The sequence below is a fragment of the Aeromonas sp. 25-248 genome (assembly GCF_053005425.1).
The window spans coordinates 453,185-683,870 of the sequence record NZ_JBRKTB010000002.1 but is presented as its reverse complement, the minus strand read 5'-3'; the positions used below and the strand labels follow the sequence as shown (position 1 = coordinate 683,870).

General features: G+C 62.3%; 187 protein-coding genes and 1 other RNA gene (2 of these 188 cut by a window edge). 88 read left to right on the top strand and 100 right to left on the bottom strand.

What is annotated here, in order from left to right; all coding sequences use genetic code 11:
• Window positions 1-61, bottom strand: the beginning of a protein-coding gene (locus ACVDHI_RS06385) for an ImpA family metalloprotease (protein WP_447211861.1). Its footprint begins 3,374 nt before the window's first position; the window shows 61 of its 3,435 coding nt (coding positions 1-61); the start codon lies at window positions 59-61; its stop codon lies off the left edge, out of view.
• A gap of 404 nt (window positions 62-465) precedes the next feature.
• Between ACVDHI_RS06385 and ytfQ the strand changes: the two genes are divergently transcribed.
• The 4 genes from ytfQ to yjfF all read left to right on the top strand — a co-directional run bounded on the left by ytfQ (window position 466) and on the right by yjfF (window position 5,043).
• Complete coding sequence (gene ytfQ, locus ACVDHI_RS06380; protein ID WP_039039073.1) at window positions 466-1,425, top strand: galactofuranose ABC transporter, galactofuranose-binding protein YtfQ; 960 nt, start codon at window positions 466-468, stop codon at window positions 1,423-1,425.
• An 85-nt stretch (window positions 1,426-1,510) separates the two neighbouring features.
• Window positions 1,511-3,019 (top strand): galactofuranose ABC transporter, ATP-binding protein YtfR, encoded by a 1,509-nt coding sequence (ytfR, locus tag ACVDHI_RS06375; RefSeq protein ID WP_039039167.1) that lies wholly within the window; start codon window positions 1,511-1,513, stop codon window positions 3,017-3,019.
• 1 nt (window position 3,020) lies between these two features.
• Window positions 3,021-4,043, top strand: coding sequence for a galactofuranose ABC transporter, ATP-binding protein YtfT (gene ytfT, locus ACVDHI_RS06370; RefSeq protein ID WP_042014766.1), 1,023 nt, complete (start codon window positions 3,021-3,023; stop codon window positions 4,041-4,043).
• Entirely contained in the window at window positions 4,036-5,043 is a 1,008-nt protein-coding gene (gene yjfF / locus ACVDHI_RS06365; protein ID WP_010674604.1) for a galactofuranose ABC transporter, permease protein YjfF, read from the top strand. The genes ytfT and yjfF overlap by 8 nt, the downstream gene beginning before the upstream one ends.
• A gap of 183 nt (window positions 5,044-5,226) precedes the next feature.
• On the opposite strand, the gene ACVDHI_RS06360 is transcribed toward yjfF, so the two are convergent.
• The 6 genes from ACVDHI_RS06360 to ACVDHI_RS06335 form a co-directional block, all read right to left on the bottom strand.
• The gene (locus tag ACVDHI_RS06360) at window positions 5,227-6,255 is read right to left on the bottom strand and encodes an MBL fold metallo-hydrolase (protein ID WP_128345613.1); all 1,029 of its coding nucleotides are present in this window, start codon (window positions 6,253-6,255) and stop codon (window positions 5,227-5,229) included.
• An 807-nt stretch (window positions 6,256-7,062) separates the two neighbouring features.
• Window positions 7,063-7,731, bottom strand: a complete 669-nt coding sequence (locus ACVDHI_RS06355; RefSeq protein ID WP_366918287.1) for an NAD(P)H-dependent oxidoreductase — start codon at window positions 7,729-7,731, stop codon at window positions 7,063-7,065.
• A 252-nt stretch (window positions 7,732-7,983) separates the two neighbouring features.
• A complete protein-coding gene (locus ACVDHI_RS06350) occupies window positions 7,984-9,144 on the bottom strand; it encodes an MFS transporter (RefSeq protein WP_447211860.1) in 1,161 nt (386 codons plus the stop codon).
• Between the two features lie 385 nt (window positions 9,145-9,529).
• The gene (locus ACVDHI_RS06345; protein WP_323878391.1) at window positions 9,530-10,411 is read right to left on the bottom strand and encodes an SMP-30/gluconolactonase/LRE family protein; all 882 of its coding nucleotides are present in this window, start codon (window positions 10,409-10,411) and stop codon (window positions 9,530-9,532) included.
• A 91-nt stretch (window positions 10,412-10,502) separates the two neighbouring features.
• Window positions 10,503-10,976, bottom strand: coding sequence for a DMT family transporter (locus ACVDHI_RS06340; protein WP_039039069.1), 474 nt, complete (start codon window positions 10,974-10,976; stop codon window positions 10,503-10,505).
• A 14-nt stretch (window positions 10,977-10,990) separates the two neighbouring features.
• A complete protein-coding gene (locus ACVDHI_RS06335; RefSeq protein WP_301480541.1) occupies window positions 10,991-12,475 on the bottom strand; it encodes an amidohydrolase family protein in 1,485 nt (494 codons plus the stop codon).
• A 58-nt stretch (window positions 12,476-12,533) separates the two neighbouring features.
• Here ACVDHI_RS06335 and ACVDHI_RS06330 point away from each other — a divergent pair, with 58 nt between their 5' ends.
• Window positions 12,534-13,445: a LysR substrate-binding domain-containing protein gene (locus ACVDHI_RS06330; protein WP_447211859.1), complete on the top strand. Its 912-nt coding sequence runs from the start codon at window positions 12,534-12,536 to the stop codon at window positions 13,443-13,445.
• A 74-nt stretch (window positions 13,446-13,519) separates the two neighbouring features.
• On the top strand, window positions 13,520-14,314 hold the full coding sequence (locus ACVDHI_RS06325; RefSeq protein ID WP_080767869.1) for an AraC family transcriptional regulator: 795 nt from the start codon (window positions 13,520-13,522) through the stop codon (window positions 14,312-14,314).
• A 910-nt stretch (window positions 14,315-15,224) separates the two neighbouring features.
• Here the strand turns inward: ACVDHI_RS06325 and ffs are convergent.
• The 9 genes from ffs to ACVDHI_RS06280 form a co-directional block, all read right to left on the bottom strand.
• Window positions 15,225-15,321: signal recognition particle sRNA small type (gene ffs, locus ACVDHI_RS06320), an RNA gene on the bottom strand.
• A 102-nt stretch (window positions 15,322-15,423) separates the two neighbouring features.
• Window positions 15,424-16,212 carry a sulfite exporter TauE/SafE family protein gene (locus ACVDHI_RS06315; protein ID WP_010674601.1) on the bottom strand — a complete coding sequence of 263 codons (789 nt, stop codon included), beginning with the start codon at window positions 16,210-16,212 and terminating at the stop codon, window positions 15,424-15,426.
• Window positions 16,213-16,303: 91 nt separating this feature from the next.
• A complete protein-coding gene (arcD, locus tag ACVDHI_RS06310) occupies window positions 16,304-17,740 on the bottom strand; it encodes an arginine-ornithine antiporter (protein ID WP_010674600.1) in 1,437 nt (478 codons plus the stop codon).
• A gap of 365 nt (window positions 17,741-18,105) precedes the next feature.
• Entirely contained in the window at window positions 18,106-18,867 is a 762-nt protein-coding gene (locus ACVDHI_RS06305) for an SDR family oxidoreductase (RefSeq protein ID WP_447211858.1), read from the bottom strand.
• Between the two features lie 71 nt (window positions 18,868-18,938).
• On the bottom strand, window positions 18,939-19,859 hold the full coding sequence (gene mmsB / locus ACVDHI_RS06300; RefSeq protein ID WP_447211857.1) for a 3-hydroxyisobutyrate dehydrogenase: 921 nt from the start codon (window positions 19,857-19,859) through the stop codon (window positions 18,939-18,941).
• 27 nt (window positions 19,860-19,886) lie between these two features.
• Window positions 19,887-20,987, bottom strand: a complete 1,101-nt coding sequence (locus tag ACVDHI_RS06295) for an enoyl-CoA hydratase/isomerase family protein (RefSeq protein WP_447211856.1) — start codon at window positions 20,985-20,987, stop codon at window positions 19,887-19,889.
• 78 nt (window positions 20,988-21,065) lie between these two features.
• Entirely contained in the window at window positions 21,066-21,857 is a 792-nt protein-coding gene (locus ACVDHI_RS06290; RefSeq protein ID WP_201894108.1) for an enoyl-CoA hydratase, read from the bottom strand.
• 118 nt (window positions 21,858-21,975) lie between these two features.
• Window positions 21,976-23,133, bottom strand: a complete 1,158-nt coding sequence (locus ACVDHI_RS06285) for an acyl-CoA dehydrogenase family protein (protein WP_447211855.1) — start codon at window positions 23,131-23,133, stop codon at window positions 21,976-21,978.
• 81 nt (window positions 23,134-23,214) lie between these two features.
• Complete coding sequence (locus ACVDHI_RS06280) at window positions 23,215-24,726, bottom strand: CoA-acylating methylmalonate-semialdehyde dehydrogenase (RefSeq protein ID WP_447211854.1); 1,512 nt, start codon at window positions 24,724-24,726, stop codon at window positions 23,215-23,217.
• A 256-nt stretch (window positions 24,727-24,982) separates the two neighbouring features.
• On the opposite strand from ACVDHI_RS06280, the gene ACVDHI_RS06275 reads away from it, so the two are divergent.
• The 8 genes from ACVDHI_RS06275 to ACVDHI_RS06240 all read left to right on the top strand — a co-directional run bounded on the left by ACVDHI_RS06275 (window position 24,983) and on the right by ACVDHI_RS06240 (window position 37,407).
• Window positions 24,983-26,131, top strand: a complete 1,149-nt coding sequence (locus ACVDHI_RS06275) for an isovaleryl-CoA dehydrogenase (protein WP_151028040.1) — start codon at window positions 24,983-24,985, stop codon at window positions 26,129-26,131.
• On the top strand, window positions 26,128-27,744 hold the full coding sequence (locus ACVDHI_RS06270; RefSeq protein WP_447211853.1) for a carboxyl transferase domain-containing protein: 1,617 nt from the start codon (window positions 26,128-26,130) through the stop codon (window positions 27,742-27,744). Before ACVDHI_RS06275 ends, ACVDHI_RS06270 begins: the two co-directional genes overlap by 4 nt.
• A gap of 9 nt (window positions 27,745-27,753) precedes the next feature.
• Window positions 27,754-28,602 (top strand): enoyl-CoA hydratase-related protein, encoded by an 849-nt coding sequence (locus ACVDHI_RS06265; RefSeq protein WP_042878770.1) that lies wholly within the window; start codon window positions 27,754-27,756, stop codon window positions 28,600-28,602.
• 109 nt (window positions 28,603-28,711) lie between these two features.
• Window positions 28,712-30,676, top strand: coding sequence for an acetyl/propionyl/methylcrotonyl-CoA carboxylase subunit alpha (locus ACVDHI_RS06260; protein WP_447211852.1), 1,965 nt, complete (start codon window positions 28,712-28,714; stop codon window positions 30,674-30,676).
• Window positions 30,673-31,644 (top strand): hydroxymethylglutaryl-CoA lyase, encoded by a 972-nt coding sequence (locus tag ACVDHI_RS06255; RefSeq protein WP_447211851.1) that lies wholly within the window; start codon window positions 30,673-30,675, stop codon window positions 31,642-31,644. Before ACVDHI_RS06260 ends, ACVDHI_RS06255 begins: the two co-directional genes overlap by 4 nt.
• Before the next feature lie 54 nt (window positions 31,645-31,698).
• Complete coding sequence (locus ACVDHI_RS06250) at window positions 31,699-32,112, top strand: MerR family transcriptional regulator (RefSeq protein ID WP_010674587.1); 414 nt, start codon at window positions 31,699-31,701, stop codon at window positions 32,110-32,112.
• Between the two features lie 271 nt (window positions 32,113-32,383).
• Complete coding sequence (locus ACVDHI_RS06245; protein WP_447211850.1) at window positions 32,384-35,290, top strand: DUF748 domain-containing protein; 2,907 nt, start codon at window positions 32,384-32,386, stop codon at window positions 35,288-35,290.
• Window positions 35,291-36,810: 1,520 nt separating this feature from the next.
• Complete coding sequence (locus ACVDHI_RS06240; protein WP_039039055.1) at window positions 36,811-37,407, top strand: acetate uptake transporter; 597 nt, start codon at window positions 36,811-36,813, stop codon at window positions 37,405-37,407.
• 78 nt (window positions 37,408-37,485) lie between these two features.
• Here ACVDHI_RS06240 and ACVDHI_RS06235 read toward each other — a convergent pair whose 3' ends face one another.
• Both ACVDHI_RS06235 and ACVDHI_RS06230 read right to left on the bottom strand, forming a co-directional pair.
• Window positions 37,486-38,295, bottom strand: coding sequence for a M90 family metallopeptidase (locus ACVDHI_RS06235; RefSeq protein ID WP_069651179.1), 810 nt, complete (start codon window positions 38,293-38,295; stop codon window positions 37,486-37,488).
• Window positions 38,296-38,313: 18 nt separating this feature from the next.
• On the bottom strand, window positions 38,314-38,727 hold the full coding sequence (locus ACVDHI_RS06230; protein ID WP_029314462.1) for a GNAT family N-acetyltransferase: 414 nt from the start codon (window positions 38,725-38,727) through the stop codon (window positions 38,314-38,316).
• Window positions 38,728-39,057: 330 nt separating this feature from the next.
• Here ACVDHI_RS06230 and ACVDHI_RS06225 point away from each other — a divergent pair, with 330 nt between their 5' ends.
• The gene (locus tag ACVDHI_RS06225; RefSeq protein WP_041215253.1) at window positions 39,058-40,551 is read left to right on the top strand and encodes an alanine/glycine:cation symporter family protein; all 1,494 of its coding nucleotides are present in this window, start codon (window positions 39,058-39,060) and stop codon (window positions 40,549-40,551) included.
• Window positions 40,552-40,632: 81 nt separating this feature from the next.
• Here ACVDHI_RS06225 and ACVDHI_RS06220 read toward each other — a convergent pair whose 3' ends face one another.
• Entirely contained in the window at window positions 40,633-41,439 is an 807-nt protein-coding gene (locus ACVDHI_RS06220; RefSeq protein WP_039039052.1) for a crotonase/enoyl-CoA hydratase family protein, read from the bottom strand.
• 157 nt (window positions 41,440-41,596) lie between these two features.
• On the opposite strand from ACVDHI_RS06220, the gene ACVDHI_RS06215 reads away from it, so the two are divergent.
• The 5 genes from ACVDHI_RS06215 (at window position 41,597) to ACVDHI_RS06195 (ending at window position 47,887) form a co-directional block, all read left to right on the top strand.
• The gene (locus ACVDHI_RS06215) at window positions 41,597-43,384 is read left to right on the top strand and encodes a putative nucleotidyltransferase substrate binding domain-containing protein (protein WP_266142602.1); all 1,788 of its coding nucleotides are present in this window, start codon (window positions 41,597-41,599) and stop codon (window positions 43,382-43,384) included.
• Between the two features lie 2 nt (window positions 43,385-43,386).
• Complete coding sequence (locus tag ACVDHI_RS06210; RefSeq protein WP_039039050.1) at window positions 43,387-44,013, top strand: 3'-5' exonuclease; 627 nt, start codon at window positions 43,387-43,389, stop codon at window positions 44,011-44,013.
• Window positions 44,014-44,120: 107 nt separating this feature from the next.
• A complete protein-coding gene (locus ACVDHI_RS06205) occupies window positions 44,121-44,432 on the top strand; it encodes a DUF485 domain-containing protein (protein WP_039039049.1) in 312 nt (103 codons plus the stop codon).
• Entirely contained in the window at window positions 44,429-46,084 is a 1,656-nt protein-coding gene (locus tag ACVDHI_RS06200) for a cation acetate symporter (protein ID WP_039039048.1), read from the top strand. Before ACVDHI_RS06205 ends, ACVDHI_RS06200 begins: the two co-directional genes overlap by 4 nt.
• A 210-nt stretch (window positions 46,085-46,294) precedes the next feature.
• Window positions 46,295-47,887 (top strand): ABC-F family ATPase, encoded by a 1,593-nt coding sequence (locus tag ACVDHI_RS06195; protein WP_010674576.1) that lies wholly within the window; start codon window positions 46,295-46,297, stop codon window positions 47,885-47,887.
• Window positions 47,888-48,170: 283 nt separating this feature from the next.
• On the opposite strand, the gene ppiD is transcribed toward ACVDHI_RS06195, so the two are convergent.
• From ppiD to tig, 6 genes are all read right to left on the bottom strand, one after another.
• On the bottom strand, window positions 48,171-50,084 hold the full coding sequence (gene ppiD / locus ACVDHI_RS06190) for a peptidylprolyl isomerase (protein WP_042016078.1): 1,914 nt from the start codon (window positions 50,082-50,084) through the stop codon (window positions 48,171-48,173).
• A gap of 149 nt (window positions 50,085-50,233) precedes the next feature.
• A complete protein-coding gene (gene hupB, locus ACVDHI_RS06185; protein WP_005315375.1) occupies window positions 50,234-50,506 on the bottom strand; it encodes a nucleoid-associated protein HU-beta in 273 nt (90 codons plus the stop codon).
• Between the two features lie 240 nt (window positions 50,507-50,746).
• Window positions 50,747-53,101: an endopeptidase La gene (gene lon / locus ACVDHI_RS06180; RefSeq protein WP_041215258.1), complete on the bottom strand. Its 2,355-nt coding sequence runs from the start codon at window positions 53,099-53,101 to the stop codon at window positions 50,747-50,749.
• A gap of 139 nt (window positions 53,102-53,240) precedes the next feature.
• Complete coding sequence (gene clpX / locus ACVDHI_RS06175; RefSeq protein WP_010674573.1) at window positions 53,241-54,515, bottom strand: ATP-dependent protease ATP-binding subunit ClpX; 1,275 nt, start codon at window positions 54,513-54,515, stop codon at window positions 53,241-53,243.
• Window positions 54,516-54,585: 70 nt separating this feature from the next.
• Window positions 54,586-55,209: an ATP-dependent Clp endopeptidase proteolytic subunit ClpP gene (clpP, locus tag ACVDHI_RS06170; protein WP_005324106.1), complete on the bottom strand. Its 624-nt coding sequence runs from the start codon at window positions 55,207-55,209 to the stop codon at window positions 54,586-54,588.
• A gap of 86 nt (window positions 55,210-55,295) precedes the next feature.
• A complete protein-coding gene (gene tig / locus ACVDHI_RS06165; RefSeq protein WP_010674572.1) occupies window positions 55,296-56,606 on the bottom strand; it encodes a trigger factor in 1,311 nt (436 codons plus the stop codon).
• A gap of 430 nt (window positions 56,607-57,036) precedes the next feature.
• Between tig and ACVDHI_RS06160 the strand changes: the two genes are divergently transcribed.
• Both ACVDHI_RS06160 and yfbR read left to right on the top strand, forming a co-directional pair.
• A complete protein-coding gene (locus ACVDHI_RS06160; RefSeq protein WP_039039046.1) occupies window positions 57,037-57,471 on the top strand; it encodes a YccF domain-containing protein in 435 nt (144 codons plus the stop codon).
• A gap of 84 nt (window positions 57,472-57,555) precedes the next feature.
• Entirely contained in the window at window positions 57,556-58,146 is a 591-nt protein-coding gene (yfbR, locus tag ACVDHI_RS06155) for a 5'-deoxynucleotidase (protein WP_010674569.1), read from the top strand.
• A 130-nt stretch (window positions 58,147-58,276) separates the two neighbouring features.
• On the opposite strand, the gene lolE is transcribed toward yfbR, so the two are convergent.
• Genes lolE through ACVDHI_RS06140 form a run of 3 tightly spaced genes read right to left on the bottom strand, consistent with a single transcriptional unit; the run spans window position 58,277 to window position 61,492 of the window.
• A complete protein-coding gene (gene lolE / locus ACVDHI_RS06150) occupies window positions 58,277-59,518 on the bottom strand; it encodes a lipoprotein-releasing ABC transporter permease subunit LolE (RefSeq protein ID WP_039039045.1) in 1,242 nt (413 codons plus the stop codon).
• Window positions 59,518-60,216 (bottom strand): lipoprotein-releasing ABC transporter ATP-binding protein LolD, encoded by a 699-nt coding sequence (gene lolD / locus ACVDHI_RS06145; protein ID WP_010674567.1) that lies wholly within the window; start codon window positions 60,214-60,216, stop codon window positions 59,518-59,520. Before lolD ends, lolE begins: the two co-directional genes overlap by 1 nt.
• A gap of 40 nt (window positions 60,217-60,256) precedes the next feature.
• Window positions 60,257-61,492 (bottom strand): lipoprotein-releasing ABC transporter permease subunit, encoded by a 1,236-nt coding sequence (locus ACVDHI_RS06140; RefSeq protein ID WP_447211849.1) that lies wholly within the window; start codon window positions 61,490-61,492, stop codon window positions 60,257-60,259.
• A gap of 76 nt (window positions 61,493-61,568) precedes the next feature.
• Here ACVDHI_RS06140 and ACVDHI_RS06135 point away from each other — a divergent pair, with 76 nt between their 5' ends.
• Both ACVDHI_RS06135 and mfd read left to right on the top strand, forming a co-directional pair.
• Window positions 61,569-62,144 carry a PilZ domain-containing protein gene (locus ACVDHI_RS06135; RefSeq protein WP_447211848.1) on the top strand — a complete coding sequence of 192 codons (576 nt, stop codon included), beginning with the start codon at window positions 61,569-61,571 and terminating at the stop codon, window positions 62,142-62,144.
• 42 nt (window positions 62,145-62,186) lie between these two features.
• On the top strand, window positions 62,187-65,651 hold the full coding sequence (gene mfd, locus ACVDHI_RS06130) for a transcription-repair coupling factor (protein WP_447211847.1): 3,465 nt from the start codon (window positions 62,187-62,189) through the stop codon (window positions 65,649-65,651).
• A 528-nt stretch (window positions 65,652-66,179) separates the two neighbouring features.
• On the opposite strand, the gene fbp is transcribed toward mfd, so the two are convergent.
• A complete protein-coding gene (gene fbp, locus ACVDHI_RS06125; RefSeq protein WP_029314452.1) occupies window positions 66,180-67,214 on the bottom strand; it encodes a class 1 fructose-bisphosphatase in 1,035 nt (344 codons plus the stop codon).
• Window positions 67,202-67,444 (bottom strand): hypothetical protein, encoded by a 243-nt coding sequence (locus ACVDHI_RS06120; protein ID WP_125117245.1) that lies wholly within the window; start codon window positions 67,442-67,444, stop codon window positions 67,202-67,204. The genes fbp and ACVDHI_RS06120 overlap by 13 nt, the downstream gene beginning before the upstream one ends.
• 143 nt (window positions 67,445-67,587) lie before the next feature.
• On the opposite strand from ACVDHI_RS06120, the gene ACVDHI_RS06115 reads away from it, so the two are divergent.
• Complete coding sequence (locus ACVDHI_RS06115) at window positions 67,588-69,204, top strand: peptide ABC transporter substrate-binding protein (protein WP_171864776.1); 1,617 nt, start codon at window positions 67,588-67,590, stop codon at window positions 69,202-69,204.
• 61 nt (window positions 69,205-69,265) lie between these two features.
• On the opposite strand, the gene ACVDHI_RS06110 is transcribed toward ACVDHI_RS06115, so the two are convergent.
• The 3 genes from ACVDHI_RS06110 to sixA all read right to left on the bottom strand — a co-directional run bounded on the left by ACVDHI_RS06110 (window position 69,266) and on the right by sixA (window position 71,179).
• Window positions 69,266-70,186, bottom strand: coding sequence for a DMT family transporter (locus tag ACVDHI_RS06110; protein ID WP_041215261.1), 921 nt, complete (start codon window positions 70,184-70,186; stop codon window positions 69,266-69,268).
• A gap of 185 nt (window positions 70,187-70,371) precedes the next feature.
• The gene (locus ACVDHI_RS06105; protein WP_005324080.1) at window positions 70,372-70,578 is read right to left on the bottom strand and encodes a DUF1107 domain-containing protein; all 207 of its coding nucleotides are present in this window, start codon (window positions 70,576-70,578) and stop codon (window positions 70,372-70,374) included.
• A 133-nt stretch (window positions 70,579-70,711) separates the two neighbouring features.
• Window positions 70,712-71,179, bottom strand: a complete 468-nt coding sequence (sixA, locus tag ACVDHI_RS06100) for a phosphohistidine phosphatase SixA (protein WP_041215262.1) — start codon at window positions 71,177-71,179, stop codon at window positions 70,712-70,714.
• 162 nt (window positions 71,180-71,341) lie between these two features.
• Here sixA and ACVDHI_RS06095 point away from each other — a divergent pair, with 162 nt between their 5' ends.
• Window positions 71,342-74,116 carry an insulinase family protein gene (locus ACVDHI_RS06095; RefSeq protein ID WP_447211846.1) on the top strand — a complete coding sequence of 925 codons (2,775 nt, stop codon included), beginning with the start codon at window positions 71,342-71,344 and terminating at the stop codon, window positions 74,114-74,116.
• Between the two features lie 284 nt (window positions 74,117-74,400).
• Here the strand turns inward: ACVDHI_RS06095 and ACVDHI_RS06090 are convergent, their stop codons facing one another.
• Together ACVDHI_RS06090 and ACVDHI_RS06085 are read right to left on the bottom strand one after the other, a co-directional pair.
• A complete protein-coding gene (locus ACVDHI_RS06090; protein ID WP_039039037.1) occupies window positions 74,401-75,048 on the bottom strand; it encodes a thiopurine S-methyltransferase in 648 nt (215 codons plus the stop codon).
• Window positions 75,049-75,158: 110 nt separating this feature from the next.
• A complete protein-coding gene (locus ACVDHI_RS06085) occupies window positions 75,159-76,529 on the bottom strand; it encodes a leucine-rich repeat-containing protein kinase family protein (RefSeq protein WP_447211845.1) in 1,371 nt (456 codons plus the stop codon).
• A gap of 259 nt (window positions 76,530-76,788) precedes the next feature.
• On the opposite strand from ACVDHI_RS06085, the gene ACVDHI_RS06080 reads away from it, so the two are divergent.
• From ACVDHI_RS06080 to ACVDHI_RS06060, 5 genes are all read left to right on the top strand, one after another.
• Complete coding sequence (locus ACVDHI_RS06080) at window positions 76,789-77,319, top strand: MarR family winged helix-turn-helix transcriptional regulator (protein ID WP_323897931.1); 531 nt, start codon at window positions 76,789-76,791, stop codon at window positions 77,317-77,319.
• On the top strand, window positions 77,316-78,098 hold the full coding sequence (locus ACVDHI_RS06075; RefSeq protein WP_447211844.1) for a HEAT repeat domain-containing protein: 783 nt from the start codon (window positions 77,316-77,318) through the stop codon (window positions 78,096-78,098). Before ACVDHI_RS06080 ends, ACVDHI_RS06075 begins: the two co-directional genes overlap by 4 nt.
• The gene (locus ACVDHI_RS06070) at window positions 78,095-78,466 is read left to right on the top strand and encodes a DUF6616 family protein (RefSeq protein WP_182976600.1); all 372 of its coding nucleotides are present in this window, start codon (window positions 78,095-78,097) and stop codon (window positions 78,464-78,466) included. Before ACVDHI_RS06075 ends, ACVDHI_RS06070 begins: the two co-directional genes overlap by 4 nt.
• 439 nt (window positions 78,467-78,905) lie before the next feature.
• On the top strand, window positions 78,906-79,670 hold the full coding sequence (locus ACVDHI_RS06065; protein ID WP_216944187.1) for an SDR family oxidoreductase: 765 nt from the start codon (window positions 78,906-78,908) through the stop codon (window positions 79,668-79,670).
• Between the two features lie 51 nt (window positions 79,671-79,721).
• Entirely contained in the window at window positions 79,722-80,549 is an 828-nt protein-coding gene (locus ACVDHI_RS06060) for a bifunctional transcriptional activator/DNA repair enzyme AdaA (RefSeq protein WP_219596901.1), read from the top strand.
• Window positions 80,550-80,581: 32 nt separating this feature from the next.
• Here ACVDHI_RS06060 and ACVDHI_RS06055 read toward each other — a convergent pair whose 3' ends face one another.
• From ACVDHI_RS06055 to ACVDHI_RS06035, 5 genes are all read right to left on the bottom strand, one after another.
• The gene (locus tag ACVDHI_RS06055; RefSeq protein ID WP_319896666.1) at window positions 80,582-84,139 is read right to left on the bottom strand and encodes a YobI family P-loop NTPase; all 3,558 of its coding nucleotides are present in this window, start codon (window positions 84,137-84,139) and stop codon (window positions 80,582-80,584) included.
• 824 nt (window positions 84,140-84,963) lie between these two features.
• Window positions 84,964-86,553 carry a glutamine-hydrolyzing GMP synthase gene (guaA, locus tag ACVDHI_RS06050; protein WP_447211843.1) on the bottom strand — a complete coding sequence of 530 codons (1,590 nt, stop codon included), beginning with the start codon at window positions 86,551-86,553 and terminating at the stop codon, window positions 84,964-84,966.
• Between the two features lie 84 nt (window positions 86,554-86,637).
• Window positions 86,638-88,101 (bottom strand): IMP dehydrogenase, encoded by a 1,464-nt coding sequence (guaB, locus tag ACVDHI_RS06045; protein ID WP_010674549.1) that lies wholly within the window; start codon window positions 88,099-88,101, stop codon window positions 86,638-86,640.
• Window positions 88,102-88,365: 264 nt separating this feature from the next.
• A complete protein-coding gene (locus tag ACVDHI_RS06040) occupies window positions 88,366-89,001 on the bottom strand; it encodes a YitT family protein (protein WP_010674548.1) in 636 nt (211 codons plus the stop codon).
• 818 nt (window positions 89,002-89,819) lie between these two features.
• Window positions 89,820-93,026 (bottom strand): alpha-amylase family glycosyl hydrolase, encoded by a 3,207-nt coding sequence (locus ACVDHI_RS06035; protein WP_447211842.1) that lies wholly within the window; start codon window positions 93,024-93,026, stop codon window positions 89,820-89,822.
• A gap of 466 nt (window positions 93,027-93,492) precedes the next feature.
• On the opposite strand from ACVDHI_RS06035, the gene ACVDHI_RS06030 reads away from it, so the two are divergent.
• From ACVDHI_RS06030 to xseA, 5 genes are all read left to right on the top strand, one after another.
• Window positions 93,493-94,278: an energy transducer TonB gene (locus ACVDHI_RS06030; RefSeq protein ID WP_102983892.1), complete on the top strand. Its 786-nt coding sequence runs from the start codon at window positions 93,493-93,495 to the stop codon at window positions 94,276-94,278.
• Between the two features lie 2 nt (window positions 94,279-94,280).
• Window positions 94,281-95,036 (top strand): MotA/TolQ/ExbB proton channel family protein, encoded by a 756-nt coding sequence (locus ACVDHI_RS06025; RefSeq protein WP_447211841.1) that lies wholly within the window; start codon window positions 94,281-94,283, stop codon window positions 95,034-95,036.
• A complete protein-coding gene (locus ACVDHI_RS06020; RefSeq protein WP_324044821.1) occupies window positions 95,036-95,458 on the top strand; it encodes an ExbD/TolR family protein in 423 nt (140 codons plus the stop codon). Before ACVDHI_RS06025 ends, ACVDHI_RS06020 begins: the two co-directional genes overlap by 1 nt.
• 138 nt (window positions 95,459-95,596) lie before the next feature.
• Window positions 95,597-96,505 carry a DMT family transporter gene (locus tag ACVDHI_RS06015; protein ID WP_323949801.1) on the top strand — a complete coding sequence of 303 codons (909 nt, stop codon included), beginning with the start codon at window positions 95,597-95,599 and terminating at the stop codon, window positions 96,503-96,505.
• A 106-nt stretch (window positions 96,506-96,611) separates the two neighbouring features.
• Window positions 96,612-97,976, top strand: a complete 1,365-nt coding sequence (xseA, locus tag ACVDHI_RS06010; protein ID WP_447211874.1) for an exodeoxyribonuclease VII large subunit — start codon at window positions 96,612-96,614, stop codon at window positions 97,974-97,976.
• Window positions 97,977-98,050: 74 nt separating this feature from the next.
• Here the strand turns inward: xseA and hutW are convergent, their stop codons facing one another.
• The 12 genes from hutW to pspA all read right to left on the bottom strand — a co-directional run bounded on the left by hutW (window position 98,051) and on the right by pspA (window position 109,099).
• On the bottom strand, window positions 98,051-99,397 hold the full coding sequence (gene hutW / locus ACVDHI_RS06005) for a heme anaerobic degradation radical SAM methyltransferase ChuW/HutW (protein ID WP_447211873.1): 1,347 nt from the start codon (window positions 99,395-99,397) through the stop codon (window positions 98,051-98,053).
• A 276-nt stretch (window positions 99,398-99,673) separates the two neighbouring features.
• Entirely contained in the window at window positions 99,674-100,162 is a 489-nt protein-coding gene (locus ACVDHI_RS06000) for an OmpA family protein (RefSeq protein ID WP_010674543.1), read from the bottom strand.
• A 33-nt stretch (window positions 100,163-100,195) separates the two neighbouring features.
• Window positions 100,196-101,437, bottom strand: coding sequence for a diguanylate cyclase domain-containing protein (locus ACVDHI_RS05995; protein ID WP_042863783.1), 1,242 nt, complete (start codon window positions 101,435-101,437; stop codon window positions 100,196-100,198).
• The gene (locus ACVDHI_RS05990) at window positions 101,434-101,976 is read right to left on the bottom strand and encodes a YfiR family protein (protein WP_323907807.1); all 543 of its coding nucleotides are present in this window, start codon (window positions 101,974-101,976) and stop codon (window positions 101,434-101,436) included. The genes ACVDHI_RS05995 and ACVDHI_RS05990 overlap by 4 nt, the downstream gene beginning before the upstream one ends.
• Before the next feature lie 198 nt (window positions 101,977-102,174).
• On the bottom strand, window positions 102,175-103,722 hold the full coding sequence (gene tyrR / locus ACVDHI_RS05985; RefSeq protein ID WP_010674540.1) for a transcriptional regulator TyrR: 1,548 nt from the start codon (window positions 103,720-103,722) through the stop codon (window positions 102,175-102,177).
• A gap of 142 nt (window positions 103,723-103,864) precedes the next feature.
• Window positions 103,865-104,203: a 4a-hydroxytetrahydrobiopterin dehydratase gene (locus ACVDHI_RS05980; protein ID WP_042863781.1), complete on the bottom strand. Its 339-nt coding sequence runs from the start codon at window positions 104,201-104,203 to the stop codon at window positions 103,865-103,867.
• A 41-nt stretch (window positions 104,204-104,244) separates the two neighbouring features.
• Window positions 104,245-105,039: a phenylalanine 4-monooxygenase gene (gene phhA, locus ACVDHI_RS05975; protein WP_447211840.1), complete on the bottom strand. Its 795-nt coding sequence runs from the start codon at window positions 105,037-105,039 to the stop codon at window positions 104,245-104,247.
• A 166-nt stretch (window positions 105,040-105,205) separates the two neighbouring features.
• On the bottom strand, window positions 105,206-106,249 hold the full coding sequence (locus tag ACVDHI_RS05970; RefSeq protein ID WP_324031688.1) for a YcjF family protein: 1,044 nt from the start codon (window positions 106,247-106,249) through the stop codon (window positions 105,206-105,208).
• A 49-nt stretch (window positions 106,250-106,298) separates the two neighbouring features.
• Complete coding sequence (locus tag ACVDHI_RS05965) at window positions 106,299-107,705, bottom strand: YcjX family GTP-binding protein (protein ID WP_323939810.1); 1,407 nt, start codon at window positions 107,703-107,705, stop codon at window positions 106,299-106,301.
• A gap of 72 nt (window positions 107,706-107,777) precedes the next feature.
• On the bottom strand, window positions 107,778-108,182 hold the full coding sequence (gene pspC, locus ACVDHI_RS05960; RefSeq protein WP_164882775.1) for an envelope stress response membrane protein PspC: 405 nt from the start codon (window positions 108,180-108,182) through the stop codon (window positions 107,778-107,780).
• Window positions 108,179-108,415, bottom strand: coding sequence for an envelope stress response membrane protein PspB (pspB, locus tag ACVDHI_RS05955; RefSeq protein WP_005300084.1), 237 nt, complete (start codon window positions 108,413-108,415; stop codon window positions 108,179-108,181). Before pspB ends, pspC begins: the two co-directional genes overlap by 4 nt.
• Window positions 108,416-108,418: 3 nt before the next feature.
• Window positions 108,419-109,099, bottom strand: a complete 681-nt coding sequence (gene pspA / locus ACVDHI_RS05950; protein ID WP_010674534.1) for a phage shock protein PspA — start codon at window positions 109,097-109,099, stop codon at window positions 108,419-108,421.
• A 196-nt stretch (window positions 109,100-109,295) separates the two neighbouring features.
• Here pspA and pspF point away from each other — a divergent pair, with 196 nt between their 5' ends.
• The 6 genes from pspF (at window position 109,296) to ACVDHI_RS05920 (ending at window position 116,024) form a co-directional block, all read left to right on the top strand.
• Window positions 109,296-110,342 (top strand): phage shock protein operon transcriptional activator, encoded by a 1,047-nt coding sequence (gene pspF / locus ACVDHI_RS05945; RefSeq protein ID WP_210538511.1) that lies wholly within the window; start codon window positions 109,296-109,298, stop codon window positions 110,340-110,342.
• Window positions 110,343-110,478: 136 nt separating this feature from the next.
• Window positions 110,479-112,074: an ABC transporter substrate-binding protein SapA gene (gene sapA, locus ACVDHI_RS05940; RefSeq protein WP_447211872.1), complete on the top strand. Its 1,596-nt coding sequence runs from the start codon at window positions 110,479-110,481 to the stop codon at window positions 112,072-112,074.
• A 61-nt stretch (window positions 112,075-112,135) separates the two neighbouring features.
• Window positions 112,136-113,095: an ABC transporter permease gene (locus tag ACVDHI_RS05935; RefSeq protein ID WP_010674531.1), complete on the top strand. Its 960-nt coding sequence runs from the start codon at window positions 112,136-112,138 to the stop codon at window positions 113,093-113,095.
• An 89-nt stretch (window positions 113,096-113,184) separates the two neighbouring features.
• Window positions 113,185-114,078: an ABC transporter permease subunit gene (locus tag ACVDHI_RS05930; protein ID WP_010674530.1), complete on the top strand. Its 894-nt coding sequence runs from the start codon at window positions 113,185-113,187 to the stop codon at window positions 114,076-114,078.
• Between the two features lie 79 nt (window positions 114,079-114,157).
• Window positions 114,158-115,156: a peptide ABC transporter ATP-binding protein gene (locus ACVDHI_RS05925; protein ID WP_010674529.1), complete on the top strand. Its 999-nt coding sequence runs from the start codon at window positions 114,158-114,160 to the stop codon at window positions 115,154-115,156.
• An 82-nt stretch (window positions 115,157-115,238) separates the two neighbouring features.
• Complete coding sequence (locus ACVDHI_RS05920; RefSeq protein ID WP_447211839.1) at window positions 115,239-116,024, top strand: peptide ABC transporter ATP-binding protein; 786 nt, start codon at window positions 115,239-115,241, stop codon at window positions 116,022-116,024.
• Between the two features lie 138 nt (window positions 116,025-116,162).
• On the opposite strand, the gene miaE is transcribed toward ACVDHI_RS05920, so the two are convergent.
• Both miaE and ACVDHI_RS05910 read right to left on the bottom strand, forming a co-directional pair.
• Complete coding sequence (gene miaE / locus ACVDHI_RS05915) at window positions 116,163-116,921, bottom strand: tRNA isopentenyl-2-thiomethyl-A-37 hydroxylase MiaE (protein WP_042016277.1); 759 nt, start codon at window positions 116,919-116,921, stop codon at window positions 116,163-116,165.
• Window positions 116,922-117,014: 93 nt separating this feature from the next.
• Window positions 117,015-118,025, bottom strand: coding sequence for a LacI family DNA-binding transcriptional regulator (locus tag ACVDHI_RS05910; RefSeq protein ID WP_042863778.1), 1,011 nt, complete (start codon window positions 118,023-118,025; stop codon window positions 117,015-117,017).
• A 253-nt stretch (window positions 118,026-118,278) separates the two neighbouring features.
• Here ACVDHI_RS05910 and ascF point away from each other — a divergent pair, with 253 nt between their 5' ends.
• Complete coding sequence (gene ascF / locus ACVDHI_RS05905) at window positions 118,279-119,733, top strand: PTS cellobiose/arbutin/salicin transporter subunit IIBC (RefSeq protein WP_447211838.1); 1,455 nt, start codon at window positions 118,279-118,281, stop codon at window positions 119,731-119,733.
• 31 nt (window positions 119,734-119,764) lie between these two features.
• The gene (locus ACVDHI_RS05900) at window positions 119,765-121,195 is read left to right on the top strand and encodes a 6-phospho-beta-glucosidase (RefSeq protein ID WP_368222640.1); all 1,431 of its coding nucleotides are present in this window, start codon (window positions 119,765-119,767) and stop codon (window positions 121,193-121,195) included.
• A gap of 102 nt (window positions 121,196-121,297) precedes the next feature.
• Here ACVDHI_RS05900 and purF read toward each other — a convergent pair whose 3' ends face one another.
• The 7 genes from purF to lrp all read right to left on the bottom strand — a co-directional run bounded on the left by purF (window position 121,298) and on the right by lrp (window position 130,352).
• On the bottom strand, window positions 121,298-122,818 hold the full coding sequence (purF, locus tag ACVDHI_RS05895) for an amidophosphoribosyltransferase (protein WP_010674523.1): 1,521 nt from the start codon (window positions 122,816-122,818) through the stop codon (window positions 121,298-121,300).
• 18 nt (window positions 122,819-122,836) lie between these two features.
• Entirely contained in the window at window positions 122,837-123,328 is a 492-nt protein-coding gene (locus ACVDHI_RS05890; protein ID WP_041215288.1) for a CvpA family protein, read from the bottom strand.
• Between the two features lie 175 nt (window positions 123,329-123,503).
• The gene (gene serS / locus ACVDHI_RS05885; protein WP_039039009.1) at window positions 123,504-124,799 is read right to left on the bottom strand and encodes a serine--tRNA ligase; all 1,296 of its coding nucleotides are present in this window, start codon (window positions 124,797-124,799) and stop codon (window positions 123,504-123,506) included.
• 282 nt (window positions 124,800-125,081) lie between these two features.
• Entirely contained in the window at window positions 125,082-126,419 is a 1,338-nt protein-coding gene (locus tag ACVDHI_RS05880) for a replication-associated recombination protein A (protein WP_041211365.1), read from the bottom strand.
• A gap of 67 nt (window positions 126,420-126,486) precedes the next feature.
• Window positions 126,487-127,095, bottom strand: coding sequence for an outer membrane lipoprotein chaperone LolA (gene lolA, locus ACVDHI_RS05875; protein WP_041215917.1), 609 nt, complete (start codon window positions 127,093-127,095; stop codon window positions 126,487-126,489).
• A 71-nt stretch (window positions 127,096-127,166) separates the two neighbouring features.
• The gene (locus tag ACVDHI_RS05870; protein WP_042863776.1) at window positions 127,167-129,671 is read right to left on the bottom strand and encodes a DNA translocase FtsK; all 2,505 of its coding nucleotides are present in this window, start codon (window positions 129,669-129,671) and stop codon (window positions 127,167-127,169) included.
• Window positions 129,672-129,860: 189 nt separating this feature from the next.
• Window positions 129,861-130,352 (bottom strand): leucine-responsive transcriptional regulator Lrp, encoded by a 492-nt coding sequence (gene lrp, locus ACVDHI_RS05865; RefSeq protein WP_005300047.1) that lies wholly within the window; start codon window positions 130,350-130,352, stop codon window positions 129,861-129,863.
• Window positions 130,353-130,502: 150 nt separating this feature from the next.
• Here lrp and ald point away from each other — a divergent pair, with 150 nt between their 5' ends.
• The 3 genes from ald (at window position 130,503) to ACVDHI_RS05850 (ending at window position 134,052) form a co-directional block, all read left to right on the top strand.
• Window positions 130,503-131,618 carry an alanine dehydrogenase gene (ald, locus tag ACVDHI_RS05860; protein ID WP_010674517.1) on the top strand — a complete coding sequence of 372 codons (1,116 nt, stop codon included), beginning with the start codon at window positions 130,503-130,505 and terminating at the stop codon, window positions 131,616-131,618.
• A gap of 183 nt (window positions 131,619-131,801) precedes the next feature.
• On the top strand, window positions 131,802-132,752 hold the full coding sequence (trxB, locus tag ACVDHI_RS05855) for a thioredoxin-disulfide reductase (RefSeq protein ID WP_270835683.1): 951 nt from the start codon (window positions 131,802-131,804) through the stop codon (window positions 132,750-132,752).
• Between the two features lie 58 nt (window positions 132,753-132,810).
• Window positions 132,811-134,052, top strand: a complete 1,242-nt coding sequence (locus ACVDHI_RS05850; protein WP_029314438.1) for a diguanylate cyclase — start codon at window positions 132,811-132,813, stop codon at window positions 134,050-134,052.
• Window positions 134,053-134,135: 83 nt separating this feature from the next.
• Here ACVDHI_RS05850 and ACVDHI_RS05845 read toward each other — a convergent pair whose 3' ends face one another.
• Entirely contained in the window at window positions 134,136-134,606 is a 471-nt protein-coding gene (locus ACVDHI_RS05845) for an outer membrane lipoprotein (RefSeq protein WP_010674514.1), read from the bottom strand.
• A gap of 17 nt (window positions 134,607-134,623) precedes the next feature.
• Between ACVDHI_RS05845 and aat the strand changes: the two genes are divergently transcribed.
• The 3 genes from aat (at window position 134,624) to infA (ending at window position 136,331) form a co-directional block, all read left to right on the top strand.
• Window positions 134,624-135,331 (top strand): leucyl/phenylalanyl-tRNA--protein transferase, encoded by a 708-nt coding sequence (aat, locus tag ACVDHI_RS05840; RefSeq protein WP_039039162.1) that lies wholly within the window; start codon window positions 134,624-134,626, stop codon window positions 135,329-135,331.
• Window positions 135,328-136,044, top strand: coding sequence for an arginyltransferase (locus tag ACVDHI_RS05835; RefSeq protein ID WP_010674512.1), 717 nt, complete (start codon window positions 135,328-135,330; stop codon window positions 136,042-136,044). The genes aat and ACVDHI_RS05835 overlap by 4 nt, the downstream gene beginning before the upstream one ends.
• Window positions 136,045-136,112: 68 nt before the next feature.
• On the top strand, window positions 136,113-136,331 hold the full coding sequence (infA, locus tag ACVDHI_RS05830) for a translation initiation factor IF-1 (RefSeq protein WP_005300033.1): 219 nt from the start codon (window positions 136,113-136,115) through the stop codon (window positions 136,329-136,331).
• 69 nt (window positions 136,332-136,400) lie between these two features.
• Here infA and clpA read toward each other — a convergent pair whose 3' ends face one another.
• Entirely contained in the window at window positions 136,401-138,653 is a 2,253-nt protein-coding gene (gene clpA, locus ACVDHI_RS05825) for an ATP-dependent Clp protease ATP-binding subunit ClpA (protein WP_010674511.1), read from the bottom strand.
• A 60-nt stretch (window positions 138,654-138,713) separates the two neighbouring features.
• Window positions 138,714-139,031 carry an ATP-dependent Clp protease adapter ClpS gene (gene clpS / locus ACVDHI_RS05820; RefSeq protein WP_005325410.1) on the bottom strand — a complete coding sequence of 106 codons (318 nt, stop codon included), beginning with the start codon at window positions 139,029-139,031 and terminating at the stop codon, window positions 138,714-138,716.
• Between the two features lie 228 nt (window positions 139,032-139,259).
• Between clpS and cspD the strand changes: the two genes are divergently transcribed.
• Window positions 139,260-139,478, top strand: a complete 219-nt coding sequence (cspD, locus tag ACVDHI_RS05815; RefSeq protein WP_010674510.1) for a cold shock-like protein CspD — start codon at window positions 139,260-139,262, stop codon at window positions 139,476-139,478.
• Window positions 139,479-139,594: 116 nt separating this feature from the next.
• Here the strand turns inward: cspD and asd are convergent, their stop codons facing one another.
• Entirely contained in the window at window positions 139,595-140,707 is a 1,113-nt protein-coding gene (gene asd, locus ACVDHI_RS05810; protein WP_039039005.1) for an aspartate-semialdehyde dehydrogenase, read from the bottom strand.
• 341 nt (window positions 140,708-141,048) lie between these two features.
• Between asd and sugE the strand changes: the two genes are divergently transcribed.
• Window positions 141,049-141,363, top strand: coding sequence for a quaternary ammonium compound efflux SMR transporter SugE (sugE, locus tag ACVDHI_RS05805; protein ID WP_011705814.1), 315 nt, complete (start codon window positions 141,049-141,051; stop codon window positions 141,361-141,363).
• 216 nt (window positions 141,364-141,579) lie between these two features.
• Here the strand turns inward: sugE and ACVDHI_RS05800 are convergent, their stop codons facing one another.
• On the bottom strand, window positions 141,580-142,263 hold the full coding sequence (locus tag ACVDHI_RS05800) for a B3/B4 domain-containing protein (protein WP_219604723.1): 684 nt from the start codon (window positions 142,261-142,263) through the stop codon (window positions 141,580-141,582).
• Window positions 142,264-142,597: 334 nt separating this feature from the next.
• Here ACVDHI_RS05800 and ycaO point away from each other — a divergent pair, with 334 nt between their 5' ends.
• The 3 genes from ycaO (at window position 142,598) to pflB (ending at window position 147,912) form a co-directional block, all read left to right on the top strand.
• Window positions 142,598-144,358, top strand: coding sequence for a 30S ribosomal protein S12 methylthiotransferase accessory factor YcaO (gene ycaO / locus ACVDHI_RS05795; RefSeq protein ID WP_010674506.1), 1,761 nt, complete (start codon window positions 142,598-142,600; stop codon window positions 144,356-144,358).
• 381 nt (window positions 144,359-144,739) lie between these two features.
• A complete protein-coding gene (gene focA / locus ACVDHI_RS05790; protein ID WP_010674505.1) occupies window positions 144,740-145,588 on the top strand; it encodes a formate transporter FocA in 849 nt (282 codons plus the stop codon).
• Window positions 145,589-145,629: 41 nt separating this feature from the next.
• The gene (gene pflB / locus ACVDHI_RS05785) at window positions 145,630-147,912 is read left to right on the top strand and encodes a formate C-acetyltransferase (RefSeq protein WP_010674504.1); all 2,283 of its coding nucleotides are present in this window, start codon (window positions 145,630-145,632) and stop codon (window positions 147,910-147,912) included.
• A 664-nt stretch (window positions 147,913-148,576) separates the two neighbouring features.
• Here pflB and ACVDHI_RS05780 read toward each other — a convergent pair.
• The 10 genes from ACVDHI_RS05780 to sdhC all read right to left on the bottom strand — a co-directional run bounded on the left by ACVDHI_RS05780 (window position 148,577) and on the right by sdhC (window position 160,380).
• Entirely contained in the window at window positions 148,577-149,032 is a 456-nt protein-coding gene (locus tag ACVDHI_RS05780; protein ID WP_323916282.1) for a YcgN family cysteine cluster protein, read from the bottom strand.
• A 465-nt stretch (window positions 149,033-149,497) separates the two neighbouring features.
• Window positions 149,498-150,526: a hypothetical protein gene (locus ACVDHI_RS05775; protein ID WP_447211837.1), complete on the bottom strand. Its 1,029-nt coding sequence runs from the start codon at window positions 150,524-150,526 to the stop codon at window positions 149,498-149,500.
• Between the two features lie 273 nt (window positions 150,527-150,799).
• A complete protein-coding gene (gene sucD, locus ACVDHI_RS05770) occupies window positions 150,800-151,672 on the bottom strand; it encodes a succinate--CoA ligase subunit alpha (RefSeq protein ID WP_005300222.1) in 873 nt (290 codons plus the stop codon).
• Window positions 151,672-152,838, bottom strand: a complete 1,167-nt coding sequence (gene sucC, locus ACVDHI_RS05765) for an ADP-forming succinate--CoA ligase subunit beta (RefSeq protein WP_005300220.1) — start codon at window positions 152,836-152,838, stop codon at window positions 151,672-151,674. Before sucC ends, sucD begins: the two co-directional genes overlap by 1 nt.
• Window positions 152,839-152,944: 106 nt before the next feature.
• Window positions 152,945-154,138: a 2-oxoglutarate dehydrogenase complex dihydrolipoyllysine-residue succinyltransferase gene (gene odhB / locus ACVDHI_RS05760; RefSeq protein ID WP_042863770.1), complete on the bottom strand. Its 1,194-nt coding sequence runs from the start codon at window positions 154,136-154,138 to the stop codon at window positions 152,945-152,947.
• Between the two features lie 87 nt (window positions 154,139-154,225).
• Window positions 154,226-157,036 carry a 2-oxoglutarate dehydrogenase E1 component gene (sucA, locus tag ACVDHI_RS05755; RefSeq protein ID WP_010674498.1) on the bottom strand — a complete coding sequence of 937 codons (2,811 nt, stop codon included), beginning with the start codon at window positions 157,034-157,036 and terminating at the stop codon, window positions 154,226-154,228.
• A gap of 114 nt (window positions 157,037-157,150) precedes the next feature.
• On the bottom strand, window positions 157,151-157,867 hold the full coding sequence (locus ACVDHI_RS05750) for a succinate dehydrogenase iron-sulfur subunit (protein WP_010674497.1): 717 nt from the start codon (window positions 157,865-157,867) through the stop codon (window positions 157,151-157,153).
• Between the two features lie 17 nt (window positions 157,868-157,884).
• Window positions 157,885-159,651: a succinate dehydrogenase flavoprotein subunit gene (gene sdhA, locus ACVDHI_RS05745; RefSeq protein ID WP_042015499.1), complete on the bottom strand. Its 1,767-nt coding sequence runs from the start codon at window positions 159,649-159,651 to the stop codon at window positions 157,885-157,887.
• Window position 159,652: 1 nt separating this feature from the next.
• Window positions 159,653-159,997: a succinate dehydrogenase, hydrophobic membrane anchor protein gene (gene sdhD / locus ACVDHI_RS05740; RefSeq protein ID WP_010674495.1), complete on the bottom strand. Its 345-nt coding sequence runs from the start codon at window positions 159,995-159,997 to the stop codon at window positions 159,653-159,655.
• The gene (gene sdhC, locus ACVDHI_RS05735) at window positions 159,991-160,380 is read right to left on the bottom strand and encodes a succinate dehydrogenase cytochrome b556 subunit (protein ID WP_029314418.1); all 390 of its coding nucleotides are present in this window, start codon (window positions 160,378-160,380) and stop codon (window positions 159,991-159,993) included. The genes sdhD and sdhC overlap by 7 nt, the downstream gene beginning before the upstream one ends.
• 423 nt (window positions 160,381-160,803) lie before the next feature.
• Between sdhC and ACVDHI_RS05730 the strand changes: the two genes are divergently transcribed.
• The 3 genes from ACVDHI_RS05730 (at window position 160,804) to ACVDHI_RS05720 (ending at window position 163,120) form a co-directional block, all read left to right on the top strand.
• Window positions 160,804-162,090, top strand: a complete 1,287-nt coding sequence (locus tag ACVDHI_RS05730; RefSeq protein ID WP_010674492.1) for a citrate synthase — start codon at window positions 160,804-160,806, stop codon at window positions 162,088-162,090.
• A gap of 93 nt (window positions 162,091-162,183) precedes the next feature.
• Complete coding sequence (locus tag ACVDHI_RS05725) at window positions 162,184-162,498, top strand: DUF4377 domain-containing protein (protein ID WP_236273557.1); 315 nt, start codon at window positions 162,184-162,186, stop codon at window positions 162,496-162,498.
• Window positions 162,499-162,595: 97 nt separating this feature from the next.
• Window positions 162,596-163,120 (top strand): GNAT family N-acetyltransferase, encoded by a 525-nt coding sequence (locus ACVDHI_RS05720; protein WP_042015494.1) that lies wholly within the window; start codon window positions 162,596-162,598, stop codon window positions 163,118-163,120.
• Window positions 163,121-163,189: 69 nt separating this feature from the next.
• Here ACVDHI_RS05720 and fabB read toward each other — a convergent pair whose 3' ends face one another.
• Window positions 163,190-164,401, bottom strand: coding sequence for a beta-ketoacyl-ACP synthase I (fabB, locus tag ACVDHI_RS05715; protein ID WP_029314417.1), 1,212 nt, complete (start codon window positions 164,399-164,401; stop codon window positions 163,190-163,192).
• A gap of 90 nt (window positions 164,402-164,491) precedes the next feature.
• On the opposite strand from fabB, the gene mnmC reads away from it, so the two are divergent.
• Window positions 164,492-166,507, top strand: coding sequence for a bifunctional tRNA (5-methylaminomethyl-2-thiouridine)(34)-methyltransferase MnmD/FAD-dependent 5-carboxymethylaminomethyl-2-thiouridine(34) oxidoreductase MnmC (gene mnmC, locus ACVDHI_RS05710; protein WP_324063513.1), 2,016 nt, complete (start codon window positions 164,492-164,494; stop codon window positions 166,505-166,507).
• A gap of 117 nt (window positions 166,508-166,624) precedes the next feature.
• Here mnmC and ACVDHI_RS05705 read toward each other — a convergent pair whose 3' ends face one another.
• On the bottom strand, window positions 166,625-167,230 hold the full coding sequence (locus ACVDHI_RS05705; RefSeq protein WP_045524720.1) for a DUF922 domain-containing protein: 606 nt from the start codon (window positions 167,228-167,230) through the stop codon (window positions 166,625-166,627).
• Between the two features lie 321 nt (window positions 167,231-167,551).
• Here ACVDHI_RS05705 and dcuC point away from each other — a divergent pair, with 321 nt between their 5' ends.
• The 5 genes from dcuC to ACVDHI_RS05680 all read left to right on the top strand — a co-directional run bounded on the left by dcuC (window position 167,552) and on the right by ACVDHI_RS05680 (window position 174,033).
• Window positions 167,552-168,904, top strand: coding sequence for an anaerobic C4-dicarboxylate transporter DcuC (dcuC, locus tag ACVDHI_RS05700; protein WP_010674486.1), 1,353 nt, complete (start codon window positions 167,552-167,554; stop codon window positions 168,902-168,904).
• 90 nt (window positions 168,905-168,994) lie between these two features.
• Window positions 168,995-170,644 (top strand): bifunctional metallophosphatase/5'-nucleotidase, encoded by a 1,650-nt coding sequence (locus tag ACVDHI_RS05695; RefSeq protein ID WP_319909075.1) that lies wholly within the window; start codon window positions 168,995-168,997, stop codon window positions 170,642-170,644.
• Between the two features lie 278 nt (window positions 170,645-170,922).
• Window positions 170,923-172,566, top strand: a complete 1,644-nt coding sequence (locus ACVDHI_RS05690; RefSeq protein ID WP_048207524.1) for a hypothetical protein — start codon at window positions 170,923-170,925, stop codon at window positions 172,564-172,566.
• A 130-nt stretch (window positions 172,567-172,696) separates the two neighbouring features.
• On the top strand, window positions 172,697-173,200 hold the full coding sequence (locus ACVDHI_RS05685) for a M48 family metallopeptidase (RefSeq protein ID WP_447211836.1): 504 nt from the start codon (window positions 172,697-172,699) through the stop codon (window positions 173,198-173,200).
• Between the two features lie 83 nt (window positions 173,201-173,283).
• On the top strand, window positions 173,284-174,033 hold the full coding sequence (locus tag ACVDHI_RS05680; RefSeq protein ID WP_410487614.1) for a DUF2927 domain-containing protein: 750 nt from the start codon (window positions 173,284-173,286) through the stop codon (window positions 174,031-174,033).
• Between the two features lie 270 nt (window positions 174,034-174,303).
• On the opposite strand, the gene ACVDHI_RS05675 is transcribed toward ACVDHI_RS05680, so the two are convergent.
• A complete protein-coding gene (locus ACVDHI_RS05675; protein WP_010674481.1) occupies window positions 174,304-174,558 on the bottom strand; it encodes a DinI family protein in 255 nt (84 codons plus the stop codon).
• 224 nt (window positions 174,559-174,782) lie between these two features.
• Here ACVDHI_RS05675 and ACVDHI_RS05670 point away from each other — a divergent pair, with 224 nt between their 5' ends.
• Both ACVDHI_RS05670 and ykgO read left to right on the top strand, forming a co-directional pair.
• On the top strand, window positions 174,783-175,052 hold the full coding sequence (locus tag ACVDHI_RS05670; RefSeq protein WP_039040091.1) for a type B 50S ribosomal protein L31: 270 nt from the start codon (window positions 174,783-174,785) through the stop codon (window positions 175,050-175,052).
• Window positions 175,049-175,174: a type B 50S ribosomal protein L36 gene (gene ykgO, locus ACVDHI_RS05665; RefSeq protein ID WP_010674479.1), complete on the top strand. Its 126-nt coding sequence runs from the start codon at window positions 175,049-175,051 to the stop codon at window positions 175,172-175,174. Before ACVDHI_RS05670 ends, ykgO begins: the two co-directional genes overlap by 4 nt.
• A 69-nt stretch (window positions 175,175-175,243) precedes the next feature.
• Here the strand turns inward: ykgO and araC are convergent, their stop codons facing one another.
• The 4 genes from araC to ACVDHI_RS05645 all read right to left on the bottom strand — a co-directional run bounded on the left by araC (window position 175,244) and on the right by ACVDHI_RS05645 (window position 179,884).
• A complete protein-coding gene (gene araC, locus ACVDHI_RS05660; protein WP_410487960.1) occupies window positions 175,244-176,155 on the bottom strand; it encodes an arabinose operon transcriptional regulator AraC in 912 nt (303 codons plus the stop codon).
• A 132-nt stretch (window positions 176,156-176,287) separates the two neighbouring features.
• Complete coding sequence (gene araH, locus ACVDHI_RS05655; RefSeq protein WP_048207521.1) at window positions 176,288-177,289, bottom strand: L-arabinose ABC transporter permease AraH; 1,002 nt, start codon at window positions 177,287-177,289, stop codon at window positions 176,288-176,290.
• A gap of 48 nt (window positions 177,290-177,337) precedes the next feature.
• Window positions 177,338-178,834: an L-arabinose ABC transporter ATP-binding protein AraG gene (gene araG, locus ACVDHI_RS05650; protein WP_324063524.1), complete on the bottom strand. Its 1,497-nt coding sequence runs from the start codon at window positions 178,832-178,834 to the stop codon at window positions 177,338-177,340.
• A 66-nt stretch (window positions 178,835-178,900) separates the two neighbouring features.
• The gene (locus tag ACVDHI_RS05645; protein ID WP_042863754.1) at window positions 178,901-179,884 is read right to left on the bottom strand and encodes an arabinose ABC transporter substrate-binding protein; all 984 of its coding nucleotides are present in this window, start codon (window positions 179,882-179,884) and stop codon (window positions 178,901-178,903) included.
• A gap of 360 nt (window positions 179,885-180,244) precedes the next feature.
• Between ACVDHI_RS05645 and ACVDHI_RS05640 the strand changes: the two genes are divergently transcribed.
• Genes ACVDHI_RS05640 through araA form a run of 3 tightly spaced genes read left to right on the top strand, consistent with a single transcriptional unit; the run spans window position 180,245 to window position 184,130 of the window.
• Window positions 180,245-181,921: a ribulokinase gene (locus ACVDHI_RS05640; RefSeq protein ID WP_447211835.1), complete on the top strand. Its 1,677-nt coding sequence runs from the start codon at window positions 180,245-180,247 to the stop codon at window positions 181,919-181,921.
• Window positions 181,918-182,616 carry an L-ribulose-5-phosphate 4-epimerase gene (locus ACVDHI_RS05635; protein WP_438414377.1) on the top strand — a complete coding sequence of 233 codons (699 nt, stop codon included), beginning with the start codon at window positions 181,918-181,920 and terminating at the stop codon, window positions 182,614-182,616. The genes ACVDHI_RS05640 and ACVDHI_RS05635 overlap by 4 nt, the downstream gene beginning before the upstream one ends.
• Before the next feature lie 14 nt (window positions 182,617-182,630).
• Complete coding sequence (gene araA / locus ACVDHI_RS05630; protein WP_447211834.1) at window positions 182,631-184,130, top strand: L-arabinose isomerase; 1,500 nt, start codon at window positions 182,631-182,633, stop codon at window positions 184,128-184,130.
• Window positions 184,131-184,201: 71 nt separating this feature from the next.
• On the opposite strand, the gene ACVDHI_RS05625 is transcribed toward araA, so the two are convergent.
• A complete protein-coding gene (locus ACVDHI_RS05625) occupies window positions 184,202-185,092 on the bottom strand; it encodes a LysR family transcriptional regulator (protein WP_010674471.1) in 891 nt (296 codons plus the stop codon).
• A gap of 115 nt (window positions 185,093-185,207) precedes the next feature.
• On the opposite strand from ACVDHI_RS05625, the gene ACVDHI_RS05620 reads away from it, so the two are divergent.
• The 3 genes from ACVDHI_RS05620 to ACVDHI_RS05610 are packed head-to-tail and all read left to right on the top strand — an operon-like array spanning window position 185,208 to window position 188,007.
• On the top strand, window positions 185,208-186,359 hold the full coding sequence (locus ACVDHI_RS05620; protein WP_439831094.1) for a methionine aminotransferase: 1,152 nt from the start codon (window positions 185,208-185,210) through the stop codon (window positions 186,357-186,359).
• An 8-nt stretch (window positions 186,360-186,367) separates the two neighbouring features.
• Window positions 186,368-187,183, top strand: a complete 816-nt coding sequence (locus tag ACVDHI_RS05615; protein ID WP_323942539.1) for a carbon-nitrogen hydrolase family protein — start codon at window positions 186,368-186,370, stop codon at window positions 187,181-187,183.
• A 53-nt stretch (window positions 187,184-187,236) separates the two neighbouring features.
• On the top strand, window positions 187,237-188,007 hold the full coding sequence (locus ACVDHI_RS05610) for an ABC transporter substrate-binding protein (protein ID WP_447211833.1): 771 nt from the start codon (window positions 187,237-187,239) through the stop codon (window positions 188,005-188,007).
• Window positions 188,008-188,099: 92 nt separating this feature from the next.
• Here ACVDHI_RS05610 and ACVDHI_RS05605 read toward each other — a convergent pair whose 3' ends face one another.
• Window positions 188,100-188,813: an AcvB/VirJ family lysyl-phosphatidylglycerol hydrolase gene (locus tag ACVDHI_RS05605; protein WP_182934981.1), complete on the bottom strand. Its 714-nt coding sequence runs from the start codon at window positions 188,811-188,813 to the stop codon at window positions 188,100-188,102.
• A 10-nt stretch (window positions 188,814-188,823) separates the two neighbouring features.
• Window positions 188,824-191,379, bottom strand: coding sequence for a bifunctional lysylphosphatidylglycerol flippase/synthetase MprF (gene mprF, locus ACVDHI_RS05600; RefSeq protein WP_324063532.1), 2,556 nt, complete (start codon window positions 191,377-191,379; stop codon window positions 188,824-188,826).
• Between the two features lie 219 nt (window positions 191,380-191,598).
• On the opposite strand from mprF, the gene ACVDHI_RS05595 reads away from it, so the two are divergent.
• From ACVDHI_RS05595 to ACVDHI_RS05585, 3 genes are all read left to right on the top strand, one after another.
• Complete coding sequence (locus ACVDHI_RS05595) at window positions 191,599-192,309, top strand: metallophosphoesterase (RefSeq protein WP_447211832.1); 711 nt, start codon at window positions 191,599-191,601, stop codon at window positions 192,307-192,309.
• A gap of 178 nt (window positions 192,310-192,487) precedes the next feature.
• On the top strand, window positions 192,488-193,915 hold the full coding sequence (gene sbcB, locus ACVDHI_RS05590) for an exodeoxyribonuclease I (protein WP_447211831.1): 1,428 nt from the start codon (window positions 192,488-192,490) through the stop codon (window positions 193,913-193,915).
• Window positions 193,916-194,063: 148 nt separating this feature from the next.
• The gene (locus ACVDHI_RS05585; RefSeq protein WP_010674463.1) at window positions 194,064-194,570 is read left to right on the top strand and encodes a hypothetical protein; all 507 of its coding nucleotides are present in this window, start codon (window positions 194,064-194,066) and stop codon (window positions 194,568-194,570) included.
• Window positions 194,571-194,628: 58 nt separating this feature from the next.
• Here ACVDHI_RS05585 and ACVDHI_RS05580 read toward each other — a convergent pair whose 3' ends face one another.
• Window positions 194,629-196,344, bottom strand: coding sequence for a glycoside hydrolase family 36 protein (locus ACVDHI_RS05580; protein WP_447211830.1), 1,716 nt, complete (start codon window positions 196,342-196,344; stop codon window positions 194,629-194,631).
• A 129-nt stretch (window positions 196,345-196,473) separates the two neighbouring features.
• Here ACVDHI_RS05580 and ACVDHI_RS05575 point away from each other — a divergent pair, with 129 nt between their 5' ends.
• The 3 genes from ACVDHI_RS05575 (at window position 196,474) to cdd (ending at window position 198,624) form a co-directional block, all read left to right on the top strand.
• Window positions 196,474-196,833, top strand: coding sequence for a CidA/LrgA family protein (locus tag ACVDHI_RS05575; RefSeq protein WP_201934298.1), 360 nt, complete (start codon window positions 196,474-196,476; stop codon window positions 196,831-196,833).
• Window positions 196,830-197,516: an LrgB family protein gene (locus tag ACVDHI_RS05570; protein WP_039038883.1), complete on the top strand. Its 687-nt coding sequence runs from the start codon at window positions 196,830-196,832 to the stop codon at window positions 197,514-197,516. The genes ACVDHI_RS05575 and ACVDHI_RS05570 overlap by 4 nt, the downstream gene beginning before the upstream one ends.
• 226 nt (window positions 197,517-197,742) lie before the next feature.
• Entirely contained in the window at window positions 197,743-198,624 is an 882-nt protein-coding gene (gene cdd, locus ACVDHI_RS05565; RefSeq protein ID WP_010674459.1) for a cytidine deaminase, read from the top strand.
• A 480-nt stretch (window positions 198,625-199,104) separates the two neighbouring features.
• Here the strand turns inward: cdd and ACVDHI_RS05560 are convergent, their stop codons facing one another.
• The 3 genes from ACVDHI_RS05560 to ACVDHI_RS05550 form a co-directional block, all read right to left on the bottom strand.
• On the bottom strand, window positions 199,105-200,769 hold the full coding sequence (locus ACVDHI_RS05560; RefSeq protein WP_043155860.1) for an AMP-binding protein: 1,665 nt from the start codon (window positions 200,767-200,769) through the stop codon (window positions 199,105-199,107).
• 99 nt (window positions 200,770-200,868) lie between these two features.
• Entirely contained in the window at window positions 200,869-201,147 is a 279-nt protein-coding gene (locus tag ACVDHI_RS05555) for a YfcL family protein (RefSeq protein ID WP_010674457.1), read from the bottom strand.
• Between the two features lie 107 nt (window positions 201,148-201,254).
• A complete protein-coding gene (locus ACVDHI_RS05550) occupies window positions 201,255-202,370 on the bottom strand; it encodes an ATP-NAD kinase family protein (RefSeq protein ID WP_042017248.1) in 1,116 nt (371 codons plus the stop codon).
• Window positions 202,371-202,487: 117 nt separating this feature from the next.
• On the opposite strand from ACVDHI_RS05550, the gene ACVDHI_RS05545 reads away from it, so the two are divergent.
• Window positions 202,488-203,210, top strand: a complete 723-nt coding sequence (locus tag ACVDHI_RS05545) for a TerC family protein (RefSeq protein ID WP_010674455.1) — start codon at window positions 202,488-202,490, stop codon at window positions 203,208-203,210.
• 86 nt (window positions 203,211-203,296) lie between these two features.
• Here ACVDHI_RS05545 and aroG read toward each other — a convergent pair whose 3' ends face one another.
• From aroG to ACVDHI_RS05520, 5 genes are all read right to left on the bottom strand, one after another.
• On the bottom strand, window positions 203,297-204,352 hold the full coding sequence (gene aroG, locus ACVDHI_RS05540) for a 3-deoxy-7-phosphoheptulonate synthase AroG (protein WP_041212942.1): 1,056 nt from the start codon (window positions 204,350-204,352) through the stop codon (window positions 203,297-203,299).
• 197 nt (window positions 204,353-204,549) lie between these two features.
• Window positions 204,550-205,830 (bottom strand): 3-phosphoshikimate 1-carboxyvinyltransferase, encoded by a 1,281-nt coding sequence (gene aroA / locus ACVDHI_RS05535; RefSeq protein ID WP_041212941.1) that lies wholly within the window; start codon window positions 205,828-205,830, stop codon window positions 204,550-204,552.
• A gap of 170 nt (window positions 205,831-206,000) precedes the next feature.
• A complete protein-coding gene (serC, locus tag ACVDHI_RS05530; RefSeq protein ID WP_010674452.1) occupies window positions 206,001-207,089 on the bottom strand; it encodes a 3-phosphoserine/phosphohydroxythreonine transaminase in 1,089 nt (362 codons plus the stop codon).
• A gap of 224 nt (window positions 207,090-207,313) precedes the next feature.
• Complete coding sequence (locus ACVDHI_RS05525) at window positions 207,314-208,243, bottom strand: electron transfer flavoprotein subunit alpha/FixB family protein (RefSeq protein WP_042017251.1); 930 nt, start codon at window positions 208,241-208,243, stop codon at window positions 207,314-207,316.
• 103 nt (window positions 208,244-208,346) lie between these two features.
• Entirely contained in the window at window positions 208,347-209,096 is a 750-nt protein-coding gene (locus tag ACVDHI_RS05520) for an electron transfer flavoprotein subunit beta/FixA family protein (protein WP_323926073.1), read from the bottom strand.
• A gap of 126 nt (window positions 209,097-209,222) precedes the next feature.
• Here ACVDHI_RS05520 and ACVDHI_RS05515 point away from each other — a divergent pair, with 126 nt between their 5' ends.
• The 3 genes from ACVDHI_RS05515 (at window position 209,223) to ACVDHI_RS05505 (ending at window position 212,835) form a co-directional block, all read left to right on the top strand.
• Window positions 209,223-210,866 carry an electron transfer flavoprotein-ubiquinone oxidoreductase gene (locus ACVDHI_RS05515; protein ID WP_324062555.1) on the top strand — a complete coding sequence of 548 codons (1,644 nt, stop codon included), beginning with the start codon at window positions 209,223-209,225 and terminating at the stop codon, window positions 210,864-210,866.
• Between the two features lie 415 nt (window positions 210,867-211,281).
• Complete coding sequence (corA, locus tag ACVDHI_RS05510; RefSeq protein WP_005301617.1) at window positions 211,282-212,229, top strand: magnesium/cobalt transporter CorA; 948 nt, start codon at window positions 211,282-211,284, stop codon at window positions 212,227-212,229.
• A gap of 144 nt (window positions 212,230-212,373) precedes the next feature.
• Entirely contained in the window at window positions 212,374-212,835 is a 462-nt protein-coding gene (locus ACVDHI_RS05505; protein ID WP_039038891.1) for a DUF2919 domain-containing protein, read from the top strand.
• A gap of 9 nt (window positions 212,836-212,844) precedes the next feature.
• Here the strand turns inward: ACVDHI_RS05505 and ACVDHI_RS05500 are convergent, their stop codons facing one another.
• Complete coding sequence (locus ACVDHI_RS05500) at window positions 212,845-213,594, bottom strand: hypothetical protein (protein WP_103259986.1); 750 nt, start codon at window positions 213,592-213,594, stop codon at window positions 212,845-212,847.
• Between the two features lie 215 nt (window positions 213,595-213,809).
• On the opposite strand from ACVDHI_RS05500, the gene ACVDHI_RS05495 reads away from it, so the two are divergent.
• The 5 genes from ACVDHI_RS05495 (at window position 213,810) to ACVDHI_RS05475 (ending at window position 220,098) form a co-directional block, all read left to right on the top strand.
• Window positions 213,810-215,045 (top strand): MFS transporter, encoded by a 1,236-nt coding sequence (locus ACVDHI_RS05495; protein WP_324062557.1) that lies wholly within the window; start codon window positions 213,810-213,812, stop codon window positions 215,043-215,045.
• 60 nt (window positions 215,046-215,105) lie between these two features.
• Window positions 215,106-217,079, top strand: a complete 1,974-nt coding sequence (locus tag ACVDHI_RS05490) for a siderophore amonabactin TonB-dependent receptor (protein ID WP_324062559.1) — start codon at window positions 215,106-215,108, stop codon at window positions 217,077-217,079.
• A 78-nt stretch (window positions 217,080-217,157) separates the two neighbouring features.
• The gene (locus ACVDHI_RS05485) at window positions 217,158-218,174 is read left to right on the top strand and encodes an amonabactin ABC transporter permease subunit 2 (RefSeq protein WP_119197724.1); all 1,017 of its coding nucleotides are present in this window, start codon (window positions 217,158-217,160) and stop codon (window positions 218,172-218,174) included.
• A 12-nt stretch (window positions 218,175-218,186) separates the two neighbouring features.
• Window positions 218,187-219,236: an amonabactin ABC transporter permease subunit 1 gene (locus tag ACVDHI_RS05480; protein ID WP_043155877.1), complete on the top strand. Its 1,050-nt coding sequence runs from the start codon at window positions 218,187-218,189 to the stop codon at window positions 219,234-219,236.
• A 43-nt stretch (window positions 219,237-219,279) separates the two neighbouring features.
• Window positions 219,280-220,098, top strand: coding sequence for an amonabactin ABC transporter ATP-binding protein (locus ACVDHI_RS05475; RefSeq protein WP_041215338.1), 819 nt, complete (start codon window positions 219,280-219,282; stop codon window positions 220,096-220,098).
• 90 nt (window positions 220,099-220,188) lie between these two features.
• On the opposite strand, the gene ACVDHI_RS05470 is transcribed toward ACVDHI_RS05475, so the two are convergent.
• On the bottom strand, window positions 220,189-220,920 hold the full coding sequence (locus ACVDHI_RS05470) for a 4'-phosphopantetheinyl transferase family protein (RefSeq protein WP_447211829.1): 732 nt from the start codon (window positions 220,918-220,920) through the stop codon (window positions 220,189-220,191).
• A gap of 185 nt (window positions 220,921-221,105) precedes the next feature.
• Between ACVDHI_RS05470 and ACVDHI_RS05465 the strand changes: the two genes are divergently transcribed.
• Window positions 221,106-222,044 (top strand): ABC transporter substrate-binding protein, encoded by a 939-nt coding sequence (locus ACVDHI_RS05465; protein ID WP_447211828.1) that lies wholly within the window; start codon window positions 221,106-221,108, stop codon window positions 222,042-222,044.
• An 84-nt stretch (window positions 222,045-222,128) separates the two neighbouring features.
• Here ACVDHI_RS05465 and amoH read toward each other — a convergent pair whose 3' ends face one another.
• The 3 genes in view from amoH to amoA are tightly spaced (at most 14 nt apart) and all read right to left on the bottom strand, a layout consistent with a single transcriptional unit that may run on beyond the window.
• Window positions 222,129-223,673, bottom strand: a complete 1,545-nt coding sequence (gene amoH, locus ACVDHI_RS05460; RefSeq protein ID WP_447211827.1) for an amonabactin biosynthesis glycine adenylation protein AmoH — start codon at window positions 223,671-223,673, stop codon at window positions 222,129-222,131.
• On the bottom strand, window positions 223,670-229,957 hold the full coding sequence (amoG, locus tag ACVDHI_RS05455) for an amonabactin biosynthesis non-ribosomal peptide synthetase AmoG (RefSeq protein WP_447211826.1): 6,288 nt from the start codon (window positions 229,955-229,957) through the stop codon (window positions 223,670-223,672). The genes amoH and amoG overlap by 4 nt, the downstream gene beginning before the upstream one ends.
• A gap of 14 nt (window positions 229,958-229,971) precedes the next feature.
• Window positions 229,972-230,686 carry the 3' portion of an amonabactin biosynthesis protein AmoA gene (gene amoA / locus ACVDHI_RS05450; RefSeq protein WP_447211825.1) on the bottom strand. Its footprint extends 35 nt past the window's final position, so 715 of the gene's 750 nt are visible here — the last part of the coding sequence; the start codon falls outside the window, past its right edge — the gene reads right to left on this strand; it ends in the stop codon at window positions 229,972-229,974.

The window sequence follows — 230,686 nt, the reverse complement described above, 5'->3', positions numbered from 1 at the left end:
CTCCCCCCCCGCATCCATTCATGGCAAAGGCCAGCAAGGGTGTGAGAATGACTCTTCTCATCTTCTATCCTCCTCTCTACCAGGCTGTTTGGGGCGGGCAGTGTAGGGGGCGTGCGGCGTAATTTCAACCCTGAACGAATCCCATTTTAAGCTCCGATTAGCCGGGATCGCCTTCCCTCGCCTGGCGGCACTTCACTCCCCCGGGCAGTCGACCCCGCAAGAGAATGGCAGTCCCTTCCATAGAGGGCCAGACACTCTGGCTTGTGGAATAAATATGCAGAAAAATCAGCATAATCCGCGCGCCATATATGAACTTGTCTGCTGTTTGTATGAAGCATCATGCTGCCGAAAATTTTCTGTGAGCCACCTCCCGCCGTTTAATTTAAGAGCCTATAACCTTGACCCGTACAATAAAAACCTGACGTGTTCCGGTTTATTTCACCATGCATCACAAAGGAGTGTCATATGTATAAAAAAGTGAAACTGGCGAGCATTATCAGCACCCTTATTCTCTCGGCCACTGCATATTCTGCAGAGATGACCGTGGGCTTCTCGCAAATTGGTTCTGAATCCGGGTGGCGAGCTGCAGAAACATCGGTCGCCAAGAGCGAAGCCCAAAAACGCGGCATCATCCTGAAAATTGCCGATGCCCAGCAGAAGCAGGAGAACCAGATCAAGGCCATTCGCTCCTTTATTGCCCAGGGGGTGGATGCCATCTTTATTGCCCCCGTGGTACAAACTGGCTGGGAGCCGGTACTGCAGGAGGCGAAAGAGGCCGAGATCCCGGTCTTCCTGCTGGATCGCAATATCACGGTAAAAGATGACGGTCTCTTCATGACCGGGGTCGCCGCCGACAGCGTCCACGAAGGGGAAGTGGCAGCCCAGTGGCTCATCAAGCAGCAGGATGGCAAACCGTGCAACGTGGTGGAATTGCAGGGCACAGTGGGTGCCAGCGTGGCGCTGGATCGCAAGAAGGGCTTCCTCGACACCGTCTCGGCCGTGCCCACCATCAAGATCATCCGCACCCAGTCCGGCGACTTCACCCGCAGCAAGGGCAAGGAGGTGATGGAGAGCTTCATCAAGGCGGAAAATAGCGGCAAGAATATTTGCGCCGTCTACGCCCATAACGATGACATGGCCATCGGCGCCATCCAGGCCATTAAAGAGGCCGGGCTGAAACCGGGCAAGGATATCAAGATCATCTCCATCGATGGCGTGCCGGATATTTTCAAGGCGATGATCGCAGGCGAAGCCAATGCCTCGGTGGAGCTCACGCCGAATATGGCGGGACCGGCCTTCGATGCCCTGCTGGCCTATAAGAAAGATGGCACCCTGCCCCCCAAACATATCAGGACGGAGTCCAAACTGTTTGAGCCCGGGAGTGCCGAGGCGCAGCTCGAGCTGAAAAAAGACATGGGTTATTAATCCCGCTCCCCCGCCAGACTGTCACATAGCGCGCCATATAAGTGATTGAACTTGTATGGCGCGCTATATCGGAGAGCCAATGTTCATGTCAGAGAACACTCACGATGTCGTATTGAATGCCCGCGGAATATGCAAGGCGTTTCCCGGAGTACGGGCCCTGCATCAGGTGGACTTCTCCCTGCGCCGGGGAGAGATCATGGCGCTGCTCGGCGAGAACGGGGCCGGCAAGTCCACGTTGATCAAGACCCTCACCGGTGTCTATCAGCGAGACGCCGGCCGTATCGAACTCGATGGCGTCCCCATCTCCCCCACGGACACCGCCCATGCCCAGCGTCTGGGGATAGGCACCGTCTATCAGGAGGTCAACCTGCTGCCGAACATGTCGGTGGCGGACAACCTCTTCATCGGCCACGAGCCACGCCGTTTCGGCTTCATCGACCGGGGCGCCATGACCCGGCAGGCCAGCGCCATCATGGCCAGCCACGGCTTCGAGATGGATGTCACCCTGCCCCTCGACCACTACTCGGTCGCCATGCAGCAGATCGTGGCCATCGCCCGGGCGGTGTCACTCTCCGCCAGGATCCTGATCCTGGACGAGCCCACCGCGAGCCTGGATGCCAGCGAAGTCCAGATGCTCTTCTCCCTCATGACACGCCTGCGGGATCAGGGGGTGAGCCTCATCTTCATCACCCATTTTCTCGATCAGGTCTACGCCATCAGCGATCGCATCACAGTGCTGCGCAACGGCGAGCTGGTCGGCACCCGCGACACCCAGGCACTGCCACAACTGGAGCTGGTCAAGATGATGCTGGGACGCGAGCTGGACGACAATGCCCTCAAGCGGGCGGGCAAGACACTGCGCAGCAACCAGCCCATGGTGTCGTTCAGGGACTATGGCAAGCGGGGAGTCATCGCCCCCTTCAGTCTCGACGTCATGCCCGGGGAGATAGTGGGCCTCGCCGGCCTGCTCGGGTCCGGTCGTACCGAGACCGCCGAGCTGATGTTCGGCATAGTGCCGAGCGACAGCGGCGAGTGCCGGGTGCGGGACAAACCGGTGACCATCCGCTCTGCACGCCAGGCGGCCGCCAACGGCTTTGGTTTCTGCCCGGAGGATCGCAAGAGCGCCGGCATCATCGCCTCGGCCTCGGTGCGGGAGAACATGGTGCTGGCCCTGCAAGCCCAGCGGGGCTGGTTGCATCCCCTGTCTCGCAAGGAACAGGACGAGATCACCGCCCGCCTCATCGAGCAGTTGGCCATCAAGACCCCAGGACCAGAGCAGCCCATCCAGTTTCTCTCCGGGGGCAACCAGCAAAAAGTGCTGCTCGCCCGCTGGCTGCTCACCAAACCCCAGTTCCTGATCCTGGACGAGCCTACCCGGGGCATCGACGTGGGGGCCCACGCCGAGATCATCCGCCTCATCGAATCCCTCTGCGCCAACGGGCTGGCCCTGCTGGTCATCTCCTCCGAGCTCGAGGAGCTGGTGGGCTATGCCGATCGGGTGATCGTCCTTCGTGACAGAAAACAGGTGGCAGAGCTTGCGACGGACGCCCTGAGCGTCCCTGCCATCATGAACGCCATTGCATGTGAGGCCTGATATGACGTCATCCACTCTTCCCCTCTCCAAGGGGGCCAGCCGCCCCCGCCGGCCCTGGCCCACGGGCTCGGCCCAGTGCGCCGCCCTGGTGTGCGTGCTGCTCATCAATGCCCTGGTCGCCGACAACTTCTTCGCCATCCACATCCAGGATGGGCGGCTGTTTGGCAGCCTCATCGACATCCTCAACCGCTGTGCCCCGGTGGCCCTGCTCTCCCTCGGCATGACGCTGGTGATCGCCACCGGCGGCATCGACCTGTCGGTGGGCGCCGTCATGGCCATCAGCGGGGCCACCATGGCCAGCCTGGCCACCGGCGGTCACAGCCTGCCGGTCATCTTCGCCGCCGTCATCGGGGTGGGCCTTCTGTGCGGCCTGTGGAACGGCCTGCTGGTGGCGGTGTTCAAGATCCAGCCCATCGTCGCCACCCTGATCCTCATGGTGGCGGGCCGGGGCATCGCCCAGCTCATCACCGAGGGGCAGATCATCACCTTCAACAACGACGCCCTCGCCTGGATCGGCAGCGGCTCCCTCTTCTATCTGCCCACCCCGGTCATCATCACCCTGGGCATGGCGCTGCTGCTCTGGCTGCTGACCAAGCGCACCGCCCTCGGCCTCTTCATCGAAGCGGTGGGGATCAACATCAAGGCCGCCAAGAACGCCGGGCTCAACACCCCCATGGTGGTGATCGCCACCTACCTGTTGAGCGGCATGATGGCCGCCGTCGCCGGCATGATAGTCGCCGCCGACATCCGGGGTGCCGATGCCAACAACGCCGGGCTCTGGCTCGAGATGGACGCCATTCTGGCGGTGGTGATAGGAGGCACCTCCCTGATGGGGGGGCGCTTCAACCTCGCCCTCTCCCTGATCGGCATACTGATCATCCAGGGGGTGAACACCGGGATCCTGCTCTCCGGCTACCAGCCCCAGTGGAACCAGATCGTCAAAGCCCTGGTGGTACTGGCGGTGCTGGTCATGCAGTCACCGACCCTCAACCACCTCTTCCAGCGAGGGACTCGCCATGTTTAAACGCAACCTCCCCCTGATGGTGACCATCATGGTCTTCGTGCTGGGCTATCTGCTCTGCCTGGCCTCCTTCCCTGCCTTCATGTCCACCCGCATCATCTGCAATATCCTGACGGACAACGCGTTTCTGGGAATAGTGGCGGTGGGCATGACCTTCGTCATCCTCTCGGGGGGCATCGACCTGTCGGTGGGGGCCGTCATCGCCTTCACCGGCGTGCTGCTGGCAACCCTCATCGGGAAGCTGGGGGTCAGCCCCGTGCTGGCCATCCCCCTTGTGCTGGTGCTCGGAGCAGGCTTTGGCGCCCTCATGGGCTGGCTCATCGACACCCTGAAGATCCCCGCCTTCATCATCACCCTGGCGGGCATGTTCTTCCTGCGGGGGGCCAGTTTTCTCATCTCCGAGCAGTCCCTGCCCATCGATCATCCCACCTTCACCTACCTGTCGAGCCTGTCGTGGAAGATACCGGGGGGCGGTCGCCTGAGCCTGCTGGCCCTCATCATGCTGGCGGTGGTGGTCTTCGGCATCCTGCTCGCCAACCGCACCCGCTTTGGCAACAACGTTTACGCCATCGGCGGCAACGCCACCTCGGCAGCCCTGATGGGGATCTCGGTGCGCCACACCACCATTCGCATCTACCTGCTCTCCACCACCCTGGCGACCCTCGCAGGCATCGTGTTCGCGCTCTATACCTCGGCGGGCTATCCGCTCGCCGCCGTCGGGGTGGAGCTCGATGCCATCGCCGCCGTGGTGATCGGCGGCACTCTGCTGAGCGGCGGGGTGGGCACCGTCTTCGGTTCCCTGTTCGGGGTGCTGATCCAGGGGTTGATCCAGACCTACATCAACTTCGACGGCACCCTCAGCTCCTGGTGGACCAAGATCATCATCGGCCTGCTGCTGTTCAGCTTCATCGCCCTGCAGCGCCTGCTGATCCTGGTCTCGGAGCACCGCAAGGCCAACAAGCCAGGTCCTTTCAAGCGCCAGGTTGCCGCCCAGCCCGAGTGAGGTATCAGCAAGACCCCGGTGGCAGAAGATAACGGGGGCAAGGCGCTCCCGTGCGCCCTCCCCGCCCGGTCATTGCTGGCCCGGCACAGAGGATGGGGAGGCAGCGGGGGCGCTCACAGGGCCCGGCCCCAACCTCCCGCACGCCCCTTTGAGGGGTGACACCGTCTTTGGAGGGCACTCAGGTCAATCGCGCCACCAGGGGCTGCCCTCATGGGGGCTCAGCACCTCCAGAGGCTCCCCCATGACAGGCGTGGTCAGGGGGATCTGTTGCTCGGCAGCCAGTCGGGCAATCTGCTCAAGCGGGTCGTTCCAGCGGTGCATGGCCAGATCGAAGGTGCCGTTGTGCACCGGATAGAGCCATTTCCCCCCAAGATCGTGAAACGCCTGCGCCGTCTGCGCCGGGAGCATGTGCACCAGCTCCCAGCGCTTGTCGTAGGCCCCGGTCTCGAGGAAGGTCACGTCGAACGGACCGTAGCGCCTGCCAATCTCCTTGAAACCGTCGAAGTAGCCGCTGTCACCGCTGAAGAAGAGGTTGACCCCCTCGCCGCGAATGACCCAGGAGGCCCAGAGGGTCTGGTTGCCGTCCCCGAGGCCACGGCCGGAGAAATGCTGGGCCGGGGTCGCTACCAGGGTGACACCGCCCACTCGGGTCTGCTGCCACCAGTCCAGTTCGCGGATCTTCTCCTTCGCAATTCCCCAGGCCATGAGGCGCGCCCCCACCCCGAGGGGCGTGATGAAGTGGCCGACCTTCTCCTGCAGCGCCAGTATTGCCCCGTGATCGAGATGGTCGTAGTGATCGTGGGAGAGGATCACCCCCTCGATGGGGGGCAGCGCTTCCAGGGTGATGGGCGGCTGATGCCAGCGCTTGGGGCCGAACCACTGCACCGGTGAGGCCCGCTCGCTGAACACGGGATCCGTCAGCCAGAACGTGCCCTGCAACTTGAGCAGCAGAGTGGAGTGGCCGAAGCGCCACACGCTGTTGTCCGGCGCCGCGATGAGCCCCTCCCGGGTCATGACCTGTACCGGAATGGCGCGATCCGGCACCGTGCCCTCAGGCTTGGCGAACAGGAAGTCCCACCAGAGCCTGGCCCCTTCCCAGAGGCTTCGCGCCTGGGGTGTCACGGCATTGTTGAACCGGCCCCCCTGATATTGCGAGGAGTCCGGGTGTTCGGGCAGGCCCGGTTTGAGTAGAGATGCGATCATGCCAATCATCAGGGCTCCTTTGAGCAACCACAGAAAACGGCGCCCCTCAGGGGCGCGAAAAGAGGCTGACGGGGTCTGCATTCATGCCACGCCTGTCAGCCTGGTCTCTGGTGAGTCGAGAGCAGCCCCTGCACGGGGCCTCACCATCCATAAAACAGAACGGGAGAGTCGCACGGTATGAAACCGGTTCCCGGCGTCTCCAGTAACGGCAAGATATCCTGCCCGGGCTCCCGCCACCAGAGGGGTTCGCGTTGCCGCGTGGCCCCGGCATGGTGTCGCATCAAGCGCATGGCCTCACCTGCTCTGCCGGCGCCAACAAAAGGAGGCGTCAGATGGCGTACTGCAAGAGCTTGCAGTGCTGAAAGTCAGAAGATGGCTGGGCCATAGAGGCCACGGGAGGTGACTGAGGGAAAGCATGATCTCAAGGGGACAGTGACGCGGTCTGAAGCCTGATAAACGCCCATAGGGCACAGGTGTAGTGGTTTAATCATCCCGGACACCATTTAGGTGGTACAGTCGCCACCATGATCAGAGGTGTTCAATGGCAAAACAATGTTGTTTATTCACTGCCAAGTTCAAGCAGGAAGCGTGTCCTAGATGCTCGACCAAGGCTGTTCCGTCTCCGAAGCCAACAGTTCTCTGGACGTTGGCGAAACCGTGCCTCGTTGATGAATTCAGAAGAGTCCATCCAAACGAATTGACTCAACTCCTATTATCAAGTCTCTGACCCTTGGATACCGAATTGCAGTTTCGCCCTATCTTGATTTTGCCAAAAGGGAAAAGTAAAGCCCTGTTAGGGCTTTACTCTAAATAAGCTTAAGAAAATAAAGCCGTGAGATGATTGATGAAACGCTTTGTTTCATTCTCAACATCCGGATTTTTTACCACATCATTTGTGATAAAGGTGGGTAGTGCTTTCATGCCCAAAAACTGATTTGCCTTATGGAAATGCAGGTATACCCCATCCACTCCCTGGCCTTCAAAGAACTGTTTAGGATCATTAAATGCCTCTAATGGTGCATTCCATGTAAGAGAGAGCATGTATTTTTTGTCCTGAACAAGACCGCCTGAGCCATATTTTTTTGACATATCGGAGCGAGTTCGGCCATCACTTTCATACAGAGAGCCATGACCCTCTGTAAACACATCATCGATCCATTTTTTAACGGTCCATGGTTCCCCCATCCACCATCCCGGCATCTGATAAATCAGTACATCGCTGTTGAGAATTTTTGCTATCTCGCTTGGAGGATCAAAATCGCTATCAGCATTGGTAACAGATACCGTGTGCCCAAGGTGGTTTAATATCTCACAAGCGACATTGACATAATGTTGGTTTAACTCACCTTTGGCAAAACCATAACTTTTGGCGCCATTAACAATCAGAATGTTACTCATAAAATCACTACCTTTTTCAGATTGCAAGAGGCTGGGCGCACTAGAATCTTTGAGTTTTTCCAGGCGGACCCATCTCGATTCAAACATGCTCACCAGCATTTTTAATAAAAATTCGACATATGATAATGCTCGGCACTTATCAGTAACAGTTATTACCCCCCGGCAGTTAATAATATAAAGCAGGGAGGCTAATCTTAAAAACTGTCTGGAGAAATGAATGTGGCCATTCGCAAGATATTTTCTGCAGCATGAAATGCACTGCAAATCCCTGGAGATGGTGACAACCGTCTTTCAATCATCAGGGGAGTATTTCCTTTTCCTACTGGCGGACGTCAAGATTCAGTTCAGCGACGATGCGGGTTCCAGGTGCACATTGCGTCCTGCAGCCATTCCAGTACAAGCGCCAGCCACAGCGAGCGCAGCAGTCACCAACAGTGGCACAGTCCAACTACCGGACCAATCGTGCACTTGACCCAGCAGCAGCGGTCCCATTGCCGCCATCAAATAGCCGACACACTGCGCCATTCCTGACAGGGCTGCAGCATCGCCAGCATTTTGTGTGCGCAAACCGATGAAGGTCAGACCCAACATCATGCTCGCACCTGAGCCAAACCCCAGAATAGCGGCCCACAGCATTGCCAAATCGGGCGCATAGGCTATTCCCATCAGAGACAGTGCCGTCAGCAGACTGACCACGACGGCCAATAGCCTCTGGTCTTTCAGGCGGCGCAGCATCGCTGCCAGTATTATTCCGGGAATAGCCGTAGTTAGCTGCAGCATTCCGTGCACGGCACCAGCTGTTGCAGAGGAGATACCATGGTCCGTCAGAATCGCTGGCAGCCAGCCTACCGCAACATAAAAGGGCATTGCATTCAGCCCCATAAACAACGTGACCTGCCATGCCAGAGGGGATTTCCAAACCTCGACAGTTGTTGTCTTTTTCGTAACTGATAGCTGTTGTTGATGGTGTTTTTTAAGCTGTGGCAGCCATAAAGTAAGCGCAAGTAGCGGAGCTACCACTATCAGCGCCAAAGCAATATTCCAGCTCCAAAACTGCGTCAGCGGAATGATAATTGCCGAACCGATAGCACCTGCCGCCCCCATCGTAATGGAATAAGCACCTGTCATAGATGCCATGTTTGAAGAAAAATCACGTTTGATCAGGCTAGGCAACAATACATTCCCCAGAGCGATCCCTGTTCCAATCAGGATCGTGCCCACGTACAACGCCCAAATACTTCCTGCGGAACGGAGTAGAATCCCTGCTGAGATAATAACCATTGCGCCCAATAGGGTTCGCTCCAGTCCTAATCTCTGAGCAACAGGGGCGCTCAACGGTGAAAATGCTGCAAAGGCAAGCAAGGGTAATGAATTGAGCAACCCTACTGCGGTGATACTGAGTCCAAACTTGTCTTGGATTAATGGTAAAACCGGTGCGATAGCGGTGAAAGGAACGCGCAAGTTCACGGCAATAAAAAGGATTCCCATCACAAGTGCCATGGTATGCCACTTGTTTTTTATGTTTGACATTTTCTATGTTATCTCTGAAAAAATAATATTTTAAAATGCATGTTGATTGCAAGATATAGAAAACAAGACAGCATGTTTCTAAATTATGCCAAAGCACTAAACATGTTATGTCGCCAGAGGCGATTGAAACCGCTCTCCTCTAGGGCCACCCTGCTCTGTCATTCGATATCAAATACACCATTTTTGAGCATATTGTACGGTAGGACTTCCATCATCCAGCCCTAATATGGCCACGGATTGTTATTACAGATTGATGGACTATATAGTGGTTGAGTCGAGGAAATACGAGGTCGCCATGAGGGGGAGCACTTGGTTATTCGGATTAAAGCCCCATGGTCCCCCTTATGGGTGACAGTCAGATGAAGGTCATATCTCCAGAGACCACTGATGCGGCAAATCGATTTTCTGGCAAGCCGGAGATGGCGTTTGATCTGGCCTTTAATATCGCACCGTCATGTCGTGATGGCGCGGAAAGACCAATACGTGCACTGGTGCAGTATAGGGTTGTGAATGCCTCACCTGCCAGCGTTGGGCATGTGCTCTGAATAGCAGGGGATGGAAGAACGCAGTCAATTGTTCCGTCCGGACAATAGCGCACAATCCGATTGCCTCCCCATTCTGCATTCCATAAGTAGCCCTGCGCATCCACACAAGAACCATCTGGTGCCCCACCTCCTTCTATTTCAGTAAACACGCGTTGATTTTCGAAGGAAGGGTAATCACAGCAGAAAATGCGCCCTTGCATCGAGTCGCAGTAATACATGGTGCCACCATCCGGGCTGAAACAGATGCTATTGGGAATAGCCACTTCGGGAAGAGGCAACGTCTCTATATCAAGCGTCGCGGCATTCAGTCTGTGGAATTTTCCGATACTCTGTAACGGGTCTCCATCATCCATGGTGCCGAAGACATAATTGCCTGAACGATCGCAGCGGCCATCACCTATTCGCGTTCCGATCTCCCCCGGAGAGGAAACCAATTCAGTAAAACTGCGAGTATTCAGGTCATAGAAACCGATCCGAGATGCCAATCCCATCAGCAGAACGTCTGTCTTTTCGGTGAGTGCGAATGAGCCGAGGCGTTCAGGCAAAGACCAGCGCGTTACCGCGTTACTATCTCCTTCAAAGGCGAGCAGCTCGCTACCTTCAATGTCCGTCCAGAACAGCCTGCGGGTTTTATCACACCAAAGGGGGCACTCTCCCAGTGTGTTCCTGGCATCTACTGCAATTGAAAACATGTTAATCCTCCTGGCACTTTCATAAGGTATTGGCGAACGTCTACCCCAGGGGCAGACGTTCGTGAAGGTCAAAAATCAGAATGCCGCTTCATCAGTGCATAAGGCGCTCAGCTAACCGATCACCGAACAGCATGATGACGAGCCCGGTCAGCATGACCAGCATTCCACCCAGCTTTATCAAAGATACCGGACGCTGGATGGTGCCAAGCAGACCAAAATGGTCGATGACCTGGGATGAGAGCAACTGTCCGACGATGGCCAACCCAAGCAGGGCTGAAAACCCGATTTTCGGTGCGAGCACGACATAGCTGAACAACGCGCAAGCACCGATCAGGCCGCCAGCCAGACTCCACAGAGGCTGTGATGGAATGGCCGCAAGCGAGGTGAATAATCCGCCACGCAGCAGCGAGAAGATCCCAAGGCTGAATGCACCGGCCGCGAAGGAGAACAATGCGGCGGTGACCGAATCGCCCCCGAGTCCTCGTGCCAGCTGACTATTCAGAGTCGTCTGCAGCGTGATCCCGAGACCTGCGGCAAAAGCGATGACGTAATACAGCGTGCTCATGGGTTTCATACCTGTCAGTGTGCCTGTGCCAGCGGCAGGAAGGCGTCAGCAAAAATGTCAGGCTCATACCCGGCGGCGGCAAACAGATGCTCACGGGACTCATCAATGGCGGCGCGAAGGCGCGTGCTGTCTACGCCCAGCACCTTGCCATGCTGCTTGACGATGCGTCCACCGATCATGACGGTATCAATGTTGCTGCGCTCTGTCGCATGCACCACGGTGCCAAAGGCATTGCCGGACGGGTAGAGGTTGATGTCGCCAGCATTGATCAGAATGAGATCCGCCTGTTTTCCTGGTGTCAGGCTCCCTACCTTGTCCAGCAGCCCTGCACAGGCAGCACCATCGACAGTCGCCGATTTGAGGAGTTGGGCAGCCGGCAGCGTGGTCAGCGAGTGGTCGGTGCCGCAGCAATGCTGTTGATGCATGCCCATCACCCGTTGCAGGTAAAATGCCACGCGCATTTCCATAAACATATCAGTGCTGTAAGAGGTTTCATTGTCGACGCTGAGGCCAGGGCTGATGCCATGACGCTGCGCTGCCTGGATGGCAAACATACCGTCCTCGATGCCATAGTGCGCATCGGAGCGCGGGCAGACATTCACCCGGACACCGGCTTCTCGCAGGATCTTCCATCCCTCATCTGGCAGTGACGTGCAGTGATTGAAAATATTGTCCGGGCCGAGCAGACCGCGCCGATGCAGTGACTCCAGCTCAGACGCCATAAAAGAACCAAAGAATTCAGTGACGATCGGCAGTCCCAGCCTGCGAGCCTCAGCCCACAATGCAGGCTCCAGCTGGGCCATGACAGCAAGGGAAACCAGGCTCTCTGGGTTGTCCTTGAAATATTTCTCTTGCAGGCGTTGCCAGTTACCCGGCCAATGAGCCTTGTCCCATTCCCCCGATACCGGTGCGCCGGAGGCGTGTATGGCACGGATCCCTGCATCCAGCAGGGCCTCGACGGCGGCGTCCGAATGAGCTGCGGTGCGGCTGTTATGGGAATTGTCAATGACGGTGGTGATGCCTGCATCAATGCAGCCCAGTGCCGTCAGCAGGTTGCCGATATACATATCGGCAGGGCGATAGTACTTGGCGAAAGAGAAGTGCGTGGCGTTGCTGTAGTCTTCCAGACAAGTGGCATTCGGATTGATGCGGCGCAGTTGTCCCTCCCAGGAGTGGCGATGAGAATCCACCATCCCCGGCATGGCGATCATGTTCGTAGCATCGATGACACGGGCCCCATTCGCCTCCAGATTCTCGCCTATGGCCGTAATGGTTGATCCACTGATCAGAATGTCTCCACGTGCAATGTTACCCACGTTCTCATCCATGCTGAGGATCGTGGCTCCCTTGATCAAGATTGAATCTGGCCTTACATCTTGATTATTAACAATATTTCTAAGGTATCCGGTCATTTCAAGAGCCTCTTCTCTAGTCAATGGCGAAAAGATACGGCACTCTATTACCCTGAAAAAGATGACCAGACTGGTTTCATAATTCATGATCTTCGAATAATCATGGGAACTATCGGTAGAGGTATCGCCTCAAGGGAGAAGGGCTGTGGATCGTATTCAGGCTATGCAGATCTTTATGCGGGTTGCTGAGACCGGAAGCTTCGTGCGGGCAGCAGAGACCCTCTCACTGCCTTCCTCGACAGTCAGCAGTACGATTAAAAACCTCGAGAAATACCTGCTGGTGCGCCTGCTGAACAGAACAACGAGGCGGGTGAACCTCACCCCTGAAGGCCTGCAGTATCTTGCTCAGTGCAGGGAAATTCTCTCATTGATCGAGCATGCCGAGTCCAGCCTGACGGAGACTATCAAGCGGCCACAGGGGCGTTTGCGGGTTGATATGCCGAGCGGGATAGCACATTCCATCGTCATGCCGAATCTCAGAGACTTTCACCAACGTTATCCAGATATCTACCCGATGATAGGTGTGAGTGACCGGCAGGTTGATCTTGTTCAGGAAGGTGTGGACTGCGTGATCAGAACAGGAGAGCTGAATAACTCCACCCTTGTTGCTCGTCCCCTTGGCAGGTTTCGGTGGGTAACCTGCGCCTCGCCTGAATACCTTCACGAAAACGGTGTTCCCCAGTCCCCTGAAGAACTGTCTATGCACCAGGCGGTCCACTACTTTTCGGGCCTCGCCAGGCATGCAAACGAAATGCGATTTGTCCGCGGTAAAGAGACTCTATCGGTTACTGTGAGCGGCACCGCAGCCGTCAATGACACGGGGCTTTATATCAAGATGTGCCTCGATGGCTTTGGCCTCATCCAGCTTGCCGAGAATGTTGTACTGGATCACCTGCAGGCAGGAAGGCTCATCGAGGTGCTAGCAGATTGGCAACCGCCATCGGTACCTGTCACATTGCTTTATCCCCATCAGCGTTTTCTGTCTCCTGCCGTGCGTGCATTTGCTGATTGGATCGCCGAGCTTATTCATAATGCCAGCCCGGAAAAACGAATGTGACGAGATAAGAAAATAGAACTTTAAATATACTCAACATGTATAAAAACAGACTAAGCAACATCGTTATCTAAACTATGCCAGACTACAAAAAAGAGATCTCTTCACCTGAAGAATTTGACTCGGATACATTCACTCAGGCAGCCGTTGCCTTGCACGTGATATCTTCAGGCGAGTATTCAGGTATCAACCCGCACGCTCACAGGAAAGGTCAGCTGATAATGTCTTTACATGGCGCAGTCAGCTGTGAAGTACAGAATGCATTGTGGCTTGTTCCTCCCGGGCATGCGGTATGGATTCCTGGTGATACACCTCACAGTTGTCGTATAACGCAAAATGCCCGCACTTGCTTTCTTTTTATTGAGCCCGGCTCAGCAGTCATGCCTGAAACCTGCTGTACGATTGCTATTACCCCCCTCGTTCGCGAGCTCATTCTTCATCTTGCAGATCAGGGGCCTTCCTATCCTTCAGAAGGAAAGATGGCCAGACTCGCATCTGTACTTTTGGAACAAATTCCTGATGCGCCAGTTGAAGCGCTTTATCTACCAGTATCTACTCATCCCAAAATCAAACACATTACGGATGCACTTTTTGCCACCCCGGGTGACCGCACAACATTACGACAGTGGGCCGTTCGGCTTGCAACCAGTGAACGATCGCTCGCCAGACTGGTGCAAAGTGAAACAGGGGTGAGTTTCGGACGTTGGCGTCAGCAGCTTCATTTGGTGATTGCGTTAAGGCATTTGGCAGAGGGACAGTCAGTTCAAAATGTGGCCGGCACTCTGGGCTATGACTCTGTGAGTGCTTTCATCACCATGTTCAAGAAAGCACTGGGGAAATCTCCGACGCAATATTTTGCGTCTTTTCGTTGATCTGCTCAAATTAATTTTCCGCGGGCTTTCATTAGGCTAACCGATTTTATATGAGGCTCCGACATTTCAAACATCAACAGTTCGCTATTTTACAACCTGTATTTAAAAACATCCTGGATGCCTGGGGATGGTATTCACCTAATATCCATGTGCCTAAACCACAATCTAATTGAAATGGATAGGGTCACTCGGGTTCGATGAGGCGTATGACTCGAAGATTATATAATCCCGGTACTGTTCATCTGGTCGAGCTCCTAACGTAGTGTATTAGTCGGTGCTTTAAGCGGAAGTGAAAGGCTACAATCTGAATTAACATCAACACCACTGAGTAAAGGGCAAGAATTGAATATTTCAGTGACCCAGTTAACAAAAGCTCGTACTTTGGGAGATAAATGGCGGTTCTGCAAATATGCGACTGAAATTGGGATTGGCGAAGGGGATAGTTGTGGCGATTCACTTTTGGTGCCCAGGATAGGGCATTCTCTTTCAGATAACGCTCACTGAGTTCTGAGAGTGCAGGGGATGAAATGGCAGAAGGAGTCTCAGAGACTGCCTTAGGAGCAGGATTGGCCGCTGAGGGTGTCTGTTGCTGTAGCCACTGAGGCTCTGGCAGGAAGTTTGGCTGAGGTTCTGGCTGGACAGACTCAGGCTTTACCCGAGAACGAGCGCAGGCGAGCAACTGAGCCACCTTGCTACGGGCAACTAACTTATCTCGGGAATGAAAGGATTTCTGGATCTCTTTACGACGACCACAGGGGAGCGTAGTGACTTTCCGGTAATACCAGATGCCGTGTGGACTGAGCCAGAGATTCACTTTGAAGACTCCTGATTCATCCACACAAAGTAGATTACCAAGAGGTCTGAAGGGGGTATTAGCTGTAACTTGTTGAATGGCAAAAACAGGTGGTGGCCCCACCAGCCACATCCCGGCACTCGAGTCCCCCGCCTTGGCTGCTACCTTCCGGTCCTGACCAGGTCGACGGGTTATCAATGCGAGAGGACCAATAGGACCACCGGCGAGGAGAATAGGCAAACTGGCCCCTCAATGCAATGGCTTTCTACCGCATCGCGAGCCGTTCGCCTTATTTTTCAACAATCTGGCCAAGGGTTCAGCTAAAGAGCATGAATTTGGCACCCACCAGCAACATGAGCAGGGCAAAGGCCTGCTTGAGCCGCCGGGGTGACATACTGTGTGCCAGTCTGGCGCCCAGACGGGCAAACTGGGTGCTGGTGAGCACGATGCCAAGCAGGGCCGGCAGATAGATGAATCCGACGCTCCACTCGGGCAGATCGGCGTCTCCCCAACCGGCATAGAGGTAGCTGAGGCTGCCTGCCAGGGCGATGGGCATGCTGCAGGCGGCGGAGGCGGCCACGGCGTTGCGCATGGGCACCGAATTCCAGGTGAGGTAAGGCACGGTCAGCGAGCCGCCACCGATGCCGAACAAGGCCGACATCCAGCCGATGACGGTGCCCGCGATCCCGGTACCAAGGGGGCCCGGCATGTGTCGCTCCGCTTTTGGCCTCAGATTGAGCCCCATCTGCAGGGCCATGGTCCAGGCGAAGCAGCCGATGATGATGTTGAGGGTGCTGGCGCTCAGCAGGTTGGCGGTCATGCCGCCGAGCCAGGCACCGACCAGCATGCCGGCGCCCAGGCGCCGAATCATCCCCCAGTCTACCGCCCCGGCCTCCTGGTGCGCACGCAGGGAGCTGAAACCGGTGAAGATCATGGTGGGCAGCGAGGTGCCGAGGGCCAGATGGGTGATGATCTCCGGCGCCACGCCCTGTGCGTGAAAACTCAGGACCAGCACGGGGACGATGATGAGGCCGCCGCCGATACCGAACAGCCCGGCCAGCATGCCCGCGAAGGCGCCCAACACCAGATAGCCCACAAACAGCATAAACATTCCTTCAATAACGAAACAGCGGTCAACTTGACCGCCATTGCCCATAAAAAAGAGATGGCATCTTGCCATCCCTTTATTGTGCCGATTAATGCAGGGGAATGGTACCGTCCATCACCTTGTAGAACGCCAGCACGGCGCAACCGAGCAGGGCTGCCGTCATCCCCTGCTCCAGCCGGTTGAGGCTGCGCAGGCCGTGGTGCTGGCGCGCCTTCCAGTAGATGAAGATCCCCGGGCTGTAGAGCAGCGCCACCAGCAAGAGGTACTCCACCCCGGCGGCATAGACCAGCCAGCAGCCATAGACGGTGGCCACCAGGGCCAACAGCAGGTCGCGCTTGCGCTGATGGGGCTGGCCCGCGTAGGTCTCCCCTTTCAACGCCAGCTTGAGGCCGTAAGCACCGGAGAAGACATAGGGCACCAGGGCCGCCGAGGTGGCGATGTTCACCAACGCCAGATAGGTGCTGTTCTGGAAGTAGATGATGATGAGGAAAATTTGCACCAGGCAGGTGGAGCACCAGAGCGACACCTTGGGGGAGCCGTTCTTGTTCTCCTTGGCGAACCAGGCCGGGAAGACCCCGGTCTTGCCCGCGATGTAGGGCACTTCCGCCGCCAGCACGGTCCAGCTCAGCAGGGCCCCCATCACCGAGATCACCAGGCCGATGTTGATGAGCCAGGCGCCCCAGGGGCCGACCACGGCTTCCAGGATCATGGCGGTGGAGGGGTTCTTGAGGGCCGCCAGTTGCGGCTGGTTCATGACCCCCAGGGAGAACAGGGTCACCATGACGTAGAGCGCCAGGGCGCCGAGCAGCGCCAGCACGGTGGCGCGGCCCACGTCCTTGCGATGGCGGGCACGGGCGGAGACCACCACGGCCCCCTCGATGCCGATGAAGACCCACAGGGTCACCTTCATGGTGGACTTCACCTGATCCATCACGGAACCGAGCTCGGGACTCCCCTGCCCCCAGAGATCCAGGGTGAAGGTCTCCATGTTGAAAGCGAGCAGGATGGCCACGCAGAAGACGATGAGGGGCACCATTTTGGCGATGGTGGTGACGATGTTCACCAGCGCCGCCACCTGGATGCCGCGCAGCACCAGGGCATGCACCGACCAGATGAGCAGGGAAGCGAGCGTGATGGCGACCGGGGTGTTGCCGTCACCGAAGATGACATTGTCCGGCGTGTCGAAGAAGTAGCTCAGCGCACTGAACACCACGATGGCGTAGGAGACGTTGGCCAGCAGCTGGCACAGCCAGTAACCCCAGGCGGCGTTGAAGCCGACGAAATCCCCGAACCCTGCTTTGGCGTAGCTGAAGATGCCGCCATCGAGATCCGGTCGACGCATGGAGAGATTCTGGTAGACCAAGGCGAGGCAGATCATGCCGATCCCCGTGATGGCCCATCCCAGGGCGACGGCCCCGGCACTGGCGTGCGCTGCGATGTTTTGCGGCAGACTGAAAACCCCGGCACCGACCATGGAGCCGATCACCAGCGAAATGAGGGCACCCAGCCCCAGTTTCTTGTCCATCTCAAACCTGTTTTATTAGGCGGCGGCTGAGCATCCGTATTCATACAGCGCGCGACATGGGAGGGGCTAAAAATCCGTACCCCGTGAAAAAGGCGGCAACTATATTGCATGACTATTCCGGCCGCAATCCCTCTTGCCGTCAATCATGAGCCGCCTTGACCGCGCGCAATTTTACAGCACTGACCCGGGGTGCCTGTGAGCTGGTTCAAATTAAGAAAGACCCGTTGATATTTCACGACTTTTCATGATGCCGCCCCGCTTTTCAAAAGCCGGACCTGCATGGCTATGCACCCTTGCACTGGGGCCTTTCCCCTGCAAAAACGCCCCTGCAGGAGGGGCGTCAGAGAGGGTATATGCAGGGGGGACTAGAGCCTCAAGCCGCCGTCCAGCTCGATCATCCGCCCCGACAGATAGTCGTTGGCAAGGATGAACTGCACCGTCTGGGCCAGCTGCGCCGCCTGCCCCAGGGTGCCCACCGGGATGGCCTGTTGCATGCGGGCCATGGCTTCGGGCTTCATCGCCGCCGTCATGTCGGTGGCAAAGACGCCGGGGGCGATGCCCATCACCCGGATGCCGTGACGGGCCAGTTCCTTCCCCCAGGTGACCACCAGAGAGGCCACCCCCGCCTTGCTGGCGGCATAGTTGCTCTGGCCCATGTTGCCGGCCCGGGCGATGGAGGAGATGTTGATGATGACGCCCCCCTCCCCGCCGATGGCCATCAGCGCCGCCCCCTCGCGCCCGCACAGGAAGGTGCCGGTGAGGTTGACGTCGATGACGCTCTGCCACTGGGCAAGGCTCATCTTCTCCGTCAGAGCCCCCTCCTTCACCTTGATCAGCATGCCGTCGCGCAGGATGCCGGCACAGTTGACGAGGCCGTGCAGGGCACCGAACTGATCCTTGATGGCGGCGAAGGTCGCCTCGACCTCTGGCTCGCTTGCCACGTTGCAGACGAACAGGGCGCAGCGGCCGTCACGGCTGCGCACTTCCGCCTCGGTCACCTCCAGATCGGTGCAGTTGACGTCGATGAGGGCAAGCACGGCCCCCTGCTCCGCCAGACTCAGAGCGATGGCGCGGCCCAGCCCCCTGCCCGCCCCCGTGATGGCGATGACTTTCCGTGTGATATCCATAAATGCTCCTGGTGAGATGGCCGGTGACTGTCGAGTCAAAGACTATCGGGTAAATAGGTAGATAGCGGCCCTTAACCCGGCGCTGTCTTGTCCCGATAGAGCTCGAGGATGCTGGAAAAATCCTTGTTCTCCTGGCCCTGGCTCCCGTGCAGGTTGAAGAGGTTGCGGGCCAGGGCCCCCATGGGCACGGCGCTGTGGGCATGTTCCGCCAACGCCATGGCGAGCCCCAAATCCTTGACCATCAGCCGGGTCATAAAGCCCCCTGTATACCCACGCGACGCCGGCACATTTTCCATCAACCCGGGCCAGGGGTTGTAGCGCTCCAGGCTCCAGTTGTTGCCCGAACTCTTGCCCATGATGGTGGAGAGCACGGCGGGATCCAGCCCCTCCTTGACCCCGAGCGCCAGCGCCTCGGCGGTGCCCACCATGTGGATGGCGAGCAGCATGTTGTTGCACATCTTGGCGATCTGGCCAGCACCGAGGGCCCCGGCGTGAAACAGGTTCTGCCCCATGCAGGCGAGCACGGGTCTGGCCGCTTCAAAATCCGCTTGTTCGCCGCCGACGATGAAGGTGAGCGTGCCCGCCGCCGCACCGGCCACGCCCCCCGAGACGGGGGCATCGAGAAAACGGATGCCGCTCGCCTGCGCCGCCGCCCCCACCTGACGGGCCGAGGCCACGTCTATGGTGGAGCAGTCGATGACCAGGGCACCGGGCGACAGGGCCGCCAGCAGATCCTGGCCACCCCGCTCACCGACACTCTCCCCCAGCCAGAGACTGCGCACGTGCTCCCCCGCTGGCAGCATGCTGATGACCAGCTCGCAGCCACTCACCGCTTCCCGGGCATTCCCGGCAGCAATGCAGCCAGCCTCGATGGCCCGGCTCAGGCTCTCGGGCACCAAATCAAACACCTGCACCCTGTGCCCCGCCCTGGCCAGGTTGGCGGCCATGGGCCCCCCCATATTGCCAAGCCCGATAAACCCAATCCTTGTCATGGTGTGCTCCTTGTGTGTGATCCCGCGTCAGCGGAGGCGCAAGGGGTTGTCCCCCTCGGGCCAGCGATAGAAGGCATCCAGCCAGGCCTCGCCCGCCTGCGGGGCCTGCCAGCGAGGGGATTTGTCCTTGTCGATGAGCAGAGCCCGCACCCCTTCCACGAAGTCCCCTCTGAGCACGCAATTGACCGAGAGGGTCAGCTCGTCGGCAAACACCTCGGCCAGGGACTGGCGCCGTGCCTGCCAGAACTGGCGCCAGAGAATGGCGCGGCTGATGGGGCTGCCGCGAAGGCAGGTCTCCCGTCCCTGAGCCAGCGCCGGTTCGTCCAGCTCGGCCCCCTCGAGGCGCGCCAACACCCCTTGCAGGGAGCGGCCGGTCAACAGCGCATCGATGCGGGCCTGGTGGGGCAGCAGTACGGGAGGCGGCAATGCCTGGCCAAGGGATCGCTGCAAACCGGTGAGCAGCGCCTCGATCTGCTCGCCGGGGTCGCCTGCGGACCAGTCGAGGGCGGCGAGGCGCGCCGGCAGCTCGGCCCGCTCGCGGCTCCCCATGGCGTGATCCGCGAGCCCCAGGCCGATGGCGTCCGCCCCGTTGAAGCGGGCACCGGTGAGGCCGAGCCAGAGTCCGAGCCGCCCCGGCATCCGGCTCAAAAACCAGCTGGCCCCCACATCCGGATAGAGGCCGATGGTCACCTCCGGCATGGCGAACAGACTCTTCTCCGTCACCACCCGAAAAGCGGCCCCGGCAAAGAGGCCGATGCCGCCCCCCATGCAGATGCCGTCCGCCACGCAGACAAGGGGCTTGCCGTAGCAGTGGATGTGGTGATCGAGCCGGTACTCCTGTTCGAAGAAGTCGCGGGCATAGCCAAACAGTGCCGACTCGCTCCCCTCCTGCTTGCGGTAATAGAAGGAGCGGATGTCGCCACCGGCGCAGAATGCCTTCTCGCCGGCCCCCTGCAGCAGCACGCAGACAATGGCCGGATCCTGCTCCCAGCGGGTCAACGCCCCCTGCAACAACTGGATCATCTCAAGGCTCAGGGCGTTGAGGGAGGCGGGGCTGTCCAGAGTCAGCATGCCGATGTGGCGGCCATCCGCCGTGGGGTGGGTCTCGATGCGCACGGGCTCACTCATGGTCGGCCCCCGCAGACCGGGTATCTGCCCCTGCGACATGGCGGGTCGCCATCAATACCTCATTCATCCTTCACTCCCTCACTCTTTCGGCCTGGATTGGTCATAACGCCACCGCGGGGCCCGCTTCTCCAGGAAGGCCGCCACCCCTTCGCGCTGGTTGGCATCGTCAAACAGGGCAAGAAAGAGGCTGCGCTCGAGCGGCAGCGCCGCGTCCCTGTGGGTGCTTCGCCCCTGATTGATGAGCTGTTTGCAGGCACGCAGGGCGCTCGGGCTCTGGCGCTCCACCAGCTGGGCCATCTGCTGCGCCGCCTCCCAGGCGTGCCCCTCGGTCACCACCTCCTCCACCAGCCCCATCTCGTAGGCCAGGGTGGCGCTCACCTTCTCGCCGCAGAGGATCATCCGCTTGGCCCAGCCCGGCCCCACCAGCTCGGTGAGGCGCTGGGTGCCGCCGGCGCAGGGCAGCAAGCCCACCGAGGCCTCCGGCAACCCCAGCTTGGCCTGCTGCTCGGCAATGCGGATGTCGCAGGCCAGCGCGACTTCGAGCCCCCCTCCCATGGCATAGCCGTTGATGGCAGCGATGCTGACCCCGTGAAAGCGGGCCAGCGCCTCGAAGGCGTGGCCAAAGGCCTCGGCCACCTCGCGGGCGTGCGCCAGGCTGCCGTCGGCGAACATCTTGAGATCGGCGCCGGCGCAGAAGAATTTCTCTCCGGCACCGCGGATCACCAGGGCCACCACGTCGGGGCGACCATCCAGCTCCACCATCATCTGCAAGAAGGCTTGCAGGCTGGCGAGCGTCCAGGTGTTGGCGGGTGGGTGATCGAGGGTGATGTAGGCCACGTGGCCGTGATATTCGAGCCTGATCCTTGTCATTGCGTTGTCCTTGTCAAAAAAACTGCCCCATGATGACAGGGTTGAATGGAGCCAACCTGCACCTGGCTCACAAAGCCTGAGGACGCGCCGACTGCGTCCTCAGGGCAGGCTACTCCCGCTACTCCAGCGACAGGCCGGGGTCGGCCAGCAGGCGGCGGGCGATGATGAGCCGCATCACTTCATTCGTCCCTTCCAGAATGCGGTGCACCCGGGTGTCGCGCAGATAGCGCTCAAGCGGATACTCGCGGATATAACCATAGCCGCCAAAGAGTTGCAGGGCGTCGTCGCAGATGCGGTGCCCCACGTCGGTGGCAAAACGCTTGGCCATGGCGCACCAGGCGCTCTTGTCCGGGCTGCCCTCATCGAGTTTGGCGGCCGCCTGGCGCACCAGCAGGCGGGCGGCGGCGAGCTCGGTGGCCATGTCGGCCAGGCGAAACTGCACGCTCTGGAATTCGCTGATCAGGTGTCCAAATTGCTGACGCTGGCGCACGTGCTCCAACGCGTCGTCCAGGGCCTGCTGGGCGGTGCCCAGCGAACAGCTGGCGATGTTGATGCGCCCCCCATCGAGCGCCTGCATGGCGAACCTGAACCCTTCCCCCTCCTCCCCCAGCCGGAAGCGAGCGGGAATGCGCACGGCATTGAAGTTCACCTCCCGGGTCGGCTGGCTGTTCCAGCCCATCTTTTCCTCCGCCTTGCCATAGTTCACGCCGGGGGTCTGGGCCGGTACCATGAAGGCAGAGATCCCCTTGGCCCCCTCGCCACCGGTGCGGGCCATCACCACCAGCACGTCGGTGCTGCCGGCACCCGAGATGAACACCTTGCTGCCGTCGAGGAGGTAATCCTCGCCATCGCGCACGGCGCGGGTCTTGAGGGCCGCAGCGTCGGAGCCCGCCCCTGGCTCGGTGAGGCAGTAGGATCCCAGCAACTCGCCGCTGGCGAGCCTGGGTACCCACTCCTCGGCCACCTCGGCAGGCAGCCAACTGCCCAGCATCCAGCTCACCATGTTGTGGATGGTGAGATAGGCGGTGGTGGAGGTGCAGCCCATGGCGAGGCGCTCAAAGATAAGGCTGGCATCGAGCCTGCTCAGGCCCAGACCGTCATACTGCTCCGGGGTATAGAGGCCGCACAGGCCCAGCGCCGCCGCCTGCTTGATGGTGGGGATGGGGAACTCGTGCTCCCTGTCCCAGCGCGCGGCGTGGGGTTTGAGCGCCAGATCGGCGAAGGCGCCGGCCGACTCGACACAGGCCCGTTGGGATTCGGTCAGGGTAAAATCCATCTTGTTCGCTTCCTTTGTACTTGTTCCGTCGATCCGTTGCTGTCAATGGGGGCGCCCGGGCAAAGTGGGCAACTCCTGCCGTCAGCGCAGCTGGATGGTCATATTGGGGCCGCTGGGAATGTCTTCGTCGAACCAGCGCTCCGTCACCGTCTTGGTCTCGGTGTAAAAACGCACCGCCTGTTTGCCGTAGGCGTGCAGATCCCCGTAGAAGGAGCCGCGCCAGCCGGTAAAAGAGAAGAACGGCAGCGGCACCGGGATGGGCACGTTGATCCCCACCTGGCCCACCGCCACCTCGTGGCGGAACTTGCGGGCGGCGGCGCCACAGCCGGTGAAGAGGGAGGTGCCGTTGCCATAGGGGTTGGCGTTGATGAGGGCAAGCGCCTCGTCGAGGCTCTCCACCTCGAGGCAGGCCAGCACGGGCCCGAAGATCTCCTCCTTGTAGATGCGCATCTCGGGGGTCACGCCGTGAAACAGGGTCGGCCCCACCCAGTTGCCCACCGGGTAGCCGGGGACGTCGCAAAAACGGCCGTCAAGCAGGCACTCGGCTCCCTCGGCAATCCCCGCCTCGATAAGCCCCTCCACCCTGACTTTCGCCTCCGGGCTGATGAGGGGGCCATAAGCCGCTTCGGGATCGTGCCAGACGCCGGGTTTCACCTTGGCGAACTCGGCGGCGAGCTCGGGGATCCACTCTCGGGCGCTCCCCACGAACACTGCCACGCTGATGGCCATGCAGCGCTGACCGGCGGCGCCGACTCCGGCTCCCACGAGGTTGCCGAGTACCTGCGCCTTGTTGGCATCCGGCATGATCACCATGTGATTCTTGGCCCCGACAAAGCACTGGGCGCGCTTGAGCTGCGACGTGGCGCTGCGATAGACGTGGCCGCCGACCCGGGCCGAGCCCACGAAACTGACTGCCTTGACATCGGGATGGGCCAGCAGCGCATCCACCTGCTCGGCGCCGCCGTGCACCACCGACAGAATGCCCCTGGGGGCCCCCGCCTCGGTAAACAGCTCGGCCAGGCGCATGGGGGTGAGAGGATCCTGCTCGGAGGGCTTGAGCACAAAGCCGTTGCCGCAGGCCACCGCCAGCGGGAACATCCAGAGCGGGATCATGGCCGGAAAGTTGAACGGCGTGATGCCGACGCAGACCCCGAGGGGCTGCACCCAGGAGTGGCCGTCGACCCGGCGCGCCACGTTGCCCATGGTCTCCCCCAGGGTCTGGCTGGCAATGGCGCAGGCCTGCTCCACCACCTCGATGCCGCGCCACACATCCCCCTTGGCATCCGCCAGGTTCTTGCCGGTTTCCTGGGCCAGCAGGGTCGCCAGCTCGTCGTGATGCACTTTCAACAGATGCTGGTAGTTGAACATCACCCGGGCCCGCTCGGAGGTCGGCACCTCTCGCCACAGCAGATAGGCCTCGTGAGTGGTGCGCACCGCCAGCTCAATTTCCGCAGAGGTAGCTTTCGGCACCCGCGCCAGCAGATGCTGGTCCGCCGGGTCGGTCACCTCTATCCACTCGTCGCTTGCGGACGGACACGCCTCGCCACCGATGTAGAGCGGCAGATCCCCGTACTGGGTGTGATGCTGGCTCATGCCCCCCTCCTAGCCCGTTGGCAGGCGATGGCAGGCCACTGCAGGCCGGCCACATCAATCTTGCTGTTGCACATCCTGTTCACTCCTTGCGCTCCTCTGCCCGGGTAGCCCTTACGGCGGGCTGCCATCGAATTTACCTTAGACTAACAATCAATTTACGTTTACGCTAACGTAAACTTGAATCACAAATGGACTGACCAGTCATCACCCTGATGGCAGGGGAAATCGGCAGTCCACTGCACCAAGGAGAGCACGGATGCATGCCCTGATGGATGAAACCCTCCAGGCCCTGACCGAACAGGTCGAGGCTTTCTGCCAGAAAGTGATCGCACCGCGCGCCAGCGAGATCGATCAGAGCAACGCTTTCCCCCGGGATCTCTGGCCCCGCATGGGTGAGCTGGGGCTGCACGGCATCACGGTGGCGGAGGAGTATGACGGGGTGAACCTCGGCTATCTGGCCCATGTGCTGGTGATGGAGCAGGTGAGCCGCGCCAGCGCCTCGGTCGGCCTCTCCTACGGCGCCCACTCCAATCTCTGCATCAACCAGATCCACCGCCACGGCACCCCTGATCAGAAGGCGAGATATCTGCCTGATCTGGTCAGCGGCAAACACGTGGGGGCGCTGGCCATGAGCGAGCCGGGTGCCGGCTCCGACGTGGTGAGCATGCGCCTCACCGCGGTGCGCGAGGGGGATCACTTCGTGCTGAACGGCAACAAGATGTGGATCACCAATGGGCCCGATGCCGACACCTTCGTCATCTATGCCAAGACCGATGCCGCCGCCGGGCCCAAAGGGATTTCCGCCTTTATCGTCGAGGCGGGGACTCCCGGTTTTTCCACCGCCCAGAAGCTCGACAAGCTCGGCATGCGCGGATCCAGTACCTGCGAGCTGGTGTTCGACAACTGCCGGGTGCCGCAGGAGAACCTGCTGGGCCCCCTGCACGGCGGGGTCAAGGTGCTGATGAGCGGTCTGGACTACGAGCGGGTGGTGCTGGCGGCTGGCCCCCTTGGCATCATGCAGGCCTGCATGGACGTGGTGCTCCCCTATGTGCGCGAGCGCAAGCAGTTCGGTCAGGCCATCGGCGAGTTCCAGCTGGTGCAGGGCAAGCTCGCCGACATGTATACCCGTCTCGCCAGCAGCCGGGCGCTGGTCTATTCGGTGGCGAGCGCCTGCGATCAGGGCCGCACCAGCCGCAAGGATTGCGCCGCCGCCATCCTGTTTGCCGCCGAGAACGCCACCCAGATGGCCCTCGATGCCATCCAGCTGCTCGGCGGCAACGGCTACATCAACGAATACCCCACCGGCCGGCTGCTGCGGGACGCCAAACTCTACGAAATCGGCGCCGGCACCTCGGAGATCCGCCGCTGGCTCATCGGCCGCGAGCTGATGGGAGAGAGCGCATGAGCAGGATCCACTCCCGTCTCGACACCGCGAGCCCCGACTATGAGGCCAATCGGGCCGCCATGCAGGCACTGGTCGACGATCTGAATACCCGCCTGGAGGAGATAGCCCAGGGCGGGGGCGCGGCCAACAACGCCCGCCATCAGGCCCGTGGCAAGCTGCTGCCCCGCGAGCGCATCGACCAGCTGCTGGACCCGGGTTCCCCCTTTCTCGAACTGTCGGCGCTGGCGGGCTGGCAGGTCTATGACGAACCGGTGCCCGCTGCCGGCATCCTCACCGGCATCGGACGGGTCTCGGGGCGCCTGTGCATGCTGGTGGTGAATGACGCCACCGTGAAGGGCGGCACCTACTACCCCCTCACGGTGAAAAAGCACCTGCGCGCCCAGGCCATTGCCGAGCGACTGCGCCTCCCATGCCTCTATCTGGTGGATTCCGGCGGTGCCTTCCTGCCCATGCAGGACGAGGTGTTCCCCGACCGGGAGCATTTTGGCCGCATCTTCTACAACCAGGCTCGCATGTCGGCCCAGAGCATCCCCCAGCTGGCGGTGGTGATGGGGCTCTGCACCGCCGGCGGCGCCTACGTGCCCGCCATGGCGGACGAGTCCATCATGGTCAGGGAGCAGGCCACCCTCTTTCTGGCGGGCCCGCCCCTGGTCAAGGCCGCCACCGGCGAGGAGATCAGCGCAGAAGCCTTGGGGGGCGCCGAGGTGCACTGCGTCCACTCCGGGGTGGCGGATCACATGGCCCGGGACGATGCCCATGCCCTGGCCATCGCCCGCACCCTGGTAAGCAACCTGGGGGACAACCAGACGGCGGCGTCACCCGCCCCATCCGCTCCCTCCTATGATGAGCCGCACTACCCCATCGAGGAGCTCTACGGCCTGGTGGGCACCAGTCTCAAGCGCCCCTATGACGCACGAGAATTGATCGCCCGGCTGGTGGATGGCTCTGTGTTTGACGAATTCAAGGCGTTGTTCGGCACTACCTTGGTGACGGGTTTTTCCCGCATTGAGGGCATGCAGGTGGGGATCCTCGCCAACAACGGCGTGCTGCACAGCGACAGCGCCCAGAAGGGAGCCCACTTCATCCAGCTCTGCAACCAGCGGGGGATCCCGCTGCTGTTTCTGCAAAACATCACCGGCTTTATGGTGGGGAGTACGGCGGAGAAAGAGGGGATCGCCAAGCACGGCGCCAAGCTGGTGACCGCCGTGGCCTGCAGCCGGGTGCCCAAGATCACCCTGATCGTCGGCGGCAGCTTCGGTGCCGGCAACTACGGCATGTGCGGGCGCGCCTATGAACCGGATTTTCTCTTCAGCTGGCCCAACAGCCGCATCTCCGTCATGGGGGGCGAGCAGGCGGCCGGGGTGCTGGTGCAGGTGCGCCGGGACAAGCTGGCCGCCGAGGGCAAGACTCTGGGCGAGCCGGAGGCGGCCGCCATTCGCGCCCCGGTGATCGCGCAGTACGAGCGCCAGGGTCACCCCTATTACGCCAGTGCTCGCCTGTGGGATGACGGCGTCATCGACCCGGCCCAGAGCCGCACCGTGCTGGCCCTGGCGCTGGCGGCCTGCCAGGGGGCCGAGCCGGGCCCCGGGCAGTACGGCATCTTCCGGATGTAAGGAGTTCATATGTCAGACCCGCTCTTCAACGATCCCCTTGCCCATTTTCGCCTGGAGCGCCACGGCCCGGTGATCGAGCTGGTGCTCGCCCGCCCGGCCCGCCACAACGCCCTTGATGCCGACCTGATGCAGGGGCTGCTCGACTGTCTCGACGAGCTGGCCCACGGCCAGCCGCTGGCCGACCGCCCCCACGTGCTGCTGCTGCGCGCCGAGGGGCCGCATTTTTGCGCGGGCGCCGATCTCGAGTGGATGCGCAAGATGGCCGGGGAAGCGTTCGACCCCCGCGCCTTTGACAAGAATCGCGAGGACGCCCGGGTGCTGGCCCACCTGATGCAGGCACTGGACGAGCTGCCCTTCCCCACGGTAGCCCTGGTGCAGGGGGCCGCCTACGGCGGAGCCTTAGGCCTTGTCTGCGCCTGCGACATCGTGCTGGCCAGCGAAAATGCCCGCTTCTGCCTCTCCGAGGTGACCCTGGGACTGGTGCCTGCGGTGATCAGCCCCTACGTGGTGCGCGCCATGGGGATGCGCCAGGCCCGCCGCTACATGCTGAGCGCAGAGCCTTTCGATGCCATCACCGCCTGCCGACTCAACGTGGTGCACAGGCTCAGCCAGCCTGATCAGTTGCTGGCGGAGGGACGCGCCATGGCCCTGCGGTTGTGTCGCAACGGCCCCCAGGCGATGAAGGAGACCAAGCGGCTGCTGGCCGCCCTCGAAGGGCGCCCAGGCCACCAGCACGAAGAGCAGACCGTCGAGACCATCGCCCGGGTACGGGTCGGTCTCGAGGCCCAGGAGGGGATCCAGGCCTTCTTCGACAAACGCCCCCCAACCTGGCGCCCCCGTTTCAAGGACGAAGCATGACTCAATACCACCTCATCAAGCACCTGCTGATCGCCAACTGTGGTCAATATAACGGGAGTGTGGATCAACACGCTTCGCACTTGTGCGCCTTGAACAACAGGGAGGCAGCATGACCCATCACACTCCCATCAAGCGCCTGCTGATCGCCAATCGCGGTGAAATCGCCGTGCGCATCATCAAGACCGCACGGCGCCTCGGCATTCACACCATCGCCCTCTACTCGGACGCCGACGCCCGCGCCATGCACGTGCGCGAAGCCGACGAGGCCTGGCATCTGGGGCCGGCCCCTGCCCGGGAGAGCTACCTCGACACCGGCAAGGTGCTCAAGATTGCCAAAGAGGCGAATGCCGACGCCATCCACCCGGGCTACGGTTTCCTGTCCGAGAACAGCGACTTTGCCACCGCCTGCGAACAGCGGGACGTGCGCTTTGTCGGCCCAAGCGGCGCCGCCATCCTCGCCATGGGGGACAAGTCGGGGGCCAAGGGGCTGATGCAGGCAGCCGGCGTACCCGTGCTACCCGGTTATCACGGCGCGGATCAGCACCCCGACTTTTTGCGCGATCAGGCGAGCCAGGTGGGCTTCCCGCTCCTTATCAAGGCGGCCAGTGGCGGCGGTGGCAAGGGGATGCGCCGGGTCGATCAGCTGGCCGACTTTGACGCGGCCCTGGCGGCGGTCAAGCGGGAGGCGAGTGCCGCCTTTGGCGACGACCATGTGCTGCTGGAGCGCTATCTCCCCCGCGCCCGTCACGTGGAGGTGCAGGTCTTTGCCGATGCCCTTGGCAACGCCATTTATCTGGGGGACAGGGACTGCTCCTTGCAGCGCCGCCACCAGAAGGTGATCGAGGAGGCCCCCGCCCCCGACATCTCCCCTGACCTGCGCCGCGCCATGGGCGAGGCGGCCGTGGCGGCGGCCAAGGCCATCGCCTATCGGGGGGTGGGCACCATCGAGTTTCTGCTCTGCGGGGAGGAGTTCTTCTTCATGGAGATGAACACCCGGTTGCAGGTGGAGCACCCGGTTACCGAAGCCATCACCGGCCAGGATCTGGTGGCCTGGCAGTTGGCGGTGGCCGAGGGCAAACCGCTGCCCCTCACCCAGGATGAGGTGGTGCTGCGTGGCCACGCGGTGGAGGCGCGCCTCTACGCCGAGGACGTGGCCGCCGGTTTCCTGCCCGCGAGCGGCCCCATCCACTGGCTCACCTGGCCCAAGGGGGTGCGCATCGACACCGGCGTCACCGCCGGCGATGAGGTGAGCCCCTATTACGACCCCATGATCGCCAAGCTCGTCGCCCACGCACCGAGCCGCAGCGAAGCCTTTGCCACCCTGGCCGATGCCCTGGCAGCCCTGGAGCTCGGCCCTCTGGTGCACAACGGCCCGCTCCTGCAGCGCCTGTGCGAAGCGCCAGAGGTGCTGGCGATGCGCCACCACACCCAGTGGCCCATCCCCACCGACACCCTGCCCGTTCCGGCGCTCGCCTGGCCCCTCGCCACCCTCTGGCTCGCCACTCGCGAGCGCGATGCCTCCCCCTGGCAGCAGGCCGCAGGCTTTCGGCTGGGCCCCACCCGCCGCTTTTGCGCCACGGTGCGCATCGGCGAGGAGACCCGCACCCTCACCCTCGCCGAGCGAGGGGGCGCCCTGCTCTGGCAGGGCGAGCAGATCCCGTTTGAACTCGGGTCAGATCAGATCCGCCTGTGCCAGGGTGGACATTGGCAGCGCTATCCGGTGCAGCCCCTCGGCGAGGGTGCCTATTTGCTGCACCTGGCGGGCAGACGCATCCGCTTCTCGCTCGATGATCAGCATCATCAACTGCACCATGATCACGAGGCAGGCGATGCCCCCGGCATCCTGGCCCCCATGCACGGCATCGTGGTGGCGTTGCAGGTCGAGGCCGGCCAGCCGGTCAGCAAGGGGCAACCCCTGCTGGTGCTGGAGGCAATGAAGATGGAGCACGTCCTCAAGGCTGACCGGGACGGGGTGATTGAGGCCCTGCAGTGCCGCCAGGGGGAACAGGTGAGCCAGGGCGCCGTGCTGGTGCGCTTTGCCGAGGACCATGCCGCGCAGGAGGAACACTCATGAGCCACACGCACGAGAACCGGGACGACAAGGTCAGCCTGGTGGAGATGGGGCCGCGGGATGGCCTGCAAAATGAGACCACCACCCTCTCCCTGGCGCAGCGGCTGGCGCTCATCGCCCGCCTGGCCGAGAGCGGGTTGCAGCGCATCGAGGTGGGGGCCTTCGTCTCCCCCAAAAAGGTGCCGCAGATGGCGGATTCCGCCGCACTGTTCAACGCCCTGCCGCGCAGGGGGCCGACCCGCTATGGCGCCCTGGTGCCCAATCTGCAGGGTCTGCAGGCCGCCATTGCCGCCCGCGCCGATGAGATAGGCCTCTTTACCGCCTGCTCCGACGGCTTTACCCGAGCCAACATCGGCATCAGCGTGGAGGAGTCCCTGGTGCGCTTCGCCCCCTTGGTGCAGGAAGCGCGCAGCCTCGGCATCAAGGTGCGCGGCTACCTCTCCACCGTCATCGCCTGCCCGTTCGACGGCCCGACCCGCCCGAAACGGGTCGCCGCCCTGGCCGAGCGGCTGCTGGATCTGGGCTGCCACGAGATATCCCTCGGCGACACCATCGGTGTCGGCACCCCGGGCACCGTGGCTCCCATGCTGGATGCGGTACTGCACGAGATCCCGGCGGGCCGGCTTGCGGTTCATTTTCACGACACCTATGGCCAGGGGCTGGCCAACCTGCTGCCGGCGCTCGAGCGCGGCATCCGCACCATCGACTGCTCGGTGGCCGGGCTCGGCGGCTGCCCCTATGCCCCCGGCGCCTCCGGCAATGTGGCGTCGGAAGAGGTGGTCTATCTGCTGCACGGCCTTGGCATGAGCACCGGCGTCGACCTCGACCAGCTGGCCGCCACCGGCCAGTGGGTGAGCGAGCTGCTGGGGCGCCCCAACGGCTCCCGGGTCGGCCAGGCCCTGCACGGGAGGGGACGGCGCCTCGCACAAGAGCGCGAGCAGCGCACCCCGGGAGGCCATCATGCATCATGACCCCGGCCCTTGCCGCGGGGCCAGGACCCCGCCAGCTCATCAGGAGGGCGCACCATGAGAGCCAGACACGCCAGTGGCAAGGAGAGGACCTACAGCATCTCGGAGCTGGCCCAGGAGTTCGACATCACCCCCCGCACCATCCGCTATTACGAGGACGAGGGGCTCATCACCCCGACCCGGGAGGGGCAGACCCGCATCTACAGCCACAAGGACAGGATCCGCCTGAAATTGACCCTGCGCGGCAAACGCCTCGGGTTCAGCCTGGCGGAGATCCGCGAGCTGTTCGACATGTACGACACCGACCGCTCCAGCCGGATGCAGCTTCACTCCATGATCCAGCTCATCGAAGCCAGACGCCACTCCCTGCGCCAGCAGCTGGAGGATATCCAGATGGTGATGGCCGAGCTCGATGCCGCCGAGCAGCGCTGCATCCACTCCCTCGGCGGCTTGAAAACCGACGGGGATTGACAGACTCTGGGGGTATCTCGCCCCCGGTATCCCGGTTTTCCAGTGGATATCCGCAGTGGCAGGCCCTGACCCGGCAACCCCCTTGTTCCCCACATCGCCCGTCACGGCATGCCGGACAGACTGGGCGGTTTGGGCAAGCGGCGAGGTGGGGCAAACGGGGAAAATCCGGCCTTGGTCGCACAATAATTCCCCAGCCCGGTCAGAGTGCGGCGCACCTCATGAGTCCTTCCCATGAACCGGGCACGATTAATTGCTACCATATGCGCATCAAATGGAGACCATCATGCTCAAGCCTCTGCCCGCTCGTCTGCTGCGCTATGCCCTCTATCTTCTCGCGCTCCTGCTCATCGGCATCACCATCCTGCTCTGGCAGGCGCCGACCCTCATCCAGCGCCATCTCCCCGGCTGGCTTGCCACCCATTACGGTCTGCACCTCTCCCTTGGCAAGATAGAGGTGGGGATCCGCTCCCCCTCCCTCGTGCTGGGGCCCAGCGCCCTGCTCGATGACCAGCAGCAAGCGCTGGTGTCGTTTGAAGAGCTGAAGCTCATTCCCGCCTTGAAAGCGAGCTGGCAGCAGCGCGCCCTGGTACTGGAAGAGGCCACCCTGACCGCCCCCAGGGCAGATCTGGTGCGCCTCGAGGATCTCAAGGGGGAGGCACGCTTCAACCTGACCGATGCACTGGCCTCTCTGCTCTCCCCTGCGCCGGAGCAAACACCGCCAGCCACCGCCGAGCCCGTGCTGGTGACCATCGGCAAGCTGTCCGTCGAGCAGGGCCGGCTCAGCTACCGGGACAGCCGCAAGCAGAGCAGCCCGGGGTGGGTGCCGCCCCTCACCCTGGACAAGCTCGCCCTGCACCTGCCCGGCTTTTCCACCGCAGAGGGGGTGCTCAACCCCTATCGCCTGAGCGCCACCGTCAACGAGAAGAGCCCCCTCAAGGCCGAAGGGGAATTCGACATGATGAGCGGCGCCGGCAAGGGCCACCTCAGCCTTGGCAAGGTGGCCATCGCCCCCTTCGCCCCCCTCTGGGCCCCCTATCTCAAGGCGACCCTCGCCAAAGGGGAGGCCAGCGCCGAGCTCGCCTATCGCCTCACCCAGGGCAAGCAGGGACTGGACTGGCAGTTGTCAAAGGGCAAGCTGACCCTGGCCAACTGGCAGCTCACACGCAATAAGGGGGAGGAATTTGCCCGCTTCAAGCAGTTGGCGCTGACCGGGATCCGCATCGATGGCAACAAGCAGCGCCTTGAGCTCGATGCCGCCACCCTCAAGAGCCCGGCCATCACCGCTGCCCTCGACCACCAGCAACAACTGGATCTCGCGGACCTGCTGATCCCCCAGAAGACCCCCAAGGTGGGCAAACAACCGGCCACCCCCGCCAAGCCCTGGCAATGGGCCCTCAAGCAGACCCGCATCGACCAGGGCAGCCTCACCCTGACCGAAGCCACCAGCGGCAAGCCCCTGAAACGGGCCATCTCCGCCCTCACCCTCACCCTGGGGCCCCTTGGCAGCCAGGCCGCCCAACCCAGCCCCCTCACCCTCAACGCAGCCCTCGACACCAGGACGACGGTGGCGTTTGACGGCACCCTGGGGCTGACCCCCTTCACCCTGAACGGCGCCATCCGCCAGCAGGGGCTGCCGCTGACCCTGGCCCAACCCTACCTGCAGGATCTGCTGCGTATCAGCGTGCGGGACGGCGAGCTTGCCAGCCGCACCAGGCTGGACCTGGCCACCGACCGCCAGGGGGCCATCAGCAAGCTGGAGATAAGCGGTGGGCTCGAGGTCGCCGGGCTCAACGTGCTGGATCGGGCCGACAACCAGCGCCTGCTCCAGATAGAGAATCTGCAACTGAGCGGCCTGCACTATGATGGCCTGAGCCAGCAACTGCGTATCGCCGACATCCTGCTCAGCAAACCCTATGCCCGCATCGAGATCAACGAAGAGGGGATCACCAACGTGCAGCAACTGCTGCTGCCGCAACCCGCTGCGAACGCCAGGGAGAGCGCCCCCGCCCCGCACATCGTCATCGATCAGATCCGTACCGCCCAGGGCAACCTGCGCTTCGCCGATCGCAGCCTGAGCCCGGAGTTCGTGGTGGACATCGCCTCCCTCGACGGCCAGAGCCGCCATATCAGCAACACCCCGGGGCAGCGCTCCGAGCTCGCCTTCAACGGCAAGGTGGACCGCTACGCCCCCGTCACCATCCGGGGGGGCGCCAACCTGCTCATCGAGGATCCCGTGCTGGACGTGGCCGTGGCCTTCAACAATCTGGAGCTCACCACCTTCACCCCCTACTCCAGCACCTATGCAGGCTATGCCATCGACAAGGGGCAGCTCTCCATGAAACTCAACTACAAGCTGCAGGGCAACCGGCTGGAAGGGGACAACGACATCACCATCAAGAAGCTGCAACTCGGGGAGAAGGTCAAGAGCGAGCAGGCCAAGGATCTGCCCCTCGGCCTCGCCATCGCCCTGCTGAGCGATTCGAACGGCGTCATCAAGATGAACCTCAAGGTGAAGGGCAATCTGGATCAGCCTGATTTCAGCCTGGGCAACATCTTCTGGGACGTGCTCGGCAATACCCTCGGCAAGGCCATCACCTCCCCCTTCTCCCTGCTTGCGTCCCTGACGGGGGGCACCAAGGATCTCGACGAGCTCCCCTTCCTGCCCGGCGATCCCGCCCTGACCCCGACCCAGCAGACCAAGCTGACCACCCTCGCCCAGGCCTTCAAGGAGAGGCCCAAGCTCAGCATGAACATCCGCGGCAAGGTCAACTTCAACGAAGAGCGCCCCATCCTCCAGCGCCAGAAGCTTGAGCGGCTGCTGGCCAAGACCACCGGCAGCCCGGTGGATTTGACGCTGCTGGAGCAGGATCCCGCCATGCAGTCCGCACTGGCAGAGGCTTATGAAGCCAAGTTCAATGAAGATCTCGGGGATCTGGCCGACCGCTTGCGACTCGATGAAGGGAGCGAGGCCCTGCGCGCCCAGGCGGTGCTCCTGCTGCGGGATCAGCAGCTCATCACCGCCAAGTCCCTGCGAAACCTCGCCATGCGCCGCGCCCAGAACACCAAGGAGTATCTGGTGGATACCCAGGGCATCGCGCCGGAGCGCCTCTTCGTGCTCGACAGCCAGGTAAAGGAGACCGACAAGGAAGCCAAGGTGGTGCTGACCCTGGACAACTGATCCGGCGCCCGCCCGATATCCCTCTTGTTTGCCCCGACGGCATATGGTCCGAGGGGCTCCCACCCCCGACCGGATAACGCCTTCCTGGCCATTTAAGGTGCCCACCGCCCAGGTACCGGGCGGCGCCAGTTGCTCGACCCTTTCGTCCCTTTCTTTCCCGCCGGGGCGAGCGGGCGGTTGCTGGCCCCGCGCTTTGCCCCTGTTGTTCCCTTTGTGCCTAGCGGAGGCGACATCATGGTGGAGCAGCCTTATCCCTCCTTGCCTGCCTGCTTGCCTGCCTGCTTGCCTGCTTCTTGCAGCGGGATGATCAGGATGGTGGCTCTCTACTTCTGGTAGCGTCTCTCCACGAGGGAATAAAGGAAGCGGATCCCTGTCCCTTGCTGAGTCTTTCACCGTGGCGGGCACGAGGTGGGCTCTCCTTATCCCTGGCTACCGGTCTGACCGATCAGAGGCAGGAGGCGACCTTGGCTGCTTGCCTCCCCTTCTCTAACCTCCCGCTGACCCCTGCCATCAGGATTTGTCTCTCGCTAGCCGTCCCGAACAATCCAGTTATCCGGCATGTCGGCATGTCGGCATGTCGGCATGTCGGCATGTCGGCATGTCGGCATGTCAAAATAGATGGCCCGATTAGATATACAGTGTCTAATCGGGCCAATCCTGAACACCCTCTCGCGCGCGCCACAGGGCCAACCCCGCGCCCCCTTCCATTTCGAAGCGTCTTCACTGGCCCCCGTTCTGCCGCACTTTCCATCTTGAGGCTCTCTGCCACAGAACGCCGCGCCCTTGGCCCAACCTCTTGCGTCTCGGCTTTTGTCACCTGGCTAGCCCATGACGCCATGCCTCCCGTCTTGACGCTTTTTCACCAGTACAACCGGTGCTGCCGTCTCTGCCATGTTGAAGCCTCCGGCCACAGGGCGATCCCTTGGCTCACCCTCTTGCGTCTTGGTTTTTGTCATCTGGGCCCATGGCCCATCCCGCCTCTGGCTTTCTGACAAGGGCAGCCTCTGAGCCCACCCGTTAATCTTGCGCCCCTTTCGCCCGTGGCAGTCAACACAGCGCGCCTGCGGGTTTCTCAGGCGCCCCGCCCTTGTGTAGGGAACACGGTGGCGAGCGCGGGGTTGACGAGAAAATGGGGAGCGCAACGGACACTGCGATGGCAAGCGATACGGGAGGTCCATGGGTCACAAACAGGAGGGAAACACTCTGGTCTGATGGCATATGAACTCATTTTTCAATCAAGCCGCCATGACGCGACCATCCGGGGCGCGTTTCCCTCACCAATCCCAGTCACCACCATCGTTGCCGACTTTCATGCCAAGGTGCCTTTTATACAAAATCGCAACGTTGAAAACGTTTTTCATTCACCACTCGTCTACCTGAATGGCACGAATGATTGGTCACTTAAACTTTCGTGTTCTTTTTTTACCATTTCTGTGTGTCCCCCCCTTGCCCGGGACCCTGAGCCTGCCTAAAATCGCGCGTCTTTTATCAACCCCACCTCTATTGTTGGAGAACACCACGTGAGCGAAAAATTGGCCAACCCTGCCCCTCTGGGTCTGATGGGTTTCGGTATGACCACCATTCTGCTGAACATCCATAACGCAGGTTTCTTCCCCATCAGCGCCATGATCCTGGCCATGGGTCTGTGCTATGGCGGTCTGGCCCAGATCATCGCCGGCATCATGGAGTACAAGCGTGGCAACACCTTCGGTGTCACCGCCTTCATCTCCTACGGCACCTTCTGGTGGAGCCTGGTGTTCCTGCTGGTGATGCCGACCATGGGTCTGGCCGAGGCCACTCCCCACGCCTACATGGGCTGGTACCTGCTGATGTGGGGCATGTTCACCCTGTTCATGCTGATCGGGACTGTCAACTTCCCCCGCGTGAAGCAGTTCGTGTTCGCCTCCCTGACCGTGCTGTTCTTCCTGCTGGCCGCCCGTGACTTCACCGGCAGCACCCTGATCGGCACCATCGCCGGTTTCGAAGGCATCATCTGCGGCGCCAGCGCCATCTACCTGGCCATGGCCACCGTGATCAACGAGCAGTTCGGTCGCACCGTGCTGCCCATCGGCGAGCAGAAGAAAGCCGCTCCCGTCGAGCTCAAAGCCGCTGCCTAAGCACCCGGCGACATCGCTGTCACGAAAAAGGCACCCTCGGGTGCCTTTTGTGTTTCTGCCGCCCGGACGCCGTGCCGGTCAGCCCTGCGCTCCGGGATCTCCCGCCAGCAACCGGGTGGCCGGGTAGCGGCCTGCGGGATCCTGGCCGTAGAAGCGGGCGAACTGGTCATAGACCGCGGGGTAGACGGCACGCAGACGCAACGGATCGGTGAAGAAGCTCTCGCTGCACACCGCGAAGAATTCGGCGGGATGCGAGGCAGCGTAGGGGTCTATCTCGGTCACCTCCTCTCTGGTCAACTGATCGTTCATCTCGTCAAACGCACCTTGTAGCGCCCGGGTCCATTGCTGGGGATCCATGCCCCGCGGCAAGGGCGGTGCACCGTCCGCATCCCCTCCCAGCATGTCGAGCTTGTGGGCAAGCTCATGGATCACCAGGTTGAATCCGTCCCAGTCACCGTCCTGCTGCAATTCGCTCCAGGCCAGCACCAGCGGCCCCTGGGGCCAGGATTCACCGGCGTTCTCCTCTTCAAATTCGCTCACCAGCCCGAACTCGTCCTGCACCTCCTGACGACGGGTCACGGGCTCGGGGATGATGATCACCTCGTGGAACCCTCGATACCAATCGAACCCCAGGTGCAGGATGGGCAGCACTGCCTGCAGGGCCAGCACCCCCTGCTGGCGGGGCGTCAGTTCCACCCCGATCTGGGTGAGGGTCTTGCGCGAGAGAAAATGGCGCGCCAGCTCCATCAGCTTCTGCGCCTCTTCTTCTTCAAGCCCCTGCAAGATGGGCACCGCCGCCAGCGCCTCGCGCCACTCCTGTTCTTCGGGGAGACGGGGCTCCCGGGGAGATGCACCACCCAATACCTCTTTCAACCTGGACCAGAACACACGGACTCCTCTTGCCAATCAGACAGCTTTCACAAAACGTTTCGGACGCTCGCAATACCCTTGCGCCAGATAAAATCGGTGCGCCCCTTCGCGCTTGAGGCTGCTGGAGAGCTCCAGCTGGCCGCACCCCAGGGCTGCCGCCCGCTGCTCTGCCGCCGCCAGCAGCAGGGCCCCGATGCCCCCACCCCTTGCACCCTCATCGACAACCAGCGCCGAGATCAGGCCCCAGGCTGGTGCAAGGTGCATGGGTTGCAAGTGGTGCCACACCAGCACCCCCACCGGGATCCCCTCGCACAGGGCCACCAGGACCTCCCGCGCCGGATCGGGCTGGGCCAGCCTGGCGCTGACCGCCCCGTCAGGGTTGGGGTAGCCCAGCTGGGCAAACAACCCCGTCAATCCGGCCCCATCCGCCTCCCCGGCGAGGCGAATGATGTATCTGTTTTCCCTTGTTGCCACTCCTGGCCTCCTATTTGCATTACCTCAATCAGCCCTCTGGGCATGGCAAAGCGGCAGATGATGGGTATGTACCGAATCTTGTCCAGTTCCATTCACCATTTGTTAATGTCAATTCACAAATTAACAAAGTCACAACACTTTTCACTAGGAAGGCCCTGAACAAACCGATATGTTAAATCCCGCGGACTAACCAGTCGAAAGTCCCGCACAATCCTGAGTGACCCCCTTGGTCACCGCATATTTCAATGTTAAGGGAGCGAGGCATATAGACCTCGCCAAGACAGCGCAACAAAGGAGTTGTTGTACATGAATGAGATCGTCAATGCCATCAATGGCGTGATTTGGAGCCCAGCGCTCATCTATCTGTGTCTGGGGGTAGGCCTCTACTTCTCCCTGCGCAGCCGTTTCCTGCAACTGCGTCATATCAAGGAAATGGTACGCCTGATGTTCGATGGCAAGAGTACGGATGCGGGCGTCTCCTCCTTCCAGGCCCTTGCCATGACCCTGGCCGGTCGCGTCGGTACCGGCAACATCGCCGGTGTGGCCACCGCCATCACCTTCGGCGGCCCGGGCGCCCTGTTCTGGATGTGGATGGTTGCCTTCCTCGGCGCCAGCTCCGCCTTCGTGGAGTCCACCCTGGGCCAGGTCTACAAGGAGAAGATCAACGGTGAATACCGCGGCGGTCCGGCCTTCTACATCGAGAAGGGGCTCGGCATGAAGTGGTACGCCTGGACCTTCGCCATCGCCACCATCTTCGCCTGCGGCGTGCTGCTGCCGGGCGTACAGGCGAACTCCATCGGCTCCAGCCTGCAGACCGCCTTTGCCATCGACCCCAACGTGACCGCCGCCGGTCTGGCGCTGCTGCTCGGTTTCATCATCTTCGGCGGCGTCAAGCGCATCGCCAACTTCGCCAGTACCGTGGTGCCCTTCATGGCGCTGGGTTACATCATCGTCGCCTGCGTCATCATCGCCCTGAACATCGGCCAGCTGCCGGGCGTGATCCTGCTCATCTGGAAGAGCGCCTTCGGGATGGACGCCGGCTTCGGCGCCATTCTGGGCTTGGCCATCATGTGGGGCGTCAAGCGCGGGGTCTACTCCAACGAAGCCGCCCAGGGCACGGGTCCGCACGCCTCCTCCGCCGCCGCGGTGAGCCACCCGGCCAAGCAGGGTCTGGTGCAGGCGTTCTCCGTCTACATCGACACCCTGTTCGTCTGCTCCGCCACCGGCTTCATGCTGCTCATCACCGGCCTGTACAACGTGCAGGGTCCGGACGGTGCCGCCCTCTACACCGGCATCGCCGGCGTGGCCGCCGGCCCAGGCTATGTGCAGACCGCCATGGAAAGCATGATGCCAGGCTTTGGCAACTACTTCGTCGCCATCGCCCTGTTCTTCTTCGCCTTCACCACCATCGTGGCCTACTACTACATCGCCGAAACCAACATCGCTTTTGTCAATCGCAAGATTAACCGCCCCTGGCTCACCTTCCTGCTCAAGCTGGCACTGATGGCATCCACCGTCTACGGCACCGTCAAGACCGCCGATCTGGCCTGGGGTCTGGGTGACATCGGCGTCGGCCTGATGGCCTGGCTCAACATCGGCGCCATTTTGATGCTGCAAAAGCCCGCCTTCGCCTGTCTGAAAGACTATGAGGCCCAGAAGGCAATGGGACTGGATCCCGTGTTCCACCCGGAAAAGCTCGGCATCAAGAACGCCGACTACTGGACCGGCCGCCGTTCCGAGCAAAACCTGGAGCAGGAGCAATCCGGTCACCCCTTCGAACCGGACCGTCAGTCCACCTGAACCGTTGACCCCTAAACAGATAACAAAATGGCAGCCTAGGCTGCCATTTTTATTTGTGCTCTCTTGAGAGTGAGCGCCGGTTCAGAGCGCGTTGCGGCGGGGTCCGAACGGCAGGCGCCAGCGAAACAGGCTGTTGAGGGTCGCCCGCCACTGGTTGGGACGCCCCAGGATCTGCCTCTGCAACCGGGTCTCTTCCTTGAGCATGGTCTCGTCACTGCGAGCCCAGGCCTGGGTGTAGAGCTGCTTGATCCCCGCCAGCGCATCCGGCGACTTGGTGATCAGGGTCCGGGCAAAGGCCCGCGCCTCTTCCAGGGGATCCGCGCACACCCGGCTCACCAGGCCGAGGGACTTGGCTTCGCTGGCTTCCAGCTCGCGCCCGCTCATGGCAAGCTCCATGGCAGTATCCATCCCCATCAGGTTGCGCAGGGTGACGCTGCCGCTCATGTCGGGGATGATGCCCCACTTGATCTCCATCACCGAGAAGCGGCAGTCCGGGGTGCTGAAGCGAAAATCGGCGCCGAGCGCTATCTGCAGGCCGCCGCCAAAACAGACCCCCTGGGTCACCGCAATCACGGGCACCGGCAACTGATGCCAGCCATAGGCCACCCGCTGGGCCAGGTTGGTCGCCTCGTCCGCCTCGCGCTTGAGGATCTCCAGCGCCGCCACCGGCTGTCTCAGCATGGATTTCACATCCAGCCCGGCGCAGAACGCCCGCCCCTCCCCGTGCAGGATCACGGCCCGCAACCCTTTTTGCCGGGATACCGCGTTCAGCGTCTCGTCGATGGCGTCGAACATGGCCCGATCCAGCGCGTTGAGCTTGTCCCCCCGGCAGAGCATCACCTCGGCAATCCCCTCCTGAAACACCCATTTGACCCTTGGCTTTTCCATCTCCGTCTTCGTCCTTTGATTCAACTGGTCATACCACAACGTTACCAGAGTGTTATGGGCAGGTACAGGGAGGCCGCCCCGGGCCTGCGACTAAAGTCGGCTGGCCCGGTGGTGGAGCCTTTGTCAGACTGGCCCCATGGTCACGGTGGAGCCTCTCATGTCACTTCTGTTCAATTTTGCCCGTCCACCGTTCGACGGCCTGGACGAGGAGGCACGCCAGCGGCTCGGTCAGCACCTCAGCATCTGCTACTTTCGCGCGGGCCAGACGGTGCAGCACGCCGGGGAGGAGCCCGCCGGGCTCTACCTCATCATCAAGGGGGCCGTGGAAGAGTCTGCCCCCCATCAATCCTTTGGGGACTATGGCGAGGGGGACATGTTCGACGTCCGTGCCCAGTTTGACGGGCACTGCCGCCACCGTTTCGCCGCCCTGGAAGATACCCTCTGCCAGCTCATTCCCCGCCCCGTCTTTCTGGCCCTGTGCGACGCGCACCCCCATATCGCCCGCTACTTCACCGCCACCCTGGCGGAGCGCCAGCGGGAGCAGGAGCGGCGCAGTCAGCTCGGACAGCAGAACCTGGCGGAGTTCATCCTGACCCGTATCGCTCCCGACCATCTGCAGGCGCCGCTCATCGTGGAAAGCAGCCTCTCGCTCCTGGCCGCCACCGAGGCCATGGTGGCCAGGGGCACCGACTGCCTGCTCTATCCCGGAGCAGACGGCAGCCTGAGCCTGGCCACCCGCAAGACCCTGCTCCACGCCCTCACCCTCAAGGGATTGCCGCTCAGTGCGCCGCTGGCGGTGCTGACCCCCACCCCGCTGACGGGTCTGCCACTGGGGAGCTATCTGTTCGATGCCCTGCTGCTGATGACCCGCCACCGCATCAAGCGCCTGGTCATCTGGCAGGGGCAGGAGGTGGCAGGCATCCTGCATCTGACCCAGGTGCTCGGGCTCTTCTCCACCCACTCCCATGTGCTGACCCTGCGCATCGCCCGCGCCGACTCCCCGGCCGCCCTCGAGGCAGTCGCCCGGGAGCAGCAGCAACTCATTCGCTCCCTGTTTGCCCAGGGGATCCACACCCTGTTCCTGATGAAGCTCATCGCCACCATCAACGAGCAGTTGATCGCCAAGGCCTTTTCCCTGGTGATCCCCGCAGCGCAGCAAGAGCAGGTGTGCCTGCTGATGCTGGGGTCGGAGGGGCGTGGCGAGCAGATCCAGAAAACCGATCAGGACAATGCCCTGATCCTGCCGGATGGCCTGCCGTGGCCCACCCAGTCGGTGGATCTGGCCGCCTTCAGCGCCCTGCTGGCGCGCCTGGGTTATCCCCCTTGCCCGGGCAGGGTGATGGTCAACAACCCGGCCTGGGTGAAGCCGCTTGGCGGCTGGCTGCAAGGGATAGAGCAGGCCTGTGTGCGCGCCAGCGAAGCGGATCTGCTCTGGCTCGCCACCCTGGCCGATGCCCAGGCCATCACGGGAGATCGCGCCCGGCTCGCCCCCGTCGCCCGCCACCTGCGGGCCTGCCTCGCCGACCGGCCGGATCTGCTGGCGGAGATGGCAAGGGCCGCCGTCGCCTTTCACGCCCCCCTCACCCTCTTTGGCAGGCTGGAGCAAGCCCCGGAGGGGCTGGATCTCAAGCGGGGCGGCCTCTTCCCCCTTGTCCACGGCGTCCGGGTACTCTCCCTGGAGGCGGGGATCCTGGAGACCTCGACCACGGGGCGCATCGAGGCCCTGGTGGGCCAGGGACGCCTCAGCCGGGACTATGGCACCAATCTGGCGGAGGCCTTCCGGCTGTTCATGCGGCTTCGGCTGCGCAGCCAGTTGCAGGAGGGAGACGGACGGGTGCGGGTGGCAGACCTCGGCCCCGCAGAGCGGGATCTGCTGCGCCATGCCCTGCACCAGGTGAAGAAGTTCCAGCAATGGCTCACCTTGCACTTTCGTCTTAGGCAATAGCGATGTGGAAGCACTGGCGCCGCCGCTGGCTTGGCAGGACGTTTCGGGAGGGGGAGTTTGCCCCGCTCTTTGCCCGCCCTGCTGGCGACGAGTGGGTGGCGCTGGACTTCGAGACCACCAGCCTGGATCCAGCGCTGGCGGAGATCGTCTCCATCGGGGCGGTGCGTATCCGGGGCAACCGGATAGAGACGGGCGATGCCCTTGCCATCCGAGTCCAGGCTCCCGCCAGCCTGAGCGCCGGGTCCGTGGTGATCCACGGCCTGCGCCATCAGGATCTGCAACAGGGAATGGCACTGGAGCCCGCGCTGCGCGCGCTGCTGGAGTTCATCGGCCCCCGTGAGCTGGTGGGGTATCACATCGCCTATGACCTGCGCATTCTCAACCTCGCCTGCCAACGGCTGTGGGGGCTCACCCTGCCCCAGCGCGGCATCGAGGTGAGCCGCCTCTATCACGATCACCTCTATCGCCGCTATCCCGATGCCGCCATCGATCTGCACCTGGCCGCGATCTGTCGCCATCTGGCGCTGCCAGCCCTGCCCCCCCACGACGCCCTGAGCGATGCCGTCACCGCCGCCCTTGTCTTTGTACGCCTGCATCAGGGCGGCCCGCTGGCTTATCCCAAAGTCTAATTGTTCAGCAATAACATTTAATTCACATTTTGCTTACATGGACAGCCGTGCTGTCCGGTAGGGAACCCCTCATCCACCGCTGACATTCACTGTCATGGAGAACTGCAATGGAACAGCAACCGTATCTTCGGATCCAGCAAGATCCCAACTTCCAGGCACTGGTCGCCAAACGCCAGCGTTTTGCCTGGACCCTCTCCATCCTGATGCTGGGGCTCTACCTGGCGTTCATCCTGCTCATCGCCTTTGCACCTGGCTGGCTTGGCACCCCCTTGAGCGAAGGCTCCAGCATCACCCGTGGCATCCCGGTCGGGATTGGCCTCATCGTATCGGCCTTCGTGCTGACCGGTATCTACGTATTTCGTGCCAACGGCGAGTTCGACGAACTGAACCAGAAGATCCTCAAGGGAGCGCAATCATGAAAGGCAAGTTTCTGCTGCCGCTGGCAGGTCTGATCTCCACCCCCTTGCTGGCGGCCGACGCCATCAGCGGCGAGGTGCAACGCCAACCCCTCAATATCTCGGCCATCGTGATGTTCGTGGTCTTCGTGGCCGCCACCCTGTTCATCACCTACTGGGCCTCCAAGCGCAACCGCTCGGCTTCCGACTACTACGCCGCCGGTGGGCGCATCACCGGCTTCCAGAACGGTCTGGCCATCGCCGGTGACTACATGTCCGCCGCCTCCTTCCTCGGCATCTCCGCCCTGGTCTACACCTCGGGCTATGACGGTCTCATCTACTCCATCGGCTTCCTGGTGGGCTGGCCCATCATACTGTTCCTGATCGCGGAGCGGCTGCGCAACCTCGGCAAGTACACCTTTGCCGACGTGGCCTCCTACCGCCTCAAGCAGACCTCGGTGCGCAGCCTCTCCGCCAGCGGCTCCCTGGTGGTGGTCGCCCTCTACCTCATCGCCCAGATGGTCGGTGCCGGCAAGCTCATCGAGCTGCTGTTCGGCCTCCAATACCACGTGGCCGTGGTGCTGGTCGGCATCCTGATGGTGCTCTACGTGCTGTTCGGCGGCATGCTGGCCACCACCTGGGTACAGATCATCAAGGCGGTGATGCTGCTCTCCGGCGCCTCCTTCATGGCCATCATGGTGATGAAGTCCGTCAACTTCGACGTCGGTACCCTGTTCAGCGAAGCGGTCAAGGTGCATGCCAATGGTGCGGCCATCATGAGCCCGGGGGGCCTGGTCGCCGACCCCATCTCCGCCATCTCCCTTGGGCTGGCCCTGATGTTCGGTACCGCCGGTCTGCCCCACATCCTGATGCGCTTCTTCACCGTGAGCGATGCCAAGGAAGCCCGTAAATCGGTGTTCTATGCCACCGGCTTCATCGGCTACTTCTACATCCTCACCTTCATCATCGGCTTTGGCGCCATCCTGCTGGTCAGCACCAACCCGGACTTCAAGGACGCCACCGGCGCCCTGCTGGGGGGCACCAACATGGCGGCGGTCCATCTGGCCGACGCGGTGGGCGGCAGCCTGTTCCTGGGCTTCATCTCCGCCGTGGCGTTTGCGACCATACTGGCGGTCGTGGCCGGGCTGACCCTGGCGGGGGCCTCCGCGGTCTCTCACGACCTCTATGCCTGCGTCATCAAGGAAGGCAAGGCCAACGAGGCCGACGAGCTGCGTGTCTCCAAGATGACCACCCTGGTGCTGGGTGTGGTCGCCATCGGCCTTGGCATCCTGTTCGAGAAGCAGAACATCGCCTTCATGGTGGGCCTGGCCTTCTCCATCGCAGCGAGCTGCAACTTCCCGGTGCTCTTCCTCTCCATGTTCTGGTCCCGCCTGACCACCCGTGGCGCCGTCTATGGCGGCTGGCTCGGTCTCATCAGCGCCGTGACCCTGATGATCCTGGGCCCCACCGTCTGGGTGAAGGTGCTGGGTCATGCCCAGGCCATCTTCCCCTACGAATACCCGGCGCTCTTCTCCATGGGGCTGGCCTTCATCGGGATCTGGTTCTTCTCGGTCACCGACAAGTCCCAGGCAGCCTCCGACGAGCATGCCAAGTTCTTCCCGCAGTTCGTCCGCTCCCAGACCGGGCTCGGTGCCTCCGGCGCCTCCGCCCACTAAGTGGCATCCTACGCATCCAAGCCGGCCCAGTGCCGGCTTTTTTCATGACCGCCCCCTCGCCTCCCCTCTGCAAGAGAGGCCGGAGCCCGTTGCCGGCCTGGTCGTGAAACCTTCCCCCCTGCAATGGGGCCAGATCACAGTTCCTGCTAAAACTTTCGGGGGATCTGTGCCATAATGCGCGCCATTTGACAGACCAACCGGGACATTCCAGTGCTTTCAAGCAACAACATCACCATGCAGTTCGGCGCCAAGCCGCTGTTTGAGAACATCAGCGTCAAGTTTGGCGGCGGCAACCGCTACGGCCTCATCGGTGCCAACGGCTGTGGCAAGTCCACCTTCATGAAGATCCTCGGCGGCGATCTCGAACCCACCGGCGGCAATGTGAGCCTGGATGTCAACGAGCGCATCGGTAAGCTGCGCCAGGATCAGTTTGCCTACGAAGAGATGCGCGTACTGGACGTGGTCATGATGGGCCACACCGAGCTGTGGGCCGCCATCGCCGAACGCGATGCCATCTACGCCAACCTGGAGGCCACCGACGACGACTACATGAAGGCCGCCGAGCTGGAAGGCCTGGTCGCCGAATATGATGGCTACACCGCCGAATCCCGCGCAGGCGAACTGCTGCTGGGTGCCGGTATTCCCATCGAGCAGCACAACGGCCCGATGAGCGAAGTGGCCCCGGGCTGGAAGCTGCGGGTACTGCTGGCGCAGGCGCTGTTCTCCAACCCCGACATCCTGTTGCTGGACGAACCGACCAACAACCTGGACATCAACACCATTCGCTGGCTGGAGCAGGTGCTCAACGATCGTGAAAGCACCATGATCATCATCTCTCACGACCGTCACTTCCTGAACTCCGTCTGCACCCACATGGCGGATCTGGACTACGGCGAGCTGCGGGTCTACCCGGGCAACTACGACGAGTACATGCTGGCTGCCACCCAGGCCCGCGAGCGCCTGCTGGCCGACAACGCCAAGAAGAAGGCCCAGATCGCCGATCTGCAATCCTTCGTCTCCCGCTTCAGCGCCAACGCCTCCAAGTCCAGCCAGGCTACCTCCCGCCTCAAGCAGATCGACAAGATCAAGATTGAGGAAGTGAAGGTCTCCAGCCGTCAGAACCCCTTCATCCGCTTCGAGCAGGACAAGAAGCTCTACCGCAACATCCTGGAGATCGAAGGCGTCTCCAAGGGTTATGGCGACGGTCCCCTGTTCAAGGGGCTCAACATGATGCTGGAAGTGGGCGAGAAGGTCGCCATCCTGGGTACCAACGGGATCGGTAAGTCCACCCTGATCAAGACGCTGGTCGGTGCCCTGGCACCGGATACCGGCACCATCAAGTGGTCCGAGAACGCCCAGATCGGCTACTACGCCCAGGATCACGCCGAAGATTTCGACACCGATCTCAATGTGTTCGACTGGATGGCCCAGTGGAAGCAGGAGAACGAAGACGAGCAGGCGGTGCGCTCCGTGCTGGGCCGTCTGCTCTTCTCCCAGGACGACATCAAGAAGCCGGTCAAGGTGCTCTCCGGTGGTGAACAGGGCCGCATGCTGTTCGGCAAGCTGATGATGCAGCGCCCCAACATCCTGATCATGGATGAACCGACCAACCACCTGGACATGGAATCCATCGAATCCTTGAACCTGGCGCTGGAGATGTACAAGGGCACCCTGATCTTCGTCTCCCACGACCGCGAGTTCGTCTCCTCCCTGGCGACCCGCATCCTGGAGCTGACCGAAGACGGCATCCGCGACTTCGGCGGCACCTACGAGGATTACCTGCGCACCCAGGGTGTGGTGTAATTCCCCGCCTTCAAGCAAAGCGATCAGAACCGGCGCCTCGTGCGCCGGTTTTTTTATGCCTCCTTTATCACGCCCCACAGCAAGAGAAGGATTGGGGATAAGGAGAGCAAGAGTACAGCGCGCTGTCATACACCTGTCCCGCTCATCCCCAGCCAGGATAGGCAGCACAGGCCCGTGCCTGGCCCCTTCCCTCCTGCGCCCGCCCGCTCTGCCGGGCTGTTGATGGCACAAAAAAACGGCTCCATCATGGAGCCGTTTTCACACTTGGGGCCGTGAGGCTGACTTACTCGACAGTGGCTTCCACGTCGGTGAAGTATTCGATCTTGGCCGCCTTGCGCAGCTCGTCGATCAGCGACTTGTAGTCGGCCTGTGCCTTGCCCTGACCCAGCTGACCTTGCAGCAGGCTCACCATCTGGGACGGCTCCTTGATGACGTTGACCTTGTCCAGCGCCACCACCACACGATCACCGTTGGCTTCGGTCACCAGCTCGACGCTCGGCTTGCCATCGGTCGGATGGGGCATGCGGAACGCCTGGGTCACCAGGTTCTGATCCATCTCCTGGGCGAAACGGGATACACCGGTATGGGTATCCACTTTCAGACCCAGCGCGGTCAGGTCGGCCTGAACGTTCTCACCGGCCTTGAGCTTGTCCAGCAGACCCTGGGCCTTGCCACGGGCCACTTCACTGGCCTTGTCGTGCTTGATAGCGGTGATCACCTGCTCTTTCACCTCGGCAAGCGGCTTGGCCGCCTTCGGCTGGTGACCCATGATGTGCAGCACCAGCGCCTTGCCGTCGGCCAGCTCGATCACGTCGGAGTTGGTGTTGTCATCGCGCAGCTGTTCGGAGAATGCCACGGAGAGCACCTTGGGATCATTGAGCGGTGCCGGCGCATCGGCCTGGCTGAAATAGCCGGTGGACTGCACCTGGAGGCCCATGGCTTCGGCGGTCAAGTCCAAGGAGTCCGGGTTCTCGAAGCTGCTGTCGGCCATCTTCTGCTGCTCGGCGAAGAACTGCTCCTTGGCCTTCTCAGACTGCAGACGGGCGATGGTATCGCTCATCACGTCCACGAAGGGCTTGGTCTTGGCAGGCTCGACTCCCAGCAGCTTGATGATGTGGAAGCCGAACGGGCTCTTCACCACGGCGGAGAGATCGCCAGCCTTGGCCAGCGCGAACGCGGCTTTCTCAAAGGCAGGGTCCATCACCCCCTTCTCGAACCAGTCGAGCTCCCCGCCCTTCTTCGCGGAGAAGGTATCGGAGGAGTCGGCCTTGGCCAGCGCGGCGAAATCGTCACCTGCCTTGGCCTTGGCCAGCACGGCCTCGGCTTTCTGCTCGGCGGCCTTTTCATCCTTGCCAAACGGGATCAGGATGTGCGCCACCTGACGGCGCTCGGGACGCTGGAACAGATCCTGATGCTGGTCGTAGTAATCCTGGGCATCCTGCTCGGTGACCTTGATGTTCTTGCCAAGGTTCGCGGCATCGAGCAGCAGATAGTCGACCTTGACCGTCTCGTCGTTCATGAAGCGAGCGCTGTTGGCCTTGTAGAACTGCTCCACCTCGGCATCGCTCACCTCGATCCCGTCCACATAGGCGGAAGCGGCCAGACGGATCAGGCGCAGGTCACGGGTCTGGTTGTAGAGACGATCCAGTTGCTCGGCCTCACCCTTGAGGGCGAACTCCGATCCCAGCACGGCGCCCATCAATTGCTGGCGCACCATGTCCTGGCGCAGGGAGTCGCGGAACATCTCGGGGGTCATGCCGGCACGGCGAATGAGCTGCAGGTAGCGGTCATTGCTGAACTTGCCGTTCTCGGCAAACTCGGGCATGGCGACGATGGCCTGCTTGATCTGCTCATCGCTGACGCGCAGACCCAGGGAGCGGGCCTTGTCATCGATCAGCGCCTGATCGATCAGACGGTCCAGCACGCCACGGCGGAACTGTTTCATGTAATCGGGATTGGCGGCCAGCTGGTTGAAGGCCTCACCCATTTGGGATTCCATGCGGGCCCGCTCATTGCGGTAGGCATTCTCCAGTGCGGGGGCACTGATGTCATTGCCGTTGACGGTGGCGGGGGCGGTACGTGCCGGGCCATTGAGGTAGCTGCCTACCCCGGCCAAGGCAAAGGAGAGGATGATCAGGCCCAAGATAACCTTGGCTACCTTGCCCTGCGCCCCTTCGCGTAGTTTATCCAACATCATGTTTGTACTTATGCTCCCGAACTCGATGGGCGTAAATAATGAAAAGGCGCACCGATTGCGATGCGCCTTGGTCAAGCAGTATGAGGGAGAGCCCTCTCACTTGTCTGGTCAGAGACCAAGGACGGTGCCGATAGATATCAGCGACCGGCTTAGTTGACCGCGTCTTTCAGGGCCTTGCCGGCTTTGAAGGCAGGAACTTTACCGGCAGCGATTTCGATGGTCGCACCAGTTTGCGGGTTGCGGCCGGAACGGGCTGCACGCTCGCGAACGGCGAAAGTACCGAAACCAACCAGAGCAACCTGGTCACCCTCTTTCAGGGCTTCGCCCACGGCATCGATGAAGGCATCCAGCGCACGGCCAGCGGCAGCTTTGGAGATATCAGCACCGTCTGCAATCTTGTCAATCAGTTGAGATTTATTCACTCTTATATTCCCCTTTTATCGAACATCGCTGCGGCGCTGATTTCCCTGGCCACAACAAGTGGAGGTTTTATAACAAGCCTCCTGATCAGTTGCAAGTGACAATCTGGCGCAAACCCGCGCCACATCACGCATTGCGACTCATCATGAGTACCCGATCGGTGGTCAAGGCTACTTCCGTTGTCCGGTGCATGCAAGCCTTAACCACCCCCCGAATGCGCCAAATTTGCGGCGCATCAACATTTACACGACAGAAACGCGTTCGAAACCTTGCGGATTGTCCTGCAACGCCAGTGCAAGCACCTCATCAATCCAGCGAACCGGATAGATTTCAAGATCTTGTTTGACGTTGGCCGGGATCTCCTCGAGGTCACGTTCGTTCTCTTTCGGGATCAGCACACGCTTGATGCCACCACGGTGGGCTGCCAGCAGTTTCTCCTTGAGACCACCGATGGGCAACACCTCGCCACGCAGGGTGATTTCCCCTGTCATGGCCACGTCGGCGCGCACTGGGTTGCCGGTGAGGCTGGAGACCAGGGCGGTACACATGGCGATACCGGCGCTCGGGCCGTCTTTCGGGGTCGCCCCTTCCGGCACGTGCACGTGGATGTCTCGCTTCTCGTAGAAGTCGCCGTTGATACGCAGCTTCTCGGCACGGGCCCGCACCACCGTCATGGCCGCCTGGATGGACTCCTGCATCACGTCACCGAGGGAACCGGTGTAAGTGAGCTTGCCCTTGCCTGGCATGTTGGTGGTCTCGATGGTGAGCAGATCGCCCCCCACTTCGGTCCACGCCAGCCCGCACACCTGACCAATCTGGTTCTGGTCGGTGGCCTTGCCATAGTCAAAGCGCTGTACCCCCAGGAACTCCTTGAGGTTCTCCTGGTTGACCTGAACATGCTTGATGCTCTTGTCCAGCAGGATGCGTTTGACTGCCTTGCGACAGATTTTGGAGATTTCACGCTCCAGGCTGCGCACACCCGCCTCGCGGGTGTAGTAGCGAATCACTCCGATCAGCGCCGAATCCTCGATGGTGATCTCGGAAGGCTTCAGGCCGTTGCGCTGGATCTGCTTGGCCACCAGGTGCTGCTTGGCAATGTTGAGCTTCTCGTCCTCGGTGTAACCGGACAGACGGATCACTTCCATCCGGTCCAGCAGCGGACCCGGGATGTTCATGGAGTTGGAGGTGGCCACGAACATCACGTCCGACAGGTCATAATCCACTTCCAGATAGTGATCGTTGAAGCTGCTGTTCTGCTCGGGATCCAGCACCTCCAGCAGGGCGGAAGCGGGATCGCCACGCATGTCCGAGCTCATCTTGTCGATTTCGTCGAGCAGGAACAGCGGGTTCTTCACGCCGACTTTCGCCATCTTCTGGATGAGCTTGCCGGGCATGGAGCCGATGTAGGTACGACGGTGACCACGGATCTCCGCCTCGTCACGCACCCCACCCAGGGCCATGCGCACATACTTGCGGCCGGTGGCCTTGGCGATGGACTGGCCCAGGGAGGTCTTGCCCACCCCGGGAGGCCCGACCAGGCAGAGGATGGGGCCCTTGAGCTTGTTCACACGCGCCTGCACCGCCAGGTATTCGAGGATGCGATCCTTGACCTTGTCCAGGCCATAGTGATCCGCATCCAGCACCTCCTGGGCCTTGCCCAAGTCTTTCTTGACCTTGGAGCGGGTCTTCCAGGGCACCTGCACCATCCAGTCCACATAGCTGCGCACCACGGTGGCTTCCGCCGACATGGGGGACATCATCTTGAGCTTGGCGAGCTCGGCCTGGGCCTTCTCGCGGGCATCCTCCGGCATCCCGGCCTCTTCAATCTTGCGATTGAGGGCTTCGAATTCATCCGGGCTGTCTTCCAGCTCACCCAGCTCTTTCTGGATGGCCTTCATCTGCTCGTTGAGGTAATACTCCCGCTGGCTCTTCTCCATCTGCTTCTTGACCCGGGAGCGGATGCGTTTCTCGACCTGCAACAGGTCGATCTCCGACTCCATCATGGCCATCAGAAACTCGATGCGCTCGGACACGGAGGCGATTTCCAGCACCTTCTGCTTGTCTTCGAGCTTGAGCGGCATGTGGGCAGCCATGGTATCGGCCAGGCGCGCCGCATCGTCGATCGCCGAAATCGAGGTGAGTACCTCGGGCGGGATCTTCTTGTTGAGCTTGATGTAACCTTCGAACTGGCCGATGGCAGAGCGCACCAGCACGTCCTGATCCTTCTCCTCGATGGGGGCGGACGCGATGTACTGGGCCTCCCCGACAAAGAAGTCGCGATCGTCGATCATCCGCTCAAGGCGGGCACGCTGGCCCCCCTCCACCAGCACCTTGACGGTGCCGTCCGGCAGCTTGAGCATCTGCAGAATATTGGCCACTGTCCCGACGGAGAAAATTTCCTCCACCGTCGGTTCGTCAGTCGACGCATCCTTCTGGGCCACCAGCAGGACTTTCTTGTCCTGCTCCATGGCCGCTTCCAGACAGCGAATGGATTTTTCCCGCCCCACAAAGAGTGGAATGACCATGTGGGGATAGACCACCACGTCACGAAGAGGCAGGACGGGAATCTCGATGCGTTCTGAACGCTCTAGGTTCATATATGTCCTCTCGGCTTGTTATACCGTTGGCAAAGGCTTGGCTGAGTATATGGGGGCGCAAAGATGAGATTCAATCGCCTTGGCCGTAAAAAGCATGAAAGGGGCAAAAAGCCCCTTTATGTGATTAAAAATCAGACAGTTACTCTGAGGCTGCGGCCTGAGTCTCGGGATTGTCGTAGATCATCAGGGGCGCGGAGTCTCCCTTGATCACCGTCTCGTCGATCACCACCTTGCTGACCCCTTTCAGGGAGGGCAGGTCATACATGGTGTCGAGCAGCACGGCCTCGACAATGGAACGCAGACCCCGGGCACCGGTTTTGCGCTCCATGGCCTTGCGGGCAATGGCATTGAGCGCGTCGTCACGAAACTCCAGCTCCACCTCTTCCAGGGCGAACAGCGCGGCATACTGCTTGGTCAGCGCGTTTTTCGGCTCTTTCAGGATCTGGATGAGGGCAGCCTCGTCAAGCTCGGTCAGGGTCGCGACCACCGGCAGACGACCGATGAACTCGGGGATGAGACCGTACTTGATGAGATCTTCCGGCTCCACCTTGGCAAAATTCTCGCTCAGGGTTGCCTTGGCATTCTTGGATTTCACCTCGGCGCCAAAACCGATGCCGGTGCCCTTGACGGAGCGCTGCTCGATCACCTTGTCCAGCCCCGCGAAGGCACCACCACAGATGAAGAGGATCTTGGAGGTGTCGACCTGCAAAAACTCCTGCTGCGGGTGCTTGCGACCGCCCTGGGGCGGCACGGAGGCGATGGTGCCTTCGATCAGTTTCAGCAGTGCCTGCTGCACCCCTTCCCCGGAGACGTCGCGGGTGATGGAGGGGTTGTCCGACTTGCGGGAGATCTTGTCGATCTCGTCGATGTAGACGATACCGCGCTGGGCCTTCTCCACGTCGTAGTCGCACTTTTGCAGCAACTTCTGGATGATGTTCTCCACGTCCTCGCCCACGTAACCGGCTTCGGTCAGGGTGGTGGCATCGGCCATGGTGAAGGGCACATCCAGCAGACGAGCCAGGGTCTCGGCCAGCAGAGTCTTGCCGCTGCCGGTGGGGCCAATCAGCAGGATGTTGGATTTGCCCAGCTCCACGCCACCGGACTCGCTGCCGCTGCGAAGACGCTTGTAGTGGTTGTAGACAGCCACTGCCAGCACCTTCTTGGCGTACTCCTGACCGATCACGTAGTCGTCCAGATGGGCGCGGATTTCATGAGGGGTCGGCAGCTCGCTACCATCGCGCTTGGGAGAGATCTCGCGGATCTCCTCGCGGATGATGTCGTTGCACAGCTCGACACACTCATCACATACGTAGACGGAAGGGCCAGCGATCAGCTTGCGCACTTCATGCTGGCTTTTGCCGCAGAAAGAGCAATACAGCAGCTTGTCGCCCTCACCCTTGCGTTTCTCTGTCATTCAGCGACCTCGTTTTATCAATAGAGGATGGATCGTCCTGTTGAGTTTACAACAGGACGGGGTACCCTGCTCAGCCGCGCTGGCTCAGGATGCCGTCAACCAGACCATAGGCAACGGCCTGCTCGGCGGACATGAAGTTGTCACGGTCGGTGTCGCGCTCGATGGTGGCCATGTCCTGACCGGTATGGAACGCCAGACGATCGTTCAGGGTATTCTTGATTTTCAGGATCTCCTGGGCATGGATCTGGATGTCAGAAGCCTGCCCCTGGAAGCCGCCCAGCGGCTGGTGGATCATCACTCGGGCATTGGGCAGGCAGAAACGCTTGCCCTTGGCGCCACCGGCCAGCAGGAAGGCCCCCATGGAGCAGGCCTGCCCCATGCAGACGGTGCTCACGTCCGGCTTGATGAACTGCATGGTGTCATAGATGGACATACCCGCAGTGACGGCGCCACCCGGCGAGTTGATGTAGATGCTGATGTCCTGATCCGGGTTCTCGGACTCCAGGAACAGCAGTTGGGCCACCACCAGGTTCGCCATGTGATCCTCGACCTGACCGGTCAGGAAGATCACCCGCTCTTTCAGCAGACGGGAATAGATGTCGTAGGAACGCTCCCCTTTCGCGGTTTGCTCTACCACCATCGGGATGAGCGCATTGCGTGGGGATTCAGTCACATCGTTATAGTTCTTGTACATAAGGCATTGTCCCTAAAATAAAATGGCCCGAGTGGAGATCACACGAGCCATTATACTTAACAGTTTTGACCTTAAGTCAAATGTTCTTAGGCAGCGGCACCGGACTTGTTGATCACTTCGTCGAAGGCAACTTCTTTCTCGGTGACTTGCGCCTTGGACAGGATCAGATCGATGGCTTGATCTTCAATGGCCAGGTTGCGCACGCCGTTCAGCATCTGCTCGTTCTGCTGATAGTACTCGATCACTTCTTTCGGATCTTCGTAGGCAGTGGCCATGGACTCGATGATGCTGGTCACACGGGCGTCGTCAGCCTTGATCTCGTTGGTGCGGATGACGTCACCCAGCAGCAGACCAACGCGGACACGGCGCTCGGCCTGGGCCTGGAACAGCTCGGCCGGCAGCTCGGGGGCGTTGCCGCCCTGGAAGCCACCGAAGCGCTGCAGAGCCTGCTGACGCAGGGTGTCGATTTCCTGGGCAACGGCAGCCTTCGGCAGATCGATCTGGTTGGCTTCAACCAGGCCGTTCAGTACCTGCTCTTTCACGCTGTTTTTCAGGGCCTGGGCCAGTTCGCGCTCCATGTTCTTGCGCACTTCAGCCTTCAGCTCTTCAACGCTGCCGCTCTCGATGCCGAAACGCTTGACGAACTCTTCGGTCAGCTCGGGCAGCACTTGCTCTTCAACCTTGTGCAGCTTGGAGGCAAACTTGGCAGCCTTGCCCTTCAGGGCTTCGGCGTGGTAGTCAGCCGGGAAAGTCACCTCGATGGTGAACTCGTCGCCCGCTTTCTTGCCCAGGATGGCGTCTTCGAAGCCCGGGATCATGCGGCCAGCGCCCAGTTCCAGGGTGAAGCCTTCAGCCTTGCCACCATCGAACTCTTCACCGTCGATGGAACCGACGAAGTCCATGGTCACACGCATGCCATTGGCGGCAGCCACAGCGGCTTCAGTCCAGGTGGCGTGCTGCTTGCGCAGGGTGTCGATCATGTTTTCCAGGTCGCTGTCCTTCACGGTGGCAACCGGCTTCTCGACCTTGATGCTCTCCAGACCGGCAACTTCGAACTCCGGATACACTTCGAAAGTGGCGGTGAATTCGAAATCCTGACCTTCTTTGATCTCTTTCGGATCCATGGTCGGGGCGCCAGCCGGGCTCAGTTTGTTCTCGATGATGGCCTTGATGAAGTTGTTCTGCATCATTTCATCGGCAACGCGGGCGTGAGCCATGGCACCGAACATCTTCTTGATGATGGCAACCGGAGCCTTGCCAGGACGGAAACCGTCGATGCGACGGGTTTTGGCCAGGCCATTCAATTCTTTGCGCACGGCGGCGTCAACGGTAGCGGCCGGTACAGTGATGGTAAGACGGCGTTCCAGACCCTGGGTTGTCTCTACAGAAACTTGCATTCTTTTACCTCGTTCAACTCAGCACTGCGTGCTGACCCTTTATTGCCCCCGGGCAAGCCCGGAGTCTTCCTGTTTATAAAGACAACGACTGTCTTTGTGATGAGAAAATATGACGCGACATTATAGCGGCGTGCAGTGGTCGCGTCGAGCCGCACATCCCCCATCCGGGGCACAGACAGCACAATTTGCGCAAGACTTTCTCCTATATGGGGAAGCCTTGCACCGAGTTCAAGCATTCCATCCGCAATAATTTGCACTGGCTCACTCTTTTTCACGGTAAATGGGCCATTTTGATCGCCATCCGCCGCCAATCGGGCACAAAAATGGCGTGCTGCGACCCAAATTGTCCACCTTCTCGCCTGTGCCATTGCGTCCCCCGGCAGGGCTCGCTATGGTGACAGCCAATTCACGTGCTGCTGGAGTCACCCACATGTCCTTTTTCCGCTTCTTGTTCAATCTGCTCTGGTTCGTCCTGGGAGGCGTCTTCATGGGGCTGGCCTGGTGGCTGGCGGGGCTGCTCTGCTTCGTCTCCCTCATCGGGATCCCCTGGGGACGCGCCTGCTTCGTCATTGGCACTTTCACCTTCTTCCCGTTTGGCAAGCAGGCGGTGAGCCGCAAGAGCATGACGGGCCAGAGCGACATCGGCACCGGCGCCCTGGGGCTGATTGGCAACATTCTCTGGTTTGTGCTCATCGGGGTCTGGCTGGCCATCGGCCACATCGCCTCGGCGCTGGCCTGTTTCGTCACCATCGTCGGCATCCCGTTCGGCATCCAGCACCTCAAGCTGGCCCTCATCAGCCTGGCCCCCATCGGCCAGATGATAGTGACCAACCACGAGGCCGAATCGGGCCGCTACATCCGCTGACGGCTCATCTCAGGCTATCCTTGCGGGTGGAAAAAAGGGCAGACTAGGGTCTGCCCTTTTTCATTGCCCCATTCGAGGTCTTCCATGCTGCCCAGCCATTTTTTTGCCAACCTCGCCCGTATGCGCCTCATCTACCGCTGGCCCCTGATGCGCAACATCCAGCCCGAAAACATCGCCGAGCACAGCCTGCAGGTCGCCATGGTGGCCCACGCCCTCGGCCTGATCAGCAATCGCCTGTTCGGCGCTCAGGTGGATGCCGACCGGGCCGCCGTCATGGCCCTCTACCACGACAGCAGCGAGGTGCTGACCGGGGATCTGCCCACCCCGGTCAAGTACTTCAATCCCGAAATCGCCCGCGAATACAAAAAGATTGAGCTTGCCGCCGAGCAGCGCCTGCTCGGCATGTTGCCGCCTGAGCTGGTCGAGGACTTTCGCCCCCTGCTCGACTCCGGCGCCCAGGACGAGGCCCTCACCAGCCTGGTGAAGGATGCAGACACCCTCTGTGCCTACACCAAGTGTCTGGAGGAGCTGAGCGTCGGCAACCGGGAGTTCGAGCCCGCGCGAAAGCGCCTCGAGCAGATGCTGGACGCCAGGATGAACCCCGCCATGCGCTACTTCATCGATGTCTTCGTGGGGAGTTTTTCACTGCCTCTCGATGAGTTGAATGCCCATTGACGCCATCAACACGGCACCGGGCATCATCTCCTCCTGCGTATTGCCTCGATAACCGCCACGTCGGGGGTTTCCCCACAAAAGAGTGACAATAAAAAGGGCCCCGCAGGGCCCTTTATCACATCCATGGGCATCAATGCCCCAGTTCCCGGGACGGCACCAGGCCGCTCGCCCGCCAGGCAGGATAGAGGGTCGCCACCAGGCTCATCAGGATGGCGGCGCCGGTCACGATGAGCAAATCCTGCATGTGCAGCTCGGTCGGCAGGAAGTCGATGAAGTAGATGTCGGGATTGAGGAAACGGTGCCCGATCACCCCTTCGATGGCGCTCAGGATCTGGGTCAGCTTGCTGGAGAGCAGGCCGCCCAGCAGGGCGCCTAGCAAGGCTCCAGCCACCCCGTTCACCATCCCCTGGATGACGAAGGTAAGCCGGATCTGGCCCGGGCTCGCCCCCATGGTCTTCAAGATGGCAATCTCGCTGCGTTTCTCGTTCACCGCCATCACCAGGGTGGAGACGATGTTGAAGCAGGCCACCGCCACCACCATCAGCATCACCACGTACATCACGGTGCGCACCATCTGGATATCCTGATAGAGATAACCCTGACGGCTCATCCAGCTACTGATATAGACGTAGTGCGGGAATTTCTGGGCCGCCGCCACCGTGATGGACTGGGCCTTGAGCACGTCGCTCACCTTGAGGCTGAACCCCTCCACCGCGCTGCCCATGCCGGTGATGGCCTGGGCGTCCGCCAGATGCATGAAACCGAGCAGGCCGTCGAGCTGGCCACCGATCTCGAGCAGCCCCACCACGGTGAGCGCCTCCCGTTTCGGGTTCTTGATGCCGGCGGCATCCCCCGCCTGGGGCAGCAGCAGGGTGACGGTGTCCCCTGTCTTGACCCCCAGCTTGTCGGCGATGATCTTGCCGAGGATGACCCCGTGTTCACCCGCCTGCAGCTCGCGAAGGCCCCGACCCGTCATGAAGTTGCCCGCATCGGAGAGATTGGCTTCCAGCTCCGGCAGCACCGCACGCAGCTGGACCCCCTTGAGGGCGGAGCCGTGCTCCAACAGGCCGTCCAGGCGAATGACGGGCGCAGCCGCCTCCACCCCGGGCTGGGCCAGCAGGTAGTCCCTGAGCCTCGGCCAGTCAGGCAGCGGCGCCTCCATGCCGATGAGCTCGCCGTGGGGGACCACGGAGAGCACCCGGTTCTTGAGCTCCCGCTCGAACCCGTTCATGGCGGAGAGGCCAAGAATGAGGGCCATCACCCCGAGGGCGATGCCGATGAGGGAGGAGGCCGAAATGAAGGCGATGAAGCCGTTGCGGCGGCGGGAGCGGCTGTAACGCAGGCCCAGGAACAGGGGCAGCGGCTTGAACATCAGGCGACCTCCGCCATGATGCCGCTCACCAGGGTGACCCGGCGGTGGAGCTTGGCGGCCAGGCTCAAGTCATGGGTCACCACCACGAACGCGGTGCCAAGCTCGCGATTGAGCTCGCACAAGAGCTCATAGACGGCGGTGGCGCTGGCATGATCCAGGTTGCCGGTGGGCTCGTCCGCCAGCACCAGGCTGGGTTCGTTGACCAGGGCACGGGCGATGGCCACCCGCTGGCGCTCGCCACCGGAGAGCTCGGACGGTCTGTGGTTGAGACGGTGGGAGAGCCCCACCCGCCCCAGCATCTTGCTCGCCTTCTCGGTGGCGCTGGCCACCGACTCACCGGCGATCAGCAGCGGCATGGCCGCATTTTCCAGCGCGCTGAATTCCGAGAGCAGGTGGTGGAACTGGTAAACGAAACCCAGCTCCTGGTTGCGAAACCTCGCCTGGGTGCGACTGTCCCAGCCATGGATGTCCTGCCCCTTGAACAGCACGGCGCCGCTGGAGGGGTTGTCGAGCGCCCCCATCAGGTGCAGCAGGGTGGTCTTGCCGGAGCCCGAGCTCCCCACCACCGCCAGCATCTCCCCGGGGGCGACGTCCAGCTCGATCCCCTTGAGTACCTGGGTCTCCAGATTGCCCTCTTTGTAGACATGGTTGAGGGCCTGGCAGCGCAGCAGCGGCTCGCAGGAGACGGATTGATTCATAACGGGGGCTCCACTTGCACCAGTAACAACAGAAGATGAATTATTCATAACGCAGCGCCTCCGCCGGTTTGACCCGGGCCGCGCGGGAGGCCGGGTAAAGGGTGGCACTGAAGCTGAGCAGCACGGCGCCCAGCAAAATGGTCATGACCTGGGCCGGCTCGACGATGACCGGCAGACCGCTGCCCCCCGCCGCCATATAGAGGTTGAGCCCAAGGGCGTTCAGCAGAGGATTGAGGCCAAAGCAGAGCGCCAGCCCCGCCAGCCCCCCGAACAGGGCGCCGATGACGCCGCTCGACGCCCCCAGCACCATGAAGATCTTGACGATGCCGGATTCGCTCATGCCCATGGTACGCAGGATGGCCACCTCCCCTTCCTTGTCGGTGACCACCATCACCAGGGCGGAGAGGATGTTGAAGGTGGCGACCGCGATGATCAGCACCAGCATCAGCCCCATCATCCGTTTTTCCATGGCCACCGCCTGGAACAGCTCGCCGCGCTCGCGGCGCCAGTCCTGCCACTCCAGCCCGTCCGGCAACTCGGTCTTCACCACCTCGTCGGCGGCGAAGGGATCGTCCAGCCAGAGGCGGATGCCGCCCACCTTGTCTGCGGGCAGGCGCAGCATGCGCTGGGCATCCCCCAGGGCAATCAGTGCCACCTGGCTGTCCACGTCGGCGCCGACCCCGAAAATGCCGGAGACGGTGAAAAGACGCTGGGCCGGCACCCGGCCAAAGGGGGTAAAGCGGGTACCTTCGGTCAGGATGAGACGCACCTGGTCGCCGATGGAGACCTTGAGGCGGCTGGCCACCCCCTGCCCCAGCACGATGTGGTATTCACCGGCCTGCAGGCTGTCAAGGCGCCCACCCAGCATCTGGGCGTGCAGGATGTCATCCTCGGGCCAGCGGGCGGGATCAATCCCCTGCACGCTCACACCGGTGAGCTGACCGGGGCTTTGCAGCATGCCTTCGCTGTCGAGCATGGGGGCCGTGGCTACCACGTGGGGCAGGCGGGCCAGATCGGGCAGACCTTCGGGCTCGGCCTCGATGCGTCCGGCCTGATTGGTCACCACCACATGGGGGATCACCCCGAGGATGCGTCCCTTGAGCTGTCCTTCGAACCCGTTCATCACCGAGATCACCACCATCAGGGCGGCGACCCCGATGGCGATGCCAAAGGTGGAGAACAGGGAGATAAAGGAGACGAAGCGGTTACTGCGTCGCGAGCCTGCATAACGCAGGCCGATGGCCAGCGACAGTGGCTGAAAAAGTCCGGTCTTCAAGGATATCTACGTTGCCAACGAAATAAGATACCGGATAATAAAGGGAAACCGTCTATGACAACAAGGGATAGCCTCCATGCAGGAACAGTTCTTCAGCGTCACCCATGCCACGCCGGTCAATGTGATCCCCATGCCGGCCGACTTTCGTCTGCCGACGCTGGAGGCCCTGGAGGCCGAGTTGCCCGAGCCGTTTCGCATCGCCTCCGCCATCACCTCCATCGATCTGGTAAGCAGCCGGTTGCTGCGCAGCCAGAACGAGTCCATGCACGATCTGGTGGATATCATCAACCAGCAGTCCCGCAAGATCGACATGATCATGGGCTATGTGCTGGCGGCCCAGGATCACCCCGAGCACCGCTTCCACACCCTGCGCTTTGGCGCCGGGCAGCTCACCTACCTGCACCCCCACCAGGGGCACGGGGAGGCCCCCGCCCTGCACCAGATAGTGCGGCTCAAGATCTTCCTGCGGGAAGAGGCCTCCGCCGTCTACTGCTACGGCGAGGTCGTGCAGCGGAACGCCGGAGAGCACGGCACCCACGTCGTGCTCGACTACGTGCGCATCCGCGAGGATGACCGGGAGCTGCTGGTGCGCGCCAGCCTGCATGTGCAGTCGAAACAGCTCAAGCTGCGTGCCCAGGAACGTCAGCGCTAACCCAGGTCCATGTCAAAAGAACGCCAACAGTAAAAGACTCCGATGATGCCAATGACCCTCCCCGCCTTGCCCGCCAAAGCGGGCCAGAAGACAACGTTCGGCCAGCTGGTCGGCAGCAGCCTGGCTCTGGTTGCCGCCCGCCTCACCCGGGAAGCCCGAAGACCCGTCCTGCTGGTCACCGCCGATACCCCGAGCGCCCTGCGCCTTGAACAGGAACTGGGGTTCCTGCTGGCGGATCAGGATTGCCCGGTGCTGCTGTTCCCGGACTGGGAGACCCTGCCCTACGACAGCTTCTCTCCCCACCAGGACATCATCTCCCAGCGCCTCGAGACTCTCTACCAGTTGCCGCAGATGCGCCACGGCGTGCTCATCGTGCCCATCTCCACCCTGATGCTGCGCACGGCGCCCCAGGCTTATCTCGACAAATACAGCCTGATGGTGACAAGCGGCCAGCGCCTCAACCTGCAGCAGCTGCGCGGGCGTCTGGCGCAGGCGGGCTACGTGGCGGTGGAACAGGTGCTGGAGCACGGCGAATTCGCCGCCCGCGGCTCCCTGCTGGATCTCTTCCCCATGGGGAGCAGCCGCCCCTATCGCATTGATTTTTTTGACGACGAGGTGGACTCCATCCGCCCGTTCGACCCCGAGACCCAGCGCTCCAGCGAGCCGGTGAAGTCGGTGAGCCTCCTGCCCGCCCGGGAATTTCCCACCGACGAGGGGGCCATCGAGCTGTTTCGTGGCCAGTATCGCGAACAGTTCGAGATCTCCCGGGCCGAGGGCTCCGTCTATCAGGAGGTGAGCAAGGGGCGCTGGCCCGCCGGCATCGAATACTACCTGCCGCTCTTCTTCAACCAGACCGCCAGCCTGTTTGACTACCTGCCAGGCAACACCCTGCTGCTCACCGTGGGGGAGATCTACCCCGCGGCCCAGCGCTTCTGGAACGACATCGGCCAGCGCTATGAAGACAGGCGCTGGGACAACACCCGTCCCCTGCTGCCGCCCCAGCAGATCTATCTGCCGGTGGAGCAGCTCTTCGCCGCCCTCGGGGACTATGGCGCCGTGCGGCTGCAGGAGGCGACCGTTGACGGCGGAGCGGGTCAGCAGGATCTGCCCCTCGCCCCCCTGCCGGATCTGCAGCTCGACCACAGCAAGGAGCAACCCCTGCTGGCCCTTGACGGCTTCCTGCAAGGCTTTGCCGGGCGCACCCTGTTTGCGGTGGAGTCCGAGGGGCGGCGCGAGGGGCTCGGGGATCTGCTCGCACGGATCAACCTGCAACCCCGGGAGTTTGCCTCCCTCGACGCCTTCCTGGTGAGCGATGCGCGCCACGGGCTGCTGGTCTGTCCCCTGGAGCGGGGCTTCCTGCTGCAAGAGCCCGGCCAGACGCCCCTTGCCCTCATCACCGAGGCCGAACTGCTGGGCGGCAAGATCCGCAGCAAGCGCCAGCGGGACAAGAGCAAGAACCTGAGCTCCGATGCGGTGATCCGAAACCTGGGCGAGCTGACCCAGGGCCAGCCGGTGGTGCACCTGGATCACGGGGTCGGTCGCTACCTGGGGCTCGAGACCATCGATGCCGGCGGCCTGCCCACCGAGTTTCTGACCCTGGAATACGCCGGCGGCGACAAGCTGTTCGTGCCGGTCACCAGTTTGCACCTGATCAGCCGCTACACCGGCTCGGACAACCCGCCCAGCCACAAGCTCGGCGGCGAGGCCTGGGTCAAGGCGCGGCGCAAGGCGGCCGAGAAGGTGCGGGACGTGGCGGCCGAGCTGCTGGATGTCTATGCCATGCGGGCAGCCCGTCACGGCTTTGCCTTCAAACACGACCGGGAGGCCTACCGCCAGTTTGCCGCGAGCTTCCCGTTCGAGGAGACCGAGGATCAGCTCAATGCCATCAACGCTGTGCTCGGCGACATGTGCCAGGCCAAGAGCATGGACCGCCTGGTGTGCGGCGACGTGGGCTTTGGCAAGACCGAAGTGGCGATGCGGGCGGCCTTTGTGGCCGTGCACGGCGGCAAACAGGTGGCCGTGCTGGTGCCCACCACCCTGCTCGCCCAGCAGCACTACGACAACTTCCGCGACCGCTTCGCCAACTGGCCGGTGCGGGTGGAGGTGCTGAGCCGCTTCCGCTCCGCCAAGGAGCAGAGCGCCGTGATGAAGGAGATGGCCGAGGGCAAGGTGGACATCATCATCGGCACCCACAAGCTGCTCGGCGCCGAGCTCACCTTCAAGGATCTGGGCCTGCTCATCGTCGACGAGGAGCACCGCTTCGGGGTGCGCCAGAAGGAGAAGATCAAGGCGCTGCGCGCCGACGTGGATATCCTCACCCTCACCGCCACCCCCATTCCCCGCACCCTCAACATGGCGATGTCCGGCATGCGGGATCTCTCCATCATCGCCACCCCGCCCGCCAAGCGGCTCGCCATCAAGACCTTCGTGCGCCAGCACGAACCTGCAGTGGTGCGCGAAGCGGTACTGCGGGAATTGAAGCGTGGCGGCCAGGTCTACTACCTGCACAACGACGTGGAGAGCATCGAGAAGTGCGCCGCCGATCTTGCCGAGCTGGTGCCGGAGGCGCGCATCGGCATCGCCCACGGCCAGATGCGCGAGCGGGAGCTCGAGCGGGTGATGTCGGACTTCTACCACCAGCGCTTCAACCTGCTGGTGTGCACCACCATCATCGAGACCGGCATCGACGTGCCGAGCGCCAACACCATCATCATGGACCGGGCGGATCACCTCGGTCTGGCCCAGCTGCACCAGCTGCGGGGCCGGGTCGGTCGCTCCCACCACCAGGCCTATGCCTACCTGCTCACCCCCCATCCCAAGCTGATGACCAAGGATGCGGCCAAGCGGCTGGAGGCCATCGCGTCCCTCGAAGATCTCGGCGCCGGCTTTGCGCTCGCCACCCACGATCTGGAGATCCGGGGCGCGGGCGAGCTGCTCGGCGACGATCAGAGCGGCCAGATCGAATCGGTGGGCTTCACCCTCTATATGGAGATGCTGGAGCAGGCGGTGGAGGCGCTCAAACATGGCAAGGAGCCGTCGCTGGAGCAGCTCATGAGCCAGCACACCGAGGTGGAGCTGCGCCTGCCCGCCTTGCTCCCGGACGACTACATCCCGGACGTCAACATGCGCCTCTCCATGTACAAGCGCATCGCCAGTGCCGCCGACGAGCAGGAGCTGCGGGAGCTCAAAGTGGAGCTCATCGATCGCTTCGGCCTCTTGCCGGAGCCGACCAAGACGCTGATGGAGCTGGCCGCCTTCCGCCAGCGCGCCACTTTGCTCGGCATTCGCCGGGTGGAGATGAGCGAGCGCGGCGGCTATCTGGACTTTACCCAGGAAACCCGCGTCAACCCGGCCTATCTGGTCAAGCTGCTCTCGGAGCAGCCGCGCATCTACAAGATGGACGGACCGACCCGGCTGCGCTTCCAGGTGCCGACCCAGGACAGGGCCATGCGCCTCAAACTGGTGGACGGCCTGCTGGCGGATCTCGCCCGCCATGCCACCCCCTGAGGGGAAGCATGACGTCAGCAGGGCGCGACCTGCCGCCTACAACAACGGGAGCCCCAGGGCTCCCGTTTCGTTGCTGGCAAGGGGCGGCATCTCGCCCCCGGCCCGCCTTCTTGCCTCCCGATGCCTCGGTTCGCCCTCCTGGCAGCACCATTTTGCCGCCGAATCCATCCACTAATGCGATGCATTGATTCACAACCCATCTAAAAAACAGATGGTTGTGGGGATGATCGTGGGCAACAAACGGGTTCAACGCGCCTCGATAGCCCCGCAGATGGCCCGTGCCGTATTTATCCCGCCCACGTATCCAGACCAGGTATCCCGGCAAGGGGGCCACCAGCCATTGCACCGCGACAACCGAAGCGTCGCGTCGGTCCGTCAGTCCGTCAGTCCGTCAGTCCGTCAGTCCGTCAGTCCGTCAGTCCGTCAGTCCGTCAGTCCGTCAGCATATCAACCTGGCTACATCCGCCTGCACGCCAATAAAAACGGGAGCCTTGACGGCTCCCGTGACAAAGGGACGCTGGCCCGGGCTTAGCCCTGGTTGGCCGGATCCTCGTGGGCGGAGAACTCCCGCATGAAGGCCTCGGCCCGCTCCACCATCCTGGTGGACCCGACGAAGTAGGGGGTGCGCTGGTGCAGAGCGGTAGGCTGGATGTCCATGATGCGGCCAAAGCCATCGGACGCCTTGCCACCGGCCTGCTCCACCAGGAAGGCCATGGGGTTGCACTCATAGAGCAGGCGCAGCTTGCCGTTCGGGGAGTTGGTGCCGGACGGGTAGATGTAGATGCCCCCCTTGAGCAGGTTGCGGTGGAAATCCGACACCAGGGAACCGATGTAGCGGGAGGTATAGGGCCTGTGAGTCGCCTCGTCACGCTCCTGGCAGTATTTCAGGTACTTCTTCACCCCGTCCGGGAACTTGATGTAGTTGCCCTCGTTGATGGAGTAGATCTTGCCCTCCTCCGGAATGCGGATGTTCTCGTGGGAGAGGCAGAAGCAGCCGATGGAGGGGTCATAGGTGAAGCCGTTGACCCCAAAGCCGGTGGTGTAGACCAGCATGGTGGAGGAGCCGTAGACCACGTAGCCCGCCGCGACCTGACGGTGACCCGGCTGCAGGAAGTCCTCCAGAGTGACCCCGGCGCCCGGTTTGCTGACCCGGCGGTAGATGGAGAAGATGGTCCCGACCGAGACGTTGACGTCGATGTTGGAGGAGCCGTCGAGGGGGTCTATCAGCACCACGTACTTGGAGTGACGAGAGAGCTCGGAATCGAAGGAGACGAAGTCCTCCTCCTCCTCAGAGGCCATGCCGCACACCTCGCCACGGGCCTCCAGCGCCGCCTTGAAGCGCTCGTTGGCATAGACGTCCAGCTTCTGCTGCACCTCGCCCTGCACGTTTTCGGCGCCGATGGAACCGATGATGTCCGCCAGACCCGCCTTGTTGATCTCCCGGTTCACCACCTTGGCGGCCAGGCGGATGGAGCTGAGCAAGGAGGTCAGCTCGCCGGTCGCGGTCGGGTAGTCCGCCTGCTTTTTGACGATGAACTCGCCCATGGTGATCATGTTTCGCATTCTTGTTCCTTTAAGATCGTTTCCGTTGGCCGTTGAAAACGTTTGCAAGTGTCGGCAAAAAAAGTGCCGATCCCCGGCAGCGTTGTTTTGTAACCCAATGTAACGCCTGTTTTTTGTTTTTGCAGCGAATTAAGCCGTTCTTTAAATCGCCAGAAAACCGCGCCACCACGGGCTTTCGCCGTGAAACAAGGGTGCCATCCGGCATCTTTTGGGGGGTTAATTCGTGACAAGAATGCATCCTGGCCGACGCAGCTGCCCGCCCTGCTCCCCCTGGCGCCCGGCAATGTTGCGCCAGAGGCTCCCCTCTTGAGATCTCCCCCCCAATCCCGCACACTGGCTGCGCTTTGGAAGCAAAAAAACATAAGGATATTCAATGAAAAAGTCGCTTATCGCCGGGGCGGTTGCCGCTCTGCTCACCCTCCCCGTCCTCGCTGCCCAGGTGCCTGAAGGCACCCAGCTTCTGCCAGCCGCCCAGCAAGTGTTCGTGCGCAACATCGGCACCGAGCCTGCCTCCATCGATCCCCAGATGGTGGAAGAGAGCGCGGGCAGCGACGTCGTCAACGATCTGTTCGAGGGGCTCTACACCCTGGATGGCAACGGCAAGCTTCAGGCGGCGGGCGCCCTTGGCTACGAGCTCGATGCCACGGGCACCGTCTACACCTTCAAGCTCAGACCCGATGCCAAATGGTCCAACGGCGAGCCGGTGACGGCGGCGGACTACGTCTATGGCTGGCAGCGGGCGGCGGACCCCAAGAACGCCTCCAACTACGCCTGGTTCATCGAGCTGACCGGCGTCGCCAATGCCAGCGACGTGGTGCAGGGCAAGCAGAGCCCGGATGCCCTGGGGATCAAGGCGCTCGATGACTACACCCTGCAGATCACCCTGAAAAACCCGGTCCCCTTCTTCCTCAAGACCCTCTCCCACTACACCACCTTCCCGGCGCCCAAGGCCACCATCGAGAAGTTCGGTCATGAGTGGGTCAAACCGGGCAATATCGTCTCCAACGGCGCCTTCGCCCTCAAGGAGTGGACCCCGAACGAGCGCCTCATCGCCGAGCGCAACCCCCACTACTGGGACAACGAGCACACCGTGCTGAACAAGGTGATCTATCTGGAGATCGTCTCCGATACCGCGGCCTACAACCGCTATCGTGCGAGCGAGCTGCACTACACCACCTATCCCCTGGAGCAGTATCAGCAGATCAAGCGCCAGAGCCCGGAGGAGCTGGTGAGCGCCCCCATGCTCGCCACCTACTACTACGTCTTCAACACCCAGCGCAAACCCTTTGACGACGTCAGGGTGCGCAAGGCACTCTCTCTTGCCATCGACCGGGACACCATCACGGAGAAGATCCTGGGACAGGGGCAGCTCTCCGCCTTCAGCCTGACCCCGCCGAGCGTGGACGGCTTCGAGCTCAAACGCCCCGCCAGCGAGCTGATGAGCAAGGAAGAGCGCATCAAGCAGGCCAAGGCGCTGCTTGGCGAGGCGGGTTACGGCCCGGACAAGCCGCTGACGGTGGACATCCTCTACAACACCAACGAGGGGCACAAGAAGATAGCGCTCGCCATCTCCTCCATGTGGAAGCACAACCTGGGGGTCAAGGCGGAGCTCAACAACATGGAGTGGAAGACCATGGTGTCGGCCCTGAACGAGGGTGACTTCGGGGTGAGCCGCTACTCCTGGAACGGAGACTACAACGATGCCTCCACCTTCCTCGACATCATGACCTCCAGCAGCAGCGCCAACAGCGGCAAGTGGTTCAACAAGGAGTACGACGCCCTCCTGGCCAAGGCCCATGACGCCAAGGACCCCGCCGAGCGCAACCGCCTCTATCAGCAGGCCGAGGTGCTGATCGACGAGGAGGCCCCCATTGCCCCTGTCTACTTCTACGTGAAATCACGGCTGCTCAAACCCAACGTCAAGGGCTACCCCTACCAGAACCCGCAAGACCTGGTCTATGCCAAGGATCTCTATCTGACGGCGCAGTGACGCTGGGCACCGAACCAAAAGACCGCCTCGAGGGCGGTCTTTTTTATCCTACTTCTTTATCCTACTTCTCCTGACAGCCCGCCACCGCGAGCCGGGCGCGTCTTCGCACCGTCACGGGCCTCACCAGCAACTGCGCCAGCAACACCCCCATCAGGGTCATGCCGCCACCGATGAGGTGATAGCTGGTGAGCCGCTCCCCGAGCCAGCTGATGGCAAGAGCGGCCGTCATGACCGGCAACAGGTTCATGAAGATGGCGGTGCGGCTCGCCCCGAGCAGGGCAATGCCCTGCATCCAGAGCCAGGGCGAGAGGGCCGAGGTCGGGATCCCCGCATAGAGGATGAGCCAGAGGGCGCTGCCATCGGGCCAGTGCCCGTCCACCAGCAGATAGAAGGGGGTGAGGAACAGGAGGCTGCACAGCACCTGACCGTAGAGCATGGACCAGTTGTCCAGCCCCAGATCCCAGCGCTTGAGCAGCACGCTGTAGAGCGCATAGGTGGCAGCCGAGAGCAGCATGTAAACGGAACCGATATGGATGCCCTGGGTCAGCAGCCGGGCCGGATCCCCCTGCCCCAGCAAAATCGCCAGCCCCAGAATGGAGATGGCGCCTCCCAGCAGCGCCCCCCAGGTGGGCCGCTCGCGCAGCAACCAGATGCTGAGCAGTACCGTCATCAAGGGGGTCAGCCCCATCATCAGGCCAATCTCGGTGGCCCCCAGGGTCTGGGCCGCGTAATAGCCAAAGGTCTGGTTCAAGACCATGCCGAGCAGGGCCAGCATCGCCAGCTTCGAGAAACCGGCCCGCAGCTTGCGGCGCTCGCGCCAGGCCCGGTGAGCCAGAAACGGGGTCAGCACCAAGGCCGCCACCATCCAGCGCGACCAGGCGAGCGCCGCAGGAGACAACACCCCGACCGCCAGCTTGCTGACGATGCCATTGCCGGCCCAGATGGCCATGCAGGAGAAGGGAAACAGGAAGGCAAGGGGCATTGCGATATCCAGAATAAAAAGGCGGGTATTGCGCGCGAGTATAGAGAGGCAATCAGGATAAGCAAGCCTGCCAACGCAGGAAGAAGCGCCATGACGCGAACGGTTGGCGCCGCGCCCAGGCGCCATCAACAATCATGCCCGCACAGGGGCGGGCATGAGGGGGACCAGGGTCAGCCTGAGGCGCCTCAGGCGGCATCCATGTGGAGCCTTGAAATCAGTTCATTGACCTCGAGCACCGTCTGGCGGTGGGGAATGTCGGCTTGCAATGGCATCATCAGCAAGCCCGACTGGAAATCGAAGCGCCCCCTGCCGTGGATGTAAATCCGCCCCTTGAAGAAGGTTTTGACATGTTTTGCCACCATCAGTGGCAGGTACTTCTTGAACACTCTCATCGTTTGCAACCTCTTGAAGTTGTATCCGTATGACAGCAGCTTATGCGAAATAATTCCGTTAAATTTATATAAAAAACCGGAAAAATCGACTCTCTCTTCCCCAAAAAACCAAACTGTAACTTATTATTAACTTTTACCGTATTGTATGCGGTCCTTCCAGCCAGAGCAAGACTCCTTTGCCATCTTGCCATTCGATGCAGGCCAGCCCGGACGTCGCGAACATGGGGGCCCCTGCCGCCGGGCAGAGACTCTGGACCAGATATCCCACCAGCGGCAGGTGACTGACCATCAGGATGTTGTCATGCTCCGCCGCCAGCGCAGTGAGGTAGCTCGCCACGAAAGCCGGATCCCCGTAGGGGGTGATGTCGCCGCTCTCCTCGACCTTGAGGGCCTTGGGCAACACGGGGGCGATGGCCTGCCAAGTCTGTCTGGCACGCAGGTAGTTGCTGTGGATCACCAGGTTCAGGGAGCCTGCCAATTGGGGAGCCAGCCAGCCCGCCATGTGGATGGACTCTTCGATGCCTTGCTCGGTCAGTGGACGCTGTTCATCAGTCTTTGCGTTCATGCCAGCCTGGCCATGACGCATGATGTAGATTTTCATTACAACCTCGCCCAGGGGGCCTGTTTAAATAGCGGGGGGATCTTACCCCGCCATGCCGGGGGAAACAATTGCGCCACCTCTCAGAAAAGGGTTTGCCTCGCAAGATAGCGGGGTCGATAATCATGTTTAAATTCAAATAAATTCACCGCGAGCCCCTCCCCAATGAGCCCATATGCCAGTCCCAATGACCATCGGCGGTATCACTATCTGGAGCTGGCAAACCGGCTCAGGGTCTTGCTGATCTGTGATCCCGAGACCGACAAATCCGCCGCCTCCCTGGCGGTGAATACCGGCCACTTCGACGATCCTGCCGATCGCCAGGGCATGGCCCATTTCCTCGAGCATATGCTGTTTCTCGGTACCCGCACCTACCCCAAACCCGGTGAGTACCAGCAATTCATGAGCCGTCACGGGGGCAGCAACAACGCCTGGACCGGTACCGAGTTCACCAACTTCTTCTTCGACATCGACAACGGCTTCTTCGAGGCGGGGCTCGACCGGTTCTCCCAGTTCTTCATCTGCCCCACCTTTGCACCGGAGTGGGTCGACAAGGAGCGCAACGCGGTGGACTCCGAGTACCGCCTCAAGCTGCAGGACGACGTGCGCCGCAGCTACCAGGTGCACAAGGAGACGGTCAATCCGGACCACCCCTTCTCCAAATTCTCGGTGGGCAACCTCGACACCCTGGCGGATCTCCCCGGCCGGGATCTGCGCTCGGACCTCATTGCGTTCTACGAAACCCACTACAGTGCGGATCGCATGGCGCTGGTCATGCTTTCACCGGCACCCATCGAGACCCAGCTGGCCTGGTGTGATCGCTTCTTTGGTGCCATTCCGGATCGCCGCCTCGGCCCTCCGGTACTGAGCCATCCTCTCTATCGGCTCGATGATCTCGGCATTCGCATTCAGCTGACCCCGGTCAAGGAGACCCGCAAGCTGGCGCTGACCTTCCCGCTGCCGTGCGTGGATGAGTATTACGACAAAAAACCCCTCACCTTCCTGAGCCACCTCATCGGCTATGAGGGAGAAGGCAGCCTGCTCTCCCTGCTCAAGGGGCGGGGCTGGGTCAATCAGCTCGCCGCCGGCGGCGGCATCAGCGGCGCCAACTTCAAGGACTTTGGCGTGAGCTTTGGCCTCACCCCCCTTGGGCTTGAGCATGTGGACGAGATCATCGCCGCCCTGTTTGGCTATCTGAAGCTCATCGAGCGGGGTGGGGTGCAGGCCTGGCGCTATGAGGAGAAGCGCAGCGTGCTGGAATCCGCCTTCCGCTTCCAGGAGCGGGGCCGGGCCCTCGACACCGTCTCCGGCCTCGTGCTCAACCTGTTCAGCTACGGGCCGGACGATCTGCTCTACGGCGATTACATGATGCGCGAGTTCGATGAGCCGCTGATCCGGCGCTTCCTCGCCAAGCTGACCCCCCACAATCTGCGAGTGACCATCCAGGCCCCGGAAGTGAGCACGGATCGCCTCGCCCGCTGGTACCAGACACCCTACAGCGTCCAGATCATCAGCGAGGCCGAGAAGATCCGCTGGCAGCAGAGTGAACCGGATCCCGCCCTGCACCTGCCGGCGCCCAACCCCTTCATCAGCACCCGCCTCGACGCCCGTCTGCCGGCACTGCCCGCCGACATGCCGGCCTGCCTGATAGACCGCCCCGGTTTTCGGCTCTGGCACCTGCACGAGCACCTGTTTGGGGTGCCCAAGGGGAGCCTTTACATCTCCGTCGACAGCGAACATGCGGTCAAGAGCCCGCGTCACATCGCCATGGCGCGTCTGGCCGTGGAGCTGCTCACGGATCACCTCAACGCCCTCACCTACCCGGCGGAGCTCGCGGGCCTTGGCTACCAGATTTATGCCCATCAGGGGGGCTTTACCATCAACCTCAGCGGTTTTGCCGACAAGCAACCGCTGCTGCTCGACATGATCCTCGGCAACCGCACCCTGGGGTATCCGGATCCAGCCCGCTTTAGCGAGATCAAGGAGCAGCTTATCCGCAACTGGGAGAACCAGTCCAAGACCCGCCCCATCTCCCAGTTGTTCAACCAGCTCACCAGTTTGCTGCAACCCAACAACCCGCCGTTCGAGCAGCTGTTGCGCCACCTGCGCACCGTCGAACTCGGGGAGATGCCCGGCTTCGTCTCCGAGCTCTTTGCCAGGGTGCATCTGGAGGCCCTGGTACACGGAGACTGGACGGCCGCCGAGGCCCTCGAACTCGCGGCCCTGCTGGAGCGCCACCTCGGTGCCAACAGCCAGCCCAGCGCCGAGACCCGCCGCCCCCTCATCTCCATCCAGGACAGAGGCACCCTCATTCGCGAGCAGGGGTGCGATCACGAGGACTCGGCGCTGCTGGTCTACTACCAGTCGCGCACCACCCGGGCGCGGGATCTCGCCTGCTTCACCCTGGCCAACCACATCATGTCATCCACCTTCTTCCACGAGCTGCGCACCCGCCAGCAGCTCGGTTACGTGGTGGGAGCCGGCAACCTGCCCCTCAACCGCCATCCCGGTCTCATCTTCTATATCCAGTCGCCGGTGGCGGGGCCGCAGATCCTGCTGGATGCGGTGGAGGAGTTCATCGATCTCTTCCCGCTCGCCATGCTGGAGTTCACCGAGCAGCAGTGGCAGGAGAGCAAGGCGGGGTTGCAGGCCCAGCTCAGCGAGCGGGATGCCAACCTGCGCAGCCGCGGCCAGCGGCTCTGGGTCAGCATCGGCAACAAGGATCTGGGTTTTGATCAGCGCGAACGGGTACGCGAGGAGGTGGGCAGGCTCAGCCGTGCCGATCTGGTGCGCTTCATCACCCAGCTGAGATCCCGTACCTCGGATCGCCTCATCCTCTGCAGCTATGGCCTGGGCCACGAGCACGACGAGCGGATCACCGGCCAGTTTGTCGACGATCCCAGGGCATTTCGGCTCAACGCCGCCACCTTCGAAGGCTGACCTCCCCTGTTGGCAACGCGCAGACAATAAAAAGCCGACCCCGTGGGGTCGGCTGGAAAAACCATAATCAATTGCGACCAGAGCCGCCAAAAGTGAACATGAGCGTGAAAATCAGACACTGGGTTGATGTTCGACCGGCGTTCAAACCAGAGCTCACCGGTCGGCACCAGCAGTGATTGAGAAACAGCCTCATCTTAGGCATTTCCCTGATTTTCCACGTTGATCTATGTCAAAGGAGGTAAAACAAGCGCCACTTCCCTCGTTGGCAGCGGCCTCGCGCCCTCTCAGCCCCGGCGGATCAGCCGGTAAGCCACCTCGTCGAAATAGGAGAGCTGCCCCGAGAGCACCCTGGGGTGATCCAGCTCAGCCCCCCGGCCCAGCACCTCGACACCAAAGTCGCGCTCAAACAGGGTGCGCACCTCCATCTCCCCTACCGAGAACGGCGGCTGTTGCTGCTGCTCGGGCTGATACTCGAGGGTCACCAGCAACACCTGCCCCCCCGCCTCCACCAGGCGGCTCATCAGGGCGGCATACTGGCGGCGCATGGCGCCCGGCAAGGCGATGAGGGCCGCCCTGTCATAGACCAGGCGATAACGCTGCCCGAGCTCCGGAGCGGCGAAGAAGTCCCCCTGATAGATGCGCAGATCCTCGTGCCGGTGGCACTGATAGGGACCCACCTCGCTTCTCTCTGCACTCAGGTTGTTCTCGTCAAAAAACTGGGTAATGGCGAGCTCGGAGAGCTCGAAGCCATCCACTGGATGCCCCTGCTCACGCAGCCAGAGCATGTCCCGGGACTTGCCGCAAAGGGGCACCAGCACGGGGTCGCTCCCTTGCTGGGCTGACCACCAGGATTGCAGCCAGCGGTTGAAATCTGCCTGATGAAAGCCAATCCGGTTCTCTTTCCACTTCTGGTGCCAAAATGCCGCTTCCATCATCTTCCTCTCGTCATCTGCAATGGTGCATCACTATCACAACTTCACCGAAGTGGCGCAAGCCCCATGATCCCGCCTCAGTGCACGAGAAGGCCCACGATGGGCAGGCCTCAGGCCACAACCCCAGGCAGGCTTGTCGCCATCGCTGCCAGCCGGGTCAGGATCTGCGCGAAGGTGGGTCGCCGGGAAGGCACCTCAAAGCCGCACTCCCCGGCCAGTCGATGAAGGGGGTCGAGGTCGGCGTCCCCCCCATCACAGCGCGCCAGCAGCTCGGCCAGCAGGCAGCCAAAGGCCCGCACTTCCAGGCGCTCCAGCCGCCCGGCCAGCACCTCATCGGCGCGGTCGTAACAGGAGGCGGCGCCAAAGTCACCGAGCAGCACCCGGCCCGGTGCCTCCTGCGACGAGTGAGGCATCGCGGGCTGCAAGGAGTACAGCAGGTTGTGCGCGTAGAGATCGCCGTGGAGGATGCCCCGCTCGTGCAGGTGCCGGGCGGCCGCAGCCACCCCCTGCACCATGGCCATCACCTGGGCCGGGGTGAAGTTCAGATCCGCCCCATAGACATCCCGGGTGCAGGAGTCCAGGCTCGGGGGCCCCGCCAGGGTGGCGAAGGCCGGGTCTATCAGGGGCATCACCAGTGCCGGGATGCCGGAGGGATGATCGCTCACCCTCCCCATCACACCGACCAGGTTTGGATGACGACCGGCGGCCAGGGACGCAGTCATCTCGCTCAGGGGCAAGCCATCGCTGGTGACGGCCCCCTTGAAGAGCTTGACCGCCACCGCCCCGGGCCCTTCGGCACTCGCCCACTCGGCGCGATAAATGACGCCGGATGCTCCCTCCCCGAGCACATCCCCCAGTGAGAGCGCCTGCCAGGGGATCTCGGTAGTGAACTCCGATGTGCCGTTCAAACACGCCTGTTCATCACAGAAAGGGTTGCCCGCAAAGGCCAGCCAGGACAGACGCGGCATCGAGGGCAGCCAACTCGGCAGCGCTGGCAGGCGGTTGGCGGCGATGCGCAAAAGCTCCAAACGGTGGCAACCGGCAAGCGTCTCGGGAAGCTCATGTAGCCGGTTGCCAGAGAGCATCAGCTTTTGCAGATCAATGCAGCGCCCCAATTCTCCGGGCAGTGTCTCTATCTCGTTGTCGGTCAGGATCAACCAGCGCAATCTGGCGGGCAGGGAGGCGGCCGGGACGGTCGCGATGCGGTTGGCCTTGAAGCCCACCATGGTGAGCGCAGGGCAGCGCCCCAGCACCTCTGGCAGTTCGGTGAAGTTGTTCTCGGAGCAGAAGAGGATGCGCAGCTTCTTGCATTCGGCCAGCGCGTCAGGCAACTCGCTCAGCTGGTTGCCGGTGAGATCCAGCACCTCCAGGGTCTCCTTGAGGCTCAGGATCTCGGGAGGGAACACCGCGAGGTTTTCAGCAAGTTTGAGGTGGCGGGCGCCGCAGAGTTCGCCTGCGCGAAGCTGTTCCAGGGTATGCATGGGATCGTCTCTATCAACATTCGGGCTTGCGGTGGCTCACTGCGGGCACTCCCCCCAGGCCACAAAGGAGGGGCATTATAGGGAATGACGGCCAAAGATGGCCGATTTTCTTGCAACGCCTTCTCTTGCAAAGGCCCCCCATCGCCACACTCCCGCTCTCCGTTGCCATGGACCATTCCGGTCGCACGCTTGGGAGGTTGAACATTTGGTTGGCGCCATATAGTATGGCACCATACAAAGTCATTCGAGACTCACCATCATGATCACGCTGGAACAGAAACACCTCGCCCTGCTCGAGGATGCAGAGCGCCGCGGACACGCGGACACCCAAAACATGCGCGTCTGCTTTGAGGTGTTGACCCTCGCCGCTGCCATCGATCAGGCGTGCGCGGCGCGCCTGGCTCCCCACCGCCTCTCCGAAGGCAAGTTCGTGCTGCTGTTTTTGCTGCGCGACCTGCCACAAGGGCTGGCCCCCCACGAGCTTGCCGACAAGGCGGGGGTCACACGGGCCACCATCACCGGCCTGCTCGACGGGCTGCAACGGGACGGCCTGTTGGCTCGCCACAGCGACAGCCAGGACAGGCGAAAGATCTCGGTGCGCCTGACAGAGCAGGGCCAGGCCCTGGCGCAGCACCTGCTCGATGAGCACAGCCAGTGGATAGGCTCCCTGTTTGCCGGGTTCGATCAGGCAGAGCGAGAGACCCTGAGTGCCCTGCTCAAGCGGGCCTGGCTCAATGTCATCTCATCCCGGGCAGGCTGCACTGAGGCCGCCACAGAGGAGCACCCATGACACGCAGCCGCATCACGGATATCGCCCCCTCACGCCTCGCCCAGCTCAACCGGGGAGAGGCTGAGGCAAGCAACCTGACCGAATGCCTGGCGGTGGATTTTGCCGCCCTGATGCAGTGCACCCGGCCTTCGCTCGGGCCCCAGGCGCTGGCGTCGATGCACGCCGCATCCGGGGAGGGCATTACCCGACGCATGGCGCTGGCCGCCAGGCTGCTCCTGGCCGAGAGCGGCACGAGGGATCTTGCGGCGCTCAGCCGCCATCCCTCCGATACCGTGCGGGGCTGGGCCTGTTTCATGGTGGGCGCGAGCGAGGGGCTGTCGCTCAGCGACCGCCTGGCCCTCATTCGCCCCCTCGCCGATGACCCGCACTTTGGGGTGCGCGAGTGGGCCTGGCTCGCAATGCGATCGACCATTGCCGCGCAGCTCGAGGTGGCCATTGCCACCCTGGTGCCCTGGACGGCGGAGCCGTCCGAGCGACTGCGACGCTTTGCCAGCGAAGCGACCCGGCCCCGCGGCGTCTGGTGTACCCATCTTGCGTCCCTGCGACAAGCGCCGGAGCAGGCCCTGATGCTGCTTGAGCCCCTCAAGGCCGATCCCGCCCCCTATGTGCAGGACTCCGTTGCCAACTGGCTGAACGATGCGAGCAAAGACAGGCCACAGTGGGTCACTGACCTCTGCACGCGCTGGTCTCGCGAAAGCCCCTGCCCCGCGACAACCCGGATTTGTCAACGCGCCTTGCGCACCTTGCGCAAAGGCCAACTCCCAAAGGAACCCCTATGACCCACTATCTGGCAGAGCTCTACACCCCCACTCCCGCCTGGCTGGCATTGAGCCAGACGGCTCGTCAGCAGTTCTTCGAGGCCATTGGCACAGGCATGGCCAACCTCGCCGCCCTCGGGGTGGAGCCCATCGCCCTGGGCGAGACCGATGCTGCCACCCTCCATGGTACGCCCCACCCCTTCTTCGCCATCTGGCGCGGGCCGGATGCCGCAGCCATCGAGGCCCTCGTCCAGGGAATAGCCGCATCGGGCTGGCACGACTACTTCGAGACGGTCAACGCCACCGGCGCCGGGGTCTCCCTGGGCGAGCACCTTGCACAGTTGGCCGCCCTGCCCTGCGCAGCTACATCCAGCCCCGCCCTGGCCTGATAACCCCTAAAAGAGCGTTATCCCACCAGGCTTTGCATCAGTGCCGCCGACACCGGTGGCACTGTTTTCCATGCCCTGCCCTTGCAAACCCAGGTCACCACCACCTGGGAAAGCGGCGCCACAGCCCCGCTCCCTTCCCACTTCCCTCCACTCCCTTCAAAAAACGCTGATATCTCCCGATGCCGTGATGGCCCATCGCCGATGGCACAAGTGAGCAAGATCCGGGTCGTCGTGACAAAGGTTCGCCGCCATAGTGCTTTCAAACCAACTGTGCTTTCAAACCAACAGTGCTTTCGACCCCCCCCCCAAAGCTTTGAACCAAAGGAGGGTTGAACCAAAGGAGGTTTGAACCAGGAGGGGGTTGAACCCATCCACTTGTCTGCCAATCCTGCATGAGCGTCGCCACCTGGCGCCATGCACATCTCGCGAGGGAACTGCCATGTCATTACTGTCCAACAAGGTCGCCATCATCACGGGAGCCAGCTCCGGTATCGGCCGCGCCAGCGCCATCCTGTTTGCCAGGGAGGGAGCCAGCGTCGTCGTCGGCGCCCGCCGCCAGACCGAGCTGAATCTGCTGGTGGAGGAGATCCGCCATGAGGGGGGCCAGGCGGTGAGTCTGGCGGGGGATGTGAAAAGCGAAACCTATGCCCGCGCCCTGGTGGATCTTGCGCTGACCCGTTTCGGCGGACTTGATATCGCCTTCAACAACGCCGGCACCACGGGGACACCGGGCAGCGTGCCGGGGCTTGAACTGGCGCAGTGGCAAGAGACCCTGGATACCAACCTCACCAGCGCCTTTGTGGGGGCCAAGTACCAGATCCCCGCCATGCAGGCACGCGGGGGCGGCTCGCTCATCTTTACCTCCACCTTCGTCGGCCATACCCTGGGACTGCCCGGCATGGCGGCCTATGCCGCAAGCAAAGCGGGCCTCATCGGCCTGACTCGGGTGCTGGCCGCCGAATATGGGGCACAAGGGGTGCGGGTCAACGCCCTGCTGCCGGGGGGCACCGACACCCCCATGGGACGGGCCTTTACCAATACCCCGGAAAGTCTCGCCTTTGTGCAGCATATGCATGCCCTCAAACGGCTGGCCCAACCGGAGGAGATCGCCCGCTCGGCACTTTATCTCGCCTCCGATGCCTCCAGCTTCACCACCGGCATTGCCCTGCTGGCCGATGGTGGGGTATCTATTTGTCGCACATGACCTTGTCGCACCCAAGATCCTGCGGCTGCCAACCTATCGTGAGAGCGCCTTATGTCTGATTACGCCCGCATCGCCGATGCCATCCGTTTTATCGCAAGCCAGGTGGCGCGCCAGCCCACCCTGGACGAGATAGCGGCGCACGTTCACTTAAGCCCCTTTCACTTCCAGCGGCTGTTCAGCCGCTGGGCCGGAGTGACACCCAAACGCTATCTGCAGGTGCTGACCCTGGAGCGGGCCAAGGCGCTGTTGCAGGAGTCGCGCCCGCTGCTGGAGGTGGCCGACACCCTGGGCCTGAGCAGCGGCTCGCGGCTCTACGATCACTTCGTGCAGCTTGAAGCGGTGACGCCGGGGGAGTACAAGCTTCGCGGGGCCGGGCTGGTTATCGATCACGGGGTGCACGACACCCCCTTCGGCCAGGCGTTCGTCGCCCTCACCCCGCGGGGGGTGTGCAACTTCTCGTTTCTCGATGACCAGGCCCCAGAGGCGCCCCTGGCCGCCCTCGCCCAGCGTTGGCCAGCGGCAGAGCTGCGAGAAGCGCCCTCACGCACCCAGGGGGTCATCCACACCATGTTCGATAGCAGCAAGAAGGCGGATCGCCCCCTCTCCTTGCACGTGAGCGGTACCAACTTTCAGATCAGCGTCTGGCGGGCGCTGCTCGCGATCCCGCCCGCCAGGGTGGTGAGCTACGCCCAGGTGGCGAGCGCCGTCGGCAACCCCAAGGCCGCCCGCGCCGTGGGGCTGGCGGTGGGTGCCAACCCCGTCGCCTTGATGATCCCCTGCCACAGGGTCATCCAGCAAAACGGCAAACTCGGCGGCTATCACTGGGGCGAGACCCGCAAACAGGCGATACACGCCTGGGAAGCAGCAAGATATGAGTAGATTCCCGATTCCATAATCAGCCTTTTCTCTTATCAGCGCCTATAAAGATTCACTCTTATCTCGTCAGTGAACACACGACTCTCACTCCATGATGAGATAATGTCCCTGTCATTAAGCCATATAACAAAAACCTGATTCTCAGGAGTTTTCTTCAAAACCGGAATATTGTATCCAACTTTTATTTCAGAATATGGCTTTGGTAGGTTTTCTAAGACAAAACGTACTTCGCCATCCGTCATAAGAGAATGATATTTATTAAAGAGTGAGATTTTCGTCGCAATAGGCATGGAGTTAATGACTAAGGATTGAGCAATGCTGCTATTGATATTGGATAGGTTAGCATCAGTACTGTTAATAATTTTACCGATGAGAGCCGACCGTTCAGGGTGGTTCACAAGTAACTCCAGATCCATCAAACCAATAATCCCAAGCTTGGCTTTATTATCAATTTCAGCGCGAAGAAGACTTTCTCTAAATTCATCATCGAGGTCGAACTCGTCTGGCTCTTCAAGGTATGTGTTGATGTTTGCGGCTACAAATAAAACCTGTAGATCTTTGTTACCAGCGAGTGCATCAAGACACTCATTACTGAAGACAATTTTACCTTCATCAATCAGAATGCGAAGCTTTGCAGGAGCAAACCCTTCTGGTAGTTTTTTGAACGACTTAGGTAGAGCATGAATATATTCTCTATAGGTGGAGTCAGACAGAGAGCCAGCATTGAAGAGGAAGCTACGCAGTCTCTGTGAATCATCATCACTAGGAATAGGCTTTTTCAGGAGAGCTGTACGGACAGTATCTCGGTCAAGATACCCTGTTAAACTCTCCACCACGAATTCTTTACTTTCTATAAAAGATAGACAGTTCAGCCAAGTTGGTTCGATCAAACCTAACTTGAACAGTGTTGCGTGCAATTTCTCTGGAATATCCGCTAACGTTGGCAACAAGGTCGTCTGTCGTTCAAGAAATTTTAGTAGATCATCCTGATCAAGTCCTTCATGCTGCATAACGGCAAGAATAGCCGAGGCATCCTCCTTGGAATTCCCTTCAAGCACCACAAGGATATCATGTAGGTAGCGTTCGAAATCGCGTTCGATCCGTTTCATCAAAGTTGTGTTATTCGTCGAACGTATAGTAGTGAAATTTCTCTCGCGTAGTTGCTCGAGATCTTTCTCTCCCAATATGGCCTGATAGATATACTCCAGATTGTCGATGGTAAGTTCGAAGCGCTCCTTCTCGAACATGGTATGTACAATCTCGGAATGCTCTTTGATTACAGCCATATCTTTGATCTCAAAGCCGAGACATACCAGACGATCTGGTGAAAGTTCAGGTGAGTTGATCAAAATTTCGGGGAGGTTCTCCGAAACAAATACTGGTAGTTTTTCGAAGCTATTTGCCAGCTCTTCGAGCTGGCTTTCGGGCAGGTTAGAAACTAATTGGGTTACATGGGGTATATTGTTAGGGCTTGCCATAATAGTAGGAACAAGTCCTTTCCAAGCGTTGGCTAGTCCCGAAAGTAGCCCTGCAATATCGCGACCACTTGTATAATAAGAGTCAAAGAAACTCTCGCAATTTTCGAATTCTGAGGATATAAAATTAAAAAACTTTCGCAATTGGACAAAGTATCGGCTCCGGTCACTTAGGAGACTATCGACAAGTTTAATGTTCAAGACATAGTTTTGCCGGAAGTCCTCATCTCGCATAGCTGCGATAACTTCATGTGGATTATCTATAGGAAAATGTGGATCAGGGATAACAAATGCTCGAATCTGGATAAGAAACTTATTGTCATTAGGTGACAAGCGGCCCGAGTGAAAGAGTGAGGTATATTGGTAGTAGGTATCATCAAGATGACCTTCTAAAATCAGGAAGCGGGCAAGCTCCCCGTTTTCTCCGAAATTGTCGAAGAGCCCCTGCACACGATCGGCGTTCAAACGCAACAGTTCATTGAGCTTAGTTGTGCGAAGCGCTGCAATTTTTGATCTTAAGTCGTGAATTCGGCGTAATATTTTATTCTTATTATCAATCGCTTTACTTTCGATCTCCGCTTTGCGTTCTTGGTAGGATTTCTGAGGGTCCACCTCGCTTTGCAATTTGGAAATATCGGTTGGCTGGGAGTAATGATTATTGGAGTAGCGGTAATAGATACGCGAAGCTCCTATCAGCTGTTCGAACTCATCGTTGCTGACCAGCTGGAAAAGTTCAATCCACGCTTGCTGGTTATGACTCACGCTGATGGCATTCGTTGGAAGCTTCTCTATTAGGGCCATAGCATAGATTTGCCGTAATTCTCTCAAGTTCGAGGGTGTCTGTCGCTCAGCAATGTCAAGCTGCTTTTCGATTTCCGTAATTTCTGCCCTATAGGTAGATTCACCAGACTCAATCAGTTTATCCTGCTGGTTTAATATTCCAGCAAGAGTACCCGCGCCGCGGTGTAGTTGCTCAAAGTCCCTTGGATAGACGTTTTTATAGATCAATATCGCGAGGAGCTTGTTGGCATCAAGCAGATTATCCCCATCAGTTTCCAAATTCGCCACATAAATAGCGTATTCATTAAATATATTCTGAATCAACCTGAGGTCATTCAGATATCGTGACACTTCTCTCAAAAACTGTCTATCAAGGCGCCCATCGAGATCAAGTCGCTTTCCTTGCGCCAATACCATATCAATCGAATTCGATGTGTTGATGATCGGTATAACAGGTATAATGAATTCGAAGAATTTTGTTCTATCTGTATTGATAAACATGTCGTCGCGTAGGGCGTAGAGGAATCTGATGGTGCGTTTCACACCTGCATTCTCGTTCACTAGGCTATTAATCTCACGCAGCGTTACAAAAATCTCTGCGTTATCAAATCGGTCTAGATCTTCAATAATCACAAGATCGTAATTCGTTGATTGGAAAAAATAGACAATTTCATCTAGGTGCCTATTTAATATAGAGGTTTGGTCATCGCACGCTGGTTTTATCTCAATATCTTTTAACGAGATGCTTTTTAGTGACAGTCCGAAGCTAGCAACATAAAAATGATGTAACGCTCCCCAGAAAAATACTACTGCAAGAGTAAATATGGCAATATTTATGCCATTGCTGATTTCGAATGGAGTAAAGTAAGTGCCACTGACAATATACTCTCGCTGATGAAAAACGTACCAAAGTGAGAAAATACCAAGCATTATGAAGAGAGATTTAAATATAGCCAATGCACTTGGAGACTGAATTCTTTTAAATCGTGATAGTGGAAGTCTGTTTGCATCGGCCCCATACAGCATCTGTTGCAGAATACTTCTCTCAATCTCTTGGCGGCTCACCTTCCCTCCCTCCGAATCGGTCTCTGGAACGAACGAAGCCAAAGAAATATGAAGCGCAGACCGCCGATATTTCAGTAAGAAAGATTGGATAATACTGCTTTTTCCTGAGCCATAAGGACCAGTTAGAGCAATGTTGGAGACCTTCCTATTGTTTGTAGCAAACAGAATCGCTTCGGAATACACGCCAGTCTTGTCTGCCTCATCAGTGGGTGCAAGGTCCACGAACTTAGATGGAGTGTTGGCGGAGCTGTCTTTACTTTCCAGCCAAGACACTAGGCTATCAAGGCGATTAGCCAGCCTGCGTGTTAGAGAAGTGATTGTCTTTATCATATGATACGGAATTAACGCCCCCTTAAAAATCGAAAACACACAGACGAAATTTTTTCAAGTCATTTTGATCATTCAACAGCCTATACATAGTGATGCTTTGGTGTTGGAGTTCTGTGATGGCGCCTTGAAGTTCATTCATTTCAACTGAACTACACACGGTTTACAAGCTTATTGCGGCAGACAAAATAATGATATGTCCATCTTTCCATTAATCGAGCTAATCCTTGTCTATACAGATCTAGTTATCACCTGTCACTTCTCGGTAGGATGTTGAACAGCCAATTCGAGTACGGTGGTGCAGCGAAGCGTGGGCATCCTATGTCCTGTGGCTCCTTCGACCCGTTGATAAAACAAGATCATCCACACAGAAGACTGTTTGCTGGAAGAAAGCCCTCTTGATAGCGTCTTGGGCCAGCAAGAAGTCACTCGCCCACCAACTGCGTGACAGCAAGCGCTCCTGGACTTGAAGCACCTTCCACAAGCCCCTGGTCGGACATCAACAAATTTGTGATGAAATACACCTAGGGTCCCACTAGCAACGCCATAGCAAGGCACCAATGCAACGCGTTCTTGCAAGTCCGAGACACTCCGCCGATCGACTCGGGCACTCACCACGACAGCATTGGCAACAGGGCCCTCACCCCCTTCGCCAGAAGCAAAATTTTCTCGCAAACGATTGGAAAAAGAAAAGGCGCCTCAAGGGCGCCTTTTTGACAGTTTTGCGTTACCGCTGGGAGAGAGGCGTTAGCCGCTTATTCCCACGCCTTTTATTCCCACTCAATGGTTGCGGGCGGCTTGCCGGAGACGTCGTACACCACGCGGGAGATGCCATTGATCTCGTTGATGATGCGGTTCGACACGTGGCCGAGGAAGTCGTACGGCAGGTGGGCCCAGTGGGCGGTCATGAAGTCGATGGTCTCGACGGCACGCAGCGCAATGACCCAGTCGTACTTGCGGCCATCGCCCATGACGCCGACGGAGCGCACCGGCAGGAAGACGGCGAACGCCTGGCTGACCTGGTTGTAGAGGTCGGCCTTGCGCAGCTCTTCGATGAAGATGGCGTCAGCCTTGCGCAGCAGGTCGCAGTACTCTTTCTTCACTTCGCCAAGCACGCGCACGCCCAGACCCGGACCCGGGAAGGGGTGACGGTAGAGCATGTCGTAGGGCAGGCCGAGTTCGAGGCCGACACGGCGCACTTCGTCCTTGAACAGCTCGCGCAGCGGCTCGACCAGACCCATCTTCATCTCTTCCGGCAGGCCGCCGACGTTGTGGTGGGACTTGATGACGTGGGCCTTGCCGGTCTTGCTGGCAGCGGATTCGATGACGTCCGGGTAGATGGTGCCCTGGGCCAGCCACTTGGCGTTCTTGAGCTTCTTGGACTCGTCGTCGAACACGTCCACGAAGACGCGGCCGATGGTCTTGCGCTTGGCTTCCGGCTCGTCAATGCCCGCGAGGGCGGAGAGGAAGCGCTCTTCGGCGTCGACCTTGATGATGTTCAGGCCGAAGTGATCGCCGAACATGTCCATCACCTGCTGGCCTTCGTTCAGGCGCAGCAGACCGTTGTCAACGAAGACGCAGGTCAGGCGATCGCCGATGGCGCGGTGCACCAGCATGGCGACCACGGAGGAGTCCACGCCGCCGGAGAGGCCCAGGATCACCTCGTCGTCACCCACCTGCTCGCGGATGCGGGCAACGGCGTCATCGATGATGGTGGCCGGGGTCCAGAGGCACTCGCAGCCGCAGATGTCCTTGACGAAGTGTTCCAGCATGCGGGCACCCTGACGGGTGTGGGTCACTTCCGGGTGGAACTGCACGCCGTAGAAGCGCTTGGCTTCGTTGGCCATGGCGGCATGGGGGCAGGTCGCGGTCTGGGCGATGGTGGTGAAACCGGCGGGGATCTCGGTGACCTTGTCGCCGTGGCTCATCCAGACATCCAGCAGGGCATTGCCGTTGTCGGCAATGGCGTCTTCGATGTTGCGCAAGAGAGCGCTGGTCTTGCCGGACTGGCCCAGCACTTCGACCTGGGCATAGCCGAATTCACGCAGGTTGGAGGACTGCACCTTGCCGCCGAGCTGCTCGGACATGGTCTGCATGCCGTAGCAGATACCGAACACCGGCACACCGGCGTTGAACACGTACTCGGGGGCGCGCGGGCTGCCCGCCTCGGTCACTGATTCCGGGCCGCCGGAGAGGATGATGCCGCTCGGGTTGAACTCGCGGATCTGCTCTTCGGTTACGTCCCAGGCCCACAGCTCGCAGTAGACGCCGATTTCACGGACGCGACGGGCGATGAGCTGGGTGTACTGGGAACCGAAATCCAGGATAAGGATACGGTGGGCGTGAATGTCTTTAGTCATTTTATTCCTGCATCAGGCTGATGTTGTCACAAAAAGCACGGGATAAAAAAAGGGTGGAAAAACGGGGCGCAGAGCCCCGTTTCATCAGCCCATCCGGTAGTTGGGGGCTTCTTTGGTAATGGTCACGTCGTGAACGTGGGACTCTTTCATCCCGGCGCCCGAGATGCGCACGAATTCGGCCTTGGTGCGCATGTCGTCGATGGTCGCGCTGCCGGTCAGACCCATGGAGGAGCGCAGGCCGCCCATCTGCTGGTGGATGATCTCTTTGAGGCGGCCCTTGTACGGCACGCGCCCTTCGATCCCTTCCGGCACCAGCTTGTCGGCGGCGTTGTCGGTCTGGAAGTAACGGTCGCTGGAGCCCTTGGACATGGCACCCAGAGAGCCCATACCGCGGTAGGACTTGAAGGAGCGGCCCTGGTAGAGCTCGATCTCGCCCGGCGCCTCTTCGGTACCGGCAAACATGGAGCCCACCATGACGCAGCTTGCGCCTGCGGCGATGGCCTTGGCCACGTCGCCGGAGAAGCGGATGCCGCCATCGGCAATCACCGGCACGCCGGTGCCTTCCAGAGCGTCAACGGCGTCGGAGATGGCGGTGATCTGGGGCACGCCCACGCCGGTCACGATACGGGTAGTACAGATGGAGCCCGGGCCGATACCGACCTTGACGGCGTTGACACCCGCTTCCACCAGCGCCTTGGCGCCCGCGGCAGTGGCGACGTTGCCGCCGATGATTTGCAGGTCAGGATAGGCTTCACGGGTCGCCTTGATGCGATCCAGCACGCCCTGGGAGTGGCCGTGGGAGGAGTCAATCAGCAGCACGTCCACACCGGCTTCCACCAGGGCGGCGACGCGCTCTTCGTTGCCGGCACCGGCACCGACGGCGGCACCGACCCGCAGACGGCCACGCTCGTCTTTACAGGCGTTGGGCTTGCGCTCGGCTTTCTGGAAGTCCTTCACGGTGATCATGCCCTTGAGCTTGAAGTCGCCGTTGACCACCAGCACCTTCTCGATGCGGTGTTTTTGCATCAGGGCCACCACCTCTTCACGAGGGGCCCCTTCACGCACGGTCACCAGACGATCTTTCTGGGTCATGATCTGTTCGACGGTCTGGGAGAGATCGATGACGAAGCGCACGTCACGGCCGGTGATGATGCCCACCAGCTGGTTGCCGTCAGTCACCACGGGGTAACCGGCGAAACCGTTCTTGTGGCTCAGCTCCTTGATCTGGGCGATGGTCATGTCAGGACGCACGGTAACGGGGTCGCTGACCACGCCGCTCTCGTACTTCTTGACCTTGCGCACTTCGGCAGCCTGCTGCTCGATGGACATGTTCTTGTGAATGAAGCCGATGCCGCCTTCCTGGGCCAGTGCGATAGCCAGACGGGCTTCGGTCACTGTGTCCATGGCAGCGGAGATCATCGGGATATTCAGCGTGATCGCAGACGTGAGCTTGGTACGCAGGTCGGCGGTATTGGGGAGAACAGTGGAGTGGGCTGGAACCAACAGTACATCGTCGAAGGTCAGCGCTTCTTTGGCAATCCTGAGCATGGCAATATCTCACCGTTGAGGAGTGGGGGTGTAAAATATTGCCGACAAATTTTACTCATGCATTGGGCAGTGGTAAAGAAGTTTTTTGAATTTTTTATGGCGTAGCCCGATTTAACGCCACCAACAGGGCAAAAAACCAATAAATTCAGCCGTAACCATGCCGTTTTTCCCGACAAGATGATCTTTTTTGCCGTTGAGCCCCTTTCTGCCGCCAGTCTCCCGGAACGGCCTTTTTTCCCTCGCGGCCGTCAGCCAGACCGGCGGTCAGTTCCCCTGATAGCGGCCCGGCTTGTGCCAGTTCATCAGCATGGCGTTCATGGCCAGCGCACTCAGGGTTGACCAGAGTAGCAGGGGAAGCGGCAGGGTGAGCAGAGAGAGCGCAAACACCAGCACATCCAGCACCATCTGGCTCTTTCCCGCATTGATGCCGGTGCGCCGTTGTAGCCAGAGCGTCACCACGCCGGTGCCCCCCACGGAGGCATTGTGGCGCGCCAGAGACAAGACCCCCATGCCGAGGAAGGTTCCCCCCACAAGGGCGGCAAACAGGGGATGGACATAGCTCACCGTCAGCAGCAGCGGCACCGCCTGGGTGGCCGCCGAGAGGGCGACGTTGACGATCAGCGTCTTGAGGGTGAAGGCGCGCCCCATGGTGACGTAGCAGAACACCATGAAGGGCAGGTTCACCAGAAAGAAGAGCACGCCGATGGGCAGGGTGCTGACATGGGCGATCAGCAGGGCGATGCCCGCGATGCCACCGGTGATCATGCCGGAACACTTGAGCAGATTGAGCCCCACGGCGATAAACATGACCCCGAGCACCATGCCGTAGACATCGTCCTTGAGGGTATGGGCCAGCCCCCTGCCCGCAGCCGCTGGCTGCATGGTCATTTCACCTTCCATATGACTCCTTAGATCCGATTTGATGGTGGCATCCGTTGCCCGACAACCAGGCCGCGTTGGGGCTGATGGCGGCGGCCCGTTCACCTTGCCGTCCCCACCCCCAATCTTGCGCTCCCCCGCCCCCTGATGTCGCCATCGTGGGGATGACAAGGCACAGCAAAAAGAGCGCCAATCAAAACAAGAGTCCGCGATACCATAAATAATCGGATTTAAATTCCGATAAATGCGCAATATGCAGGTCGAATGCACCACTTCCGTGATCGGCCATCACAGTGGCGCAGCATGTTTACCCGAGTCACCGAGAAAGGCCTCGTGGTATCCCCTTCACAGCCCGGTTTTTCGGCAGATCATGTCGATAGGATGCCGCTTTTCAGCATGGATGATGCCTGTCATAGGGTAAGCCCGAGGGCTATACGGCGTGTTTCTTCGGGGCGGGCTCCAGGGGCGGATGTGGATGGAGCGCACCAATAAAGTGCAGTTGCACCAATATTGAGCGGCTGAGTGGTACGGTTTGCCTTGCACCGCGGTGCAAAGGCGACATGGGCACCGCTTTGCTCACTGCCATGAGCACTGCAATATGCAGAGCATGGAGTGACTCGGGCGGCGGATGCACCACTCCCCTTCCCTCTAGCCCCCTGCCCATGAGCGTGCTGGTCGCGAGTCCACAGGTCTGCCCATCCACCAGCCCCCGCAGCCAGAGTCCCATCAGGATGGGGCATCCATTCAGGCATAGGCAGAAGGCAGAAGGCAGAAGGCAGAAGGCAGAATAAAAAAGTCGGCCCGAAGGCCGACTCGCTGTCCCCTGTGACAGGGCTTCCTTACTTGAGGTATTTGCCGTCCGCGCCCACCTTGCCCGGGCCGTTCAATACCCAGACCCGCGCCGAATAGGCGGGCACCGCAAAGCTCAGGCTGCCGTTGCTGACGCTCTGGCTCGCACCGGTTACCGCGTCCGTGTAGGTGCCGTTCTTCAGGCCGCTCAGGTTTATCTGCTGGGCCGAGTTGGCCGCAAGGCCCACGGCAGCGTAGCTCCCTTGGGCGCTCAGATCACGCACGAAGCTGATGCCGCTCCCCCACTCGTTCACCTGGCTCATGGGCGCCTTTTGCAGGGCGGGCACCGCCTTGCGGATCTGGTTCAGGCGCTTGATGTGCTGATAGAGCGGGTGGCTCGGGGTGGCGGGGTTGTCCAGCACCTCCCCGTAGTAGGCACGACCGGTCTGATCCACCGTCATGGTGGCCCCGTCGATGTCCTGGGGCTTGCCCGCCTGGAACATCACCTCCTCCCCGTAGTAGAGGGTCGGGATCCCCCGCGCCGTCCAGAGCAGGTTGTAGGTCATGGCCGCATTGCCCTCTTCCCCGCCGTAGCGGTACTTGAAGTCATTGTCCGGCCCCACGTCGTGGTTCTGGAAGAAGGTGATGAGCTTGGTGGCATCCCCATAGACCCAGTCCATGGCGAAGATCCCCCCTACCCCGCCAAAGTTCCCCCGGGTGACGTTGTCACGGAAGGTGGAGAACAGCGAGAAGTCCAGCACCGAGAGGCCGGAATCGTCCCCTGCACGGGGATCGGCCGGGTTCGGCGTGGTGCGGGTATACCACCAGGGGCGGATCACCGCCGAGGCATTGTCGTTGGCGAGCTCAGAGCCCCAGCCGGTGCCCTTGACCAGGTTTTCGCCAAAGACGAACAGCCCCGGCTTGTGGGCCTGCCAGTTGTGGACATAGGTCAGCAGTTCGTCCCGCTCGATGTGCTTCAAGGTATCGATACGAATCGCATCCACCCCCATGTCGAGGTACTGACGAATGGCGCCGTTGAGGTAGTCCTTGACGTTCTGGTTGCCGGTGGCCAAGTCGATGCAGTCCCCCGCCATGTGCTTGCGCTGCAGGGCGAGCGGGCTCTCCCAGTCACCGCCGGACATGAAACCGTCCAGGTGATACCAGGCGGGATCCAGGGTCTGGGCATCGATGCCGAAGAAGCGGTTGGGGTTGTAGCCTGCGCTCGGCACGGTGGCGCCGGTCTTGGGGTCTACCAGGGGCTGGGTGCCCGCCGGATCGGACTGGCAGCGGGCCTTGTACCAGTCGGGCGCCGCCGGGTTGTCGTCGTCACAGCGGTTGGCGCTGGCGTAGTCCCCGAGATTGCCCTGATAGGGGCCATTGTTGATGAGTCCCTGGCTCGACCCCGCCGGTACGTAGTATTTGACGGGCAGGCGATCGATCCAGGTCTTGCCGCGCAGACCATACTGGCTCGAGTGGTTGAGCACCACATCCTGGATCACCTTGAGCCCCTTGGCGTGGGCCGCCTGGATGAACTCCCGGTAACCCGCCCCCGGCGACTCCAGACGGGGATCGACCCGGTAGAAGTCGTAGGCATGGTAGCCGTGGTAGTCGAGGCCGGAGCGGTTCTCCACCGGCGGCGTCACCCAGATGGCGGTGAAGCCGAGATCCTTGATGTAGTCGAGCTTGGCGATCAACCCCTTGAAGTCGCCACGCCACTGGGGATCCCCCGCCTTGTAGCGATCCCGGTTGTAGTAGTTGTTGCTGGCATCGCCATCATAGAAGCGGGCAGTCAGCAGGAAGTAGATGCTCTCGGCGCGAAAATCGCCGCTCGCCACCCCCTGCTCGCCGATACGGTACTCGAAGCGCTGCTCGCGCTGATTGCCGCTGGCGTCGATGGCAAGGGTGCGGATCACCAGATCGGTGCCGCTCCCCTTGTCACTCGCCAGCAGGGGCTGGCCTGCATAGCGGGCCGATGCCGTGGTGGGCTGGCTGCCGTCCGTGGTGAAATGCACGGCGGGGGCGCTGTCCTGATCGTCGCTCACTCCCAGGGTGATGGACTGGCTGTCCACATAACTCCCCGGGGACGGGGTGGCCGTCACCGTGGGGGCCTGCAGATCGGCCCCGGCCAGCGTCTCCACCTCGATGGCCTTGCGCAGGCTGTCAAAGCAGATGCGATAACTGGTGTTGGCGCTGACCAGGTAATCCTGGGCCGGATACGCCTCGGTCCAGTCCCCCTTGTGGTCAATCTTGAAGCGGGGGTTGTTGCTGCCAAAGGCCTGCTCGGTGCAGAAGGTGGTGCCATCCTCGCTGGTCATGGGGGTGAGCCCCCAGTTGTTGGCCGTGCCCCGGAAGTACCAGCTGTCGCTGCTCTGTCCTGCCCCGACCACCACGCTCACGCTGCTGCTGCCCTTGGCGCCCTGATCGTCGGTGACCGTGAGGCCATAGGTGAAGGTGCCGGTCTGGGTGGTGTTGACGACGATGCTCTCCGTGGTCTCGCCGCTGCTCCACAGATAGCTCGCGATCTGGCCGTCAGGATCCGTGGAGTCGCTGCCGCTCAAGGTGAGCGACGCCCCCTGGGTCACGTTCACCGTCCCCCCCGGGGTGATGACCGCGAGCGGCGGCTGGTTGTCATCCCCAAGGGGGGTGATGCTGTAGGCCAGGGTCTGATCGTTGACCTGGATGCGCACCGTGCCCACGGCGCTCCAGAAGATGTCGCCGCCACTTTTCTCCAGCACGCCGTCGCCGTTGCTGTCGCCAAAGTTGACGGCCCAGTCCCCAGCCTGATCAAACTTGAGGCGCTGGCTCGCCTTGCCATCCATGTAGGCTTCCACCTGCCACAGGTGATCCCCTACCAGGGTCATGGGGAGGCTGGCCCAGCCGTTGAAGGTGCCGCGCACGTTGAGCTGCGGCAAGGTGCTGGCAAACCCCGAGGCCTCGCAACTGGCCACTGCCGTCGCGCTCACCGCCTGGGTGCTGGCGTTGATGCGGATCTGGTACGCCGTGTTGGCATTGACCCCGTAGTCGGCCGCCGGGTAGCTCTGCTGCCAGTTGCCGTACCTGTCTATCTTGAAGCGCGGGCCGCCGCTGGCATCCCCGCTCACGAAGCGCTGGCAGGTATCAAAATTGACGCCGTCCGTCGACGTCATGGCGGTCGCCGCCCATCCATTCGCGGTGCCCCGGAAGAACCACTCCGCCGCCGTGCTCGGCGCCGTGATCAGGGTTCCCAACAATCCGGCCGCGAGTATCCATCTAGCCATTGATAGTCCTTTATTTTCATTGTTTGTGTGTGATGCCGGTGTGTCCCGGCATTCCCCCATCCGCAACGTCCCGCCTTCAGATGAGCCCGACCAGTCTAGAGTCCCCCATGACCATTTCATGGCCAATGCGCGCAAAATGTGACCACTGTCGACCTCGTCATGGGCTGTATGTGATTGATAGCGCTTTCATTTCTGCTTGAGCGAGGGAGAGAGCGGCGCGACCCGCTCTGGCGCCCCCCTGACATGGACAGTCCCTGGGCGTGTCTGCCCCGAAGGCGCTCCCTTTCTCGCCTCCAATCATGGCTCGGGGCGGCCCTGGCGCTGACGCACCTGATTAAAACGCGATTGATAATGTTTCTTGTTTGCAGGCTATCCGATGGCGCATGCTGGGCGCCGAGGCCCGGTTCCGGGGCCAATCCCATCGACATTCGAGTACGAATATGACGACCAGCGAGAAGGCAGGCTGATGGACGCCTGCGCAATGAGGCCGACCTTTGGCCGCGACAAGCCGGCATTTGGCCCGGTTCACCTTGCCTGCCTGGCCGTCGCCCTTGCCCTGCATCTCGCCCTCCTCTGGCTGATGCAAGGCAGCCGCCCCGCCCCCGTCACGCCCCCCGAGCCCATCACCTTGTCTGCCCGCTGGGCCGGCGAGTCGGACAAAGATGACGCACCGGCCAAGCCGGCGGCGCCAGCGGCCACTCCGGCTCCCCCTCGGGAGGTGAAGAAACCGGCACCTGTGCCGCCGAAAGTGGTCAAGCCGGTCGTCAAGAAACCGGCTCCCAAACCGGCGCCCACTCCGCCAAAGCCCAAGCCAGTACCGATGACCAAACCAGCGCCAGTGGCCAGGGCCGAGCCGGTGGTCGCGCCCTCTGCGCCTGCTACCCCGCAGGCGGCGGTCAATACCCAGAGCGCGAGTGGCGCCAGTGCGCCGCCGACCAAGTCCCGCCAGACGGGGGCCGGGGCCGGCAGCAGTGCGCCCATCGCACGGGATGCCAGGCTGAACAACCCCGAGCCTCCCTACCCTCCGGAGTCACGCCGACGGGGAGAAGAGGGGCGCGTGGTATTGAAGGTCCGAGTCAGCAAGGAGGGCACCGCCGAGTCGGTCGACGTGGAGCAGAGCAGTGGTCATCGACGCCTGGACATGGTCGCCCGCAAGACCGTCAGCCGTTGGCGCTTCATTCCAGCCAAACAGAACAATACCGCCGTCCCAGCCTGGACAGGGGTTACCATTATTTTCAAGCTAGGAAACTAACCATGAATCCGGAAATCGAAACAAGCGGGATGGGCATAACGCATCTGCTCAGCCAAAACACCGGGGTGGGCCTGATCCCGCTGATCCTGCTGGTACTGATGTCGCTCGGCACCTGCTACTACGGGTTGCTCAAGCTCTGGCTTGGCCATCGCGAGCAGCGCCTGAACGCCCGTTTCCTGGGGGCCTTCTGGCACCATGAGAGCGTGCAGGCGATGGCGAACCAGCTCGCCCAGACGCCCCCTGAAGAAGCCTGCGGCAGGATAACGAGTGCGGCACTGACGGCGGTTGCCCAGATTGAGCGATCCCAGGGACGGGCCGCCTCCCTCAAGCTGGGCTCCCCCGATGACTTCTTGCTGCGCGCCCTGCGCCATGCCATCACCATGGAGCGGATCCGCCTCGAGCACGGCCTGGCCTTCCTCGCCTCCGTCGGCTCGGCGGCCCCCTTCATCGGGCTCTTTGGCACCGTCTGGGGCATCTATCACGCCCTGCTGGCCATAGGGGCCGCGGGTCAGAGCAGCCTGGACAAGGTCGCAGGCCCGGTCGGTGAGGCCCTCATCATGACCGGCTTCGGTCTCGCCGTCGCCCTGCCGGCGGTGCTTATCTACAACCTCTTCGTGCGCCGCAACCGCCTCAAACTCGCGGCGCTAGACGAGTTTGCCTACGACCTGTTCGCCCTGCTGGTGACCGGCGTGGAGCAGAGCGCCTCCAGGGTGACGCCACTGGCCGCCGTCGACAGCGCCAAGCAGGGGCAGATGTAATGGCTTTCGGCAAACTTCCCGGGGAATCGGACGAGCAGCCCCTCTCCGAGATCAACATGATCCCGATGATCGACGTCATGCTGGTGTTGCTCATCGTCTTCATGATCACCGCCCCCCTGCTCACCAACGCGGTCAAGCTCGAGTTGCCCGAGGCCAGCAGCCAGGTCAATCAGCCCAAGCAGGAGGATGTGATCCTCTCCATCGACGGTGCCGGCAAGATCTACTGGAACGACAAGCAGGTCGATGAGACGGCGCTGCTCGCCGAGATGGTCAAGGCCAGCGAGGCCAAGCCGGAGATCCCCGAGATCCAGCTGCGCATCGACAAGCGCGTGGAGTACGGCGCCATCGCCAAGGTGATGGCACAGGCCTCCCAGCACGGGTTACACAAGATAGCGTTCGTCAGCCAGCCTGAAAGCGAGTGATGGCCAGGAAGAGAGCAACTCGTGTAACAAGGCATCGCCCAGGTGGTGCCTTGTTTATTGGCCCCCCCTATACCCGGTTGCCAGCGGCGGGACTGCCCTGCATGATGCAAGGCCGCCCCGCCATTTCAAGGAGAGAAGATGAGAACATCGGATTACGTGAGGCTGCTGGTGCTGGCGGCCATCTGGGGCGCCAGCTTCTTGTTCATGCGCATCGCGGCGCCCGCCTTTGGCTCGGTCAACACCACCTTCCTGCGGGTCTTCTTCGCCCTCATCGGCCTCGCCGCCATGTTGCTTCTGCTGCGCACCCCCATGCGGTTCCAGGGCAAACTCAAATCCATCATGGTGCTTGGCATCATCAACTCCGGCGTCCCCTTCCTGATGTATGCCGTGGCGGCCCTCTGGCTGCCCGCGGGGTATTCCGCCATCCTCAACGCCACCACGCCCCTGATGGGCGCCCTCATCGGCTTCTCCTTCTTTCACGAGGCGCTGACCTTGCGCAAGTGGGCCGGGGTCATGCTGGGGCTGGTGGGCATCGGGCTCATCACCACCACCGGGGAGGTCGACCTGAGCGGACAACTGGCCATCGGGGTGCTGGCCTGCCTCATCGCCACCGCCTGCTATGGCTGCGCCGGCTTTCTGACGAGACGCTGGGTCACCGAGCGGGGAGGCCTGGACGCCAAACTGGTGGCCTTTGGCAGCCAGATAGGGGCCGTCCTCTTCCTGCTTCCCTTCTTCGGCTACACCCTGGCGACCGGCCCCGCCGTCGACTGGGCCCAGCCTGGGGTCTGGGCCAGCGTGCTGGCGGTCGGCTTCCTCTGCACCGCCTTCGCCTATCTGCTCTATTTCAGGCTGATCGCCGATATCGGCCCCCTGCGAAGCCTCACTGTCACCTTCCTCATTCCGCCCTTCGGCATCCTCTGGGGCTATCTGGTGCTGGGGGAAACCCTCACCGGCGGCTTCGTGTTCGGCGGGGCCGTAGTCTGCCTCGCGGTCTGGCTGGTCACCAGCCCCGCCAAAGCCGTCAAGTCGGCCAAGGCACAAGCCTAGGCTCCGCGTCATCTGCCGGGCCCATGGCTCGGCAGATGGGCGCAACTGGGGTAAGATGACCCCCATCGTTTCTCCCGCCCCGGCGGACACCACAGCAGGGCCAGCCTTGAATCACCTCGAACCCGCCAGTCAGAGCAGACAACAGCAGATCTTCACCGTCACCCGCCTCAACAGCGCCGTGCGCATGATCCTGGAGCAGGATCTGGGGCTGGTGTGGCTCACAGGGGAGCTCTCGAACCTCGCGATGCCAAGTTCCGGCCACTGGTACTTCTCCCTCAAGGACATGTCGGCCCAGGTGCGCTGCGCCATGTTCAAGGGCAACAACCGCCGGGTGCCGTTCCGTCCCCAGGATGGCATGCAGGTGCTGGTGCAGGCGCGAGTCTCCCTCTATGAACCCCGGGGCGACTACCAGCTCATCATCGAGTCCATGCAGCCCGCCGGGGATGGCATGCTGGCCCTGCGCTTCGAGGAGCTCAAGCGCCGCCTCGGGGCCGAAGGGCTCTTTGACGAAGGGCGCAAGCGCCCCTTGCCCCGGGAACCCCGCGCCGTGGGGCTGGTCACCTCCGCCACCGGCGCCGCCCTGCACGACATGCTGACCGTCTTGCACCGCCGCGCCCCGGACTTGCCCGTTTTCATCTACCCGACCCAGGTGCAGGGGAGCGCCGCCACCGCCCAGATCGTCTCGGCCATCATGCTTGCCAATCGCCGCGCCGAGGTGGATGTGCTCATCGTCGGACGCGGCGGCGGTTCCCTTGAAGATCTCTGGTGCTTCAACGAAGAGGCGGTGGCACGGGCCATCGCAGGCTCCGCCATCCCCGTGGTGAGCGCCGTAGGACACGAGGTGGACGTCACCATCAGCGACTTTGCCGCCGACCTTCGTGCCCCCACCCCCTCTGCCGCCGCCGAGCTGGTGGCGCCGGACAGGAGCACCCGCGCCCAGCGCCTCGTGCACCTGCGCCAGCGGCTCACCCAGGCCATGAGCCGTCACCAGGTCGCCGCCCGCCATGGCTTCGTCCTGCTGCAGAAGCGGCTCGATCATCAGGATCCCAAGCGACGGCTGGAGCAGCAGTCCCAGCGCCTCGACGAGCTCGACCGCCGCTTGCAGCAGCACCTGCGTGATCGCCTGCACCAGGGGGAGCGGCGCCTCGCGGGCCTCGCCATGCGCCTGCAGGCCAGAAGCCCCGAAAAGCTGCTGGCCATCGGCAAACGTCGTCACCAGCTTGCCGAGGAGCGCCTCCATGCCCTCATCGCAAAACGCCAGGATCTCGCCCGCCACCGCCTCGCCATGCTGGGAGCCCGCCTCGACGGCATCAGCCCGCTGGCCACCCTGGGGCGCGGTTACGCCATCGTGCGCACCCCCTCCGGGGAGGTGATCCGCCGCGCATCCCAGGTCAATGCAGGCCAGACCCTGATCACCACCCTCGCAGAGGGTGCGCTGCGGGTGCGGGTGGACGAGGTCCACCAGCCATAACGAACAAGGGGGGCACATCAAGTGCCCCCCTTGTCTATCATCCCCTCTTTGCCCGGCCCTCTCGGCCAGCGCACTCACACCAGTGAATGGCGCACCGCCTGCGCCGGATCGGCAGACGCCGTATCCGACCCCGCCAGCGGGTTGGTCTGTAAGTATTCAAACAACCCGGCCTGCAGATTGACGTTCCAGAAACGCCCCGCCAGGGTGAGGGCGAGACGCTCGGCCGAGAGCCGTGCCAGCCCGTGTCGCTGCCAGGCCTCAAAGAGCGGCATCAGGTGGGAGACCAGCCCCTGTGGCAATTGCGACAACGCCAGCCATCCGGTGTCGAGCCCCCCTCGCAGCAGCCCGTCGAGACGGGCATCGGGATTGGGCCTCATCACCATGCCGGGAGCACGCACGCCCTTCGCCTGCGCCTCATGCCAGGGCGCCAGATCCCGGCCATACATGAGGCCGTGGCCGTGAATGTTGCCCCCCGCCCCTGCGCCGAAGGGCAGGATCTCGGCGCCCCACTTGGCCATCTGGTTGTAGCGGCTCTGCTCGGCATCGGTGCGCCGCCAGTGGCTGCAGGAGAGCCGCTCCCAGCCCCCCGCCTCCAGCGTCCGTGCCCCGTCGGCATACATGACTGCCCGCTGCTGGCCATCGGCGGCCCAGCCCAGGGTGCCTTTCTCGTCGGCGCGCGCCAGGTTGGTGCCCGCCATGGAGATGAGCTGGTAGAGATCCACCCCGTGCACCCCGCTCGCCATCACATCCGCGATATCCTGGCGCCACACGGCCTCATCCTGCCCCGGCAGACCGAAGATGAGATCCGCCACGATCACCGCCTCGTTGTGGCGGGTCAGCGCCGCCAGCCGGGACAGCAAGGTCTCCCTGTCATCGAAGCGGGCCGCCTGCTGGCGCACGCGGGTATCAAAACTCTGCACGCCGAACGAGAAGCGGTTGAAGCCACCCGCCAGGGCCGTCTGCCACTTCTCGTCATCAAAGCCGTTGAGCCGCCCTTCCAGGGTCAGCTCCGCATCCACGGTCAGGGGAAAACGGCGGATGGCGCTGGCCAGGCGGGCGAGATCGCCCGCCGCCATGTCGGTCGGCGTACCGCCCCCCACATAGACCGCCGAGAAAGGCCGGCTCTGGACGAGCGGCGTCTCGGCTGCCTGGCGCAGCGACCCGCAGAGTGCCTCCATGTAGCGGCTCATGCGCGCCGGATTGGCGCCGTTTTCGAAGAAGTTGCAAAAACTGCAGCGCTTGCGGCAAAACGGGATATGGATATAGAGCGCTCGGGCCTTGGCCTCGCTCTCCTGCTGCCACCATGCTTGCCAGCCGGCATCGTCCAGCATCAGGGGGGCGGCCCCTCCCCGGCTGGCATGGGCCGACGTCTTGGCGGTGAAGGCGAATTTGAGGGGATCCGGGGTACAAAGCCCCGTCATGGTCGAAGAAAGCTGGAGAGTCGTCACTGGGGTTACCCTGCGTAAATAACGCAAATGATAACGAATATCAGTTGCAGGTATTTGTGCTGGATCAAGTCGGGAAGGATTGAGTCGTCACTCTGTCTCCATCAGGGCAACAGCGCGTCAGACAAGGAAGGCGTGAAACAACAAGGGAAGAGAGCCACTCTCCCACTGGAGAGTGGTGGCACACACAGGATCAGGCGGTTGATTCAAGGCTCCCGACGGGAGCGCCGCGCCGATACCGGCTGACGGGGGTCAGCCATTGCCGATGATGATGGCAACCCGGCGATTTTCCGCTCGTCCGGCAGCGGTCGCGTTGTCGGCGATGGGCGCCTCTTCTCCGCGGCCGCGGATATCCAGGTTCCCCTGGGGCATACCCACCGACACCAGGACATCGGCCACCGACCGTGCCCGCTTGAGGGAGAGTTGCTGGTTGTAGGCCTCATCACCGTTGGAGTCGGTATGACCGTCCACCCGTGCCCGGTTCAGTCCTACCTCAATCAGGGCCTTGCCGAGTTTCTCCACCACCTGGCGGGTCTCGGGGTTGAGGGCCCCCACATTGTTGGCGAACAGCACCTTGTTGGAGATATCCAGGGTCCATCCCTCGTCGGTCAGGTGAAAGCCCTGCTCCTTCAAGGCGGCGATCTGCTCCGCCGTGAGCCCCTGGGGAGGGCTCTGGCACGCCGCCAGCACACTCAGCAACAGTGCCACCAGGCCCGCTTTGATCGGGTTCAACATGCGCATTCTTATCATCCTTTCACTATTTCCGGTTCAACTTCACGTGCTCGTTTTTCGTGTTTCTCTCTCCTCCCTGCGTTGTCGTTTGGCTTGATACATGGCGTCGTCTGCCCATTGCAGCAGGGCATCCGCCGTCCGCCCCTGCTCGGGATAGCGGGCAGAGCCGATGCTGATCCCCACCCCGAGATGGCGACCGTCACTCAATACCACGGGGGTGTTCATGGCCTGCTGCACTCGCCCTATCACCTCGCGCACCTCGTCCTCCCCCTGGATCGGGGTCAGGAGGATGACGAACTCATCTCCCCCCAGCCGGCAGACCAGATCCAGGGGTCTGAGCTGATGCTGCACCCGCCGCGCCACGGCGATCAGCACTTCGTCGCCGATGCCGTGGCCCAGGTTGTCATTGATCTGCTTGAAACGATCGCAATCCAGATAGAGCAGGGCAAAACCTTCATGCCCCTTGTTGCCTGCCAGAATGGCCTGCCCCATGCGAGCCTCGAACAGAGCGCGGTTGGGCAGACCGGTCAGGGGATCATGGGTTGCCTGATGCAGCAGGCTGGCGTTCTCCCGCTTCTGGTGGGCCTGCCAGGCTTCCAGCTCGTCGAGCAGCGAATTGAAATCCTCCCCCAGCTCGTGCAGCTCGGCTATATTGGCCGCCGGCACCCGCTCCTTGAGGGCCCGCTGGCGGCTGACGTTGTAAGCCACCTCGGTCAGGGCCTTGAGGGGGGCCGTGATGGAGCGCTGCATCCGGCGCGCCACATGGAGTGCCCCGAGAATACTGATGAGCAGGCACACCAGGGTAGCCAGCAAGGTCTGCAACAGGAATCGCAGCAGGTACTGGCCGTGACCGACCAGATGCACCCTGGCTATCTCCTTGTGCTCGCGCACCATGGGGAGCGCCACGGGCCCCGGCAGGATCAGGCGGGCCAGGTGCTGCTCCAGGGTGGTCCAGGGGGTAGTGATGTCCCGGCGCCAGCTCGCCAGTACCTGGCCGTCCGGCAGCACTATGCTGGCGCTGGCTATGTCTTCCCGGGAGGTGATGGTCTCCAGGGCATCCAGTGCCGCCTCCTTGTCATGGAAGACCACGGCCGCCTCAGTGGTGTAGCTGATGGCCCGCGCCACCAGCTTGAGGTTGTGATCCGCATAAAGGCGCAGCGCCAGCAGCGCCGTGACGGTCAGAAACAGCCCGGCCATACAGACGGCAGTCAGGGAGATCATCATGTGGGTACGCCCCAGACTCTGTCTCAGGGTAAGCCTGGGAGTGGCGTGATGGACCGTCATCGCACCTCCTCATCGGCTCGCGCCAGCTTGAGCACGGCCGGGTGCACTCGTACGCCGCTGCGGGCCAGCGCATCCAGATTGACCCGAAAACGCACCCTCTCCTCCCCGGCCTGCAGACAGAAGACCGCATCGGCGATGCACTCGCGGCTCTGCTCGCTGATGCTGAGGATGGCGTGACCGCGCAGGCGCTCGAACAGGGAGAGGCGCTGTGCCGGTGCCAACACCCCCAGATAGATGACATCGCAGCGCTGGATCAGCGCCTCATCGTCCATGTCGTAGCGATGGACCTCCACCGGTCGGCCATTGGCCTGCCGTTCGATGGTCAGAAGGGATGACGCATATTCCGTCGGCGCCGTGATGCAGAGCCGAAGTCTGTCGGGCTCGCTGGGCCAGCGGGTGTAACTGAGGATATCGAGCACGGTCTGGCGCACCATGTCGCTGCGCGCCTCGGCGGAGGTTGCCGCCATGGCCTGGTTTGCCAGCATCAGCATGCAGCACAGTGGCGCCAGCCACATCAGTAACCGGAGGTAACAAAACATCTGCATGATGCCCGCGAGAGTGTCCAGGTCGGCGCCGGGGTCACCCGACGCCCATGATGAGAGTGCCTGCATGGCACCGCACCGAGCTTACCAGCCGGGTGGCCAGCCCCCAGAGGCAAGTGGCACGGTTGCGTCACCGGATGTCGCAGCCGTGCCTGCAAGGCGCTCAATGCCCCAGGCAGACACCGTCCATCGACACTACTTCTTGCCAATCCCATATTCGCGCAGCTTGTTGGCGATGGCGGTATGGGAGACACCGAGCCGCTTGGCCAGTTGGCGGGTGGAGGGGAACGCCGGGTAGAGCCGCTCCAGCAGGCGGCTCTCGAAACGCTTCACCGCCTCGTCGAGCCCCCCTTCGAACCACTCGTCGATGAGCGGCATGGCATCGGCCGCCACCGGCAAGTCCACGTGCTCGGGTCCAATCTCGTCCCCTTCCAGCAGGGTCATGGCCCTATAGAGGCAGTTGCGCAGCTGGCGCACGTTGCCGGGCCAGCGGTAGGCGGTGAGGTACTCGGCCATGTTGCGGGTAAAGCGCGGGCGCGGACGCTGCAGTTCGCTGGCAAAGCGCGACACGAACTGCTGGGCCAGGGCCATGATGTCCGCCTTGCGCTCGCGCAGCGGCGGCAGATTGAGGCTAAGCACATTGAGGCGGTAGTAGAGATCTTCACGAAACTTCCCTTCATGGACCAGATCCAGCAACTGCTTCTGGGTGGTGCAGATGAAGCGCACGTTGACCCTCACCTCCTGCTCGTCACCGACCCGGCGAAACACGCCGTCTTGCAGCACCCGCAGGAACTTGGTCTGCAGATGGGGGGACATGTCGCCGATCTCGTCCAGCATCAGGGTGCCGCCGCTGGCCAGCTCCAGCACCCCGCGCTTGCCCTCGGTGTTGTTGCCAAAGGCGCCGGGGGCATAGCCGAACAGCTCGCTCTCAGCCACGTTGTCCGGCATGGCCGCACAGTTGAGCGCCATGAAGGGGTGGCTGGAGCGCAGGCTGGCGCCGTGGCAGGCCCGGGCCAGCAACTCCTTGCCGGTGCCGGTCTCCCCCACTATGAGCAAGGGGGCGTCCTGCATCGCGAGCTTGGCTGCCTGGGCCAGCACCTCCTTCATCTTCTGGCTCTCGGCCTGGAGGTGCTCAAAGCCCCCCACTTCCACCGCGTGCAGGGCACTGAAGTGCATGCCGACCCGGCGGGCGGATTTGAGCACCACCACGGCGCCGGCCAGAGCCTGCTTGCCCTTCTCTTCGGCCACGAACAGCGGCATCAGATCGCCCAGGTACTCTTCGCCACCGAGGCTCAGCTTGCAGGTCTGGGGCTTGATCTCCCCCGACTCCAGCCAGCGGCCAAACGAGAAGCCCTTGACCAGGGAGGCGATCGCCACGCCGCGCACCTCGTCCGGTGGCAACGCCAGGGTGGTGAGGGCGGCCTGGTTGGCCTGGGTCACCCGCCCCTTGCTGTCGAGGGAGAAGACCAGGTCCGGCAGGGCCTTGAGCAGGGCCTCTATCTCGTGGTGTTCCCGCTCGGAGGGCATGTAGGGGATGGTCTTGACGTCATAGACGCCGGGAATGCGGCGAATTTCCGGCATCAGATGCTGAAAGTCACGGAACTCCAGCTCGGGGAAATTGAGATAGATGATGCCTGAGGTATCGATTTCGATGCCGCGCAGATCGATGTTGTGCTCCACCAGTCGGTCGAGCAATTCCCGGGTCAGGCCCAGACGGTCTTCACAGCTGACTTCAAGACGCATTCGGCACACACTTCCTAGCTAACATTCTGAATAACGGGATAATACAGACTCGATCCCGCCAGTGCGAGCGCTCCCCCACAAAAATGCGGGCCTGCCCCGCTTTCACCGGGCAGGCCCTGTCTGCGTTGGCGCCAGACGGCGGTTACTTCATCAGACCGTCGGTGCGGGCTGCCATGATGAAATCGTTGCGATGCAAGCCGCCTATCTTGTGGGTCCACCAGCTCACGGTCACCTTGCCCCATTCAAGCAAGATCGCCGGATGATGGAACTCCGCCTCCGCCAGTTCTCCGAGGCGGTTGGTGAACGCCAGCCCCTCCTTGAAGTTGCGAAACACAAATTCACGACGCAGTTGCAGCTCGCCGTTGACCACCAGGGGCTGCCAGTCGGGGATGAGGAGCATCAGCTCCCCCAGCTCCTGATCGCTCACCCTGGGGGCATCGGCGCGGCACGCCTCGCATCGTTGACTCGCCAGTTCAGTCATTCGTGACTCCTTTCAAGAAACATTGTGGGAATGAATACGGGTCAGCTCGCCTGCTTGCCGGCAACGGGGGCAAAGCGGGGTGGACGCAGGCCAAGACAACGGGCCTCGGCCACGGCCGCCATGATCCCCGGCCCCTCCAGACCATAGAGGGTATCGAGACGAGGCAGCACGAAATAGGTCGGCTGCATGATGTCGATGCGATAGGGGGTACGCAGGATCTCCAGCAGATCGAAGGGTTGCAGCTCGGGCTTACCCGAGAGGGCATAGGCGGTCTCGCCGATGGAGGAGAGAATGCCGCCGCCGTAGATGCGCAGCCCCTCCTCCCCCTGCAGGAGACCGAACTCCACCGTGAACCAGTAGAGCCGCGCCAGATAGACCCGCTCCTCCTTGCTCGCATGGAGTCCGAGCCGACCATACAGGTGAGTGAAGTGGGCAAAGGCCGGGTTGGTCAGCATGGCGCAGTGGCCGAAGATCTCGTGGAAGATGTCGGGCTCTTGCAGGTAGTCGAGCTCGTCCCGGCGGCGAATGAAGGTGGCGACGGGAAAACGGCGATCAGCGAGCAGCGCGAAGAAGTGATCAAAGGAGATGAGGGCTGGCACCGCCGCCACCGACCAGCCGGTGGCGGGCATCAGGGCGGCGTTGATCTCGCCCAGCTGGGGGATGCGGTCCAGAGGCAGGTCGAGGCGTGCCAGCCCGGCCTGGTATTCATCGCAGGCCTTGCCATCGAGCGCCGCAACCTGGCGTGCAATCAGGATCCGCCAGGTGCCGTGCTCCTCGTCCGTGTAGTGGATCCTGCCCTGCCCATCCGGTTGGCGGGCCGTGTAGAGACTTGCCATGAGTGCTCCCATCCTTCGGGTGCCAGCCGCCATCCGGGCGGTCACTGGCCGTTGAGTCATGGGATCACTGTAACGGTTTGCCCCTCAAAAAAGCAGCCGACCCCGGGGTCGGCTGCTTTTGACAATTGTAAATAATTTGTGACATCCATGTCGGGTCCCAGCCACCTCACGACTTGTTGAGATAACCCGCCAACTGGCCGATCAGCCGCTTGCGCAGCTCGCCAAGCTTCGGCTTCTCGTCGGCACACCATGGGAGCGGACGACAGGCTTCCATGGTACGCATCCCGAGGCGCGCGGTGAGCAACCCGGCCCCGACCCCTTGGGCGGCGCGGGCGGAGAGCTTGGCGGTCAGCTCGGCCCCCAGCAGATCCATTCCCACCTCGGTCACCAGCTCGGTGGCCCCTGCATAGAGCATGTTGCGAAACACCTGGCGGATGAGGCGGATGCGGCTCCAGTAGCCGAGCTCGATGGCGTAGACATCGGCGATGTCCTCGATCATCCGCAGGTTGCGCCAGAGCATCAGCATCATGTCGACGGTGGCGAGCGGGCTCAGGGCCACCAGCACGGCGGCCTCCCCCGACCATTTGGCGACGCGGGCCTGGGCCAGCTTGTCCCGCTCGGTGAGCACCAGCTGGCTGTAGAGGGTCAGCACTTCCCGATCGCTGTGGCTCTCGTCAAGCTGGGATAACCAGGTGCGATACCCTTCCCGCCCCTTGTCACCGCTCTTCTCGGCCAGGGTCTCGCAGAAGGCCTGCCCCTGACCCACCCCCTGATGGGCCAGCAGATCCTCGGCTCTTGAGCGCACATCCTGGCGCCGCTTCAAAGTGCGCAGCCGCAGCCATTCGCGCCCCGCCACCCCGGCGGTACCCACCGCCACCAGGCCGGAGGCGAGCAGCCAGGCCCCGCCCCAGAAGGGGGAGGCGGCAAACTGATCCACCAGAAAAGCGCCAAACTGGCCAAGGGACAACAGCCCCACCCCGCCCAGCCCCCAGGCCAGCAGACGATGACGGCGCCGAGGCCTGACGTGAAGCGCGGGTTCCACCTCGGTGAGCTCGTCCAGCGCGTCCAGAGGCTCGAAGCTCTCCTCTTCCAGCCGCCGGGCCGGGGCCGGTGGTTGCGCTTCGCTTGCCATCGAGGGCGCGGGCTCCAGCGTCACCTTGCCTTGCAGGGGAGCGGCGTCATCGGTGCGCCATCTTGTTTGATCGTTCATCGCATTCTCTCCTGTGGGCGCCCCTCGAGCACAGCGGGCCACCCACCCGTTATTCGAGGTGATCCCCGAGCAGGAATTCCAGCGCCGCATCGAGCCGGATATGGGGGAGCGCCTGATGGGCGCTCATGGGCAACGGGCGAAAGGCCTGAAAATCAAACCCTTGAGTTTTCCACCACTGCGCAGGCGGGATCTGGGCAGGCACCTCCCCCGGGAAGAGCAGCAAGGGCTCGCCCGAGAGGGTAGTGCCACGAATGGCGGGAAATTCCCGTCCGTCTGCCACCCCCTTGCCCACCTCGGTGGCCTTGATGGCGGCCAGCGCCAGGCATTCTGTCTCTATCCCCTCGAAGCGGGCCTGACCCCGGCCACGGCTCACCAGGTGCTGCAGGAGCGACACCAGAGGCCCGTGCTGCTCCGGCGTGACGTGATCGGCCTTGCTCGCCACAAACAGCAGCTTGTCGATGCGCGGGGAGAAGAGGCGGCGCCACCAGTTGCTCTTGCCGTAGGCGAAGCTCTCCATGATGCGGGCGATGGCCTGCTGCATGTCACCAAAGCTCGCGGCACCGGCATTGAGGGGCGCCAGGCAGTCCACCAGCACGATCTGGCGATCAAAGCCTGCAAAGTGCTGCTCATAGAAGCCCTGTACCAGATGCTGCTTGTACTGCTCGAAGCGCTGCTTGAAGGTGGCGTAGAGGGTGCCGTCTTCGGGGGAGTGTGTGGGCATCTCCCATACCCAGGGCACGAATTGCAGCAGCGGCGCACCGGCATACTCGCCGGGCAACACGAAACGCCCGGGCTGGATGAGGTGAAGCCCGAGCGCCTGCTTGCAGGCGTGCAGATAATCGGTGTAGCGGGCGGCCAGTTCGCTGGCGTCCCGCTCCTCGAAGGCTTGATCCGCCTGCCAGAGCGGCGTCATCCAGCCTGCCGCCAGGGCTTGCAGCTCGGGGCGGCACAGTTGCTCCCGCACCTGCTCGCTCCACTGCTCGTAGTTCAGATCCAGCAGCGGCAAATCCAGCAGCCACTCCCCGGGATAATCCACCAGATCCACATAGAGGGTGGAGATCTCCCCCAAGTGCCGACGCAGCGGATGGCGGGTGCGATAGCGGATCTCGAGGCGTACCTCGGCCACCCCCCGGGTCGGCGCGGGCCAGGCGGGCGGATCGCCAAACAGGGCATCGAGGCCCCGTTCGTAGGGGAAGGTGGGAATGTGGGCGTTTTGCTGGGGCACCCGGCGAGCACCGAGAATGCGTCCCTGGCGCTGGGCGTCCCAGAGTGGCAGACGACCGTCGATGGCCGCGTGCTCCAGTTGATTGACCAGCGCCGTGATAAACGCGGTCTTGCCACTGCGAGAGAGGCCGGTGACCGCCAGCCGGATGTGGCGATCCCGGGCCCGGTTCACCGCGTCAACGGCCTTGTGCTGGAGCACCGACCAGGAGTGTTCAAGTTTGTTGCGTATCAAGGCGGGTCTTCTTCTCCTTGTGATCACATCAGAGAGACGGCCGCGAGGCAGTATCCTCGCGGCCCGGTACGATTAGAGCTTGCTGAACTCCCGTTGCAGGGTGAACTCCTTGGAGGTCACCAGCTTCTCGATGCGCTGCACCCTGGGCTCCAGTGCATCCAGCTCCTGGCCGATGCGGACAAGGGCCTGATGAGGTGTGACGCCTGCCTGCCAGCTGCGCGCCTTCATCCGCACCTCTGCGAACTCGGCATCTTCCTGGGAGTAGAGGGTGACCGGCTTCTTGTCGAGCAAGAACCAGGCGGCAATATAGGCGGTGAAGGTGATGAAGCCGGCGAAGATGAGACCACTGATGGCCAGCAGCCGCACGATCCAGGTCTCCACCCCGAAGTACTCTGCCAGACCGGCACAGACCCCGGCAATCTTGCCTCGCTGGGGATCCCGGTACAGGTTGCGCCCTTCACGACTGACACTGTTCATACCTTGTTCCTCCAACCGGGGACTTCCGCATCCAGAATCGACTCCAGGGCGCCGACCCGTTCCTGCATCTTCTCGGCACGCACCAGCAAGCCCTGCAGCTGTTCACGCTCACCATCGGCAAGACCGGCGCCAATGCGTCCCTTGGCACGGTAGTGCAGCACCAGCCAGATGGGGGCCACCACCACCATGAAGACCACCATGGGAACCATCAATACACCCAGCAGATCTTCCATCTGTTACTCTCCCTGTTTCGGTGCCGGATTGTGCTGGCCCAGCTTCTGGCGCATGGCTTCCAGCTCGCGGCTAATCTGGTCGTCCGCTTCCAGCTCGGCAAACTGCTGGGCGAGCGCCTTGTCGGACTGCCCCAGATCGGCGCGGGCTTCCATCTCGTCGATGCGGCGCTCCATGCGCTCGAACTTGCTCACCACGGCCTGACTGTCGCCACGGGCCACCTGGCTTTGCACGTTGAGGCGGCTGCTGGCGGCTTCGCTGCGAATGGCCATCGCCTTCTGGCGGGCACGGGCGTCTTCCAGCTTGGCTTCCAGTTGGCGGATCTCCTCCCCCAGCTTCTCGATGCCGCTGTCCACCGCCTGCTGTTCCCGAGACAGGGCGTCGGCAAGCTCCGCCTGCTTGCTCTTCTCGATGAGGGCGGCCCGGGCCAGATCTTCGCGCCCTTTGGTCAGGGCCAGCTCGGCCTTGCCCTGCCACTCGGCGACCCGCTCCTGATGGCGGCTCACCTGACGGCCGATCTCTTTTTGATTCGCGAGGAAGCGGGCCAGATTGGAGCGCTCCTTCACCAGTTCATCTTCCATCTCCTGGATGATCAGACGCACCATCTTCTGGGGATCTTCCGCCTTGTCGAGCAGGGCCGTCAGATTGGAATTGATGATGTCGGCCAGGCGAGAAAAAATGCTCATGATTGTACTCCTGTGATAGGCATCGGGTTGTGTCTCCATTGACAATGGCAACTTGTGTGCCAATCTGGAACAATATTTAACTTGTTGATTTATATGGGCACTCAGAATGCAGTTCAAGTCCCGGGGAAACAAGTGATGATTAAAATAACCAACTTTTGGTAAGATTAACCAGATTTTTCAACTCACAGGGGCAGGGATGACCACGGCCACGGAAAGTCTGTTGGGTGAATCCAACGCATTTCTAGAAATCATCGAGCAGGCATCGCGCCTCGCGCCGCTGCGCAAGCCCGTACTCATCATCGGCGAGCGTGGAACCGGCAAGGAGCTCATCGCCCACCGCCTACATTATCTCTCGGATCGCTGGGATCAAAGCTTTGTCACCATCAACTGTGCCACCTTGAGCGAGAGCCTGCTAGAGACCGAGCTGTTTGGCCACGAGGCGGGCTCCTTCACTGGCGCCGCCAAGCGCCATCAGGGGCGCTTCGAGCGGGCCGACGGCGGCACCCTGTTCCTCGACGAACTGGCCACCACCAGCGCCCGGGTGCAGGAAAAACTGCTGCGGGTCATCGAGTACGGGGAGTTCGAACGGGTGGGCGGTGCCAAGCCCCTCAAGGTGGATGTGCGGCTGGTGTGCGCCACCAACGAGGATCTGCCTGCACTGGCAGAGAAAGGACAGTTTCGTCACGACCTGCTGGACCGGCTCGCCTTCGACGTCATCACCCTGCCCCCCCTTCGGGAGCGGCGCGAGGACATCCTGATGCTGGCGGAGCACTTCGCCCACGGCATGACCCGGGAGCTGGGGTATCCGCTCTTTGCCGGCTTCTCGCGCAAGGCGACCCAGCTGCTGCAAGATTACCCCTGGCCGGGCAACGTGCGGGAGCTCAAGAACGTGGTGGAGCGCAGTCTCTATCGCCAGGGCAACCCCCAGTTGCCGCTGGCGGATCTGGTGCTCAATCCCTTTGACTCCCCCTGGCGCCCCCGTGCCCGAGGTGACGCCGCCCCTTCCACGGACGCGCCGACCTCGGCAGAGACGGCCCCGACCCCGACCCTGCCGCTGGATCTCAAAGGGGCGGTGGCGGAGTACGAGATTAATTTACTCAAGCAAGCGATGCAGCAATCCCAGTATAATCAGCGCAAAGCAGCCCAGTTGCTGGCCCTGAGCTATCACCAGTTCCGGGGGATGCTGCGCAAATATCAATTGCTGGACGGGGATGACAACAGTGGCAACCAGGAGGCGGGCTGATGCCTGGCACCGGGTCTGTGCGCGCGGATAACGCGGCGCACGTCACCCCTGACGGGAGCGCCTGCCCGGCCGCCCCCCGCAACGCGCCCGCCCCCTGGCGGGCAACTTTGTCTGAAAACATGGTTCCAACATGAGAATGCTCACCCCCCTGCTGCTTGGTCTCCTGGTCCTGGTCAGCGGCTGTCAGAAACGCGATGAAGCCTCCAAAACCGGGCTCATCTATTGTGCCGAAGGGGCACCCCGAACCTTCAACCCGCAGCTTGCCAATTCGGATGCGACCCTGGATGCCAGTGCCCGCCCCATCTACGATCGCCTGCTCGAGGTCAATGCCAACACCCTCGGCATCGAAGGGGGGCTCGCCACCCGCTGGCAAAGCAGCGAGGACGGCCTCTCCTATACCCTGACCCTGCGCAAGGGAGTGACCTTCCACCGTACCCCCTGGTTCAGCCCGACCCGTCACTTCAATGCCGACGACGTCCTGTTCACCTGGCAGCGCCTGCTGGACGAACACCACCCCTTCCACGCCGTCTCCGGCGGCGAGTACCCCTATTTTTACAGCCTGGGGCTCGGCAACCTCATCAAGCGGGTCTACAAGAAGGGGCCCTATGAGGTGGTGTTCGAGCTGAACCGCCCCGATGCCTCCTTCCTCGCCACCCTGGCCAGCGACTACGCCATCGTGCTCTCCGCCGAGTACGGGGAGCAGATGCTAAAGGCCGGCACCCCGGCGCTGCTGGACAGCCGCCCCATCGGCACCGGCCCCTTCAGCTTCAAGGAGTATCGCCACAACGAGTTCGTGCGCTACCTGCGCCACCCCGGCTACTGGGGCGGCGAGGCCAGAATGGAGCAGCTCATCTACGACATCACCCCCAAGTCCTCCAAGCGCCTGGCCAAGCTGCTGACCGGCGAGTGCGACGTGATGAGCACCCCCTCTGCCAGCCAGCTGTCGGTGATCGACAAGGACTCCCACCTGGATCTGTCGGTGCAGTCGGGGATGAACGTCGCCTTCCTCGCCCTCAATACCCGCAAGGCCCCGTTCAACAAGGTGCAGGTGCGCCAGGCCCTCGCCAGCGCCATCAATGTGCAGAATCTGCTGCAGGCGGTCTATTTCGAGACCGGCCAGAGCGCTGCCAGCCTGCTGCCGCCCCTCTCCTGGGGCTACAATCCCTCCCTGCCCCAGCGCAAGCAGGATCTCAAGCTCGCTCGCCAGTTGCTCAAGGACGCGGGCTACCCCAACGGCTTCGAGATGCAGGTGCTGGTGCAACCCGGCGCCCGTCCCTACAACCCGGACGGCCTCAAGACGGCGCAACTGATGCGCAGCGATTTCGCCAAGATTGGGGTGAGCCTCAAGATAGTGCAGCAGGCCTGGCCGGTCATCGAGACCCGGCTCGCCCATGGACAATATGACAGCCTGCTCTCGGGCTGGATCGCCGACAACGCGGATCCGGACAACTTCTTCCGCCAGTTGCTGAGCTGCGCCGCCGTCGAGCGGGGCAACAACTACAGCCGCTGGTGCAGCCCCGCCTTCGATCAGCTGCTGGACGATGCGGTGACCACCCCGCAGCTCGCCTTCCGCCTGCGCAACTATTACTATGCCCAGTCCTTGCTCAACGAGCAGTTGCCGCTCATTCCCCTGGCCCATGCCCTGAGAACCCAGGTGAGTCGCAGCGACATTCAGGGGCTGACCCTGATGCCCTTTGGCGGCACCACCTTCAACCAGGCCCATCGGGAGTGACCATGACAGATAACCACTCCATCGTCGGGCCATCGGCGCACCGCCCCCAGGAGGCATAAGCATGTTTTTCTATATCCTGCGCCGCATCACCCTGCTGGTGATCACCCTCCTGGTGCTGACTCTGGGGGCCTACCTCCTGGAGTTTCGCCTCATCACCCAGGTGCTGGATTTCTGGCACGGCTATCCTGACTTCCTCCAGCGCATCGCCGCCGGGGATTTCGGGCTCTCCAGCGTCTCCGGCCAGCCGGTCCTCGACGAGATCCGTCACTACTTCCCGGCGACCCTGACCCTCTGCCTCGCCGCCTTCGCCATCTCGCTGCTGGTGGGCATCCCCCTGGGCACCCTGGCGGCCCTCTATCAGGGGCGCAGCCCGGACCTCTCCATCATGGCCGCCGGCCTCGTCGGCTATGCCATCCCGGTCTTCTGGCTGGGGCTGCTGATGGTGATGTTCTTCTCCCTGGATCTTGGCTGGCTCCCCTCCTCCGGCCAGATCAGCCTGCTCTACGACGTGCCCTCCATCACCGGGATCGCCATCGTCGATGTGCTGATGAGCCAGGAGCCCTGGCGGGAAGCGGCCCTGCACGACGCCCTGCGCCATCTGGTACTGCCTTCCCTGGTGCTGGCCGTGGTGCCCACCACCGAAGTGATCCGCCACGTGCGCAGCTCCCTCATCGACGTGATGAAACAGAACTACATCAAGGCTGCCGCCAGCCGCGGACTCTCCCGCCGCCAGATCGTCTGGCGTCACGGGCTCAAGAACGCCCTGCCCCCCGTGTTGCCGCTGCTGGGGCTGCAACTTGGCAGTGTGCTCACCTCCGCCATGATCACCGAGGTGGTGTTCGACTGGCCCGGCATCGGCCGCTGGCTGGTGAGCAGCATCGCGCTGCAGGACTACGCCGCCATCCGCGGCGCCTTCCTGGTGGTGGCGAGCTTCGTCATCTTCATCAGCGTCAGCACCGATCTGCTGACCACCATCATGTATCCGGCACGGCGTAAAGAACTCTATGCAAGACAAGATTGATTGCGGTCTGTGGATGAACCACGGCGGCCCATGGGCCACCGGCGCACAGGCGTGCCCATCCCCTTGCGACCAGCACGGGAGCCTGCACCATGCACGATAAATCGAACATCTATCCGGAGCTCAAGATCCTCTCCCCCCTGGAGCAGACCTGGGCCTCCTACCGGCGCAACCCGCTGGCCATGGCGGGGCTCTGGTGCTTCGGGCTGCTGCTGCTGGTGACCCTCATCGGTCCCCTGGTGATCCCCTACGGCATCGACGATCAGCACAGCAACCACCTGCTGCTCGCCCCCTCCTGGGCCAACAGCGGCAACATCGATTACTTCCTGGGGACCGACGATCTGGGGCGCGACATCCTCTCCCGTCTGGTGGCCGGGGCCAGACTCACCTTCGGCAACGCCCTGCTGGTGGTGCTCATCGCGCTGGTCATCGGCTCGGCCATCGGCATCCTCGGTGGCATGAGCAAGGGGGTGAAGTCGAGCGTGCTCCATCACCTGCTCGATACCCTGCTCTCCATCCCGTCCCTGCTGCTGGCCATCATCGTCGTGGCCATCCTGGGGCCGGGTCTGTTCAACACCCTGATCGCCATCACGCTCGCGTTGATACCGCCCTTCATCCGGGCGACCTACAACGCGGTTCACGCCGAGATGCAGAAGGAGTACATCATCGCCAGCCGCCTCGACGGCTCTCCGCCCCAGCGGATCATGCGCCTGGCCATCTTGCCGAACATCGTCGAGACCCTGGTGACCCAGACCACCCGCACCCTCTCCGCCGCCATCCTGGACATCTCGGCGGTGGGCTTCCTCGGTCTCGGGGCCCAGTCTCCCCAGCCGGAGTGGGGTGCCATGCTGGCCGATTCGAGCGATCTTATCTATCTGGCCCCCTGGACGGTGACCCTGCCCGGGATGGCCATCCTGTTCAGCGTGCTGGTGACCAACCTGGTGGGCGAAGGTATTCGCGAAGCACTCAAAGAGGGGAACGACTGATGTTGCCAGCCTTGTTATCTATCCCCGCCCCCGGACGCCCTGAGCGACCCGGCTGCGCCCTGAACGGGAGACATTGCTGATGCCCCTGCTCGACATACGCAACCTCACCATCGAAATCGACACCCCCCAGGGCAAGGTCAAGGCGGTGGACAGAGTCAGCCTGACCCTGAACGAGGGGGAGATCCGCGGGCTGGTGGGGGAATCCGGCTCGGGCAAGAGCCTGGTGGCCAAGGTGATCGTCGGCATCCAGAAGGACAACTGGACGGTGCGCGCCGACCGGATGCGCTTCAACGACATGGACCTGCTGACCATGGCGCCCAAGGAGCGGCGCCGCATCATGGGGCGGGAGATAGCGATGATCTTCCAGGACCCTATCAGCTGCCTCGACCCCTCCGAGGAGATAGGCACCCAGCTCGAAGAGGCCATCCCCACCAGCGCCTTCACCGGCAAGTTCTGGCAGCGTTTCCAGTGGCGCAAGAAGCGGGCCATCGCCCTGCTGCACCGGGTTGGGGTCAAGGATCACCGCAAGGTAATGCGGGCCTATCCCCACGAACTGTCGGACGGCATGTGCCAGAAGGTGATGATCGCCATGGCCATCGCCAACCAGCCGCGCCTGCTGGTGGCGGACGAGCCCACCAGCGCCATGGAGTCCACCACCCACTCCCAGATCCTGCGGTTGCTGGACAAGATGAACAAGCTGGGCAATACCACCATCCTCATCATCAGCAACGACATCGCCGCCATCGCGAACCTGACCGACACCCTCAACATCATGTATTGCGGCCAGATGGTGGAAGTGGGGACCCGGGACCAGATCCTGGAATCCCCTCACCACCCCTATACGGATGCCCTGCTCAAATCCATCCCGGACTTTGACAAGCTGGTGCGCCACAAGTCCCGGCTCGAGACCCTGCCCGGGGTGATACCGCCGCTGCAGCATCTGCCCATCGGCTGCCGCCTCGGCCCACGCTGCCCCTACGCCCAGAAGCAGTGCGTGCAGACGCCGCTGATGAGCAAGGTCAAGGGGCATCAGTTCAGTTGCCACTTCCCGCTCAACATGGAAGAACCGAAGAAATGAACCGGCACCAGACCCTGATCCGGGGCACCTGCCCGCCCCGTCAGCCCCTCTATCCGGCGAGCACACCCAAGGAGACCACGTCGTGACCGAACCTTCCCTGTTGCAGGTCAGGGGCCTGTGCAAGACCTACCAGAACCGCACCGGCCTGTTCAGGCGCCGCGCGGTGGAGGCGATAAAGCCCCTCTCGTTCGATCTCGAGGTGGGCCAGACCCTGGCCATCGTCGGGGAGGCGGGCTCGGGCAAGAGCACCCTTGCCCGCATTCTGGCGGGCATGATTGAACCGAGCGGCGGGGAGATCGCCATCGAGGGGCAACCCATGGTCCACGGCGATTACCAGACCCGCTGCAAGCTGCTGCGGATGATCTTCCAGGACCCCAACACCTCCCTTAACCGGAAAATCCGGGTCGGCCAGATCCTGGAGACCCCCCTTCGCCTCAACACGGCCCTGAGCGAGGAGGAGCGCCGGGAGAAGGTGATCCAGACCCTGCGCATGGTGGGCATGCTGCCCGACCACGCCCTCTTCTATCCCCAGATGCTCTCCGCCGGCCAGCAGCAGCGGGTGGGGCTGGCACGGGCGATCATCCTCAATCCCAAGATAGTGGTGGCGGACGAGGCGCTCTCGACCCTGGATATTTCGGTACGCTCCCAGATCATCAACCTGCTGCTGGAGATGCAGGAGACCATGGGGCTGAGCTATGTGCTGGTGGCCAACGATCTGGGGATCGTGAGCCACATCAGCGACGAGGTGCTGGTGATGCACGAAGGGCGTGTGGTGGAGCGCGGCAAGACCTTGCGGGTCTTCGCCGATCCCCAGCACGACGTCACCCGCCGCCTCATTCAGAACTACAACAACGAATACCGCCGCTGATCCCGCGGTGCGTTTCCCCTTGCGCCAGACATAAAAAAACCCGGCCTGATGTCTCATCAGTCGCCGGGGGATTGCGCTCAAAAAGTGATTGCGTCGCTCGTAGTAGGAACAGGGGAATGGTAGGCAGCCCCCGTCACCTCAACAACTGTCAGATCTGACAGGCAGTCCGCTATGGAATCGGAATTGCGGATCCGGCGAACAGATGAGCTCGGCCTCCAGGCGACCGAAGAAGGCCACCCGCTCGCTGATGTCTTCGTCTGCGAACGTCTGTGCCAGGGCCAGGTAGTCCTGATAGTGACGCGCCTCCGAGCGCAGCAGGGAGACATAGAAGCGGCCAAGCTCCTCGTCCAGATGAGGGGCCAGCCTGGCAAAACGCTCGCAGGATCGCGCTTCGATATAGGCACCGATGATCATCTTGTCCACCACGGCCGCCGGCTCGTAGGTGCGCACATGGGTCAGCAGGCTGCGGGCATAGCGGGAGGCGGTGACGGGACCATAGGGGATGCCCCGTGCGGCCATGATCTCCAGCACCTGCTCGAAGTGGTGCAGCTCCTCCTGGATGAGGCGCACCATGGGGAACAGCAGGGGATTGCGCTCCAGCTCGGCAAACACGCTCCTGTCTGATTCGCCCATGGTGCGCTTGCCGAGGATCTCCGCCTTCTCCGGCAAGGCATCGAGCTCCCGGTAGAAGGTCAGCTTGGGCAGCAGGTGACGCTTCTCCTTGGGCAGGCAGTAGCGGCGCACCAGGCTGTGGGCGGTGAGTGCCGCCTTGTTCTCGCAGTTGGCGTGATCGATAAGCAGGGTCGGCAACTGGGCGGGATCCCGCGCCATTTCCACCCACTCATCCGGGGTCTCGCAATGCAGGAACTGGCGAACGGGGGCTAACAGGTCATCCATCTGAACTCTCATCTGTTGATACGACACGCGGCGCCTGGCGCCGGGGGGCCTATGCTAACGGATCCCGCCCGGCCTGCCCACCGCCATCATGACTCAGCCCGTCAGACGCCTGAGGGAGTCGCGGCGGATCAGGGTGCCGCTGAAGGCGGGCAGTGCGTCCCGGCTCCCCTCCTCCACCATGGTGATCAGGCGGTTGATGGTCTCCTGGATCATCCCGTTCACCGGCATCTTGACGCTCGACAGCGCGGGAATGACGTAAGGGGCCAGGGGAATGTCGTCAAACCCCACCACCGAGACCTCGTCAGGCACCATCACACCGGCTTCGTGCAGCCGTTTGATGGCCCCGATCGCCATGTCATCGTTGCTGGCCACCAGGGCGCTGAAGCGAGCGCCTCGCGCCAGCAAGGTCGAGACGGCGGCCGCGCCACAGGCGGGGGTCCATTTGCCGGGGGCGATCAAGGTCTCCTGCACGGGGATGCCGTGCCGGATCAGCGCCTGCCGGTAACCGGCCAGGCGCTCGGCGCCGGTGGGGGAATCCGCAGAGCCTGCTATGAAGGCGATCTCCCTGTGCCCCATGGCCACCAGCTTGTCCACCACCGCCTCCGCCGCCGCCTGCTGGTCCGCATAGACGCAGTGGGCCGGATGGCGGCTCAGACGCCGGTTGAGCACCATGATGGGCTGCTCATGCTGCTCGATGATCTCGTCCATCTCCTCCACCCCAAGAAAGCGCGGATAGATGATGACGCCATCGCAACGGGAATCGAGCAGATACTGGATGGCCTGGCGCTCCTCGTCGGCGCTGTGCTTGCCGTCCGCCAGTATGAGCTGGCGCCCGCGATCCTCGGTCATCCGCGCCACCTGGGAGAGCAGCTCGCCGAAGTAGACGCCGTGGTAGAGGGTGTTGGTGACCACCAGTCCCAGGGTCCGGGTATGCCTGGTCGCCAGCTGCCTCGCCACCAGGTTGGGGCGATAGCCGCACTCCTCGATGGCCTGCTGCACCCGGTCCCGGGTCTCCTGGCTGGTGTAACCATTGCCCGACAACACCCGGGAGACCGTCGCCTTCGACACCCCTGCCCGCCTTGCCACCTCCAGCATCGTCGTCATTGTGTTCTCCCTTGCTCGTAACGGGGCGCAGTGTACTGCACCGCCCCCGGCTTGTCGTCGCACGAATGGCGTGCAGGCCCGGGTTCAGTGATCTCATTCACGGATCCGGACGCTCGCTGCACAAGATGCTTGTCTCCCGCGCTCAGGCCGCGCACTCTATGTGGAACCGGTTCCACATTCAGTTTCATGCGCGTTCCCGCCCTTCGCGGCGGCGGGGGCGAGCAGGCCCACTTGGTTAAAAGGATCTACCTCGATGTCAAAAAACTATGCGGCTCTGGCCGGTACCGTCATCACCGCACTCGGCGGCGCCGACAACGTCGTCGCCGTGACCCACTGCATGACGCGGCTGCGCTTTGTGCTCGGCGATCCCGCCCGGGTCAATGGCCCTGCCCTCAAGGCGATCACGGGCGTGCTCGGGGTGGTGCAGGCGGACAACCAGTGTCAGGTGATCATCGGCAACACCGTCTCCCACGCCTATCGCGAGGTGCTGGCCCTGCTGCCCCAGGGTGGCGGGCAGACCCCGCTTCCGGAAGTTTCCGCTGGCTGGAGCCTGCGCCGCATGGGCGCCGCCATCCTCGACGCCCTGATCGGCACCATGTCCCCCCTCATCCCGGCCATCATCGGCGGCTCCATGCTCAAGCTGCTGGCCATGGTGCTGGAGATGACCGGCGTGCTGGAGAAAGGCTCCTCGACCCTCACCATCCTCACGGTGGCCGGGGATGGGGCCTTCTTCTTCCTGCCCCTGATGGTGGCCGCCTCCGCCGCCGTCAAGTTCAAGACCAACATGTCCCTGGCCATCGCCATCGCAGGCGTGCTGGTGCACCCCAGCTTCATCGAGCTGATGGCCAGAGCCGCCGAAGGAGAGCAGGTGACCTTCGCCCTGGTCCCGGTGACCGCGGTCAAATACACCTACACCGTCATTCCGGCCCTGGTGATGACCTGGTGCCTCTCCTACATCGAGGGCTGGGTCGACCGCATCACTCCGGCGGTCACCAAGAACTTCCTCAAACCCATGCTGATCGTGCTGATCGCGGCGCCGCTGGCCATCCTCTTCATCGGCCCCGTCGGCATCTGGATTGGCACCGCCATCTCCGGCCTGGTCTACACGGTCCACGACTACCTGGGCTGGCTGTCGGTGGCCATCATGGGGGCGCTCTGGCCCCTGCTGGTGATGACCGGCATGCACCGCGTCTTCACCCCGACCATCATCCAGACCATCGCCGAGACCGGCAAGGAAGGCATGGTCATGCCCTCCGAAATCGGCGCCAATCTCTCTCTTGGCGGCTCGTCCCTGGCGGTGGCCTGGCGCACCCGTAACCCGGAACTGCGCCAGACGGCGCTCGCGGCGGCCGCCTCCGCCATCATGGCGGGGATCTCCGAACCCGCGCTCTACGGTGTGGCCCTGCGCCTCAAGCGTCCGCTCATCGCAAGCCTCATCAGCGGCTTTGTCTGCGGCGCCGTCGCCGGCATGGCGGGGCTCGCCAGCCACTCCATGGCCGCCCCCGGGCTCTTTACCAGCGTGCAGTTCTTCGATCCGGCCAACCCCATGACCATCGCCTGGGTGTTCGGCGTGATGGCCCTCTCGGTGGTGCTCTCCTTCGTGCTGACCCTGGTGATGGGGTTCGAGGACATCCCGGTCGAGAGCCCGGCCCCCCGCGCCGCACCCGTGCAACCCGTCGCCACCAGCCAGGCGCAGGCCGGGCTGTGACACCCCATTCAGACATGACAAGAGGTAACCAATGTCGTTAACAAGATTTCCCGAGGGCTTTCTCTGGGGCGGTGCCCTGGCCGCCAATCAGGCGGAGGGCGGCTATCTCGAGGGGGGCAAGGGGCTGACCACGGTAGACATGATCCCCCATGGCCCGCGCCGCATGGCGGTCAAACTCGGCCAGGAGAAGCGCATCACCCTGCAAGATGACGAGTTCTACCCAAGCCACGGGGCCATCGACTTCTATCACCGCTATCGGGAGGACATCGCCCTGATGGCCGAGATGGGCTTCACCGTGTTTCGCACCTCCATCGCCTGGGCCCGTCTCTACCCCAGGGGGGACGAGCGCGAGCCCAATGCCGAGGGCATCGCCTTCTACCGCGCGGTGTTCGAGGAGTGCAGAAAGTACAACATCGAGCCCCTGGTGACCCTGTGCCACTTCGATGTGCCCATGCACCTGGTGACCGAGTACGGCTCCTGGCGCAACCGCCAGATGGTGGAGTTTTTCACCCGCTACGCCCGCACCTGCTTCGAGCAGTTCGACGGCCTGGTGAAGTACTGGCTCACCTTCAACGAGATCAACATCCTGCTGCACAGCCCCTTCTCCGGGGCGGGGCTGGTGTTCGAGCAAGGGGAGCACCAGGATCAGGTGAAGTATCAGGCCGCCCACCACGAGCTGGTGGCCAGCGCCCTGGCGACCCGGATCGCCCACGAGGTGAACCCGGCCAACCAGGTGGGCTGCATGCTGGCGGGGGGCAACTTCTACCCCTACTCCTGCAAGCCCGCCGACGTCTGGACCGCCCTCCAGAAAGATCGGGAGAACCTCCTCTTCATCGACGTGCAGGCCAGGGGCGCCTATCCGGCCTATGCGCAGAGGGTGTTTCGTGACAAGGGGGTCACCCTGGTGAAGGGGCCGGAAGATGACGAGATCCTCAGGCACACCGTGGATTTCGTCTCCTTCAGCTACTACGCCTCCCGCTGCGCCGCCGCCGACATGAATGCGGGCAACACCAGCGAGGCCAACGTGGTCAAGTCCCTGCGCAATCCCCACATCGAGGTGAGCGAGTGGGGTTGGGGCATCGACCCCCTGGGCCTTCGCATCACCCTCAACACCTTGCACGATCGCTACCAGAAGCCCCTCTTCCTGGTGGAAAACGGCCTGGGTGCAGTGGACGAAGTGAACGAGCAAGGGGAGATAGAGGACGACTACCGCATCGCCTACCTGCGCGCCCACATCGAGGCCATGGGGGACGCCATCGAGGACGGCGTGCCCCTGATGGGGTACACCAGCTGGGGCTGCATCGATCTCGTCTCCGCCTCCACCGGCGAGATGAGCAAGCGCTATGGCTTCGTCCACGTGGACCGGGACGACGCCGGCCATGGCACCCTGACCCGCCGGCGCAAGAAGTCGTTCTGGTGGTACAAGAAGGTGATCGCGAGCAACGGGGAGGATCTGGCCTGAGGACCCTTGTGTGGGTTGTCCAGGCGCTGCGCCGAGTGCACGAATACAAGATGGGGGCCTAGGCCCCCATCTTTTTTCATCGCGCTGGCAATCTGAAAACGTTTAACTGCCTTCGTTGAAGATCTCGAGGTTGCTGGTCCCTTCCTGCCACTCGCGCACCGCCTTGTTGTCGTCGCTGCGCAGGGCATTGAGGTGGTCCAGATAACCCTGATCCACGTCGGAGGTCACATAGTGGCCGTTGAAGACCGAGGTCTCGAAGTGGCGCAGCTCGGGGTTGATCTCCCGCACCGCCTCTTCCAGATCTTCCAGATCCTGGAAGATGAGGCCGTCGGCACCGATAAGCTTGCACACCTCTTCCACTTCACGGCCATGGGCAATGAGCTCGTTGGCGGTGGGCATGTCGATGCCGTAGACGTTGGGGAAGCGAATTTCCGGCGCGGCCGAGGCGAAGTAGACCTTGGCGGCCCCTGCTTCACGGGCCATCTGGATGATCTGCTCGGAGGTGGTGCCCCGCACGATGGAGTCGTCCACCAGCAACACCTTCTTGCCCTTGAATTCGGAGCTGATGGCGTTGAGCTTGCGGCGCACCGACTTCTTGCGCTGGGTCTGGCCCGGCATGATGAAGGTACGGCCGATGTAGCGGTTCTTCACGAAGCCCTGACGGTACGGCAGGCCCAGGGTGTGGGCGATTTCCAGCGCCACGTCGCAGGAGGTCTCGGGGATGGGGATGACCACGTCCACGTCGAGATCGTCCCACTCCCGTGCGATCTTCTGGCCCAGCTTGCGACCCATGTTGAGGCGGGCGGCATAGACGGAGACCTTGTCGATGAAGGAGTCGGGACGGGCGAAGTAGACGTATTCGAAGATGCAGGGGTTCATCTGCGGGTTCTCCGCACACTGCTCGGAGAAAAGCTGGCCCTGCTCGGTGATGTAAATGGCCTCGCCCGGGGCGACGTCACGCACCGTCTCGAAGCCGATGGCGTCGAGGGCCACGCTCTCGGAGGCGAGCATGTACTCCACCTGCCCCTGCTCGTCGACCCGGCGACCCAGGATCAGCGGGCGAATGCCGTTGGGGTCGCGGAACCCGATGAGGCCGTGGCCGATCACCAGAGAGACCACGGCATAGGCGCCGCGGATCTGCTGGTGCACCTTGCGCACCGCCGAGAAGATATCTTCCGGGCGCAGCGCCATCTTGTCGCACAAGTCCAGCTCGTGGGCCAGCACGTTCAACAGCACTTCGGAGTCCGAGGTGGTGTTGATGTGGCGGCGGGCCACCTTGAACTGCTGCTCCTTGAGCTCCTTGGCGTTGGTGAGGTTGCCGTTGTGGGCCAGCACCATGCCGTAGGGGGAGTTCACGTAAAACGGCTGCGCCTCTGCCGCACTGGAGCTGCCTGCGGTGGGATAACGGACGTGTCCGATGCCGATATTCCCTTTCAGGCGCTGCATGTGGCGCACTTCAAACACATCCTTCACCAGACCGTTGGCCTTGCGTTGCCGGAAGTTTCCACTGTCAATGGTCACGATCCCGGCGGCATCCTGTCCCCTGTGCTGCAACACCGTCAAGGCGTCGTAGAGGGCCTGATTGACGGGGGTGGTGCCAACTATACCGACAATACCGCACATGTCTTTGCTACCTCGAAGTCACTGTACCTGTTGAAGAAAACTGGACGAGCTCATCATGAACCCGAAAAACCACTGGATCACCGGTTTGAACTCCGGCACCAGCCTGGACGCCACCCACCAGTCGCTCTGGGAGAGGCTGGTGAAGGTATCCATGAAAAACAGCAGGGCGCTGACGATCAGCACCCCGCGAATGGCGCCAAAACAGACCCCGAGCACCCTGTCGGTGCCGGAAAGCCCGGTCTTTTCCACCAGCAGGCCCACCACGTAGTTCACCACGCTGCCGAGGATCAGGGTCGCCACGAACAGGGCGGCGATGGCCAGACCGTTGCGAACCATGGCATCGGAGAAAGAGGTGAAATAGACGGCGAGATCGGGATAGAAATGGCTGGCAATGAAAAAGGCGACGAACCAGGTGACCAGAGACATGGCCTCCTTGAGAAAGCCGCGCACCAGGCTGATGAGGGCGGAGAAACCGACGATGCCGATGATGGCGTAATCAATCCAGACCATAGAAAAAGATGTCCTGCGAAATTGCGGCGCAGTCTAACAAAAACGATTGCGCAATGCTTGATAAAATTGTGTTACAGGCCCGAAGGGAGCTATCCCTTCCCCTTGCGGCGGGTTTCCCGGGCCCAGAATGCACAACGCCATGGCATGCCATGGCGTTGTCGTCTGCAACGAGCGCTTACCCGATGTGGGTCAGGCCGCCCATGTAGGATTGCAGCGCAGCCGGGATGGCGATGCGGCCATCTGCCTGCTGGTAGTTCTCGAGCACGGCCACCAGGGTACGACCCACCGCCAGACCGGAACCATTCAGGGTGTGAATGAGCTGCGGCTTGCCGTCGATGCGCACGCGAGCCTGCATGCGGCGCGCCTGGAAGTCGGTGCAGTTGGAGACGGAGGAGATCTCGCGATAGGTGTTCTGGGCCGGCAGCCACACTTCCAGATCGTAGGTCTTGGCGGCGCAGAAGCCCATGTCACCGGTGGAAAGCGCCATCACGCGATACGGCAGCTCCAGCAGTTGCAGCACCTTCTCGGCGTGACCCACCATCTCTTCCAGGGCATCCCAGGATTTTTCCGGGTGCACCAGTTGCACCATCTCGACCTTGTCGAACTGGTGCATACGGATGAGGCCACGGGTATCACGACCGTAGGAGCCCGCTTCGGAGCGGAAGCAGGGGCTGTGGGCGGTCATCTTGATGGGCAGCTCCTGCTCGTCGAAGATCTCGTCACGGGCCATGTTGGTGAGCGGCACTTCGGAGGTCGGGATGAGGGAGAACTTGCGCACCTTGCCTTCGTCTTCCCCTTCCCCTTCGATGCCGGTATTGAAGAGATCCTGGGAGAACTTGGGCAGCTGGCCGGTGCCGTACAGGCTGTCCGGGTTGACCAGATAGGGCACGTAGCACTCGGTGTAGCCGTGCTGCAGGGTGTGCAGGTCCAGCATGAACTGGGCCAGGGCGCGGTGCAGACGGGCAATCTGACCCTTCATGACCACGAAACGGGCGCCGGAGAGCTTGACGCCGTTCTTGAAGTCGACCCCCTTGGCCGCCTCACCCAGATCGATGTGATCGCGCACCGGGAAATCGAACTCACGCGGGGTACCCCAGCGGCGGACCTCCACGTTGTCGTTCTCGTCACGGCCCACCGGGGTGGTCTCGCTCGGCAGGTTGGGGATGGCGTCGGCGATCCCCTTGAGCTGGGCCAGCAGGGCCTCCAGCTCGACCTTGCTGGTCTCGAGCTCGTCGTTGATCTTGGTCACCTCGGCCTTGAGGGGGGCAACATCTTCACCACGACGGGCAGCCTCACCGATGGACTTGGAGCGGGCGTTGCGCTCGGCCTGCAGCTCCTGGGTGCGGGACTGCAGATCCTTGCGTTTCTCTTCCAGAACATTGACCGCCGCTACGTCCAGAACGTAGCCACGTGTCGCCAGACGAGCGGCAGCTTCGGTGATGTCGCTGCGCAGATATTTGGGATCCAGCATGGTTTACCTACTTTTTTTAATGGGATCTGGGCCCGGGTCATCGTGACCGGGTTGGGAAACAGATCCGGAAGTTAACATCGGTTGGCGCACCCCTTTGCCTTCGGAATCGGGCCTTCGAAATCAAGAAGATGGTGCAAGGCCAAGACAACCGGGGTCAGACGGGCAGTGTAGCAGACCGCCCCCCCGCCCGAACAGGGACTATTGCGCCCGTTTTTGCCGGGAACCCCCTCCCCTGATGCCTTTGCCGTGCCCTTTTCCGGGCAAGGAACCTGAAGGTCTTTCCTATCGCTTGCGCGGGCTCTGCTTGTCCAGCTCATGCAGATAGTCGAGCTTCTGGGCTATCTGCTTCTCAAGCCCCCGCTCGGTGGGCTGATAGTACTGCTTGCCGGCAAGCTCCGGGGGGAAGTACTGCTCGCCGGCCGCATAGGCCCCCGGCTCGTCGTGGGCGTAGCGATACTCGGCGCCGTAGCCCAGCTCGCTCATCAGCTTGGTCGGTGCATTGCGAAGGTGCGGCGGCACCTCGAAGTCCGGCAGGTTCTTGGCGTCGTGAAGCGCCGCCTTCCAGGCGGTGTAGACCGCATTGCTCTTGGGGGCGCAGGCGAGGTAGACGATGGCCTGGGCGATGGCCCGCTCCCCTTCCGCCGGGCCGATGCGATGGAAGCAGTCCCAGGCCGAGAGCGCCACCTGCATGGCACGGGGATCGGCGTTGCCCACGTCTTCCGAGGCAATGGCCAGCAAGCGGCGGGCGATGTAGAGGGGATCGCAGCCGGCGCTCACCATACGGGCATACCAGTAGAGGGCCGCATCCGGTGCCGAGCCGCGAATGGACTTGTGCACCGCCGAGATGAGGTCGTAGAAGTGATCGCCGCCCTTGTCGAAACGGGCCACGTGCTCCCCCACCACGGCGGCGAGCAGGGTACTGTCGATCACCCGCGCCCCTGAGCTGTCGGCCTCGGCCATGTCGGCCAGGAGCTCCAGATAGTTCAGAGACTTGCGCCCGTCCCCGTCCACCGCTTTCGCCAGCGCCTCCTTGGCCCCGGGGGCAAAGCGCAGGCTAGGGTCATTGAGGCCGCGCGGGTCCTGCATCGCCTGATCGATCATGGCGAGGATGTCCTGCTCCTCCAGCCTCTTGAGCAGATAGACCCGGGCCCGGGAGAGCAGCGCGTTGTTGAGCTCGAATGAGGGGTTCTCGGTGGTGGCGCCGATGAAGGTGATGGTGCCGTCTTCGATGTGGGGCAGGAAGACATCCTGCTGGCTCTTGTTGAAGCGGTGGACTTCATCCACGAACAGGATGGTGCGCACCCCGCGCCAACCGTTCTCCTTCGCCTTGTCGAGGGCCGCGCGGATCTCCTTGATGCCGGAGGTGACCGCCGAGAGCCGCTCCACCTCCGCCTGGCAGTAGTGGGCAACCAGTTCTGCCAGCGTGGTCTTGCCGGTGCCGGGGGGCCCCCAGAGGATCATGGAGTGGCAGTGCCCCGCCAGGATCGCTTTTCGCAGGGGCTTGTCCGGCCCCAGGATATGCTGCTGGCCGATGTACTGCTCGAGGGTTTGCGGCCGCATCCGGGCCGCCAGCGGACGAAAGTCCGAGGAGAAATCCAGGGATAAATTGCTCATCTGCATTGACCTTGCAGCTGACCGGTCGTCCATGACGCCCGGTCAGACGATAACGCCGGTAACGGCTGGCTCATCAACGCTGGTCGTCCAGCTCGACCCCCTTCGGGATCTTGAAGACAAATTCGTTGCCCTTGAGCACCGGCTTGCGATCAAAACCACTTAAGACGAACTCGCTCCACTGCCCCTGCGCCTCTTTCACGTCGAAGCGGCTGATGTTGTTCTGACGGTCGAAGGTGATGCGAAAGGAGGCGATCAGCTCGTCCTTGTTGCGGCTGGTGACGGTGTAGACATCCCCTTCCTGGGTCACGTCATAGTTCTTCCAGAGGCTGTTGTCGTTGCCCGCGATGAGCACGAAGGGGGTGTTGAGCACCGCATCCTTCATCTTGAGGGCGGTGACCTGCTCGACGAAGGGGTCGTACACCCACACATCCTTGCCATCGGCCACGATCAGGCTCTCGTCCGGGGAGGTAGTGTGCCAGTTGAAGCGGTTGGGCCGCTGCACCAGCAGGGAGCCGCTCGCCTTTTGCAGCTCCTTGCCCTTGCTGTCATAGACGGTCTGGGCAAATGTGGCGGAGAAGACATTGACGGAGGAGAGCTTCTCCTTGAGATCGCTGGCCGCATCGGCCCATACCTGGCTGCTGGCGACCAGCAGAATGGAACCCATCAACAGTTGTTTTTTCATCAGGCTCTTCATAGGGAGGTTCTCGATAAAAGGCCACGCCCGCAGAGGGCATGGCCAGGATGATGTGAGGCTTAGTCACGGACCGGCGGCGGTGCCAGCACGTCGCGCTGGCCGTTGCCGCCCGGGGCGCTGACGATGCCCTGGTTTTCCATCTGCTCGATGAGACGGGCCGCCCGGTTGTAACCGATCTTGAACTTGCGCTGGACGCTGGAGGTGGAGCCACGGCGGGATTCCACCACGAAGGCCACCGCCTCGTCGAACAGGGGATCGAGCTCTTCATCGCCGCCCCCGCCGAAGTCGCCACCGCCGCCCTCGCCGTCCGACTCACCGGAGAGGATCTCGTCGATGTAATCCGGCTCCCCACGCAGTTTCCAGTCCGCCACCACCTTGTGTACCTCGTGGTCATCGACGAAGGCACCGTGGACACGGGTGGGGTTGGAGGTGCCGGCAGGCATGTAGAGCATGTCACCCATGCCGAGCAGGGATTCGGCGCCCCCCTGGTCCAGGATGGTGCGCGAATCAATCTTGCTCGACACCTGGAAGGAGATACGGGTCGGGATGTTGGCCTTGATGAGACCGGTAATGACATCCACCGACGGACGCTGGGTCGCGAGGATAAGGTGAATACCGGCCGCCCGCGCCTTCTGGGCGATACGGGCGATAAGCTCCTCCACCTTCTTGCCGACGATCATCATCATGTCGGCGAACTCGTCCACCACCACCACGATGTGGGGCAGTTTTTCCAGCTCCGGCGGCATCTGATCCATGGAGTCGCCCGGACGCCACAGGGGGTCGACCAGGGGATCCCCCGCCTCGATGGCGGCCAGCACCTTGTCGTTGTACCCCTTGAGGTTGCGCACCCCGACCGCGGACATCAGCTTGTAGCGACGCTCCATCTCGCCTACGCACCAGCGCAGGGCGTTGGCGGCATCCTTCATGTCGGTGACCACCTCGGTCAGCAGATGCGGAATGCCTTCATAGACCGAGAGCTCCAGCATCTTGGGGTCGATCATGATAAAACGCAGATCCTCGGGGGAGGATTTGTAGAGCATGGAGATGATCATGGTGTTCACCCCCACCGACTTGCCCGAACCCGTGGTACCGGCCACCAGCAGGTGGGGCATCTTGGCGAGGTTCACCACCACGGGTTCCCCCGCGATGTCCTGACCCAGCCCCATGGTGAGCGGATTGCGGCTGGCCGCGAACGCCTCGCAGTCGAGGGTTTCCCGCAGGTAGACGGTCTGGCGTACCCGGTTGGGCAGCTCGATCCCGACGAACGTCTTGCCCGGAATCACTTCCACCACCCGCACGCTGCTGGCAGAGAGAGAACGGGCGAGATCCCGGGAAAGATTGGTGATCTTGCTCGCCTTCATGCCCGGCGCCAGGTCCAGCTCGAAGCGGGTAATGACGGGACCGGGATAGACGCCCACCACCTTGGCCTGCACGTTGTAATCGGCGAGCTTCGCCTCCACCAGCCGGCCCATGCGCTCCAGCTCGTCCTTGCTCATCATCTGGGTCTTGGCGGGCGGCCTGTCCAGCAGATCGATGCTCGGCAAAGGGGCCAGACCGGGCTGGGGACGGCGCTTGGCTTTCACCGGCGCAGCGGCAATGGGAGCATCGGGTTCGTCATCCCCCTCCGCCCAGGGCAAGTCGAGGTCATCTTCCTCCTGGCGCACGGCAGGACGCGGACGGCCATTGGCCACGCGCTTGCCCTTGGCGGCAGGCGCCGGAGCCTCGTCCTCTTCGTCGTCAAACTGCGGATCGAACTGGAAGGTGTCTTCGTCAAGCTCCGGCAGCCATTCGTCAGCTTTTGTCTTTTGAGCGCGATTCTTCGCCTTGGGGTTGCGTGTCCAGCTGCCATGGGGGTCTTCGTCATCCTCTTCCTGATCGAAGCTGCCCACGCCCCCTTCCAGCAGGGGATCCGGCCCCTCATAGCGGGGCTGGCGCCAGCCACCGGTGAGCCAGCGGCCCAGGGTGGTGGGGAAATGGTAGATGGCGCTGACTGAGCCGGTGCAGGCGGCACCGATGCGCTCGACGATGGTGAGCCAGGACCAGCCGGTAAAGAGGGTGATGCCGGTGGCCACGAAGCAGAGCAGCATCAGGTTTGCCCCCACGCCGCCAAAGAGCGGCACCACGGCTGAGGCGATCACATCCCCCACCAGGCCGCCGGCGGAAAAGTTCTGCAAGTCGTTGAAGTTCATGCTGGCGATGGCGGACATGCCAAGCACCGTCAGCACGAAGCCGATGATCCGTACCGACAGGGTGAGGTAATCCACTTCCAGCAGCTTGCTCGGGCGCCAGAACAGGCTCCAGCCAAGCAGCACCACCAGAGGGGGCACCAGATAGGAGAAGGCCCCGAAGGTAAACATGGTGATGTCGGCGAGCCAGGCACCGGCGCTGCCCGCGAGGTTTTTCACCTCCCCTTGCCAGGAGGTTTGCGACCAGCCGGGATCGGCGGGATGGTAGGTCAGCAGGGCAAGCAAAAGATAGGCAGCCATCAGGGTGATGGCGATCAAGACGGCCTCGAAGATCCGTTGTGTACCTGATAAAGGAGTAAACAGCTTTTTATCGGCCAAACTCCGGCTCCTTTGTGAAAACATGAATGCGGGGATAGGGGGCCTAGTATCCCTGAAAAGCCCACCGATTGTCAGCCAGTGCCTGAGGGCGGGCCTGAAACTCTCTATAAGAAGAAACGAGCGGACCGGCCGCTCGTTTCTGACTATCGTGACTCGTCATGGAACTTGCAAGTCACAGCACAACCCCGCTTATCGGGTGCTGATCACCAGACGACTGCTCTGTTTGACCTCTTCCATCACCACGTAGGTGCGGGTGTCGTTGACGCCCGGCAGACGCAGCAGGGTTTCACCCAGCAGGCGGCGGTAAGCGGACATGTCGCTGACGCGGGTCTTGAGCAGATAGTCGAAATCACCGGACACCAGATGGCACTCCTGGATCTCTTCGAGCACCTGAACAGCCTTGTTGAACTGCTCGAACACATCGGGGGCGCCACGATTGAGGGTAATTTCCACGAACACCAGCAGAGACGCGTCCAGATAATGAGGGTTCAGAATGGCGGCATATCCTTCGATATACCCTTGTCGCTCCAGGCGACGAACCCGTTCCAGACACGGTGTGGGACTCAGGCCAACTCGTTTGGACAACTCAACGTTCGAAATCCTGCCATCCTTTTGCAGTTCATTCAGAATGTTGCGGTCAATCCTGTCCAAATCCTTTAGCCGACTCTTAGCTTCCATCATTTAATTCCATCCTTTGGCTATTTTTTGGTAAGAATCACCAGTCATTTTATAATAATGGTCACAAATCCTGTCAATACCTGAATATACTAGGCGCAAATGTCGCTTAACATCTAGGCAACATAAACCACCAATCGATAGACGAGGGATAGCATGATTATCGGTGTACCTAAGGAAATAAAAAACCATGAATATCGCGTAGGCATGGTTCCGGCCAGTGTACGTGAACTGACAGCACGAAACCATACTGTTTTCGTCCAAAGCGGCGCAGGAAATGGCATTGGGTTCAGTGACGCAGATTATCTGGCTGCCGGAGCCGAGATCCTGGCCTCCGCTGCCGAAGTTTTCGCCAAGGCGGAGATGATCGTCAAGGTCAAGGAACCCCAGGCAGTGGAACGGGCCATGCTGCGTCCCGGCCAGACCCTCTTTACCTATCTGCATCTGGCGCCGGACCTGGCCCAGACCCAGGATCTCATCGACAGTGGTGCCGTCTGCATCGCCTATGAAACCGTCACGGACGGTCGTGGCGGTCTGCCCCTGCTGGCCCCCATGTCGGAAGTGGCCGGACGCATGTCTATTCAGGCCGGTGCCCAGGCACTGGAGAAATCCCGTGGCGGCAGCGGCGTGCTGCTCGGCGGTGTGCCCGGTGTGGAACCGGCCAAGGTGGTGATCATCGGTGGTGGTGTGGTGGGCTCCAACGCAGCCCGCATGGCCGTCGGCCTGCGTGCCGACGTCACCATCCTCGACAACAACGTCGATACCCTGCGCCGTCTCGACAGCGAGTTCCAAGGGGCTGCCAAGGTGGTCTACTCCAACCGCGAGACCCTGGAGCGCCATCTGCTGGCGGCGGACCTGGTCATCGGCGGCGTGCTGGTGCCTGGCGCCACTGCGCCAAAACTTGTCAGCCGTGACCACATTGCTCGCATGAAACCCGGTGCAGCCATCGTGGACGTGGCCATCGACCAGGGCGGCTGTGTCGAGACCTCCCATGCCACCACCCATGAAGATCCCACCTTCATCGTCGACGAGGTGGTGCACTACTGCGTGGCCAACATGCCGGGTGCCGTGGCGCGGACCTCCACCGTGGCCCTGAACAACGCCACCCTCCCCTTCATCATCAAGCTGGCCGAACAGGGCTATCGCAACGCACTGCTCGCCGATCCCCACCTGTTGCACGGCCTGAATGTGATGGCGGGCAAAATCACCTGCAAGGAGGTTGCCGTGGCCCACAACCTGGCTTACACGGATCCCCTGACCCTGCTGAACTGATCGCGTCCCTGCAAAGGGAGGTAGATGAGTGAAAATCCGCCCGCGATGGGCGGTTTTTTTATGCCTGCCATCCCCGGCTCACCCCTGTTGTTGGCGATTGCCCCAATCGATGCGCTGGCCTTTGACCCCGGATCACGAATTACCTACAATCGCGCAAACTCATCACGTCTCGGAAATCACATCATGAGCCAAGTCACTCACAGCAAACTGCTGATCCTGGGATCCGGTCCGGCAGGTTACACTGCGGCCGTCTATGCCGCTCGCGCCAACCTCAATCCCCTGCTTATCACCGGCATGCAGCAAGGTGGTCAGCTGACCACCACCACCGAAGTGGAAAACTGGCCAGGGGACGCGGAAGGGCTGACCGGCCCGGCCCTGATGGAGCGCATGAAAGAGCATGCAGAGAAGTTCGATACCCGCATCCTCTTTGATCACATCAATGAAGTGACGCTGACCGAGCGTCCCTTCCGCCTCAAGGGCGACAACAGTGAATACACCTGCGATGCGCTGATCCTCGCCACCGGCGCCTCCGCCAAATACCTGGGTCTGCCCTCCGAAGAGGCTTTCAAGGGCCGCGGCGTCTCCGCCTGCGCCACCTGTGACGGCTTCTTCTACCGCAACCAGGAAGTGGCCGTGGTCGGCGGCGGCAACACCGCCGTGGAAGAGGCACTCTATCTGGCCAACATCGCCAAGAAGGTGCACCTCATTCATCGCCGCGACGAGTTCCGCGCCGAGAAGATCCTGATCAAGCGCCTCAACGACAAGGTCGAGAGTGGCAATATCGTCCTGCACACCCATCAGACCCTGGACGAAGTACTGGGTGACGACATGGGCGTCACCGGTGTGCGCCTGCGCAGCACCCGGGATGACACCACCTCCGAGCTGCCGCTGATGGGGGTCTTCATCGCCATCGGTCACCAGCCCAACACCCAGATCTTCGAAGGGCAGCTGGCGATGGAAAACGGCTATCTGAAAGTGCGTGGCGGACTGGAAGGGTTCGCAACCCAGACCAGCATCCCGGGCGTGTTCGCCGCTGGCGACGTGGCCGACCACGTCTACCGCCAGGCGATCACCTCCGCAGGAACCGGCTGCATGGCCGCCCTCGATGCAGAGCGATATCTGGACGCACAATAATCGGAAGGATATAAAGGGCATGCCAGTTGGCATGCCCTTTTTTATTGCAAGGAGCAGGATGAAACGAAAAATAATGATAGTGGAAGACAGCCTGACGGTACGCCGCATGCTGACCCAGGCCATTGCGCAGCAGACAGGGCTGGAAATCGACGCCTTCGACACCCTTGAAGGGGCTCGCGATTGCCATGGGGAAGATTATGTGGTCGCCCTGGTGGATCTCACCCTGCCGGACGCCCCCGGCGGAGAGGCTGTCAACGTGCTGAGGGAGCGTGGGCTGCCGGTGGTGATCCTGACGGCCGACATCAGCGAAGAGAAGCGGGAAGCCTGGCTGGAGGCCGGGGTGCTGGACTACGTGATGAAGGATTCACGTCACTCCCTGCAATATGCCGTCGGTCTGGTGCACCGCCTCTACCTCAACCAGGCCATCGAAGTCTTGGTGGTCGACGATTCACGCACCTCCCGTCACCGTACCGCGGCCCAGTTGCGCAAGCAGTTGTTGCAGGTGCACGAGGCCAATTCAGCCCGCGATGCGCTGGCACAGCTTGAGCAGCACCCCGCCATTCGCCTGATGCTGGTGGACTACTACATGCCGGAGATCGATGGCATCAGCCTGGTGCGAATGCTGCGCGAGCGCTACAGCAAGCAGCAGCTCGCCATCATCGGCATCTCGGTGTCGGACAAGCACGGCCTCTCGGCACGCTACCTCAAGCAAGGGGCGAATGATTTTCTCAATCAGCCCTTTGAACCCGAGGAGCTGCAGTGCCGGGTCAGCCACAACCTGGAGGCCCTTGAGCAGTTTAACAACATCCAGGAATCGGCCAACCGAGACTACCTGACCGGGCTTTACAACAGACGCTACTGGTTCAACGAGGGTCAAAAGTGGTTCGAGGAGCATCAGCGCCATCAGGCGCAGCTCTCCCTGTGCGTGCTCGACGTGGATCACTTCAAGCAGGTCAATGATCACTGGGGGCACGCCATCGGCGATCAGCTGCTCTGTCATCTGGCCAGGCTGCTCACCCAGTTCTTCCCGGATGCCATGATAGCCCGATTCGGTGGCGAAGAATTTGCCCTGATGGTGCCACACTGCCCCGTTCCCGTGCTGCTCAAGCGACTGGAAGGGCTTCGTCTGCAAATGCGTCAGCAACCGCTGTCGCGGGAGATATCGCTCTTTGTACGCGCCAGTTTCGGCGTCATCAATGTCGGGCGGCTCTCCATGGACGAGGCGCTGAGCGAGGCAGATCGCCAGTTGTATCAGGCAAAGAATACCGGGCGAGACAAGATAGTCTGTCAGGACGTCTGAGCAAGCATCAGCAGAGACACTCCGTGTAGTACCGCCCGGCGCCCCTTGTGTGGTGGCCGCCGGGTCAATCCCTTCTTCACCGTTCAATAGGTCTTGTCGACTCGCACCCCATCGTTGAAATAGAGGATGCGCACCTTGTCGCCCTGCGCAAAGACCATGGCCGGATCGTAATCCTGGATCACGTTGATGAGCCCGTTCTGCTCGTTGCGGATCAGCAGCTCCACCAGCTTGTTCTCCACCACGCTGCCCCCTGACTGAAACTGCTGCACTGCCGCCGCTCCCGCCAGCGCCCCGACCGCAGTCGCAATCTCCCGCCCGTGCCCACCGCCAAACTGGTTCCCGAGCAGCCCGCCAAGCACGGCCCCTCCCAGGGTTTTCCAGCCGGAATGCTCTGATTCCACCATCTGGCGCTGGGTGATGTTGCGCACCGCATCCACCTGGCCGAAGACCACCTGCTCCACCGGACGCGCCGTGTTGCGTTCATACACCGCACTCCAGGCCGGCGCCGTGACAAAGCCAAGCAAGCTGGATACTATCAGGATAATGGCCTTCATCTATGAACCTCTGCCTTATGTCTCGCTATCTTACCGAACTGGATGATGAGCTGTGCTGGTTTCCCTCCCCCAGCCATGCGCTGGAAGAGCCCAACGGGCTGCTCGCGATTGGGGGAGATCTCTCCCCCGCTCGATTGCTGGCAGCTTACCACAGCGGGATCTTTCCATGGAATGAACCCCATCAGCCACTGCTGTGGTGGTCACCGGACCCCAGGGGAGTCATCGTGCCCGAGGAACTCCACATCGGCCGCAGCCTGCAGAAGTGTTTGCGCCGCACCCCCTTCGAGATTTACATCAATCGCGCCTTTGATGACGTCATTGCAGCCTGCGCCGCGCCTCGTCGCACCGCCAGCGGCACCTGGATAAGTGCCCCCATGATCGACGCCTATCGGCGCCTTCATCGCCTCGGTCATGCCCACTCCATCGAGATCTGGCAGGATGATCAGTTGCAGGCAGGCCTCTATGGCCTCTCCCTGGGCCGACTCTTTTGTGGTGAATCCATGTTCAGCCGCATCGACAATGGCGCCAAACTGGCCATGGTGGCCCTCTGCCGCCACTTTGCAGGGCACGGCGGTGCCCTCATCGACTGCCAGATGCAAAACGACTTTCTGGCCACGCTGGGCGTCCAGGAGTGGCCAAGGCAGCGCTTTCTGACCACCCTGGCCACCCTGACCCGGCAACCGTTGCAAGAGGGATGCTGGCAACCGAGGAGAATCAGCCTATGAGTGAAGAAGTGATCCTCAAGGTCGGGCTGACCCCAAGGCACCCGTGCAGCTACCTCGGTCACGAGCAGGAGCAGTTGCTGGTCCTGATGGACCATGAACTGCTCAACGCCGCCGGGTACGAACGGCTGCTGACGGCAGGATTCCGGCGCAGTGGCAACGACATCTATCGTCCTCACTGCCCCGCCTGCAGCGCCTGTCAATCCTTGCGCATACACAGTGAACGCTTCACCCCGAGCCGTGGGCAGAAACGCATTCGCCAGTTGAACCGGGATCTCGAACTCGTACTGAGCTATGACGACAAGCCCGAGTATTACCAGCTCTATGAACGCTATATCCGTGAGCGTCATCGGGATGGCAGCATGTATCCACCGAGCCGGACCCAATACAAGGGATTCCTGCACTGCGACTGGATGCCCCCCCTCTATCTGGAGATGCGCAAGGAGGGACGCCTCATCGGCGTGGCCACCACGGACCTGCTTCCCCACTCTCTGAGCGCCATGTACACCTTCTTCGACCCCGACTATGCCGACCGGTCGCTCGGCACCTTCGCCATCCTGAGCCAGTTGGAACTGGCCAGACGTACCGGTCGTCAGTGGCTCTATCTGGGGTATCTGGTGGAGGAGTGCCGCAAGATGAATTACAAGCGCCAATACCTGCCCCATGAGCTGCTGGTACAGGGCGAATGGAAAAAAATCGACACCAAGCCCGAGTAAACTTTACACATAGCCTTAAATCCGGCATGATCCAGCGGTTTTTTGTTGTGGCTTATCAAGAGGATTCAATGGCTAAAGAAGACAGTATTGAGATGCAGGGTACCATTCTCGAAACCTTGCCCAATACCATGTTCCGTGTGGAACTGGAAAATGGTCACGTGGTTATCGCTCATATTTCCGGCAAGATGCGCAAAAACTACATCCGTATCCTGACTGGGGACAAAGTAACGGTGGCTCTGACTCCGTACGATCTCTCCAAGGGACGTATTGTTTTCCGCTCTCGCTAAGCCAGGAATTCAGCAAAAAACCCCAGCCTCTCGGTTGGGGTTTTTTGTCATTTCCGGCCTTGCTCACAGTCAGTGAGAGACAGCTTCAACGTTGACCTGAAAATCAAAGCTGAGGCTGTTGTTCACCAGCTCAACCTTCACAATACCGCCATCGACCAGGGAACCGAACAGGATCTCGTTGGCCAGGGGCTTCTTGAGGTGCTCCTGAATGACCCGGCCCATGGGTCTTGCTCCCATTGCCCTGTCATAACCTTTCTCTGCCAACCAGTGGCGCGCCTCTTCAGACACCTCCAGTGAAACGCCCTTGGCATCCAGCTGAACCTGCAGCTCGACGATGAACTTGTCGACCACCTGATGGATCACTCCCATGTCGAGATGGTTGAACCAGATGGTGTGATCGAGCCGGTTGCGGAACTCCGGACTGAACGTCTTGTTGATCACCGCCATGGCATCGTGGCTCATGTCCTGCTGCTGGAAGCCGATGGACTTGCGCTGGGTCTCCTGAACCCCTGCGTTGGTGGTCATCACCAGGATCACATTGCGAAAATCTGCCTTGCGCCCGTTGTTGTCCGTCAGGGTACCGTTGTCCATCACCTGCAGCAGCAGGTTGAAGACATCCGGGTGCGCCTTCTCGATCTCGTCAAGCAGCACGACGGAGTGCGGATGCTTGAGGACGGAGTCGGTCAACAGCCCTCCCTGCTCGAATCCCACGTAACCGGGAGGAGCCCCGATCAACCGGGACACGGTATGGCGTTCCATGTATTCCGACATGTCAAATCGCAATACCTCGACCCCGAGCGCCTTGCCCAGTTGCTGGGTCACTTCGGTCTTGCCCACCCCGGTCGGGCCGGCAAACAGGAAGCAGCCCACAGGTCGGCGTTCGTTGCCAAGCCCTGAACGTGACAACCGAATGGCATCGGTCAGCACCTCGATGGCCTTGTCTTGCCCGAACACCACCATCTTGAGATTGCGCTCCAGATTCTTCAGCACCTCCTTGTCGGAGGAGGAGACAGATTTCTCGGGAATACGAGCAATCTTGGCAACAATGGCCTCGATTTCCGGCACATTGATCACCTTCTTGCGCTTGCTGACGGGCAAGAGGCGTTGCCCTGCACCCGCTTCGTCGATGACGTCGATGGCCTTGTCAGGCAGATGGCGATCATTGATGTACTTGGCGGAAAGCTCCACCGCCGCCCGGATCGCCTTGACGGTATAACGCACGCCATGGTGAGACTCATAACGGCTCTTGAGTCCCATCAGAATGCGAGTGGTGTCGTCTACTGTGGGTTCGACGATGTCGATCTTCTGGAAGCGACGAGCCAGAGCCCTGTCCTTCTCGAAGATCTGGGCATATTCCTGGTAGGTGGTGGAGCCCACGCAGCGCAGCAAACCATTGGAGAGCAGCGGCTTGATGAGGTTGGCCGCATCCAGCTGGCCACCGGAAGCCGCACCAGCGCCAATGATGGTGTGGATCTCGTCGATGAAGAGGATGGCCCCCTCCTGACGTTCAATCTGCTTGAGCAGCACCTTGAGGCGCTTCTCGAAGTCACCACGATACTTGGTGCCCGCCAGCAGGGAGCCCATGTCCAGGGAGTAGATGGTGCTACCCGCAATCACCTCGGGCACATCCCCCTTGACGATACGGTAGGCAAGCCCTTCGGCGATGGCGGTCTTGCCCACACCGGCTTCCCCGACCAGCAAGGGGTTGTTCTTGCGACGGCGGCACAATACCTGAATGGTGCGATTGAGCTCCTGATCACGGCCGATGAGCGGATCGATACGCCCCTCCAGCACCAGCTGGTTGAGATTGGTGGCAAAGCTTTCTATCTGGGCAGAGGATACCTCGTCATCAGATTCCGCATTGTTACCACCACTCTCGGGCTTGTTGTCCTTGCGCACCCCGTGGGACAGGAAGTTCACCACATCCAGGCGACTTATTTCGGCTTTTTTCAGGAAGTAGGCGGCCTGGGACTCTTGTTCGCTGAAAATGGCGACCAGGACATTGGCGCCGCTCACCTCGGTATTGCCGGACGACTGGACATGGAAGACGGCACGTTGCAGTACGCGCTGGAAGCCCAGCGTCGGCTGGGTTTCCCTGTCTTCGTCGTCACGGGGGATGAGCGGAGTCGTTTGATTGATGAAGGCGCGGATCTCTTTGCGCATCTGTTCCACATCCGCACCACATGAACTCAGCGCCTCATGGGCTGAGCTGTTATCCAGCAGGGCCAACAACAGGTGCTCGACGGTCATGAATTCGTGGCGCTCGTCACGGGCCAGCTTGAAAGCCTCGTTCAGCGTCTTTTCTAGATCTTTGTTCAACATAGGCACCTCCCCTCAGTACAGCAACAATGCGGTGTCGTTATCGCCATCAAGTCATCAGATTCAAGCCTTTTCCATGGTACATAGCAGTGGATGTTCGTTGTTACGTGAATAGGTGTTGACCTGGACCACTTTGGTCTCGGCAATCTCGGCGGTAAATGTGCCGCAGACTCCCTTACCACTATAATGCACGCTCAGCATCACCTGAGTGGCCTTCTCCAGATCCATACCAAAGAACCTTTGCAGCACCTCCACCACGAACTCCATCGGTGTGTAGTCGTCGTTGTTCAGGACGACCTTGTACATGGGTGGCGGTTGCAGCTTCGTTTTCTCTGCCTCTGCAATCTCTTCATTAGCAAAGAGTTCTTTCTGCTTGCTCATAGTTGCGCTTTGGTACCTCTAGATTACTACCGTGTCGCTCAAGATTGTCAATAGACTTGTTAACCAGATCACATCGGTTGTTAACAACTTCTTGACTCGCTTAAAAGTTGGACTAGATTGGTTACTTGCTAATCGGCGCCCGTCTGCTACGGGGTCATGCCCTAGTTATATAAGGCTGGCGCAGGTTACTCAACGACTTCAGGGTAATCAATAAAAGGATGTAGATGTATGGCAACCGGAACAGTCAAGTGGTTCAACAACGCAAAAGGATTTGGGTTTATCTGTCCGGAAGGCGGTGGTGAAGACATCTTCGCTCACTACTCCACGATTCAAATGGAAGGTTACAAGACCTTGAAAGCAGGTCAGGCAGTCAACTTTGAACTGCAGCAGGGGCCGAAAGGAAATCATGCCTCTGTCATCGTGCCAAACGAAGCACAGAACATCTAAGAGTCAAACTGGATAAATTAAAAAGCGGCATCCCAAGGGATGCCGCTTTTTTATGGACAGGCACGAAGAGGGGAACAAGAAAGGCCAGGCCTTCCTTGTTCCCTGCTGCAGCTACCTCAGCGGGCCAGCAGGATGTTCAGCATGCGGCGCAGCGGCTCGGCGGCGCCCCACAGCAACTGGTCACCCACGGTAAAGGCGGCCAGGTATTCCGGGCCCATGTTGAGCTTGCGCAGACGACCCACCGGGATGCTGAGGGTGCCGGTGACGGCAGCCGGGGTCAGCTCGCGGGCGGTGATGTCGCGATCATTCGGGATCACCTTAACCCAGTCGTTGTGAGCGGCCAGCAGGGCTTCGATCTCGGCCAGCGGCACATCTTTTTTCAGCTTGATGGTGAAGGCCTGGCTGTGGCAGCGCAGGGCCCCGATCCGCACGCACAGACCATCCACCGGGATAGCGGCGTTTTCGATACCCAGGATCTTGTTGGTCTCGGCCTGGCCCTTCCACTCTTCACGGCTCTGGCCGTTGTCGAGCTTGGTGTCGATCCAGGGAATGAGGCCACCGGCCAGCGGCACACCGAAATTGTCCACCGGCAGGGTGCCGGAGCGGGTCTTCTCGGTGATCTTGCGCTCGATGTCGAGGATGGCGGAGGCGGGATCCGCCAGCTCCACCGCCACTTCATCCCGCAGCATGCCCATCTGGGTGACCAGCTCGCGCATGTGGCGGGCACCACCACCGGAGGCCGCCTGATAGGTGGCCACGCTCACCCACTCCACCAGATCGGCCTTGAACAGGCCACCCAGGGCCAGCAGCATCAGGCTGACGGTGCAGTTGCCGCCAACGAAGGTCTTGATGCCGTTGTTCAGGGCGTGTTCGATGACGTCGCCGTTGACCGGATCCAGGATGATGACCGCGTCTTTCTCCATGCGCAGGGAGGAGGCGGCGTCAATCCAGTAGCCCTGCCAGCCGGCGGCTTTCAGGCGCGGATAGACATCCTTGGTGTAGTCGCCGCCCTGGGCGGTGATGATGACGTCCTGCGCGGCCAGTGCCTCGAGATCGAAGGCGTCCTGCAGGGTGCCGGCATCGACGCCAAAATTGGGGGCGGCCTCACCGGCCTGGGAGGTGGTGAAGAAGGTGGGTTGAATGCGGGCAAAATCCTTCTCTTCCTGCATCCGGCTCATCAACACCGAACCCACCATGCCACGCCAACCGACCAAACCTACTTTTTTCATAATGTCCTACCCTGGATAGCTGCTTATAGAAATCGTGTGTGGTACCCGTGACCCCCCTGCCTTGGCGCCAGCCGTTTACAAGGGATTCACAATATATGAGTTGCAAAAAATGCGTCTGTCCACATTACGGATTGTGACGGCGGGCGCAAGTCGAATTGCGCAATATTCTGTGCCATTCGCTGCAATATCCGTCGGCCTGGCCGACCTGCGGGCAGCCGGTTGGCATCCTGCCTCCAGTTGGGGCATCATTGAGACCGACCGGCAGCCCCGCTGCCCCTCGGGGACGGCCCCGAGGCCTCCTGATACGCAGGGACGACCCTGCTTCCTGCGGAATCTGCCTTATGTCCTGGTTGCTATTGCTGTTGGCCGGCTTGTTCGAGGTCGCCTGGGCCATCGGCCTCAAATACACCGACGGTTTCAGCCGTCCCCTCCCCACCCTGCTGACCCTGATCGCCATGGGGGTGAGCGTGCTGCTGCTCGCCATGGCGGTCAAACAGTTGCCCCTTGGTACCGCCTACGCGGTCTGGACCGGCATCGGCGCGGTCGGCACCGTGCTGATGGGGATCTGGCTGTTCAACGAACCGGCCACCCTGGCCCGAGTGCTCTGCCTGCTGCTGATCATCGGCGGGATCCTGGGTCTGAAATTCATCGGTTAGGCGCGCTGAAAGGGCCGGGTACACCGGCCCCGACGTGGCAAGCTCCAGGGGACGATGTCAGCCCGGCGTGTTGCTGTGTTCCTCTGCTTGCTGATGTGTTCGCAGGCGGTGGGTAAAGGCGGGCGGCACAGACGTGGCATGGCAAGCAAGATCCTCCCCATGACCGCCCGGGCGAACATGAGGCGCCTCCTTTTATCTTTTCGTCTGCTCCTTCAATCACTCCACCAGCGTCTGCTCGATGCGGACCCCAGGCATCATCTGCGTAAGACCGGCAATCAGCCTGTCGCCGGCCTCCCACAAGGCCGTGCGCGGCATCGGCGGCAGACACTCCAGAATGAACCACATCCGGGGGGAAGAGAGGCTCAGGCGAGTGCGGATCCCCTGGCGCCAGTTCCAGCGGCGACAGGTGACGCCGAGATCGTCCCGCCACACCACCTCTCCGGGAGCCGGTGCCTCCTGGGTTGGCAGCCCTTCTTTGAGGGTGTCAAAGCATTCGCTGCCATCGGCAATCACCAGGCGCGGCGCTCCCACATAGGCCGCCAGATCCTCCCCGCCCACGGGAATGGCATACTCGATGCTGATGGCGTTGTAGAGATCCACCACGGGATCGATGGCGGGCAAGACGCCATCGCGCAGCACCCGCTTGCGCAGTGCCTGGGCCGAGCAGGGCGTGCGGGCAGGCTTGGCGCCAAACCCCTTGAACACCTGATCCCAGGCGGCCAGATGTTCAAGGGCCCAGGGGGCCTCGTCGGTGCCAAGGGCCGCACATGCCCGGGCCAGGGCCCGCTCCCCCACCAGAGTGTCAATCACGGGGGCGGCTTCCACCACGATGCTGAGGGCACAAAAGCCCGGCGCCAACCTGGCTATCTCGGGGTCGATACGGGGGATCATCGGGAACATTTAGCACTCCTGGTCAAGGCTCATCAAGACGGGGTGGCGGAACGGGCACGGGCGCTCCCTCTTTTCCTCCCCCCACCAACGGTTGACGCCATGATGAAGGGCACAGGGTCATAATAAAATTTACTTTATCTTAATTGTGTTAAGTAAAACTGATGGCCCAACCCTCTTTCCCATGAAAAATCACCGCCCCGCACCGCACCGCCCGGCCCCACTACCACACCCCGCCCCTCCAATGCAGACCTGGGCAAGCCCACACCATTGCCCTGGCCGCTTTCCCCGTCACTCATGCTATTATCTGCGTCCAAACATGAGCCCATAAAATCAGGACATTGTGATGACCGACCACACTTTTATTCCCGGCAAGGACGCAGCGCTGGAAGACTCCATCGAACGCTTCCAGACCAAGCTGCAAGCCCTGGGGTTTGATATCGAAGAGGCCTCCTGGCTCAACCCCGTGCCCAACGTCTGGTCCGTGCACATCCGGGACAAGGAGTGCGCCCTCTGCTTCACCAACGGCAAGGGTGCCAGCAAGAAGGCGGCGCTCGCCTCCGCCCTTGGCGAGTATTTCGAGCGTCTCTCCACCAACTACTTCTTCGCCGACTTCTACCTGGGCGAGCAGGTCGCCAATGGCGACTTCGTCCACTACCCGAACGAGAAGTGGTTCCCCATCGAGGGGGATCAGCTGCCCGCCGGTCTGCTCGACTCCTTCACCCGCAAGTTCTACAACCCGGACGGTGAAGTGACCGCCGACATGCTGGTGGACCTGCAATCCGGCAACGAGGAGCGCGGCATCGTCGCCCTGCCCTTCGAGCGCCAGTCCGACCACCAGACCGTCTATATCCCGATGAACATCGTCGGCAACCTGTATGTTTCCAACGGCATGAGCGCCGGCAACACCCGCACCGAGGCCCGCACCCAGGGGCTGTCGGAGGTGTTCGAGCGCCACGTGAAGAACAAGATCATCGCCGAGGCCATCAGCCTGCCCCAGATCCCGGGCGAGGTCATCGCCCGTTACCCCGGCATCAAGGCGTCCATCGATGCACTGGAGGCCGAAGGCTTCCCCATCTACAGCTTCGATGCCTCCCTCGGCGGCCGTTATCCGGTCATCTGCGTGGTGCTGCTCAACCCGAGCAACGGCACCTGCTTTGCCTCCTTCGGCGCCCACCCGCGCTTCGAGGTCGCCTTCGAGCGCACCGTCACCGAACTGCTGCAAGGGCGCAGCCTCAAGGATCTGGACGTCTTCGTGCCGCCGTCGTTTGACAACGAGCAGGTGGCGGATCACCACAACCTGGAGACCCACTTCATCGACTCCTCCGGCCTCATCAGCTGGGATCTGTTCAAGGAAGAGTCCGACTTCGAGTTTGCCGACTGGGACTTCCGTGGCACCTCGCAAGAGGAGTTCGACCACCTGATCGGCATCTTCCACGAGCTGGAGCAGCCGGTCTACATCGCCGACTACGAGCACCTGGGTGTCTACGCCTGCCGTATCCTGGTGCCCGGCATGTCCGACATCTATCCGGTGGAAGATCTGCTGCTGGCCAACAACACCATGGGGGCCCACCTGCGGGAGACCATCCTGGCGCTGCCGGCGCTCGAGTGGGACGCAGAGCAGTACATGGCGCTGTTCGACCAGTTGGATGAAGAGGGTCACGACGAGCGCACCCGGGTACGCGAGCTGCTCGGCATCGCCGCCGCCAAGGGCACTGCCCTGCACACCCTGCGCGTCGGTGAGCTCAAAGCCATGCTGGCGCTGGCCGCTGGTGACCTGGAGAGCGCCCTCGACCTCATCGACTGGACCATGGAGTTCAACCAGTCGGTGTTCCCGGCGGACCGCGCCGCTTACTACCGCGCCCTGCGCGCCTGCGTCGAGCTTTTCCTCGACGAGGAACGCGACCCCGAACAGTACCGCCCGGTGTTCGCCCGCATGTTCGGGGAAGAGACCCTGGCGCAGGCGTGGGCCAACGCCCGCGGCGAGGCGCGCTTCCACGGTCTGGAAGCCGCCGATCTCTCCCTCTCCCAATTCCCGCTGCACCAGAAACTGCTGGCCGCTTACGAGAAATTGCAAAAAGCCAAACGAATCCATACCTGGAACTGATATGCTAGCGTGACGAAGGGGCCTTATGGCCCCTTCTGTTTTATGGTCTACGCTTTGGCTGGCCGTGCCACAAAGATGAAATAAAAGACAAAAAATACCTCTTAGGGGGTTGTTAATTTGGCACTCATGGTGCAGTGCGGCCGCACAGGTGCCTTGCCGGTACGTTTTTCAGGGTGTCCTTTATAAGTTCTTAAAAATCATAAAATTAATAACAGACCCATTTCTGTTTCACCTGAAACCTGGTGTAAAGAAACGCTTCCGGATGGCGAAAAATCCTGTAGTAAAATTACATTCACAATCTGTAATTCTTGATCGGAGTCAATTTTGGGGATCAGCCCCTTTGTTATGATTTCCACAGGCAAAATATGCAGGTACTGAGAATTGAAAGCAGAATCTCCCTTTGATTGTCTGAAGCCCGAAGCCATCGCCGCCCTGGCCGAAGACATTACCTATGCCAAGGCCACCAAGCCCGCATACAAGGTCATTCCCCTGGCCATCACCGCTGGCGCCTTCATCGCCATCGCCTTCGTCTTCTATATCACCGTCACCACGGGCTCAAGCGGCATGGCCTGGGGCATGTCCAAGCTGGTGGGCGGCATCTGCTTCTCCCTCGGTCTCATCCTCTGCGTCCTGCTCGGCGCCGAACTGTTCACCTCCACTACCCTCACCCTGGTAGCCAAGGCGGCGAATCGCATCAGCTGGGCCCAGCTGCTCAAGAACTGGGGACTGGTCTACTTCGGCAACCTCATCGGCGGTCTCATCATCGTCGGCCTCATCATCATGTCGGCGGAATACACGGCAGCGGATGGTCAGTGGGGTCTGAACGCCATGAAAGTGGCCCAGCACAAGATCCATCACACCTTCTTCGAGGCCGTGGCCCTTGGCATCCTCTGCAACCTCATGGTGTGTCTCGCCGTGTGGATGGCCTTCGGCGCCCGCAGCGCCACCGACAAGGTGATGGTGATGCTGCTCCCCGTCGCCATGTTCGTGGCCTCCGGTTTTGAGCACAGCATCGCAAACATGTTTATGATCCCGGTCGGTATCGCCATCCACAGCGTCGCGAGCCCGGAATTCTGGCAGGCCATCGGCCAGGATCCGGCGACCTTTGCCGACCTGACCGTGTCCAACTTCGTCCTGCACAACCTCATCCCTGTCACCATCGGTAATATCATTGGTGGTGGCGTCATGGTTGGGCTGACTTACTGGTTTATCTTCCGTCGCCATCATTAAGGATGGCGGCAGACACATAAATACCTTGAGAGGTAATGAAAATGGCAGAACTTAACGAACAGTTCCAAAAAGCATGGGAAGGCTTCGCAGCCGGTGAATGGCAGACCTCTGTCAACACCCGTGACTTCATCCAGAAGAACTACACCCCGTATGAAGGTGACGAGTCCTTCCTGGCTGGCGCGACCGAAGCTACCACCAAGCTGTGGGACAAGGTCATGGAAGGCATCAAGATCGAGAACCGCACTCACGCGCCGGTCGATTTTGATACCGACCTGCCCTCCACCATTACCGCTCACGATGCCGGCTATATCGACCAGAGCCTGGAGCAAATCGTTGGTCTGCAGACCGACAAACCGCTCAAGCGCGCCATCATCGCCAACGGCGGTATCAAGATGGTCAAGACCTCTTGCGAAGTGTACGGTCGCCAGCTTGACCCCATGGTCGAGAAGATCTTCACCGAGTACCGCAAGACTCACAACCAGGGCGTGTTCGACGTCTACACCAAAGACATCCTGAACTGCCGCAAGTCCGGCGTCATCACCGGTCTGCCGGATGCCTACGGCCGTGGCCGCATCATCGGTGACTACCGTCGTGTTGCCCTGTACGGTATCGACTTCCTGATGGCCGACAAACTGGCTCAGTTCAAGTCCCTGCAGGCTGACCTGGAAAACGGTGTCAACCTGGAAGCCACCATCCGTCTGCGCGAAGAGATCTCCGAGCAGCACCGTGCCCTGGCCCAGATGAAGGTGATGGCTGCCAAATATGGCTGCGATATCTCCGTACCGGCCAAGACCGCCAAAGAAGCCGTACAGTGGACCTACTTCGCCTACCTCGCGGCGGTCAAGTCCCAGAACGGCGCGGCCATGTCCTTCGGTCGTACCTCCAGCTTCCTGGACATCTACATCGAGCGTGACCTGCAAAAGGGTCTGATCACCGAGCAAGAAGCCCAGGAGCTGATGGACCACATGGTCATGAAGCTGCGTATGGTTCGCTTCCTGCGTACCCCGGAATACGATTCACTGTTCTCCGGCGACCCGATGTGGGCCACCGAGACCCTGGCTGGTATGGGCGTTGATGGCCGTACCCTGGTCACCAAGAACAGCTTCCGTATGCTGAACACCCTGTACACCATGGGCCCGTCCCCTGAGCCGAACCTGACCATCCTGTGGTCCGAGAAGCTGCCGGTCGGTTTCAAGAAGTACTGCGCCAAGGTATCCATCGAGACCTCTTCCGTTCAGTACGAGAACGACGACCTGATGCGTCCGGACTTCAACAACGATGACTACGCCATCGCTTGCTGTGTGTCCCCGATGATCGTCGGCAAACAGATGCAGTTCTTCGGTGCCCGTGCCAACCTGGCCAAGACCATGCTGTATGCAATCAACGGCGGTATGGACGAGAAGCTCAAGATCCAGGTCGGTCCGAAGACCGAAATGGTCACCTCCGAGTACCTCGACTACAACGACGTGATGGACAGACTGGATCACTTCATGGACTGGCTGGCCAAGCAGTATGTCGCCGCCCTGAACATCATCCACTACATGCACGACAAGTACAGCTACGAAGCCTCCTTGATGGCGCTGCACGACCGTGACGTCTATCGCACCATGGCCTGTGGTATCGCCGGTCTGTCCGTAGCCGCTGACTCCCTGTCTGCCATCAAGTACGCCAAGGTCAAGCCGGTACGTGATGCCGATGGCGTCTCCATCGACTTCGAAATCGAAGGCGAGTACCCGCAGTTCGGCAACAACGACGCTCGCGTCGATGACATCGCCTGCGACCTGGTCGAGCGCTTCATGAAGAAGATCCAGAAGCTCAACACCTACCGCGGAGCCGTGGCTACCCAGTCCGTGCTGACCATCACCTCCAACGTGGTGTACGGCAAGAAGACCGGTAACACCCCGGATGGTCGTCGCGCCGGTGCGCCGTTCGGCCCGGGTGCCAACCCGATGCACGGTCGTGATCAGAAGGGTGCCGTTGCTTCCCTGACGTCCGTTGCCAAGCTGCCGTTCGCCTACGCCAAAGATGGTATCTCCTATACCTTCTCCATCGTGCCGAACGCGCTGGGTAAAGACATGGAAGCCCAGAAAGCCAACCTGGCCGGCCTGATGGATGGTTACTTCCACCACGAAGCCAACCTGGAAGGTGGTCAGCACCTGAACGTCAACGTAATGAACCGTGAAATGCTGCTGGACGCCATGGAAAACCCGGAGAAATATCCGCAGTTGACCATCCGCGTATCCGGTTATGCCGTTCGCTTCAACTCCTTGACCAAGGAGCAACAGCAAGACGTCATCACCCGTACCTTCACCGCTTCTCTGTAATAGCGTCTCGGTGAAACAAAACCGGCGCCAAGGCGCCGGTTTTTTTATGGCCGTTAGCCGGTGTGCAACCAGTTCCTACCTCACAGTTTCTACTGGCGTTGGCCCGCTGATTCACTGGCTTTGACCCGCAGGCTCGGGCAGACATTGGTCTCCTAACGCCCCTCTCTATGCCCCTTCTCCACTCCCCTCCTGCGCTTGATGCACGGATGTGCCCACCGGCACTCAGGCACTCAGGTACTCAGGTACTCAGGTACTCAGGTACTCAGGTACTCAGGTACTCAGGTACTCAGGTACTCAGGTACTCAGAAAAGCAGAGCAGAACCATGCTCGACCACCACGAGTTTTGCATAGCAACCTCGATCTATTCCCTCTCCCCTTGGGAGAGGGTCAGGGTGAGGGGAAACCACTCTACATCGCTAGCAAGCGCCAGAAAGCAACAAGGGCTGCAGAGTGTGCTCCGCAGCCCTTGTGTCATGGATGCAGTTTAACGGGTGCTGGCTGCGTCAGGGGCGACCTCTCACGACTTCACGATGCTTTCATCTCACCATGAAGTTTCAAACTGCCTTTATCGCAAAAAACTGATCACTTATACACCAAAAACAACAGAGGCAGCGGAGTCTCACTCCCCTGCCCCTGTAGTAAGCAATAAACGGCGGATTAAGGCTTAGCTTGCCCAGGTGATGATATGGTCGGCCCAATCGCCGGCATGTACCTCATGGATCACCTTGCCGCGCACCGACTGACCAGCCTGGTGCATGGCGCTGCGGCTGCCGGTGATAAGGGGATGCCAAGTCGGCAGGGTCTGCCCTTCCGCCAGCAGGCGGTAGGCACAGGTAGAGGGCAGCCAGTTGAACTCGGCAATCTTGTCGTGGGTGATCTGCAGGCAGTCCGGCTCTTTTTTAAAGCGGTTGCCGTAGTCGGAGCACTGGCAGGTCTTGGTATTGAGCAGGTTGCAGGCCACGTTGGTGAACACCAGCTCCTCGGTGTCCTCGTCGATCAGCTTGTTCAGGCAGCACTTGCCGCAGCCGTCGCACAGGGACTCCCACTCGGTCATAGTCATCTGTTGCAGGCTTTTTACCTGCCAAAAGGGGGCGTTCTGCACGGGTTCAGTCTGCTGCATAAAAATTGGCTCACTCAATACACTGACAAGCGCGTGGTTATACGCCCTATGGCCTGATTTTTCAAGGTTGGCAGAAGAACCTTGCTCGCCTACTCACTAGTAGCTGTCGGTAAAACAAGGGGAGACAAATAGATACAAGACAATAAATTTTGAAATTCTAATGTTCCCATGATGGGTTGAATTGCCCTATTGAGTATGAGTATCAGACTTTCTTGGTCAAGGCATTACTCTATCAATAGCCACATCAAACAATTGCAATGTCAAAAATGGCATTTCACTCGAATAAATTGGAAAGCATCAGCAATGTTTTTCAAGCATCCAATTACACTGCGATAATACAACCACAAAAACCGTCAAAATATATTGAAGAAAGTTGTTAAAATGACTCTGTGGTTCACAAACCAAACTATAAAACAACCATATATAATCACACTGCATATGCAGATATGGTCTGTAAGTAATTTACTATTTTCTCTCAATCATTTTTTTAAGCTCATCTAATTTTGTCATGGTTGCATAGAAAGTTTGATATCCATGGCCTTCTATCTTACCTGTTGTATGCCACGTCGGAACATCTTTAATGTTTTTATTTACAGTGTGAAATTGACCTTCATTACTCAGGCTACTTACATAATTGAAAGCTGCTGCCAGTTGTATTTTCTGAGCGCCAGACAAAGTGCTTATTATGTCACTAAATTGAGTGGGCGTTAGCCCTAAACGAGCTTGCACCGTAGCACTAATGCTTCGAGTACTTATATATGCAATTCCTTGTGCCTGCATGACAAATGTTGCTAATTTAGTATCCTTTGGCAAATTCTGATAAATACTGCTGATATCATTTCCCACTAAAAATTGGGATATGCGTAAACCAGACACGATTGTAATTCCACTATTCTGATAGCCACCCTGCCCATCAATTTTCCCATAGGGGTCAGCTTCTACATCGAATCCACCACCGGCTGTGCTGCTCCACTGAAATATAAACGTATTACCATCTGACAACTTTGATAATACTTCCGCCTGTAAAGATTGAAATTCTGACTGAGCAGTAGATGCACTCTCAATCTCCGCTGTGCACTCTTCTTTTCCTGCATTTTTGCAAGTAGCCTTAACAAGCAATTTTGTAACTAAGTCTTGCGATTTTTTCTCTAAATTAGTGAGGCTGTTTTTAATGTCTTTTATTTTTTTACCAGGATTTCCTGTCACGGGGTAGTCATATTCGATGACTTTCGACTTATCTGTACTCAGACATATCATTGAATATGGCACACGATAACTACTCGCAACGCAAGGCATTCCAACAGTATCTATAGGAAGTTGGCCATTTATTGCAAGAAAGCGACTTTGAAATGGAATGTCATTAAAGTAAGATGAAATACCGCCATCATTTTGAGTCGAGCTAGTCAGTTTATCTACTGCACTTAGATTACTAGAACAGCCAGAAATAAGTGCAGAAGAAAAACAAAATAAAAACATACTTTTCGAAGTCATCATATTACCCTCCCCAGCAGTATTGACACTGATATCATTTGCAAGCCATAAGAATATAGCCCGCCATTCAGCATGTGCAAATTTTATTATTATGACTGTATCGTTTACATAATGTTCTTCAATTCATCGCACGCAGAGAACAGCGCCTTCATCGCGCCCCTTTGAGCTGAGATGTGTACTGAATTAAGTTACGCAGGCGAAAAAGCAAACTATCCCCATAAAAAATGCCGCCCCAAAGGGCGGCATTTTGCTATCCGAGATAACAGGCTAAAGAACTTACCAGCCAGTTACTTCACGCAGGGCCTTGCCGATATCGGCCAGGGAGCGCACGGTTTTCACGCCGGCATCTTCCAGGGCGGCAAATTTCTCGGCCGCGGTGCCTTTACCACCGGCGATGATGGCGCCCGCATGACCCATGCGCTTGCCAGCCGGGGCGGTGACGCCCGCGATGTAGGAGACCACCGGCTTGGTGACGTGGGCCTTGATGTAGGCCGCCGCGTCTTCCTCGGCGTTGCCGCCGATCTCGCCGATCATCACGATGGCTTCGGTCTGCGGGTCATTCTGGAACATCTCCAGAATGTCGATAAAGTTGGAACCCGGGATGGGGTCCCCACCGATACCGACGCAGGTGGACTGGCCGAAGCCCTCGTCCGTGGTCTGCTTGACCGCTTCATAGGTCAGGGTGCCGGAGCGGGAGACGATGCCCACCTTGCCTGGCTTGTGAATGTGGCCTGGCATGATGCCGATCTTGCACTCACCCGGGGTGATGACACCCGGGCAGTTCGGGCCGATCATCCGCACGCCGGTTTCCTGCAGCTTCACCTTGACGTCCAGCATGTCCAGGGTCGGGATGCCTTCGGTGATGGTGACGATGAGCTTGATGCCGGCATCGATGGCTTCCAGGATGGCGTCCTTGCAGAACGGGGCCGGTACATAGATGACGGAGGCGGTGGCGCCGGTGGCTTCCACGGCGTCACGGACGGTGTTGAACACCGGCAGGCCCAGGTGGGTAGTGCCACCCTTGCCCGGGGACACACCGCCGACCATCTGGGTACCGTAGGCAATGGCCTGTTCGGAGTGGAAGGTACCCTGACCGCCGGTAAAGCCCTGGCAGATCACCTTGGTGTCTTTGTTGATCAGAACGCTCATTATTTGGCCTCCGCTGCTTTTACCACTTGCTGAGCTGCGTCAGTCAGACTCGTTGCGGCGATGATATTGAGGCCGCTGTCGGCCAGTTTACGGGCACCCAGTTCGGCATTGTTGCCTTCCAGACGCACCACCACGGGCACTTTCACCCCCACTTCCTTCACGGCACCGATGATGCCTTCCGCGATCATGTCGCAGCGCACGATGCCGCCAAAGATGTTGACCAGCACGGCTTGTACCTTGCTGTCGGAGAGGATGATCTTGAAGGCCTCGGTCACGCGCTCCTTGGTGGCGCCGCCGCCGACGTCCAGGAAGTTGGCAGGTGAACCGCCGTGCAGGTTGACGATGTCCATGGTGCCCATGGCCAGACCGGCGCCGTTGACCATGCAGCCGATGTTGCCATCGAGCGCCACATAGTTCAGCTCCCACTGGGCGGCGTGCGCTTCGCGGGGGTCATCCTGGGACGGGTCGTGCATCTCGCGCAGCTTGGGCTGACGGTACAGGGCGTTGGCGTCGATGTTGATCTTGCCGTCCAGGCAGTGCAGGTTGCCCTTGTCGGTGATGACCAGGGGGTTGATCTCCAGCAGGGCGAAATCGCAGTCCAGGAACATCTGGCCCAGACCCATGAAGATCTTGGTGAACTGCTTGATCTGATCGCCGACCAGACCCAGCTTGAAGGCCAGCTCGCGGGCCTGATAAGGCTGCGGGCCTACCAGGGGATCGATGGCAGCCTTGTGAATGAGTTCCGGGGTTTCGTGGGCGACTTTCTCAATCTCCACACCACCTTCGGTGGAAGCCATGAAGACCACGCGGCGAGAGCCACGGTCGACCACGGCGCCCAGGTACAGTTCCTTGGCGATGTCGGTGCAGGACTCCACCAGGATCTTGGTAACCGGCTGACCATTGGCGTCAGTCTGATAGGTCACCAGGTTCTTGCCGAGCCAGTTCTGGGCGAAGGCGCGGATCTCGTCCTTGCTCTTGGCCAGCTTGACGCCGCCCGCCTTGCCGCGGCCACCGGCGTGGACCTGGCACTTGACGACCCAGGTGTTGCCGCCAATCTTGTCGGCCGCTTCGGCCGCTTCCTGCGGGGTGGCACAGGCATAACCTTCGGAGACCGGCAGGCCATACTCGGCAAACAGCTGTTTTGCCTGATATTCATGCAGATTCATAGATGCTCTATCCGTGTTGTAGGTATTTCCGTCCGGGGCTCGTGTTTCTCAATCCCCTGTGAATGGGGGCCTGGGCGGCCCCTCGTTATCTTTCAGTCACGCTTGCTCAGACATCCAGCAGCAGACGGGTCGGGTCTTCCAGCAGCTCCTTGATGGAGACCAGGAAGCCCACGGACTCGCGGCCGTCGATGATGCGGTGATCGTAGGAGAGCGCCAGGTACATCATCGGCAGGATCTCGACCTTGCCGTCGACGGCCATGGGGCGGTCCTGGATCTTGTGCATGCCCAGAATGGCGCTCTGGGGCGGGTTGATGATGGGGGTGGACATCAGGGAGCCGAACACGCCACCGTTGGTGATGGTGAAGTTGCCGCCAGTCAGTTCATCCACGGTCAGCTTGCCGTCACGGCCCTTGCCGGCCAGATCTTTGATGGCCTTCTCGATGTCCGCCAGGCTCATGTTGTCGCAGTCGCGCAGCACCGGGGTCACCAGACCACGGGGGGTGGAGACGGCGATGCTGACGTCGAAGTAGTTGTGGTAGACGATGTCGTCACCGTCCAGCGCCGCGTTCACTTCCGGGTAGCGCTTAAGGGATTCGACCACGGCCTTCACATAGAAGGACATGAAGCCGAGCTTGATGCCGTGCTTCTTCTCGAAGATCTCGCCGTACTGCTTGCGCAGCTTCATGATGGGCGCCATGTTGATCTCGTTGAAGGTAGTCAACATTGCGGTGGTGTTCTTGGCCTCCAGCAGACGCTCGGCGATGCGCTTGCGCAGACGGGTCATGGGCACACGCTTCTCGGTGCGACCGGCCAGCGGCGCGACCGGTGCGGCAGCCACGGGAGCGGCAGCAGTCGGTGCAGCCACCGGAGCTTTGCCCAGATTCTTGATGAAGGCTTCCACATCTTCCTTGGTGACACGACCGCCCTTGCCGGTGCCGGTCAGCTTGGCGACGTCGATGTCGTGCTCGGCCACCATGCGGCGCACGGAAGGGCTCAGGCCATCGGCAGCGTCATCAGCCACGGCTTCCACCGGCTTTTCGCTGGTCGCTTCACCGGCAACGGGGGCCGGCTTGAGCATGGCGATCAGCTGGCGGGAGAGCACGGTCGCCCCTTCGCTCTGCAGGATGTCGCCCAGTACGCCGGCTTCCGGCGCGGGCACTTCCAGCACGACTTTATCGGTTTCGATGTCAACCAGCACTTCGTCACGGGCAACCAGATCACCCGGTTTCTTGTGCCAGGTCGCGATGGTGGCATCCGCCACTGATTCCGGCAGGTCCGGTACCTTGATCTCGATAGTCATGTAATCAGTTCCTTGTTACTTCTTGGCCAGCAGGCTTGTTCCAGGTCAGAGAGGGTCCCGACACGGGCCCTCTCATCCACAACTCGTTCATTCCAGGGTAAGGGCGTCTTCCACCAGGGCTTTTTGCTGCTTGGCGTGGACGGACATGTAACCGACAGCCGGTGAGGCCGACGCCGGGCGACCGGCATAACGCAGACGGGCATGGCTTGGCAGCACGCTGTCGTAGTGATGACGGGTGCTGTACCAGGCGCCCTGGTTCTGCGGCTCTTCCTGACACCAGACGAAGTCGGTGACATGGCTGTAATCGGCCAGGATGGCGCGCACTTCCTCTTCCGGGAAGGGATAGAGCTGCTCGATCCGTACCAGGGCCACGTCCTGCTGCTCCGCCTTGCGACGGGCATCGAGCAGGTCGTAGTAGACCTTGCCGGAGCAGAAGACCACGCGCTTGACGCCTTTGGGATCCAGCGCATCGATCTCGCCGATGGCGTTCTGGAAGGTGCCCTCTGCCAGCTCTTCGAGCTTGCTCACCGCCAGCGGGTGGCGCAGCAGGGATTTGGGCGTCATCACGATAAGCGGACGGCGCATCGGGCGCACCACCTGGCGACGCAGCATGTGGAACACCTGCGCCGGGGTGGAGGGCACGCACACCTGCATGTTGTGCTGGGCGCACATCTGCAGGTAACGCTCCAGACGGGCGGAGGAGTGCTCCGGGCCCTGACCCTCGTAACCGTGGGGCAGCAGCATGGTCAGGCCGCACATCCGGCCCCACTTCTGCTCGCCGGAGGAGAGGAACTGATCCACCACCACCTGGGCGCAGTTGGCGAAGTCACCGAACTGGGCTTCCCAGATGGTGAGACCGGCCGGTTCCGCGCTGGCGTAGCCATATTCAAACGCCAGTACCGCGTTCTCGGTCAGCACGGAGTCATAGACTTCAAACGGGCCCTGCTCGTCGTGCAGGTTGCACAGCGGGGTGTAGGTGCTGGCATCGGTCTGGCTGTGCAGCACGGCGTGGCGATGGAAGAAGGTGCCACGCCCGGAGTCTTCCCCGGTGAAGCGAATGCGGGAGCCCTTGTCCACCAGGGTGGCATAGGCCAGCGTCTCGGCAAAGCCCCAGTCCACCAGCTTCTCACCGGCGGCCATCAGGCGACGGTCTTCGTAGATCTTCTCGACCTGACGTTGCAGCACATGGGTCGCCGGGTACTGGCTGATGCGCTCGCCCAGGGCCTTCAGGTGATCCATGGGCACAGTGCTGTCATAGGCCATGGCCCAGTCGTGACCCAGATACGGGGTCCAGTCCACGGAGTGCAGCTCCATGGGACGCCACTCCTTGCTCACCCGCTCGCCCCGATCCAGGGTATCGCGATAGTCGTTGACTAGCGTGGTGGCCAGCTCAGGCGCGATGGCTCCTTCGGCGATCAGCTGATCGGCGTAGATCTTGCGCGGAGTCGGGTGCTGCTTGATCTTCTGATACATCAGGGGCTGGGTCGCGCTCGGCTCGTCAGCCTCGTTGTGGCCGTGACGACGGTAGCAGACCAGCTCGATCACCACGTCGCGCTTGAAGGTGTTGCGGTAATCCAGGGCAATCTGGGTCACCAGCACCACGGCTTCCGGGTCATCCCCGTTGACGTGCAGCACAGGTGCCTGCACCGCCTTGGCGATGTCGGTGCAATATTCGGTGGAGCGCAGGTCACGGATATAGGAGGTGGTGAAGCCCACCTGGTTGTTGATGACGATGCGCACTGTCCCGCCCACGCCATAGGCACGGGTCTGAGACATGTTGAAGGTCTCGGCAACGACCCCCTGCCCCGCGATGGCGGAGTCACCGTGGATGGTGATGGGCAGGACGCTGGAGCCGTCCTTGTCACCACGGCGATCCATACGGGCACGCACGGAGCCGATGACCACGGGATTGACGATCTCGAGGTGCGACGGGTTGAACGCCAGCGCCAGGTGGACGTTGCCGCCCGGGGTGGCGAAGTCGGAGGAGAAGCCCATGTGGTACTTCACGTCCCCTGTGCCCCAGGATTCGCCGTGCTTGCCGGCGAACTCGTCGAACAGGTCCTGAGCGCGCTTGCCCAGTACGTTGATGAGCACGTTGAGGCGACCGCGGTGGGCCATGCCGATGACGGCTTCCTTGCAACCCTGCTCACCGGCGCGACGGATCAACTCTTTGAGCATGGGCACCATGGCATCGCCCCCTTCCAGGGAGAAACGCTTGGCCCCCGGGAACTTGGCACCCAGGTATTTTTCCAGCCCTTCGGCGGCGGTCAGGCTCTCGAGGAAGCGGGTCTTCTCTTCGAGGGTATAGTTGCCCTTCCCTTCGATGGATTCCAGCCGGTCTTGCAGCCAGCGCTTCTCCTCGGTGGAGGTAAGGTGCATGTAGTCGGCGCCGATGCTGCCGCAATAGGTTTTCTTCAGCGAGGCATACAGATCGGAGAGCACCATGGTCTCGCGACCGATGGCGTAGGAGCCCACATTGAAGGTGGCCTCCATGTCTGCACCTTGCAGGTTGTGGAAGGCCGGGTCCAGCTCGGCGACCGGCTCGCGCTGCCACAGACCCAGGGGGTCCAGGTTGGCGTTCTGGTGACCGCGGAAGCGGAAGGCGTTGATCAGTTGCAGTACGCGAACCTGTTTGGCATCCACCTGGGGATCGGAGACGGGAGCGCTGTAACGGGAGGAGTCCTTGGCCAGGCGGCGGAAATAGTCGCGAACCTGGGAGTGGGGTTGTTCTACTGCATGTCCGTTGACCTGGGGCAGCGACTGGAACAGGCTGCGCCATTCGTCGGCAACGGAGTCGGGGTTTTCCAGGAAGGATTCGTACAAATCCTCAATGTAGCTTGCATTCGCACCAGCCAGGTGAGATGACTCCAACCAGGCCTTCATCACGCCGTTATGCATTTCTATCCCTTGTACATCTTGTTCGCTGCACTGCAGCTTGTAGGGTCATAGCCATCCCGGGGCGGGATGGCTATCCAGAGGTCGGGCCCGGCGCAAGGCGCCCTGGCCCCGATACTACACGGCCCGGTTGAGCAACATCGACTTGATCTGACCGATGGCCTTGGTCGGGTTCAAGCCCTTGGGACAGACGTTCACGCAGTTCATGATGCCGTGGCAGCGGAACACGCTGAAGGCGTCATCCAGGTTGCCCAGTCGCTCACTGGCCGCAGTATCGCGGCTGTCCGCCAGCCAGCGATAGGCGGCGAGCAGGCCGGCCGGACCGATGAACTTGTCCGGGTTCCACCAGAAGGAGGGGCAAGAGGTGGAGCAGCAGGCACAGAGTATGCACTCGTACAGGCCATCCAGCTTGGCGCGCTCTTCGGGGGATTGCAGGTGCTCACGCACGGGCGGCAGTTTTTCGTCGTTGATGAGGAAGGGTTTGACCTTCTCCCACTGGGTGTAGAACTGAGTCATGTCGATCACCAGATCCCGGATCACCGGCAGACCGGGCAAGGGTCGAATGACGACCTTGCTGCCCTTCTTCAAGAGATCGGAGAGCGGCGTGATGCAGGCCAGACCGTTTTTGCCATTCATGTTGAGACCGTCAGATCCACAGACCCCTTCGCGGCAGGAGCGGCGGAAGGCGAGGGTGGGATCCAGCTCCTTGAGCTGGATCAGTGCGTCGAGCACCATCATGTCGGAACCTTCAGGAATATCAAGACGATAATCCTTCATATACGGGACGTTATCAACGTCCGGATTGTATCTGTAGACAGAGAATGTGACGTTCATTGTGCTTAGCTCCGCAATCAGTAAGTCCGGACCTTGGGCGGGAACGCCTCACGGGTCTTGGGTGACATGTTGACAGCGCGACGGGTCATGGACTCGGTGTCCGGATGATAGAGGCTGTGGCACAGCCAGCTCTCATCGTCACGCTCCGGGAAGTCGAAGCGGCTGTGGGCGCCACGACTCTCGGTACGGAAGTTCGCCGCCACCGCGGTGGCATAGGCGGTCTCCATCAGGTTGTCCAGCTCCAGGCACTCGATGCGCTGGGTATTGAACTCCTTGGAGGTGTCGTCCAGACGGGCGTTCTTGAGACGCTCGCGGATGAGTTTCAGCTCGGCCAGCCCTTCTGCCATGGCATCCCCTTCCCGGAACACGGAGAAGTTGTTCTGCATGCAGCGCTGCAGGTCCTTGCGGATCTGGGCCGGGTCTTCCCCGTCACGGTTGTTTTCCCAGCGGTTGAAGCGCTCCAGCGCCTTGGCGATGTCGGCGTCGGTGGCTTCCGCGCCGTGCTCCATCGAGCCAAGGGTCTCCACCAGGTGCATGCCGGCAGCACGACCGAACACCACCAGATCCAGCAGCGAGTTGCCGCCCAGACGGTTGGCACCGTGCACGGAGACGCAGGCGATCTCGCCCACCGCGAACAGACCGACAACCGGCACGTCGTTGCCATCCTTGTCCTGGGTCAGGCACTGGCCGTTCACGCTGGTCGGCACGCCGCCCATCATGTAGTGGCAGGTCGGGATGATGGGGATGGGCTCTTTGACCGGATCCACGTGGGCGAAGGTGCGAGAGAGCTCGCAGATGCCCGGCAGGCGGGATTCCAGCACCTCTTTGCCGAGGTGATCCAGCTTGAGCTTGATGTGCGGGCCCCAGGGACCGTCACAGCCACGGCCTTCGCGGATCTCGATCATGATGGAGCGGGCCACCACGTCGCGACCGGCCAGGTCCTTGGCGTTTGGCGCATAACGCTCCATGAAGCGCTCACCGTCCTTGTTCAGCAGGTAGCCGCCTTCACCACGGCAACCCTCGGTCACCAGTACCCCTGCCCCGGCGATGCCGGTGGGGTGGAACTGCCAGAACTCCATGTCCTGCACGCCGACCCCGGCGCGCAGCGCCATGCCGACGCCGTCACCGGTGTTGATGTGGGCGTTGGTAGTGGACTGGTAGATGCGACCGGCGCCGCCGGTGGCGAGCACGGTGGCCTTGGCCTTGAAGTAGACGACTTCACCACTCTCCATGTCGATGGCGGTACAGCCGACGATATGGCCATCCTGGTTCTTCACCAGATCCAGGGCATACCACTCGGAGAAGACGGTGGTCTTGTTCTTGACGTTTTGTTGATACAGGGTGTGCAGCAGGGCGTGACCGGTACGGTCGGCTGCCGCCGCGGTGCGGGCAGCCTGCTCGCCGCCGAAGTTCTTGGACTGACCGCCGAACGGACGCTGGTAGACGGTACCGTTGTCAAAGCGGGAGAAAGGCAAGCCCATGTTCTCCAGCTCATAGATGGCCTCGGGGCCGGTCTTGCACATGTATTCGATGGCTTCCTGATCACCGATGTAATCGGAGCCCTTGACGGTGTCATACATGTGCCACTGCCAGTTGTCGTCGTGGGCATTGCCCAGGGCGACCGTGATCCCGCCCTGGGCGGAGACCGTGTGGGAACGGGTCGGGAAAACCTTGGATAACAGGGCGCAGCTCTTGCCGGACTGGGCAATCTGCAGCGCGGCGCGCATACCGGCGCCACCGGCACCGATCACGACCGCATCAAATTCACGAGTTGGAATAGTCACCTTACACACCCCACAGCACGACGAAACCAGTCATCACATAGACAAACAGCACCACCACCAGCACAAACTGCAGCGCACCGCGCAGTCCGACCGGCTTGATATAGTCGGTCAGCACCTGCCACAGACCGATCCAGGCGTGGATCAAGACGCATACGAGCGTCAGCAGGGTGAAGACCTTGGTGAAGGTGTTGGAGAAGAAGCCGGTCCACACCTCGTAGGTGATGTCGTTGAACGCGACAAAGCCAACCAGATAGAGGACGTAGCACGTCATGATGAGGGCGGTGGCGCGGATCAGGATGTAATCATGAACACCGCTGCGCCCGAAAGTTGCAGAATTGGTTACCATACCAGTACCCCCGCCAATACCGCCAAAACCGCGGTGATCACGAAGGCCACACGGGCACTCTGATTACCGGATTCCAGCTCTTCCCAATAGCCCATGTCCATGACCAGGTGCCGCAGACCGCCCACGATGTGGTAAGCCAGCGCGGTCAGGATCCCCCACAGCACGAACTTGACCAGGAAGTTGTCCATGATGGCAACGACCGATTCAAATCCTTCGGGAGAGGCGAGTGAAGTACCAAGCATCCACAGCAAGATGGCCAATGCCACAAAGGTGATGACCCCTGAGACACGATGCAAGATGGAAGCGATGGCGGTGACAGGAAAGCTGATCGTCTGTAGGTCGAGGTTTACAGGTCTCTGTTTGTTTTTCACGGCTTTGCCCACTCAGCTCCATTGAGCACGTTAGTTATTGTTTTCACACGCTTTGAGGGCGAGGAGTGGCATTTGTTAGGTTTTTGTTACCAAAACAACTCAGGAAAGCCAAAAATAACATTTTCGATATCACATCTGGCTTTGCGAAAGCGTTTCAAACACCGACGACCATCACCCACGTGGCGCAGTATATCGGCGGCCTTAACCAATGACAATCAAATAGCTACACAGAAAATCCAAAACCGTAAACCAGATCTCACAACAGCTTTAACAAGTCATTAATGATCATCCAGCAAAATTGACAAAGACATGGTTCTCTGGTTCAAATAAGGCGCTCCAGCCGCCGTGGTACGGGTAAGAACCTTTGCCAGCGTCATAACAGTCGTAATAAAGTAGGGCTGGAACCAAATTATAAAAGAGCAAAGGAGACGTGCTATGGCTGATAAGATAGCCACCCTACATCTGCCCGGAAAAGAGCCGGTTGAATTGCCGATCCTCTCCGGTACCGTTGGACCCGATGTGATCGATGTCAGAAAGCTGGGCACGCAAGGATATTTCACCTTCGACCCCGGCTTCATGGCCACCGGTTCTTGCAAATCTTCCATCACCTACATCGATGGCGACCAGGGTGTCTTGCTGCACCGCGGTTACCCCATCGCCCAGTTGGCCACCCAGGCCAGCTACCTCGAAGTCTGCTACATCCTGCTGTACGGCGAGGCCCCCACCAAGACCCAATATGCGGAATTTGAACGTCTGGTCACCCGCCACACCATGGTGCACGAGCAGATCGCCTTCTTCTTCCGCGGCTTCCGCCGCGACGCCCACCCCATGGCCGTCATGTGCGGCGTGGTCAGCGCGCTGTCCGCCTTCTATCACGACGCCCTCGACATCAACAACGAGGAGCATCGCGAGATCTGTGCCTTCCGTCTGCTCTCCAAGATGCCGACCCTGGCCGCCATGTGTTACAAGTATTCCATCGGCCAGCCCTTCATGCAGCCGCGCAACGCCCTCTCCTATGCAGGCAACTTCCTGCACATGATGTTTGGCGTGCCGACCGAAGAGTACAAGGTCAACCCCATCGTCGAGCGCGCCATGGACCGCATCTTCACCCTGCATGCGGATCATGAGCAAAACGCCTCCACCTCCACCGTGCGTCTGGCCGGTTCTTCCGGTGCCAACCCGTTTGCCTGTATCGCCGCGGGGATCGCCTCCCTGTGGGGCCCGGCCCACGGTGGTGCCAACGAAGCCTGCCTCAAGATGCTCGAAGAGATTGGCTCCGTGGATCGCATTCCCGAGTACATCGGCCGCGCCAAGGACAAGAACGATCCGTTCCGTCTGATGGGCTTCGGTCACCGGGTCTACAAGAACCACGACCCCCGTGCCACCGTAATGCGCGAAACCTGCCACGAGGTACTGACCGAGCTGCAGATCAAGGATCCGCTGCTGGACGTGGCCATGGAGCTGGAACGCATCGCGCTGTCCGACCCCTACTTCATCGAGAAGAAGCTCTACCCGAACGTGGACTTCTACTCCGGCATCATCATGAAGGCCATCGGTATCCCCATGTCCATGTTCACCGTGATCTTCGCCATCTCACGTACCATCGGCTGGATTGCCCACTGGAACGAGATGCACTCGGACCCGGATCAGAAGATCGGCCGTCCCCGTCAGCTCTACACCGGTCAGCCCCTGCGCGAGTTCGTGCCCCTCGACCAGCGCTGAGCCCGATCTGTCATGGTTTGTTACAAAGGCGGTCATTGACCGCCTTTTCTTTTGCAGGTTTAATCGCGCCCTTTTACGCCAAGGACATTCATCATGAAATCTCCCCTGCTCCTCAGCTCCGCCCTCCTGCTCAGCGCCTGCCAGAGCGCCCCGACCACCGAAACCCTCTATATCCAGGACAAGTTGGCAGACTGCGTCGGTGTCGCCCCCATGAAGTGCATGCAGGTGCGCAGTCAGCCGGGAGAGAACTGGAGCCTCTTCTATCAGCAAATCGAAGGCTTCACCTTTGAACCGGGCTTTCGCTATCAACTGGAAGTGAGCAAGGAGCAACTTGCCGATGTGCCGGCCGATGCCCCTTCCTTGCGCTACCAGCTGATCAAGATCGTGAGCAAGGAGCCGGTTCGCTGACGAGTCGCTGACAGGTGACCCGGTTTCGTTTGTGTGCTCTCTGGGGTATGCTGTCACCCCTTTTTGCCACGGTTTGAGTACGGACCCGACCCGCATCATGATCACCATCCGCACCATCCGCACGCCAGACTGGCCCGCCATCATGGCCATCCAGCACGAGTGTTATCACCAGTTCGAACCCGAGCCCCTCGAGGTGATGCAGAACAAGACCGAGCTGGCCCCCGCCTCCTGCTGGGTGGCCGAGCGTCAGGGCAAGGTGCTGGGTTACCTGCTCTGCCACCCCTGGCGTGCCCACCAGCCCCCGCCCCTCTCGGTGCCGATGAAGGCGCTTGCCGGTCACGACGAGTTCTATCTGCACGATCTCGCTGTCTCGAGCAAGGCACGCGGCCTGGGTGTCGGACAGCGGCTGCTGGCAAGGGCGCTCGCTTTCGCGAGCCATGCAGGATATCGCCATGCAGGCCTGGTGGCGGTTCAGGATGCCCCGGCCTTCTGGCGCAAGCAGGGGTTTGTGCCCGCCGACACCGGCAAGTCGCTGGTGGAGTATGGTGACGGGGCTGTCTATATGCGGTTGCCCCTGGCAGACAGCGGTCCCGAACCGGGAACCATCAGCAGAGTTCAATAAAAAGAGTTCAATAAAAAAGGCGCCTTTCGGCGCCTTTTTCTATTTCGCGTTGCGCTCCCCACGGGGAGATCAAGCCTTGAACTTGCTGAACACCAGAGAGGCGTTGGTACCGCCAAAGCCGAAGCTGTTGGACATGACGGTATTGAGGTCGGCCGCTTCGTATTCACGCACGATGGGCAGGCCCACGGCTTTCTCGTCCAGATTCTCGATGTTGATGCTGGGGGCGATGAAGCCGTGTTCCATCATCAGCAGGGAGTAGACGGCCTCGTGCACGCCGGCGGCGCCCAGAGCATGGCCGGTCATCGCCTTGGTGGCGGAGAGCTTGGGTGCATTGCTGCCAAACAGGGTCTGAATGGCTTCCAGCTCCTTGGTGTCACCAACCGGAGTAGAGGTACCGTGAGTGTTGATGTAGTCCACCTTGCCGACACCCTGCATCGCCATCTTCATGCAACGCACAGCGCCTTCACCGCTCGGGGCCACCATGTCGTAGCCGTCGGAGGTCGCACCGTAACCGGTGATTTCGGCGTAGATGTGGGCACCACGGGCCAGGGCGTGTTCCAGCTCCTCGACCACCAGGATGCCGCCGCCACCGGAGATGACGAAGCCGTCGCGGTCCGCATCATAGGTGCGGGACGCTTTTTCCGGGTTGTCGTTGTACTTGGTGGAGAGCGCGCCCATGGCGTCGAACTGGATGGTGGAAGACCAGTCCAGCTCCTCGCCGCCACCGGCAAAGATGATGTCCTGCTTGCCAAGCTGGATCAGTTCCAAGGCATGACCGATGCAGTGGGCAGAGGTCGCACAGGCGGAGCTGATGGTGTAGTTGACACCCTTGATCTTGAACGGGGTGGCAAGACAGGCGGAGGTGGTGGAGGACATGGTACGCGGCACCATGTAGGGACCCACCCGCTTGACGCCCTTTTCACGGGCGATATCGGCAGATTCGGAGGTGTTCTTGCCGGAGGCGCCGCCGGAACCGGTCACGATGCCGGTACGCTCGTTGGAGACCATCTCTTCCGGCAGGCCGGCATCTTCGATGGCCTGCTGCATGGAGAGGTAGGCGTAGGCCGCGGCGTCACCCATGAAACGCATGACTTTACGGTCGATCAGTTCAGACGGATCGAGTTTGATGTTACCCCAGACACGGCTGCGCAGGTTGTACTGCTCGAACTGCTCGGAATAGGTGATGCCGGATTTGCCTGCTTTCAGGGAGGCCAGCACCTCTTCCTTGTTGTTGCCGATACTGGAGATGACGCCGATACCGGTGATCACTGCTCTTCTCATTAATTCATCTCGTCTGGAAAAACTGGCACCGAGTCTACCCGCTTTCGGCTGCCAAACTGGTCTGCTTTCACGTAGAATGCCCGCGATTTTGTGACGCGAGCCGAGGAAAACGTGAGTCAAACATCCTTACATCATGCCCGATTGGACTGGAACGAAGCGGGAACTCCAGTCTCCAGTGAGTTCGGGGATGTGTACTTTTCCAATGATAACGGTCTAAGTGAAACCCGCTACGTCTTTTTGCAGCAAAATCGATTGCCAGAGCGATTTTCGCACCACGATAGTGACAGTTTCGTGATTGGTGAAACAGGTTTCGGTACAGGACTTAACTTTCTGGCCACAATGGCCGTCTTTCTGGAACAGGCCCCCCTGTCCGGCAACGGATCCCGGCTGCACTTCATCAGCGTCGAGAAATACCCCCTTACCCAGGCCGATCTGCGCAAGGCCCTGGCCGCCTGGCCCGAGCTCGCCCCCTTGAGCCAGCCTCTCATCGACCAGTGGCCGCTGCCGGTCTCCGGCTGCCATCGCCTGCTCTTTGCCGATGGCCGCATCCGCCTCGATCTCTGGTTTGGCGACATCAAGGAGATGCTGCCTCAGGTGCCCCATCCGGCAACCGGTCTGGTGGACGCCTGGTATCTGGACGGTTTCTCCCCTGCCAAGAACCCAGAGATGTGGACCCAGGATCTCTTCGACGATCTCGCTCGCCTCGCCCGCCCCGATGCCACCCTCTCGACCTTTACCTGCGCCGGTTTCGTGCGACGGGGGCTGATTGCCGCCGGCTTTGCCATGAAGAAGGTGAAGGGCCATGGCAGCAAGCGGGAGATGCTGGCGGGTGTTCGGGAAGGCAAAGTGCCGCAGCAGAGCATCGCCCCCTGGTATGCCCGCCCCGCAGGGCGGGAGGGAGAGGTGCTCATCATCGGTGGCGGCATCGCTTCCGCCATGACGGCGCTCTCTCTGGTGGAGCGGGGTCGGCACGTCACCTTGCTGTGCGAAGATGGCGAACCGGCCAGCGGCGCCTCCGGCAATCGACAAGGAGCCCTCTACCCCCTGCTCAACGGCGAGCACGATGCCCTGTCGCGCTTCTATTCGCTGGCCTTCGGCTTTGCCAGAAACCGGCTGCTGGCCCTGGCAAAGCACCACCCCGTCGCCTTCTCCCTGTGTGGCGTCACCCAACTCGGTTACGACGACAAATCCGCCGCGAAGCTTGCCAAGATGAGCCAGGGCCCCTTCCCCCCCGAGCTGATGCACCCACTCTCGGCAGCGGAGGTTGAGCAGGTGGTCGGCCTGCCCTGCGATGCGGATGGCGTGAGCTATCCCCTGGGGGGCTGGCTCTGTCCGGCGGATCTCACCCGCGCCGCCATCAGGGAGGCGCAGGCCAGCGGGCGGCTGGAAGTGGTGTTCAATGCCGCTGTAACGCGTATTGCCGAAGAGGCCGATGGCTGGCGAGTGGAGAGCCGGGATGGCCGCCAGTGGCACGCCCCCAATCTGGTGGTGGCAGCCGGGCATCAGTTGCCAGCCCTTCTCCCCTTCGCCGAGCTGCCGCTCTATCCGGTGCGCGGCCAGGTGAGCCATGTGCCGACCACGGCTGGCTTGAGCCAGCTCAAGACCGTGCTCTGCTACGATGGCTACCTCACACCGGCCCACAACGGCGCGCACTGCATCGGGGCCAGCTATGGCCGCAACCAGACCGATCTAGCTTACCGCACCGACGAGCAGGACCAGAACAGGGCGCGGCTGCAAGCCTGTGTGCCCCAGCAGCGCTGGCCTGCCGAGGTGGATGTGAGCGGTGCTCAGGCCCGCATCGGGGTGCGCTGCGCCAGCCGGGATCACCTGCCGGTCGCCGGGCCCGTCGCCCGGTTGACGGCGCTGGCGGATCATGACGTCAACGCCCCCGCGGATCAGCAGAGCGCGCTGCCCCTGCACGCCGGCCTCTACGTGCTGGGGGCGCTCGGCTCCCGGGGTCTGTGCTCGGCGCCCCTGTGCGGCGAGCTGGTCGCCAGCGAGATCTGCGGCGATCCCCTGCCGCTGGCCGCCGATCTGCTGGAGGCGCTCCATCCCGCCCGCTACTGGGTGCGAAGGCTGCGCAGGGGCAAGCCACTGCGCGACTAGCCACCCGGGAGCCGGGGCTGCCCGCCTCCACGCCATTGGGCGCACCAACAAAAAACGGGCTCAATCAGCCCGTTTTTTATGTTTCCCATGAGCGGCCATGGGCCTGTACACGTGTTATCAGCCAGCCCTGGGCCAGACGACCCCCAGCTTGCGCCCCTGATCGGTCTGGCTGGCCAGGGTGTCGAACCGCGCCCGGGTGGCCTCCAGCACCGCCTGCCCTGCCTGCCAGCCCTGATGCTCCAGGGTTGGGCAATCCCGGGTCACCGGCAACTGGGCGAGGCGCGTGCCAAGCTGGCTCACGCTCTCCAACAGGATATCCTTGTGACGGCTCTCGTAGTCAAACATGGCGGCCACCAGTTTGTCCCACTTCTGGCGCTCCTTCGCGGGCGCACGGGCCTTGTCCATCCAGTTGGGTACTCTGACCTGGATGCGCGCACGAACGCTGGCCTGCTCCAGCTCGCAGCGTGTCGCCGTCGCCTTCGTCTGCAACTGCCAAGAGAGCTGATAACTGGCCTTGCCGATGTGCCCGTCTGCCTGGGTGGGCGACAAGGCGGTGATCTGGCGCATCACGGCCCCCACATCGGCCCCGGAGACCCGATAGAACTGGAAGTCGACCTTGATATCGGGGGCGACCTTCACACCGGCATAGTGGGAAGGTACAGCACCAATTGAGGCGGCATAAATGAGGGCCACCGTCACCCCTGTCTTGCTGAAGAGTCCCATCTGTCCGCGGCTTTGCTCCTTGTGAGTCCCGGCTTAATTTCAATTAATAATCAATGAATTAATAACCCGATTGGGAGATTACCCCTGATCCAGCCCCCTGTCATCCGCTCTTGGCACCCGGTTGCTGCAAACGTGCGAGTCATCACCCCGGCTCAGGCGGGGATTTGCAGTCGAGATCACAAGCTGCCATCGAATGGATGGTGAAATACTCCTTAGTGGGTAATATCCGCAGTGTTTTTGTTGGCCGATACCGGATAGTCCAGCGCAACCCTCTGGTGAGCCCTGGCAGGCCCCCCTCACTTCAACTCTTGGGAAGGTTTTATGATAGAACTCCTGATCGGCACCCTGGTCACCCTGGCCGTGGGTCGCTACATCTTCAAGGGCTACTCCGCCACCGGGGTACTGCTCAGCGGCGGCCTGCTGCTGCTGGCGATCACCGCCCTGATGGGCAAGGCGGTGCTGCCGGCGAGCGTCCCCTCCACCGGCCACATGGCCACCGACATCTTCGAATACGTGCGCTTCCTGCTGGTCGACAGGGGGGGTGGCCTCGGCATGCTCATCATGGTGCTGTGCGGCTTTGCCGGCTACATGAGCCACATCGGCGCCAACACCATACTGGTGAAGCTCGCGAGCAAGCCCCTCGGTGTCATCAAGTCCCCCTACATCCTGCTGGTGGCCGCCTATCTGGTCGCCTGCGCCATGTCGCTGGCGGTGAGCTCCGCGACCGGCCTCGGGGTTCTGCTGATGGCCACCCTCTTCCCGCTGATGGTCAACATGGGGATCTCCCGTGGCGCGGCGGCGGCGGTGTGCGCCTCGCCGGCCGCCATCATCCTCTCCCCCACCTCGGGGGACGTGGTGATGGCAGCCCAGGCCGCGAACATGGAGCTCATCGAGTTTGCCTTCAAGCTGACCCTGCCCATTTCCCTGGTGGCCATCGCCGCCATGGCGGTGACCCACTTCTTCTGGCAGCGTTATCTGGATCAGAAGGCCGGGGAGCACAACGCCGCGGTCGCCCCGAGCGATCTCGTCACCGACGCCCCCGGTTTCTACGCCATCCTGCCCTTCACCCCCATCATCGGTGTGCTGCTGTTTGACGGCAAACTGGGGCCCAAGCTCGACATCGTCACCATCATCGTCATCTGCCTGGTGCTGGCCGCCCTGCTGGAGCTGGTGCGCAAGCGCAACGGCCGCGAGCTGCTGGACGGACTGCAGGTGTGCTGGCGCAACATGGCCGACGCCTTCGCCGGCGTGGTGATGCTGCTGGTGGGTGCCGGGGTCTTTGCCCAGGGTCTGATGGGGCTCGGTTTCATCGCCAACCTCCTGGATCTGGCCCAGAGCTTCGGTACCGGCGGCATCGTCATCATGCTGGTGCTGGTGGTCATCACCACCCTGGCGGCCTTCACCACGGGTTCCGGCAACGCCCCCTTCTACGCCTTCGTGGAGCTCATCCCCCATTTGGCCACCAGCCTCGGCGTCAACCCGGCCTATCTGGTGATCCCCATGCTGCAGGCATCCAACCTCGGCCGCACCATCTCGCCGGTCTCCGGGGTGGTGGTCGCCTGTGCGGGGATGGGCAATCTCTCTCCGTTCGAGGTGGTCAAACGTACCTCGCTGCCGGTGGCCGTCGGCCTGCTGGTAGTGATCCTCGCCACCCAGATCATGGTTCCCGCCTGACTCTTTACCGGCCCGGCTGCCGCCGGGCTGGTATCCCCCCCACCCCATGCAGTAGACTCGGTGCTCTTTTTTCCTAAGGAGGACCGAGCCTTGAGTATGACGGTTCAACTTGCCCACTTCAGCGACTGCCACTCCCATTTCGATGGCGCCCCCATGCGCTTCTCCCCCGATGGCGAGTCCGAATGGCGCACCCAGTGCGGCGGCTATGGCCGCATCCTGACCCGGCTCACCGCCCTGCGCCAACAGGCCGAGGCAGCCGGCCAGACCTGCCTGCTGCTGCATGGCGGCGATACCTTCCAGGGGTCACTTTACTTCAACCGCTTCAAAGGGCGGGCCAATGCGGACCTGCTGGCCCTCTTGCGACCGGATGCCATGGTGATCGGCAACCACGAATTCGATCTGGGCAACGGGCCGCTGGTGGAGTTTTTGCGCCAGCTCGATTTCCCGGTGCTCGCCGCCAACATCGACAACCGTCAGGAGCCCGCCGATGCCCCGCTGCGGCTGCAGGGACTGCCGCAGCTGTTTGACGCAAGCCGCCCCTGGCACAAGCGCGTCATCGACGACGTGCCCTTCGCCCTGCTCGGCATCACGCTGCCGCAGATGGCCGCCATCGCGAGCCCCGATCCCCACACCCGTTTCCACGGTATCGAAGAGACCTTGAGCCGTGCCCTCGGCGAGATCAAGGCCGCCGGCATCCAGCACATTATCCTGCTCAGCCACCTGGGTCTGGCGCAGGACAAGCGACTGGCGACCCGCTTCCCCGAGCTCAGCCTCATCGTCGGCGGGCACACCCACAGCCTGCTGGGGGATCTGGCGCCGCTCGGGCTCGACAGCGAAGGCAGCTATCCCCTCATGGTGAACGGGGTGGCCATCCTGCACGCCGCCCACAGCGCCCTCTGTCTCGGGGTGTGCGAACTCACCTTCGACGAGCAGGGACGCGTGTGCCAAAGCCGCGGCCAGCTGGAGTGGTTACCCTGGGATCCCTGGCCCTTTGCTTCCCCGCCTCCTGCGGGGCTGCACTTCTGCGAACCGGCCCCCGAGCTCGAACAGCATCTGGCCAGACGCTATCGCCCCGAGCTCGAAACCATGACCCGGCGCGTAGTGACCCGGCTCGCCGATCCGCTCCACCACCAGCGCCTGCCCGATGCCAGCCTGCCCGCCGGCAGCCAGGTCGCCCCCCTGGTAGCGAGCGCCATGCTGGCCAGTGCCCGCGAACAGGTGGGTCAGGTGGACTTTGCCCTGCACAATGCCGGGGGCGTACGCTGCTCCCTCGAGCCCGGCCCCCTGACCGAAGCAGACGTTGCCGGACGCCTGCTGCCCTTTGCCATTCCCCTCACCCTCTACCGGGTGCACGGCCATGAACTGGCCGAGGCGCTGGAGGGGGCCATCGACAACGCCACCAACAACGGGGTGACGGGCAATGGCAGCGGCAGCTTCCCCTATACCGCCGGGGTGCGCTTCTGCTATCAGGCCGACAGACCCAAAGGGGAGAGGATCACTCGCCTGGAATGGGAAGCCAGCCCGGGTCAGTGGCAGCACGTCGAGCCGGATGCCATCTATCGCGGGGTCTCCAGTGCCTATACCGCCTCCGGCAAGGAGGGCTACACGGCCCTTGCCCGCACCCTGACCCAGCACAATCAGGAGCTCGGCATTACCCTGGCGGATGCCTTCCTGCGCTGGGCACGCCACCTGCCGGAACTCAGCCCCCTGCCGGCCCTGGTGGAGTATCACGGCCAGTGAATCTGGCACCGACCCATCCCGGGTCGGTGCCGCCTTTCCCCCGCATAGGGGCATCCTGATCCGCTCCCAGGCGCAGGCCCCTACCATGCAACCTCAGGCTGTGACGCCCGACTGCGCCAGCCCTGTCTTGTGATGGGGCCTGCCAGTGCAGCCAGAGGCGTGAAAACGATACTTTTACGAATTATTTCAGGTGCCTACACTTCTTCCATTGCATCGTGCAGCCCGGCTCGGCAAGATAAGCCCGCTTTTTCAGTCTTTCCCGCAGGAACAGGTCACCCATGAATCATGCCATCCGCTTTACCCCGCACCGCCACAATCCCGGGATCAGGCCGTCGGTCATCTTGCTCACCGCCCTGATGGCTCTGCTGTTCTGTCTGCGCAATCCGCTGTTCCACGGCATGGCCCCGGGATTTGATGCCTCCCTGTTTGCGGTGATGGGCAAGATGTGGAGCGAGGGGGGCGTACTCTATCGGGACATGATCGACATCAAGGGTCCCATGATCTTCGCCCTCGATGCACTGGGCTATGGCCTTGGTGGCTTCTTCGGGATCTGGCTGCTGGAGTGGGTGCTCTGCTGGCTGGGCCTCATGGCGAGCTGGCAGGCTTTTTCTCAGCTCGGGCTCTCGGTGCGGGCGCGACTTGGCAGCATGCTGGCCCTGCTGGCGCTCTACAGCACTCGCTACTACTACGGCAACATGACTGAGGACTGGACATTCCATCTGGCCCTCATCGCCCAGTGGGCTTTCATCACCATGCTGCTGGACAAGCGATTCAGCTGGGGACCGGCCCTGGTCGCCGCACTCACCTTCGCCATCGTGGCCTGGATGCGCACCAACAACGGCGCCTTCTGGGGTGCCTGGTATCTGGTGCTCTTCTGTCACTGGTGCCTGCGCGAGCAGTGGCGCTGCGCCTTTGCCCTGCTCTTTTCCAGCCTGCTTGGACTGGCCCTCGTCGGCGGCCCGCTCTATGCCTACTTCCAGCACCACGACGTGCTGGCCGAGTTCAAATACTACGCCTTCGGCATCTTCTTCGAAGGGAGCTACGGCAACGGCTTCTCTCCTGAGGTGGGCGCCGTCGGTCTGCTGCGCACCGGCCTCATCATGCTGCTGCCCGCCTTCCTCGTCCTGATGCTCGGGCGCCGCCAGGAGTGGTATCTCCCGGCGCTGTGCGCCACCCTGCTGGGGGTGCTGTTCACCCTGATCGCCAACTCGGTCTCCGGCCATGTGTTCGATCACTATGACGTGCTCTATCTGCAACTTGGCCTGCTGCCGCTCGCCTGCCTGCTGGACAGAAGCGAGCAGCGATCCGATGCACTGGGGCTGCTCTGCATCTCCCTGGTGGTGCTGACCGCCAGCTGGTTGCTGGCCCAGCAGCTCGGCTATGGCTGGAGCACCAAGGAGTGGTCTCTGGAGCGGGTGCGCGAGGTGCTCGGCAACAGCCTGCTGTGGGCCTTGCCCGTGCTCATTCTGGTCCCACTCTGGCGCGCCTGGGACGTGCGTAGCGCCACCCCCTGGCTCGCCTCGCTGGCCATGCTGGCGCTGCTGGTCAACAACGCCTGGGAAGGCAATCTCAAGGGCAGGCCGTTCAATCCTCCCGCTCAGGTCAGGGTCGACCGTATCCTCGCCGAGACGACCCCCACCGACAAGATCTGGGTCGATGGCATCCAGCCGCAATACTACCTCTGGACCGATCGCCAGCCGGCCTCCGCCTATCTGTTCTTTGCCAACGTCAACCCGCCCTACGATGTGCGCGAGCGGGTGCTGGCTGACATCCAGCGCCAACACCCCAAATTCATCATCGCCAAACCGGAGCGGGTGGCACAGGAGCTCAAGACTCCGACCTCCCCCTCCCACCTTGCCTTCTACCAGTATCTGGCAGGTCAGTATGAAGAGGTGGACCCGGGCCTGTACCGGCGCCGCTAATCAGGCACACAGAAGGGGCCATCCTGGTGATGGCCCCTTTTCGTTGCCGTCATAAAGAGGGGGCCCACCATGTTCAAGGGGCCCCATCCTGACTACAATGGCGCTCTTTTTTGCGGCAGAGGGAAGAATCATGGCGGAGCTGACTTATCTGGGGGGCTATCCGGAGCCACTCAAGGCTCAGGTGCAGCAGTTGATTGCGGCGGGCAAACTCGGCGAGATGCTGGCCAAGCGCTACCCGCAAACCCACCTCGTCCAGAGCGACAAGGCGCTGCTCGCCTATACCATGGAGCTGAAGAACCGCTACCTGAAAAGCTCCGCGCCGCTTTCCAAGGTGATCTTCGACGGCAAGATCAACGTGATCAAGGATGCCCTGGGACTGCACACCTATGTCAGCCGGGTGCAAGGCAGCAAGCTCAAGGCCAAGAACGAGATCCGCATCGCAGTCCTGTTCAAGGAGGCCCATCCCGCCTTTCTCAAGATGATAGTGGTACACGAGCTGGCCCATCTGAAGGAGAAGGATCACAACAAGGCTTTCTACCAGCTCTGCCAGCACATGGAACCGGACTATCATCAACTGGAGTTCGATCTCAGGCTCTGGCTCACCTGGCGTGATATCGAGCGTACCACCCGCTGATCCCCTTGCAAGGAGGCAAGATGCGCCCATGGCACACACCTGTCCAGCCCGTTCGCCATGGGCACTGGTTGCTCCTGGGGCTGATGCTCTGGCTCTTCTCCCTGCCGCTGTCGGCCACCGAACGCTGGCAACGTGATGACTACCTTGTCCAGAGCTTCATGGAAATCGCCATGAAACGGGAGTATGGCCATGAACAACAGGAGCACTTCTCCCGCTGGCCGGGCCCCGTGCGTCTCAAGCTCGTCAACGAATTCGGCGACAAGCCGCTGCAGGCCGAGGTCGTCAAGGTACAGACCCGTCACCTGAGCAGGATCACCGGTCACCCCATCGAGATTGTCAGCGACAACCCCAATCTCACCCTCATCATGACCCGGCACAAACAGATGGCGAGCTGGGCTGCGCGCACCATGCGCCAGGACGAGTCGGTGCGCATCGCCCTCAAGGAGGGGATCTGCCTGGCCAATTTCGCCACCAACGCTCGCTACGAGATCACCCGTGCCACCATCATCATTCCGGTGGATTACAGCCGGGCAAAGGGCCGTTTTCTGGATTGCGTAGTGGAAGAGTTGAGCCAGGTGATGGGACTGCCCAACGACTCGGACAAGGTGTTCCCCTCCATCTTCAATGACAACAGCATCGACAGCTTTCTGACCGGGCTCGATTACGTGTTGCTCAAGCTTGCCTACCACCCGGCATTGCAACCGGGTATGACATCAGACGAGGTACGCGCGGCGCTCCCCACCGCCCTCAAGGCACTGCGTGCCAATGGCGACATCGCACAGGCCACCCAACGGGTGCAGGTCGACAGCCTCAAGCGTTGGGCGGGACTCTGAGCGCAGCGCCGTCACTCTTCTACTCTTCGACTCTTTCGCCTTTCGCCTTTCGCCTTTCGCCTTTCGCCTTTCGCCTTTCGCCTTTCGCCTTTCGCCTTTCGCCTTTCGCCTTCATGGTCATGCGCTTACCCCATCAACGCAACACGCAGCCCGAGGCTGCGTGTTTTGAAGAGCGGTTCGGCAAAGCCTGTACAGGGATCATCATCCGGCTGGAGACTCCTCCTCTCGGCCTGGCAGATCACGACGATGCTTGCTGCTGAGAGCTTATCTTCAGGCCTCCAGAGCCTCTTCTTCCGGCATCCAGCTATCGGCGTTTTCCCACACCTCCTGAACCATGGCTTCGGCCAGCTCCTTGTCTTCCTTGCTGGCGCGACTGACCGTCAGAGCCATGGCACTACCCGGTGCCACCCGCACATGCAGATCGGGAAAGCGCTCACCCAGTTGCTTGAGCAGCTCCTGGCGCAAGGCCTCCATGGTCGAGGTGGGGATCTGGTGTTTTCTGTCGATGATGATTTCCAGGCGCATAGGGTACGTCTCCATGATAATTTACTGTATTTTTATACAGTTGTTTTGAAAAGTAAAGATGGTGGCTGCACATAGGCCCTCACCGCCCATGCCTTCTTGCTGACGATGTGCAGCCGAACGGCCCCGATTTTCCCCCATCGCTGTCATCATGGAAAAAACAGTTGATATTGATTCTCATCCATCGCATCATCCTTTATCGTTATAACATAACAAAAGAGGCAATCATGCGCCCCCATATTCACCCTGAATACCGTAAGGTTCTGTTCCACGATCTCGCCAGCAATACCTACTTTCTGATCGGCTCCACGCTGGCCACCGATCGCACCAGAGAGTGGGAAGATGGCAACACCTACCCCTATGTGACGCTGGATGTCTCCAGCGCGTCCCACCCCTTCTATACCGGCAAACAGAAGCAGGTCGGCAAGGAAGGTCAGGTCGCTCGCTTCGGCCAGCGATTCGGTCAGTTCTTCAGCAAAGGAAAAGAGAAACAATGAAAGTCCTCGCCTCCCTGAAATCCGCCAAGTCGCGTCACCCGGACTGCCAGATCGTGCGTCGACGCGGCAAGCTGTTCGTCATCTGCAAGAGCAATCCCAGGTTCAAGGCTCGTCAGGGCTGATTGCGCATCCGCCCCCTCATGGATAACAAAAGCCCTCGTCATGAGGGCTTTGTCATCTCTGGGCTCTGCTCACAGCGGGGTGGCGCACTTGCGGTATTCGGTGGGGCTGACCCCTACCCGCTTTCGGAACACCCGCGAGAAGTAGAGCTGATCGTCATAGCCCACCTGCTGGCCTATGGTGGCGACCGACAGCGGCGTGGTCTGCAGCAGCAGCTTGGCCCGCATGATGCGCTGATCCTCGCGCCAGCGCACTATGCTCACCCCCACCTGCTCGCGAAACAGGTGCGCGAGGCGCGAGGGAGACAAGAATACCTGCTCCGCCAGCGCTTCCACCGAGATCTCGGCCGAGAGGGACTCGCTCAGGATCTGGCACGCCTCGTGGACCCGGTGATCGATGGCGGGATAGGCATTCTGGGACGATGCCTCGTAGCAGCGGATGAGCAACCGCTCCAAGAGGTTCATGGCGAGCTGCTCCGACATGGGCCGCAGCTGCTTGTGGGTCTCCTCGATGTCGAGGAAGAGGGTGTCGAATTCGGTGAGCAGCTGGTTGTCCGCCAGTTGCAGTCGCCCCACCTGCTCCGTCACCTGGGGCCACTTGAGCCAGTCAGCCCAATAGGCCCGCGGCCGGAAATAGACCCAGCGGTGATACCACTCCCGGGCATCCGGCGCCCGGCCGTAATGGTGCACCGCCGCGGGTGGAAAGAGCAGCAGGTCGCCGGGTTCCACGGTGAAGGCCTTGTCCCCCTGAAAGATCTGCCCCTTGCCCTTGATGGTCAGATTGACGATGAACCCCTTCATGCCGTGGGGCCTGTCGATGGTGAAATCCAGCGCACTCCCCTGCTCGATGGGAGTCATCCCCGAGACCAGGAAGACGTCGAAGGCGTAACCAGGCAGCAGGGGATTGAGTTGTTTCGGCTTCTCTTTTTGCATCGAGGACATGGCGGAAAACAGGGTTTCGGTAAGAAAGTCGACATGGGCCATTGTAGAGATCCGGCGTAGGAACCCCCTAAGTTCGCAAGCTGTTCGTTGTGAAATTGTTGAACTGGCTCACAGCTTGCCGGGGAAAACACCGGGCCGGCGCGAGGCCGGCCCGGTGACGAGGAAAGACATCGCTCAGATACGGGCTTTGCGCACCTGCTTGTAGCGGTCGAACAGCACGGCGGCGAGCAGGATGAGGCCACGCACCACGTACTGGGCAAACGGGGAGATGTTGAGCAGGTTCATGGCGTTCTCCATCAGCCCCAGGATCAGCACCCCGGCGATGATGTAGGAGATCTTGCCGATCCCCCCCTTCATGGAGACCCCACCCAGCACGCAGGCGGAGATCACCACCAGCTCGAAGCCGATGGAGGTCATGGGCTGACCCGAGGTCATGCGGGATGCGAGGATGATGCCGGCGAGCGAGGCGATGAGCCCGGTCATGGTGAAGATGATGATCTTGGTGCGCACCACGTTGACCCCGGCCAGACGTGCGGCCTCCTCGTTACCCCCCATGGCCAGGGTATTGCGCCCGAAGGTGGTCTTGTTGAGCAGCAGCCCGAACAGCACGAAGCAGACAGCCGTCAGCCAGATGGGCGTCGGGATGCCGAGCAGGGCGGAGTTGCCAAGCTCGAAGAAGCCCTCCTCCACGATGCCCACCGCCTTGCCGTCGGAGATGATGTAGCCCACCCCGCGCGCCATCTGCATGGTGGCAAGGGTGGTGATGAGGGCGTTGATCTTGAATTTGGCCACGACGATGCCGTTGATGAGGCCAAAGACAAGGCCCACCGAGAGACCGGCCAGAATGCCGAGGGGGATGCTCTCGGTGGCGTTGATACCCACCGCGCAGGCAACCCCGGAGCAGGCCACCACTGAGCCCACCGACATGTCGAACTCGCCGGAGGCGAGGCAGAACAGCATGCCGCAGGCCACCATGCCCGACATGGAGACGGCAAGCCCGAGCCCCCGCATGTTGATCAGGCTGGCGAAGTTGGGGACCAGCACGCAGGCGAGCAGGAACAGGATGGCGAAGATCACCAGCATGCCGTACTGATCCCAGATGCGGGTCAGTTGCAGGCGGGTACCGCTCACCGCGGTGTCGTTGGCGGCTTGGCCGACCGAGGTCGTTGTTGTCATGGTATTTCTCCTGAAAATTCCGGGTGCTATCTCGTTGCGGTCAGCAGATCAACGGGCCGGCATGGCCAGATTGAGCGCCTTGACCTCGTTGGCCTCGTCGTGGGAAAGCTCGCCGGCGATCTCCCCCTCCCGCATGACCAGGATCCGATCCGCGATGCCCAGCACCTCCGGCAGCTCGCTCGAGACCACCACCACGGCGATGCCCACCTTGGCCAGATCGTAAATCACGTTGTAAATCTCGTTCTTCGCCCCGACGTCGATGCCCCGGGTCGGTTCATCGAGCAGGATCACTTTCATGTCTTCCGACAGCCAGCGCCCCAGAATGGCCTTCTGCTGGTTACCGCCGGAGAGGTTCATGATGGCCTGCTGGGGAGACGGGGTCTTGACCCGCATGTCGCGGATCCGCAGCCTCGCGTTCTCGTCCTCCCACTTCTGGTTGATCCAGAAGCCTCCCCACGCGTGGTGGCGGCGGGCGCTGATGTTGATGTTCTCCTGCACCGAATGGATGGGGATGATGCCGAGCGCCTTCCTGTCTTCGGTGCAGAGCATGATGCCGCTGCGAATGGCGTCGATGGGGCTCTGAATGACCACCTGTTTGCCAAACACCGATATCTCGCCCCCTCGAGGTGTCTCGGCGCCGAAGATAAGCTTCATCAGCTCGCTGCGCCCGGCCCCCACCAGCCCGAAGATGCCGAGGATCTCCCCGCGTTTCACCTCGAGCGACACCGGCGCCTTGAGGCCGGGTCCCATCAGGTGCTCCACCTTGAGGCCCGCCTCGCCAAGCGGCCTTGGGCTGTAACCATAGATGTCGGTCAGTTCGCGCCCCACCATGGTCTTGACCAGCAGATCCCGGTCCACCTCGGCCATGGAAGCGAAGGTGCGCACGAACTGGCCATCCTTGAACACCGTGATGGCATCGCACAGGGCGAAGATCTCGTCCATGCGGTGGGAGACGTAGAGAATGACCTTGCCCTCGTCCCGCAACTGGCGGATGACCCGAAACAGCTGCTCAATCTCGCGGGACGACAGGCTGCTGGTCGGCTCGTCGAAGGCGATGACGCTGGCGTCCCGGGTCAGGGCCTTGGCGATCTCCACCATCTGCCACTGACCCAGGGACAGGTACTTGAGCGGCGTCTCGGGGGAGACATCCATCCCGAGGCGCGCCAGCTGCCTGGCTGCATCCTGATAGAGCTTCTCCCGATCGATGACGCCGCGCCGGGTCGGCAACTGCCCCAGGTAGATGTTCTCCGCCACGCTCATTTCAGGGACCAGGTGCAGCTCCTGATAGATGATGGCAACCCCGCTCTCAAGGGCATCGACCGTGTTTTGGAACACTTTCTCCTGACCCGCCAGCTTCACCACCCCGCGGGTGGGCGCCTGAAAACCGCTCAGGATCTTGAGCAGGGTGGACTTGCCGGCCCCGTTCTCTCCCATCAGCGCGTGTACCGTGCCCTGCTGGCAGGCGAAGGAGACGTTCTGCAGCGCCTTGACGCCGGGAAACTCCTTGCTGATGCCGCAAAACTCCAGATATGGAACTTGATTCATGAGATGACTCCAGCCAGCCGGCACGGCGCACTCCGCCATGCCGGCATGGGTATCAAGGGATGGGGATCACAGCCCTTTCTTTTGCAGCTCGGCCTTGAAGTTGTCGCGGGTGATGAGCACCACGTCGGTCACCTCGGTGAACTTGGCAGGCTCGGCGCCGTTGACGACCCAGTCATGGAGCATCTGGATGCTCTTGTAGCCGTGTACGTCCGGGCTTGGCAGCAGGGAGCCGAGGAAGCCGGTGGCGCTGGACTTGGAGAGCTCGTTCACCGCATCCACCCCGTTGATGCCGATGCCGATGACGTTCTCCGCCTTGAAGCCCTGCCCTTCGGTGGCGCGCACGCCGCCGAGCACGGTGTTGTCATTCATGCCGACGATGAGCCAGTTCTTGACCTCGGGGTGTTGCACCAGCATGGAGTTGGCGGCATCCAGCGCCCCCGGAATGTCGTTGCTCTTGGTGGGCGCGCGGAAGATCTGGCCCTCGGGGAAACCGGCGGCCTTGAGCGCGCCCAGGGAGCCCTCGACCCGGCGGCGGGCGGTGTCGAGCTCGTCGGCGGTGATGGCGAGCACGGCGGTGCTCTTCAGGTCCCACTGGCGTTTTTCCATCTCCTTGTAGAGCTCCTGACCCTGGCGTTCACCAATCTTGGTGGCGGCCATCATCACCAGGGGCACTTGCTCCATGGGCTGGCCCTTGGCGTTGACGAACTGGTCATCCACCGTGATGACCTTCAGATCCATGCTGTTGGCCTTCGCCATGATGGCGGCACCGAGTTTGGGATCCGGGGTACAGATGACGAAGCCCTTGGCGCCATTCGCCGCCAGACTGTCGATGGCATTGAGGGTCTTCTCCCCGTCGGGGACGGCTATCTTGATCACCTCGAAGCCCAGATCCTTGCCCGCCTTGTCGGCGAAGTTCCACTCGGTCTGGAACCAGGGCTCCTCGGGCTGCTTGACCAGGTAGCCCAGCTTCAGCGCTTCGGCCGAGAAAGCAGAATTTGCCATACCAAGGGCGAACCCCATCGCGATCATGCCTTTAACGATTTTGTTCATGCGAATGTCTCCAACGGTTCTATCAATCCATGTATCCACGCAGTGCTGCTCGTTGAGTCAATCAAGTCGCAGCCATATAAAAACATGCTTAAACAGGACGTTATTGTTGTTGCTGGTTGAGCGAACCAAGTTGTAATCGTTTTCACAATTAAAAATGGAGAGCAGGATCACGCCATGAGATTGCAGCCATTTCGTCTATATAATTAGCAATTTCGTCACATATCGAATTTTTGAGAGCTGTCACCTTGTCGCACTGACAGCGTTAAAATCCATATTTCCAGCAGCCAATGGCTAACCGCCCCTCCTGCCCATCTCCTATGGTTCCCCCCAGTCACCCCTCATTGATGGTCAGGAGCACTTATGTCTGAGCACATCGTCATCGGACTCGATTTCGGCAGCGACTCGGTCAGGGCACTCGCCGTGCGCTGCCAGGACGGCGCCGAGCTGGCGACCCATGTCGTCTATTACCCGCGCTGGCAGGCAGGCCACTACTGCCAACCGGTCAACAACCAGTTCCGCCACCACCCCCTCGACTATCTGGAGTCCATGGAGCAGGCAGTGGTGGCGGTGGTGAGCCAGCTCACGCCGAGTCAGCGTACCGCCGTGCGCGGCATCGGGGTGGACAGCACCGGATCCACCCCCGCCCCCATCGACAGAGAGGGGCGCGTGCTGGCCCTGCGTCCGGAGTTTGCCGACAACCCCAATGCCATGTTCGTGCTGTGGAAGGATCACACCGCCATCGAGGAGGCGGAGGCCATCACTGCCCTGTGCCACGGCGGCCAGTTCCCCGACTACAGCCGCTACATCGGCGGCATTTACTCCTCCGAGTGGTTCTGGGCCAAGATCCTGCACGTCTCCCGAGCCGATGCCGCCGTGCGCGCCGCCGCCTGCAACTGGGTCGAGCTGTGTGACTGGGTCCCCGCCATCCTGAGCGGCACCCAGGCCCCGGCCACCCTCAAGCGCGGGCGCTGCGCCGCCGGCCACAAGTCCCTCTGGCACCCGAGCTGGGGCGGCCTGCCCCCCGCCGACTTCCTCAATGCCCTGGATCCCCTGCTGACGGAGGATCTCGACTTCCCCCTCTTTACCGACAGCTGGACCGCCGATCTCCCAGTCGGCACCCTGACCCCGGAGTGGGCGGAGCGGCTGCACCTCTCCTGCGAGGTGGTGATCGCTGGCGGCGCCTTTGACTGCCACATGGGGGCGGTGGGGGCCGGGGCCGGCAACAATGCCCTGGTGAAGGTGATAGGCACCTCCACCTGCGACATCCTGATCGCAGACGAGGCCAACATCGGTGATCGGGCCATTGCCGGGATCTGCGGCCAGGTGGATGGCAGCGTGGTGCCGGGCATGGTAGGGCTGGAGGCGGGACAATCGGCGTTCGGTGACATCTATGCCTGGTATCAGCGCCAGCTCGGCTGGCCCCTGGACAGCCTCGCCGCCCAGTATCCGGAGCTTCGCACCGCCATCGAGCGCCACAAGCAGGCCCTGTTACCCAGCCTCGCCGCCGCCTGGGATCAGCAGCGCGACCTGGCGCACCTGCCGGTGGTGCTCGACTGGTTCAACGGCCGGCGTACCCCCTATGCCAACCAGCGCCTGCAGGGCACCCTCACGGGGATCAACCTCGGCACCGATGCCCCCGATCTCTTCGGCGCCCTGGTGGCCTCCACCGCCTTCGGGGCCCGCAGCATCATGGAGTGCATGACCAGTCAGCAGGTGCCGGTGGAGCAGGTGATCGCCCTTGGCGGCATCGCCCGCAAGTCTACCACCGTGATGCAGACCTGCGCCGACGTGATGAACAGGCCCATCCAGGTGGTGGCCTCGGATCAGTGCTGCGCCCTGGGAGCGGCCATCTTTGCCGCCGTGGCGGCCGGGATCCATCCCGATGTGGCCAAGGCCCAGCACCACATGTCAAGCGCCGTGGAGCGCACCCACCAGCCACACCCCGAGCGGGTCGCCGAGTATGAACGCCTCTACCAGCGCTACCTCGCCTGGGGCGCCGCCGCCGAACCGCTATACAACCGGGGGGTACCGGCATGAACCTCAAGACCCTCAAGGAGCAGGTGCTCGCCGCCAATCTGGATCTGCCGCGCCATGGCCTGGTGACCTTCACCTGGGGCAACGTGAGCGGCATCGATCGAGAGCGCAATCTGGTGGTGATAAAGCCAAGTGGCGTCAGCTATGAGCGGATGCGGGTCGAGGACATGGTGGTGCTGGATCTGACGGGCAAGCAGGTGGAGGGCGCCTTGCGCCCCTCCTCCGACACCGCCACCCACCTGGTGCTCTATCGCGCCTATCCGGAGCTTGGCGGCGTGGTGCACACCCACTCCACCCACGCCACCGCCTGGGCCCAGGCGGGGCGCCCCATCCCCATTTTCGGCACCACCCAGGCCGACTACTTTCACGGCGATATCCCCTGCTCCCGCCTGCTCACCCCGGGCGAAGTGGAGGAGGATTACGAGGGGCTGACCGGTCATCTCATCGTCGAAACCCTCAAGCAGACCCCCATCCTCACCATGCCGGGGGTGCTGGTGGCCAACCACGGCCCCTTCAGCTGGGGCAAGAGCGCCGAGGACGCAGTGCACAACGCCGTGGTGCTGGAAGAGGTGGCCCGCATGGCCTGGCTCACCGGCCAGATCAACCCGGGGGCCCGCCCCCTGCCCGATTACCTGCTGGAGAAGCACTACCAGCGCAAGCATGGCAAACACGCCTATTACGGCCAGACAAAAGCCTAAAAGAGGACAAACTCATGGAATTGATGAAACAGCTGGAAGTGTGGTTCCTGGTCGGCAGCCAGCACCTGTATGGCGCAACCACCCTGAAGCAGGTAGCCGATCACGCCCATACCATCACCAACCAGCTCAACGAGGGGGCGAACCTGCCCCTCAAGATAGTACTCAAACCCACCGGTACCACCCTGGATGAAATCAGCGCGGTGGCCCGGGATGCCAACCACGACGAGCGCTGCGCCGGGCTCATGGTGTGGATGCACACCTTCTCCCCCGCCAAGATGTGGATCCCGGCGCTGAGCCAGTTGCAAAAGCCCCTGTTGCAGTTCCACACCCAGTTCAACCGGGATCTCCCCTGGAGCGAGATCGACATGGACTTCATGAACCTGAACCAGACCGCCCACGGCGGACGCGAGTTCGGCTTCATGGGGGCCCGCCTGCGGCTGCCCCGCACCGTGGTGGTGGGTCACTGGCAGGATGAAGAGGCAAGACAGAAGATTGGCAACTGGATGCGCATCGCCGCCGCCATCCACGACAGCCGCCACCTCAAAATCGCCCGTTTTGGCGACAACATGCGCAACGTGGCGGTCACCGAGGGCGACAAGATTGAGGCCCAGATCCAGTTCGGCTATCAGGTGAACTACCACCCGGTCGGCGATCTGGTCAAGGTGATCGATGCCGTGCCAGAGAGCGACATCGAGGCGCTGCTGGCCGAGTATGAGGCGACCTACACCCTGACCGAGGCGGTGCAGGCGGGCGGGCCGCTGCGTACATCCCTTTATGAGGCGGCGCGCCAGGAGCTGGGGATGAAGAAATTCCTCACCGACGGCGGCTTTGGCGCTTTCACCACCACCTTCGAAGATCTCTATGGTCTGCACCAGCTGCCGGGCCTCGCCTGCCAGCGCCTGATGGAACAAGGCTTCGGTTTTGGGGCAGAAGGGGACTGGAAGACCGCGGCCCTCTTGCGCACCCTGAAAGTGATGGGATATGGCCTTGCGGGGGGCGCCTCCTTCATGGAGGACTACACCTACCATCTGGAAGCGGGCAACAACCTGGTGCTGGGGGCCCACATGCTGGAGGTCTGCCCCTCCATCGCCGCAGGCAAACCCGTGCTGGACGCCCAGCACTTAGGCATAGGCAAGAAGGCCGATCCGGCCCGCCTGCTGTTCGCGGCCCCGGCGGGCAAGGCGGTCAACGCCAGCCTCATCGATCTCGGCAACCGCTTCCGCCTGGTGGTCAATCAGCTGGAAGTGGTGGACCTGCCAGAGGCCATGCCGAAACTCCCGGTGGCCAGCGCCCTGTGGAAACCCCTGCCGGACCTGCAGACCAGCGCCGAGGCCTGGATCCTGGCGGGCGCCGCCCACCACTCGGTGTTCACCCAGGCGGTGGACATCGAGCAGCTGCGCACCTTCGCCGACATCATGGGTATCGAGTTTGTGGTCATCGACGAGCACACCCGCATCCCCGCGCTCAAGGAGCAACTGCGCTGGAACGAGGTCTACTACAAGATCTGCCAGTGACCCTTTAATCGGCCAGCGGCCATCACCATGACAACAGCCCCGCCCGCGGGGCTGTTTCATTTCGCGTCCCCTCAGGGATGACCCTCCCCCTCCAGCAGCCAGTGACAGACCCGCTGCACCCCGTGGCGCTGGCTGTCGGGCCGGGCGATCAGGGCGTATTCGTGATCCGTCTCCAGCACGGGGGCAAAGGGAGCGACCAGGGCGCCGCTCTCCAGCTCCTCGGCCACTATGGTGGGATCCCCGAGAGAGAGGCCAAACCCCTGCAAGGCGGCATTCATCGCCAAGTCCAGGGTATCGAACAGCTGCCCCCCCTGGGGCTGCCAGGGGATGTCGAGGAAGGCGGCAAACCAGTTGCGCCAGTCCCGCCTATCGGCGCTGGCATGGATGAGGGGCAGCAGGGGCAGCTCGTTCAGGTCGCGCTCGAACAGACGATGCTTGGCAGCAAACGCCGGGGCGCAGACCGGGGTCAACCGTTCCCGAAACAGGGGCTGGCTGTGGGGATAACGCCCCAGGCAGGGCTGGTAGACGATGGCGAGATCGAAGGGCTCCCGGGAGAAGTCGATGCCATGGCTGTGGCTGCCACGCACCTCCACCGCCTCCCCCTCGAACGCCTGCAACCGCCGCAGCAGCCAGCGGCTGGCGCAGGAGGGCACCTTGATGCTGATCGCCTGTTCGTGGGGCAGGGTCTGCAAGGCGCTGAGCCCCTCCCCCATGCGGGCCAGCCCTTCACGAACGAAAGGCAGCAGCCGCTCGGCGGCGGGGGTCAAGGTGAGACAACGGGTGCCGCGCACGAACAGCAGGTGGCCCAGGCGCGCCTCCAGCTGGGCGATCTGCTTGCTCACCGCCCCCTGGCTCACGCACAGCTCGTCGGCGGCCAGGGTAAAACTCAGGTGGCGAGCAGAACACTCGAAGACCTGCAGGCCATAGAGAGGCAACTGAGTACGCGGCTGGGTAGACAACATGACAAGCCTCCATGCTTGAGAAAAACTCATGCATACCATGCCGAATAATCCGTTGTCCGGCAAGCCTTGGGGGGGCTAAAAAGGGACCTCTTTCACACACGCAGGTGACGGCCCCATGTCCATCCCCCAGGTTTCCAGCAAACTGCCCCAGGTGGGCACCACCATCTTCACCGTGATCGGGGATCTGGCCGCCCGCCACCCCAGCATCAACCTCTCCCAGGGGGCGCCGAGCTTCCCCTGCGATCCCGAACTCATCCGGGTGACCCACGAGGCCATGCTGGCCGGTGAAAACCAGTACGCCCCCATGACGGGGCTGCCTGCCCTGCGCGAACAACTGGCGGCCAAGATTGCAGCCAGCTACGGCCATCACTATGACGCGGGCGACGAGATCACCATTACCGCCAGCGCCAGCGAAGCCCTGTTCTGCGCCATCACCGCCCTGGTTCACCCCGGCGACGAGGTGATCATGTTCGAGCCGGCGTTTGACAGCTACCGCCCCATGATCCAGTTGCAGGGAGCCACCCCTGTGGTGATCGCCCTCAAGGCGCCGGATTTCGCCATTCCCTGGGACGAGGTGGCCGCCCGCATCACCCCCCGCACCCGCATGATAGTGCTCAACACCCCCCACAACCCCACCGGCACCGTCTGGCAGGCAGGGGATCAGGAGCGCCTCGCCCGCCTGGTGCGCGGCACCGACATCCTGATCCTCTCGGACGAGGTGTACGAGCACGTGGTGTTCGACGGCGCCCTGCACCAGAGCGTCATCCGCTATCCGGAGCTGGTGGAGCGCTCCGTCGCCGTCTTCTCCTTCGGCAAGACCTTCCACGTCACCGGCTGGCGGGTGGGCTACTGCGTGGCGCCCCGCCCCCTGATGGAGGAGATCCGCAAGGTGCACCAGTTCGCCATGTTCGCCGCCGACACCCCCATGCAGTACGGCTTCGCCCACCTGTTGCAGCAACCGGCCCACTATCAGGGGCTGGCAGCCTTCTACCAGCGCAAGCGTGACCTGCTCGCCTCGGCCCTGGCCGGTTCGCGCCTGACCCTGCTCCCATCGGCGGGCAGCTTCTTCATGCTGGCGAGCTACGAGCGGGTAAGCGACGAACCGGACAGCCTCTTCGTGCAGCGGCTCATCCGCGATCACGGGGTCGCCACCATTCCGGTCTCCGCCTTCTATCACGACGGCACGGATCAAAGAGTCATCCGCCTCTCCTTCTCCAAGGATGACGACACCCTGCTGGCGGGCGCCGAGCGCCTTTGCGCCGTCTAGGGGGCACCATGGATTCATTGCGCGTTGCCGTCCTCCAGATGGTCTCCGGGGATGACCTTGACCACAACCTGGCCCAGGCCGAGGCGTTGCTGCGTCAGGCCGCGGCCGAGGGGGCCGAGCTGACCCTGCTGCCCGAATATTTCTACCTGATGCCGGTCGATGAGCGGGCGCGAGTGGCCCTGGCCGCCCCCGTTGACGATCACCCCCTGCTTGCCTGGGTACAGGGGCTGGCCCGGGAGCTCGGCGTCTGGATCCTGGCCGGCACATTGCCGCTTGCCAGCCACGAGCCCGGCAAGATGCACAACAGCAGCCTGCTCATCGACCCGCAAGGGCAGCTCGCAAGCCGCTACGACAAGCTGCACCTGTTTGGCTTTTGCACCGGGCAGGAGCAGTATGACGAGGCCGCGACCATGACCCCGGGCCGGGAGGTGGTGAGCCATCCCCTGCCCTGGGGCGTGCTGCGCCTCGGGATCTGCTACGACCTGCGCTTCCCGGAGCTGTTTCGCCTGGGGCCCGCCCCCGATTTCATCGCCCTGCCCGCGGCCTTCACCCACACCACCGGGCTCGCGCACTGGGCGCTGCTGCTGCGGGCCCGTGCGGTAGAGAACCTGGCCTTCGTGTTTGCCAGTGCCCAGGGGGGACACCACCCCGGTGGGCGGCGCACCTTCGGCCACAGCATGATCATCGATCCCTGGGGCCGGATACTGGCCCAGGTAGAGGAGGGTCAGGGCATGGCCATCGCCACCCTGGATCTGGCAGCACAGCGCACGGTGCGCAGCCAGTTGCCGGCCCTCACCCATCGCAAGATAGCCGTCGGCCCTTGAGGCCGGCACCCTTTAGCACGCAAGGAATGACACCACACTTCAAGGGACTGACCATGAAACTCAACACACTGATGATGCTGATGGCCCTGGCCACCGCCGGCCAGGCCGCCGCCAAACCTCTGGTGATCGCCACCGACGCCACCTATCCCCCCTTCGAGATGGTCGACAGCAACGGCCAGCTCGGCGGCTTCGAGGTCGATCTCGCCTATGCCCTGTGCGCGGCCATGAAGACCGAGTGCGAGGTGATCAACCAGCCCTGGGATGCCCTGCTGCCGGGCCTGCAGGTGCGCAAGTACGACGCCATCATGTCCTCCATGAACATCACGGACGAGCGGCGCCAGAAAGTGGACTTCAGCCAGGTCTACTACATGATGCAGAACAGCTTCGTGGGGCGCAGCGACAAGGCGGCCGACTTTGCAGACGATCCGGCCCACTTCAAGGGCAAGGTGATAGCAGTGCAGGAGGGCACCCCCCAGGACAACTTCGTCACCGCCCGCTATGGCGAGGTGGCCAAGATCAAGCGCTATGTCAACGCCCAGTCCCCCATGCTGGATCTGCAGTCCGGCCGCGCCGACTACACCTTCGGCAACATGGTGCAGTTGAAGGTGGGCTTCCTCGACAAGGAGATGGGCAAGCAGTTCGCCTTCGTCGGTCCCCAGTTCAACGGCACCCAGGACAAGATCCTGGGAGAAGGGGTGGCGGTGGCCCTTCGCAAGCACGATGACAAGCTCAAGGCCCGCTTCGATGCCGCCATCGAGAGCGTCAAGGCCGACGGCACCTTCAACACCCTGCTCAAGAAGTACCAGCTCGAAGATCTGCTCTGATCCCGGCATGCCGGCCCCCTGGACAGTTGCAAGGGGCCATGGCAACAGGGCGGCCATTGGCCGCCCTGTGTCGTTTTACCGGCCTCTCGCCGTTATTGGGCCAGGCCCAGGTGCCCGGCAATCTGCTGGTACAGGGTCTGGTAGTTGTCGTCGAAGTGGTGGGAGCCCGGCAGGGTCACCGTCGTCACGTTCGGCTGCTGCAAGCGCGGACAGAGTTTGACCGGGGAGTCATCCTTCTCTCCCTGCACGCAGAGCAGCGGCAGAGTCTGGATCCGTGTCACTTCCGGCAGGGTGGGATAGCGGCCCCCCTTGTCGTGCACCACCATGTCGCTGACGTGGATCTCGAAATCCGACGCCGTCGAGGGGGAGAGCATCACCGCCCCCGCCAGGCTGTCGCGATAGGCCGGCGGCAGACGATTGATGACGAAGGGCACTATCTCGGCACCAAAGGAAAAGCCCACCAGCAGCCAGCGCTGGCGCCCCCAGCGGGACTGGTACTCGGTGAGGATGCGCACCAGATCCGCCGTCGCCTGCTCCGGCGTCTTCTTCTTCCAGTAATAGGAGAGCGAACTCCAGCCCACCACCGGCATGCCGTGGGCCTGCAACTGGGCGCTGAGCCCCTTGTCCAGCGCCGCCCAGCCGCCATCCCCGCTCATGAAGACCACCATGGGGGCGGACGAGGCTTGCGCCACGGGCAACTCCACCAGCCCCAGATCCGCGCCGACCCGCCCCGGTTGGGCGGCCACTGCCGGCAAGGTGAACGAAGAGACGAAACAGCAAATCAACAGCAACAACATGGCTCTCATGGGCCAACTCCTATTTCTTCATGAGCCCGAAGGGGCCGCGACTGATGAGGGAGACGAGATGAGTCAGGGTCCGGGGCAGCACCAGATGACCGGTACAGAGCAGGTAGCGGGGCTCCCACCTTGGGCCGAACTTCTCCTTGTAACGCCGCAATCCCTGGAAGTTGTAGAAACGGCTGCCCCGGGTGAACAGGGTGTTGCCAAGGCGGGCCCAGTAACCGCCGAGGGGGTTGTCGTTGAAGCCCGACATGGGGGCCATCCCCAGGTTGAAGCTGGCATAACCCTCCTGCTTGCCCCACAGCAGGAGCTCGACAAACAGGAAATCCATGACCGGCGCCGCCCCTGTGTCCAGGCTGTAGCGCATCAGATCGATGGAGAGGCTCTCCTTGTTGTCGCTGGTCCAGAGGTTGGCAAACCCGACGATCTGCCCCTCCCGCCGCACCAGCGCCATCGGGTTGAGGGTGAGGTAGGCAGGATCGAAACTGCCCACGGAGAAGCCCTTCTCCCTGCCCTGCTTGCTGTGCAGCCAGCTGTCGGAGATCCCCTTCAACTCGGGCAGCAGGGGGGCAATCTCACCGGGGGCCACCACCTCGAAGCGCAGCCCTTCCCGCTTGCCCTTGGCGTGACTCTGGCGCAGGTTGCGCAGGCGACTGCCGGCGAGATCGAAGTTCGGCAGATCCACGATGGCTTCCTCCCCCAGCTTGAAGGGGATGAGCCCGAGATCCAGATAGACAGGCAGATAACGGGCCGACACCTGGTAGAAGACCGGGCTGACGTCGTGCTCGTCACAGCGCTCGCGAAACTGCCAGAGCAGCTCTTCCACGAGGGAGGGCTGGCCGACGGGATCCCCCATCACTATCCAGCTGCTGCCCTCGGCCCCGTACATAAGGAACGCCTCGCCGCTTGGGTGGAACAGCAGGGACTTGTCCCCGAGCTGGGCCAGGTAGCCGTGGCCTCCCCCTGCCCGCATCACCAGCCCATGGGCACGGGAGAGCGCCTCGGCATCCGGCTTGCAGGCGGCGAGGCGCAAGGGAGCCAGCAGGTGGGCCACCCCGACCACCGCCAGCACGCCGATGACGCTCCCCATGGCGCGCAGGGCACGGGAAGCGGCCCCGGGTCCGTGGGCCGAGACGTGCAGCCAGAGGGAAGGGTCGTACTCCACATGGCGGTAGGAGAAGAGCAGCAACCACAAGGCCCCCAGCAGCACGGCTCCCACCGACATCAGCCAGGAAGGGGTAAACCGGGCGTGAAGCAGGGAACCCTTGCGATAAAAGAGGGAGTGGCAGGGGGTGATGATGAGCAAGAAGCCCCCGAGCAGCAGGGCCGACTCCCAGTCAAACCCCTTGAACAGGGAGAACAGCATGCCAAGTCCCAGCAGCCACTGGGTGATCCTGAATGCCCCGTCATGACGGCGGTAGAGGCTGTGGGCCAGCAACAGCAGCAACACGCCGCTGACGCTGCCGAGCACATGGGAGAGCTCCAGCAGGTGCAGGGGCAACACCTCCAGGAAGGCTTCGATCCGCCCCCTCATGGTGGGGATCATCCCGGAGCAGAGCAGCAGGGTACCCGCCGCGAAGGTACCCATGCTCACCAGGGCGGGCACAAACTCCCGGGTCGCCATCATCACCCCCTGCAGCCGGTGCAGGCGGGCCCGCTGTTGCAGCAGCTCCTGACCTGCGAACAGCAGCAGGGCACAGAGGAAGGGCAGGAAGTAGTAGACGCAGCGGTAGATAAGCAGGGAGGCGAGCAGCTTGTCCACCGGCAGATAGTGTGTGAGCAGCAGGCTCATGCTCGCCTCGAAGACCCCGATGCCCCCCGGCACATGGGCCAGCACCCCGAGCAGACTGGAGAGCACGAAGGCACTGAGCAGCACCGGATAGGGCACGCTGCCCGATGGCAGCAGCACATAGAGCACGGCGGCGGCGGCCATCCAGTCAAGCAGGGCGATGAGCAGTTGCAGCAGGCGGTATCTGATGCGCGGCAGGAACAGCGGGTGTCCGCGCCAGACCAGGGCAGCCCCCGGCCACACCAGATATGCCAGCACCGTCAGCAGGGCCAGGCCCCCCGCCAGTTGCAACAACCCGGTCGCCCAGCGGGGCCAGTCCACCAGCAGGGCCGCCCCCTGCCCCAGCAGCAGGGCACTGCCCCCCCAGCCCAGCAGACCGAGGAAGAAGGTGATGGAGCAAAAGAGGATCACCCTGGCCACCTCCCCGGTGCCAAGCCCCAGGGAGGAGTAGAGCCGGTAGCGTACCGAGGAGCCGGTGAGCAGCGCAAAGCCCAGGGTGTTGGAGAAGGTGTAGGCGATGAAGGAGGTCATCCCCACCTGCTGCCAGGGCAGTCGCTTGTCCAGCACCTTCAGGGCCAGCAGATCGTAGCAGCAAAGGCAGCCATAGCTGAGCAGGGTGAGCAGCAGGGCGCCCCCCAACTGCGGCAAGGGTTGTGACCAGATGGCCTGGCGGATGTCGTGCCAGTGCCACAGGTGGGTCAAATGATAGAGGACGGTCAAGGCCGCCCCCAGCAGCAGCAGGCTGCACAGGGGGCCTATCCAGATCAACAGCTGACGCCGCATTCAAGATTCCTGTCGAAAAGCGTGGAGAAAGAGAGGCTCCGAAAGCGGGCGGACAAGGCGCCCTCCCGGAGTGACTCCCCCACAGGCAGCGCATGACGCCGCACGTTCACGGGGGCAATCCTATGATTTACCAGGCCCTGCCCGCTCGCCACTTTTCTTCTGTAACCTTATGTACAGGCAGACAAAACATCCCCGTCCGGGATAGAGGCAGGAGACGCCATGACACCCTCCCCCCTGATAAGACGCTTCCCCCAAAACGCCCAGGGGCGCGATCTGGCCGTCGGCGACATCCACGGCCACTTCGCCCTGTTGCAGCAGGCCCTCGACACCCTGGATTTTGATCCCGCCCGGGACCGTCTCTTCAGCGTCGGGGATCTGGCGGATCGCGGGCCCGAGTGCAGCGAGGTGATCCACTGGCTGGCCAGACCCTGGTTTCACCCGGTCTGCGGCAATCACGATGACTACGTCTGCCGTTACGAGAGCTGCGATCGGGAGAACTGGATCCGAAACGGCGGCGGCTGGTTTGAACGGCTCTCCCCCCATCAGCAGGCGGCGTTCGCCGTCCACTACCGCAGCCTGCCCCTGGCCATCGAGGTGCAGACCACCCAGGGCCCCGTCGGGCTGCTTCACGCCGATTGCCCCTTCTCCTCCTGGCAGGGGCTGCTGGACCAACTCGATGCAGGGGTGAGCGGCGGACGGCTTCGGGCCATCAAGAACGTCTGCCTCTGGTCAAGGCGCCGTATCGAACGGCTGGACGAGAGCGGGGTCGCGGATCTCGCCGCCCTGGTGGTGGGCCACACCCCGGTGAGGGTGCCGGTGCGCCTTGGCAACGTCCACTACATCGACACCGGCGGCTGGTATCCCGAGGAGGGCGGCTACTTCACCCTGCTGGACCTCAATACCCTGACTCCTCACTTTCCCCAGCCCTGAGCCGGACCGATGGGATGACCAGGCTCACGGACAACGCCCACTGCCCATTAAAGCGCCAGGCGAACGCCCCGGACTTCGCTCTGCCAGCGCGATGGTTTACCATGCAGGCAATTGCGGTGCATGGCACCCCCACCCAGGCGCCAGTCGCCGCCGTCATCGGATACTCCTTTCGAGCAACATGAGCACATCAGCGCACCCGGCCAGCGGGCCCACGTTCTACTTCCACGACTACGAGACCTTCGGCATCAGTCCGGCCAAAGACAGGCCGTCGCAGTTTGCGGGCATTCGCACCGACGCGGATTTCAACCTCATCGGCGAGCCGCTGGTGATTTACTGCAAGCCGCCGGCGGATTACCTGCCGGAGCCGGAAGCCTGCCTCATCACCGGCATCACGCCGCAAAAGGCGATGAAGGACGGCCTGTGCGAGGCGGACTTCATCCGCCAGATCCACGCAGAGTTCGCCACCCCGGGCACCTGCGTGCTCGGCTACAACAGCATCCGCTTCGATGACGAGGTGACCCGCTACACCCTCTATCGCAACTTCTATGACCCCTATGCCTACGCCTGGCAGAACGGCAACTCCCGCTGGGACATCCTCGACATGCTGCGGGCCTGCTACGCCCTGCGCCCGCAGGGGATAGAGTGGGCGTTTGACGACGAGGGCAAGCCGAGCTTCAGGCTGGAGAAACTCACCGTGGCCAACGGCGTGGCCCACGCCAACGCCCACGATGCGCTCTCGGATGTGCTGGCCACCATCGAGATGGCCAGGCTGGTGAAAAAAGCCCAGCCCAAGCTCTTCGAGTACCTCTTTGATCTTCGCAACAAGAACAAGGTGAAGGCCCTCATCGACGTGGTGACCATGAAACCCCTGGTGCACGTCTCCGGCATGTTCTCCCCCTGGCAAGGGTGTGCAAGCTGGGTGTCGCCGCTCGCCTGGCACCCCAGCAACCAGAACGCGGTGATCATGGTGGATCTTACCCGTGACCCGACTCCGCTCATCGAGCTCTCCTGCGAGGAGATCCGCGAGCGCCTCTACACCAAAAAAGAGGAGCTGGGGGATCTGGCCGGCATTCCGGTCAAACTGGTGCACATCAACAAGTGCCCGGTGCTGGCCCCGGCCGCTACCCTGACCCCGGAGCGAGCGGACGAACTGGGCATCAATCGGGCACAGTGCCGCAAAAGCCTGGATCTGCTGCGGGCCCACCCCGAGGTGCGGGAAAAACTGGTGGAGGTGTTCAACCAGGAGTTTGCCGGCAACACCGACGGCGACCCCGACACCCAGCTCTACGCCGGCTTCTTCGGCCACGGCGACAAGTCCACCATGGATCTGGTGCGCGCCACTACGGCGGATCTGCTGGGGGAGCGGGAGTTTGCCTTCACGGATCCCCGTCTGCCCGAGATGCTGTTCCGTTACCGCGCCCGCAACTGGCCTCACACCTTGAGCGAAGCGGAGCAGAAGCGCTGGCGCCTGCACTGCAGCGACTACTTCAGCCGCCGCCTGCCGGATTATGTGCCGCGCCTGGAAGCCCTGGCGGAACAGAACCAGGGGAACGAACGGAACTTTGCGATTCTAAAGAGTCTCTATCACTACCTTGAAAATCTGTGAGATGTGAGCCGTTTCACAGTTAAAAACCGATGCGTTTCCCCGGCTCGCGACATAATGGGCAGGGAGCCCAAGCTCCTGATAGTGTGAATATTTAGATGCGCTGACGGCATGGATGCCGTGCTTTCGACTGTTGGGGAACTCTCGTTTTATGCGTTCAGCTCTGCCTGCTTTGACACTCGTCGCCTGTGCCCTGCTGCCCCAGGCCGCCCTCGCTGGCGCCCGGTTCGAGGTGCCAGACTACCTCTTGCGCCTGCCGGAGCAGACCTACCGGCTCATCGAGCACAACTTCAGCACCCTCTACCAGCAGACCGACTTCACCCCGCAAATCACCAACAGCTATTTCAACCACTCGGATCTCTACCGCTTCGCCGGCATTCCCCTGGCCATCACGCCGCAAAACGGCTTCCAGATGGAGGTGTTCGGCCAGCTCTACAACAAGTCGTCCCAGATCTATGCCCAGATGAGCCAGGATCTCTCCCTCTATCGCACCCTGCGGGTGGACATGATGGGGGATCAGAGCGACGAGATCGCCATCGGCATGGGGCTCGGCATCCCCCTGACAACCCGCCTCACCGTCAAGGCGCTCGCCTCCAGCAACGAGATCCCGGGCTATGGCTCCGCCAATTACGCCATCGGGATGGAGTGGCACTTCTAGAGACCATTTCGCCACGTAAAAAAGGCTCCCTCGGGAGCCTTTTTGCAGTGCAACGCCATCAGGGGTAGCGGATCACCGCCCCCTGCCCCCCTTGCAGCACCAGGGTGCTCCCCAGGGGCGTCTCGTCCCAGAAGTCCGTGCCCCCCGGCGCCAACGGGAACTCGCAGGGGTGCTCCCCCCAGTTGAACAGGCAGAGCAGCTCGCCGCCCCCGGGCAGCGCCACCCGCCCGCGCTCGAATGCCATCCCCTCGAAGCGGGCCGCCGGGGTGCGCGCGGCGCACAGGGCGAGCAGTTTGCCAAGGCGCGCCCCTTGCGCCTCGTCCAGATCCTGCAATCTGTCCCCCGCCAGCACCATGCCACCGCTCGCCACCAGGGCGGCCAGGTGGAAGTCGTACTCGGCGCGGCTCCCGTGCTGGCCCGGGATATCCCGCAGGCAGACGCAGTCGGGATCCAGCACCCAGAGCCGCTCGTGCTGCCAGGCGCGGCAGAAGGCTTCTCGCGCTATCTGGCGAAAACGGGGGCCCTGGCGCTCCACGTCATCGCTCACCCGCATGCCGTGCACCAGGCCGAGGCTCGGCCACAGCGGCGCATTGCAGCCGAGCAGGAAGGCCCCCTCCCCGGCGCCGCGCAGCACCGCGGCCATGCCGCGCCGATAGGCCTCCACCCTAGTGGCGGCGGGGTCGTGGAAGCGACCACCGTGGATGGCCCCCCAGAAGTTGGCATCGAGCTTGAAGTAGTGAATGCCCCACTGGGTACGCAGGGTGCGAAATACCTGCTCCAGGTGCGTCTGCACCTCGGGGTGGGTGCCATCCAGCACGTACCAGGGGGTGCAGCGCCAGCCCCCGTAGGTGACCCGCTCCGAGGGGAGCGGCAGGCCATCCTCCCCTTTCACGAACCAGTCAGGGTGCTGCTGGAACACCCGGGAGCCGGGCTCGGCGATAAAGGGGGCGACCCAGAGCGCAGGCTCGCAACCGGCGGCGCGGATCTCCCCTGCCAGGGCCGCCACCCCCTCCTCGAACTTGGCGGAAGGGGTGAGCCAGTCCCCCATCCTGGCCTGATAGCCGTCATCTATCTGCACGTAGCGCAGGGCCGGGAAACGCTCGGCCCGCACCGCCAGGTTCTCGCGAATGTCCGCCGCGCTCACGTTCGCGTAGTAGTGATACCAGGAGCACCAGCCGCTCGGGCGCGTGGGCACCTCCCCCACCAGGGAGCCGTGCTCGGCGGCGATATGCTGCGCCAGCGTCGCGAGCAGGGCCTCCCTGTCCGACCCCTCCAGGCAGATCAGCGCCTCGCTCTGCCAGTGCGCACCCGGCGCCAGGGTGCGCCCTTCGGTGTTCATCACGATCTCGAGGCGCCCGTCGGGATGGAGGCGAAATTCCCCGCCAAAGCGCTGGCAGCTCGCAAAGGCCAGCAGCAGCCAGCCCCCCTCCTGCGCCACCAGCAGCAGGTTGTGGACCGTGTGGTAGCCATGGTCGGCGGTGATGCGATAGACAGACGCATCGGGGCAGCGGCCCAGGTGCTCGGGGGCATTCCAGCGTCCCCCGGTCTGGGCCAGCATCTGGAACCCCTCTCCGTAGATGGCCGCGTCGGGCGCAAGTCCGAGATCCCCCTCAAACAGCCGCCAGTGGTGGACGGCCTCGGACTGCTTCCCGGTGTTGTCGAGCCTCACCCGGCAAAGCGGCCCCTCCCACTGGCGGGTTTGCAGCAGGGTGTCAGGGAGGGCGGGATCGGCGGGCAGTTGGCGCAACCGGGCCAGGAGAGAGGGGGTCGACATGGGAACTCCTTCTTGTGAATGGGGTTGAAGCCGGGCCATTGTATCCCCTGCGGGCCAGTTGACCCTGTTCCCTCCCCCCCGTGCCTGTTAAACTGCGACCTCGCTCACACTTGCCAAGATGAGGCCCCCGTGCTGCTGCAACGCACCCTGCGCTACCTTCGTGATTTTCTGGTCATCATCGCCTGTCTGCTGGCAGGCAAGGCCGTGGCGGCCATCCTGCCCTTTGCCTTCCCCGGCAGCATCATCGGCATGCTGCTGCTGTTCGTGCTGCTCTCCTTGCAGATTATCCGCTTCTCCTGGGTCGAGCTGGGGGGCGGCCTGCTGCTGCGCCACATGGGGGTGCTGTTCGTGCCGGTGGCGGTGGGCCTGGTGGCCTGGCTCGAGCCCCTGCGCCAATCCTTCGGTCTCATCATGCTCTGCGTCGTGCTCGGCATCGTGCTCATCCTGGGCGCGGTCGGCCACCTCTATCAAAGGATGAACAAGCCATGATCCTCTGGTTCGCCCTGCCCCTCACCCTGGCCCTCTATTTCATGACCCGGGCCCTCTACCGCCGCCTGCCCTGGCCCGTCATCAATCCGGTGCTGATCCCCACCGCCGTCATCATCGGCCTGCTGCTCTGGCTCGATCTGCCCCTGGATCAGTACCAGCAGGGGGCCTCGCCCCTGACCGCCCTGCTGGAACCCGCCGTGGTGGCCCTGGCCCTGCCGCTTTACCAGCAGGCGCGCCAGATCCGCGACAAGCTCACACCCATCCTGGCCTGCACCCTCACCGCGGTGCTCATCTCGGTCTGCACCACCCTGGGGGTCGGCCACCTGATGGGGGCGGATCCGGCGCTGCTCGCCTCCATCGCCACCAAGTCCATCACCACGCCGCTCGCCATGAGCGTCAGCCAGTCCCTCGGCGGCATTCCCGCCATCGCCGCCGCCGTGGTGGTGGTGGTGGGGATCCTGGGGGCCCTGGCGGGCTATCCCCTGCTCAAGCTGATGCGGGTCACCGACCCCGAGGCCCAGGGGCTCGCCATGGGAGCCTGCGCCCACGCCATCGGCACCGCCGCCTCCGCCGAGCAGGGGGTGACCCAGGGCGCCTTCTCGTCGCTGGCCATGGTGGTGTGCGGTGTGCTGACCGCGGCCATCGCCCCCCTGCTGTTCGCCCTCTACCACTGGCTGGCCTGATCCCCGCTGCCGTGGCCGCCCCTGCGGCCATGGCCTCTGTGCCCTTTCACCGTTTCCATCCGATACCCTCACCTCCCTGATGCCGGGAGCTGGCGCACAGATTGCGAAAGACAAACGTTTCCTTTACCATCCCCGCCCCTTTGCCCATCAAGGCGTGAGCGCGCTCACACAATTCGCCGCGCTTGCTCCCTACAATGGCCCCCCAATTGGCCTTTGAGGACACAGTATGCATCCCCGCTTTGCCAAGCCATTCGAGACCCTTTCCGCCCCGCTCCAGGCCGCCCTGCTGCCCATGCTGGGGGACGATTTCCAGGCCCGTTTCACCCCGGACCAGGTCGCGACCCTGAAAGCCGCCACCGGGCTGGATGACAGGGCCCTGCGTCTGGCCTTGCTGCCGCTGGCGGCCGCCTGCTCGGTGGCCCCCATCTCCAGGTTCTTCGTCGGCGCCATCGCCTGCGGCCTGAGCGGCACCTGGTACTTTGGCGCCAACATGGAGTTCGCGGGCCAGGGGCTGTTCCACTCGGTCCACGCCGAGCAGTCCGCCATCTCCAACGCCTGGCTGGGTGGCGAGACCGGGATCTCCGAGATCACCGTGAACTACACCCCCTGCGGCCACTGCCGCCAGTTCATGAACGAGCTGAGCACCGCCAAGACCCTGAAGGTCTCCCTGCCGGACGATCTCAGCGAGCTGCAATCCTTCCTGCCCCACTCCTTCGGCCCCGCCGATCTCGAGATCACCGATGCCCTGATGAGCCCCCAGGCTCACGACGAGCTGGTGCTCGAGAGCGACGACCCCCTGTGGCAGGCTGCGCTCGCCGCCGCCCGCCAGAGCTATGCCCCCTACAGCCAGGGCTATGCCGCGGTGGCGCTGCAGTTCGAGGATGGGCGCATCTTCTGCGGCCGCTATGCCGAGAACGCCGCCTTCAACCCGAGCCTGCCGCCGATGCAGATGGCCTGCGCCCACGCTGTGCTGGGTGGCGAGGATCTCGCCACCGTGCGCCGCGCCGTGCTGCTGGAGAGCAAGGATGGCCAGATCAGCCAGCGGGATTCGGCCCAGTCCACCCTGAAGGCGCTGGGCTCGGTCGAGCTTGAGTACAAAGCCGTCTGACCCCTGCATCCGCCAACGGGAAGGGGAGCTGCGGCTCCCCTTCTTGCTCTCTGCGGCTCTCATCCTGCCCCTCACCCCCCTTTCTCTGCGCCTCTGGCGCCGTGCATCAGATGCCCCCCTGCCCCATGTGAGGGCGGTCTCCCTCCGATGACCTTATTGGCAGACCTCCTCTTCGGTGTCGGGAAGCCCAGGTTAAGGGGCCAATGCCCCGCCCCTGCCCCTTGCGGCCCCCGTGTGTGACCCCAAGATGCATTTGCCAAGCCACTGGGATCCCGCCTCTCCATGGATTTTGCAAATACCTTCCCTGCCTGTTCCCTCGACGCTGGGCGGTATGGCGGCGGCGGGAAACGTCGGGTAAGGGGTCAATGCCCCAGCCCCGCCCGCCCCCTGTCGGCTTGCTTCCCCCTGAAATACAGCGGGGGAGCCACTGGCTCCCCCGACTGTCATTGATATGGCCCATATGGCGGCACCGACCCCCTGTCAGGACTCCCACAGGATGCGCTGGCTGCCGGACCAGCGCTCGCCGATGTCCGCGTATTTTTGTTCCAGCAGGTGGCGGCGGATCTTCATGGTGGGGGTCAGCACCCCGTTCTCGATGTTCCAGGGGCTCTTGACCACCAGGATGCCCCGCAGGCGAGCGTGGGATTCCAGCTTGTCGTTGACCCGATTGAGGGCAGCCTCCAGCTGGGCTTCCACCCCGGCCTTGTCCCCCTTCATGGCGCTCTCGGCGAGCTGCACCAGGGCGACCGGCTGCGGCATGCCGTAGCCGATGACGCAGAGCTGCTCGATGATGGGCTCCTGCCCGAGCATCCCCTCGATGGGCACCGGGGCCACGTACTTGCCCTTGGCGGTCTTGAAGACATCCTTCATGCGGCCGGTGATGGTGAGGTAACCCTCCCGGTCCAGCTTGCCCATGTCACCGGTGTGCAGCCAGCCCTCGGCGTCGATGGCCTCCGCACTGTGCTCGGGATCCTTGTAGTAGCCCACCATCATGCCGTCGCAGCGACAGAGGATCTCCCCCTCGTCGGAGATCTTGATGGTCACCCCGGGCCCGGCCTTGCCGACGGTGCCTATCTTGTCCGCCCGGAACGGGTAGTTGAGGGTGGAGTAAGCGTGGTTCTCGGTCATGCCCCAGGCCTCGGTGATATGGATGCCGATGCTGTGATACCACTCCAGCAGCGCCGGGGCCACCGGCGCCGAGCCGCAGCCCAGCACCCGCGCCTGATCCAGCCCCAGCCCCTTTTGCAGCTTGCTCTTGATGAGGCTGGAGACGAGGGGGATCTTGAGCAGCAGCGCCAGCTTTTTCTGGGGCAGCTTCTCGTGGATCTTGATGCGGAACATGGCCCAGAGCCGCGGCACCGAGATGAAGACGGTGGGACGGCAGCGCTTGACGTCCTCGATGAAGGTGTCGAGGGATTCGGGGAAGGCGATGGTGGCACCGCTGAACAGGCTGCCTCCGTAGATGTAGACCCGCTCCGTGATGTGGGCAAGGGGCAGGTAGGAGAAGCCGCGATCCTCGGCGGTGAGGGAGACCGCCTCCACCAGCTTCTCGCAGGACCAGGCGTAGCGCTCCACGCTCAGCATGGCCCCCTTGGGCTTGCCGGTGCTGCCGGAGGTGTAGACCAGGCTCAGCAGGGCATCCGGCGCCTGCACCGGGCTGTCCGGGATGGGGTCGTATTGCGCCAGCAGATCGTCCCACTGGTGGGCGGCCGGCATGGTGTCGTAAGGCAGGGCGATACGCAGCAGATCCCCGGGCACCCCCGCCTCCTGGCTCTTCCAGTCGTCCAGCTTGCCGACGAAGATCGCCCTGGTTTCGCTGTGGCGCAGCACGTATTCGATGGTGTCGACGTTGGCGGTGGGGTAGATGGGCACGCTCACGTATCCCCCCATCTGCATCGCCAGATCGGCGATGAACCACTGGGCGCAGTTCTTGGAGAGCAGGGCCACCTTGTCACCGGGCACCAGGCCCAGGGCGCGCAGTGCCGTCACCATGCGCCGCGCCTCGTCGGCGACCTCACCCCAGGTGAAATCGACGTATTCGCGGTGGATGGTCTGACGCAGATAGATTCGGTCGGGACACTGCCGCTCCCAGTGATAGAGCATCTCGAGCGGCAGTCTGGTGGCAATGCGTGAGGTGGAGGCCATGGTTTAATCCCTGAAACAAAAGGCGAGCCTCATTATTAACCTTTTGATAACACTCAGGGAAGCAGATTACTTAAACTTGTGTTTGAACTGCGAATGGGATCAAGCTTCCGCCTGGGCCTGCAGACGCTTCCACATCTCCTGCACCAGCACCTCGTCCTGCTCGGAGAGCTCACCCTGCAAGATGGCCTCGTTCAGGCTGCGCAGCACATAGCTCTTGACGTCCCGCACCAGGGTCTTGCCCTCCAGCTCGGCGCGCGCCACCGCAAGGGAGATGTGCCCTCGCAGATAGCCACCCGCAAACAGCTCGTCTTCGCTGGCCGTGGCGACCATGGCGTCGATCAGTCCCAACAACTTGTGTTCAAAATCGTGAATCGTCATTTAACGCAGCCTCATTTCCGGGGTTGCCGGCAAAAAATTCGGGGAGTGGAACCGCGATCCGGTTGATCGCGGCTCTCTGGCGCCAGGCCAGCCGCATCCTTGATGTCCTATTCCGGGTTGGCCACCGGGTAGATGACCTGATCCTTGTATCCCGTGGTTATGCGCAGATAACCACTCAACGACCGGTTCAGTGCCGGATCGTCGGTGTCCACCAGCAGCGGACGGCCTTCTAGCGCCGCCAGCTTGGCTTTGGTGGCGAGCACCTGGATATGCTCGCGCCCGACGGCCCGGATCACGTCTGGACTCAATTGCTGATTTCCGCGCCCGAACAGATGTCCCTGACCGCCGATCAGGGTGATGATCAGACGGCAGCGACGGCCGCGGATCCGGGTCAGGATCTCGGCGGCGGACAGATCCTGCCCGATAAGCCGGCCATTTTCCACCAGATCCACACCGAGCAAGGTATTTTCCAGACCCAGCTCCCCCATGCAGGCGGCCACCGTGCTCCCCGACCCCATCAGGTAGAGGGTATCGGGCTCCATCTGCTCCACCACACCGGCGGCAAGATCGGCGAGCACCAGCTCCTCGGACTCCCGCCCCCCCTGCTTGACCGCCTGCACGTAGCGCAGATCCCCGGGCACCAGCAGCTGGCCGTAGTGGCGGGCGCGCACCTTGCCGGCGCGAAACGCCTCCTCGTCGATGTCCATCACCTCCGCATCCACCAGGCTCAGAAGCTCCCCTGCGATCATTCTGGCCGCCACCCGGCCGCTCGCCGCCGGCGTCACCCCGTAGACCCCGGAGTGGATTTTGCACCCCGCCGGGATGCCGAGCACATGGCAGGACTCCCCCACCGCCGCGCAGATGTCACGGGCGGTGCCATCGCCACCGGCGAAGAGCAGCAGATCCACCCCGGCATCGCGCAGGGCCAGGGCGGCAGCCCGGGTGTCCTCGGCGCTCGTCTGCGCCCCGGCAGGCCGATGGACAATGCGATGGGGCAGCCCGAGCTCTGCGGCAAGCGTCTCCCCCATCTCACCGGCCACCGTCAGCAGCTCGAATGACGTGGTCAGCTCGCACAGGGGCAACAGGGCCTGGCGGGCCCGCTCCCGGGCCTTGGGGACGGCCCCGCGCGCCAGCGCCTCGGCGACCATGCCGTCACTGCCCTTGAGACCGACGGCCCCGCCGATGCCGGCGACGGGGTTGATGATGAGCCCTAATCGAAACATGTTTCCCTCCTGTTGGATCGCCGCCATTTTTATCTTTTCCCGCCACTGGGACAAGCCATGACCCCCTGCTAAAATGCGCGGCTTCTACCTCAATCACTGTTCAACCAAGGTTCAATCATGCTGGAATGGATTGCTGACCCCTCCGCCTGGGTCGCGCTCGCCACCCTGACCCTGCTCGAGATCGTGCTCGGCATCGACAACATCATTTTCATCTCCATCCTGGTGGGTCGCCTGCCGGAAGCCCAGCGCCAGAAAGCGCGCATCCTGGGGCTGGGGCTCGCCATGGGCACCCGCATCCTGCTGCTGCTCTCCCTGGCCTGGGTGATGCGCCTCACCGAGCCCCTCTTCACCGTGCTGGGGGAAGCCATCTCGGGACGGGATCTCATCCTGCTGGTGGGGGGTCTGTTCCTCATCGCCAAGAGCACCCACGAGATCCACCAGAGCCTGGAAGGGGCCGCCGAAGAGGCGGGTGTGGTGAGCAAGACCGCGGGCTTCCTGTCCACCCTGGTGCAGATCGCCATCCTCGACATCATCTTCAGCCTGGACTCCGTCATCACCGCCGTGGGCATGGCGGATCATGTCCCTGTCATGGTGCTGGCCATCATCATCGCCGTCGGCGTCATGATGTTTGCCGCCAAGGCCATCGGCGACTTCGTCGATACCCACCCCACCATCAAGATGCTGGCCCTCTCCTTCCTTATTCTGGTCGGGGTCGCCCTGATGGCCGAAGGGCTGGATCTGCACATTCCCAAGGGTTACATCTACTTCGCCATGGCCTTCTCGCTGGTGGTGGAGATGATCAACATCCGCCTGCGCGGCCACCAGGAGCGGGCCAAGTAAACCGCGACCTGCCGAGAGATGGCCAAACAAAAAGCGCGACCCAGGGTCGCGCTTTTTTATTGCCCCGCCAACGGGGCGCCTTGGGCTCAGAGGGCGTTGCGAGCGGCCACGGCGTCCGCCAGGTTGCGCAGCAGCACCTCGGTATCGGCCCAGCCGATGCAGGCGTCGGTGATGCTCTGGCCGAAGGTGAGCTCGCACCCGTCCACCAGATCCTGACGCCCTTCCACCAGGTGACTCTCCACCATGACGCCGAACACCGCCTTGCTGCCGGCACGCAGCTGACCGGCCACGTCCTCGGCCACCAGCATCTGGTTCTTGAACTGCTTGCTGCTGTTGGCGTGGCTGAAGTCGATCATCACTTTCTGGGGCAGACCGGCCTTGTCCAGACCACTCACCACCTCATCCACGTGACGGGCGCTGTAGTTGGGCTCGCGGCCACCGCGCAGGATGATGTGACAGTCCGGGTTGCCAGCGGTCGAGACGATGGCGGAGTGGCCGTACTTGGTCACCGACAGGAAGTGGTGCGGGGCGCTGGCGGCGCCGATGGCGTCGATGGCCACCTTGATGGTGCCGTCGGTGCCGTTCTTGAAGCCCACCGGGCAGGAGAGACCGGAGGCCAGCTCGCGGTGTACCTGGGATTCGGTGGTACGGGCGCCGATGGCACCCCAGCTCATCAGATCCGCCACGTATTGCGGGGTGATCATGTCGAGGAACTCGGAGGCGGTCGGCAGCCCCATGTCGTTGAGATCCAGCAAGAGCTTGCGACCCAGGCGCAGGCCGTCGTTGATCTGGCAGCTGTTGTCGAGGTAGGGGTCGTTGATCAGCCCCTTCCAGCCCACTGTGGTACGGGGTTTTTCGAAGTAGACCCGCATCACGATCTCCAGCTGATCTTTCAGCTCGTCGCGCAGCACCTTGAGGCGTTTGCCGTATTCCAGGGCGGCGACCGGATCGTGGATGGAGCAGGGGCCGATCACCACCAGCAGGCGATCATCGTCGCCGGCCAGGATGTTGTGGATGGCCTGACGGGATTCAAACACGGTGGCCGAGGCGGTGTCGGTCGCCGGAAACTTCTCAAGCACCGCAACCGGGGGCAATAACTCTTTGATTTCACTGATACGAACGTCGTCGGTTTGATGCTGCATGACCAAGTTTCCTGCTAGATGACTGCGATAAAGAGATCTCAATCTAGCCCTGTGCCGGGTCGGTGTAAATAGAAAATTACATTCTTCGACAAGGAATTTTATTATCGCACCTTGCAAGTTTGCATAATGCTGCTAGGAGGCATGAAAAAAGCGGGGGGCAGAGATGAAAAGGCCCGCACGAAGCGGGCCGAAAGGGCTCAGGCCTGACTGACGCTGGCCAGCTTGTCGAAGTAGTCCGGGAAGGTCTTGGAGGTGCAACCCGGATCATTGATGGTGACCGGCGTATCGGAGAGCGCCACCAGGGAGAAGCACATGGCGATGCGGTGATCGTTGTAGGTGTCGATGGCCGCGTGGGTCAGCTGTGCGGGCGGGATCACGGTGATGAAGTCGTGCCCCTCCTCCACTTCCACGCCCAGCTTGCGCAGCTCGGTCGCCATGGCGTGCAGGCGGTCGGTCTCCTTCACCCGCCAGTTGTAGATGTTGCGGATGGTGGTGGTGCCCTCGGCAAACAGCGCCGTGGTAGCGATGGTCATGGCCGCATCCGGGATGTGGTTCATGTCCATGTCGATGCCGTGCAACGGCCCCTGCTCGGCCTCGATGAAGTCATCGCCCCAGGTGATGCGAGCCCCCATCTTCTCCAGTACGTCGGCGAAGTGGATGTCCCCCTGGATGCTGTGCTTGCCGATGCCGGTAACCCGCACCTTGCCCTTGATGGCGCCCGCCGCGAGGAAGTAGGAGGCGCTGGAGGCATCCCCTTCCACCAGGAAGTCCCCCGGGCTGACATAGGTCTGGTTGCCCTTGATGTAGAACACCTTGTAGTCGTCGTGCTCGATGACCACCCCGAACTGCTTCATGATGTGCAGGGTGATGTCGATGTAGGGCTTGGAGACCAGCTCCCCCTTGATGTGGATGCGGGTGTCGCCGGCCGCCATGGGGGCCGCCATCAAGAACGCCGTCAGGAACTGGCTGGAGACGGAGCCGTCGATGTGGACATCGCCACCCCAGAGCCCCTTGGCATCCACCACCAGGGGCGGATAGCCATCTTTCTTCAGGTACTGGATGTGGGCACCCGCTTCGCGCAGGGCATCCACCAGGTGGCCGATGGGGCGCTCTTCCATGCGCGGCTCGCCGCCCAGGGTGTACTCGCCGGAGCCCAGGCACAGGGCGGCGCACAGAGGGCGCATGGCAGTACCGGCATTGCCGAGGAACAGGTTGACCGGCGCCGAGACCGCGAAGCTGCGACCCAGACCGTGCACGGTGCACTCGGTCTTGTCGGCGGAGAGCTTGTACTTGACGCCGAGCTGGGTCAGCGCCGCCAGCATGTGGCGGATGTCATCGCTGTCGAGCAGGTTGGTCAGCCGGGTGGTGCCCCGGGCCAGGGCCGCCAGCAGCAGGGCCCGGTTAGAGACACTCTTGGAGCCGGGCAGATTGACCACCCCGGCCACGCTAGAAATGGGTTCCAAACGCAACGAATTCATAGACTTCCTGTTCGATCTCAATTAAATCACCTGACCGGACGTTAACAGCCCGCGTCCCCCGCGGCAAGTTCGACAGTGGCACGACCGCGGGAGAGGGCGGCCTGGGTCAGGATGGGTCTGAAAAACAGACGCCGGGGAGTCCCCGGCGTCTGGCAATGGGGAGACACGCCTCAACCGTGGCGTTTGGCAAAGTCATCCATAAAGCTGACCAGGGCCTTGACCCCTTCCAAGGGCATGGCGTTGTAGAGGCTGGCGCGCATGCCACCGACGATGCGGTGTCCCTTGAGGGCCAGCAGACCGGCCGCTTCCGATTCCGCCAGGAACAGCTTGTCCAGAGCCTCGTTTTTCAGCTGGAAGGGCACGTTCATGCGGGAGCGGCAGGCCACATCTACCTTGTTGCCATAGAAGCTCGACTGATCGAGGTAACCGTAGAGGAAGTCGGCCTTCTCCTTGTTGCGTGCTTCCATCGCCGCCAGGCCACCCTGCTCCTTGAGCCACTCGAACACCAGACCGGCCAGGTACCAGGCGTAGGTGGGGGGCGTGTTGAACATGGAGTCGTTCTTGGCGGTGAGCTGGTAGTCAAAGATGGACGGCACATCGGCGCGGGCCTGGTTCAGCAGGTCGTCGCGCACGATGGCGATGGCCAGACCAGAGGGGCCGATGTTCTTCTGGGCACCGGCGTAGAGGATGCCGAAGCGGCTCACGTCGAGGGGACGGGAGAGGATGGTGGAGGAGAGATCCGCCACCAGGGGCACATCGCCGGTGGCCGGGATGTCGAACATCTCGATGCCATCGATGGTTTCGTTCGGGCAGTAGTGCACATAGGCGGCATCCGCGCGAAACGCCGGCGTCGGCAGCAGGTGGGAGACCCCCTGCTCGTTCTTGGCTACCCCCTGGAAGGTCTGGATGTCACCGTATTTCTGGGCTTCATCCACGGCGCTCTGGGCCCAGACGCCGGTCACCAGGTAATCCGCCTTCTTGTTGGCGCCACCCAGCAGGTTCATGGGCACGGCGGAGAACTGGCCGCGGCCACCGCCGTGCATGAAGAGCACCTTGTAGTTGTCCGGCACCGCCAGCAGGTCGCGCAGGTCCGCTTCGGCCTTCTCGGCGACCGCCATATAGGGCTTGCCGCGATGGGAAAGCTCCATGACCGAGGCTCCCAGCCCCTGGAAATTACAAAATTCGCGCTGGGCGCGCTCCATGACTTCAACCGGCAACATGGCAGGGCCGGCGCAGAAGTTGTAAATCTGTTTGCTCATGACGCTTTCCGTGAATGGATGTGTGTGATCGGTGACTCGAACGTTTTTACACGACAGCCCCCCGTGGGGGCAAAGGCTTTTTGGGATCCAGCGCAACCTTTTGCCCCGGCGCCACCGGGCACCCATCAGACAAAAGCCCTGAACGGGCCAGGGCTTGCAGAGAATATGCATGGAAACGGGGGCGAGACAGCACGGACGGCTTTTTTCGCCCCTTTGTGGCAAATTTACAGCTTGGCGGTGAGCTCCGGCAGCAGGGTGAAGAGATCCCCCACCAGACCGTAGTCCGCCACCTGGAAGATGGGGGCCTCGGCGTCCTTGTTGATGGCGACGATCACCTTGGACTCCTTCATCCCCGCCAGATGCTGGATGGCGCCCGAGATGCCCACCGCGATGTAGAGCTCGGGGGCCACCACCTTGCCGGTCTGCCCCACCTGCAGGTCGTTGGAAACATAACCGGCATCCACGGCGGCCCGCGATGCCCCGACGGCAGCCCCCAGCTTGTCCGCCAGGGCGTCGATGAGGGCAAAGTGCTCTTTCGAGCCGAGTGCCCGCCCGCCGGAGACCACCACCCGGGCCGCCCCGAGCTCGGGTCTGGCGGAGCGCACCGCACGCCGCTCGATGAGCCGGGTACGGCAGCGCACCTCGGCCACCGGCAGCGATTCCATCACGGCACGCTCCTCCCCGGACCCAGCCTTGGCGAACGCGGTGGGCCGCACGGTGAGCACCTTGACGGGGGCGCTGCTCGCCACCCGGGCGATGGCGTTGCCCGCATAGATGGGACGCAGGAAAGTGTCGGGTCCCTCGATGCCGGTCACCTCGGCGATCATCTCCACCCCGAGCCTGGCCGCCACTCGCGGCAGCAGATCCTTGCCCTGGCTGCTGGCCGCCATCAGGCAGTGCTGGTAGTCCCTGGCCACCTCGGCGAGCAGTCTGTCGACCCCGTCGTTGAGCCCCTCCGCCAGCATGGGATGTTCTGCCAGCAGCACCCGGTTTACCCCCGTGAGGGCGGCGGCCTGCTCCCCCGCCTCCGTCAGCCCCTGCCCCAGCAGCAAGAGATGCACCTCGCCCCCCAGGCGCCCCGCCGCCGTGACCAGCTGGGCCAGGTTGTCGGCGATCCGCCCCTGATGATGTTCCGCAATCACAAGTACGCTCATGGCAGCACCTTCATGTCATCCATTGATCCCTTGCTCCCCGGGGCCGTTGCCCCATGCATGGCGCTCACGCCTGCGGGAGGCATCCCTCTCATGCCCCTGCCCATCAGAGCACCCGGGCTTCGTGCTTGAGCTTGTCCAGCAGCTCGTCCACCGAGCCCACCCTGATGCCGGCGCTGCGCACCGGCGGCGCCATCACCCCGAGCTGCCGTGTCTGGTCGGCCGGCACTACCCCGAGGGCGGCGAACGGCTGGCTCTCCAGCGGCTTGCGCTTGGCCTTCATGATGTTGGGGAGGGAGGCGAAGCGAGGCTCGTTGAGGCGCAAGTCCACGGTCACCACGGCGGGCAGCGCCATGCCGAGGGTCTCGAGGCCACCGTCTATCTCGCGGGTCACCTGCAATTCCCCCTCCACCAGCCTGATGGCGGAAGCGAAAGTGGCAAGCGGCCAGTCATTGAGGGCGGCGAGCATCTGCCCTACCTGATTGTTGTCAGAGTCGATGGACTGTTTGCCGAGCAGCACCAGGTCGGGCTGCTCCTGCCCGCACACCGTTTGCAGGGCCTGGGCCACGGTGAGCGGGGTCAGGGTCTCGCCGGTAACATAGTGCAGCGCCCGATCCGCCCCCAGCGCCAGGGCATGGCGCAACTGCTCGGCCGCCGCCTCGGGGCCGAAGGTCACCACCACCAGCTCGGATGCCACGCCGGCTTCCCGCAGCCTGACCCCCTCCTCCACCGCGATTTCACAAAACGGGTTGATGCCCATCTTCACATTGGCGAGCTCCACATCGGAGCCATCCCCCTTGACCCGGATCCTGACGTTGTAATCAACGACCCGTTTGACTGCGACCAGCAGCTTCATGGCGGTCATCCCTCATACCTGTTGTGTGGGTCCACCTTGTCGTCACTCACTTTTCTGCTGACAAAGTGGTTTACGTTTACGTAAACTACCAGCACTACCCTAGGCCAAGTCGAGCACAGAGGCAAGATGGAACGCGAAGCAATGGAATTTGATGTCGTCATCGTCGGTGGCGGCCCGGCAGGCCTGAGCGCCGCCATCGCATTGAAGCAGCAGGCCCCGGCCCTCTCGGTCTGCCTGCTGGAGAAGGGGGCCGAGATCGGTGCCCACCTCATCTCCGGCGCCCTGCTCGATCCCGTCGCCCTCAGGGAGCTGCTGCCAGAGAGCTGGCAGGAGGCCCCCCTCGGCGTGCCGGTGACGGATGATCAGGTCCATCTGCTGCAAAGCGACAGCCGCTCCCTGCAGCTGCCCCACTGGGCGGTGCCACCCCGCATGCACAACGACGGCAGCCACATCATCAGCCTCGGCACCCTCTGCCGCTGGCTCGGCAAGCAGGCCGAGGCCCTCGGTGTCGAGATCTACCCGGGCTTTGCGGCGAGCACCCTCATCGTGGAGGAGGGCCGGGTGTGCGGTGTGGTGACCGGCGATCTTGGTCTCGACAAGGAGGGCAACCCCAAGCCGGATCACGTGCCCGGCATGGCCCTGTATGGCCGCTATACCCTGTTTGCCGAAGGGGCGCGCGGCCACCTCGGCAAACAGCTGATCGCCCGGTTCCATCTGGAAAATAGCGCCCAGCCGCAGCATTACGCCATCGGCTTCAAGGAGGTGTGGCAGGTGCCTGTGGGGCAATCCCATCCTGGGCGGGTGCTCCATGGCAGCGGCTGGCCCCTTGGTGAGGGAAAGGGCAACAAGAGTCAGGGGGGCTTCTATCTCTATCATCTGGCCCAGGATCAGGTGGCGGTCGGCCTTATCGTCGATCTCAACTACCAGAATCCCTGGCTCAGCCCCTTTGACGAATTCCAGCGTCTCAAGCACCACCCCCTCATCGCGGCAACGTTGCAGGGGGGCGAGCGCATCAGCTACGGCGCACGGGCCATCACCAAGGGGGGCTGGCACTCATTGCCGCGCATGCACTTTCCCGGCGGCCTGCTCATCGGCTGTGACGCGGGCACCCTGGACTTCTCCCGCATCAAGGGGATCCACACCGCCATGAAGTCCGGCATGGTGGCGGCCGCGACGGTCGCCATGGCACTGCGAGGAGGGGATGAAGGGGGACGGGATCTGGCCGAGTTTCAGGACGCGCTGCAGCAAAGCTGGCTGACCCGGGAACTGAAGAGGGCCCGCAACGTTGGGGCCGCCCTGCACCGCTTCGGCCCCTGGCTCGGCGGCGCCTTCAACTGGCTGGAGCAGCGACTCTTTGCCTTGACCTCTCCTTTTACTCTGCTGGACAAGGAGCCGGATTACCGCCAGCTGCGCCTGGCCAGCCGTTGCCAGCCCATCGACTACCCCAAACCCGACGGCAAGATCAGCTTCGACAAGCTCTCCTCCGTCTATCTGGCCAGCACCAGCCACGACGAGGATCAACCCTGTCACCTGACCCTTCAGGACGCGCGCATTCCGGTCGAGGTCAACCTGCCCACCTGGGCCGAACCCGCCCAGCGCTACTGCCCGGCCGGGGTGTTCGAGATCCTGGATGGGGATACCCGGCCAAGGCTGCAGATCAACGCCGCCAACTGCATTCACTGCAAAACCTGCGACATCAAGGATCCCAGCCAGAATATCGTCTGGACGCCGCCCCAGGGCGGCTCGGGCCCCAACTATCCCAATCTGTAACAGGCTTGCCCACGCACACCAGAGCAGATAACAAGGAGACGCAGCCCCGGAACACCGCCCGGAGACCGTTTTCTGCGCTTGGCCGGGGGCTGTCGCAGGGCGACCAGCAACCCGCCATTCCCGCCTGTGAGCCCGGGCACTCCCACACACCAGGGCGAACAAAGGAGGCGACGTCGGGATCGCCCGTTTCGAGGTCGGCGTGGCTGATCCGACCTCGCCGCTTTTTTGAGCGAACAGGCTGAACCCCTGATGAATAGGCCCTGACAAGCGGGTCCCGCCCCTGTATAGTTCGCCGCATTCAGGTTGTCCATCGGCCTCGTTATGCTATTTCATGGGATCGCTTTCCGTGCGATCTAAGGCCGCATGAACCTGTGCAACCATCCCTGATTACCCATGACTTCTTAAGGGGGGACAGATGATCACCGCCTACATTCTCAACAACAAGGTGCTGGACATAGTCACGCTCGGGCCGGATGACATCGTTCCCGACAACACCGTCTGGCTGGATGCCTACAAGCCGGACACTGCGGAGCGAGAATGGTTGACGGGCCTGTTCCTGGAGGAGGTGCCGGACAAGGAGGAGCTCGATGACATCGAGGCATCCGCCCGCTTCTACTGGGACACCGACGGTCTGCACATCCACTCCCTGTTTCCCCAGCGCATCGGTCGCGACACCAAGGGTGTGCACGTCTCCTTTACCCTGCGCAACAACCTGCTGATCAGCATCCGCGAGGATGACATCGGCCTGGTGCGTCTGCTGCGCCACTACATGCGTCAGGACAGGCTGGAGGTCGAAGACGCCCTCGACATCCTGCTGGAGGTGCAGAACCTCAAGGTGGAGTACCTCTCAGACCTGATCGAGGATGGGTACAAGACCCTGGAGAACACCGCCGATCAGATCTTCGAGCCGGACCAGATCAACCCCATGCTCAAGGAGCTGATGGCCCAGGAAGAGGCCAACGGCCAGATCCGTCTCTCCCTGCACGATACCCGCCGCGCCCTGCGCTTTCTCAAACGCAGCCTGCGCCAGCGCATGACGGGGGAGCAGAACAAGTGGATCGACGAGATGCTGCACGACGTGGAATCCCTGCTGCCCCATACCCAGTTCCTGTTCGACAAGATCAACTTCCAGCTGGAGGCCTCCATGGGGGTGACCAATCTGGAGCAGAACAAGGTGATCAAGATCTTCTCGGTAGCCGCGGTCATCTTCCTGCCGCCGACCCTTATCGCCAGCATCTATGGCATGAACTTTGGCCGCATGCCGGAGCTCGCCTGGGAATACGGCTATCCCCTCTCCCTGGTGCTGATGGTGATGTCATCGCTGGGCACCGGTCTCTTCTTCAAGCGAAAAGGCTGGCTGTGACGCCGGAACCCGGCAACTAAAGACTGCGGATTGGGGGGCATGGCCCCCCGATTAATTCCCGGCCGTTGCCGGCCTTGCAATGGCCTGCCCTGTGCCCCATATCCCCTTCATCACTCGCACTGCATGAATGGATACCGGGCCACCATGACCCTCTACCCCGAACACCGTTACGACGATCACGGCCAGTTGCGCCCCCCGCTCTGGTTCTGGCCCATCGCCCTCTTGCTGACCCGCTCGGTCTGGCTGTTTCTGATGGCGGGGGTCACCCGGGAGAGTGGCAGCGCCATCCTGACCCTCTTCTACCCGGACAAGCTCACCCTCTATATCAGCCTGCTGACGGACGTGCCCGCCATGCTGGCGCTGCTCGCCTGCGGCGGCACCCATCGCCAGACCCACAGTGCCAGAGCCTGGCTCAGACGCCACAGTCCCTTGCTGCTGCTCTGCTCTGCCGTCAGTGGCCTGCTGATGCAACTGCACAGCCTCAATCTGCAGCAGTGGTCGTTCAACTGGCCCACCGCCCTGGTGCTCATCGCCAGCCTCTGGGCGCTCTGGTATCTGTTGAGAAGCCGCCAGTTGCGGGATTACGCCCTGGATCAGCCCCACTGACAGGCTGGTTCACTGGCGCGTGACCCGGATCTGCAGAGTCTGGCGTTCGCTGCCGCTGGCCCCGCCCATGCCTGATGGATTGGCGATCGCGGCCTCCCGGCTGCCTTGGGTTGTGGAAAGCTCCCCCACCGTCAGCCACTGGCCCGGGGCGCCGCTCACCTCGGTGGCACTCTGGCCGGTGTGTATGTTGCCTCGCTCCACTCTTGCCTGTTCACTGCTGAGGGCCACCTGCACCCTGTCCCCTATCAGGGTCGCAGTGGCGTAGAGACCGTTCATCAGCGGCATCATGCCCACCACCCTTCCCCCCTGCCACTGGTAAAAGGTGACCGGCTGATAGGACCCCATCTGCAACAACACGGGCCGCCCGGAGAGGCCGCGCACCTGCCAGTTGTCACTCTGGCTGCGTTCATAGTGCCGGGCATCCCCCTCCAGCAGCCACTGCCGTTTGGCATCCAGGCCCAGCCCCACTCCGGCCTGCTGACGGCTGGAAGCGCCATCCACCCGCCACTCGATGAGCAGGCTTTGGGGCGGCTGGTTCACTTGCGCCAGGGTACGCTCGGCCTCCTGCAACTGGGCGGGGGTTCCGCTCAGTACCAGCTGGTTGCCCATGGCGCTCACCCCGAGATCCGGGTAGATCTCCTTGAGCGTCTGCACCGCGGCATCCGCCTCGAATACCGGTATGACCTTCACTTCGGCCCTCAGGGGCAATGCCAGCAACAGGCAGCACCCAAGCCCCCAATACCCTGATCCAGCGCGCATCTTCTCCTCCCGGCGTTCACCGCCACCCTCTCGCTTCCTGCCATCATGGTCCATGGCGCCCCGATTGCAACGGGCCTGGTATGCAACCCCATACAGAGGCACCTGATAAAGACTCGTTAAGATACCAATCAATACAAATAAAAATGGTTATCATTTGTTGTCACAACAAAAACCCTCGGATACAATTCGGACTCATTTTTTCGAGTCAGCCTCTGATGAAGCCAGAATCCGTCGCATCCACCCCTGCCGCCATCCACCTGGCGCTGCTCATCAACATGCTCTCCATGGGCTGCATGATGATGGTGATGCCCCTTGGCCCGGAACTGGTAACCCGCCTGGGGATGCTCCCGGAGCAGACAGGTTACTTCAGCGGCGGCGCCACCCTGGGAGCCGCCCTGCTGGGCCTCCTGGCCGCCCCCTGGCTCGATCGGGTCAACCGCAAACCCGCTCTGCTGGTGCTGCTGGTCCTGCGCTTCCTGCTCTTGATGGCTTGCGCCCTGGCCGAGGATAGCCAGACCCTGCTGCTGCTCTTTATCCTGTCCGGCTGCGTGGCCGGCCCCCTGGGGGCCATCCTGATGGCGGCGGTGCTGGATCTGGTACCGCCCGCCGAGCGGGGCCGCCGTCTCGCCTACGTGGGCATGGCGTTTTCCCTGGCCGCCATTCTGATCGTGCCCGCGGCCCTCGTGCTGGCCCAGTGGTCTGGCTGGCAGAGCCCCTTCCTCTTGTTTGGTGCTGGCGGCCTGCTGCTGGCCCTGCTGTGTGCCATCTGGCTGCCGTCCCTGCCGGTCAACCGGGCCCCGGCAGGCCAGGGGATGCGCCAGTTGCTGGGGTCACCGCTCTGCCAGGGAGCCCTTTTCATCCTCTGCCTGCAGATGTTCGGCCACTTCCTGCTCATTCCGCACTTTGCCAACTACTTCCAGTTCAACCTGGGTTTCCCGCGCGAGCAGATCCCCAGCCTCTATCTGTGCGGCGGCCTTGCCAGCATGGCCACCATGCGCCTGTGCGGCGGCTGGATCGATCAGGGCCGCGCCCAGGGCGCCATCCTGCTCACCAGCCTGGCCCTGGCCCTGATCACCCTGGTGGGCTTTGCCTTGCCGGCAGGCCTGCCTCTCTATCTGCTGTTCACCCTTTTCATGGCCCTGAGCTCCGCCCGTGCCAGCACCACCCTCGCGGTCACGGCGGCCATTCCGGCCCCCCATCAGCGCGCCGCCTTCATGTCTTTCCAGGGCTCGGTCACCAATGTGGCCGCGGGCCTCGGCAGCCTGTTCTCCGCCAGATATCTGGTCTCCGACGAGGGGGGCGCCCTGCACGGTTTCCCCACCCTGGCCTGGATCAACATTGCATGCACCCTGGTGGCCTGCGCCGGTGTCTGGTTCCTCATCCGGGGCCTGAAGAGCACAAGAGATAACAATAATCCTGCCTCTGGCACCGCCAGACAAGGAAGTCAGTGAGCACCGGATCAGAAGAATCCGGACCCCATAACCTCAGTTATATCCATGGAGTTTTTGACAATGCAGTTGCAGCACGGCCTCTTTAAACTGAACCCCATTCTGCTCTCCCTTGGTCTGCTGGCCGTACCGGGCCTGGCCCAGGCCGAGTCCGTCAAGGCCAACGAGACGGTGGTGGTCACCGCCACCCAGACCAAGCACACCGAGCTGACCGCCCCGGCCAGCGTCTCCGTGGTCACCCGCGCCGATCTGGACAAGATGAACGTCAACAACATCGGCGATGCCCTCAAGCACGTGCCCGGTGTCAACATCATCGGCACCAACCCCACGGGTCGCAACGAGATCAAGATCCGCGGCATGGGCGGTGACTACACCCTGCTGCTGGTCAACGGCAAGCGGGTCAACGCCCGCGAGACCCTGGGCAGCTCCTTTGGCAACGACTTCGACTTAAGCTCCATCCCCATGGCCGCCATCGAGCGCATCGAAGTGATCCGTGGTCCCGTCTCCTCCCTGTACGGGGCCGATGCCCTCGGCGGCGTGGTCAACGTGATCCTGCGCCAGGCCAAGGAGAACACCGAAGCGGCCGTCGGCTACACCCACACCATGCCCACCAAGGGGGATGGCGGGGATGCCAACCAGGGTAGCGCCTTCGTCTCCGGCGCCCTGATCGACAACGAGCTGCTGGGCAGCGTGGTGGTGGAAGGCTATCAGCGGGATCGCTGGAAGAGCGAGCAGTCCAACAACCCGGATGCCGACGCCCTGGAGAAACGGGAAGTGGTCAACGTGCTCTCCAGCCTGAAGTGGCTGGTGGCCGACAACCAGGACATCGACTTCGATCTGGGTTACAACCAGAACGACATGGACAGCTACTTCAACAACGTGCCCCGTGCCCCGACCGCTCCGGCCACCCCCCACAACGTGCAGAAACTCGATCGCCTGAGCCTGGGACTGACCCACAACGGCCGTTGGGAACACTTCGACAGCCGCGCTCGTTACTACTTCGAGCAGACCGATCTGATGGATGACTCCCAGCTCAACGGTGGCGCCGCCGACATCACCCAGACCAACAACACGGTGGATGGCCAGTTGAGCGGCTACCTCGGGGATCACCTGCTGACCTCGGGTGCAGAGTTCCGCAAGACCGAGCTGGAGCACAGCCGCAGCATCCAGAACGGCAGCGTGGATGCGAGCCAGAGCGCTCTCTACCTGCAAGACGAGTTCGGCTTTGGGGATCTGGCCCTGACGCTCTCCGGCCGTCTGGATCACCACGAGACCTATGGCAACGAGTTCAGCCCCCGTGCCTACGCCCTCTACTCCCTGAGTGACGAGTGGGTGATCAAGGGCGGCGCCGGCAAGGCGTTCAAGGCCCCGACCCTGGCCCAGTCCAGCGAAGGGTTCGCCACCACCGCCTGCCGCGGCGCCTGCAAGGTGATAGGCAACCCGGATCTGAAGCCGGAAACCTCCGTCAGCTACGAGCTTGGCACCGCCTACAACGCCGATCGCTTCGGCGCAGGCGTGACCGGCTTCCACAACGAGATCGAGGATCTGATCCAGAGCGATCAGTGGGGCCCGGGCTACCGTCCGACCGTCATGACCTACCTCAACGTCAAGAAGGCCCGCATCAAGGGGCTGGAGCTGACCGGCTGGTTCGACGTGCTGGACAACGTGCAGCTGACCGGCAACCTGACCCTGCTGGACTCCGAAGACAAGAGCACGGGTGACGATCTGGCCAAGACCCCGGATCACACCGGCAACATCGGCCTGGACTGGAAGGCGAGCGACGTGGTCAGCGCCAACCTGGCCTGGCAGTATGTCGGCAGCCAGGTGATCAAGGTGCCGGCCCGCAACGCCCAGGCATTCACCTCCAAGCACTACCAGACCCTGGACGTGAACACCAAGTGGACCGTCACGCCGGCCCTGGACTTCAAGCTCGGCATCACCAACCTCACCAACACCCAGCGTGACGAGGTGGCGACCGACGCCGACTTCATCCTGGAAGGTCGTACCGTCTACGCAGGGGTCGATTACAAGCTGTAATCCATCCTGTATGCGGGAGCCCCGGTCGCGGGGCTCCCTTTTTGCGTTTCTGCCCCCCCGAATTCAAGGAGTCATTGAGTGCTCAGATACCAAGCTCGGCTGTTCTGGCTCGGCGTGCTGCTCCTCTTCCTGCTGATTTGTCTGTCACTGGCCACCGGAGCCGGTGTCTATGGTGGCCGCGAGGTCGCCGGTTTCCTGATGGGCGATCCCGCCTTCGTGGCCGATGAAAAGCTCGCCATGATAGTCCATACCCTGCGCCTGCCCCGTACCCTGGCAGCCCTGGTGGTGGGGGCGTCACTCTCCCTGGCGGCCTCCATGCTGCAAAGTGCCACCCGCAACCCTCTGGCCGAACCCGGCCTGCTCGGGGTCAATGCCGGCGCCGTCTTTGCCCTGGTGATCGGCCTCACCTGGTTTGGCGTCGAATCCGCCTACGGCTATCTGCTCTGGTCCGGCATGGGGGCCCTGCTCGGCAACCTCATCGTGCTGGGCCTCGGCCTCATGGTGGGGCGCTCCAACCCCCTCAAGCTCATCCTGGTAGGAGTCGCCCTCTCCGCCACCTTCGGCGGTCTTTCCAACTTCCTGCTGCTCTCCAACCGGGTGGTGCTGGAGCAGTTCCGCTTCTGGAACTTAGGGTCCCTTGCCGCCTCCAGTCTGGAAGCGGTACTCACCGTGGTCCCCTTCGCCCTGGCCGCCCTGCTGCTGACCCTGGCGCTCTGTCGCCCTCTCACCCTGATGCAGATGGGGGATCACCAATCCAGGGCCCTCGGCATCCGCCCCACCCGGGTGCGGGTCGGCGTGCTCTTGGCCGCAACGCTCTTCACCGCCTGCGCCATCGCCATCGCCGGTCCCATCGGCTTTGTCGGCTTCCTCGCCGCCTACTGCGCCCGCCTGGTGGAGCCGGTTCGCCTCGCCATCCAGGTACGCTTCTCCGCCCTGTTCGGGGTGCTCTTTCTGCTCGGTGCCGATGTGCTGGCCCGCTGGCTGATCCAGCCCTACGAGCTGCCCAACGGCGTCATTCTGGCGCTCATCGGGGCGCCTGTGCTCATCCTGGTGGTGCGCAGCGGCGGCTTCCGCTCCCTGCTGGCCGTCAAATAAGGTGCCACGCCCATGAAGAACTCTCTCTCACTCCCGAGCGGCACCCTCTGCCTTCGCCTTGGCAGCCACACCCTGTTGCTGCACCGCCGTGCCTGGCTCATCACCCTGGGGCTCCTGGTCGCCCTCACCCTGCTCTCCCTGCTGGCCCTCACCCTGGGTTCCGGCAAGATCACCATGATGGGGGTGATCCAGACCCTTCTCGGGGAGGGAAGCCGACTCGATCAAGTAACCGTCTTCAAGATCCGACTGCCGCGCCTGTTGGCGGTGCTGGTGGCCGGCGCCGCCATGGGACTCTCGGGCTGCCTGGTGCAGACACTGGTACGCAACCGCCTCGCCACCCCGGACATGATCGGGGTCAACGAGGGGGCATCTCTTGCCATCATCATCTTCTCTCTCTATCTGACCCTGGGCACCTGGCCCTGGTGGGCCGCCCCCTTCGGCGCCCTGTTTGCCGCCGCCGTGCTCTATGCCCTGTGCAACAAGCCGGGGGAGCAGGGCTACCTGTTCGTGGTGATCGGCATCGGGGTCTCGGAACTGATGAACGCCCTCGGCCAGTTCGTCATGTCCACCCAGTCCCTGGTGCACCTCACCAGCCTCTATCTGTGGAACATGGGCAACTTCGTCGGTCAGGGCTATGGCACCTTGCTGCCGGTGAGCCTGCTGCTCCTGCTCATCTGTCCCTGGACCGTCTGTCTCTCCCGCTCCCTCGGCGTGCTGCGCCTGGGACCGGTGACGGCCAGCACCCTCGGGGTCAACGTGAACCGGGTCCAGCTCGGGGTGCTGGCCCAGGCCATCATCGTCGCAGCCCTTGGCACCGCCATCGGCGGCCCCGTGGTCTTCATTGCCATGGCGGCCCCCATCCTTGCCTCCTGGCTCAGCCGGGATCGCATCGTGCCGCTCTGGATTGCCGCCCTGTGCGGCGCCCTGATGCTGCTCGCAAGCGACACCCTGGTGCGGGTGCTGGCCAGCCCCCACGAGGTGGCCACCGGCATCATGACCCGCATTCTCGGCGGCCTGCTGCTGCTCTTCATCCTGCTCAAAGATCGCCAGAAGGCCGACTGACCATGGCATTCATCCATTTTCAATACAGACCGAGGGCCGCCCGATGACGCTCACCGTGAACCGACTCCAGTTCGGCTACCCGCAAAAGACCATCTTCAAGGAGATCTCCTTCTCCCTCCCCCGGGGCAAGCTGGTGGGGATCGTCGGCCCCAACGGCGGCGGCAAATCCACGCTGCTCAAGCTCCTTGCGGGACAGGAGCAACCCCGGTCCGGGGAGATCCTGCTCAAGGAGAAGCCACTCGGTGCCTATGGCGCCAAAGCCCTGGCTCGGGAACTCGCCTATCTGCCCCAACGTCCCCTGGTCCCCCCCGGTATCCTGGTGGAGCAGCTGGTGCAATATGGCCGCCATCCCCATCAGGGCTGGTTCAATCAGTGGAGCGAGGAAGATGCCCGCATGGTGAACTGGGCCCGGGAGCGGATGCAGCTCGATGCCATCTGGCACCAGAGCGCCAGTTCGCTGTCCGGCGGTCAGGCCCAGCGGGTGTGGCTCGCCATGGTGCTGGCCCAGGATGCGGACATCATCTTGCTGGACGAGCCCACCAGCGCGCTGGACATCGGCCACCAGACCGAGGTGATGGAGGCCATCCATCGGGTCGCCGCCGAGGGCAAGACGGTGCTTATCGTCATCCACGATCTCGCCACCGCCGCCCGCTACTGCGACGAGCTGATTGCCCTGGGGGATGGCGCCATCCAGGCCATGGGCCCGGCCCGGGAGGTGGTGACCAAGCCCCTCATCGATCGCCTCTACCAGACCGATGTGGACATACTGCACGCCCCCGGCGACGGGGCCCCTGTCATCGTGCCCCGCCGACGCGCTGACGAAGCGCCTCGCCTGCGCGCCGACCATGGCGTGTCGGCCTGACCCTGACCCTGTGCCAGAGAAAGAAACCGCCTGATGGCGGTTTCTTTCTCTGGGCTTTGCGCTGGCGTTATCCGGGCGCTGGCATCGTGCTCACAGCAGCAAGACGGTAAGCACGCCCCCCGGCAGGGCTTGCCAGTGCAGGGTGGCGCGCCAGCCGGCTGGCAGGGTCGGTGTCAGCGGGCATTTGAGCTCCAGGGTGAGAGTCTGCGCCGTCATGGCGAGCCAGCGGGCATCGAGAAAGTCAAAGTAGCGCCCCACCCGGGAATAGAGCCCCTTGAAGAGGCTCTCCTTGGCGGAAAACACCAGAGTCAGTCCCTCTGCCAGGCTCAGCTGGGCGTCGTGAGTCCCAGCCTCCAGCCGTCCCCACTCCTCCCCATCCATGATGCCGGGCCAGAGCTGCGCCCCTTGGTCGCCATCGAGCCAGGCCTCCAGATCCAGCCCGATTCCCTCCTGGCCAGGGCGCACCGCACACAGGGCCACCCCCTCTCCCGCCAGCCGGCTGTGGCTGATGCTCCCCTCCACCCCTTCAGGCCAGAGTGGCTCCCGGGCCGCTCCGATGGCCACGCTGCATCCTGCAAGACCGAAGGGACGCAGGGCCTCACGGGCTGCGAGACGCCCTGCCAGAAACTCCCCGAGGCGCTTGGGGGCAGCCCCCTGCAATGAAGCAGGCCGGATGATGCCCTGGGCCCCAAAGCACTCCGGCGAGAAGGCGGCGGGATCAAAACAGACCCGATGAAGAGGCAGCGTCTCCAGGCCCGGCAGGTACAAGGTATCGAATTGACGGACAAAGGATCCATCGAGTGAGGGACAACGAGGCAACATGCAAGGCTCCTGACAGGGGCCTGCGATGGTACCAAAGCAAGCCGAGGTCATGCCACAAGTACAAATGACAACGCTTCTCACTTGCTTTGTGGTAGCATGTCCCCGCCCATTCGGGGCTGGCCGGGCGGCTCTCAGGCACTTTCCACAGACTCCGGCCCACCGATTTCACCCATAAGGATGTCACCATGAAGATCTTCTCCCCGCTGGCCACCTTGCTCATGCTGGCCAGCCTGACGGGCTTCCAGGCCCAGGCGGGCAGCCGCCAGGTCATCGATGCCAACGGCCAGCCCCAGAGCGTCCCCGATGCGCCCCGGCGGGTCGTCGTGTTGAGCGAACTCGATCTCGACAGCGCCCTGACTCTGGGGGTGCAGCCGGTGGGCACCGTCAATGGGCGCGGCCAGTCCACCCTGCCCCGCTATCTGCTGGACAAGGCGGGCAAGGAGATCGCCGTGGTCGGGGATCTGGACAACCCCAATCTGGAGAAACTCATCGATCTGGAGCCTGACCTCATCCTCACCGGCCAGACCAAGCCCGAGCTCCTCGCCCTGCTCAAGGAGATCGCCCCCACCGTCGTCACCGGCAACTGGGGCGAGCCCTGGAAAACCGTATTCGGTCGCAGCGCCGACGCGATGAACCGGGGGGCCGAGGCCAAGGCGTTCCTCACCCGGTATGAGGCCCGCCTGGCAGAGGCCCGCAGCAAGCTTGCCCAGCATCAGGGGGAACAGATGAGCATAGTGCGCTGGAACCCCAAGGGGCCGAGCTACATGCACGGCGGCACCTTTGCCAGCAACGTGGTCACCGAGATGGGGCTCACCCGCCCCTCCCACCAGATCGGTGACAAGAGCCCCCACTCCCCGGCCCTGAGCCTCGAATCCCTCAACCTGCTGGACGGTGACTGGCTGGTGATCGGCACCCTCAGCACCAGCGGGGATGCGGTGGATGCCATGAAGCAGGCCGAGCAGACCCCGGCCTTCCAGCAGCTCGGCGCCATCAAGGGCAAGCGCTTCGGCGCCGTCGACGGGTCACTCTGGACCTCCACCGGCGGCCCCCAGGCGGCCCTCAAGGTGATCGACGACGTCGAGCGCCTGCTCACCAAACCGGATGCCGCCCCCATCGCTCACTAAGCCACCTCGGTTTACAGCCAACAAGAAGCCCGCATGATGCGGGCTTCTTTTTTATCCATCGTTCTTACCGTCCGGCAAGGCCGCCTACTCGGGCAAGGGCAGCGCCTTTCTGTCCAGCTTGCCGCTGCCGGTCTTTGGCAGAGCATCCAGCAGGATAAGCCGCGCCGGCACCATGTAGTGGGGCAGCGTCGCCTGCAGCCCCTTGCGCAGGGCCAGCCGGTTGAGAGTCACCCCGCTTTTCGCCTCCACGTAACCCACCAGCATGGCCTCGTCCCCCTCGCCCACCAGACGCACCGCCGCCTCCTGCACCCCGGCCTGGCGACGCAGTCCCGCCTCCACCTCGCCGAGCTCGATGCGAAAACCGCGCAGCTTGATCTGATCGTCGCGCCGTCCCAGATAGAGGAAGCGGTCCGCCCCCAGCCGCCGTACCCGATCGCCTGTGCGATAGAGGCGATGGGTGGCAAGGCGCAGGAAGGCGGCGCTGGTCAAGGCTGGCTTGCGCCAGTACCCCTCGCATAGGGCCGGGCTCTCGATACAGAGCTCGCCGCACTCCCCCTCCGCCACCGGCTGCCCCACTTCATCCAGCACCCAGTGACGATAGCCGGGCAGGCTGTGGCTGATGGTGATCTGGCCATCAGTCGGTGGCCAGCGCACCTCGCTCACCAGCGACCAGACGGTGGCCTCGGTGGGCCCGTAGCAGTTCCACAGCTGCCGGGTGCAGGCACAGAGCTGCTCGGCCAATCCCGAGTCCAGCGCCTCACCGCCGCACAGGGCGGTGAGGGAATTGCGCCCCTGCCAGCCCGCTTTAAGCAGCATGCGCCAGCAGACCGGGGTCGCCTGCAGCCAGTTGATGGAGGGGTCGGCCTCGAGCAGCGCCAGCATCCCCAGCGGATCCTTGTTGTGCTCGCCGCCCGCCACCGTCAACCGGCCACCGCCCCAGAGCGGCCCCAGCATCTCCAGCAGGGAGATATCGAAGGCCGGGGTGGTGATGAAGAGCCAGTGGCAGCTCGGTGAGAGCCCGAGCCGTTCGCGGATCCCGTCGAGGAAGCAGAGCAGGGCCCGCCGGCTGATGACCACCCCCTTGGGCTCGCCGGTGGAGCCCGAGGTGAACATCATGTAGGCGGCCAGGGCGTCATCCACCTGGGGCCAGGAGACGGCCCCTGCCGCTGCCGGCCCGTCGAGGGTGCGCAGCGGACAACCGAAGGCGGGGGCCGGCCTGTCGCCGTCGCAGATCACCGCCGACAGGCGCGCCTGGCGGGCGATCCCCTGCAGCCGCTCCACCGGAAAGTCCGGCTCAAGGGGCACGAAGGTGAGGCCGAGCCGCAGGCAGGCCAGCAGGCTGGCCACCAGATCGGGGCTGCGGGAGAGATAGAGGCCGACCCGCTCCCCTACCGCCAGCCCCTGCAATCGGGCGGCAATCTCGCCGACCCTGGCATTGAGCGCGCCATAGCTAAGCCACTGCTCATCTGATCCGCCCTCACTGATGCTCTCCCCGCCCATGCGGATGGCGGGGGCCAGCGGAGTGGCGGCCAGACATGCCGCCAGCCGCGCCCCCAGGTTGGCCGCCCCCTCACGGGGGGCAGGCCGGGTTTGCACGAGCGGAGCCTCATGTTTGATGGTCACTGTCATAGAGCGGCCTCCGTTTGGCGCACCAGCCAGTGTCGATAGAGCCGGCTGGGGGATGGATGGGCCTTGAGGGTCTGCAGGGTAAGCAGCGCCCGCTCCTGGCCAAACGCCTCGTTGAGAGCCGCCAGCAGGGAGAGCTGCTGCACCGAATCCACCCCGAGTTCACACAGGGTCTGCTGCCAGATGCCAGGCACACCGCACAGACGCTCCCACAGGGCCACCAGCGCGCGGGCCTCGGCCGGCGGCTGAGCCAGACCGGGTTCATCAGCCTTGGTGGCGGCCACTTGCGCCTTCGCCGGGGACGGTGCCGCCGCCACTCTGGCCGGTTGGCTCAGATCCACCTGCGCCAGCCAGTCGAGCTCGGCCAGCCAGTCAGCCAGCACCGCCTCGGCCCGGGTCTCGGGGATCTGCTCGCCGTCGAACTCGAGGCGCAGCTGGAGCGTCTCACCCCGGCTGCTGACCACCAAGGAGAGCGGCAGCTCCACCTTCTCCACCACGGCGCCAAAGCGCGGCACCAGCTGGTGGGGTTCGGGGGCGGCAGGGGCCGCCGGCATGGGGTAGTTCTCGAACACGAACAGGCTCTGGAACAGGCGCGCCCGGCCTTTGGTCAGTGCCGCCAGCGACTGGGTGCCGTGCTCGTTGAGCGCCATCAGGTCGGTCTGCAACCGGGCAATATGCTCGGCCAGGGTCAGCTCGATGCGCCAATCCAGGATGAGCGGCAGGCTGTTGATGTAGAGCCCGACGCTCGCGGTGATCCCCTCGATGGGGTAATCCCTACCCGGGGTCACGTTGCCCACCAGGGTGACGGCATCGCCAGAGCGGCGTGCCAGCAGACGGTGCCAGGCATATTGGGCCAACAGGCCCGCGGTCACGCCAAGGTCGCGGGCACGGCGCGCGAGCAAGGTCGCCACCTCGGCCGGCAGCGCCGTGGCGCACACCGCCGGTCGCTGCTGGGTATGGCGCCCGCTTGAGCTAGCGTCCAGCGTCACCCCGAACAGGCAGGCGAGATCGTTAGGCTTGGCCAAGAGCTCTCCACGCCCCTGCCAGTAGGCGTCGGCGCTGCGGGTTTGGCTGGCGATATGGCGGCCAAATTCGAGCCAAGCGGTATCCGGATCGCGTTGCGGCAACAGGCCGTTCATCAGCGCCTGATAGCCGCGATGCAAGGAACCCAGCAACACGGGGCCGCTCCAGCCATCCAGCACGCCGTGATGGGCGCTGAAGATCACCTTGTGGTGATCGGGGGCCAATTTGAAACAGGCAAGGCGCAGCAGGGGCGCCTGCTCGAGCGGGATCGGGCGGGCCAGATCCTGCTCACGGTAGGCCTGGACCCGAGCCTCTGCATTTTCCACTTCAGACAAGTCCTCATAGTGGAATGGCAACTCGGCGCGCTTGAGGATGCGCTGGAGCGCCACCCCGTCTGCCAGCACCAGTTCGCTGCGAAGGGCCGGCCAGCGAGCGATCTCCCCCTGCCAGGCCTGACGGTAGACCGCCACGTCCAGCGGCTGGTGATAGTCGATTTCGGTCTGCAGGTGATAGGCGTGATCCCGGGGCAGCAGCACCCTGTGATGGAACATGCTCTGCTGGAGCGAGGTCATGGGCAGCAGGGTCTCCACCTCGCGCCCGGCCAGCACCCGATCGAGCCCAGCTTGCGAGAGGTCAAGCCCCGGGAAGTCGCTCGGGGTATGGCGCGGCGCCTTCACCGCGCAGCAGTGCTCCACCAGCGCCGTCAGGTTGTCCGCCAGCCGCGCCATCAGAGCGTCGCTCCCTTGCTGGTTGAGGGCGCCCACCTGGCGCAGGGTGAGGCGCCCATCAAACACCCCACCGTGCAGACTGACCAGCTCGCGCGGCAGGTTGTCAGGGGAAGTAGGAGCCCCCGGCGCCAGCGGCAGGGGCTGCCAGGGTTGAGCGGCCTCGCCCTGATGGCTGACCCCCAGGTAGTTGAAGACGACAAGGGCCTGGGGCAGCTCAGACCCACGAGGGTGGTGCAGCCGCAGGGCGTTGAAACCCACTCCCTTGTCCGGCACGGCGCGCAGCTGCTCCTTGGTGGCGCATACCAGCGCATCCCACTCCTTGGCATCTGCCAGCGCCAGCGGATAGGTGCTGGTGAACCAGCCCAGGGTACGGCTCACGTCCAGTTCAGCATCGATGGCCTCGCGGCCGTGCCCTTCCAGCATCACGCAGTGACGGCTGCCGTAACCCAGCTCGCTCAGGGTACGGGTCAGGGCCACCAGCAGCAGGTCGGGCACCCGGGTGAAGTAAGCCTGGTTGGCGGTGTCGATAAGCCGGGCCGTGGTCTCCTGACTCAGTTGCAGCAGGCTGGCGGCGGCGCGGCCATCGGCAGCGCGCGCCGCTTCCAGCAGGTGACCCTGGCTGCCTTCCCCCTGAGCCAGCCAGAAGCCAAGCTGATCCTCTTCCCGTCTGGCGTAGGCCGCGAGCCCCTCACCCCACTGGCGATAGCTGCTGCCCTTGGCGGGCAGCGGCTCACCCCTGCTCACCCGGGCCAGATCCTCGGCCAGGATGCGCCAGGAGACCGCATCGATGACCAGGTGGTGGAAGGCAAGGAAGAGCCCCTCCACCGTCTCGCCCTCCCGATCCCCCTCCAAGGAGAGATTGCGCAGGCGGGCCCAGGCCAGGGTGTGGCCGCTGGCAGGATCCAGATCTCCCTGCAGCTCGGTCAGGCGGGCTTGCAGCTCAGCCTCATCGAGATTGGCGGCATCCAGGGTCGGCAGCGGCGGCAATGGCTGCTCGGCCAGGTAGCGCTGGCCGGTCGGGGTCACCGCCAGGCGCAGGGCATCGTGGTGCTGGCGCAGGGCATTCAGCCAGCCGCGCAGGTCCTCATCGTCCACCCCGGCCGGCAGGCGCAGGATCACCCCCTGGTTCCAGTGACCGGATGTGGCAAAGCCCTGCTCGAAGAACCAGTGCTGGATGGGGTGGAGCGGGAACTCGCCCGTCAGGCTGCCCTGCTCGCTCCTGTGGCTGACCGCCTGCTGCTGGCCGAGCTGGCGGCAGAGGCGGCGCACCGTCTTGGCTTCGAACACGTCCTTCACGCTGCAGTGCAATCCCGCATCCCGCAACCGGGTGGTGAGCTGGATGCTGAGGATGGAGTCACCGCCCAACCGGAAGAAATCATCCTCCACCCCGAGGGGCTGCTTGAGCACCCCTTGCCAGATGGCGAGCACGGTCTGCTCCAGTTCGTTTTGTGGCTCGCCCTTGCTCTGCTGCCAGACGATGGCGGGCAGTCGGCGCAAGTCCAGCTTGCCGTTGGGGGTGAGTGGCATCTCGGGCAGCCAGCACAGGCGCGCCGGCACCATGTATTCGGGCAGGCACTCGCCGGCCCGCTGCAGCAGGGCATCGCCGTCGGGCTCGTTCGCCCCGGCCTGCAAACAGGCATACGCCAGCAGGCGCCCCTCCTGCACCACCACCTTGATCTGACGAATGGCCGGGCACAATTCGGCAAGCCGGGTCTCTATCTCACCCGGCTCGATGCGATAGCCGCGCAGCTTGATCTGCTCGTCTATCCGGCCCAGATACTGGATGTTGCCGTCGCGGCGCAGCAGGGCCCGATCGCCGGTGCGATAGAGGCGATGGGTACGTTCCCCATTCGTTGTATCAAAGGCCAGCTCGATAAAGGCCTCTTGGGTACGCGCCGGCAGATTGAGGTAGCCGCGGGCCAGCCCCAGCCCCGCCAGGCAGAGCTCGCCGGGCACCCCCACCGGGCAGGGGTTGCCCGCCTCGTCCAGGATCAGCGCCTTCAGGTGGTTGACGGGTCGACCGATTGTGATGGGCGCCCCCGGAGTGAGCCGCGCGCAGAGCGCGGTGACGGTGCACTCGGTCGGGCCGTACATGTTGAACAGCGCCACCCGCTCTCCCCAACGCTCCACCAGGCTGCTCGGGCACGCCTCGCCGCCAAAACCGATGGCCTTGAGGGAACCGAGATCCGTCGGTGGCAGCAGGTTGGCGAGCAGGGCGGTCGGCAAAATCATGTGGCTGGCGCCGCAAGCGATCGCGGCACCGATCACCCCCTCGCCCGGCTCGCCAAAGTGCAGGGCCGCGCCGCAGTAGAGCGGCAGTAAGCTGGTCATGTTGCCTGCATCGAACGAGAGGGACATGCAGTTGAACATGGCCCCATCCTGATCAAGGGCGATGCGCTCGCCGTGATCCGCCATCAGGTTGACCAGGCTGCCCTGCTCCACCATGACCCCCTTGGGCAGACCGGTGCTGCCGGAGGTGTAGATGATCTGGGCCAGCATGGCGGCGTCCCGGGGCAGTGCGGGCGTGCTGGTTGGCATCTTGTCCAGCGCCAGCTGGTGCAGATCGTGATATTCGGCAGTCGTGCCCGCCAGCGCCTCGCCAAGCCGCGGGTCCGGCACGCCCCCCAACACCAGGCTGATGGATGCATCGCCTAAGATATGGGCCAGCCGCTCGGCAGGATAGGCAGGGTCGAGGGGTACATAGGCCGCCCCCGCCTTCCAGCAGGCGAGCAGGGCGATGACGAAGGCAACATCGCGTCTGGCCTGGATGCCGATGGCGGCGCCCGGGGTAATGCCGCAGGATTGCAGCCAGTGGGCCAACCGGTTGGCACGCACCTCCAGCTCGCCATAGGTCAACGATTGCACGCCGTCGCTGACCGCCAGCGCATCCGGCAACTGAATAGCGCGCCGCTCGATATGGCAGAGCAGGGTGTCGCGGCTCGGGTAATCCGGCGGCAGGTCTGCAAGCTCGGCGGCCAGCGCGGCCTGGTCGGTGCCCGCCTCCAGCGGCAGTTGCCAGATGTCGGTCTCGGGGGCCGCCACCACGGCGCGCATCAGGTGCAGCAGGCGATCGGCGTAGGCCTGGATGGTCTCTCGCTCGAACAAGGCGGTGGCGAACAGCCAGTCCACCCGGACGGAGTCCATCAGCTCGGTCACCTTGACCGAGATGTCGGTCTTGGCCGGCAGCACCGGCGAGGTCTCCTCCACCAGCTGGCAACCGGGGATGAGATCGTTGAAGTCCACCTTGGCCTGATAGACCAGCATGATCTGGAAGATGGGGTTGATGGCGGTGGTGCGATCGGCGCCGATGGCCTCGGCCAGTGCCTCGAAACGGTAGAGCTGGTGATCGAAGGCCGCCAGATCCTCCTCCCGGCACTGCTGCAGATAGTCGACAAAGCTGGGCTTGCCGCTGAGTTGAGTGCGCAGCACCAGGGTATTGACGAAAAAGCCCACCAGCGACTCGATCTCGTGGCGCTCGCGATAGGCGAGCGGGGTGCCGATCACCACCTCCTTCTCGCCGCTCTGGCGCACCATCAGCAAGGCAAACAGGGCGTGCAGACCGATGAAGTTGGAGGTGCTGTGCCGTTGGCACAGGCGCTTGAAGCTCTCCCACAGGTCGCTCTCGATGGTGGAGAAGACCAGCTCGCCGCCGCTGTCCTGATGGGCCGGGCGCGGCTTGTCCAGCGGCAGACCGTGCACCTCGGGGCTGCCACCGAGCCGATCGACCCAGAACGGCTTGAACTCGGCGTGATAATCGAGAAAGCGGTCCGAGTTGAACCAGCGGGCATAGTCGATGTAGGTGAGCGGCAGCTCGCTCACCTGCAGAGGCTCGCGGTTCTGATGGGCAAGAAAGGCACGCTTGAGATCCGCGAACATGTTCTTGACCGACCAGCCGTCGGAAATGATGTGGTGCTGGGTGATCAGCAGTACGTGCTCGCGGCTGCCCAGCCGAATAAGATGCACTCGGCTCAGATCCCCCTGGGTCAGGGAGAAGGGACGTCCAATCTCCTCGCGCACCCGGCGAGCCACATAGGCCTCCCGCTCGGCAGCGGGCTCTGCGCTGACATCCTCTATCTGCAGCTTGAAGGGCGTGTGGGGCAGGATCTCTTGGGCCCCCCTGCCCGCCTCGTCCTTGATGAAGCGGGTACGCATGCTGGGGTGGCGGGCAAACAGGTGGTCGAAGGCAAACTCCAGTGCCGCCGTGTCCAGCTCTCCCTTGACGCGAAAATAGACCGGCATGTTGTAGAGGTGGGAGGCCTCCTCGTACTGCTCGATAAACCAGAGCCCGCTCTGGGATGACGAGAGCGGCCCCTGCCGGGCGCCCTCGGCATTACGTTGCGCAAGAATGGGCGCCTCGAAGGCGGCGCGGGCCGCCAGGCAGCGCACCAGCTCATCCTTGTGGGCCTTGATAGTGGCGCCGATGGCCGGCGTCACCGCCTCCTTGCTCGACTGGGAGATAAGCTGGCCCCTGTCGTTCAGCGCCAGCTTCACTCCCTGCCGTTCCAGCTGTTTCAACAGCAAAATCATATTGTTCATCTGTTTCTCAAGCCTCAGGCACTCAGGGTGGCGCCGCCGTCGACGACCAGATCCTGCAGCGTGATGTGGCTGGCCAGATCCGAGGCCAGGAAGAGGACGGTATGGGCGATCTCCGCCGGGGTGGCGACCTTGCGCAGGGGGATACCGAGCTTGAACTGCTCCGGCAACCCGGCAATGGTGCGGGCCATGGCCTCCTCGCTTGGCAGCATGCCGCGCAGCATGGGGGTATCCGTCGAGCCCGGCGACACCAGGTTGGCGCGCACGCCGAAGGGGGCCAGCTCCAGCCCCACCGTCTGGGTCAGGCTGGTGACCGCCGCCTTGGAGGCGCAATAGGCCGCCATCTGCATGCGCGGCACATGGGCCGCGTTGGAGCCGATGGTGACGATGGCGCCGCGCCGCTGCTCCTTGAAGTGGGGCACCAGGGCCCGCAGCAGATAGAAGACGCCGCTGGCGTTGACCGTCATGCAGTCGTGCCAGTCATCATCGCTTAAGGTTTCGGTGGGACCGAGGCGCAAGACCCCGGCCCCGTTCACCAGCACATCGAGCCCGCCGTCCGCCAGCAGCGCTGCGCAGCAGGCGTTGACCGCCTGCGAGTCGCCGATATCGAGCAGCCGGGTGGCATAGGGGTAGTCGGCTTCGGGAAACGCCAGATCCAGCCCCACCACGGCGGCGCCAGCCGCCACGAACTGCGTCGCCACCTCGCGGCCGATGCCGCGCCCGGCCCCGGTC

Coding starts and splice junctions, on each gene's coding strand:
- ACVDHI_RS05980 (WP_042863781.1), bottom strand. CDS start 104,203: ATGACTGAACTGGCGAGTCAACGATGCGAGGCGTGCCGCGCCGATGCC.
- ACVDHI_RS06210 (WP_039039050.1), top strand. CDS start 43,387: ATGTGGAAGCACTGGCGCCGCCGCTGGCTTGGCAGGACGTTTCGGGAG.
- mprF (WP_324063532.1), bottom strand. CDS start 191,379: ATGCGGCGTCAGCTGTTGATCTGGATAGGCCCCCTGTGCAGCCTGCTG.
- ACVDHI_RS05705 (WP_045524720.1), bottom strand. CDS start 167,230: ATGGGACTCTTCAGCAAGACAGGGGTGACGGTGGCCCTCATTTATGCC.
- ACVDHI_RS06360 (WP_128345613.1), bottom strand. CDS start 6,255: ATGATTGGCATGATCGCATCTCTACTCAAACCGGGCCTGCCCGAACAC.
- ACVDHI_RS05620 (WP_439831094.1), top strand. CDS start 185,208: ATGTCCATCCCCCAGGTTTCCAGCAAACTGCCCCAGGTGGGCACCACC.
- ACVDHI_RS05750 (WP_010674497.1), bottom strand. CDS start 157,867: ATGAACGTCACATTCTCTGTCTACAGATACAATCCGGACGTTGATAAC.
- serS (WP_039039009.1), bottom strand. CDS start 124,799: ATGCTGGATCCCAAATATCTGCGCAGCGACATCACCGAAGCTGCCGCT.
- sixA (WP_041215262.1), bottom strand. CDS start 71,179: ATGAAAATCTACATCATGCGTCATGGCCAGGCTGGCATGAACGCAAAG.
- purF (WP_010674523.1), bottom strand. CDS start 122,818: ATGTGCGGTATTGTCGGTATAGTTGGCACCACCCCCGTCAATCAGGCC.
- ACVDHI_RS06325 (WP_080767869.1), top strand. CDS start 13,520: ATGCCAGACTACAAAAAAGAGATCTCTTCACCTGAAGAATTTGACTCG.
- ACVDHI_RS05525 (WP_042017251.1), bottom strand. CDS start 208,243: ATGAGCGTACTTGTGATTGCGGAACATCATCAGGGGCGGATCGCCGAC.
- ACVDHI_RS05645 (WP_042863754.1), bottom strand. CDS start 179,884: ATGAACAAAATCGTTAAAGGCATGATCGCGATGGGGTTCGCCCTTGGT.
- ACVDHI_RS05520 (WP_323926073.1), bottom strand. CDS start 209,096: ATGAAGCTGCTGGTCGCAGTCAAACGGGTCGTTGATTACAACGTCAGG.
- pspC (WP_164882775.1), bottom strand. CDS start 108,182: ATGAACAGTGTCAGTCGTGAAGGGCGCAACCTGTACCGGGATCCCCAG.
- ACVDHI_RS06075 (WP_447211844.1), top strand. CDS start 77,316: ATGACACGCAGCCGCATCACGGATATCGCCCCCTCACGCCTCGCCCAG.
- ACVDHI_RS06220 (WP_039039052.1), bottom strand. CDS start 41,439: ATGGAAAAGCCAAGGGTCAAATGGGTGTTTCAGGAGGGGATTGCCGAG.
- ACVDHI_RS05925 (WP_010674529.1), top strand. CDS start 114,158: ATGCCCCTGCTCGACATACGCAACCTCACCATCGAAATCGACACCCCC.
- ACVDHI_RS05990 (WP_323907807.1), bottom strand. CDS start 101,976: ATGTTTTGTTACCTCCGGTTACTGATGTGGCTGGCGCCACTGTGCTGC.
- tig (WP_010674572.1), bottom strand. CDS start 56,606: ATGCAAGTTTCTGTAGAGACAACCCAGGGTCTGGAACGCCGTCTTACC.
- ACVDHI_RS06160 (WP_039039046.1), top strand. CDS start 57,037: ATGTCCTTTTTCCGCTTCTTGTTCAATCTGCTCTGGTTCGTCCTGGGA.
- tyrR (WP_010674540.1), bottom strand. CDS start 103,722: ATGCGTCTTGAAGTCAGCTGTGAAGACCGTCTGGGCCTGACCCGGGAA.
- lon (WP_041215258.1), bottom strand. CDS start 53,101: ATGAACCTAGAGCGTTCAGAACGCATCGAGATTCCCGTCCTGCCTCTT.
- ACVDHI_RS06015 (WP_323949801.1), top strand. CDS start 95,597: ATGAGAACATCGGATTACGTGAGGCTGCTGGTGCTGGCGGCCATCTGG.
- ACVDHI_RS05495 (WP_324062557.1), top strand. CDS start 213,810: ATGAAGCCAGAATCCGTCGCATCCACCCCTGCCGCCATCCACCTGGCG.
- ACVDHI_RS06290 (WP_201894108.1), bottom strand. CDS start 21,857: ATGACAAGGATCAGGCTCGAATATCACGGCCACGTGGCCTACATCACC.
- ACVDHI_RS06070 (WP_182976600.1), top strand. CDS start 78,095: ATGACCCACTATCTGGCAGAGCTCTACACCCCCACTCCCGCCTGGCTG.
- ACVDHI_RS06115 (WP_171864776.1), top strand. CDS start 67,588: ATGAAAAAGTCGCTTATCGCCGGGGCGGTTGCCGCTCTGCTCACCCTC.
- ACVDHI_RS05595 (WP_447211832.1), top strand. CDS start 191,599: ATGACACCCTCCCCCCTGATAAGACGCTTCCCCCAAAACGCCCAGGGG.
- ACVDHI_RS05720 (WP_042015494.1), top strand. CDS start 162,596: ATGATCACCATCCGCACCATCCGCACGCCAGACTGGCCCGCCATCATG.
- ykgO (WP_010674479.1), top strand. CDS start 175,049: ATGAAAGTCCTCGCCTCCCTGAAATCCGCCAAGTCGCGTCACCCGGAC.
- ACVDHI_RS05685 (WP_447211836.1), top strand. CDS start 172,697: ATGGCGGAGCTGACTTATCTGGGGGGCTATCCGGAGCCACTCAAGGCT.
- lolE (WP_039039045.1), bottom strand. CDS start 59,518: ATGTTCAAGCCGCTGCCCCTGTTCCTGGGCCTGCGTTACAGCCGCTCC.
- ACVDHI_RS05890 (WP_041215288.1), bottom strand. CDS start 123,328: ATGGTCTGGATTGATTACGCCATCATCGGCATCGTCGGTTTCTCCGCC.
- miaE (WP_042016277.1), bottom strand. CDS start 116,921: ATGGATGACCTGTTAGCCCCCGTTCGCCAGTTCCTGCATTGCGAGACC.
- pflB (WP_010674504.1), top strand. CDS start 145,630: ATGGCAGAACTTAACGAACAGTTCCAAAAAGCATGGGAAGGCTTCGCA.
- ACVDHI_RS05935 (WP_010674531.1), top strand. CDS start 112,136: ATGTTTTTCTATATCCTGCGCCGCATCACCCTGCTGGTGATCACCCTC.
- clpS (WP_005325410.1), bottom strand. CDS start 139,031: ATGAGCAAGCAGAAAGAACTCTTTGCTAATGAAGAGATTGCAGAGGCA.
- ACVDHI_RS05505 (WP_039038891.1), top strand. CDS start 212,374: ATGACCCTCTACCCCGAACACCGTTACGACGATCACGGCCAGTTGCGC.
- ACVDHI_RS05610 (WP_447211833.1), top strand. CDS start 187,237: ATGAAACTCAACACACTGATGATGCTGATGGCCCTGGCCACCGCCGGC.
- ACVDHI_RS05780 (WP_323916282.1), bottom strand. CDS start 149,032: ATGCAGCAGACTGAACCCGTGCAGAACGCCCCCTTTTGGCAGGTAAAA.
- araC (WP_410487960.1), bottom strand. CDS start 176,155: ATGGCCCATGTCGACTTTCTTACCGAAACCCTGTTTTCCGCCATGTCC.
- ACVDHI_RS06065 (WP_216944187.1), top strand. CDS start 78,906: ATGTCATTACTGTCCAACAAGGTCGCCATCATCACGGGAGCCAGCTCC.
- dcuC (WP_010674486.1), top strand. CDS start 167,552: ATGATAGAACTCCTGATCGGCACCCTGGTCACCCTGGCCGTGGGTCGC.
- aroG (WP_041212942.1), bottom strand. CDS start 204,352: ATGCAGCATCAAACCGACGACGTTCGTATCAGTGAAATCAAAGAGTTA.
- ACVDHI_RS05465 (WP_447211828.1), top strand. CDS start 221,106: ATGAAGATCTTCTCCCCGCTGGCCACCTTGCTCATGCTGGCCAGCCTG.
- ACVDHI_RS05580 (WP_447211830.1), bottom strand. CDS start 196,344: ATGTCGACCCCCTCTCTCCTGGCCCGGTTGCGCCAACTGCCCGCCGAT.
- ACVDHI_RS05555 (WP_010674457.1), bottom strand. CDS start 201,147: ATGACGATTCACGATTTTGAACACAAGTTGTTGGGACTGATCGACGCC.
- ACVDHI_RS06025 (WP_447211841.1), top strand. CDS start 94,281: ATGAATCCGGAAATCGAAACAAGCGGGATGGGCATAACGCATCTGCTC.
- ACVDHI_RS06000 (WP_010674543.1), bottom strand. CDS start 100,162: ATGCGCATGTTGAACCCGATCAAAGCGGGCCTGGTGGCACTGTTGCTG.
- ald (WP_010674517.1), top strand. CDS start 130,503: ATGATTATCGGTGTACCTAAGGAAATAAAAAACCATGAATATCGCGTA.
- ACVDHI_RS05490 (WP_324062559.1), top strand. CDS start 215,106: ATGCAGTTGCAGCACGGCCTCTTTAAACTGAACCCCATTCTGCTCTCC.
- araG (WP_324063524.1), bottom strand. CDS start 178,834: ATGAATCAAGTTCCATATCTGGAGTTTTGCGGCATCAGCAAGGAGTTT.
- ACVDHI_RS05675 (WP_010674481.1), bottom strand. CDS start 174,558: ATGCGCCTGGAAATCATCATCGACAGAAAACACCAGATCCCCACCTCG.
- ACVDHI_RS05850 (WP_029314438.1), top strand. CDS start 132,811: ATGAAACGAAAAATAATGATAGTGGAAGACAGCCTGACGGTACGCCGC.
- ACVDHI_RS06250 (WP_010674587.1), top strand. CDS start 31,699: ATGAGAGCCAGACACGCCAGTGGCAAGGAGAGGACCTACAGCATCTCG.
- ACVDHI_RS06105 (WP_005324080.1), bottom strand. CDS start 70,578: ATGAGAGTGTTCAAGAAGTACCTGCCACTGATGGTGGCAAAACATGTC.
- araH (WP_048207521.1), bottom strand. CDS start 177,289: ATGACAACAACGACCTCGGTCGGCCAAGCCGCCAACGACACCGCGGTG.
- ACVDHI_RS05560 (WP_043155860.1), bottom strand. CDS start 200,769: ATGGCCTCCACCTCACGCATTGCCACCAGACTGCCGCTCGAGATGCTC.
- ACVDHI_RS05500 (WP_103259986.1), bottom strand. CDS start 213,594: ATGCGCGCTGGATCAGGGTATTGGGGGCTTGGGTGCTGCCTGTTGCTG.
- lolA (WP_041215917.1), bottom strand. CDS start 127,095: ATGAAAAAACAACTGTTGATGGGTTCCATTCTGCTGGTCGCCAGCAGC.
- pspA (WP_010674534.1), bottom strand. CDS start 109,099: ATGAGCATTTTTTCTCGCCTGGCCGACATCATCAATTCCAATCTGACG.
- guaB (WP_010674549.1), bottom strand. CDS start 88,101: ATGCTCAGGATTGCCAAAGAAGCGCTGACCTTCGACGATGTACTGTTG.
- ACVDHI_RS05775 (WP_447211837.1), bottom strand. CDS start 150,526: ATGATGACTTCGAAAAGTATGTTTTTATTTTGTTTTTCTTCTGCACTT.
- ACVDHI_RS05880 (WP_041211365.1), bottom strand. CDS start 126,419: ATGCAGATGAGCAATTTATCCCTGGATTTCTCCTCGGACTTTCGTCCG.
- ACVDHI_RS05845 (WP_010674514.1), bottom strand. CDS start 134,606: ATGAAGGCCATTATCCTGATAGTATCCAGCTTGCTTGGCTTTGTCACG.
- ACVDHI_RS05570 (WP_039038883.1), top strand. CDS start 196,830: ATGATCCTCTGGTTCGCCCTGCCCCTCACCCTGGCCCTCTATTTCATG.
- ytfQ (WP_039039073.1), top strand. CDS start 466: ATGTATAAAAAAGTGAAACTGGCGAGCATTATCAGCACCCTTATTCTC.
- ACVDHI_RS05680 (WP_410487614.1), top strand. CDS start 173,284: ATGCTCTGGCTCTTCTCCCTGCCGCTGTCGGCCACCGAACGCTGGCAA.
- asd (WP_039039005.1), bottom strand. CDS start 140,707: ATGAAAAAAGTAGGTTTGGTCGGTTGGCGTGGCATGGTGGGTTCGGTG.
- ACVDHI_RS06205 (WP_039039049.1), top strand. CDS start 44,121: ATGGAACAGCAACCGTATCTTCGGATCCAGCAAGATCCCAACTTCCAG.
- corA (WP_005301617.1), top strand. CDS start 211,282: ATGATCACCGCCTACATTCTCAACAACAAGGTGCTGGACATAGTCACG.
- ACVDHI_RS05605 (WP_182934981.1), bottom strand. CDS start 188,813: ATGAGAGCCATGTTGTTGCTGTTGATTTGCTGTTTCGTCTCTTCGTTC.
- lolD (WP_010674567.1), bottom strand. CDS start 60,216: ATGAATCAATCCGTCTCCTGCGAGCCGCTGCTGCGCTGCCAGGCCCTC.
- phhA (WP_447211840.1), bottom strand. CDS start 105,039: ATGGCAAGTCTCTACACGGCCCGCCAACCGGATGGGCAGGGCAGGATC.
- ACVDHI_RS05970 (WP_324031688.1), bottom strand. CDS start 106,249: ATGAACGATCAAACAAGATGGCGCACCGATGACGCCGCTCCCCTGCAA.
- cspD (WP_010674510.1), top strand. CDS start 139,260: ATGGCAACCGGAACAGTCAAGTGGTTCAACAACGCAAAAGGATTTGGG.
- ACVDHI_RS06110 (WP_041215261.1), bottom strand. CDS start 70,186: ATGCCCCTTGCCTTCCTGTTTCCCTTCTCCTGCATGGCCATCTGGGCC.
- ACVDHI_RS06200 (WP_039039048.1), top strand. CDS start 44,429: ATGAAAGGCAAGTTTCTGCTGCCGCTGGCAGGTCTGATCTCCACCCCC.
- sucA (WP_010674498.1), bottom strand. CDS start 157,036: ATGCATAACGGCGTGATGAAGGCCTGGTTGGAGTCATCTCACCTGGCT.
- ytfT (WP_042014766.1), top strand. CDS start 3,021: ATGACGTCATCCACTCTTCCCCTCTCCAAGGGGGCCAGCCGCCCCCGC.
- ACVDHI_RS05625 (WP_010674471.1), bottom strand. CDS start 185,092: ATGTTGTCTACCCAGCCGCGTACTCAGTTGCCTCTCTATGGCCTGCAG.
- odhB (WP_042863770.1), bottom strand. CDS start 154,138: ATGACTATCGAGATCAAGGTACCGGACCTGCCGGAATCAGTGGCGGAT.
- ACVDHI_RS06305 (WP_447211858.1), bottom strand. CDS start 18,867: ATGGATATCACACGGAAAGTCATCGCCATCACGGGGGCGGGCAGGGGG.
- ACVDHI_RS05550 (WP_042017248.1), bottom strand. CDS start 202,370: ATGTTTCGATTAGGGCTCATCATCAACCCCGTCGCCGGCATCGGCGGG.
- clpP (WP_005324106.1), bottom strand. CDS start 55,209: ATGTACAAGAACTATAACGATGTGACTGAATCCCCACGCAATGCGCTC.
- ACVDHI_RS05480 (WP_043155877.1), top strand. CDS start 218,187: ATGAAGAACTCTCTCTCACTCCCGAGCGGCACCCTCTGCCTTCGCCTT.
- ACVDHI_RS06030 (WP_102983892.1), top strand. CDS start 93,493: ATGGACGCCTGCGCAATGAGGCCGACCTTTGGCCGCGACAAGCCGGCA.
- amoH (WP_447211827.1), bottom strand. CDS start 223,673: ATGACAGTGACCATCAAACATGAGGCTCCGCTCGTGCAAACCCGGCCT.
- ACVDHI_RS05995 (WP_042863783.1), bottom strand. CDS start 101,437: ATGACGGTCCATCACGCCACTCCCAGGCTTACCCTGAGACAGAGTCTG.
- fabB (WP_029314417.1), bottom strand. CDS start 164,401: ATGAGAAGAGCAGTGATCACCGGTATCGGCGTCATCTCCAGTATCGGC.
- cdd (WP_010674459.1), top strand. CDS start 197,743: ATGCATCCCCGCTTTGCCAAGCCATTCGAGACCCTTTCCGCCCCGCTC.
- ycaO (WP_010674506.1), top strand. CDS start 142,598: ATGACCGACCACACTTTTATTCCCGGCAAGGACGCAGCGCTGGAAGAC.
- ACVDHI_RS05545 (WP_010674455.1), top strand. CDS start 202,488: ATGCTGGAATGGATTGCTGACCCCTCCGCCTGGGTCGCGCTCGCCACC.
- pspF (WP_210538511.1), top strand. CDS start 109,296: ATGACCACGGCCACGGAAAGTCTGTTGGGTGAATCCAACGCATTTCTA.
- clpA (WP_010674511.1), bottom strand. CDS start 138,653: ATGTTGAACAAAGATCTAGAAAAGACGCTGAACGAGGCTTTCAAGCTG.
- ACVDHI_RS06265 (WP_042878770.1), top strand. CDS start 27,754: ATGTCAGACCCGCTCTTCAACGATCCCCTTGCCCATTTTCGCCTGGAG.
- ACVDHI_RS06345 (WP_323878391.1), bottom strand. CDS start 10,411: ATGTTTTCAATTGCAGTAGATGCCAGGAACACACTGGGAGAGTGCCCC.
- arcD (WP_010674600.1), bottom strand. CDS start 17,740: ATGGACAAGAAACTGGGGCTGGGTGCCCTCATTTCGCTGGTGATCGGC.
- ppiD (WP_042016078.1), bottom strand. CDS start 50,084: ATGATGTTGGATAAACTACGCGAAGGGGCGCAGGGCAAGGTAGCCAAG.
- ACVDHI_RS06280 (WP_447211854.1), bottom strand. CDS start 24,726: ATGAGCCAGCATCACACCCAGTACGGGGATCTGCCGCTCTACATCGGT.
- sbcB (WP_447211831.1), top strand. CDS start 192,488: ATGAGCACATCAGCGCACCCGGCCAGCGGGCCCACGTTCTACTTCCAC.
- ACVDHI_RS05470 (WP_447211829.1), bottom strand. CDS start 220,920: ATGTTGCCTCGTTGTCCCTCACTCGATGGATCCTTTGTCCGTCAATTC.
- mmsB (WP_447211857.1), bottom strand. CDS start 19,859: ATGACAAGGATTGGGTTTATCGGGCTTGGCAATATGGGGGGGCCCATG.
- ACVDHI_RS06355 (WP_366918287.1), bottom strand. CDS start 7,731: ATGTTTGAATCGAGATGGGTCCGCCTGGAAAAACTCAAAGATTCTAGT.
- ACVDHI_RS06315 (WP_010674601.1), bottom strand. CDS start 16,212: ATGCTGTTTGTGGGCTATCTGGTGTTGGGCGCCTTCGCGGGCATGCTG.
- araA (WP_447211834.1), top strand. CDS start 182,631: ATGGAATTGATGAAACAGCTGGAAGTGTGGTTCCTGGTCGGCAGCCAG.
- ACVDHI_RS05725 (WP_236273557.1), top strand. CDS start 162,184: ATGAAATCTCCCCTGCTCCTCAGCTCCGCCCTCCTGCTCAGCGCCTGC.
- ACVDHI_RS05910 (WP_042863778.1), bottom strand. CDS start 118,025: ATGACGACGATGCTGGAGGTGGCAAGGCGGGCAGGGGTGTCGAAGGCG.
- ACVDHI_RS06285 (WP_447211855.1), bottom strand. CDS start 23,133: ATGGATTTTACCCTGACCGAATCCCAACGGGCCTGTGTCGAGTCGGCC.
- ACVDHI_RS06215 (WP_266142602.1), top strand. CDS start 41,597: ATGTCACTTCTGTTCAATTTTGCCCGTCCACCGTTCGACGGCCTGGAC.
- trxB (WP_270835683.1), top strand. CDS start 131,802: ATGAGCCAAGTCACTCACAGCAAACTGCTGATCCTGGGATCCGGTCCG.
- yfbR (WP_010674569.1), top strand. CDS start 57,556: ATGCTGCCCAGCCATTTTTTTGCCAACCTCGCCCGTATGCGCCTCATC.
- ACVDHI_RS06340 (WP_039039069.1), bottom strand. CDS start 10,976: ATGAGCACGCTGTATTACGTCATCGCTTTTGCCGCAGGTCTCGGGATC.
- ACVDHI_RS05670 (WP_039040091.1), top strand. CDS start 174,783: ATGCGCCCCCATATTCACCCTGAATACCGTAAGGTTCTGTTCCACGAT.
- ACVDHI_RS06020 (WP_324044821.1), top strand. CDS start 95,036: ATGGCTTTCGGCAAACTTCCCGGGGAATCGGACGAGCAGCCCCTCTCC.
- clpX (WP_010674573.1), bottom strand. CDS start 54,515: ATGACAGAGAAACGCAAGGGTGAGGGCGACAAGCTGCTGTATTGCTCT.
- ACVDHI_RS05515 (WP_324062555.1), top strand. CDS start 209,223: ATGGAACGCGAAGCAATGGAATTTGATGTCGTCATCGTCGGTGGCGGC.
- ACVDHI_RS05585 (WP_010674463.1), top strand. CDS start 194,064: ATGCGTTCAGCTCTGCCTGCTTTGACACTCGTCGCCTGTGCCCTGCTG.
- ACVDHI_RS05730 (WP_010674492.1), top strand. CDS start 160,804: ATGGCTGATAAGATAGCCACCCTACATCTGCCCGGAAAAGAGCCGGTT.
- aat (WP_039039162.1), top strand. CDS start 134,624: ATGTCTCGCTATCTTACCGAACTGGATGATGAGCTGTGCTGGTTTCCC.
- ytfR (WP_039039167.1), top strand. CDS start 1,511: ATGTCAGAGAACACTCACGATGTCGTATTGAATGCCCGCGGAATATGC.
- ACVDHI_RS06095 (WP_447211846.1), top strand. CDS start 71,342: ATGAGCCCATATGCCAGTCCCAATGACCATCGGCGGTATCACTATCTG.
- yjfF (WP_010674604.1), top strand. CDS start 4,036: ATGTTTAAACGCAACCTCCCCCTGATGGTGACCATCATGGTCTTCGTG.
- sugE (WP_011705814.1), top strand. CDS start 141,049: ATGTCCTGGTTGCTATTGCTGTTGGCCGGCTTGTTCGAGGTCGCCTGG.
- ACVDHI_RS05475 (WP_041215338.1), top strand. CDS start 219,280: ATGACGCTCACCGTGAACCGACTCCAGTTCGGCTACCCGCAAAAGACC.
- mfd (WP_447211847.1), top strand. CDS start 62,187: ATGATGCCAATGACCCTCCCCGCCTTGCCCGCCAAAGCGGGCCAGAAG.
- sucC (WP_005300220.1), bottom strand. CDS start 152,838: ATGAATCTGCATGAATATCAGGCAAAACAGCTGTTTGCCGAGTATGGC.
- ACVDHI_RS06035 (WP_447211842.1), bottom strand. CDS start 93,026: ATGGCTAGATGGATACTCGCGGCCGGATTGTTGGGAACCCTGATCACG.
- sapA (WP_447211872.1), top strand. CDS start 110,479: ATGCTCACCCCCCTGCTGCTTGGTCTCCTGGTCCTGGTCAGCGGCTGT.
- hutW (WP_447211873.1), bottom strand. CDS start 99,397: ATGACGGGGCTTTGTACCCCGGATCCCCTCAAATTCGCCTTCACCGCC.
- ACVDHI_RS06225 (WP_041215253.1), top strand. CDS start 39,058: ATGAATGAGATCGTCAATGCCATCAATGGCGTGATTTGGAGCCCAGCG.
- ACVDHI_RS06135 (WP_447211848.1), top strand. CDS start 61,569: ATGCAGGAACAGTTCTTCAGCGTCACCCATGCCACGCCGGTCAATGTG.
- ACVDHI_RS06335 (WP_301480541.1), bottom strand. CDS start 12,475: ATGAATTATGAAACCAGTCTGGTCATCTTTTTCAGGGTAATAGAGTGC.
- ACVDHI_RS05930 (WP_010674530.1), top strand. CDS start 113,185: ATGCACGATAAATCGAACATCTATCCGGAGCTCAAGATCCTCTCCCCC.
- ACVDHI_RS05615 (WP_323942539.1), top strand. CDS start 186,368: ATGGATTCATTGCGCGTTGCCGTCCTCCAGATGGTCTCCGGGGATGAC.
- ACVDHI_RS06275 (WP_151028040.1), top strand. CDS start 24,983: ATGCATGCCCTGATGGATGAAACCCTCCAGGCCCTGACCGAACAGGTC.
- ACVDHI_RS06090 (WP_039039037.1), bottom strand. CDS start 75,048: ATGGAAGCGGCATTTTGGCACCAGAAGTGGAAAGAGAACCGGATTGGC.
- sucD (WP_005300222.1), bottom strand. CDS start 151,672: ATGAGCGTTCTGATCAACAAAGACACCAAGGTGATCTGCCAGGGCTTT.
- ACVDHI_RS06350 (WP_447211860.1), bottom strand. CDS start 9,144: ATGGCACTTGTGATGGGAATCCTTTTTATTGCCGTGAACTTGCGCGTT.
- aroA (WP_041212941.1), bottom strand. CDS start 205,830: ATGAATTCGTTGCGTTTGGAACCCATTTCTAGCGTGGCCGGGGTGGTC.
- serC (WP_010674452.1), bottom strand. CDS start 207,089: ATGAGCAAACAGATTTACAACTTCTGCGCCGGCCCTGCCATGTTGCCG.
- sdhD (WP_010674495.1), bottom strand. CDS start 159,997: ATGGTAACCAATTCTGCAACTTTCGGGCGCAGCGGTGTTCATGATTAC.
- fbp (WP_029314452.1), bottom strand. CDS start 67,214: ATGCGAAACATGATCACCATGGGCGAGTTCATCGTCAAAAAGCAGGCG.
- ACVDHI_RS06245 (WP_447211850.1), top strand. CDS start 32,384: ATGGAGACCATCATGCTCAAGCCTCTGCCCGCTCGTCTGCTGCGCTAT.
- ACVDHI_RS06040 (WP_010674548.1), bottom strand. CDS start 89,001: ATGGAAGGTGAAATGACCATGCAGCCAGCGGCTGCGGGCAGGGGGCTG.
- ACVDHI_RS06270 (WP_447211853.1), top strand. CDS start 26,128: ATGAGCAGGATCCACTCCCGTCTCGACACCGCGAGCCCCGACTATGAG.
- lrp (WP_005300047.1), bottom strand. CDS start 130,352: ATGATGGAAGCTAAGAGTCGGCTAAAGGATTTGGACAGGATTGACCGC.
- ACVDHI_RS06060 (WP_219596901.1), top strand. CDS start 79,722: ATGTCTGATTACGCCCGCATCGCCGATGCCATCCGTTTTATCGCAAGC.
- ACVDHI_RS06080 (WP_323897931.1), top strand. CDS start 76,789: ATGATCACGCTGGAACAGAAACACCTCGCCCTGCTCGAGGATGCAGAG.
- pspB (WP_005300084.1), bottom strand. CDS start 108,415: ATGGAAGATCTGCTGGGTGTATTGATGGTTCCCATGGTGGTCTTCATG.
- infA (WP_005300033.1), top strand. CDS start 136,113: ATGGCTAAAGAAGACAGTATTGAGATGCAGGGTACCATTCTCGAAACC.
- ACVDHI_RS05640 (WP_447211835.1), top strand. CDS start 180,245: ATGTCTGAGCACATCGTCATCGGACTCGATTTCGGCAGCGACTCGGTC.
- ACVDHI_RS06260 (WP_447211852.1), top strand. CDS start 28,712: ATGACCCATCACACTCCCATCAAGCGCCTGCTGATCGCCAATCGCGGT.
- amoG (WP_447211826.1), bottom strand. CDS start 229,957: ATGAACAATATGATTTTGCTGTTGAAACAGCTGGAACGGCAGGGAGTG.
- ACVDHI_RS05800 (WP_219604723.1), bottom strand. CDS start 142,263: ATGTTCCCGATGATCCCCCGTATCGACCCCGAGATAGCCAGGTTGGCG.
- ACVDHI_RS05835 (WP_010674512.1), top strand. CDS start 135,328: ATGAGTGAAGAAGTGATCCTCAAGGTCGGGCTGACCCCAAGGCACCCG.
- ACVDHI_RS05635 (WP_438414377.1), top strand. CDS start 181,918: ATGAACCTCAAGACCCTCAAGGAGCAGGTGCTCGCCGCCAATCTGGAT.
- ACVDHI_RS06255 (WP_447211851.1), top strand. CDS start 30,673: ATGAGCCACACGCACGAGAACCGGGACGACAAGGTCAGCCTGGTGGAG.
- ACVDHI_RS05690 (WP_048207524.1), top strand. CDS start 170,923: ATGAATCATGCCATCCGCTTTACCCCGCACCGCCACAATCCCGGGATC.
- ACVDHI_RS05900 (WP_368222640.1), top strand. CDS start 119,765: ATGTCGTTAACAAGATTTCCCGAGGGCTTTCTCTGGGGCGGTGCCCTG.
- ascF (WP_447211838.1), top strand. CDS start 118,279: ATGTCAAAAAACTATGCGGCTCTGGCCGGTACCGTCATCACCGCACTC.
- ACVDHI_RS06085 (WP_447211845.1), bottom strand. CDS start 76,529: ATGCATACCCTGGAACAGCTTCGCGCAGGCGAACTCTGCGGCGCCCGC.
- ACVDHI_RS06295 (WP_447211856.1), bottom strand. CDS start 20,987: ATGAGTGAGCCCGTGCGCATCGAGACCCACCCCACGGCGGATGGCCGC.
- guaA (WP_447211843.1), bottom strand. CDS start 86,553: ATGACTAAAGACATTCACGCCCACCGTATCCTTATCCTGGATTTCGGT.